The following is a 228,853-nucleotide window of genomic DNA, read 5'->3' on the forward strand; positions in this document are numbered from 1 at the left end:
CCGCCCAGGGTCTCGATGCCCAGCGACAGCGGCGTCACGTCGAGCAGCAGCACGTCCTTGCGGTCGCCCGAGAGCACCTGGCCCTGGATGGCGGCGCCCACGGCCACGGCCTCGTCGGGGTTCACGTCCTTGCGCGGATCCTTGCCGAAGAACTCCTTGACCTTTTCCTGCACCTTGGGCATGCGGGTCATTCCGCCGACCAGGATCACGTCATGGATGTCGGCCACGGCCACGCCCGCGTCCTTGATGGCCACGCGGCAAGGATCGATGGTGCGCTCGATCAGTTCGTCGACCAGCGACTCGAGCTTGGCCCGCGTGAGCTTGATGTTCAGGTGCTTGGGGCCCGACGCGTCGGCCGTGATGTAGGGCAGGTTGATGTCGGTCGCGGCCGAGTTCGACAGCTCGATCTTGGCTTTTTCCGCAGCTTCCTTGAGGCGCTGCAACGCCAGGACATCCTTGGACAGGTCCACGCCCTGATCCTTTTTGAACTCGCCGATGATGTAGTCGATGATGCGCTGGTCGAAGTCTTCACCGCCGAGGAAGGTGTCGCCGTTGGTCGAGAGCACTTCGAACTGCTTTTCGCCGTCCACGTCGGCAATTTCGATGATCGACACGTCGAAGGTACCGCCGCCCAAGTCGTACACGGCGATCTTGCGGTCGCCCCGGTCCTGCTTGTCCAGGCCGAAGGCCAGGGCCGCGGCGGTGGGCTCGTTGATGATGCGCTTGACGTCCAGGCCGGCGATACGGCCCGCGTCCTTGGTGGCCTGGCGCTGGGCGTCATTGAAGTAGGCGGGGACGGTGATCACGGCCTCGGTCACGGGCTCGCCCAGGTAGTCTTCTGCGGTCTTCTTCATCTTGCGCAGGATGTCGGCGGACACCTGCTGCGCAGACACGCGCTTGCCGCGCACCTCGATCCAGGCGTCGCCATTGTCTGCGGCGACGATCTTGTAGGGCATCAGGTCGATGTCCTTTTGCACTTCCTTTTCGCTGAACTTGCGCCCGATCAGGCGCTTGACGGCGTACAGCGTGTTCTTCGGGTTGGTCACCGCCTGGCGCTTGGCCGAGGCGCCGACGAGGATGTCGCCGTCCTCCTGGTAGGCGACGATCGAGGGCGTGGTGCGGGCACCTTCGCTGTTTTCGATGACGCGCGTGGTGTTGCCTTCCATGATGGACACACAGCTGTTGGTGGTGCCCAGGTCGATGCCAATGATTTTTCCCATGATTTTTCTCCGGATGCTCGAATGGTGGATTGGATGCTTGCTAACTTGTGGATAACCCGAGGGGGTTCAAGTCAGCCGGGCCGATTTTTTTGCCGCTGCGCTGCGCCGGTTCATTTCGGCGCCGTGACGGTGACGAGCGCGGGGCGCAGCACGCGATCGGCGATCGCGTAGCCCTTTTGCAGCACGGCCACGACGGTGTTCGCCTCCTGCTCGGCGGGAACGACGCTGATCGCCTGGTGCTGATGCGGGTCAAAGCGGGTGCCCGCTGCGGGGCTGATCGCCAGCACCTTGTTGCGCTCGAGCGCCGAGGTCAGCTGGCGCAGGGTGGCGTCGGCGCCTTCGCGCAGCTGCTGCGGCGTGGCCTCCTTGATGGCCAGGGCGGCGTCCAGGCTGTCGGCCACGGGCAGCAGGCTCTCGGCAAAACTCTCGATGCCGAATTTGCGCGCCTTGGCCACCTCGTCTTCGGCGCGGCGTCGGGCATTCTCCGCCTCGGCCTTGGCGCGCAGGAACTGATCGGCCAGATCGGCGCTTTGGGTTCGCAGTTCGGCCAGCTCGCTGCGCAGGCGCTCCAACTCGTCGCTCGCGTGCGCGACGGCTTCGGCCTCGATTGCTTCGGGGGTGGGGGCGCTTGGGGGTGCGGGGGGGATATGGTCTGGCATGTCAGGGTCGGGAAGTCGATGAAACAGTACGCGCGGGAGTTCGGGGCAGGCCGGCGTAAATCAAGGTCTGGCGGTGAAGTGTCCCGCAGCGCGTCGTGCGACGCCGGCATTGCCTTGGATGATGCTGGGGAGGCCTTGATGCGTATCTTGGCGCACGATTCTCTGAGAAGTTAAAAAATAACTTGAAATTTTGCTTTTTTTCTGCAAAATTCTATTTAATTATGGAGAATTCAATGCTGATCGAGTTTCGTGTCAAGAACTACCGCAGTCTGCGCGACGAGCAGGTGCTCAGTCTTGTCGCATCCAAGGACAAGACCCTGCAGGACAGCCACACGCAAGCGACCGGCATCCGTGCTGCCCCCTTCCTGGTGCGCAGTGCGGTGGTCTATGGTGCCAACGCGAGCGGCAAGTCCAATCTCATCAAGGCGCTGCAAAACATGCGTGCCGTGGTGACCGAATCGGCGACAAGCAAGCCGGGTCAGCCCTTTGCCGCGCAGCCATTTCAGCTCGATGCCGATTCCATCGACCAGCCCATTGAGTTCGAGGTCACGTTCCTGCGCGATGGTGTGCGCTACCAGTATGGCTTTGCCCTGAGCACACAGCGCGTCGTCAGCGAACACCTGCTGGTGTACCAGGCATTCAAGCCCCAGCGGTGGTTCACACGCCGCTTTGACGCCGGCACGGGCAAGGATGTCTACGAATTCGGCTCCGGCCTGAAAGGCCCGAAGAACCTGTGGGAACGCGCCACCCGCCCGAACGCATTGTTCCTGTCGATGGCGGTGCAACTCAATAGCGACGCCTTGCGCCCGGTGTTCGACTGGTTCGAGAATCGCTTGCTCATCATCAACGAACGCGCGGACTTCCCTCTGAAACGGTCCATTCAAGGGCTCCAACAGGCGGACGAGAACAAGGAGATCTGCAACTTCCTGTCGGCCGCCGATACCGGCATCACCGGCATCACGGTGGAAACACGCCGGGTCCAGGTCCCCAGGATTTCTCTGTCTGACTCGAGGGCCGGTAAAACCGGAATGCAATCAGAAGAAATGGTGGAACACACGCCACGCTTCCACCATGTCACCGAACGGGGAAAGGCCGTGTTTGATTTGCTGGATGAATCCAGCGGCACACGCAAACTGCTGGTCTTTGCCGGACCGGTGCTGGACATCCTGCGCGACGGACAGACGCTGCTTGTCGACGAGCTGGACACCAGCTTGCACAGCTTGCTGCTGCGCGAACTGGTGCGGCTGTTCCACGACAGCGAGATCAACACCGGGGGTGCACAGCTGATCTTTACCACCCACGACACCTCGCTGCTGGATGCGCCAGATCTGTTCCGACGCGACCAAGTGTGGTTGGTGGAAAAAGACCGCGATCAGGCCTCGGCCTTGGTCAGTCTGTCCGAATTCAGCCCGCGCAAGAACGAAGCGCTGGAACGCGGCTATCTGACGGGGCGTTACGGCGGGGTGCCCTTGCTCAACCCCCTGGGGCTCAAACACTGATGGGCAGCGACAAGCACCTGAGAAACCGCACTTCCCAACCAGCGAGCAGGTAGCAGGCCAACAAACTGACTGACTGACGCAGAGGGCTTGGGGTCCCCGGAGCTTTCCTGGCACAGCTTTTGCAGCTGTTTCTGGGATACAAGATGGGACTCCAAGTATGGTGCAAGACATTTCCCGAGAACCAAGCGGCCCCGAAGGCGCCCCCCAGGCATGGATAGAACGCTTTGAGCAGCCCTTGGTAGCTTGCAGCAGCGGCTCGCTGTCCGGGCTGCGCTTTGCGATCAAAGACAACATCGACGTACTGGGGTGGCCCACCACCGCTGCCTGCGCCGAGTTTGCCTACCGGCCCCGGGCGCACGCCACGGTGGTGCAGCAGTTGCTCGATGCTGGTGCAAGTCTGGTCGGAAAAACCAACCTGGACCAATTTGCCTGCGGCCTCAGCGGCACGCGCTCGCCGTATGGCGCGGTGCCAAATGCGTTCAACGCCGACTATGTATCGGGTGGATCCAGTTCCGGATCGGCCTACGTGGTGGCCACTGGCCAGGTGGACTTCGCGCTGGGCACCGACACCGCTGGCTCGGGTCGTGTGCCGGCCGGGCTGAACAACATTGTCGGCATCAAGCCCAGCCGGGGGCTGCTGAGCACGCGCGGCGTGTTGCCTGCGATGCGCAGTGTGGACTGCGTGTCCATCTTGGCGCGCACGGTGGCGATGGCCGCCCGCGTGCTGCAGGTGGCGCAGGGGGCGGACGCACACGACCCGTATGCGCGCACTCTGCAACTGAGCCATACGCCGTTTGGCAGCCGCTTTCGCTTTGGCCTGCCCGAGCCACTGGAGTTCTTTGGCGATCGGGCCGCGCAGGCCGCTTTTTCCGAGGCGGTGCAAAGACTCACGGCGCTGGGCGGCGTGGCCGTTGCGATTGACTACCGCCCGCTGGCGCAGGCCGCCGCGTTGCTGTACGAGAGCGCCTTGGTGACCGAGCGCTACGCCGCATTGCGCGCGTTCTTCGATTCCCATGAAGGCCAGGTGATCGAGCCGGTGCGCAGCATCATCGCCAAGGGGCGAAGCTTTTCCGCCGCCGACCTGTGCGCGGCACAGACGCAGTTGCGCGCCTGCGCGCAGCAGGCGGGCGCGATGTGGGCCAGCATCGACGTGCTGCTGGTGCCCACTGCGCCGACCCACTACCGCATTGCCGCGATGCAGGCCGACCCGGTGGCGCTGAACCGCAACCTGGGCTACTACACCAACTTCGTCAACCTGTTGGACTACGCGGCGATCGCCGTGCCCAGCAGCATCCGCGCCGACGGTCTGCCCTTTGGCATCACGCTGATCGGCCCCTGCGGCAGCGACTGGCCGCTGGCCGAACTGGGCCAGCGCTACCACCATGCCAGCAAGCTGTTGCAGGGGGCGCTGCAATGGCCACTGCCAGCGCCCCAGGCGCTGACAGGCATCTCCCCGGCGGCCCCGCAGGCGCCGCCGCCAGACAGCGCCCCGCGCATGAAGATTGCCGTGGTCGGTGCCCATCTGTCGGGAATGCCACTCAACGCGCAGCTGGGCGCGCGCGGTGCGCGCCTGCTACAGGCAACCAGCACGGCCCCCAACTACCGCTTGTATGCGCTGCGCGGCAGCACACCCCCCAAGCCCGGCCTGCGCCGGGTGCCCGAGGGCGGCAGCGCCATCGCGCTGGAGGTCTGGGAGATGCCGCAAGCACAGGTGGGCAGTTTCCTGGCGCTGATTGCGCCCCCGCTGGGCCTGGGCCAGGTGGAATTGGCCGATGGCAGCTGGGTCACCGGCTTCATCTGCGAAGGCCATGCGCTCGAAGCCGCACAGGACATCACTGCGCATGGTGGCTGGCGCGCCTACCTGGCCGCGTGCGAGCCCGCTTGAACACAACCCGAACAGGAACTCCCCATGAGCACTCCCCCCGAAGACGCCCGGACCACCGCCCTGATCGACCGCCGCCGGCTGCTGCGCCAGGGTGCGGCCACGCTGGGGGTGCTCGCAGCGCCCGGCATCGTGCGTGCCCGCAGCGCGGTAAAGATTCGCATCGGCTACTGGCCCGTGGCCGCCGGCCTGCCCTTTTTTGCCGCAGTGGAAAAGGGCTACTTCGAGGAAGCCGGGCTCGGCGTGGAGCCGCTCAAGTTCGCCGGCGCCCAACAGGTGATGGAGGCCATGCTCGCAGGCCGCAGCGACGGCAGCGCAAACGGCACCGGCTCCGGCAACCTGGGGGTGGGCGAGTTGGCCTCGCCCGGGCTGTTCAAGATCATTGCCACCAATCCGAGCAACGCCCGGTACGTGCTCGATGAATTTCTGGTGCCCAAGGACAGCCAGGTCAAGACCATCGCCGAGCTCAAGGGCAAGCGCATTGGCTGTGGCCCCGGCATACAGAACAAGGCGCTGGCCAGCGCCGTGCTCGAACGTGCCGGCGCCACCGGTGTCACCGTCACCGAGCTACCGATAGGCCAGCACGTGGCAGCGCTGGCGGCCGGCCAAGTGGACGCGGTCTACACGCTGGAGCCCACCGGCACCGTGGGCCGGCTCAGCGGCGTCAGCCGCGTGCTGGAAGCCGGGGTGATTGCCAAGTACATCCTGGGCGACGCGCAAGCGCCCTGGCATGGCGGCTCAGCGACGCTGACCACCGAGTTCATCAAAAAACACCCGCAAGAGAGCAAGAAATACATCGCCGCCTACGCCCGCGGCATCGCGCTGGTGCGCGAGCAGCCGGACGAGGCGCGCAAGTATCTGGCGGGCTACACCGCCATCGAAGGCCCGCTGACAGGCGCCGTGCCGCTGGCCTCGTACATGCTCTACAACGAGTTCAAACCGGCTGACGTTGCCGCCTTTCAGAAGTTCTTCGACCTCTTCACCGACAAGGGGGTGTTCGATAAAAAACTGGATGTCTCCACGCTGCTGTTCAAGGACTGATCCATGGACCGCCGCGCAAGCCTTGCCGCAGCCAGACGCACGAGCGTGCATTGGAGCCTCCTGCTGCCCTTGATCGGACCGGCTGCACTGTTCATCGTCTGGGACATCGTGGTGCGCGCCGGCATGATCCGCGCGATCTTGTTGCCGCCACCGGCGGCCACCGTGCTCACGCTGCTCACCGGCCTGCTGGGCGGAGCGCTGCTGAACGATTTCTTGTTCACCCTGTGGCGTACGCTGCAGGCCTTTGCCATCGCCGCGCTGGTCGGTGTGCCGCTGGGCGTGCTGCTGGGCAGCAACGAGAAGGCCTACCGCAGCGTGGAGTTTCTGATCGACTTCTTCCGCTCCACACCCAGCTCGGCGCTGATTCCGCTGTTTCTGCTGATCTTTGGCGTGTCGGACATCAACAAGGTGGCCATCGCTGCATTTTCTGCCTTGCTGATCGTGATCTTCAACAGCGCCTACGGCGTCATCAACGCGCGCAAGCAGCGCATCATGGCGGCCAAGGTGATGGGGGCGTCGCGCTGGCAGATTTTCAAGGACGTGCTGATCTGGGAAAGCCTGCAATCGGGCTTTGTCGGTCTGCGCTCAGCGGTGTCGATGGCGTTGGTGATCGTGGTCGTTGCCGAGATGTTCATTGGCTCGGACAACGGGCTGGGGCATCGCATCATCGACGCGCAACAGGTGCTCAACGTCAGGACCATGTACGCCGCGATCCTGGCCGCGGGCGCGCTGGGCTATGCGCTCAACGTGCTGTTTCTGGTGCTGGAGCGGCGCATCGTTCACTGGAGCGGACGATGACGACGCAAGTCCTCCATGGCCCGGTGTACGCCGAGGTGCCCGCGCCGGTGTTTACCCCGGGTCCCCAGGGCACCCACATCACGGTGCGCGGCCTGACCAAGCACTTCGCTGGCTGGCCGCTGTACGAGAACTTTGACCTGAACATCCCCAAGCACAAGATCGTCTCGGTGTTCGGCCCCAACGGCTGCGGCAAATCGACGCTGATCAACATGATCGCCGGGCTGGTCGCGATCGACAGCGGGGAGATCCTGTTCGACGGCAAGTCACTCAAGGACACCAAGATTGGCTATGTGTTCCAGAACTACCGCGAGGCCCTGTTTCCGTGGCTGCGCACCATCGACAACATTGCCTACCCGCTCCAGATCGAGGGCCGATCCAAGGCCCAGGTTGACCGCCGCATGGCCGAGCTCGTGGAGTCGTTTGGCGTGCAGTTCGACCTGAACCGCTTTCCCTACGAACTCTCCGGCGGGCAGCAGCAGACCGCGTCCATCATGCGCGCACTCGCGCCCAAGCCCGAGGTGCTGTTTCTCGACGAACCGTTCTCGGCGCTGGACTTCGAGATGACGCTGTTCATCCGCGAGAAACTGCAGCAGGTGTTCATGCAAACCGGCACCACCATGGTGCTCGTCTCGCACGACCTGGAGGAAGCCGTGTACCTGGCCGACGAGGTGCTGCTGCTGAGCAAGCGCCCGACCCGGGTGGCGGAAATTCTGCACTACGACGAGCCGCGCCCGCGCACGCTGGCGACGCTCAGCGCGCCGGGCTTCATCGAGACGAAGAAGCGGAGTCTGGAAATCTTCCAGCGCGAGGTGCGGCGATGACCGATGCCGGAATCCTGGCCTGCGTGCAGGCCAGCGCGGCCACGCTGGGCTTGGTACTCGATGAGGCCCGCGCCCGGCGCGTGGCCGCGCATCTGGCGCAGATCGAACAAATGGCGCAGCTGCTGCTGGCCGCGCCGATGGAGGCGCACGCCGAGTTGGCCGGGACGTATGTGCCCCTGGCCTTCCCTTCGGCATCCGGCACGCACACCTGCGGTGAAGACGATGGCCCATGAGATGCGTGGCATGACCAGCCTTGCGCTGGTCCGCGCGATCGCCGCAGGCGAGATCAGCGCCCGGGAGGCCTGCTTGGCCAGCGTCGCGCGCATTCACGCGAGCAACCCGGCGATCAACGCCTTCACCCGTTGCTGCACAGCGCGCGCGCTGCGCGAGGCCGAGGCGATCGATGCCCGCCGCGCGCGCGGCGAACGGCTGCCGCCGCTGGCGGGCCTGCCCTACGCGGTCAAGGACCTGTTCGACGTCGCCGGTGAAGTCACCCACGCCGGCTCCAAGCTGAATCGCCAGCACCGGCCCGCGGCCCAGGACGCCTTTTTGGTGACCCGGATGCAGGCCGGCGGCGCGGTGCTGCTGGGGCGGCTGAACATGGACGAATACGCCTACGGCTTCACCACCGAAAACACGCATTACGGAGCGACCCGCAATCCGCATGATCTGACGCGCAGCGCCGGCGGCTCATCCGGCGGCTGCGGCGCTGCGGTGGCGGCAGGCCAGGTCGGCATGGCGCTGGGTTCGGATACCAATGGATCGATCCGCGTGCCCGCGTCTTTTTGCGGCATCTGGGGTCTGAAGCCCACCTTCGGGCGCCTGTCGCGCCGCGGCAGCTACCCCTTCGTGCACAGCATTGACCACCTCGGCCCCATGGCCGATTCGGTCGAGAGCCTGGCGCTGGCCTACGATGTGCTGCAGGCCCCGGACCCGCTCGACCCGGGCTGCCACGCACTGCGGGTGCAGCCGGTGGGCAGCGCATTGCAGCAGGGCATCGAGGGCCTGCGGGTGGGGCTGCTCGGGGGGTACTTCGATGAGCACGCGACGGCCTCGGCGCGTGCGGCCGTGCGCTCTGCCGCCCAGGTACTCGGCGCGAACGATCAGCTTGCATGGCCCGACGCCGCGCTGGGCCGCGCTGCGGCCTTCATCATCAGCGCCAGCGAAGGCGGCAGCCTGCACCTGCAAGACCTGCGCACGCAGGTACAGGAATTTGAACCGCTGTCGGTAGATCGTTTCATTGCCGGCGCGCTGCTCCCCGCCGCCTGGTATTTGCGCGCGCAGCGCTTTCGCCAGAGCTACCGCGACCAGGTGAACGCGCTGTTCCGGCATTGGGATCTGCTGCTCGCCCCGGCCACACCGGTGGCCGCGCCGGTGCTGGGGTCCGAGTGGCTGGATATCAACGGCACGTCCATGCCCACGCGGGCGTCGATCGGCCTGCTCACGCAACCCATCTCTCTCGCCGGTTGCCCGGTGGTGGCGGCACCCATTTGGCCCACGGGCACCGGCGGCCTGCCGATCGCGGTGCAAATCATTGCCGCACCCTGGCGCGAAGACTTGGCACTGCGCGCTGCGTGGGCGTTGCAGGCGGCCGGCTGCGCGCATCTGAAACCGGTGGAGATCTGAGCCGTGGATACCAACCTTCCCGACGTGCTGGCCGAAGTCACGCGGCAATGCCGGCGCTACGAGCAGGCGCTGGTGCACAACGACGTCGCGCTGCTCGACGAACTGTTCTGGAACAGCCCGCACACGCTGCGCTACGGCGCCACCGAAAATCTGTACGGCTACGCCGCGATCGCGGAATTTCGTGCGGCGCGCGCGCCGCAGGGCTTGCAGCGCAGCCTGCTGAAAACCGTCATCACCACCTACGGGCGTGACTTTGCCACCGCGAACATCGAATTCCAGCGCCCGGGCAACCCCGGCATCGGACGCCAAAGTCAGACCTGGGTGCGCACCGATCAGGGCTGGCGCGTTGTCGCCGCCCATGTGAGTTGGCTGCAATGAAGCACCGCCCGATTCGTCCTTCATACCCATTACCCATCCATCCCCCGGAGAACCCACGCCATGAAACCCAGTCCATTGAATCGCCGTGACACGCTCAAATCCCTGGCGGCGCTGGGTGTTGCAGGAGGGGCCTGGGGTCAGAGCCTTGCGGCGCAAAACCCGCCAACGCCACTGATCGTCGGCGTGATCTACGTCGGCGCGCGCGACGACTACGGCTACAGCCAGGCCCACGCCCAGGCGGTGGCCGAACTCAGGAAGTTGCCGGGGGTCCAGGTGGTCGAAGAAGAAAACGTGCCGGAGACTGCGGCGGTGCAAAGAACCATGGTCGGCATGATCAAGCAAGACGGCGCCACGTTGCTGATCCCCACGTCCTTCGGTTACTTTGACCCGCATATCCTGGCGCTGGCTCCGAAATACCCGGACGTGCGCTTTGCCCATTGCGGCGGCCTGTGGACCGAGGGCAAGCATCCCCGGAATGTGGGCAGTTTCTTTGGCTACATCGACGAATGCCAGTACCTCAATGGCGTGGTTGCCGGCCATATGAGCCCGAGTGGAAAAATCGGCTTTGTTGCTGCCAAGCCGATTCCACAGGTGCTGCGCAACGTCAATGCCTTCTTGCTCGGCGCGCGTTCGGTCAGGCCCGGTGCCAGTTGCCGCGTGATCTTCACCGGCGAATGGTCCATGTCGATCAAGGAGGCCGAGGCCACCAACAGCCTGGCCGACCAGGGCGTGGACGTGTTCACCATGCACGTGGACAGCCCCAAGGTGGTGGTCGAGACGGCGGCCAGGCGCGGCAAGATGGTCTGCGGCTACCACGCCAGCCAGGCCCGACTCGCCTCGCAGTCCTACCTGTGCGGGGCCGAGTGGAACTGGCTCACCGCCTGCCGGACGTTCGTCGCTGCGGCCCAGAGCGGCAAACCGCATCCGAACTTCCTGCGCGGCGGCCTCGGCGAGGGCTATGTGCGCATGTCGGCCTACGGCGCAATGGTCAGCGAGGCCGCCCGAAGGAGCGCCGACGCCGTCCGGGCCCAGATGCTGGCAGGCCAATTCGATATCTTCAAGGGACCGCTCAAGGACAACCAGGGCAAGCTGGTGCTCGCCGCCGGCAAGAGTTGCAAGCAGACCGACATCGCCCTCGAGGGCATGAACTACCTGGTCGAAGGCGTGCTGGGCACGATCTGACGCACCCAGCCACCCGACCACCGAGCCCACGAGCGATCATGCGCGACACCCTCTATGGCGTAGCCCTGCCGATGCTGGCCATCACTGCGGCGCTGGCGCTGTTTGGGGTCTTCGTGAGCCTGGCTGGCGCGGACCCGCTGCAGGTCTGGACGCTGCTGTTCCAAGGGGCTTTTGGCGACGCCTTTGCCTGGCAAAACACCTTGCAGCGCGCCGCACCGCTGATGCTCACGGCGCTGTGCGTGGCCATTCCGGCGCACGCCGGCCTGGTGATCATTGGCGCCGAAGGGGCGCTGGTGCTGGGCGGTCTGGCCTGCGCCGTGAGCGCCGGCTACCTGCCCCTGCCGGGCAACGCCGTCGGCAGTGCGCTGGCCTGTGCAGCGGGCGCGTTCGCCGGCGGGCTGTGGGTGGCGTTGGCGGGCTGGCTGCGGCAGTACCGCGGCATCAACGAGACCATCAGCAGCCTGCTGCTGGCCTATATGGCCATCGGGCTATTCAAGCATCTGGTCGAAGGCCCGCTGCGCGACCCAGCCAGCATGAACAAGCCCGCGACCCGAACGCTGCCCGAGGCACTGCACATCGGCGGCATCGCCGGCAGCGACGTGCACTGGGGGCTGATGCTGGGCCTGCTGGCCTGTCTGGCGCTGGCGCTGTGGCTGCGCTGGACGGCGTCGGGCTTTGCGCTGCGCGTGGTCGGCGGCAATCCACGCACCGCCGCGCTGATGGGCCTGCCCGCAGCGCGGCTGGTCGTCGCCGCCTGCGCGATCGGCGGCGCTGCCGCAGGGCTGGCCGGCGCCGTCGAAGTGGCTGCCGTGCACACGAATGCGAATGTGTCGCTGATCGCCTTTTATGGCTACACCGGCATCCTGGTGTCGTTCATTGCCCGCCACCAGCCGTTGGCCATCATTCCTGTGGCGATCCTGTTTGGCGGCTTTGGCGCGGCCGGCAGTCTGCTGCAGCGCCGCCTGGGTCTGCCCGACGCCTCGGTGCTGGTACTCCAAGGGATGGCCTTTGTGCTCATCCTGGCCAGCGAAGCGCTGCGCGATCTGCAAGGGCTGCATTGGAGACGCGTGTGCGCCAGCTTGACCCGCATCAGCGGCTCCAGCGCGCAAGGGAAGGCCGCATGAGCGCAGAGCAGTGGATGCTGCTGTTCTCCGGCATGCTCGGCGGCGCATTGCGGGTCGGTACCCCGTTCCTGTTCGTCAGCCTGGGCGAATGCCTGACCGAGAAGTCGGGGCGCGTCAACCTCGGGCTCGAAGGCGTGCTGGTGCTGTCGGCGATGGTGGCTTTTGCTGCGGCCTGCCTGGGCCAGTCGGCCTGGACGGGAGTGCTCGCCGGCGCAGTCGCCGGGGGGCTGCTGGCAGCGCTGCATGGCCTGCTGTGCTCGCTGCCCCGGGTCAACGACGTGGCCACCGGCATTGCGCTGATGCTGCTCGGCAGCGGCCTGGCGTTTTATGGGGGCAAGCCCTTCATACAGCCGCAGGCGCCGCAAATTCCGGCATGGGAACTGGGTCAGTGGAGCAGTTCGCCAGCGCTGCAGTCGGCGCTGCGGATCAATACGCTGCTGCCGCTGGGCCTGCTGCTCGCGCTGCTGATGGCTTGGGGCCTGCGGCACACCCGCTACGGCCTGCTGCTGCGCCTGGCCGGTGACTCGGCCAGCGCGGCGCGCGCGCTGGGCCATTCGGTCACGGGCATACGCATTCTGGCGACCACCCTCGGCGGCATGGTGGCCGGCCTGGGCGGCGCCTCGCTCACGCTGTTTTATCCCGGCAGTTGGAACGAGGGCATCTCCAGCGGTCAGGGGCTGATTGCCGTGGCGCTGGTCATCTTTGCACGCTGGAGCCCGCTGCGCTGCATCGGCGCTGCCGCCCTGTTTGGCAGCGCGGGCGCGATCGGTCCCGCGCTGCAATCCGTCGGCATGGGCTGGGGCTACCACCTGTTTGGCACCCTGCCTTATGCACTCACCCTGCTGATTCTGGTGCTCAGCTGCAAGCCCGACCGCCTGGCCCAGGGCTGCCCGGGAGAGCTTGCGGCATCGAAACACTGAACACCCCATGCACATCACCGCGAACCCCTACCCCTGGCCCTGGAACGGCGACCTGCGCCCGGACAACACGGCGCTGATCGTGATCGACATGCAGACCGACTTCTGCGGTGTGGGCGGCTATGTGGACAAGATGGGCTACGACGTCGCGCAGACGCGCGCGCCGATAGCGCCATTGCAAACCCTGATGGCTGCGCTGCGGGCCGCAGGCTATGCGGTCATGCACACCCGCGAGGGCCATAGACCGGATCTGTCGGACCTGCCGGCGAACAAGCGCTGGCGCTCACGGCAGATTGGCGCGCAGGGTGTGGGCATAGGCGATGACGGCCCCTGCGGGCGCATTCTGGTGCGCGGCGAACCGGGCTGGAACATCATTGATGAACTGGCGCCGCTACCCGGCGAAGTGGTGATCGACAAACCGGGCAAGGGCTCCTTCTACGCCACCGACCTGGAACTGCTGCTGCGCACCCGCGGCATCGTGAACCTGCTGCTGGCCGGCATCACCACCGACGTGTGCGTGCACACCACGATGCGCGAGGCCAACGACCGCGGCTTGGAATGCCTGCTGCTGTCCGACTGCACCGCCGCCACGGACCACGGCAACCACCTGGCTGCGCTGAAGATGATCACGATGCAGGGCGGCGTCTTCGGCGCCCACGCCGCGTCGTCGGCCGTGCTGCAGGCACTAAGTGTCCTGCCCTGCGAATAGCAGCACATGAAACTGCGCCTTTCGCGCCATGGCGGCGTTGCAAATCCTCGCGATACCTACGGGTATCGCTGCGGTTTGCGCCTTGCCATGACGCGAAATGCATCCGTTTCATTTTGTGCCGCTATTCGCAGGGCAGAACACTAGCCGCGCAGGAGCGCTGATGCGCTTGATTCCTGCGCCCAGACCGGCCAGCGGCGCGCTGCGGCTGGAAACCTGCGGGTTGACGAAGCGCTTTGGCAGTGCTACCGCGCTGAGCCAGGTCAGCATCCGGGTAGCGCCCGGCAGCGTGCACGCGCTACTCGGTGAGAACGGCGCAGGCAAGAGCACGCTGGTTCGGTGCGTGGCCGGCATGGCGCGCGCCGAGGCAGGCAGCATCCTCATCGACGGGCGCGAGCAGGACATTGCCAACCCGGCGATCGCCCGCGCCTTGGGCATAGGCATGGTCTACCAGCACTTCACGCTGGCCCCCGGCATGAGCGTGGCCGAGAACCTGCTGCTGGCGGCGGGCAGGCTGCCTTGGCTGCTCGACTGGAGGGCCCGGTACGCCGAGCTCCGGGGGTTTCTGGCGCGCACGCCATTCAGCCTGGATTTGGACGCGTTCCCTGCCGATTTGGCAGCGGGCGAGAAGCAGAAACTGGAACTGCTCAAGCAGCTGTACCTCCAGCCCCGGTTGCTGATCCTGGACGAGCCCACCTCGGTGCTCACGCCGCAGGAGGCGGACCAAGTGCTCGGCCACATCCGTGAGCATGCGCGGCGCGGCGCGTGCACCGTGATCATCATCACGCACAAGTTCCGCGAGGTCATGGCCTACGCCGACACCGTCACCGTGCTGCGCAAGGGCCAGGCCGTGCACCACGGCCGCGTCGCCGACAGCAGCCCGGAGTTGCTCGCGCAGGCCATGGTGGGGGGCGCGGTAGCGGCGATGGCAGAGGCAGATACAGAAAAAAAACCGCCGGCCGCAGCGCGCGAGCGTCCACGGTCGGACGTTCCCGCGTTGCAAGTGGACAAGCTGTCCGCATTGGGCGAGCGTGGCACGCTGGCGCTGCACGGCCTGAGCCTGACACTGATGCCCGGCGAAATCCTGGGCATAGCCGGCGTCTCCGGCAACGGCCAGCGCGAACTGCTGCAAGCCCTGGTGGGCCAGCGCCCTCGGCTCTCGGGCACAGTCCACGTGATGGGCCAGCCCTACGCGGCCACCCGCGCGCAAAACCGGCGCCTCAAGGTGCGCAGCCTGCCCGAGGAACCACTGCACAACGCCTGCGTGGCCGCGTTCAGCGTGGCGCAGAACATGGCGCTGCGCGACTTCGACCAGCCGCCGCTGGCAACAGCTGGATGGGGTGGCTGGCTGCGCTCTGCCGCCTGGCGCGAACGCGCCCGCGCATGGATTGCCGAGTACGGCATAAAGACCCGGGACGAGACAGCGGCCATTCAGAGTCTGTCCGGCGGCAACGTGCAGCGCGCCGTGCTGGCGCGTGAGCTGGCCGGTGAGATCCACGTGCTGATCGCCGCCAACCCGGCGTTCGGGCTGGACTTTGCCGCAGGCCGCGACGTCCACCGCCGGCTGCGCCAGGTGCGCGAGCGCAACGCGGGCGTGCTGCTGATCAGCGAAGACCTGGACGAGTTGCTGGCGCTGGCCGACCGCATCCTGGTCATGAGCGAGGGCCGCATCGTTTTCGAAACCACCGCGGCCGCTGCCGACCGCCAGGTGCTGGGCGCGCACATGGGCGGCGGCGTGCAGGGGCAGGCCCGGCGCCATGCTGCATGAACGGCCGCTATCCGGGCTCTCGCTGCTTGCGCAGCCCTTCATCTACCCGTTCGTGCTCGCGCACACGGCGCTGCTGAGCATAGACATGCAACGCGACTTCATCGAGCCTGGCGGCTTTGGCGCCAGCCTGGGCAATGACGTATCGCGGCTCAGATCCATCGTGCCAGCCTGCCAGACCATGCTGGCGGCCTGGCGCCGGGCCGGGGGACTGGTGGTGCACACCCGGGAGACGCACCGCGCCGATTTGTCCGACTGCCCCCCGGCGAAACGCCTGCGCGGCAACCCCGCGCTGCGCATTGGCGACGTCGGCCCGCTGGGTCGCATCCTGGTGGCAGGCGAGCCGGGCAGCCAGATCATTGCCGAACTGGCGCCATGGCCTGGCGAGCCCGTGATCGACAAGCCCGGCAAGGGCGCATTCCATGCCACCGGCCTGCAGCAAATGCTCGAGCAGCGCGGCATCAGCCACCTGATCGTCATGGGCGTGACCACGGAAGTGTGCGTGCAAAGCACGATGCGCGAGGCGAATGACCGAGGCTACGACTGCCTGCTGTTGCTGGACTGCACCGAGAGCTACTTTCCGCAGTTCAAAACCGCGACCGCAGAGATGATCCAGGCCCAAGGAGCCATCGTCGGATGGACTGCAAACAGCACGCAGCTGCTGTCAACGTTGGCAGAATCGAGCGCATCGAAAACGCCCATTTGAAGAATGCCCACCGCACCCGCACCACCAGCGCGCAGTTCGCGTGCCGAACAGGTCTACGAGCAACTCAAGCGCGACGTGGCCGAGTTCCGGCTCGTGCCGGGCGACCGTTTCACTGAACAAGCGGTCAGCGAACGGCTGGGGGTCTCGCGCACCCCCGTGCGCCAAGCGCTGACCCGGCTGCAGCAGGAAGGCCATGTCGAAGTCCTCTACCGCAGTGGTTGGCGCGTGCTGCCGTTTGACTTCGACAAATTCGAGCAACTCTATGACCTGCGCATGGTGCTCGAGACCACGGCGGCACACCGGCTCTGCGAAGGCGCGCAGAACGCCGCGCACAGCCAGCAGCACCGGGCGCTGCTCGACGGCCTGACGACACGGTGGCTGACCCCCATGGCGCAGCGCAGCACCGACGCGGTGCAGGTGAGCCAGTGGGACGAAGCCTTTCACTGCACGCTGGTGCAAGCGGCGGGCAACGCCGAAATGGCGCGGGTACACCGCGACGTGACCGAGCGCATCCGCATCATCCGCCGCCTGGACTTCACCCAACAAGCCCGCATCGACGCCACCTACGACGAGCACGCGAAGATACTCCAAGCCATCCACGCCCGGCGCGGCGCGCAGGCCGAGATGCTGCTGCGCGCGCACATCACCACCAGCCAAACCGAGGTGCGCAAGATCACGCTGCATCAGATGCACTTGGCGGGTCAGGCTGCGGGTGCAATGGGCGGCGCGGCATGAACCGACTGGCAAAAATCGGCGGGCCGGTGCAGGTGGACGAACTGGCGCCGGGCCAGCGGGGAGGGCAGGGCAGCGCGGGCTATAATCCTCGGCTTTGCCTTGCCACACCGCTTCACGACGTTCACGACGCAGTGGGTGGCTCTACCCATAAGGAGCGTGCATGCGTCATTACGAAATCATTTTGCTGATCCATCCGGATCAGAGCGAGCAGGTTCCAGCCATGCTGGAGCGCTACAAGGGCATGATCACCGCCGGCGGCGGCAAGGTGCACCGCGTGGAAGACTGGGGTCGGCGGCAGCTCGCGTACCTGATCAACCGGCTCGCCAAGGCGCACTACCTGTGCGTGAACATCGAGGCCGACCAGGCCGTGCTGGCCGAGCTCGAGCACGCCTTCAAGTTCAACGACGCCGTGTTGCGCCACCTGACGGTGCAAAAGAAGAAGGCCGAAACCGGCCCCTCTGCGATCATGAAGACCGTCGAGCGCGAGGAAGCCCGCAGGGCCAACCAGGCCCCTGCCGGCCAGGCCGAATACGCGGCCGCCGGCGAGCGCTGATCGGCCCCATGATCGGCAGCAGTGCACAACCGCGTCGTCCTGACCGCATGCATCGCAGAGGCCGAGCCCCTGCGCTGTACGCCCGCCGGGTTGCCGGCCATTGCCTTGCGCATCGCGCACACGTCGCAGCAGACGGAAGTCGGCCAGCCGCGTGAGGTGAAGGCGGCGATGAAGGCCGTCGCCTTCGGTGCGATGGCCGAGCGCCTGGCGCGGCAGGACATCGGAAGTCTCTGGACTTTCAGCGGTTTCCTGGCCTCGCCGCGCAATGGCAAGAATGCGGTGCTGCACGTCCAGGACATTCAGCAAACTTAAATTTTTCAAGGGAGGCCAGCATGGCCACGTTCAAGAAGTTCAACAAAGACAAGCGCCCCAAGCGCAACACCCAGTCGCTGCTGTTCAAGCGCAAGCGCTTTTGCCGCTTCACGGTGACGGGGGTCGAAGAAATCGACTACAAGGATGTCGATACCTTGCGCGATTTCATCGCCGAAAACGGCAAGATCATCCCCGCGCGCCTGACCGGAACGCGCGCCATCTTCCAGCGCCAGCTGAACACGGCGATCAAGCGCGCGCGCTTCCTGGCCCTGGTTCCGTACAGCGACCAGCACAAAATCTGAAGGAGCCAGCGCCATGCAAATCATCCTGCTCGACAAGGTCGTGAACCTGGGCAACCTCGGTGAAGTCGTCAAGGTCAAGGACGGCTACGCCCGCAACTTCCTGATTCCCTCGGGCCGCGCACGCCGCGCGACCGCCGCCGCCAAGGCAGAGTTCGAGGCCAAGCGCGCGCAACTCGAAAAGGTCGCCGCGGAAAAGCTGGCGCTGGCGCAGGCGCAGGGCGAGAAGCTCGCCGGAAGCACCGTCAAGCTGACGCAAAAGGCGGGCGTGGACGGCCGGCTGTTTGGTTCCGTGACGCACCAGGACATCGCCGAGGAACTGAACAAGCAGGGCTACAAGCTTGCCAAGTCACAGGTCCGCCTGCCCAACGGGCCGATCAAGACCGTGAGCGACAGCAGCGTGAGCGTGGTTCTGCACACCGATGTGGTGGTGCAGGTCAGCGTCTCGGTCTACGGCGAAACCGCCTGAACGCCGGCGCAGCGATTGCCCGACTTTGTACGAGAGCCGCCCTTGGGCGGCTTTTGTCATTGGATGGCTTCATTTTGTACACGACCGTCCAGCGCTAATCCACGGCTTGCCCACAGGCTTGTCCCCGTTGGCCGCATGCCTGTCCCGCCAAGCCTTGTCCGGAGAAAACCCCGATGTCCACCGTCTTTTCCCAATCCGATGCGCAGGGCTCGATGGCTGCGCGGCCAGTGGATTACGAGGTCGCGCAGCTGCGCGTGCCGCCGCACTCGATCGAGGCCGAATCCAGCGTGCTCGGCGGCCTGCTGCTGGACAACAGCGCCTGGGATCGCGTGGGCGACCTGCTCGTGGAAAGCCATTTCTACCGCCACGAGCACCAGATGATCTACACGGCCATCAACGCGCTGATCCATGCAGGCAAGCCGGCCGACGTGATCACCGTCTCCGAGCATCTGCAAAACCAGGGCAAGGCGCAGGAGATGGGCGGATTGGCGTATTTGAACAACCTCGCGCAGTATGTTCCGGGCGCGAGCAATATCCGCCGCTACGCGGAGATCGTGCGCGAGCGGGCGATCTTGCGCAAGCTGGTGACGGCCAGCGACGAAATCTCCACCAGCGCGTTCAACCCGCAGGGCAAGGCGGTGGAGCGCATTCTGGACGAGGCCGAGGCCAGGATTTTCGCGATCGCAGAAGAAGGCGCGCGCACCCGGCAGGGCTTTCAGTCGCTCGATACGCTGGTCCTCGATCTGCTCGACCGGGTACAGGAAATGGCGGACAACCCGGTGGACGTGACCGGGGTGCCCACGGGCTTTGCCGATCTGGACCGGATGACCTGCGGCCTGCAGGCCGGCGACATGGTGGTGCTGGCTGCGCGGCCCTCGATGGGCAAGACCTCGCTGGCGGTGAACATTGCCGAGCACGTGGCGCTGCACGAGGGGCTGCCGGTGGCCATTTTTTCGATGGAAATGGGCGCCGCCCAGCTGGCGGTGCGCATCGTGGGATCGATCGGGCGAGTGAACCAGAGCAATCTGCGCACCGGCAGGCTCACGGACGAGGAATGGCCGCGTTTCACCGAGGCCATCGAAAAGCTGCGCACGGTGTCGCTGCACATCGACGAAACCCCGGGGCTCACGACCGCCGAGCTGCGCGCGAATGCGCGGCGCCTTGCGCGCCAGTGCGGCAAGCTCGGGCTGATCGTCGTTGACTACCTGCAGCTGATGAGCGGCGCGGACGCGTCGGGCCTGGACAACCGGGCGACGGAGCTGGGCGAAATCTCGCGCGGCCTGAAGATGCTCGCCAAGGAGTTGCAGTGCCCGGTGATCGCGCTCTCGCAGCTCAACCGCTCGGTCGAGCAGCGCACCGACAAGCGCCCCCTGATGTCCGACCTGCGCGAATCGGGCGCCATCGAACAGGACGCGGACATCATCATGTTCATCTACCGCGACGACTACTACAACAAGGAGAGCAAGGAGCCGAACGTGGCCGAGGTCATCATCGGCAAGCAGCGCAATGGCCCGACCGGAACGGTGAAGCTGTATTTCCAGAAGAACCAGACGCGCTTCGAGAATCTGGCTCTGGGTTCGGGCGACGACCTGCACTGAAGTCTGATCGCGCCCCGGGGGACGCGGGCGCTACAGGCGCAGCTTGCGCAGTGCGGCGTTCACGGCGTTGGGGTCGAAGGCCACCGGATCGAAGGGGCCGCCATGCCACTCCCACATCTCCAGGTGTTCTGGATGCGAGGGGTCCCGGATGGCTTGCAGGAAGCCGGCGTAGCCCGGGACGCCGCCAACGTCATCTGGCGGACAGGCATTTGCGCCGTCCAGGCACAGCGGGCGGCGGTTCTTTTCTTCGGGTTCCAGGCGGGCCTCGACCTTGATCAGATGCTGCCAGTCATCGCCAAAGTCGTAGGTGTAGACGAATCCGGTCGTGTCTTCGCCGAGCACGGTCGCCAGGTCGAACAGGCGTTCGTCCTGCGTGTCTTCGTCCATCGACGGCCACATGGGATTCGGCAGCGAGTAGCGCAGTTTGCCGACGCTGAATTCGTGCAGATGGGCGTTTCTCCAGCCCATCACCAGCTGAATCACGCGGTGGAGTTTTTCCAGCATCAGGGTATCGGGAACCCAGAGCCGGCGCCAGACGGTCGGCTCCAGATACGCCAGCTTGACGTGCAGTTGGTAGATGCGTCGCGGGGCGGTCGGGCGCCGGGGTTTCTTCGCTTGCGTGCTCATGCGCCAATATTACCCTTGCTTACCCCCGATCCTGCTGCAGGGCGCGAACAGGTCCAACTCGGGGCGGTAGGCGCTGGTCTGCACGTCCATCAGGCCGAGCACCGAATGAAAGTAGTTGTCGTGGCTGATGCGCCGTTGGTCCTGGTCGCGCTGCAGGCAGGCGCTGCTCAGGCCGGTGCGCGCCTGCATGGCGGGGGATAGCCAGGTGATCCAGGGAATGTGCTTTTGCACGTCGGGGGCAATCGCGTAGGGCAGACCGTGCAGGTAGATGTTGTTCTCGCCCAGCGATTCTCCATGGTCCGCGACGTACATCATCGCGGTCTGCGCGCGCTTCTCGTGCGTCAGCAGCCATTCGAGGACGGAGTCCAGAAAGTGATCCGTCTCGACGATGCTGTTGTCGTAGGCGTTCACCACCTGCTCGCGCCCGCATTCCTGCAAGGCCGCTGAATGGCACTCGGGTTCGAATTTCTTGTTCTCTTGCGCCGAGCGCTTGTAGTACGCCGGGCCGTGGCTGCCCATCTGGTGCAACACCACCACGCTGCCGCGCGCGCGCCGTTCGGCGGGCAGGGCGGCGATCTGCGCGTCCAGGTTCTGGAGCATCACACGGTCCAGACATTCGCCGCCGGGGCACAGCGCGGGGTCTGCCGGGTTGTGGATTTCTCCGATGCGCGCGCACGCACCCTTGCAACCCGACTGGTTTTCCACCCACAGAACGCCCAGGCCGGCGTGCTGCAGCACGTCGAGGAGGTTCTCGTAGTTGGCCGGGCGGTCCCCGTAGTCCGTGCGCCCCAGGTGCGCGAACATGCAGGGCAGCGACGCTGCCGTGCTGGTGCCGCAGGACCAGGCGTTGCGTGCGCTCACGAGGTCCTTGCGGGCCGCAAGCCGCGGGGTGGTGTCGCGCGCGTAGCCATTGATGCCGAAGTTCTGGCTGCGGCCGGTTTCGCCGAGCACCAGCACCAGCAGCGGTGGCTTGGTCTGGCCGGAGTAGCTGGCGCCCAATCGGGCGTCGCGTCCCAGGGGCAGCAATGCGTGCGTGTCCATGCGCAGGGGCTGGGTGGCGATGTTGCCCAGCGCGTACACGCTGTTGAGCGGGTTGATCAGGTAGCGCAGCCGGGGGTGGTTGCGCATCGTCGAGGAAAACTCCTGGAACACGAGCAACAGGCACAGCACGCTGACGGCCAGCGAGCCCAGCAGCAGCAAGCCGTTGTACGCCACCTGGCGCATTGCGCCCAGGCGCTGCAACGGGCGGCGGTACAGACCCAGAAACGGCGGCGCGGCCAGCGCCAGCACGCTCACCGGCAGGCGCCAATCGAGCAGGTCCCGGGCCTCCCCCAGGTCCGTCTGCAGCACGTTCAGGAGCATGAAGCTGTCGATTGCTATGCCGTAGGCGAGCATGAAGTACATGCCCAACGCCGCCATCAGCACCAGCACCACGGCGGCGGGCTTGAGCGTCCAGCGCCAGGCCAGCAGGCTGAGCAGGGCGGCATTGCCCGCCGCGACGATGGCCCCAAAGGCCAGAGCAAAACCCCAGTCGCGCAGGCTGCCGCTGCCGGGCAGCCGCGCCACTTCCTGCCACAGCGGAAGATTGCAGGCGGTGGCCAGCCAGGCGCTGGTCAGCAGCACTACCCAGGCCGGGTGGATCGGGCGCAAGCGGGCCCGTGCGCTGTTCGGTGTTCGGTGTTCGGGGGGGATGGGCCGATCAGCTGCCTCCCCGCTGGCCCGGACGGAGCGCGCCGCCGGGCCGGGCGGGGGCGCGCAGGCGCTCATTGGATTGCCGATCTGCGCTCGGCCAGAGGCAGCACGTCGCGGCGCGTGGAGCCGGTGAATAGCTGGCGCGGGCGGCCGATTTTGTACTCGGGGTCGCCGATCATTTCGTTGAGCTGCGCAATCCAGCCCACGGTGCGCGCCAGCGCGAAGATGCCGGTGAACAGGTTCACGGGAATGCCGATGGCGCGTTGCACGATTCCGGAATAGAAGTCCACGTTCGGGTAGAGCTTGCGCTGCACGAAGTAGTCGTCTTCCAGGGCGATTTTCTCCAATGCCTTGGCCAGCTTGAACAGCGGGTCCTTTTCCAGGCCCAGTTCGGCGAGCACCTCGTTGCAGGTTTCCTGCATCAGCTTGGCGCGCGGGTCGTAGTTCTTGTACACGCGGTGGCCAAAGCCCATGAGCTTGACGCCGGAGTTCTTGTCCTTGACCTGGCGGATGAATTCACCGATTTTCTCCACGCCGCCCTGCGCCTGGATGTCGTGCAGCATGGTCAGCGCGGCCTCGTTGGCGCCGCCGTGCGCGGGGCCCCAGAGGCAGGCCACGCCGGCGGCGATGGCGGCAAACGGGTTCGTTCCCGACGAGCCGCACAGGCGCACGGTGGAGGTCGATGCGTTCTGTTCGTGGTCCGCGTGCAAGATGAAGATGCGGTCCAGCGCGCGTTCGAGAACCGGCTTGACCTGGTATTCCTCGCAGGGCGTGCCGAACATCATGCGCAGGAAGTTGCCCGCGTAGTTCAGGTGGTTGTGCGGGTACATGTAGGGCTGGCCCATGCCGTACTTGTAGGCCATCGCGACCAGCGTGGGCATCTTGGCGATCAGGCGGATCGCGGCGATCTCGCGGTGCTGCGGATTGTTGATGTCGGTGCTGTCGTGATAGAAGGCCGACAGCGCGCCGACCAGGCCGGTGAGCACGGCCATGGGGTGCGCGTCGCGGCGAAAGCCGCGCAGGAAGAACTGCATCTGCTCGTTGACCATGGTGTGGTTCGTCACGAGGCTGGTGAAGTCGGCCTTCTGGGTGGCGTCCGGCAGGTCCCCGTGGAGCAGCAGGTAGCAGGTTTCCAGGAAATTGCAGTGCACCGCCAACTGCTCTATGGGGTAGCCGCGGTACAGCAGCTCGCCCTTGTCGCCGTCGATGTAGGTGATCGCCGACTGGGTGGCCGCCGTCGAGAGGAAGCCCGGGTCGTAGGTGAACATGCCCGTTTGCGCGTACAGCTTGCGGATGTCGATGACGTCCGGGCCCATGCTGCCCTGGTAGACCGGCAGGTCGACGCTGGGGTTGCCGTTGCTGAAGGACAGGGTGGCTTTGTTGTCAGCGGACTTCATGTCATTTTCCTTGGGATGGGTTGCCGATGGGGTGCTCCGAACCCGATGCGCCGCCTTGCCGCAGCATGCCGAGCACTTCGCGCGCCGCTTGCGTATTTTGCTCGCCTTGCGGCTCGCAGCGCCGCAGCAGCAGGTCCAGGAGGTCGTTGTCCGCCAGCGCCATGAGCGCGTTCAGGCCCTGCGCATGGCGCTGGGTCAGCGTCGCCTCGTGCCGCGCGAAGAAGCGCTCCAAGAACAGGTCATTCTCCAGCAGGCCGCGCCGGCAGCGCCAGCGCAGCCGGCTCAGTTCCCGCGCGCCGAGCAGCACGGGAGCGGGGGAGGGCGCGGAACACGATTCCATGGTCTGGTATTCGGGGCGGGGGCGCTCAGATGGCGCGGCGCACCATCAGTTCCTTGATCTTGCCGATGGCCCGGGTGGGGTTCAGGCCCTTGGGGCAGACGTCCACGCAGTTCATGATGGTGTGGCAGCGGAACAGGCGGTACGGGTCTTCCAGGTCGTCCAGGCGCTTGCCGGTGGCGTCGTCGCGGCTGTCGGCGATGAAGCGGTAGGCCTGCAGCAGGCCGGCGGGGCCGACGAACTTGTCGGGGTTCCACCAGAAGCTCGGGCAGCTCGTCGAGCAGCTCGCGCACAGGATGCATTCGTACAGGCCATTGAGTTCGTCGCGCTCCTCGGGGCTTTGCAGGCGCTCTTTTTCGGGCAACGGACCTTCGTTGATCAGGTAGGGCCGGATCGAATGGTATTGCTTGAAGAATTGCGTCATGTCGACGATCAGGTCGCGGATCACGGGCAGACCCGCGAGCGGCTTGAGCGTGATCAGGCCCGGCAGCGCGTTCATGTTGGTCAGGCAGGCCAGACCGTTTTTGCCATTGATGTTCATGGCGTCCGAGCCGCACACGCCCTCGCGGCAGGAGCGGCGAAACGACAGGGTGGGGTCCTGCTCCTTGAGCTTGAGCAGGGCGTCGAGCAGCATGCGCTCGCCGCCGTCGAGTGCGATCTCCAGGGTCTGCATGTACGGGCGGGCGTCCCGGTCCGGGTCGTAGCGGTAGATTTTGAATGTGCGCTTTTGCATGGGGTGTGCTCTCGTGGGGCGGCCGGGTTCAGAACGTGCGCACCTTGGGCGCAATGCTGTCCACCGTCAGGGGTTTGAGGTTCACCGGCTTGTACGTCAGGCGGTTGCCGTCGCGCTGCCAAAGGCTGTGCTTCAGCCACCGGGAATCGTCACGGCCCTGCGGCGCCGTGGGGTGGTTGGCAGGCTGCTCGTAGTCGGACACCATGTGCGCGCCACGGCATTCCTTGCGCGCCGCTGCCGACACCATGGTCGCCTGCGCCGCTTCGATCAGGTTGTCCACTTCGAGCGCTTCAATGCGCGCGGTGTTGAACACCCTGGATTTGTCGCGCAGCACCACGCCGGCCAGTTGCTCGCGCAGCGCGGCGATCTTCCGGACGCCCTCGTCCATTGCGGCCTGGGTGCGGAACACGCCGGCGTGCTGCTGCATGGTGTCGCGGATGTTGCCGGCCAGGGCCTGCGAATAGCTGCCGTCCGTGGACTTTTCGAGCTGGTTCAGGCGCTCCAGCGTGCGCTCGGCGGCGTCGGCCGGCAGGGGCTTGTGCGCCTGGTCCTGCCGGGTGTTTGCGACGATGTGGCGCCCCGCGGCCTTGCCGAAGACCAGCAGGTCGAGCAGCGAGTTGGTTCCCAGACGGTTCGCGCCGTGCACGCTCACGCAGGCGCATTCGCCCACGGCGTACAGGCCGCGCACGGTCTGGTTGCGCTCGCCGTCGTGCGTGACGACCTGCGCGTCGATATTCGTCGGCACGCCGCCCATCTGGTAGTGGATCGTGGGTACCACCGGGATCGGCTCCCGGGTGACGTCGACGTTGGCAAAGTTCACGCCGATCTCGTACACCGAGGGCAGGCGCTTGTGGATCTCTTTCGCGCCCAGGTGGTCGAGCTTGAGCAGCACGTAGTCCCCGTTGGGGCCGCAGCCACGGCCCTCCTTGATCTCCTGGTCCATCGCGCGCGAGACGTGATCGCGCGGCGCCAGATCCTTGAGCGTGGGCGCGTAGCGCTCCATGAAGCGTTCGCCCTGGTTGTTGAGCAGGATCCCGCCCTCGCCACGGCAGCCTTCGGTCAGCAGCACGCCGGCGCCGGCGACGCCGGTGGGGTGGAATTGCCAGAACTCCATGTCCTGCAACGGGATGCCGGCGCGCGCCGCCATGCCCAGGCCGTCGCCGGTGTTGATGAAGGCGTTCGTCGAAGCGGCGAAGATGCGGCCCGCGCCCCCGGTGGCCAGCAGCACGGTCCTGGCCTGCAGGACGTACAGCTCGCCGGTTTCCATTTCGAGCGCGGTCACGCCGAGCACGTCGCCGTCGGCGTCGCGGATCAGGTCCAGCGCCATCCATTCGACGAAGAAGTTCGTCCGGGCCTTCACGTTCTGCTGGTACAGCGTATGCAGCATCGCGTGGCCGGTGCGGTCGGCCGCGGCGCAGGCGCGCTGCACGGGCTTTTCGCCGTAGTTCACCGTGTGGCCGCCGAAGGGGCGCTGGTAGATGCTGCCGTCGGGGTTGCGGTCGAACGGCATGCCGAAGTGCTCCAGCTCGTACACCACGTTCGGCGCCTCGCGGCACATGAACTCGATGGCGTCCTGGTCGCCGAGCCAGTCGGAACCCTTGACGGTGTCGTAGAAGTGGTAGTGCCAGTTGTCCTCGCTCATATTGCCCAGCGCGGCGCTCACCCCGCCCTGCGCCGCCACGGTGTGCGAGCGCGTGGGGAAGACCTTGGACAGCGAGGCGACGTTCAGCCCCGCGCGTGCGAGTTCGAGGGCGGCGCGCATGCCGGAGCCTCCGGCGCCGACGATGACGACGTCGAACTTGCGTCGGGAAATGCTGGCTTGGGTATAGCTCATGGGGTACCTTCGGTCGCGGGAATCAGAGACGCCACAGGACCTGGATGCCCCAGCCGGCGCAGCCGAGCAGCCAGACGATGGCAAAAACCTGGAGCACCAGGCGCAGCCCCACGGACCCGACGTAGTCCATGAAGATGTCGCGCACGCCCACCCAGACATGCCAGGCCAGCGCCACGATGATGGAAAAGCCCAGGACCTTCATCCACTGGCGCGAGAAGATGCCGGCCCATTGGTCGTAGCCGATCGGGCCCCGGCTGAAGATCAGTTGGACGAGCACGAGGACCGTGAACAGGGCCATGAGGGCGGCGGTCACGCGCTGGCTGAGCCAATCGCGCAGACCATAGTGGGCGCCCACGACGATGCGCCTGGAACCGTAATTGACGGACATGGTGTTTTTTCCTTGGAAATGGCCGGCCTGGAGCGACCCGGCCTTGTCGATTCAGATTCAGTACAGCCCGAACAGCTTGGCGCCGAGCACCAGGGTCAGCGCCAGGCTGAGCACCAGCGTGGCAATGGCCGAGGTCCTGCCGGATTCCCGGCTCACCGCGTCGTGGCTGATGTCCATCCACAGGTGGCGCAGGCCGGCGGTGAAGTGGTGCAGGAAGGACCAGATCAGCGCCAGCGCAACGAGTTTGAAGAACCAGCCGGGCGCAAAGCCGACGCCGGCGTTGAACACCGACTTGAAGCGTGCGAACGAGATCTCGGAAGACACCGAGGTGTCGAACATCCAGATGATGAAGGGCAGCAGCAGGAACATGATCACGCCGCTGGCACGGTGCAGGATGGAGACCCACCCGGCCGGCGGAAGGCGGTAGCCTCGCAGGTCCTTGAAGGCGTTGATGTTGCGGAATTCGGGCCGTTTTCGGGCTGGTTCGATCATTTCGTGGGGCCTTCGTGGGTGTCGCTTTGCAAATCAAACAGCCCGAAATTCTATGGCAAGCAACGCCCCGGTCTTGGGACCTCGGCGGAATTTTCCACGCCGACTCGCGCCCGGGCGCCGTCAGCTCAATGCATTGCGGTAGTGGCGGCTATCGGTGCGGTAGAGCCCGCGGCGCAGTTCCATGGGGATGTCGTTGTACGTGTAGGCGATGCGCTCCACGCTCAAAAGCGGCGTGGCCGGGGAGATCTGCAGCCATTGCGCCTGCTCCCGGTCGGGCAGGACGGCGCGGATTTTTTCTTCGGCGCGCACCATGCGCACGCCGAAGTCGAGCTCGAACATGGCGTAGGTCGGGCCCTGGTAATTTGCCAACTGTTCGGCTGTCAGGCCCTTGAAGGCCTGGCCGGGCAGCCAGATGTCCTCGAGGATGGTCGGCACGCCGGCGAACGACAGAATGCGCCGGGCCTGTATCACGGCGTCTGCGCTGCGCAGCGCGAGCGCGCGCGCCACGTCGGCGCTGGCGCGCACGCGGCGGCATTCGAGCACGCGGCGCTGGGCCGGGCCCTCGACCCGGGCGTCGCCGGTATCGGGCAGCAGTTTGAGAAAGCGGTACTGCACCTGCTGCTCGGCGTGCGTGGCGACGAAGGTGCCCTTGCCCTGGCGGCGCAGCACGAGGTTTTCCGCCGCCAGTTCGTCGACCGCCTTGCGCACCGTGCCCTGGCTCACGCGGAACCGGGCGGCCAACTCCATTTCACTGGGAATCGCCGCACCGGGCTTCCACTCGCCCTGTTGCAGGCTTTGCAGGATCAGTCCCTTGATCTGCAGGTACAGCGGGCTGAACGCTGGCGCGCCGGGGCTGTCGGTGGAGGACGCGGCTGACATGGTGGGGATGGAGTGCATGGGGCGTCGTGCTCCCGGCGCGGCTGCCGCAGCAGGGCAGGGGGCTACCGCGCAGGGCTACCGCGCTACCCAAGCTCCCCTGAGCCCAGCGCCCCGAAGATGGCGAATGCGTGCACATGGCACGTGAGCATGCTGCTGTCCGACAGCGCGTGCCGTTTGTTGCGCGTGGCACGCCGGGGATCGGGCAGGTCGGAAAAGAAGGGTTGGGGATTCGGAGACATGAAGTGGATGGCCGTGGGGCCATTCTATCCAGCCTGCGGGGAAGGCCAGAACCAAGCCCAGCAGGACCGGCGCCCGCCACGATGTGCCGCTATTTGCGGGGCAGAGCACTAGCGCTTGGCCGCGACCGGTGGCAGCGGCAGGCCGCGCGCGGTCATCACCTTGCGCAACAGGTCCGGCCGGTCGGTGATGATGCCGTCCACCTTGGCGTCCATCAGCGCATGCATGGTCTTCTCGTCGTCCACCGTCCAGGGAATGATCTTCATGCCGGCTGCATGCGTGCGGGTCACCAGTTCGGGCGTGGTGTAGGGCACGTAGCCGGCATCGCCCACCTTGCCGTTCTGCGGGTCGCCATGCACCGGTGAGATCGCGTCGGCGCCGAAAGACTTGGCCGCCTGCACCAGATCGCCGCCGAAGTTGTCGATGTCGATGCCGCCGAGCCAGGGCGAGGCACCGGACTGGCCAGCCTGCAGGAACTGTTGGCCGTTGGTCAGCGCAACGATCGGGATGCTTGGCTCCAGTTGGCGCGCCAGCATCAGCGCGCCCCAATCGAAGCTCTGGATGGTGACTTGCGACATCAGGCCCGAGCTGCGAATCTCGTCCACGACGGTGCGCACGAACAGCTCACGCGGCGCCGTTTCCTGCGGGGCGCCGGCCTCGACCTTGGTCTCTATGTTCATCAGCACCTGGTCGGCGCGGTAGGAGCGCACGAGCTCGAACACCTCGCGCAGGGTGGGCATCTGCGCGCCGGGCACCAGGCGCTGCTCCGGAAAAGCCGCCTGGCGCAGCGAGCCGCAGTCCAGCGTCTTGACCTGCTCCAGGGTCAGGTCCTTGATGTAGCGGCCGACATAGGGATACAGCGGGTCGCCGGCATTGGCGGGCCGGGTGTCCTTGCATTTCGCGCCGGAAGTCTTGCGGTCGTGCGTGACCACGGCCACGCCGTCCTTGGTGATCTGGGCGTCCAGTTCCAAGGTGGTGACACCCATCTCCAATGCATTGGTGAACGAAGCGATGGTGCTTTCCACCACCAGGCCCACGCCGCCGCGGTGGGCCTGCAGGTCGAAAGCGCGCGGCTGGTGAAAGAGATGCCCGGCGGAAGCGGCGCCGTCGGTGCCGCCGCCACAGGCGCCGAGTGCAAGCAAACCGGCAAGGGAAAGAAGACGCAGGAAGCCAAATCTGAACAAATGCATAGGAGTCCTGAAAGAAAAAAATGGGCGTTTTTTTTAATACCCCGACGCTAGTGATTCAATGTGAAAGTAGCGTGACATTGAGGAAATTCTGGCGTCTTCCAAGCACATCGGACAGGTCATCAATAATTGATACGATGTTTGTTATGTTAAATGACGTGCAGGTTTTGCTGCCACTGCACAGCGCAAAGCTGGATCGTGGGCCTGCAGATCGAAACATAGAATCGCCCCATGACCGAGACCGATTCCTTGCCGCCTCCCTCCCCTGCCCCCTTATCTGCCCAGGGGCGCTTCTGGGCGCTGCTGCCTTGCGCAGGAGTGGGCGCGCGGGCGGCAGGGCCCACGGCGGCTTCATTGCCCAAGCAGTACCACCTGCTGGCGGGGCGCCCTGTGGTGCTGCACACGCTGGCCGCTTTTGCCGGGGTGCGGCGGCTGCTGGGAACGCTGGTGGCGGTGGCGCCCGGGGACCATTTTCTCGATGCGCATGCGCATCCCGCGTTGCGCGTCGTGCCATGCGGTGGCCGCACGCGCGCCGACACGGTGCTTGGTGGCTTGCAGGCCTTGCTGGCGCAGGGCGCGCAGCCGGGTGACTGGGTGCTGGTGCACGATGCCGCGCGCTGCCTGGTGACCTCCGGGCAGATCGACGCGCTGATCGACGAATGCGCCGACGACAGCGTCGGCGGCCTGCTCGCGCAGCGGCTGGCTGATACCTTGAAGACCGGCGTGGACGGTCCGGACGGGCTGCGCGTGGTCGGCACGCTGGAGCGCAGCGACAAATGGCTGGCGCAAACGCCGCAGATGTTTCGCATTGGCGCGCTGCTGGCGGCCATGGCCCAGGCCGGCCCGCACGTCACCGACGAGGCCAGCGCGATGGAAGCGCTGGGCCTGCACCCGCGGCTGGTGCCCGCCGGGGCGCAGAACTTCAAGCTCACTTATCCCGAGGATTTCGCGCTGGCTGCGGCGCTGCTGGCACAGCGCCAGCAGGGAGAATCGGTGGTTTCGACATCACGGTGCGAGGCAATGTGATGAATTTCAGGATCGGCGAAGGCTGGGATGTGCACGCGCTGGTACCCGGCCGCAGGCTGGTGATCGGCGGCGTGGAGATTGCCCACCCCATGGGGTTGCTCGGCCACTCGGACGCCGATGTGCTGCTGCACGCGATCACCGATGCGCTGCTCGGCGCGGCCGCGCTGGGCGATATCGGCGGCCATTTTCCCGACACCGATGCTGCTTTTCGCGACGCCGATTCGGGCGTGCTGCTGGCCGAGGCGATGCGGCGCGTGCGCGCTGCGGGCTACGAGGTCGGGAATATCGACAGCACCGTGCTCGCGCAGGCGCCGCGCCTGGCCGCGCACATCCCCGCAATGCGCGCCGCCATTGCCCGCGCCGTCGGCGTCGCCGAGGGGCAGGTGAACGTCAAGGCCAAGACCGCCGAAGGACTGGGCCCCGTGGGGCAGAAGCTGGCGATCGAGGCGCGCGCTGTGGCGCTGATCCATGCGCGCTAAGCGACCTTGTCCTGTGGCGGCGGCCGGGGAGGCAGGTAGCGCTTGATGGCAGGCCGCTGCAGGCGTTGTCTGGAGGAATCGGTCCCCTGGGGCAGGTCCGTGGCGCGCTGCAATTGCAACTGCGCCACCAGACCGCCGCTGTTCGCGTTGGTCAGCGCAAAGGCGCCCCCCATGCGCTGCACCGTCTTGTCCACGATGGACAGCCCGAGCCCCGCGCCGGTGGCCGCGGTGCGGGCAAAGTTGCCGCGGAAGAACGGTTTTGTGAGGTTCGGGATCTGATCGGGGGGCACCCCCGCGCCATGGTCGCGCAGTTTCATGAGCACCCAATCCTCCCGGGGCTTGGCGGCGATCTCCACGCGGGCGACTTCCGTGCCTTCGGTCTTGCCATAGCGCCGCGCGTTTTCCAACAGGTTGGAAATCACGCGCGCCAGTTCCACCTCGTCGGCCAGGACGTAGAGATCCTCGGGAACGGATATGCTGATCTGCAGTTCGCGGTGGTCCTGCACCGCGTACATGCAGGAGGACACCACGGCGTGCAGGTTGATGGGCGTGAGCGTGACGTGATCGGGCCGTGCGTAGTCGAGGAACTTGTCGATGATGGCGTCCAACTGCACGATGTCTGCCACCATGTGCTCACGCGCCGCCCCGTCGACCACGCTCATCTCGGTTTCCAGCCGCAGCCGTGCCAGCGGGGTGCGCAGGTCGTGCGAGATGCCGGCGAGCATCACGGCGCGGTCATGTTCCAACTTGGCAAGCGTCTGGGTCATGCGGTTGAAACCCCGGTTGACCTCGCGGATCTCGCTGGTCACCACTTCCTCATCCAGCCGGCTGGCGGCAAAGTCGCCGTCCTTGACCCGGTTCGCTGCGTAGGACAGCTGTTTCAGCGGCCGGTTGATGCGCAGCGCAATGGCGGCCGCGCAGGCCAGCGAAAGGGCTCCGGCCGTGATCAGCCAGATCGTCCAGGTGCGCCCCCCGGCCGGGTTGAAGCGCGAATGGTCCATGCGCAGCCAGTTCGAGTCGCCATTGATGTTGAAGCCCACCCACAGGCCGTTGTCGCCGTTCACGCTCTGGGCGACGATGGTGTCGGGCCCGAGCCGCACCGTCAACTCATCCGTCAGGCGGTTGCCCAGCGTAGTCGGCCCCAGGGGGACGAACTGGTCCCCGGGCTCGCGCGGGAGGATGCGCACGCCTTCCTGATCGGCCATGGTCTTGAGCAGCAACACGCGCGTGATCGCGTCGGCATGCACCAGCATCGTGCGGCTCAGGTTCACCAGCGACGCGATCTGCTGCGCGGTTTGCAGCGTCAGCGGCTCGGATTCGAGCGTGCGCAGCGTCTGTAGCCACGCCAGAATGCTGCCCACCTGCAGCAGCACGAGCAAGATGAAAGTGCGCCAGAAAAGACTCAGAAGCACGCGCGCGCGCAGTTCCCGCGCACGGGAGATCCACCCCTGCGGCGCGAGGCCAGCCCACCAAGATGCAACCGAGGACTTCCAAAGAGAAATTCTCGGCCAGCCCCCGGTGGTCTTGGACATGGGGAGGTCAACCGGCTCCATCCGGCACGAACACGTAGCCCACGCCCCACACGGTCTGGATGTAGCGCGGCGCGGTGGCGTCCACCTCCACCAGTTTGCGCAGGCGCGAAATCTGCACGTCCAGGCTGCGGTCAAAGGGCTCGAACTCGCGGCCACGCGCCAGCAGGGCCAGTTTTTCGCGCGACAGCGGCTGGCGCGGGTGGCGCACCAGGGCCTTGAGCATGGCGAATTCGCCGGTGGTCAGGGGCAGCTCTTCGCCATTGCGCTGCAAGGCACGGGTTCCCAGGTCGAAGGTGAAGGGACCAAAGGTGACCACCTCGACCTCACCGGAGGGCGCGCCCGGCGCTTCCTGCGCAGGGCGGCGGCGCAGCACGGCGTGGATGCGCGCGAGCAGTTCGCGGGGGTTGAAGGGCTTTCCCAGATAGTCGTCAGCGCCCACTTCCAGACCCACGATGCGGTCCACGTCCTCGCCCTTGGCGGTGAGCATGATGATCGGGGTGCGGTCGTTGGCGGCGCGCAGGCGGCGGCAGATGGAGAGCCCGTCCTCGCCGGGCATCATCAGATCGAGCACGATGAGGTCCACCGTCTCGCGCAGCAGCAGGCGGTTGAGGGTCTTGCCGTCTTCGGCGACCATGACTTCAAAGCCTTCCTGCGTCAGGTAACGGCGCAGCAGATCGCGGATGCGTGCATCGTCATCCACTACCAGAATTTTGTCGACGCGGTTGATTGCTGTGGCCATATCATTGATCCCGGGCTATTTGTAACAGCGCCGATTCTGACCAGTTGGAACGCCGAAATCCGGTTTTTGGGAGGGGGCTTGACAAAGTGTTTCAAATGTTTCCCCGCCGCGCATGGTGGCCGAGGGGGCTTTTCCAGCGCTGCCGCACAGGCCCGGTCCGGGCGCTGCCTGTCTGCCCAAAGCACCGGATTCACAGGCCCTGAAAGCCCTTGGGAGACTACGGCACAGGGGGAGGCACTGCCCGCCCGGCCTTCGAATCGCCTGGCCGGAAATACCTACTGCGCGGCCCAGCCGCCGTCCATGTTCCAAGCCGCGCCGCGCACATTGTTCGCCGCGGGCGAACAGAAAAACAACACCAACTCGCCCAGTTCTTCGGGCGTGCTGAACTGCATGGAGGGCTCTTTCTCGCGGAGCAGCAGCTTTTTCGCGTCCTCGTCCGACAGGCCATGCTCGGCGGCCTTGGCGTCTACCTGTTTTTGCACCAGCGGCGTGAGCACCCAGCCGGGGCAGATGGCATTGCAGGTCACGCCCGTGGTGGCGTTCTCCAGCGCGATGACCTTGGTCAGCCCCACGATGCCGTGCTTGGCCGCGACGTAGGCCGACTTTTGGGCCGACCCCACCAGGCCGTGCACCGACGCCACATTGATGATGCGGCCCCAGTTGGCGCTCTGCATCGCCGGCAGCGCCACGCGGCAGGTGTGAAAGGCGCTCGTGAGGTTGACGGCGATCACCGCGTCCCAGCGCTCGACCGGGAAATCCTCCACATTCGCCACATGCTGGATTCCGGCGTTGTTCACGAGAATGTCCACGCGCCCGAACTGCGAGACGCTGTACTTCATCAGGTCCTCGATGTCGGCAACGCGGCACATGTCGGCGCCGTGGTAGGCCACCCGGGCTGCGGCGGCCTCGCCTGCGGCCAGCACCTGGCTGCGGGCAGCGTCCACATCGCCAAAGCCATTGAGCACGATGTTCGCGCCCTGGCGCGCCAGGGCCTGGGCGATTCCCAGACCAATGCCGCTGGTGGAGCCGGTCACGAGTGCGGTTTTGCCTTTCAGCATGAGAGTCCCTCCGAATGAATTACGATGCAAGCGCGGCAATCATTAGCGCGCGGCCCCGGATTCTGCACCCATGACCGAACCCCGTCTGAACCATGTACCGTGCCCCGGCATTGCGGCCCCGGGCACCCCCTGCGCCCAAGCACCCGCCGCAGCGCAGCTGCACCGCATGGCGTACTGGGAGTGGAACGCCACGGACCAGCCGGCGCATCCGCACGTGGTGCTTTGCGTGCACGGCCTGACCCGCCAGGGGCGCGACTTCGACACCCTGGCGCGCGCGTTGAGCGGGCATGCGCGCGTCATTTGCCCTGATGTGGTCGGGCGTGGCCAGAGCGACTGGCTGGCCGACCCCATGGGCTACCAGGTCCCGCAGTACGCGGCCGACATGCTGGCCCTGCTGGCGCAATTGCAGCAGCAGGGGCCGATCGGCACGCTGGACTGGGTGGGAACCAGCATGGGCGGACTGATCGGCATGGTCATCGCGGGCCAGCCGGAGCTGCCCCTGCCCGTTGCGCTGCACCGGCTGGTGCTCAACGACGTGGGGCCGACCATCGATTGGTCGGCCTTGCAGCGCATCGGCAAGTACCTGGGAAAAATGGCGCGTTTCGAGTCGCAGCAGCAGGCCGCGGACGCGCTATGGGCGATTTCCCGCCCGTTCGGGCCGCACTCGCCCGCGCAGTGGTTTGAGCTGTCGCGCGCCATGGTGCGCCCGTTGCCCGACGGCGGATTCACGCTGCACTACGACCCGGCCATCGCCGTGCCGTTCAATGCCCTGACGCAGGACGCCGCCGTGGCCGGCGAGGCCGCGCTGTGGCAGCTGTACGAGTGCATCACGGCGCGCACGCTGCTGCTGCGCGGCGCGCAGTCGGACCTGCTTTCGCGCGCGGCTGCGCAGGCCATGGCGCGGCGCGGGCCGCAGGCGCGCGTCGTCGAATTCGAAGGCGTGGGGCATGCGCCCACGTTGGTCGCGGCCGACCAAGTCGCGACCGTGAAGCAATTTTTGCTGGCGGCAGAAGACGCTGTGGCCGGATGAAAACCAAGCCCCTGGTCTTGGTGTCCTCCCCTCCTCAGGCAGACGCCGTTGTACAGCTCATCGCCGCCACTGCGCAGCAGTTGCCCGAGCAGCTGAACGCGCTGGCGCGTGCGCGCGCCTTCGCCGAGCCCCTGATCGCCGGCGAAACCCTGGACAGCGGCGAGAACACACTCGCCCACGCCGACGCCGTGGCCGCGCTCCTCAAGGAAATTGGCGGCTCCGAGGCCATGCAGGCCGCGGCCTACCTGGTGCACGCCTGCATGCACCTGAACAAGCCCGAGGAGGTGATCGCCAAAACCTTTGGCGCCCACTTTGCGACGCTGGCGATGGAAAGCACCAAGCTCATGCGCGTGCAGCAGCAGGCCCGCGCCGCGCAGCACGTGGACGACCCTGCCGTGCAGACCGAGAACGTGCGCAAGATGCTGCTCGCCTTCTCGCGCGACCTGAGCGTGGTGCTGCTGCACCTGGCCTCGCGCTTGCAGACGCTACGCTATCACGCGGCCAACAAGCGCCCCGTTTCGCCCAGCATGGCGCGCGAATCGCTGCAGGTATTTGCGCCGCTGGCCAACCGCCTGGGAATCTGGCAGCTGAAGTGGGAACTGGAAGACCTGGCCCTGCGCTTTCTCGAGCCCGACACCTACAAGAAGGTGGCCCGCCTGCTCGACGAAAAGCGCGGCGAGCGCGAGCTCTACATGGAACAGCTGCGCGCCCGGCTCGAGGCCGACCTGCGCGCGCGCAGCATCAGCGCCAGCGTGCAGGGGCGCCCGAAGCACATCTACAGCATCGTCAAGAAAATGCGCGGCAAGTCGCTCGACTTCGACCAGGTGTTCGACATCCGCGCGCTGCGCGTGATCGTTCCCACGGTGAAGGACTGCTACGCCGCCCTGAGCTGGGTGCACGAGCAACTCCAGCCCATCGTGGAAGAGTTTGACGACTACATCGCCCGGCCCAAGCCCAACGGCTACCAGTCGCTGCACACCATCGTGCGCGACGCCGACGGGCGGCCCATCGAGATCCAGATCCGCACCCAGGCCATGCACGAGCATGCCGAGCACGGCGTGGCGGCGCACTGGGCCTACAAGGAGGCGGGCAACAAGGGCTACGCGGGCGTATCCGCTGCGGGCGAGTACGACGCCAAGATCGCCGTGCTGCGCCAACTGCTGGCCTGGGAGCGCGATCTGTCGGGCGCCTGGTCGAACCGGGGCCTGTTCGAGGACCGCATCTACGTGTTCACGCCCGACGCCGCCGTGGTGGAACTGCCGCAGGGCGCGACACCCGTTGACTTTGCCTACGCCGTGCACACCAGCGTGGGACACCGCTGCCGAGGTGCCAAGGTCGACGGCGCCATGGTTCCGCTGAACACCCCCCTGCACAACGGACAGACGGTGGAGATAGCCACCGCCAAGGAAGGCCGCCCCTCGCGCGACTGGCTCAACGCCGAGCTGGGCTACCTGGCCAGCCACCGCGCCAAGGCCAAGGTGCGCGCCTGGTTCAACGCCCAGACGACGCACGAAACCGTGGCCCGGGGCCGCGAAGCGGTGGAAAAACTGCTGCAGCGCGAAGGCAGGACCGCCGTCAAGCTCGACGAGCTCGCCGCGCAGCTGGGCTTCAAATCGGCCGATGCGCTGTTCGAAGTCGTGGGCAAGGACGAGTTCTCGCTGCGCAACATCGAAACGCTGCTGCGCCCGCCCGGGCCCGCCGCACAGCCCGACGAGCCCTTGCTGCACAAAAAGACGCGCAGCAGCGATTCGGCCCCCAAGGGCGGCGTGCTGGTGGTCGGCCTGGCCTCGCTCATGACCCAGTTGGCCAAGTGCTGCAAGCCCGCGCCGCCCGACCCGATTCGCGGCTTCGTCACGCGCGGCAAGGGGGTCAGCGTGCACCGCGCAGACTGCGGCAACTTCCACGAAATGGCCGCGCGCAGCGCCGAGCGCGTGATCGAAGTGGAATGGGGCCTGCCCAAGCAATCGGCCCTGGCCCCCGTATACCCGGTGGACGTGACCGTGGAGGCCGCCGACCGGCAATGCCTGCTGCGCGACGTCTCGGAAGTCTTCGCGCGCGAAAAGACCAACGTGATTGGCGTGCAGACCCAGTCCGTCAAGGGCACGGCATGGATGACCTTTACCGTCGAGGTGACCGACTCCGGCCGCCTGAACAAGGTGCTGGGCAGCGTGGCCGCGGTGCCGGGCGTGCGCTCTGCGCGCCGCCGCTGAGCGCTTTCGTCGAAGCCCCCCGTGCCCAGCGCGATTTGATGCACGCCGGCCAGAGCGGCCGATTTTTGCGGCTACAATCGCGGCCGGTGACAGGCGCGTAGCTCAGCTGGTTAGAGCACCACCTTGACATGGTGGGGGTCGTTGGTTCGAGTCCAATCGCGCCTACCAGATTTTTCCGGATCTGGTCAGCGCATCGATCTGCACACCGGCATCAGCCCAAGCCCGACAAAGGCTAAAACGGCCCTACCCCGTCCACCAAAGTGCTCAGTGGCAGGGCGTGCAACTCCTGCAGCAAGGCCACCAACTGCTGCGCCGCCGCGGCCACCACGGCCCGGCCCTTCTGCGCGCAGGCCCCTGCCGCATTCCCCACCGCCCCCGCCGGGTGGCAGTCCTGCATCTGCCATCCGAGCCGGGCGCTCTTGCCGTTGCCCAGAATCGCGTAGCGTTGTGCCCGGTCCTGCGACGTCGAACGAAAATCCCGCGCATGCTCCATGTGCACCGTCGCGGGCGAGAGATGCAGCATCATCGAGGTCTCGATCTCGCCCGCGTGGACGCCAAAGCGCTGCTCCTGCGCGCTGAACTGCTGCTCCACGGACTCGGGCAAGGGCAGGCTGAACCAGCTGGCGCTGTAGACGATGAGATCGCAGCGCGTGCGCAGCCCGCGCGCCACGATGTCCATCACGCCGACTTGGCCACCGTGGCCGTTGAACAGCAGCAGCTTCCTCACCCCGGCGCGCGCGACACACTCGCCGATCTCGGTCCACAGCGCGATCACCGTTGCGGGAGAGAGCGTCAGGGTTCCCGGAAAGCGGATGTGCTCCGGACTCAGGCCCACGTTCTGCGGGGGCAAGAAGAGAACCGGCAGGTCAACGGGCAGCTGCGGCAACGCCGCGTCGATCACGCCCTGCAGCAGACTGGCGTCCACCGCGAGCGGCAGGTGCGGGCCGTGCTGCTCGATGGCGGCCACGGGCAGCACCGCCACGGTCTGCGCGGCCTGGCCCGAGGCCTGGAGTTGGGCGAACTCGCGCGTGGACAACCCGGCCCAGAAGCGCGAAGACAGGGCGCAAGGCCTGTCGGGAGACGGTGGAGACGGAGCATCGGCGGTCATTGCGCGATGGTAGTCGCAAGCGCCCTGCCCTCGCCCCGCGCTCAGCCCCGGCCCTTTTCTTCCAAGCGCCAGGCCATCCGCACCGCGGCGCCGACGCCGGCACCGGTCAGCCAGAACAGCCCCCCCGCGCCGATCACGGCGCCGGCCGAGCCGAACAGCATGGGCATGAGAACGCTCGATGCATTGATCACCATCAGCCGCAGGCCCAGCGCCTCGCCGTGGCGGTGCGCGGGCGTAATCTGATGCAGCAGGCTCACCACCATGGGCTGTACCGAACCCAGCGCAAAGCCCAGCAGCACGGAGCACAGGCCCATTCCCGGCGCGCTGTCGAGCAGCGGATACACGCCGAACAGCAGCGTCGTGAGCAGCATGGCACCGGCCACCACCACCGGCTCGCGCAGGCGCTCGGCGACCAGCGGCATGAGCACCCGGATCGTCGCCGCTGCAATGGCAAAGCCCCCGAGGATGGAGCCGATGACCGAGGCCGACAGGCCGCGCTCGTGCCCGATCAGCGGAACGACGAAGGTGTGCACGTCCCAGCAGGACGAGAGGACCCAGTTCACGATCAGGAGGCGGCGAAACGGCGTCTCGTTCATCAGGTCCCACGCGCGCCGCGGCGGACCACCCGCTGCGGCGATCACGGGGGGCAGTTCCACCGCGTCGCGCACCCAGAACCAAGTGCACAGGGGCAGCAGGGCCATGAGCGCGAAGGCGGCGCGGTAGCCCCCGGTGCTGCCCGCCTCGCTGCCCGCATGGTCGATCATGAGCCCGGCGCAGAAGGGGCCGATGAAGTTGGACAGCGCCGGCCCGATGGCCAGCCAGCTGAAGACCTGCCGCAGCTGCGTCGCGTCGTGCGCGGCGCGGCCCACGTGGCGCTGCAGTGCGATGGTCACGGCGCCGGTCGCCCCGCCCGTCATCAGCGCGGCCAGGCACAGCGCCGGAAAGCCGGGGAACAGCAGAGCCAGCGAGGCCCCCGCCACGGCCACCACCACGGCGTGGCCGACCGGGCGCCTGAGGCCATGGCGGTCCGCGTAGCGTCCCGCGGGCAAGGCCAGAAACACCTGCACGAGCGCGAACAGCGCCAGCAGCACGCCCACGGCCGCAGCGCTGTAGCCATCGCGCAAGGCCAGCAGCGGCGCTGCCATGCGCATTCCGGCCATGCAGGCGTGCAGGCAGATCTGGCCGGCGATCAGCCGCACCAGGGCCCAGTTCACGGCGCATCGTCCTCGGACTGCGCCCCGGGCGCCGCGCCATCGGCCAGCGGCAGGGCCGCATCCGGCGCGGGCAGTTCCTGCACGGCGCGCAGCTTGCGCTCGATGGCGCGGGTGCGAACGCCCACCTCGTCGAAGCGCCTGGCCGCAGCGTCTATGGATTTCTTGGTGGCTTCGACCACGTCGCCAAACTTCGCGAACTCGGTCTTCACGCTGCCCAGCAGGCTCCAGACCTCGGACGATCGCTTTTCGATCGCCAGCGTCTTGAAGCCCATTTGCAGGCTGTTGAGCATGGCCGCCAGGTTCGCCGGGCCGGTGATCATCACGCGGCATTCGTTCTGCACGGCCTCGACCAAGCCGGGGCGGCGCATGACTTCGGCGAACAGGCTCTCCGTGGGCAGGTAGAGCACGGCAAAGTCGGTGGTGTGCGGCGGCGAGACGTATTTGGCGAAGATCTTGCGGGCCTCGTTGCGCACCGAGGTCTCAAAGGCGTTGCCCGCCGAAAGCGTCGCCGCCTTGTCGGCAGCGTCCTGCGCGTCCATCAGGCGCTGGTATTGCTCGACCGGGTACTTGGCGTCTATGGGCAGCCACACCGGGTGCACGTCGTTCCTGCCCGGCAGGCGGATGGCGAACTCCACCAGCTCGTCGCTGCCCGGGACGGTCTTCACGTTGCGCGCGAACTGCTCGGGTGTGAGCACGTTCTCGATGATCGCACCCAGCTGCATTTCGCCCCAGGTGCCGCGCGACTTCACATTGCTCATCACGCGCTTGAGGTCGCCGACGCTGCCCGCCAGCGTCTGCATCTCGCCCAGGCCCTTGTGCACCTGTTCGAGCCGCTCGCTCACGAGCTTGAAGGATTCCCCCAGGCGCTGCTCAAGCGTGGCGTGCAGCTTCTCGTCCACCGTGCGGCGCATTTCTTCGAGCCGGGTGGCGTTGTCGGCCTGGATCGCCGCCAGGCGCTCGTTGAGCGCGTTGCGCAGTTGCTCGGCGTTGTGCTGGCTGCCCTGCACCAGGCCGCCGAGCTGCTGCGACACGGCGTCCTGCAGCACCGAGAACTGGTTCTTGATCTGAGAGCCGTTGGCTTCGAGCTGGTCCCTGAGCGCGCCCGACACCGCCCCCAGTTGCCCCTGGATGTCGCCCTTGAGCGAATCGAGCGTGCTGCGCGTGGCCGCCGTGAGCGCCTCGAAGCGCTCCTGGATGCGCTTTTCAAACAATGCCGTGCTCTCGCCCATGGCCTGGCGCGACTTGACGCTCTCGGCCGCCAGCGCGGCGGTGCTGGCCGTGAGTTCGGTGCGAAAGCCGGCGAGCCGATCCGAGAGCTCCTGGCGCGCCATGGCCGAGTCCGCCTGACCCTGCGCCAGATGCGCGAGCAGGGCCTTGCTGCTTTCCTCCAGCCGCCCCGCGACGGCCTGTTGCAGGCCGTCGAAGCGCTGCGCCAGCGACGCGTCGAGCGCCGTCTGCCGCTGCTCCAGCCGCGCCTCGAACAGGCCGAATGCGGCCAGCAACTCGGCCCGGCCGCTGCGCGATTCGGTCACGGCCTGCGCCAGGCGCTCGTCCACCGCACGGCGCAGGGTCTCCAACGTGTTCTGCGTGCTCTGGGTAAAGCCCCCGAGCTGCTGCGCCAGCGCGTCCAGCGCGCCGTCGTTCTTGGCCACGGCCAGCCGGGTGGCCTGCGTTGCGGCTTCGAGCGCCTGCAACCGCGCGAGCCACTCGGCAGGCAGGTCCACCTGCGGGCGGCGCAGCAGCAATAACAGCAAAAGCGCCAGCACCAGGGCCAGCGCGGCGAGCGAAGCAAGTGTCTCAGTGGTCAAGATTTTTCACCATCATGTCGGGGCCAAACAAGGCGTTGCGGAATCGGCGCTGCGCGAGCCTGCCTGCGGACAGGTCTGCGCGATAGTGTTCTGCCCTGCGAATAGCGGCACAAAATGAAACGGATGCATTTCGCGTCATGGCAAGGCGCAAACCGCAGCGATACCCGGAGGTATCGCGAGGATTTGCAACGCCGCCATGGCGCGAAAGGCGCAGTTTCATGTGCCGCTATTCGCAGGGCAGGACACTAGTCTTACTGTGTTAGTAAATTCAAGGAATTATGAGAGAATCTTCTCACACAGGAGATGAGCCTTGAAAGACGAACTGCAAGAGTTTGAACGCTACCTTGAGCATTTGGGAGGCGGACTGGGCCATGCGGACCGGCAAGCCGGGTTGCGCGGGTATTGCATCGGCCTGATGGCGCCGCTTGCGCGCAAGAGCGTGGAGCCGATGGCCGCACACTTGGCGCCGCAGGCCACTCGCTCGCGTCACCAGTCGCTGCACCACTTCGTGGCCCAGTCGTCATGGTCGGACGAAGAGATGCTGCGGCGCGTTGCGCAATGGGTCGTGCCAGCGATGGACTTTGGAGATGGAGGCTGGTGGATCGTGGACGACACCGGCTTTCCCAAACAGGGCGAGCACTCGGTGGGAGTGGCCCGACAGTACTGCGGCATGCTGGGTAAGCAGGACAACTGCCAAGTGGCCGTCAGCGTCAGTCTGGCTTGCTTGGCGGGCAGCCTGCCCACGGCCTGGCAGTTGTACCTGCCCCAGCAATGGGCCGATGACATGGCGCGGCGCGAGAAGGCCGGTGTGCCCGAAAATGTGTCGTTCGCCACCAAGTGGCAGATCGCGCAGGCGCAGATCGAGCACTTGGTGGAGCAAGGCGCGCCAAAGCACACCGTGCTGGCCGATGCAGGCTACGGGGTGGTCACCGCATTTCGTGAGGGCCTGACGGCGATGGGCCTGACTTACGTGGTGGGCGTGACGGGGCAGGTGACGGTGTGGCCGCCGGGGCATGCCCCGCTGGCGCCGCGGCCGCGCAGTGGCCGCGGCGTGGTGGCCACCCGCCAGCGTTTGGGCGATGCCAGGCACGAGCGACCGCTGTCCGTGAAGGAAGTGGCGTTGGGGTTGGAGCCGACCCAATGGCAAAGCATCGAGTGGCGTGAGGGGACGAACTTCACATTGCGTTCGCGTTTTGCGCGAGTGCGCGTGCATGCGGCCCACCGCGAGCACCTGCGCACAGAGCAGCGAGCGCAAGAGTGGCTGCTCATCGAATGGCCCGAAGGCCATGAAGAGCCAATGAAATACTGGCTGTCCACGCTGGCAGAGAACATCACACTGGAGCGCATGGTGTTTGAGGCCAAGATGCGCTGGCGCATTGAGCGCGACTACCAGGACCTCAAGCAAGACCTGGGTCTGGGCCACTACGAAGGGCGCAATTGGAGGGGCTTTCACCACCACGCCAGCTTGGCCATCGCTGCCTACGGTTTTTTGATGGCGCAGCAGCTGCGCCAGCCGGAAGGTGGGGGTAAAAAAAACTCTGCACGAAGCGAAGAACCTGCCCTACCCACGCATTACAAGCCTCGCGGCAGCCCCGCGCACGCAGCGCCACGTCCGATCGTCGATCACAACTTTGCGGCTGCGTATCGCCGCAGCCTTGCTCAGGACGCTGCCGCGCTGCCCATGCTGCCTGCGCGTAAACGCGAGAATTCGTTTGTGACACAGTAAGACTAGGGCCTGTCATCAATTGAGCCAGACGACCGAAGCGGCGAGATGAACAGCGCCGAGGAAATTGCGTGCAGTTTTGTCATAGCGAGTGGCGATGCAGCGGTATTGCTTGAGCTTGGCAAAGAAGTTCTCGATCAGATGGCGTGCTTTGTACAAATGCCGGTCGTAGTCACGTTGGTCGTTGCGCTTACTGCGTGGCGGGATCACGACGGTCTTGCCTGCCTTGAGCAGTGGCTCGATCACCCGATCCTGGGCGTCATAGGCCTTATCGGCCAAGATTGCATCTGCTTGTATGTCTTTGAGCAAAACGTCAGCTCCTTGGAGGTCGTGCGCCTGGCCAGGCGTCAGGAGAAAGCCTGTGGGATTGCCAAGCGCATCGACCGTGGCGTGGATCTTGGTACTTGCTCCCCCACGACTGCGACCTATGGCTTGGTTTTCTGGCGTCCTCCCTCTTTTTTTTTTGCCCCTGCGCTGTGCTGATGGGCTCTAACAATGGTCGAATCGATCATCACGTACTCGTTGTCCCGGTCTTGCGACAAAGTCTTGAAGATGCGCTGCCAGACATCCGTTTTGCTCCATCGCGAATGGCGCAGATGTACTACCCGAAAATCTCCGAACCGCTCGGGCAGGTCGCGCCACGGGATGCCCGCACGGTATCGGTACAACACCGCCTCAACGAACAAGCGGTTATCGCGTGCCGTCGCCCCAACGTGCCCCTCGCGCCCCGGCAGCATGTCTTTGATGCGCTCCCATTGGTCTTGCCTCAGCGCGTACCTGTGGTTCATCAGCCTTCCTTTGTCATCGTGTTCCGAGTTTAGCGCCGGAGTGACTTCAATTGATGACAGGCCCTAGTCTTACTGTGTCACAAACGAATTCTCGCGTTTACGCGCAGGCAGCATGGGCAGCGCGGCAGCGTCCTGAGCAAGGCTGCGGCGATACGCAGCCGCAAAGTTGTGATCGACGATCGGACGTGGCGCTGCGTGCGCGGGGCTGCCGCGAGGCTTGTAATGCGTGGGTAGGGCAGGTTCTTCGCTTCGTGCAGAGTTTTTTTTACCCCCACCTTCCGGCTGGCGCAGCTGCTGCGCCATCAAAAAACCGTAGGCAGCGATGGCCAAGCTGGCGTGGTGGTGAAAGCCCCTCCAATTGCGCCCTTCGTAGTGGCCCAGACCCAGGTCTTGCTTGAGGTCCTGGTAGTCGCGCTCAATGCGCCAGCGCATCTTGGCCTCAAACACCATGCGCTCCAGTGTGATGTTCTCTGCCAGCGTGGACAGCCAGTATTTCATTGGCTCTTCATGGCCTTCGGGCCATTCGATGAGCAGCCACTCTTGCGCTCGCTGCTCTGTGCGCAGGTGCTCGCGGTGGGCCGCATGCACGCGCACTCGCGCAAAACGCGAACGCAATGTGAAGTTCGTCCCCTCACGCCACTCGATGCTTTGCCATTGGGTCGGCTCCAACCCCAACGCCACTTCCTTCACGGACAGCGGTCGCTCGTGCCTGGCATCGCCCAAACGCTGGCGGGTGGCCACCACGCCGCGGCCACTGCGCGGCCGCGGCGCCAGCGGGGCATGCCCCGGCGGCCACACCGTCACCTGCCCCGTCACGCCCACCACGTAAGTCAGGCCCATCGCCGTCAGGCCCTCACGAAATGCGGTGACCACCCCGTAGCCTGCATCGGCCAGCACGGTGTGCTTTGGCGCGCCTTGCTCCACCAAGTGCTCGATCTGCGCCTGCGCGATCTGCCACTTGGTGGCGAACGACACATTTTCGGGCACACCGGCCTTCTCGCGCCGCGCCATGTCATCGGCCCATTGCTGGGGCAGGTACAACTGCCAGGCCGTGGGCAGGCTGCCCGCCAAGCAAGCCAGACTGACGCTGACGGCCACTTGGCAGTTGTCCTGCTTACCCAGCATGCCGCAGTACTGTCGGGCCACTCCCACCGAGTGCTCGCCCTGTTTGGGAAAGCCGGTGTCGTCCACGATCCACCAGCCTCCATCTCCAAAGTCCATCGCTGGCACGACCCATTGCGCAACGCGCCGCAGCATCTCTTCGTCCGACCATGACGACTGGGCCACGAAGTGGTGCAGCGACTGGTGACGCGAGCGAGTGGCCTGCGGCGCCAAGTGTGCGGCCATCGGCTCCACGCTCTTGCGCGCAAGCGGCGCCATCAGGCCGATGCAATACCCGCGCAACCCGGCTTGCCGGTCCGCATGGCCCAGTCCGCCTCCCAAATGCTCAAGGTAGCGTTCAAACTCTTGCAGTTCGTCTTTCAAGGCTCATCTCCTGTGTGAGAAGATTCTCTCATAATTCCTTGAATTTACTAACACAGTAAGACTATGGAGTTTGTCGGTAGCGGCTGAATAGTCACGCCGGCCGATCAGGTTGGCGGCCTTGCTCTGCTTGATGCGACCGCGTCGGCCATTGGACTGCACGCGCGGATTGAGCAGATCGCCTTCGGCCAAAGTTGCCTCGAACTGACTGCGCAGATCGCACACTCGTTGCAGGTGCTCAGGCGCCGTGTAGTCGATCTGACCCTGTGCACGCAGTTGATGGATCAGGCTGTTGGCGGACAGCAGCACCTCAATCGATCGACCCGCCCAGTCCTGCTTGAGTTGCTCATGCACGTACGTCAGTTCGCGTACATGGTGCGCGTTGCACAGGCTGTGCCTACTGCCCAGCATGCGATAGGACCCCCAGCCGTCGTGCACCAGCGTGCCTTTGAACAGGGGCAGGATGCCATGCTCGATGAACGCTGCCATGCCTCGTTTCTCATGTCGCCCCAGCCAAGTCAACTTCTCGGTGACCAGCGTGTGCAACCAGTGCAGCGATTTGTTCACGCGCAGTCCCGTCTCGTCGGCGTGCACGATTGGCCGGTTCACCAACTCCTGCGCGATGGCCGTGACTGTGGGCGCCAGCACCTGGGCAGCCTCAGCGTTGGCACTCAGAATCGTTGCCTCGGACATGGGCATGTCAAAGAGGTCGCCCATCACTTCACCCGTGCGCTTGAGTGGCAGCATCTGGTACTGGTTCAGGTGCACGGTCGCAGCCTTCGCACGTGGGCCGTATTGCACCGCTGCGGTGACGTCTGGTGGGAATACGCCACGATGGGTCTTACCGCAGGTGCACATCGATTGCAGCACGCGGTGCTCGGTGACTTGGTAGCGCAAATCGGGCAGATCGTGGACCTGCCGGGCCTCAACCAAGCTGGCCTGACCCAGGGGGCTGTGGCAGACATCGCAATGCTCGGGCGGCGCATGGATGACGACCATATTGGGCTCGGCCACTTGGCTCAGGGTATGGCCCTTGTGCCCTTTCTGCCCGCCGACCGGCCGTTGCCCGGCCTTGCGCAATGACTTGGGTTGGGGCTTGTTGAACCCATCGCTGGAGGGGGGCTTGCTGGAGTTGCGGCTGTTCAGATTGAGCCGCGCTTGCAGTTCGTTGATCTGCACCGTCAGCGTCTGCACCATCGCCCATAGCTCCACAACCAGTGCACCCATCTGGGTCGAACTAAGTGTGCTGAGGTCGGGTAGCTGTTGCATTGAGTTGCGGATTATGGCCTACGGCAAGGGGGGGCCTGAGTAGTTACGATTTATGCAACAACGCCCCGTAGATGCCAAGGGCAAGGCGCAGCGTGGGCGCACCGATGCTGATCGGTGAAGGGTTTGATGGCGCGCAGGAATTCGCCCTCCTGGCGCAGGTGGCGACCGCCGCTCACCAAGGCCGGCTGCAAGCGTGCGGCCGCGGCCGGCGATGGCCGCTCATTGGATGCCGGGTCGGGCGACGTCAACGTCAGCACGGTCATGCACGGGGGGCGGGGAGCAATTCCCGTCCCTATCACGACCTATACAGACGCCTCAATGCGAGCCACGTCTGCATCCAGCACACACCCCTCGGGAACCTTTCGCGCGAGCTCATATACCGCTTCGACAAGCGACTTGCGCTGAAGAAGAAAGCGCACGTAACTGAGGGACCCTTTTTCGGTCAGCTCCCCCGGCTCCGGACAGAATGAGCGAGGCAGGACATACGCAGCATGGATCCGCGAGCTGGCAGTCGGGCGTGCGGCGTTGTAAGTGCGCAAAACCGCTTCGAGCGTGCCGAACAGGCCTTGCGTGCCCGCGTCGACGTCTGAGTGTGTGCTGTTGTCAAGCCAGACGAAGATGGTCAGGAAATCTTGACCAGGGCCGGCCACGATGACATCGCGCGCCTGCGGCCCGAACTCCTTCTGGATTTCAAACTTGATCTCACCAGGGATGACCCACTTGCCCGTCCCGAGCTTGAAACACTCGCTTGCGCGGCCGACATAGGCGAGACCACTCGTCGCGTCAGCCGGCTCGACAACCCGGACGAGGTCCCCCGTACGGAAGAAGCCTTCGCTCGAAAGAGCGGCATCGTTTCTCTCCGGATCACCGTAGTAACCGGGACAGACGTTCGGGCCGCGCACATACGCCTCGTGATAGGCGCCTGCGGGCTTCAAAAGCATCTCCATGCCCGGAAGCGGCGTGCCGATAACGCCAGTGGAGGAAACTGGCCGAGTCGTGACGCACACTGTCGACGTCGTTTCGGTGAGACCCCAGCCGCTGGCCCACGGTGCATCCCGCCCGGTGACGTGGCGGCAGACGCGGTTGATGCCTTGCCAGACGGATGCGGACAGCGGCGCACCGCCATAGACGAGCAGGTCCAACCTGGAAAATAGCGCTGCAGCGAGGTCGTCGTCTTTCTCGAAGAGCGGCAACAGCATGGAGTAGCCGAGCGGCACGTTCGTGTACCAAGTCGGCCGAACCTCGGCGAGGTTCGCGGCCGTTGTGAGGATACCCTCGGCCGTGGGGCGCCCGTTGTCGATGTACAAGGTGCCGCCGTTTCGAAGCACCATGTTCAGGCTGTTGTTGCCGCCCGATGTGTGGCACCATGGCAGCCAATCACACAGTACGAGCGGCGGTTGCGCGACGAAAGGCCAGGCCTGCGCCATTTGCTGCTGCTGCGCGCATAGCATGGCGTGCGTGTTGATGACTCCCTTCGGCGGGCCCGACGACCCGGACGTGAACAGCAGCTTCGCGATCGTTGTGCCGCGCACCACAGCCGCTGCGCCAACGACGGCCGAAATGTCTTCGCCTTCGTCACCCTCGCGAACAGTTTCAAGGACTTCGGCAAGATCACACGCAGCCGCGACGATATCGACGGGCCTGCTTTGTTCGAAATAGCGGAATCTCGGCCGCGTGAGCTCAACGACCTTCCTGAGTTTTGCATGTCCCGCAGCCGAGGTGCACCATGAAGGTGGTACGGGAATCACGCCGACGCCGATCTTCATGGCGGCGAAGGACGCAACGGCATGCGCAACGCTGTTGTCGGCGGCAATAAGCAGGAAATCCCCTTGGACCGCACCCCGCTGCATCATCCTCGCGGCAACGCGATTCACCCAATCGCGGATGTGCAGGTAGCGAAGTTCGGACCAGCGAGACCCAGCCCGCTCGGCAAGGAACACGGCATCTGGCTGCGCATGCGCCCAGTGCTCGAGATGCTCAACGAGATTGACCGGGTGATCGTCCAGCGCTTCGACGTTCTCAATCCGGATCGCATCCGCTCGTTGCGACACTCGCAGTTTCGGGATGGCATACAGACGCTCGCGGACCCGGCTCAAGTGAGCTCCTTCGCGAATGCAGCGTGCGACATCAGGATCGCCGCCAGCCGTTCGGGCGCATCGAGCATCACATCGTGGCCACAATCGATCATTTCGGTTGCCCAAGAGGGATCGTTGCGGAAACGCTCATGCATCTCGAATGACGGAGGAGGAGATTCGCGGCCTTCGCCCCAGCCCGTTGCCGCGACATAGACCCTTTTTGAGACCCGTCGATGCGCACCACTGAGCGAAATCCGTGACAAGAAGGTGCTGAGAGGCTGCGGCGTGCACAACCTTTCGAAAAGCGCGTGATCGGCCACGTTCAGCCCCAGTGCAGAGGGATGGCAGGGTCGCAGGGCAGTCCCGCATGGCGTGACGTTGTGCGTGAGCAGGAAGTCTCGGTCGCACGCGGGCAGGAAGTCCCATAGCCGGCTTCCGTCCTCTGGAACGACCGCGTCGAGGTACACGAGAGCGCGGACTGCCGATGGAACCGCGTCGGCTGCGCCGGTGACAGCCATGCCGCCATATGAATGGCCGCACAGGATCACATCGCTAAGTTGCCGTGTGGTGATTAAGGCCGTCAATTGCTCGACATGGGTCTGCACCGTGGGTGATGAAAGCCCAAGGAGAGTTGGAGCATGGACGGGATGCCCCGCAGCTTTGAGCAAGCGCGCGACCCTCTCATAGCACCAACCGCCGTGCCAGGCACCATGGACTAAGACGAAGGTTGCCACGGGTCGTCGCCAGTGTTGGCTGAGATGAGCAGGCTCATGGCCCGCGAGCGCGTGCGGACACCCAACTGCTGGAAGAGTGCCTGAGCGTGGACTTTGACAGTGCACTCGGAGATGCGCAAGCGTGCCGCAATGACCTTGTAGGAAAGCCCTTCGCGGATTCCGTTGAGAACCTGCGCCTGGCGCCCCGTAAGTCGCACCTGCAAACGCAGTGCGGGCGAGGCGAGCCCGGCCCGCTCGCCTCGCGGCGGAGCTGTCTCGGCTTCCGGAACCGCTTCCTGGCGCACAAAGACATGGGAAGTGCCGATCAAACTCTGCAGATTGGCGACGAGTTCCATCCTGGATTCGTCGAGATGATCGAATACACACAGCACGATGTCGCCCGCCGGCAGGCGAGTACACATCGGACCGGAGACTTTGTCACGTGAGGCGTTCGAGAACGCAGAACAGATGTTTTCGAGACCGCTCGATGATGTGAAGCTGAGCACGCTTTGCGCATCACCAAATACCACTACAGTCGGCATAGTCCCCCCTGAGCCTGTCGTTCGTATTGACTATCGCTTCGTCGCGCAGAACACCGCGTGGCCAGCGTAATGCCAGATAACGTCGACGTCTTTGAATCCGGACTCCTGCACCCAGTTAAGCTGCTCGAGCAGGGTCGAGGGCTTATCGATCTCGTCCCCCACCGTGGTCCCGCTGTACATGTTCCATTCCAGTTCGTGGAATCGCTCAAGACCGCGCAGATCGCCGAAGGCATCGAGCGAATTGCGGGCAACGGCGCAATTCCACTGTTGCGCGGCGATCGCGGTGGCCACGGCACCCGCGGGAAGCACCACGTCACATATCACAAGGCGCCCGCCAACCTCGAGCTCGGCAAACGCCTTCCTGAACAGGCGCTTCTTGCCTTCGCCGTCGAGATGGTGAACTGCCAAGGACGAAATCAAGGCGTCCGGCCGGCTGGGCAGAGACATGTCCACGAAGTTGTGAATATCGAAGGGCTCCACCATTGCGCGTCCACCAAAGAGCGACAGACGCTCTTTCGCGTGTTCGCGCATGCGTTCGGACCGATCGAGCCCCAGGTAGTGCGTAGCGCCGTGACGCATGAGCACGTGCCTAGCGAGCTCACCGTCACCGCACGAGAGCTCGACAACGAAGGCTCGCCGATCTCCGAGGTCCATCGCCCGCACGATCGTCTCGTGCAGTTCGTTCCGTGAGGGAACGAAGAGATGTGCTCCCTCGATGAAGGTTTCTGATTCCAGTTCGGTCCAGTCGCTCACTTCTCTCTCCCTGATTCACCGGCCCAACCGGTGGCTAAGTTAACTGAATTCGCCGTCAAACTCCAACGTCGAATCTCACGTGCGGCTCGCGACGCATTCCGGAACCGGATGCGTACCAATCGCAGGCCGACGCGGATACGCCTGTTCACAAAGTGTGCTGTTGACAATCTGCGATGCGCGCCACGCCAACGTGCTGAGATATGGATCGCCGAGCCCGAATTGGCCACGACTGAAATTCTGCACAAAGACCTTGTTGCGGGCCTCGCCTTCCCATCGCACGGAATAGTCTTTTCGCACACCGTCGCGCGCTATCGAAGCGGCGATGGCCGGCCTCAGCGCAGCCAGACAATCGGGAAGCCGTTGCTTATAACCCGTTGCAAGTATCACGCGATCGACAGCCACTGTGTCTTCCTTGCCGATCTGCGTTTCTCGCGTCTGAAGAAGAAGCGCGTCTTGGCCACGCGTCACCGCGACGCACTCGAGCGCGCAACGCAGCTCGAACCGGGGTCGACCGCCCCCGACCTGCCGTGCATAAAGCAGTTCGTACAGGCGGCGCAAAGAGTCGGGCGATGCGCCGTCTCCGGTCAACCGGTTGCATGCGAGGAAGCGTTCGCGCGCCGGCGCCGGCAGCCCGGCGAAGTTCGCCGCGCCATCCGGGGTGTAGAACTGGTTCACGAAAGGAGAGTCATCAAGCGGATAGAGGCTGTCGCGCCGCGTGATGAATGTGACGGCGCTTGCACGGCCCTGCTGCAGTAGGTCGATGACGATCTCGACGCCCGACTGGCCGCCACCGATGACTGCGACGTGGTCGCCCTGGATGGCAGAACGATGGACCAAGTATTGCGAACTGTGGAAGCACCGGTCAGCGCTGCATGGCGGAACGTCGAAGGGGACGAAGGGAACCGATCCCGTTCCGATACAGATGTTCGCGGAGGTCAGTGTCTCGCCGTTGGCGAGGGCGATGCAGAACTGCCCTGCATTCCAGCGGATCTCGACCACCTCCGCGCCATGGCGAACGCTTCCCAGATGCGAGCTCACCCAGCCAAGATAACGACAGAATTCGTGCCGCGACGCATGCCAGTTTCCCCGGTTCACGAAATCGTAGAGCCGGCCGGCGTCCTGTAGGTAAGCGACGAACGAGAAAGGGTTGGTGCAATCGACCGGCGTGGTCAGATCCTTCAGGAACGCAGATTGCATCATCGCGTCGTCCAGCAGCATTCCCTGATGCCAGACGGGCGCGTCGTGCCTCTCGAGGACCAGCAGGCTCACGCGCTCTCGATAGGGATGCAGCAGTGCCGCGACGCTGAGATTGGCGGGGCCGGCACCGACGCACACGAGGTCGTACGAGTTGTCGGGCTCCAGCAGTGCCGCCGGATCGGGTTTCCTCATCATCTTCATGTCGTCGTTTGCGCGGGCCGCGCATCGAGGCCGCAGCCGCGCAAGCACGGGAGGTCGTTGATTGCCAGAGCAAGCACATCTTCGATGCAGGCAGGCTTGTCGGTGTCGCGGCGCCGCGTCGCGGCACGCCAGAGTCCGCCGGCACCCTTCGGTGCGATTGGAAGCCAGAGGAACGCGAACACGCGCAGCGCCATCAACTGCAGCTGGAAGTCGGTGTTGAGACGACCCGGCTCATTGTCCGCAAGGTTCAGGCTGCACAGTTCGTCCACGGCCACCTTGGCGATCGCCAATCCCGCACGCGCAAGCAGCCGCGGCGAAAAGGATTCGACGCACATCGCGCTCAGGCCTTTGCCTGCTTCAAAGACGAACCGCTCATAAAGGCGGCGTTGCCTCGTGTTCCAGGAGACGGTAGGTTCGAGCGCTGTCCAACCCAGCGAATCGAGCTTGGCGGCCAAGGATGCGATCCAGCCATTCACCATCTCGAACTCGGATTTCAAGAACGCTTGGAACTCGCATTCCGCGAAATTGCCTCTTTCAAGTTCAGGACGGATTAGGCACAGGTAGGCACGGGTTGCATCGACCGAATACCGCGTGATGAACTCGCTGACCCAGATGGCGTGGTTGCGGCTCGTGGAGAACTTGCTGCCGTCGAGGTTCAGGAAAGCGTTACCCACAAAATGTGTGGGAAGCGCCCACGGTTCATCGAGCGCGAGGTGGATTGCCGGGAACAGCGCCAAGTTGTAGTACGCGTTGTCAAATCCGAAGCACTGGATGTAGTGGCTCGGCGGACCATCGGAGCAAGACCGGTTTCGATTGAGGAGGTACTGGTAGGTTGCTGCCATTTCGAACCAGACCCAGAGCCGCTCGTTCGGCGCTTCTGGCTCCCCGGCTAGGACACCAATGTTGTCGTCCTGTGTGATCTGGATCTCGGCGGGCCACGCCGCTTCGCAACGGTCGACATAAGTGCGCAGCAGCGGCGATAGGGGCAGGCGACGCCAGTACTCGCGCAGCCGGGGAAGCAACGAGCCGGTCTCCAGCATGGTGCGGGTTTGCTCCACCGTCGTTGGCACCCCTCCACACAGGGTGCAGCGAGACTCGAGAAGGTCGATGCCGCGGTTGGGCAGTCCGCACTCTTCGCAAACCCCGCCATTCGATTCCGCATTGCAATGCGAGCAGATGCCGCGAATGTAGCCGTCGTACAGGTAGGTCGAACACGAACTGCACCGCGCGACCATGCAGGTCCACCGGCGCGCGATTCCACCGGAACAAAGCCGGCGGTACAGCTCGCGTGCCGCGTCCTGGCAAAATGGATCTGAAGCGGTGCGCGGAAATCGGTTCACGACAACTTCGGCGCGAGCGAGCGAATTCTCGATTGCGGTGCCGAATTCTTCCATGACGTCGGTTGCCGTCACATGCTCGCGTTCGGCACGTAGCCTGACGTAGGACTGGTGGTCATCGGATGCACATGAGTGCACTGACCGACCGCCGAGGGCGAGGAACGATCGTCTAAGCACATCTGCGGTCAGGTACGGGCCCGACAGATGACCGAGGTGGAGGTCTCCGTTCGGCGTCGGCGGTGTCGACATCACGACCGCGTCTGTCGTTGAACTCGCCAGGACCGGGGCCAGCCTGAAGGGCAGGCTGTAGATGCTGACGAAGGACGATTCGGTATCGCCGCGCGCCGACAGCTTGTGCGCGACGAAAGGCGCGAGATACGCGACTTCACCGGCGCGTACCGCAAAGCGCCGCCCTCCGGCCTCCACCCTAAACTCACCCTCGAGTGCCACGAGGATCTCGTATTCGGGGTGCATATGCGACGTCGACTGCGCACCCGGCGCGATCTTGCCGTAGGCGTAGTGAAGGGGGCATGCTGACGCCGGGTTCCCACCGCGGGCCATTGGGATTCCGTAGCGTTCCTCGAAGACGAGCTTTGAAAGGTGTTCAAACGGCATGTGTTCCTCCGATCTTGACATCAAATTGAGAGCGAAGACGGCGCATGGAAGGCGTCACTTTGCTTCCACCGGCTCGGTCTGTAGTTCGTGCGAGACCTTCTGCGCAATCGAGCTAATCTTGAAGCTGCCAAGCCGTGCCAGCACGTCTTGCAGGTACTCCGTGGACCTGCTTTTTCTCGTCTCGAGAATGGGTTGGTCCAGGTCGACCGCCGCCTGGAGCGCGACCCGTTCTTGGGTCAGCCAGTTCCGCACCAGATCGCTGTCATCCACGCTGGCTGGAGCGACGATTCCTACGCAATTCAGGGCTTCGCAGCCGCACGTCATGCGCCATGGCGTGTCATGAACGAACTGTCGGTAATCGGTTTCTAGGCAATCACCGGCCTCCAAGTCGCGCACAAGAATGCCGAACGGCAGCCCGAAATGCAGAACGTTGGGATTGCAAGCATGGTTGATAAGTGCAGCTCCGCCGCACGGGACGATCAATGTGCCGCCACGGCTGTTGAAACCTAGGTCTTCGAGATCCAGACGCGTGGCGTCAGGCAGACGTCTCAACGCGGCCGCCGTGATTCGCTGACACCGTTCGCATGGACGCCAGGCGACCGTTCCCGCAGGGATTCGCCGAAGTGCGGCGATGCCGGTCCCGAATCGAGAGCGTCTCGTGATGGCGAATGCGGGATGCAACATCACCGACCTCAAGCAGTCCCGCCGTCGACGCGACGCAGTTGATAAGAAGCCGGAGCCTGAGCAAGCACGAGGCAGCACGCAGCCATCAGCGTCAGCAATCCGGTCATCGAGGCCAGCGCTCCGAAGCGGTTGAGCATGAAGCCGACCGCAAGACTGGAACAGGCATAGCTGCAGCCGGTGAAAGCTCCCGTCAGCGCGTGCGCCTTGCTGCGCCACGTCGCGTCCGAATACTGGTTGATCCATCGCGTGTAGAGCGGCGCATAGGCCCCGTTGATAACAATGAACAAGAGAGCGGCGAAGCCGAGCGCAAACGGTGCCCAATTGGCGCGTGCAATCGTCGCGGCCCAGCCGAGGCTGAAGCTGGCCGCGAGACACCCAATCCCGCCAACATAAAGTGCGGGTCGTGGCGTCACAGCGTACCGACTGGTCCCGCGCGCAACGAGCCCGGACAGCAGCACGATCAGGGATAGGATGAGCGCGACCTGCACAATATCGAGGTCGCCTTCGAGAAGCCACAAGGGCAACAGCCAGTATCCCATGCGGCTGAAGGCCGCAGTTGCCGCGAATGCGATGGCCAAATACTGAAAGCGGCCCTGGCGCACGGCAAGGATGAAGTCGTGCAGCGCCCGAACCGACGTCAGAGGCGATGCGACGGCGCCACGCTCGGGAAACCTGCTCGCGAGCACGGCGGCTGCCACCATGGCCGCGGCGGTCATGAGGAACGGCGCGTGCGGCCCGATGTGTGAATACGCCAAACTCCCAAGCACGGGGGCGATTGCGAAGCCATAGAGCGATGCGGCGATCGCGTCGGCCTCAATGCGCGGATACTCGGCCGCGGCGTCGTTGGCCTGGAGGTGGTCGTAAACCATGGCGGAATCAGGGCCCACCATAAAGCTCAGTCCAAAGCCTCGTAACGCGAACAGGCCGAGCATCGCAATCCAGTCGGGCCGCGCGGCAATTCCGAGAAATGCAGCCGCCGTGGCGAAGCAGCCCAGACACAGCAACCAGCGGCGTTCCTGGCGATCGGCAAGATGTCCTGAAGGAAGGTCAACCAGTGTCTTGATCGCGATGAGCGCGGCCTCGAAAACGAACAGGTCGCCCTTGGAGAATCCTCCGCCCTCAAAAAAGGGAAACATGACGCCGAAGCCGAAGTACGAGGCTGTCAGGAACTTGTATGCCCTGTATTTGATAGCGAGGCGGGCGAGCGTCATTTTTCGTTGCCAAGTGCCAAGCCGATGAGAAGCATGCCATCGCGCGCGTTCCTCACCGACGGATGTGCATAGAAGGCGCGGTCGAATGGGTCCGTGGCTTTGAACGACTCGTTGTGGGCGTACGTGGCAACCGGCATCTCGTTCTTGATACACAGGTTGTCGATGTCGACAGTCCAGCGCTCGTAGACAGTTGCAGCGAGGAATGAGGCAGCGCCAAGTAGCATCTTCCGGACGTCCTGCGGAACGGCGTCATCTCCTGTCAGTGTCGGCAACAGATAGGTGCAGATCTTCCGCGAGTTGTGATAGACGACCGGGTTGCGCGTCGAGGTCGAATAGATCACGCAGGGCTCGCGCAATCGAGCAATCGCGAGCGCCCGGTCGCGCACGCGCTTCGCGAATCCCATTCCTTGGTACGAGGGGACGACATTCGCGAGCCAGCCATACATGAGCGGAATTCCTTCGAACTCCATCTGCCGCACAAGCGACCACGCAACGATCTCAGCGTGGTCGTTGACGCCGAGGTAGAGATGCGTGTCGGGCTTGAAAAGCTTCTCGTACTGATCGATGAAATGCGTGGGGTTCATCTGGTAGTTCTGCAATGCGATTCGGTCGAAAGTGCGGGCCAGCCGCCGCTTCTGTTCCGGATCGAATCGGTCGAGCTCTTGCCATTCACAGACGGTCATCGAACCGCAATGGCCGTAAACTTCGAAGTCGCGCGGCGGCAACCCGACCAATCCATCGTGCCCGTCGGCCACGTCTTCAGGCCTCCAGGGCGAAACGGCTTCGCAATTCAGTCTCCCACGCACAGACCGAATCGAAGTCCTTGCCAATGACGAGATAGCGAAGTCTTCGATCCGTCGGCAAGGTGTTCGCCGTCAGGATGCAGCCCGTCCCTCGCTCCGCGTCATACTGAAGGCCGCTGTCGTGCAAGGCGAGGAGGGCCTGTCTGAAATCTGCGACGCCGGCGGTAATCCCGTTGTCGGCAAGCCAGACGCGCTCTTCTGGGAAATTCTTCGTGAGGCGTCGAACGAGGGTTTCGAGGTAGGTCCCTCCGGTGCGGCGGAAGTTTGTCTCGGTCGCAAGCAGTTTCCCGGCGCTGGTGAGAAGAAAGTCAACGTCGCAGATGCCCCTATAACCGGCCGCCCAGACGTGCGCGCCGAACCGCGCTCCATAGGTGGAGAGGCTTTGGCGCGTGGCGGCGTCCATGCTTTGCGGCGGAGTGACCGTTCCTCGCCAGGCGTTGTTCACGCTTCGCTGATCGCATGCGTAAAGTTCCTGCGGCCCCGAAGCCTCCACCCGCAGCTCGACGCTCGGGCAGATGCTGTGTTCATAATAGGTTTCGACCACAAAGTCGGTTGGTTGCTCGGCCCAGTTCGTCCGGATAAATGCTGCGACACGTTCGGCGGCGTCGCGACCCTGAAGCTGATCCCGCTCGAGTGTGTGGTTGCCGTAGCCGTTGGAACCCCTGTTGAACTTAACGATCACCCGCCCAGTTTCTTCGGCAAGCCGTTGTGCATGGTCCACAAGTGCCTCGATGCTCTGGCAGCGTGCTCCAGCGGGGATCGGGATTCCCAGATCGCGGGCGACGTTCCGAAAGCCGTCCTTAGTGTTCATGTGGTAGATCAGGTCGACGAGTTCATTTCGATGGGGATCTGCATAGCCTTGGATGCCGAGCCCCAGCTCCGCGAAGAGCGCGATTGAGGGTCGGTCCTGTGCGAACAAGACGGCTTCCGAACCCGGATGCTCGCGAACCCATGCACGCATGTGGCGCATGGCTACCTCGTCCTGCCGCAGCCTCTGTGCCAGATACTCGAGCACACCCCCCGAGGGACTGACGATTTCGACCAAGCGCGGTTCGAGCCTGAGCACGTCGCAGGCATACTCAAAGAACTCGGGATCCATCGGCCGGGGTAGCACGAGCAGGTCGCCGGGCTCCGCAAGCCAAATCTTGCGAATCGCCCCTGCCGTCAGGTTGCGTGCGTGGCCCGGCCCTGGCACCGTCGTCATCAACTCATTGACGAAGTTCGCGAAGAATAGTTTGCTCATGCCGGATCTCCTGTGTTCGCCATGTGCTGAACCGGTTCGGCCTCGTAACGGTGCCATGCGCCGGTATAGCTGCGGATTTCATGAAAGGTTCCGTTCGCGTCCGTGGCGCGGCGGATGAACGAATCTCCGATCGGCGACTTGCCGTGGCCTCCCGGAATGTCCAGGACATAGGTGGGCTGCATGAGGCCCGAGTGGTGACCGCGCAGGCCGCGCACCAGCTTTTGCCCTTCGCTGATACTGACGCGGAATTGGTCGGTCCCAGGAGCTGGGTCGAGGTGGTGGAGGTAGTAGGGCTTCACCCTTATCTCCACGAGAGCACGCAGCAACTCCGAAAGGCTTTCCGTCGTGTCGTTCACGCCCTTGAGCAGCACGGACTGACTGAGCATCGGGATGCCGCTGTCGACGAGCAGTCCGCACGCATCGCGCGCGGCGGCGGTCAGCTCGCGTGCGCTGTTCACATGCAGCACGACATAGGTCGCGCGGCCGAAGCTGCACATCGCCGCAATCAATTCGGCAGTGACCCGCTGAGGTTCCACCACGGGCACGCGCGTGTGGTAGCGCACGATGCGAATGTGCTCGAGCTCGCGTAGTCGCCCAGCGATTTCGCCCATTCGCCTAGGCGACTGGATCAGCGGGTCGCCCCCGGTGATGATGATCTCGCGGATGCCGCGCTGCGCAGCGAGGTAGGCGAACGCCGCGTCGAGTTGACTTGCGCCGAGGGTGCTGCCCTTGCCTGGGCCGACTGCCTCGCGCCGGAAACAGAACCGGCAATAAACAGGACAGGTAAGAACCGGTGTCAGCAGAGCCCGGTCGGGATATCGGTGAACGATGCCTGAAACCGGGCTGTGCGCCTCATCACCAATGGGATCGTCACGCTCCCATTCCTTTCGGATAAGTTCTGATTCGGTGGGAATGAATTGCCGCGAGATCGGTCCGTCGCCACCTTCGGCTTGCACCAGCCTGCTAATCGTGGGTGTGAGGGCGATCGCGTATTGGCTCGCGACCTCCTGCAATGCGGGCAAGGCCGAACGTTCCACCAAACCCGCATCGAACAGCCCTTGGACTGTTGCAATGCGCACGCCTTGCTCGTCTTGCTCATGCATCGAATGCTCCTTTATGGTAAAGCCGCGTGTATCTTAGGCGACATAGCAGCTCTAGCACAACTTCAACCGAAGGATTAATCCTTCGGTTGCAATGACGGCGCGAGCTTGGCCCTATAAGATGCGGCGTGTCCAAGCCCTCAAGCGTGGTGACAAGGGAGCAGTAGCAAATGTACAGCAAGGCGACATGTGAACTGGCCGTGATAGGTGGCGGCGTCATCGGTGCAGTGACGGCCTATCTTGCGCGTGCGACTGGCGACTACAACTCTGTCGCCCTCGTCGATCGGGCCGGCCTGGGCAGCGGCGCAACCCGATACTCGGCCGGGGTCGCACTTCCATACGGCGCATCCGCCTTGGTCCGCGGCGCCTCGGTCCAGGCAATGTCGTCATACGCCGGTCGTCTCTCCGCATTGGTTGCGCCCGCGGCGACCATCACGCCGTTCTTCGTCGTATTGCCGCCCGCGAGCGCCGCGCCGCCATGGAATGCATTCCATGGCGGCGCGGCGCGTGAGATTCCGCGTGTCGATGTGAAGGCCTTGCAGGCGAGACTTCCGATGCTGCAGTTGAAAACCTGGGACTTATTCGAGTACGGCTATTGCGTACGGTATGACGCGCAGCGATTGATGGACGAACTCAAACATGCGCTGCGTCTGATGGGTGGCGTCCAGATTCGAGAGGGTTGCGAAGTCCGGGCAATCCATTGCGACGGCAAATGCCTTGAGCTGGAGGGGATCGCGACATCGACTGTGAGTGCAGGGCGCGTGTGCGTGGCAACGGGTCCTTGGATGCCGTCCAGACTCCCCGAATGCACGGGCTTGCGCACCAAGCGGGTGGTGGCACTGAAACTGGCTGGTTGCCGCGCGCTGCCGGGAACGATCTTCGCTCCTACCCTGGATGTTTTCGTCGCGCCAAACCCGGGCGGGGAGACGGCGATTCTGAGCTATCGCAGCGAGAAGTGGGACGTCGAACCTGGTTCCCAGCAAGCATGCGTGAGTGACGAAGACGTGGCCCATGCGATGCGCGCAACGGAGGGCCTACTCTGTGACATCGATGTTCGCGTTATTGGAGGACAGGCATTCGTCGATGCCTATCGCACACCGGCCGATCCTTGCGCATTCCGCGGCCGTGAGCGCGGTCTCGTTTTCGCGGGCGCATGCGGAGGATCCGGCATTCGTTTGGCGCCCTCGATCGCACAGCAGGCATTGCGCCTCTTGTGCGAGCCGCCGCTAGGCGACGAACTTACGGCCACAGAACCATCTTGGCGCGTCGAGCATGAGGTGAAGATCCTGTCATGTTAAGTCAGCAGGCGCACGCCATAAACGAAGAGGCGTTCCTTCGGGAGACCTTGCGCACAGGACACGTGCTGAGTATCGAGGACATCGAGCTCGCGCAGGCCGCTGCCGCCCAGGAACTGTCTGTCATCGAGGGGGAAGGGGCGAGCGAATCTGTTGAGGATATCTTGCCCGTACTTGCGGGGCTCGCGGCCGCGGCGAACCGGGACCCGATGGTGGTGAAAACCCTGCTGTCCGCGTTGCTACCGATCACGTCGTTTGGTCACGAGGCGCTGTCGACGTCGATGAACCCGACCAACTACCTCGTGCCACGCGCGTACGAAAACTATCGGCTGTTCAGGAATTACTCGCCGTTCGGCACCGCAGGCGGCGCTCTGCGCCGTCTCCACGATGTATTCGGCGTGCGCCGGCACGTCGTGTTCGACGGCCCCCCCGCAGGCATTGATGTGCAACTGTGGCGCCGCATCCGGGTCACCGCGCTGATGTGGCGTGCACTCCCGCACTTTGAGCCTGTTCCGGGTGAATTGTGCGACGCGTTCGAGATCTACAGCAATCTATGTGACGTCCTCCTGAGCTTTGAACCCCACGCAAAAAAAGCGCCGCAATTCAGATTCTTGCGTGCGCCGGGCCTGTCGCTCGGTCGTTCGCACGCATCACGCGCGGCGAAGCTGCTTGTCGCGAGTCTCGGTGCGCTCAGAAACGCCGTTGAGACGCCGCGTTCGGTGACGGAGCGGCTCGCGGAGGTGATCAGCCGAAATGCGACCTATTCGGTAGGCCACCATCGGAATGCATTTATCCATGGCAGATGCCTGGACGCGCTGTTGGGCGACGAACAGCTCGACGCGATTGCATTTCTGCACTCCATGCGGTCCACGCGGTGGTTCCGAAGGGACGAGGTCACTGGCGAGATGCCGTTCTTCCGCGACCTCGTTGCGTTCGGGCGCCCGATGTACGGCGTGTTCAGCCGCGAAGAAATCGCCCTGTTCAGGCAATGGGCGGAACAGGAAGAAGACGTCGCGCCCGAGGTTGTGGCGCCCAGCCTCCGGTCGCCGCGCGAGGACGTGTTTCTCGGCGAAGCAAGCAGCAAGCCGCCGGTCGAAGCCTGGGCCACTCAGTCTCCTTCAAAAAAATTCAGGCACCTTGCCGGTGAAGGCGCGTTGGCTCGCGCCCATCTGGGTGGCATGAGCCAGGAACTCGAGCAGATCCTGCGGCTCGGCGACGAGTTCGTGCCTGATTCTGACTACGACAGCGCTTTGGATTTCTTCGAATACTCCTCGGCGACGATCCGCGCGAGGATCGATAAGGTTCATGCGGTACAAGGCATCGTCGCCGCGAAAATTTTCGAACGGCCGCACGCGAAGGAATTGCATGAGGTCCAGGCACTCCTAGCGACCGCAGCGCCGCCCGCCATGATCGACGGCGCGTGGCTGTGGGGCGTCATGAAGTACTGCCCGTTCGATGAGCTGACAACTGCTCCACTTGCCGAGATATTCGACGACGAAGTCGGCAACGGAAGGATCGAACAGAACCACTCAGCAATCTACGCCGACTTGTTGCGGGAGGCAGTCAGTTCGCCCGAATCGCTCGTCCGGATCACTTGCGCCGATGATCCCCGCGTGCGTCCCGAGTGGTACGCGATCGCGAATGCTCACCTCCTTTTTGCACGACTGGGCCATCTGCACTTTCCTGAACTACTCGGCTGGACTTTGTCCCTGGAACTCGTCGGCCTCGGAGGCATCTTCCATCGAATGGCCGGGACGCTCGAATCCTTCGGACTTGACCCGGCCTTCTACCGCCTGCACGTATCAGCAGACAACCTGGGATCGGGTCACTCCGGCAAAGCACTCTCCGCCGCAATCGAATACATGGACCGATGCGTACTCGCAGATGGCAGCCGCCGTGCCAATCAAACGTGGCGGCGAATCTGGACCGCATTCCGTGCCTACCGCGCTCTGGAGGCACGCCTCTCAGGCGACAAGGCGCTTCAGCCGAAACCTGCCCTGAACTGACAAGGAGCACCGATGCAAGTCCTACGAGACATCGTCGAGCTGCGGAGCCATCTCGCAGCGTTTCGCCAACCCGCCTTTGTGCCGACGATGGGCAATCTTCACGATGGGCATATCTGTTTGGTCCAAAGGGCGAAGACTTTGGGCGACGTCTGCATCGCCAGCATTTTCGTGAATCGGATGCAGTTCCTGCCGCACGAGGATTTCGACGCCTACCCCCGCACCGTGGAAGCCGATTGCGCGAAGCTGCGGGAGGCAGGATGCGACGTCCTGTTCGCGCCGCAAGAGAGCATGCTGTATCCGGAGCCGCAGGTTTACAAGGTTGTCCCGGATCCGAGGCTGGCCGAAATCCTCGAAGGCCGGTTCCGCCCAGGTTTTTTTACTGGCGTCTGTACGGCCGTCATGAAACTCTTTGCGTGTGTGCAGCCCGGTGTGGCCTTCTTCGGAAAGAAGGACTACCAACAACTGCTTGTAATTCGGCAGATGGTGCGGCAGCTGGCCCTTCCGATCGAGATCGTCGGCTGCGAAACCAGTCGGGCTGAGGACGGGCTTGCGCTCTCGTCGCGCAACGGTTACCTAAATTCTGCCGAGCGCGCCGAGGCCGTCCATCTTTCGCTGACCTTGCGGGCCGTGGCCGTGTCGGCGCGCGAGGGTGGGCAAGACTTCGAAGCGCTCGAACGTCGCGCGACGGAGCAGCTTGCACTTCGGGGTTGGCAGCCAGACTACATCGCAATCCGCAGACGCGCCGATCTCGGGATGCCGGACCCAGGTGACGCCCTCGTCGTGCTCGCCGCCGCGCGCCTGGGCAAGACTCGCCTGATCGACAGCATTGAGATTTTATGAGCACACAGCCAATGATTCGAACCGTCCTCGCCGGCAAGATCCACCGCGCCACCAATACGCATTGCGAGCTGAATTACGAGGGCTCCTGTGCGATCGACGAAGACCTGCTCGACGCGGCCGACATTTACGAATTCGAACAGATCGACGTCTACAACATCAACAACGGCGAACGCTTCTCCACCTACGCCATTCGCGCGGAGCGGGGGAGCGGCGTGATGTCGCTCAACGGCGCCGCGGCACGCAGGGCATGCGTAGGTGACCTTGTAATCGTTGCTGCGTATGGGCACATCGAGCAGTCGCGAATCCACGATTTCCGGCCCCACGACCAAAGTAACCGACGAGTTTTCATGCGTGATCACGTCCCGGTGCAAGCGGCCGTGGCAGCATGAGTTTTGGGAGCAAACTTATGGAGCAATCCCCGTATCAGAATCTGGCCGCAGATTGTGCGCCTGCAGTGAAGCCGCTCGCCGTCACTTTGCCCCGCCTGAAGCAGATGCAGCGCGAAGGCGAGAAGATCACGATGCTCACCGCTTACGACGCGACGTTTGCTGCGCTAGCCGATGACGCCGGCGTCGACTGCCTGCTCGTTGGCGACTCGCTCGGAATGGTGTGCCAGGGCCACGAGAGTACTGTCCCGGTGCGACTGGAAGATGTGCGCTATCACACCGAAGCAGTTGCCCGCGGAACACGGCGATCGGGCGGGCGGCCATTCCTGCTTGCGGACATGCCGTTCGGCTCCTATGGGGGAAATCCCAACCAGGCGTTCGCGAACGCATGCGTACTCATGCAGGCAGGCGCACAGATGGTCAAGCTGGAAGGCGACGGGTGGACAGCGTCGATCGTGGAATTCTTCGTATCGCGGGGCGTGCCTGTCTGCGCGCACCTCGGGCTCACTCCTCAGCACGTACATGCCCTAGGTGGCTATCGGTTGCAGGCGAAAACCGACGAAGCAGCTCGCCAACTGCTGCTGCAGGCGCGCGAGCTTCAAAGCGCTGGCGCCGGTTTGCTCGTTCTGGAAATGGTCCCGGCCAGCGTTGCGCAAAATGTCACCGAAATGCTGACCGACTGCCCCACCATCGGGATCGGCGCTGGTTCTGCGACGGCGGGCCAGGTCCTCGTGCTCCACGACATGATCGGTGCAACAACGCGCAGGATTCCGAAGTTCGTGCGCAATTTCATGGTCGGGACGGGCTCGCTGCCAGACGCGTTGAGGTCCTATGTGGCCGCCGTGAAGAGTCGGTCGTTCCCGATCGATGCTGAGCACGCTTGGTAAGGTGCGCTGGCTCCTCATCGTTTCGTGTGGAAACCGTGACTGTTCAGCCTCTCGAACACGAATCGGTGATACTCGCCCCATGCTGACACCTTCCGACACTTCAATGCTGAGTCACGAGGAGAAGGATGCATTGCTCCAAGAGAAGGACGCATTGCTTGAGCACAAGGATGCATTGATTGGACAGTTGGTCGTTCGGGTCCAAGAATTGGTCACTCGGGTCCAAGAGTTGGAATCGCGTCTGTCCAAGAACAGCCACAACTCAAGCAACCCCCCATCGTCTGATGGTCTGAAGAAGACGCAGTCATTGCGTCGCAAGTCTGGCAAACGCCCAGGTGGGCAAGTCGGTCATACCGGCAAAACGCTGCGCCAAGCGGCGGTTGCAGATCACGTCGTCGAGCAAAAATTGCCTGAGCGCTGCGATGCCTGTCACGCAGCATTGCCTGTAGCCCAAGCGCAAGTACAGGAGCGTCGTCAGGTGCTCGATATCCCCGTTGCCCGCCATGAGGTCACGGAGTACCGAACGCTGAGCCTGGTCTGTCAGTGCGGCAAATTGCACGAGAGCCGCTTTCCCGAGAAGGTGACCGAGCATGTGCAGTACGGTCCCAACATACGTGCCGTAGCAGTGCACTTCACACAAGGTCAGCTGCTGCCGTATGCGCGCACCAGCGAGTTGATGGCTGACCTGTACCAGTTGGACATCTCACCGGGCACACTGCATGGATGGACGCGCGAGGCCGACGCGTTGCTCAGCCCCTCGGTCCAAGCCATAGCGCAGCAGGTGAGCCAATCGCCTGTGGTTCATGTCGATGAATCGGGTCTGCGCGTACAGGCCAAGTTGCAGTGGCTGCACACCAGCGTCACCCCGACGCACACTTGGTATGGCGTACATGCCAAGCGGGGCATCGAGGCAGTCAATGCGTTCGGTGTTCTGAAGGACTACGCCGGCGTGCTGATGCATGACTGCTGGGCGCCATACTGGCTGATCCAATGCGTGCATGCGCTGTGCAATGCGCACCTGCTGCGCGAGCTGACCTTCTTGGTCCAGAGCAGTGGTCAAGCTTGGCCGCAACGCATGATGGACATGCTGCTGGCAGCGCATCGAGGCTGCGAACGGGCTCGCACACAGGGAATCACTGCGGTGCAGTCACGCCAAGTGCTGCGTTGGATAGGACGCTACCGTGCCCTGTTGGATGAGGGGCAAGCGCTCAACCCGCAGCGCGTCAAGGAGCAGGGCCAACGCGGACGGGCCAAGCAGTCGGATGCGTTCAATTTGCTGCGACGCCTGCGCGATCATGAGCAAGAGGTGCTGCGCTTTGCGCGTGACCTGTCGGTGCCTTTCACGAACAACTTGGCCGAGCGGGCCATCCGCATGCCCAAGGTCAAGCAGAAGATCTCGGGTTGCTTTCGCACCTTTGCCGGGGCGCAAAGCTTCTGCACGATCCGCTCCTATGGAGTTTGTTGGTAGCGGCTGAATAGTTACGCTGCCAGCAGTTCGGCGCAGGCCGCATCCGGTAGCGCCCTGGGGACACTCACGTCTGCGGCATGTAGATCTGTGCGTAGCCCGCGCGCAATGCCGAGGTGATCTGGTCAAGGCGGCGATCGATGTGCTTTTCGAGGATCGCGACGCAGGCCGTGTCGTTGCGTGCCTTGAGCGCCTGCAGGGCCGAGAGATGCTCCGTTTGCGTCAGCGTCCGGTCGCAGCGTTCCATGTCGATCCAGCGCACGAGGTGGATGCGTGCGTTGAGGTTGCGCAGCACGCGCAGCATCTCCGGGTTGCCCGACAACGCGATCAGGCGCTCGTGGAAGGTCTCGTCGAGTTCGACGAGTTCGTCGGTCGATCGGTTGCCGGGGGCTGGCCCGGTGCTGCCCAGGAAGCCAAGCAGGTCGTCGATGTCCTGATCCTTGGCGCGCCCGATGGCCAGGCGGATCGCCGCGACTTCGATCGCCTTGCGGACTTCGTAGAGCGAGAAAATCTCGTGCACGTCGAGATCGCGGCAGAAAAATCCCTTGCCCGGGACGAAGTGCAGCAGGCCTTCGGTATTCAGGCGGTGCAGCGCCTCGCGCAGCGGCGTGCGACTGACGCCGAGCCGCTTGGCCAACTCGCCTTCATTCAGCCGCTCGCCGGGCTTGAACTCGTAGCCAATGGCCATGGAGCGCAGCTGCCCGTGGACCAAGTGGACGACGCTGTCTTTCGCGGCTTCTCGCAAGGCATTCTCCCTTTGTATTTCGTGTGTGCCAAGGCGCGCATTGTCAGCCAAAGGCGCGCGGCCTCAGGCCGGCATGGAACCAGGTGATCATCGAGTAGATGTCGTACACGGGCATGTTCACCGCGGCCTGCAGCGCCGCGGCATACGGCGGCATGTTCGTGCATTCGAGGACGATCGCGCCGACCTCGGGATGGCGCTCGACCAGCGCCTGCCCGGCGTCGAGGACGTCCTGCTCGGCCAGTGCGACGTCCATATCGTCCTTCTCGGCCCGGATGAGCACACGGAAGAATTCGCGACCGTTCTCGGTGCCTTCCCTCGGGATGTCGCACGGCACGCCGGCGGCTCGCAGGTGCGCCGGCGTCAGCGCGGAGCCGCTCACGGTCACGATGCCCACGCGCTTGCCGGGCGGCAGCGTCGCCTGCACCCAGGGCACCTGCATCAGCGATGAAGTAGCCACCGGCACGTTCGCCGAGGCGGCGAGTTCCTGCTGGAACAACGACAGGAAACCGCAGTTGGTGGTGATGGCCTCGGCTCCCTGGCGCACCAGGTCCTGGGCCGCATCGATGAAGTCCGGCAGCAGGCCCCGCGCGCCGTCGAGCACGACCTTCCCGGGGCTCGCGCCGCGGACCACCTTGTAGAGCACGGGAAAGGGCCAAGTCAGGCCGTTGCCCATGTCGCCGGGAATGCGGGGAAAGCGCGCTTCCAGCATCAGGATGCCCAGCGGCGCACCGTACACGGCCCTGCCGCCGCGCGCGATGCTGGATCGGGAGGACTGCGTCATCGGAGGAGCTTTCTGCGGTCGTTGTGTCTCAAGCGAAGCGTCGCGGGTCGAACGGCGCCAGCGGGATCTCCGGCGCGCAACCGGATAGCAGTTGCGCGACCACGCGCGCGGTGCGCGCCGACCCCACGAGCCCGACGTGGCCGTGACCGAAGGCGTACACGATGTCGCTCGAAGCGCGAGCAAAGCCGATGCATGGTCGCCCGTCGGGCGTGCTGGGCCGGTGCCCGAGCCAGTTGTGCAGCCGATCCCGCGGGAACTCGCGCGGCAGCGCCGGGAATATGCTGGGCAGGTGATCCCGCAGGATATCGGCGCGGCGCCAATCCGGCGCGGCACCGAGGCCGGCGATCTCGACTTGGCCGGCCACGCGCAAGCCTGTCTCCATGGGCGTCGCGATGAGCTTGCAGTCCGACACCATCAGCGGCAGCTGCGGCATGACCTCGGGGCTTTCCACGACCACGTGGTAGCCGCGCTCGCTCTCCAGCGGCACGCGGTCTTGCGCCCGCGCAGCCAGCGCCTTGGAGTGCGCGCCCGCGGCCACCACCGCTGCATCGCAGGCAACCTCGGTGTCGTCGCAGCGCACGGCCTGCAGCCGCCCGCGCTCGATGTGAAAGCCGGTTGCTCTCGCGGACACCCACTGCGCACCGAGCGTGCGCGCATACGCCACGAGCGCGGCGACGTAGGCGCCCGGGTTGCGGCAATGCCCCGCCTCGGGAACCAGTACGCCAAACTGATAGCGCGGGTGCAGTGCGCGTTCCTGCCGGTGCAGTGCAGCGGCGTCCAGTTCCAGCCAGCGAACGCCGTTATCCCGCCGGATCGTCCAGGCGAGCGCGTCCGCTTCGAAATCCGCCCGCGACGGATACACGTGCAGCAGCCCGCGCCGTTCGATGAGCTGCGGGACGCCCGCCTGCCGCGCCAAGCCCTCATGCAGCGCCGGTGCGTCAACCAGCAGGGAGCGAAGCGCACGGGCCGTGGCCGCGATGCGCGCAGCCGTCCAGCCGGCAGCGATGTACCGCAGCAGCCACGGCGTGGCCTGCGGCAGGTAATTCCAGCGGATGGCCAGCGGCCCCAGCGGGTCCATGATGAGGCGCGGCAGCCTCCTCCAGACCCCTGGCTCCGCGGGCGGGATGACCGAGTGCGATGACAGCCAGCCTGCGTTGCCATAGCTGGCCGCCTGTTCACCGCCCGGCAGTCCCGGGTCGAGCAAGGTCACGCGCAGGCCCGCGCGCAGCGCCTCGATGGCGCTGATCGCACCGACGGCGCCGGCGCCAATGACAACGACGTGGCGGTTCATGCGTCATATGGTACTTGACTGAATACAGGACATGAATCAGCATCTGAATACAGGAGTTGGATAGACCCGTTCCACTGCTTGCGCGGAGATCACTGATGAATCGCAGAAACGCTCTCACTTCGACCGCCCTGGCGGGCGCTGCCGTATTGGCTACCACCGCTTCGTCGCAGGGACTCGCTCAGTCCGCCTCCGGCGTGGCGAGCGCTTCCGGATCAACGCTCGAGCGCGTGCGCAAGAGCGGCGTGCTGCGCATCGCCGCCATCGTGGGTCAGGCCCCGTACTTCAATAAGGATCTGCTCACGGGCAAGTGGACGGGCGCCTGCATGGACATGGCCAACGACATCGGCGCCAAACTCGGCGCCAAGGTGGGGGTTGTCGAGACGACGTGGGGCAACCAGATATTGGACTTGCAGGCCGACAAGATTGACTTGGCGTTTGCCGTCAATCCGACGCCCGAGCGTGCGCTGGTCATCGATTTCGCGTCACCGATCCTGATGCACTCGTTCACTGCCGTGACGCGCAAGGGCTTTCCCAAGCCCGCGACTTGGGAGGATCTGAGCAAGCCGACCGTGCGCATCGCCGTGGATCTCGGCTCGACGCATGAGTTGATCGCCCGCCGCTACGCGCCCAAAGCCAACATCGTCGGCTTCAAGAACCGCGACGAGGCGGTGCTCGCCGTCGCGACGGGCCGCGCGGACTGCAACGTCGTGCTGGCTATTCTTGCGCTGCCGATGCTCAAGAAAAACCCGGCGCTGGGCGAGATCGCCATACCGCGCCCGAGACTGACGCTGCCGAGCAATCTTGGCGTGCGCATCGATCCCGACAGGCGTTTTCGCGACTTCTTGAGCGTGTGGACCGACTACAACCGCTCGATCGGTCAGACGCGCGAGTGGCTGCTCAAAGGCCTCGCGGAGATCAATGTGACCGTGGCTGACATCCCTGCGGAAGTGCAGTTCTGAGCACCGGGCCAGCATGGCATACGTTTGGGACTTCAAGGCGCTCGAGCCTTACGCGGGTCTCATCGGGCGGGGCTTGCTGGTCACCATCGCCTTCACGCTCAGCACCGTGCTCGCGGGCCTGGTGCTTGGTCTTGCGGTCGCAGTGGTGCGCACCAACGCGCCGCGCTGGCTGCATGTGCCGGTGATCGGCTACGTTGAGTTGTTCCGCTGTACGCCGTTGCTCGTGCAACTGGTATGGATGTACTACGCGCTGCCCGTGCTGGTCGGCGTTGAGATGTCGCCGACGATGGCGTGCTTTCTTGCGCTGTCGCTCTACGCCGGCTCGTTCTACGCGGAAGTGTTCCGCGGCGGCATCGAGGCGGTGGATCGCGCTCAGTGGGAGGCGGGCATGGCCGTGGGTATGCGCCGCGGGCGGATCTTCCGTCGCATCGTGTTGCCGCAGGCGGTGCGCATGATGATTCCGGCCTTCATCAACCAGACCGTGCTGCAGTTGAAGAACACCTCGCTCGTATCCACCATCGCCGTAGGCGACCTGCTCTATCAGGGCTCGGTGATTACCGCCGCCCTGTATCGACCGCTGGAGGTCTACACCGTCATCGCGGTTCTGTACTTCGCCGTGCTGTATCCGCTCACCGTGGTCGCGCAGCGCGTCGAGCGGCGCCTCGGAGTCCACCGATGAACGCCGCTTGCCCGATGCTCCAGGCCACGCAGATCCACAAATCCTTCGGTGCGCAGCCGGTGCTCAAGGGCGTGTCCCTCTCGGTGAACAAGGGCGAGGTGGTCACGCTGATCGGTGCAAGCGGCTCGGGAAAATCGACCTTTCTGCGCTGCATGAACCTGCTGGAAATACCGCAGTCCGGTCGGCTGCAAGTCGGCGCGCATGGGTTCGATTTCAGCGCAAGCGGACGTGCACCGGGCGACGCTGCGCTGACCAGACTGCGCCGCGACATCGGCATGGTGTTTCAGCACTTCAACCTGTTCCCGCACATGACGGTGCTGCAGAACATCGTCGAAGCGCCGGTGCAGGTCAAGGGCATGGCGCAGGCCGAAGCGGCTGCGCTGGGCCGTGACCTGCTGGCGAAGGTCGGTTTGGCGGACAAGGCGGGAGCCTACCCGAGCCACTTGTCTGGCGGGCAGAAGCAGCGCGTGGCCATCGCCCGCGCGCTGGCCATGAGGCCGGACGTGATGCTGTTCGACGAGGTCACGTCCGCGCTCGACCCCGAGTTGGTCGACGAGGTGCTGTCCGTCATCAAGCAGTTGGCGGGCGAGGGCATGACGATGGTGCTGGTCACCCACGAGATGGCCTTTGCCGCCGAAGTGTCGGATCGCATCGGCTTCATGCTTGATGGCGTGATGACCGAGATCGGCGCGCCCGCCGAGATCATCCGCAATCCCCGCAACGAGCGCCTGAAGATCTTTCTTGAGCGCTTCCGGCGCAGCGCCGTGTGAGCTGCTCGAACCCCATGAACCCGGAGACCGCCCCGTGATGAAGATGAATGGCGCAGAAGCCGTCGTGCGCATGCTGCAACTCAATGGAGTGAAACACATTTTTGGCCTGTGCGGGGACACCAGCCTGCCGCTGTACGACGCGATGGCGCGCCTGGACCACGGCATCGACCACGTCCTCACGCGCGATGAGCGCAGCGCCGGCTACATGGCGGATGCCTATGCGCGCGTGACCGGCAAGGTGGGTGTCTGCGAGGGCCCAAGCGGGGGTGGCGCCACCTACCTGTTGCCCGGTCTGGTGGAAGCGAACGAGTCGTCGGTCGCGGTGCTGGGCATCACGTCCGATGTGTCAGTGGGGTCACGCGGCAAGTATCCGCTGACCGAACTCGACCAAGAGGCTCTGTACCGTCCTCTGACGAAGTGGAACGCGACCGTCGATCGTGCCGACCAGATTCCCGGCATCGTGCGCGCCGCGTTTCGCGCGATGACCACCGGCAAACCCGGCGCCGCGCACATCTGTCTGCCCCATGACGTGCAAACGCACGCGGTCGATTCTGCCGACGTCTGGGCGCAAGAGGGCCACGATCGCTTCCCCGCGATGCGCTCGGCGCCAGATCCGGCCGACGTCGAGCGGGCCGCGGAGAAACTCGTCGCCTCGCGCTCACCGGTCATCATCTGTGGCGGCGGCGTGGTCATCTCCGGCGCCAGCGCGGCGCTCGACACGCTGGCGACGCAACTCAACGCGCCGGTGTGCACGACGATCAGCGGCCAGGGCAGCCTGGCCGACACGCACCCGCTCAACGCCGGGGTGGTCGGTGCGAATGGCGGCGTCCTGGCCACGCGCGAGATCGTTGCCGCCGCAGACACCGTGCTCTTCATCGGCTGTCGTGCAGGCTCGACGACGACTGAACACTGGCGTTTCCCTTCGCGCGACGCAAGAATCCTGCACATTGACGCCGATCCGATGGTCATCTCGGCCAACTACCGCACCGACGTCGGCTTGGTCGGCGACGCGCTGCTCGCGTTGCACGCGGTGGGTGCGGCCGTCGAACGGCGCATCGCGCATCGGCCCGCGGAGCACGCCGATGGCCACGCCCTTGCTGCCGCCGCGCGCGAGGCCAAGCGTGCCGCGTTCGCGCCCTTGGCGGCGTCGCTGGACACGCCCATCAAGCCCGAGCGAGTCGTCGATGCGCTGAATCGCCTGCTGCCCGAGAACGCCATCGTGGTCGCCGACCCGGGAACGCCTTGTCCGTACTTGTCTGCCCACTTCAACGCGCATCGACCGGGTCGGCACTTCATCACCAACCGGGCCCACGGCGCGCTCGGCTTCGCACTGTCCGCGGGCATCGGCGCGTCCTTCGGGCGTCCCGACGCGGTGGTGGTTTCGGTGATGGGCGACGGCAGCTTCGGCTTCACCTGCGGCGAGATGGAGACCCTTGTGCGCTGCAAGATAGCGCTGAAGATGATCGTCTTCTCCAACTCGGTGTACGGCTGGATCAAGGCCAGCCAGAAGGCCAGCTACAACGGGCGCTACTTCGCCGTGGACTTCACCCGCACGGACCATGCGCGCGTCGCCGAGGCCTTCGGCGTCAAGGCCTGGCGTGTGGACGATCCATCGCGGCTGGACGCAGCGCTCAAGGCTGCGCTGTCGCACGACGGCCCGGCACTGATCGACGTGATCGCGCAGGAATTGCAGGACACGGCTGCTCCGGTGAGTCAGTGGATGGGTTGAGGCCGCTTCGTACGCTCTGTCTGAAGCCGACTCTGTCATGGTCGAGACATGGCTCGGTAGATCGCCGTGGATGCACTGGCCATAATCCGAGCGCCAGTGACTTGGCCCTTAGCCAGGGACCAGAACAGTGGTCTGACCCCATACCCGCCACACCGAAAGGAATACCATGAAGATCATCCCGCTTGCCGTTGCGTTCACACTGTGCCTCTCAGCCTTGCCTGCCATGGCAAAGTACGTAAAGGGCCACAGCAGAAAAAGTGGCACCCATGTGAGTTCGCACCATGCGACAAACCGCGATGGCACCACATCCAACAACTACAGCCACAAAGGCAACGTAAACCCGCACACTGGCCAAAAAGGGACAAGGAACAATTGAAGTTGGCCAGTTCCTCTGGGCACCCCGTCGGGCAGGCGCACGAAGCCGCTGCGATGGCCAGCGCGGTGCGCAGATCAACGCTCTTGGGTTTGCCCGGTGCTGCGGTTCACTTCAGCAAAGCCCGGCTGGTCCAGCCTGCCGATCCCCGCTGCAGACGATCAACTCCACCGCCGCAGCGCCCCCTGCACCGCGGCATGGCAGCACAGGCGCCCGCATGGGTGAACCACACGGAGCACCCGATTCAGGAAGGCCCATCCTGGAGCCGCCGCCGGGTGGCGTAGCGCACGACGGTGACGCCCGCGCGCGCCTGCCTGGTGGACGGCATCACGAGCACGCAGTCGTCATGCGGTGTGGTCACGGGCGTGCCGGCGTCGTCGCCGATCACGCTGCCAGCCTTTGCAATCTGCTCCAGACCCGTGTACGGCGCGGCGAAACGGAAGGCATTGCTGCGCGCGACCACGCGGCCCGTGACTTCCAGCGCCCATTGGTGTGGCGCGTCCGCGAGCCGCCAGCCGGGCAACTGCCGCGCCAGCGCCTGGGCGTCGAGCGCGCCGGACTGTTCGAGGAAGCGCAGGCACTGGTCCTGCGCCACGGCGCGGCTCGCGAGCGCACCGTGGAAGCCGCATTCGATGAGCAGCGAGCGGGTGTCTCCGGCCTGCTCATCCGCGAGGCCGAAGCGGCCATAGTCGCGCATGCGCACACCGTCCTGGTGGCCCGCGTCGATCACGACGTGCTCGGGTGAGCGCATGGCGCGCGCCAGTTGCAGGTTGCGCGCCTGGGTGCCCGTGAGCAGCAGCGGCGCCGAGGGTTCGTGCATGGAATGGATGTCCAGCAGCCAGTCGGCGCGCGCCACGAAGGGGCGCAGGGCCGCGGCACGGCGGCGCTCGTTGCTGTCCGCTGCGTCGATGCGCGCGTCGATCCATTGCCGGTTCAGGTCTTCTTCGGCAAAGCGCGAGGCGTCGTGGTCGGCGGGGTCGAAGCGATCGAAGGCGTCGAGGTTGCACAGGGCCAGCGTCAGCCGGCCGCGTTCGGGGCGCAGGCCCGCTTCGAGCAGGCCCTTGAGGGCCCAGGCGCCGCACAGCTCGTTGCCGTGTACCAGCGCGCTGATCATCACGCAACGCCCGGGCCGGCCCGAATCGAACTGCCACACGCCCTCGGTGCCGGTGTTTCCCGCCCGCCAGGCGCCGATGTCCGGAACGGGCAGATCAAAGGCCGGGCCGGCGTTCATTCCTCGATCCTGGCGGATTCGACGATCTTGCGGTACTTGGCCAACTCGGCTGCGAGGAACTGGTCGGTGTCTGTTCCGGCGGCGGCTATGCTGGAGCCGTTGGCCTCCAGCTTTTTGCGAAATTCCGGGCTCTGCAGGCTGTCGCCGAGCGCCTTCTTGAGCTTGTCGAACACCGGCTTGGGCAGCTTCGCCGGGGCCATGAGCGCGAACCAGGTGCCGATGTCCACGGCCCTGTACTGCGGCGACTCGGCCAGCGCCGGGATATCGGGTGTGCTCGCCGAGCGTCTGGCCTCGGTCGTTCCCAGGGCGATCAGCTTGCCGCTGCGGATGTGCGGCAGGCTGCTGGAGAGCACGAACATGCCGTACTCCAGGTTGCGACCCACCAAGTCATGGACAAGCGGCGCCACGCCGCGGTAGGGAATATGCGTCATGAACAGCTGGCCCTGCTCCTTGACCAACTCGCCGGCCAAGTGCAACGAGGTGCCCACGCCCGAACTGCCGTAGCTGAACTTGCCCGGGTTCTGCGCGACCTTGCGCGTGAATTCGGCAAGGTTCCTCACGCCCGCCCCGGGCGACGCCACCAGCACCAGCGGCTGTGAGGCGATGAGGCCGATGGCGCTGAAATCCCCGATGCCGTATTTGGGCTTGCGGGTCACGAGCCCGTTGATCACCAACTCGTTGTTCCCGCCCACGAGCAGGGTGTAGCCGTCCGCTGCGGCGCTGGCCACCTTCTGCGCGCCGATGGTGCCGCCCGCGCCGCTCAGGTTCTCGACGAGCACGGGGACGCCCAGCTTGTTGCCCAACTCGGCCGCCACGGTGCGCGCGGTCAGATCGGCGCTACCGCCTGGCGGGTAGCCCACGACCAGGGTGACGGGCTTGGACGGATACGCGTCCTGCGCGGGCGCGGGCACGGCAATGAGGATCAGGCTGCACAGCAGGGCAACGCGGCGCAAGCGATGGTGGATTGGCATGGCGGCATCGTACAAGCTGGGGCGCAACGGGAATGGCCCCCATGTGACAGATGGGACAGGCGTGCTCTGCGCCGCCGGTGCAACTCATTACTGCGCCTCGTCCAGCACGCTCCGGGTGCGTCCAGCCTGCTTGCACGCTGCGATGGCAAAGTCCGTGCCCTCCGATGCGTAGAGGATGGCGCGCGACGAATTCACGATGATCGCCCCGCCGTCGCGCAACCCCGCGCGCACGGCGGCTGCGGCGTCGCCCCCCTGCGCGCCGACACCCGGGATCAGCAGCGGCAGCGTGGGCGCAATGTTGCGCACGCGCGCGATCTCCTGCGGGTAGGTGGCGCCCACCACCAGACCCAACTGGCCGTTGCGGTTCCAGGGGCCTTGCGCCAAGTGGGCAATGTGCTCGTACAGCCGGGGCTGTCCGTCGATGTCGGCCAAGCGCTGGTTTTGCAGATCGTCGCCTCCGGGGTTGGAGGTGCGGCACAGCAGGAACACGCCCTTGTCGGGGTACGCCAGATAGGGCGCGATCGAGTCGAAACCCATGAACGGGGAGAGGGTGACCGCATCCGCGTCGTAACGCTCGAAAGCCTCCCGGGCGTACTGCACCGCCGTGGAGCCAATGTCCCCCCGTTTGGCGTCCAGGATCACCGGTATGTGGGGCACGGTGCGGCGTATGTACTCTATCAGGCGTTCGAGTTGCCTTTCCGCACCGTACGCGGAAAAGCACGCGACCTGGAGCTTGAACGCGCACACGAAGTCGGCCGTGGCGTCAACGATCCTGGCGCAAAAGCCATAAATCTTGCGCGTGTTGCCACGCATCGCCACGGGAAACCGCCCGAGTTCGGGATCCAGCCCCACGCACAGCAGGGAATGGTTTCGCGCCGTGGCGCCACGCAACATGTCGGCGAAGTTCATGGGGCGTTATTTTAGTGTCCCGGGGTCCCCACGATTTGGGGCGTCCGTCTCACCGGGCGAGACGGACGTTTGACCCGTGCTTGCTACCAAGTCGATAGTGCGCGCACGATTTTTTTCAACGGAACCTCTGCATGCAAGCCACCCGACTGGGGCGCGATTTCGCATCCGTCACACCCATGCTGCGCAACTACTTCTTCGTCGTCGTTCCCGCGGCCTCGCCCTGGCGCACAACGGGCGACCTGCTGCGCGCCGCGCGCGACAAGCCCGCCGTGGTGAACTACGGATCGTGGTTCGTGGGCAGCCCCGGTCATCTGGGCGCAGCCATGCTCGAGGCCGCCAGCGGCACGCGCATGACCCATGTGCCGTACAAGGAAATGACGCAGCTCTACACCGGCGTGGGAAATGGCGAGGTGCACTGGGCCTTTGGCAGCGCGGCCAGCGCGGGCGCGATGCAGCGCGCCGGCCGCGTGCGCTACATCGCCGTGGCCGCGCCCGCACGGGTAGCCGGCTTCGCCGACGTGCCGACCGTCGCCGAGTCGGGCGGACCAGCGCAATTCGAGCTCTCGGCCTGGGTCGGCCTGCTCGCGCCCAAGGGAACGCCGCGCGCCGTCATCGACCGCAGCATCCAGCAGGACGTGGCCGCCGTGCTGCAGAGCGCCGAACTGCAGGCGCGCTACGCCACCTTGTTCTACGAACCCTACAGCCTCACGCCCGAGCAGTTCGCCCGGCAGGTCGCGGCCGACGCGCAGCGCTTTGGCGAGCCGATTCGCCGGCTCGACATCCGCCTGGATTGATGGCCGCAGCGGCGAAGACAGGCCCCCTGCCCCGTCTTCGCGCATCCGTTCCCCCGCACCCCCCGCACTTCCCTGACACGGAGAGACCCCATGACCCTTGGCGCCACCCTCGCGCAACTGCACCTCTTTACGCCCGATCCCGCGCGCATGGCCGACTTCTACGCGCGCAACCACGGCATATTTGCGCAGCGCCATCGCGGCGGGCGCGCTCGAGCGCCTGGGACAGGTCGCGCAAGGCCGGCCCGACAGCGCCGCGCTGGACGAGATCCGCTTTCTGCCCGTGATCCCGAACCCGGACAAGATCGTCTGCATCGGCCACAACTACGAGGAACACCGCATCGAGACCCGGCGCGACAAACATGGCTGTTCTCACTCGTCGAACAAATCCGAATGCCGCCCGGTGCGCTCGAACCGCACAAGCTCCCCGGTAATCTTGTAGATGAGCAGCCAATCAGGCTCGACGTGCGCATCCCGGAAACCACGCCAACTGCCTTTCAGCGGGTGGTCGAGGTAGGACGCTGGCAGCGGCTTGCCCTCGATGAGCAAGCCCAACAAGGTCTTGAGTTTGCCCATGTCCTTGCCGCGTTTCTGCGCCTGCTTCACATCGCGTTTGAACTGACCGGAATAGCCGGGCTGGCGCATCAGATGCCAAGCTTCTCAAACAGGTCATGCGCGTCCTTGGCGTGGTGCACGTCCTCGCCCCGCTCACTCTTTGCCAGCGTTTCCGCTGTCAGCGCGTTGGGAACGCGCATCTCGAACGGAAGCACCTTTTCCTTGGCAATCTTGGTCAGTGCGATACGCACCACGTCGGACACGGTAAGGCCCATGCCAGCCAGTACGGCGGCAGCTTCGTTTTTCAGCGTCTCATCGATCCGCGCCCGGACAAATGCTGTGGCAGCCATGGCAAGCCTCTCTTATTACATTGGGCTTTGATTGTGGCTCAATAGAGCTACGGACGCTAGCAGCTCATGCGCGGATCTCGCCCCTGCCGGGCATGCCTTGCCCGCGCTGCACCCTCAGAGGAACGATTGCGACAAGGCAAGCGCCAGCATATGCGCGAGGATGGCCGCTTCGAACCCGTAGCGCGCGTAGAGCGCGCCCATGACCAAGCCAAACACGGTGTTCCCGAGCAGCAGGAAGGCCAGCACCGGCGGGGTCAACACGCCCGGCATGTCCTGCACTGTGGACAAGCACGTCAGCGCAGCCGAGCACAGGGCGCTGAGCACCACCGCTGTGCTCAGCAGCCCCCTGCCGGGCGCGCCTTGCCCGCGCTGCAGCAGGCGCCAGACCAGCCACAGCAGCAGCGTCATCACGGTCCAGCGCATGAACAGTTCGTCCGTGATGCCAACGAGCAGTTGGGCGGGTATGAAGGCTGCGGCGTGCTCGGGGGCGGACGGCGGCGGCCTCAGGACCTCCGGTGTGTTGCGCGCGAGCACCCACAGCCACGCCGCGCCAGCCAACCCGCCGCAGAGGCCGGGCGTCAACTGCGGCCTCAGCGCCGGCCACACGGGCCGGCGCCCGATCCACGCCGACAACGCGGGCGCGGCAAGGCCCACGCGCGGCGCCAGCGCCACGCCCACGGCCACCGCGAGTGCGAGCAGCACCGCATACGCCAAGCCGGCGTACAGCAGATTGCTCACCAGCAAAACGAACAGCGCCTCCTCAAAGCTCGTCCACCGGAGCAGCAGCGCCCACAATATCGGGGCAAACATGCTGGCCATGCCCAGCAGCCAGAGGATTGCGCCCAGCCGCCACTGCATGGCGCGTGGCGTGGGCGTTGGACGCTTGTCGTCAGAGTTCATGTCGGGTCTTCCCACGCACGCTTCAGGCGCGCATCAGCGCTTCGATCTCGTCCGCCTGCACCGGTACGCCCCGCGTGATCAGTTCGCAGCCGGACGCGCTGACGATGGCGTCGTCCTCAATGCGGATGCCGATTCCGTGAAACTGCGCGGGAACGCCCTCGGCAGGCCGCACGTAGAGGCCGGGCTCGATGGTCAGCACCATGCCCGGGCGCAGCACGCGGCTGGGCCGTTGGGTGATGCGCTCGCCCGAGAGCGGGTCCTTGCGCTCGCCCGCCTGCCCGACTTCGCCGGGCTCGACATAGCTGCCGCAGTCGTGCACGTCCATGCCCAGCCAGTGGCCCGTGCGGTGCATGTAGAACGGGAAGTAGGCGCGGCTGGCGATCGCGTCGTCGCGCGTTCCCACCTTGTTCCTGTCGAGCAGGCCCAGGTCGATCAGGCCCTGCGTGAGTACGGCCACGGTGGCGTTGTGCAGGTCGTCGAAGCGCGCGCCGGCCCGGGCAGTGGCCACGGCTGCGTCCTGGCTGGCCAGCACCAGTTCGTACAGCGCGCGTTGCGCGCCGCTGAAGCGGCCATTCGCGGGGAAGGTACGCGTGATGTCGCTGGCGTAGCCGTCGAGTTCGCAGCCCGCGTCGATGAGCACCAACTCGCCGTCGCGCACCGGGGCCGCGCCGGCCCGGTAGTGCAGCACGCAGGCGTTGGTCCCCGCAGCGACGATGCAGTTGTACGCCGGGCATTGCGCGCCGGCGTCCCGGAAGGCGTGCAGCAACTCGGCTTCCAGGTGGTACTCGCGCAGGTCCTGGCCCGCGCGCAGCATGCGCGCCGCGCGCTGCATGGCGCGGATGTGGGCCTGCGCGCTGATCTGGCTGGCGCGGCGCAGGATGGCCTGCTCGTGCGCGTCCTTGAAGAGCCGCATCTCGTCGAGCAGAGCGCACAGGTCGTTCTGCGCGCTGGGGCATAGCGCGCCGTAGCGCAGCCGCGCGCGCACCGCGCCGAGCCAGCCCTCGACGCGCGCCGCCAGGCCGCCGTGCGTGGCAAACGGATACCAGACGCAGCGGGTGTTTTCCAGCAGGCGGGGCAGCCGCGCGTCCAGTTCGGTGATCGGATGCGCGGCGTCCACGGCGAGCGCCTCAGGCGCCGCGGCGGGGCCCAGGCGGTAGCCGTCCCAGACCTCGCGCTCCGGGTCCTTGGGCTGGCAAAACAGCGTGCTGTGGCCATCGTGCGTCAGCACCAGGCAGGCGCCGGGCTCGGTGAACCCCGTGAGGTAATAAAAGTAGCTGTCGTGGCGGTACAGGAATTCACTGTCCCGGTTGCGCAGCTGCTCCGGCGCCGTGGGGACGATGGCCATGCCCCCCGGGCCGAGCTGGGCGGCAAGTTGCGCACGGCGCTGGGTGTGGACGGATGCGTGCAGGGTGGTGTTCATGGCAGGGCAGGAGAGAGGGCATTGAGTTCGGCGAGGCGGGCGGGCGTTCCCACGTCGGCCCAGTGGCCGCCATAGAGCTGCGCGCTGACGCGGCGATTGTCCATGGCGCGCTGCAGCAGCTGCAACAGCGGGGTCCGGACGCCGCCCGGGTTGCCCGCCGGTATGTCGCACCAGGGCGGCGCAAACAGCTGCGCGCGCAGCAGCGCGAAGGTGCTGTAGGTGTAGCGCGGCGCGGGGTCGTCGGCAGGCAGGTTCAGCGCCAGTCCGTCAACCGACAGACCGAAATCGCCGCGCGGTTTGTTCGCCGGATTGGGCACCAGCCACAAATGCGCCAGATGCTCGCTTGCGGCAAAGGCCTGCACGGCGGCGCTGTGGAAGCCGAAGTCGGGCGCAAACACATCGCCCGCCGCAAGCCAGAACAGCGGCCCCAGTTGCGGCAACGCGCGCGCAATGCCGCCCGCGGTTTCCAGCGCGCGGCCAAAATCCGCCGCTTCGTCCGAGTAGGCAATGGACAGCGGCCGGCGCTCGCCGTCCGGGCATTGCAGGCCAAAGCTGTTTGAAAAATGCGCGCTGATCTGCGCTCCCAGCCAGGCGGTATTGATGACCACCCGCCCCACCCCGGCCGCGTGCAGCGCCTGCAACTGCCAGTGCAGCAGCGGCAGCCCCTGCACCTGGAGCAGGGGTTTGGGGGTGGTGTCGCTCAGGGGGCGCATGCGTTCGCCGCGGCCCGCAGCCAGGAGCATGGCGGGAACCTGCCCGGCCATGGCGTCGCGGTCTGTGCCGCCGTTTCCTTCACGGTGCCCGTTGGCGAGGTCGGTGGTCAGAGGCAGTCCTTGCATGGAGCGCACTGTAGTGCATGGACACTGCCTGTTGCTGCGCATGCGCGACCGTTGTTCCTGCGCACTGAGAAATAGGGCCTGCACGAATTGGATGCACACTGTGGCCCCGAATTGGTGCGCCGCCCGCGATTCCTGCAAACACCGCAGGCAACGCACTGTTTCGGTGCCCTCCGGAAGTTGCCCGGTCGGTCCGCTCCTTCATAGTGCAGCGGCCGCACCAGGCCGGCACGAAAACTGCTCTCTCTTCCAGAAGTTTTTTCAACAAGCGCTTTTATCAGCCAGCACTTTACCCAGGAGAACCCGATGGCCAAAACCGTTGCAGACGTGATGAAGATGGTGCAGGAGAACGAAGTCAAATTCATCGACTTCCGTTTCACCGACACCCGTGGCAAGGAGCAGCACGTGACCGTTCCCGTGTCGCACTTCGACGAGGACAAGTTCACGTCCGGCCATGCATTCGATGGTTCGTCGGTCGCGGGCTGGAAGGGCATCGAAGCCTCGGACATGCAACTCATGCCCGACCCCCATACCGCCAACATCGACCCCTTCTACGAAGAAACCACGCTCTTCCTGCAATGCGATGTGATCGAGCCCGGTGACGGCAAGGCCTACGACCGCGACCCGCGCTCCATCGCCAAGCGCGCCGAAGCCTACCTGAAGGCATCCGGTCTGGGCGACACGGCGTACTTCGGTCCGGAGCCGGAATTCTTCCTCTTCGACGGTGTGCGCTGGTCCAACGAACCCGGCAAGGTGATGTTTGAAATTGAGGAATACGAGGCCCCCTGGAACTCGGGCGCGAAGCTCGAGGACGGCAACCGCGGCCACCGCCCGAGCGTCAAGGGCGGCTACTTTCCCGTGCCTCCCGTGGACAGCACGCAGGACATGCGCGCCGAAATGGCGCTGGTCCTCGAATCGCTGGGGATTCCGGTCGAAGTGTTCCACCACGAAGTCGCTGGCGCCGGGCAGAACGAGATCGGCACCAAATTCAGCACCCTGGTCGAGCGCGCCGACTGGACCCAGGTCCTGAAATACGTGGTCTGGAACGTGGCCAACGCCTACGGCAAGACCGCCACCTTCATGCCCAAGCCCTACGCGGGCGACAACGGCTCGGGCATGCACGTGCACCAGTCGATCTGGAAGGACGGCAAGAACCTGTTCGCCGGCGACGGCTACGCCGGCCTGTCGGACTTCGCGCTGTACTACATCGGCGGAATCATCAAGCACGCACGGGCCCTGAACGCCATCACCAACCCCGGAACGAACTCGTACAAGCGGCTGGTTCCCGGCTTTGAAGCGCCGGTGAAGCTGGCCTACTCGTCGCGCAACCGCTCGGCATCGATCCGCATTCCCTACGTGGCCAACCCCAAGGGCCGGCGCATCGAGGCGCGCTTTCCCGATCCGTCGGCGAACCCCTACCTGGCTTTCTCGGCCCTGATGATGGCCGGTCTGGACGGCGTGGAAAACAAGATCCACCCCGGCGAAGCCGCAACCAAGGACCTGTACCACCTGCCGCCCGAAGAAGACAAGCTGGTGCCGACCGTGTGCCACAGCCTGGACCAGGCGCTGGACTATCTGGACAAGGGACGCGGCTTCCTGACCAAGGGCGGGGTGTTCACCGACACCATGCTCGACGCCTACATCGAACTCAAGATGGCCGAAGTTACACGCTTTCGCATGGCGCCCCACCCCGTCGAGTACGATATGTACTACTCGCTCTGATCGTCTGGCGGCTGGCCCCGGTGGGGGTCCGTAGCGGGGTAGCGCCACAGGGCCACGCAACGGCCGATCCGTGCAAAACCCTGCACGGATCGGCCGTTGTGCCGGATGGAGAGAGGGGGTGCTGGGTGGATATTTCCCCGCCCCCGTGCCAGCATGAGGAAATCCGATGAAAAGAACGCTCGCCTCCCTGCTGCTCCTGGCCTTCACGCTCCCGGCTGCCCTGGCGCAGGAGCGCGTCTACCGCTGCGGCAACGAATACACGAACGATGCTGCCTTGGCCAAGGCGCGCGGTTGCAAGCCGGTCGATGGAAGCCACGTCACGGTGCTGAAAGGCAGCCGCGCCGCACCGGGCTCAGGTTTCGTGCAGAACCCGGGCCTTGCGCAGACCCCGGGGCCTGCTGCACCCGCACCTGCACCGAACATGGGCCATACCGTGCAAAAGACCTGGGCCGCGACCCGGGACCCCGTCAGCGACCCCGCCCGGGCCTCGGGTGGGCGCAGCCTCCTCGAGTCCGAACTGCACCATACCCGACCCGACAAGCAACACGAGGACGCCTCCGAGGGCAATGCGCCGGATTGGCGCAACCCGCAGCGCTACCTGGAGCGGATGATGTCTACTTGGAAGGGCCAGCGCGACTGATCGGGAGCGCTTGGTGGATATCCCCCTCCCCCGCTTCAGTGTGAAACCGGATGAAAAAAACACTTGCCACCCTGCTGCTCATTGCCCTCACGCTCCCGGTCGCCTTGGCGCAGGAGCGCGTCTACCGCTGCGGCAATGAGTACACGAACAACGCCACCCGGGGCAAGGCGCGCGGCTGCAAGCTCATCGAAGGGGGGTACGTCACGGTGCTGCAAGGCAACCGGCCCGCAGCAGCCCCTGCACCGGGTCCGACCCTTGCGGCGGCGGGTCCATCCTCTGCGCCGCGGGTGAGCAGCAGCGACCAAAAGGCCCGGGATTCCGATGCGCGCGCCATCCTCGAAGCCGAACTGCGCAAAGCCGAAGCACGCCATGCCGAGCTCATCAGGGAATACAACGACGGCACCCCCGAGCACAATGCGCTCGATTTGCGCAACCCGCAGCGCTACGCGGAGCGGACGGCGGAACTCAAGGCCGGCCTGTCGCGCAGCGAAAGCGACATCGCGGGAATCAAGCGCGAACTGGCCCGCCAGCCGGCTGCATCTGCCTCCGCCAACTGACCGCAGCATGTGAGTCTTTCGCCCTCTGCCGACCCCCCGGGCGCCAGCGCTGAACGCTTTCATGCGCTGGACTTGGTGTCCACTCTGGTGGCGGTGCTGCGCGCCGGCGATGGCGCAGTGCAGTTCGCCAATGCAGCGCTGGAAAACACCCTGGGCCTGTCCCGGCGCACGCTCGAAGGCGCCGACTTCGCCAGCTTTCTTACCGACCCCGCGCTGCTGCGGACGGCGCTGACCGGTGTGCGCAACAGGGACTTTGCCGCGCTGCGCTACGAGGCCGGCCTCAAGCGCCTGCACCAGGACCCGGTGCCGGTGCACGTCAACGTGGCCGGCGCCGAGCAGGCCGGCGACATCCTGGTCGAGCTCTGGCCGATCGAGCAGCAGGCGCGGCAGGAGCGGGAGGAGCGCTTGCTCGATCAGGCCCAGGCGCACAAGGAACTGATCCGCAACCTCGCGCACGAGATCAAGAACCCGCTGGGCGGCATTCGCGGCGCCGCGCAGCTGCTCGAGATGGAGCTCGAAAGCCGCGAGCTCACCGAGTACGCCCAGGTCATCATCCACGAAGCCGACCGCCTGCAGGGCCTGGTGGACCGGCTGCTGGCGCCGCACCGCCACCCGCATCGGGTGGGCGACGTGAACATCCACGAGGTGTGCGAGCGCGTGCGCTCTCTGGTGCTGCTCGAGTACCCCCAAGGGCTCGAGGTCCGGCGTGATTACGACACCTCGATCCCCGAGTTCCGCGCAGACCGGGCACAGCTCATCCAGGCCGTGCTGAACATCGTGCAGAACGCGGCCCAGGCGCTGTCCGAGCGCATTGCAGCGGACGCCGCCGTGATCACGCTGCACACCCGCGTGGTTCGGCAGGCGACGTTTGGCCGAAAGCGCTATCGGCTGGCACTGGAATTGCGTGTCATCGACAACGGCCCGGGTGTTCCCGACGCCATCAAGGAGCGGATTTTTTACCCTCTGGTATCGGGCCGGGACGGGGGATCGGGGCTGGGACTCACGTTGGCGCAAACCTTCGTCCAGCAGCATCACGGGTTGATCGAATGCGACAGCGTGCCGGGTTGCACCGATTTCCGGATCCTGATCCCCCTGCCCTGAGGATCACGGCACGCACGCACACACACACACAGGCCAAGGGAAGAAAAACATATGAAGCCGATCTGGATAGTGGATGACGACCCCTCGATCCGCTTCGTTCTGGAAAAAGCGCTGGCGCGTGAAAACCTGCCCACGCGCAGTTTCACGCAGCCGCGCGAAGTGCTCGACGCGCTCGCGGACATCAGCGCGGGCGACCCCACGCGGCAAGGCCCGCAGGTCCTGGTGAGCGATATCCGCATGCCCGGCGGCTCGGGCCTGCAATTGCTGGAGAAGCTGCGCGAGCTCCAGCCGGGCCTGCCCATCCTCATCATGACGGCCTACTCCGATCTGGACAGCGCCGTCTCGGCGTTCCAGCGCGGGGCCTTCGAATACCTGCCCAAGCCCTTCGACCTGACCAAGGCCGTGGAGCTGATTCGCCGCGCGGTGGAAGAGAGCCAGCGCGAAGAGGTCATCGAAGAACGCCCGGGCGCCACGCCCGAGATGCTCGGCCAGGCGCCGGCGATGCAGGACGTATTCCGTGCCATCGGCCGCCTGAGCCAGAGCCAGGTCACCGTGCTGATCACCGGCGAATCGGGATCGGGCAAGGAACTGGTCGCGCGTGCGCTGCACCGGCATTCGCCCTGCGCGGAAGGTCCCTTCGTGGCCATCAATACCGCGGCCATCCCCAAGGACCTGCTGGAATCCGAACTGTTTGGCCACGAGCGCGGGGCCTTCACGGGCGCGCAGACCCAGCGGCGCGGCCGCTTCGAGCAGGCCGAAGGCGGAACCTTGTTCCTCGACGAAATCGGTGACATGCCCTTCGACTTGCAGACGCGCCTGCTGCGCGTGCTCTCGGACGGCCAGTTCTACCGCGTCGGCGGCCATGCAGCGGTCAAGGCGCACGTGCGCGTGATCGCCGCCACCCACCAGGACCTGGAAAAGCGCGTCCAGGACGGTGTTTTCCGCGAAGACCTGTTCCACCGCATCAACGTCATCCGCCTGCGCCTGCCCGCGCTGCGCGAGCGGCACGAGGACGTGCCCATGCTCACGCGCCATTTCCTCCAGCAAAGCGCGCGGCAGCTGGGCGTGGAACCCAAGCGCATTGCCGATTCGGCGCTCGCGCTGCTCGGGCAGTTTGCCTTTCCGGGGAATGTGCGCCAGCTGGAAAATATCTGCCACTGGCTCACCGTGATGGCGCCGGCCCAGGTGATCACGCTGCAGGACCTGCCCCCGGAGGTGCTGCAGGCCCCCGCGTACCGGCCGCCCGTGCGCATTGCCGACAGCGCGCAGCCTGCGGCGCCCGCGCGCGAGCTGCCGAGTGCCCAGCACCCCGTGCTGCCCGCCGCAGCAGGCGTCGCACCGGACGCGGATGCGCCAGCCGCCCTGGCAGCGGACATGCCACTGCCGCCGCCTTCCGACGCCGGCTGGGAACAGGCCCTGGAAACGGAGGCGCAAAAACTGCTCGCGGGCGGCCGGCCGCAGGTCTGGGATGCGCTCACGCGGCGCTTCGAGTCGCGCCTGATCCGCACCGCGCTGACAGCCACCCATGGCCGCCGCATGGAGGCCGCGCAGCGGCTGGGAATCGGGCGCAACACCATCACACGCAAAATTCAGGAACTCGGGCTCGACGCCCCGGACGAGGCCTGAAAACGGCCATCGGCGCCCGAGCGGCCCGCAGCCATCCAAGGGCTGCGGGGCCCCTGCCGGGCGCGCGCAAGACCCGCGGATAGCCGCAGCGCCGGAAGCTGGACAATCGGGGGCCGCGCCCGAGCCGCTTGAAGCGCGGCGCCAGGGCCCCATTTGGATGGACGAACAGCCATTTCCTTGTCTTACCCCACGGAGAACCCATGAAACGGATCCTGCTATTTGTGCTGACCAATCTGGCCATCGTCACCGTGCTCGGGGTGGTCGCGAGCCTGTTGGGCGTGAACCGCTACCTCACGGCGAACGGTCTGAACCTGGGCGCGTTGCTGGTCTACGCGCTGCTGATAGGCTTTGGCGGCGCGTTCATCTCGCTGCTCATCAGCAAGCCCATCGCCAAGTGGAGCGCGGGCGTGCGCCTGATCGACGGCTCGGGGTCGCCCGACGAACGCTGGATCGTCGAGACCGTGCACAAGTTTGCCGGCCAGGCCGGAATCGGCATGCCCGAAGTCGGAATCTTCGAAGGCGAACCCAACGCCTTCGCCACCGGAGCGTTCAAGAACTCGGCGCTGGTGGCGGTGTCCACCGGCCTGCTGCAGGCAATGACACGCGACGAAGTCGAGGCCGTGATCGGCCACGAAATCGCCCACGTGGCCAATGGCGACATGGTCACCATGGCGCTGATCCAGGGCGTGATGAACACCTTCGTGGTGTTCCTGTCGCGCGTCATCAGCTACGCGATAGACAGCTTTCTGCGCAGGGGCAATGAAAACAGTTCGGGCCCCGGCATCGGTTACTACGTGACGACCATCGTGCTCGACATCATTTTGGGTTTCATCGCCGCCATGATCGTGGCCTGGTTCAGCCGCCAGCGCGAGTTCCGCGCGGACGCAGGCGCCGCCCAACTCATGGGCCGCCGCCAGCCCATGATCAACGCCCTGGCCCGCCTGGGGGGCGTGCATCCCGCGGAACTGCCCAAGAGCCTCGCCGCCATGGGCATTGCCGGCGGTATCGGCCAGCTGTTCAGCACCCATCCTCCCATCGAGGAGCGCATCGCCGCGCTGCAAGGCTGAGCGCGCGTTCCCGCAGCCGCCGGGATGGCCCCTGCATAATCCCCGGCAGAAACATGCGCTTCAGGAACGACACCATGCCCGCCCTCCCCTGCGCTGCCGCGGTCCTGGCAGCGGCCCTTTTCGGCCCGCTGGCCATCGCCTCGTGCTACGTGGTGTACGGCCCCGACAAGGAGGTCGTGTACCGCGCGTCCGAGCCGCCGGTCGATATGTCCCGCCCGCTGCACGAGACCTTGCCCCGCGTGGCCCCGGGCGCGGCCCTGGTTTTCTCGCCCGACGATCACAACTGCACAAGCACCATGAACAAACTGCCCCTGGCTGCCCTCCCGGAGCCGGCGACGGCGCACATGCGCCCTGCACGCACGCAGCCCACACAGCGCGGCTGCCGTGGCCAAGGCGGCTGCGCTCCCGGACCGCAGGGAACCGGAGGATGAGCGCGGCGCCATTCCCCACGGTGGAACTCTGCGCACAGGACGGCGCAGCGCAAGCGGATGCATTGCCCGAGGGCTGGCTGCGGGTGGAGTCCATGGACCTCGACGCCCAAGGCGTGGCCCGCAGGCCCGACGGCAAGGTCGTATTCATTGATGGTGCCCTGCCGTCCGAGTTGGTCAGCACGTACCCCCTGCGCAAGAAGAACCACTGGGAGCAGGCTGGCCTGATTGCGATCCACCGCGAATCGTCGCAGCGCGTGCGCCCCGGCTGCCCGCACTTTGGCCTGCATACCGGGGCCTGCGGCGGCTGCAAGATGCAGCATCTGCACATGGGCGCCCAGGTGGCCGTCAAGCAGCGGGTGCTGGAAGACAACCTCTGGCACCTGGGCAAGGTCCGGGCAGAGATGCTGCTGCGCCCCATCGAAGGCCCGGCCTGGGGCTACCGCTACCGCGCGCGCTTGTCCGTGCGCCATGTGTTCAAGAAGGGCACGGTGCTGGTGGGCTTTCATGAGCGCAAGAGCCACTACGTGGCCGACATGGCGCATTGCCCCGTGCTGCCGCCGCATGTGGATGCCCTGCTGATGCCGCTGCGCGCGCTGATCGCTGCGCTGGACGCCCGCGACACCTGTCCGCAGATCGAGCTCGCCTGCGGTGACCGGGTGACGGCGCTGGTGCTGCGCCATCTGGCGCCGCTGAGCGCGGACGACGTTGCTCGGCTGCGCGCCTTTGCGGCCGGGCACGGCGTGCAATGGTGGTTGCAGCCCAAGGGCCCCGACACCGTGCAGCCACTCGACGCGGACGGCGAGCCGCTCGCGTATGCCCTGCCCGACTTCGGCATCAGCATGCCGTTCAGGCCGACGGACTTCACGCAGGTGAACCCGCACATCAACCGGGTGCTGGTCGCGCGCGCGCTGCGGCTGCTGGACGTGCAGGCGCACGAGCGCGTGATCGATTGGTTCTGCGGCCTGGGCAACTTCACGCTGCCGCTGGCAACGCAGGCGCGCGAGGTGCTGGGCGTCGAGGGCAGCGCGGCGCTGGTGGCCCGTTGCCACGAAAACTACGCCCTGAATCGGGGCGCGGCGCAGAACCGCAGGGCCTTGGCGGCGACGCGCTTCGTTGCGCGCAACCTGTTCGAGATGACCCCCGCAACGCTGGTGGCCGACGGTGCAGCCGACAAATGGCTGCTGGACCCGCCACGCGAGGGCGCTTTGGCCCTGGTCAGGGCGCTGGCCGACATCGAGCAGTCGCGCATCGGCGCCGAAGGCGCAGCGCCGCTGCCCGCTGGCGCCGAGGGCTGGACGCCGCCCGGACGCATCGTCTACGTGAGCTGCAACCCCGCCACGCTGGCGCGCGACGCGGGGCTGCTGGTGCATCTGGCGGGCTACCGCTGCGTCGCGGCGGGCATGGTGAACATGTTTCCGCACACGGCCCACGTCGAGAGCATGGCGGTGTTTCAGCGGGGCTGAGACGCGCTGACGGGCCTGGGGTCCGAACGCGGAGCCCCCCTCGCCCAGTTCGCTGCGTTATGCCAGCGCAGCTGCCAGACCCAGCATGGCGCGTGCTTCCGACACGCTCGCGACCTCGCGGCCCGCAGCCCGTGCGCATTGCGCCAATTGCTCGATCAGCGGGCCGTTGGACGCCACCTTGCTGCCGTCCGGCAGGTAGAAAGTGTCTTCCAGACCGCTGCGCAGATGGCCTCCGACTTCCGCCACGCGCTGGTGCAGGGGCCAGATTTCCGCGCGCCCGATGAGCGTCGCCTGCCAGGGCGCTTGCGGGATCTTGAGGCGCAGCAGAATCGGCAGCAGGTCCGGGTCCGCGGGCATTCCCGACGCCACGCCGAACACGAAGTTGTACTCCGGCAGCCCCTGGTACATGCCGGTTTGCCGGTACATCTGCACGCAGCGCACGATTCCCAGGTCAAAGCACTCGAACTCCGGCAGCGTGCCGGTCTCGGCCATGGCGTCGATGAATTCCTTGACCTTCGCGGGCGGGTTGTCGAACAGCGTGGGCGGCCAGGCCCAGGCGCCGTCGCTGCGCACCTTCAGGTAGTTCAGTGAACCGGCATTGCACGCCGCCATCTCGGGCCGCGTGGCGCGCAGGCAGTCGATCGGGCCCTGGCAGTCCGGGCCCACCACGCCGGTGCTCTGGTTGATGATCAGGCCCGGGCAGGCTGCGCGCAGCGCCTGCACGCAGTCGCGCGCCAGCTGCGGGTCCCACGAGGGCAGGTGCCCCTTGCCGGGCTCCTGCCGGCGAAAGTGCAGGTGCACCACGGACGCGCCCGCGTCGCAGGCGCGGCGCGCCTCGCGCGCCAGCTCCTCGGGCGTGACGGGAACCGGGTGCTGCCCGGGGTCGGTGAGCACGCCGGTGATGGCGCAGGTGATGATGGCCTTGTCGCTGTGCATGCGGGCGTCTCCTTCTACGTTGGGTCCGGCTGCGCTGCGGGGGGTACAAGGCGCGCGAGCACCTGGCCTGGGGCCACCTGCTGGCCGGGGCTGACGAACAGCTCGGCGAGCCTGGCCGCAGCGGGGCAGGCCAGCTGGTGTTCGAGCTTCATGGATTCGATGACCAGCACGGTGTCTCCGGCCGCCAGCGTCTGCCCGATCTCGGCGGCGAGCGCGAGCACCCGGCCGTTGAACGGCGCGCGCAACTCCGTGGCGCCGCCCGCGGCGACGATGTGTTCGGAGGGCTCCAGGGAAGCATCGTCGACCCAGCCGTCCACGCCGGCGATCTGCCAATGCCAGCGCCGTTCTCCCACGGGCACCACGCGCACGAGATACTCCACGCCACTCCAGTTGCAGCGCCGGCTGCCATCCGGCAAGGCGACGAGCCGCACGTCGGCCACCTCGCCCCCGGGCAGATCGACGTGCATCCCGCCCTGCACGCGTGCGCGCACCGCGAGCGGCAGGATGTCCCCCTGGTGGCGCAGGCGCAGGGGACGCGCGAAGCCGCAGGGCAGCGCAGGCGTAGACGTAGGCGCCGCAGGGTACACGGCGCACAGCGCTGCGGGGTAGAGCAGCGCGCGCTCTTCTTCGGCGAGCCGCTCGCGCAGCGCCTGCGCATGCTCCGTGAGAAACGGCAGCAGCGCCTGCCCCGCGCGAAATACCGGGTGCTCCAGGCAGGCCACGAGAAACGCCCGGTTGTTCGGCAGGCCCAGCAGCGTGGTGGCACGCAGCGCGCGCAGCAGCGTGGCGATGGCCTGCTCGCGCGTGGCGGCGTGCACGATGAGCTTGCCCAGCAGCGCGTCGTAGTCCGCCGTGACCTCGCCGCCCGGCTCCAACGCATGGTCCAGGCGCAGGCCGCCCAGGGGCGCTGGCGCAAAGGCGCTGGCCTGCGGGGCGGTGAAGTGCAGAACGCGCCCGGTGTGCGGGCGAAAATGCGTGTCCTCCGCGCACAGCCGCACCTCGATGGCGTGGCCGCGCAGCGCGAGCGCGTGCTGCGCGATCGGCAGCGGCTCGCCCCGCGCCACACGGATCTGCCACTGCACCAGGTCGAACCCGGTCACGGCCTCGGTCACGGGGTGCTCGACTTGCAGCCGCGGGTTCATCTCCATCAGGTAGAACGCATCGCCATCGACCAGAAACTCCACCGTGCCCGCGCCCACGTAGCCCGCCGCGCGGGCCAGCGCCACGGCGCAGTCCCCCAGGCGTGTGCGCAACGCCGTGCTCAGCGCCGGGCAGGGGGACTCTTCGATGAGCTTCTGGTAGCGCCGCTGCACCGAGCAGTCGCGCTCGCCCAGGTGGATGCAGGCGCCGTGCGTGTCGGCGAACAACTGCAGTTCGACGTGGCGCGGCGCGGACAGCGCGCGTTCGATGAGCAGATCGCCGCAGCCAAAGCCCGCGAGCGCCTCGGAGCGCGCTGCGACCAGCGCAGCGGGCAGTTGCTCCGGATCGGTCACCAGCCGCATGCCGCGCCCGCCGCCGCCCGCGATCGCCTTGACCATCACGGGGTAGCCGATGCGCTCGGCCTCGGCGCCAAAGCGCGCAGCGCTCTGCTCATCGCCCGCGTAGCCCGGCAGACAGGGCAGCCCCTGCGCCAGGGCCAGCGCCTTGGCGCGCGCCTTGTCGCCCAGAGCACGCATGGCCGCGGGGGGCGGACCGATCCAGGTCAGGCCCGCGTCCAGCACGGCCTGGGCAAAGTCGGCGTTCTCGCTCAGAAAGCCATAGCCCGGGTGCACGGCGTCGGCGCCCGTGGCCTGCGCGGCCGCCAGCAGCTTGTCGATGCGCAGATAGCTGTCGGCACTGGTCGTTCCCCCCAGGGCATGGGACTGCGTGGCCTCGCGCACGTGCAGCGCCCGGGCGTCGGGGTCCGAGTAGACGGCCACGCTCGCGATTCCCATGGCGTGCGCCGTGTGGATCACGCGGCGGGCGATCTCGCCGCGGTTTGCGATCAGTATCTTTTTCACAAACCGTTCCCCCGCGGCTGCATCGCCCGCTTGCACGCTGCGCGTGCACGGGCAATTTTCTTGGACATGCTCATCATTCCCCAGGCCGTTTGGCCAGACCCATGGTCTTTGCGATGATGCTCAGCATCACCTCGTCCGCACCGCCGCCAATGGACGCCAGGCGTCCGTCGCGGTACATGCGCGCGACCTTGTTTTCCAGCGTATAGCCCATGCCGCCCCAGAACTGCAGGCAGCTGTCGGGAATCAGCCGATTCAGCCGGCCGGCCTTGAGCTTGGCCATGCTCGCCAGTTCCAGCACGTCCTGCCCGGCCACGTATAGATCGCAGGCGCGGTAGGTGAGCGCACGCAGGGCCTCGACTTCGGTCCTGAGCTCGGCAAGCTTGAATTGCAGCCATTGCTGGTCGGCCAGCGCGCCGCCAAACAGCTTGCGCTCGCGGGCCCACTCGACGGTCCATTCGATGCAGTTGTTCAAGGACTCGAGCGTGCTCGCCGAGCACCACAGGCGCTCTTCCTGAAACTGCTGCATCTGGTAGATGAAGCCCTGCCCCTCGGCGCCGATGCGGTAGCGCTGCGGCACGCGCACCGCGTCGAAATGGATCAGCCCCGTGTCGCTGCTGTGCATGCCGATCTTGCGGATCTTGCGCGCCAGTTCCACGCCCGGCGTCAGGCTGCCGCCCGGTCCGTCGCGCAGCGGCACCAGCACCAGGCTCTTGTTCTTGTGCGCGGGGCCGTCGCCGGTGTTCACGAGCATGCACATCCAGTCGGCCTGCAGGCCGTTGGTGATCCACATTTTCTGGCCGCTGATCAGGTAGTCGTCGCCGTCCTTGCGCGCCGTGCTCCTGATTCCCGACACGTCGCTGCCCGCAGCGGGCTCGCTCACCCCGATGCAGCCCACCATGTCGCCCGCAATCGCCGGGGCCAGGAACTGCTGGCGCAGCGCATCGCTGCCGTAGCGTGCGAGCGCCGGGGTGCACATGTCGGTCTGCACGCCGATCGCCATGGGCACGCCGCCGCAGTGGATATGGCCCAGCGTCTCGGCCATGGCCAGGCTGTAGGAGTAGTCCAGCCCCGCGCCGCCGCAGGACTCGGGCTTGCACAGGCCCAGCAGGCCGAGGCGGCCGAGCTTTTTGAACAGCGCGTGCGCGGGAAACGTCTCGGCCGCCTCCCAGTCGTCCACGTGGGGGTTGATCTCCTCGTCGATGAAGCGCTTGAGGGTCTTTTGTATTTCGCGGTGCTCGTGCGTGAACTGCATGCTGTTGTCTCCGTGGGGGGCTGCGTTGCCTGGGCGGGGGCGAGGGAACTACATGCGCGCCACGCCGAACTGCATGCACCGGGGCGCGCGCGCATCGCCCTCGGCGCAGGTGGCCAGGCAGAACGCGAGCACGGCGCGCGTCTCGCGCGGGTCGATCACGCCGTCGTCGAGCAGCAGGCCGCTGGTATGGAACGCGTCGGCCTGGGACTCGAACATGCTCACGATCGCGTCGAACCGGTCCTGGGACTCCCGAGAATCCGGGGAGTTGGCGTCGGCGCCGGGCGGGAGGCCCTTGCGCGCGCGCGCCGCCCGGGTGATGGTCTGCATGGTGCGCGCGGCCTGTTCGCCGCCCATGACGGCGGTCCTCGCGCCGGGCCAGCTGAACAGAAAGCGCGGCGCGTAGCCGCGCCCGCACATGCCGTAGTTTCCCGCGCCGAAGCTCGCGCCGCACTGGATGGTGATCTGCGCCACCGTGGCATTCGCCACGGCCTGGATCATCTTGCTACCGTGCTTGATCATTCCGCCCTGCTCGCTGTCGCGGCCGACCATGAAGCCCGTGGTGTTTTGCAGGTAGACGATGGGCTGGCCCAGCTGGCACATCCACTGGATGAAGTGCGTGGCCTTGTTTGCGCCCGCCACGTCGATGGCGCCGTTGTTGCTGATCAGCCCCACGGGCCGCCCGGCGATGCGCGCCTGCACGCACAGGGTGGCGGCGCCATGGCGGGCCTTGAATTCAAGCAGCTGCGATCCGTCGACGATGCGCGCGATGATCTCGCGCATGTCCACGGGCTGGCGCAGGTCGTCGGGCATGAGGGTCAGCAGATCGTCGGCGGCGAGCAGGGGTTCGGTGCCTTGCGCGCCATCGCCTGGCACGCCCGCAGCCCCCCAGTCCGTGGCCGCGAGCACGGCGCGCGCCAGGCCGATGGCTTCGCGGTCGTCCCGCGCCAGGTACTCGCCCAGGCCCGATACGGCGGTGTGCATCTCGGCGCCGCCCAGTTCCTCCTCGGTGGCGATCTCGCCCGTGGCGGCCTGCAGCAGCGGTGGCCCGGCCAGAAAAGCGTGCGCACGGTGCTGGACCATGATGACCACGTCCGACAACCCCGGCAGGTAGGCGCCGCCCGCCGTGCCCGAGCCGTGCAGCAGCGTGATCACCGGAATCCCCGCCGCCGACAGGCGCGCGAGGTTGCGAAACAGGCTGCCGCCGCGCACGAATTCCTCGACCCGGTAGTGCATGAGGTTGGCGCCCGCGCTCTCCACCAGGTGCACGAAGGGCAGGCGGTTCTGGAGCGCGATCTCCTGCACGCGCAGGAGCTTTTCCAGCCCCATGGGCTGGATCGCCCCGGCCTCGATCCCCGAGTCGCTGGCCACGACCATGCAGCGCACGCCCGAGACAAAGCTGATGCCCGCGATCATGCCGCCGCCGGGAACCGATTTCTGCGTGTCCGGCACGTCCTGCAGGTAGCCGGCCAGGCTGGCCAGCGGCAGCCAGGGCGCGCCCGCGTCCAGCAGCAGGGCCACGCGCTGGCGCGGCAGCAGCTGGCCGCGCCGTTCAAACTGCGGCTGCGCGCGTGCCGAAACGGTCGCGGCGCGCTCTTCCAGCGCGCGCAATACGTCCAGGCGCGCGCGCAGCGCGGCGCGGCGCTGCTGCGCCTCGGGCGCGCCGGCGTTCAGGCGCGAGGAAAAGGTGGGTACGCCTTCGTTCATGGGACCGCAGAGAAATCAGGCTGGCGCTTTTGCATGAAGGCGGACAGCGCCTCGCGCGCGGCGGGCTCGCGCAGCAGCCGGCCAAAGCTGCTGGCCTCCTGCGCCATGGCCGCGAGCACCTGCGCAGCCTGTCCGCTCTTCATCAGGCGCTTGGTCTCGATGAGCGACGCCAACGGCTTGGCCACGAGCTTTCTGGCCTGCGCCTGCGCCACGCCAAGGCACTCGGCCGGCGCGAGCACGCGATTCACCAGGCCCAGCTCCAGCGCCGTCCCGGCCGTGAAGGGCTCGCCCAGGAGCAGCGCCTCGGCGGCACGGTGGTAGCCCATGAGCTGCGGCACCAGCAGGCTGGAGGCCGCCTCGGGGCACAGGCCCAGATTCACGAAGGGCATGGAGAACACCGCGTTCTCGCCCGCGTAGACCAGATCGCAGTGCAGCAGCAGGGTCGTGCCTATGCCCACGGCCGGGCCGCAGACCGCGGCGATCAGGGGCTTGGGGAAGGTCGCCAGAGCGTGCAGAAAGCGGAACACGTGCGCATCCTGCGAGGCCGGCGGCTGCTGCAGAAAATCGCCGATGTCATTGCCCGCGCTGAATACGGTCGTGTCCCCATGGAACATCAGCACGCGCACCTGGGCGTCGTCCCGGGCGGCGTCCAGCGCGTCGGCCATGGCGGCGTACATGGCCGCCGTGACGGCATTTTTGCGCTCCAGCCGATGCAGGCGGATGCTGCTCACGCCCGCTTCGGTGTGCACGAGAATGTCTTTGGTGGTTTCGTTCATGGTGATTTCTCCGGGGTTGCGGAATGCGGGGATGGAGGGCCGGCGCCGTGCTGTGCCCCTCATTCCTTGTAGTAGACGATCTGGTGGCTCGTGGCCAGCATGTGGCCCGCTGCGTTCCATAGCTGCGCGCTCTGGTCGAAGAAACCGTTGCGAAACACCTGACCGCACGCCTGGCCCAGCAGGTAGCCCGAGCCCGTCTCCTGCAACTGCGCGCCGTCCGCATGGAAGTACACGGTGATCGACACCGTTCCCACCGGAACGCGGCGCGCGCGGCGCAGCCACACGCGGGGGAAGAACACGTCGGCCAGCGCGGTCAGCGCGCAGAAGTCCAGCGGGCGCGCGGGCGCGTCACGCATCCAGAACCGCGTGAGGCTGTGCTCCCCGCCGCCGTCCCAGCGCTCGGGAATGGTGCCGCAGATCGGGCGTATTTCATAGCGGTCGAGCCACTCCACGCCCAGGCCCTGGGGCAGCGCCGGCAAGTCCGCGGGCGCGGGCACGTCCGGCATGCGCATGTCGTCCACGCTCCAGGTCTGCCGGCGCAGCGCCGTCACGGCCGTGGCGCTGGTGGTGAGCATGGGCGCGCCGTCGGCGCCGGCCTGTTGCATGGACAGCGTCCAGTGCTGCGTGGAGCGGTTGCTGCGCACGGGCAGGGCCTGCACCGTAAACGGCCCGGCGACCAGCGCCCCGGCGTAGTTCACCGTGAGCGCGAGCGGGTCCCCGAGCCGGTCGGGGTGCTGCATCACGGCCTGCAGCAGGGTCGCGGCCGTGATGCCGCCGAACGGCCCCACCATGTTCCAGTAGCCGGCATGGGTCTGGCCCTCGTACCGGCCTGCGGCTGGGGAAGACGAAGGCGCGGGCCGCAGGCGCAGCGCCTCGTCCAGGGGATGGGGGGAACAAGCCATTGCAGACGGCCTTACTGCACCCGGATCCAGGTCTGCGTGCGGCCGAAGGGGCCGATGGAGCCGCGCACCTCGAGCTTTTGTCCGCCCTCGATGGGCTCCATGCGCAGCGTGTAGTCGCGGCCGTTCTCGGGGTCGAGGATCTTGCCGCCCTCCCACACGTCCTTGCCTTCGGCCTTGCTCGCGCCGCGGATGATTTCCAGCCCCAGCATGGGCCGGCCCTTGCGCTCGTCGCTGCACTTGTCGCAGACATCCTCGGGTTTGGCGGTCTTGGACAGGCGTTTCTCCAGCACGCCGGAGAGCGCGCCGGCGCCCGCATCGCGGATGCGGATTTCTGCCTTGGCCTCGCCCGTCTTGTCGTCGACGTTGCGCCACAGCCCCTCGGGCGTCATCTGCGCCCAGGTCGGCGCCGAAGAGGCCAGGAAAACAATCATCGTCACCGCTTTGAACCGTTTGAACATACACACTCCATGGTTGGGAAAAGCCCGAAAACCTGCCATCCGCGCTGCCGCCGCCGGGTCAGGCCAGGGCCAGATCGGTATCCATCAGAACCCCGCTGCCGGCGCGGGCGCGGGGTATCAGCGTCGCGGTTTCGGGGAACAGCCGGGCGAAATAAAAGCGTGCGGTCTGCAACTTGGCCGGGTAGAACGGATCGGTACTGCCGGCGGCGATCTTGCGCAGGGCCACCTGCGCCATGCGGGCAAAGAAGTAGCCGAACACCAGGTGGCCGGCGGCGCGCAGGTAGTCCACCGCCGCGGCGCCCATCTCGTCGGGGTTCTGCAGGCTGCGCAAACCGATGTCGGTGGTCAGCTCGGTCATCTGCCTGCCCAGGTTGACCACGGGCTCGATGAACTCGGTCATCTTCCCGTTTCCGCCCTCCTCGGCCGCGAGCCGGCCCAGCAGTTGGCCGAACTTCCTGAGCGTGGCGCCGTTGTTGCCCAGAACCTTGCGCCCCAGCAGGTCCAGCGCCTGTATGGTGTTCGTGCCTTCGTAAATCATGTTGATGCGCGCGTCGCGCACATGCTGCTCCATGCCCCATTCGCGGATGTAGCCGTGGCCGCCCAGAACCTGTTGGCACAGCGTGGTGGCTTCGAAGCCATTGTCGGTAGTGAAGGCCTTCACGATGGGGGTCAGCAGCGCCAGCATGTCGGCACAGTCCTGGCGCAGATGGCCGTCGGGGAGGCTGCGCTCCTTGTCGAGCAGCAGCGCGCAGTACAGGGACAGCGCGCGGGCGCCTTCGGCGTAGGCCTTGGCCGTGAGCAGCATCCTGCGCACGTCGGGGTGCACGATGATGGGATCGGCCGGCCGGTCCTTGGCCTTCGCGCCCGAGAGGCTGCGCATCTGGATGCGCTCCCTGGCGTAGACCAGGGCGTTCTGGTAGGCCACCTCGGTCAGACCCAGCGACTGGTTGCCCACGCCCAGGCGCGCGGCGTTCATCATCACGAACATCGCGGCCAGGCCCTGGTGCGGCTGGCCCACGAGGGAGCCGCTGGCGCCCTCGAGCACGAGCTGCGCCGTGGCGTTGCCATGGATTCCCATCTTGTGCTCCAGGCCGGCGCAGTAAATGGCGTTGCGCTCGCCCAGGCTGCCGTCGGCCCGCGGCTCGAACTTGGGTACCACGAACAGGCTGATTCCCTTGCTGCCCGCAGGCGCGTCGGGCAGGCGGGCAAGCACCAGGTGGACGATGTTGCTCGCCAGGTCGTGCTCGCCGGCGGAAATGAAAATCTTCTCTCCGGTGATCCTGTAGCTGCCGTCGGCCCGGGGTTCGGCCCGGGTGCGCAGCAGGCCCAGGTCGGTGCCGCAATGGGACTCGGTCAGGCACATGGTGCCGGTCCATTCGCCGTTGGTGAGCCGGGGCAGATAGAGATCCTTTTGCTCCCGCGTACCGTGCGCATGCAGGCATTCGTAGGCGCCGTGCGAGAGGCCGGGGTACATCGTCCAGGCCTGGTTGGCCGAATTCAGCATCTCGTAGAAGCACTGGTTCAGCACCATGGGCAGGCCCTGGCCGCCGTAGGCGGGGTCGCAGCTCAGCGCCGCCCAACCGCCGGCGACGTACCGGGTGTAGGCCTCCTTGAAACCCTTGGGCGTGCTCACGGCGTGCGTGGTCTGGTCGAGCGTGCAGCCCTCCTCATCGCCACCGATGTTCAGCGGAAAGAGCACCTCGGTGGCGAACTTGCCGCCCTCCTCGAGAACGGCGTCGATCGTGCCTTGATCCAACTGCGCGTGGGGTGCGAGCGCCTGAAGTTCATCGCTGACCCCAAGCACTTCGTGCAGGATGAATTGCATGTCGCGCAGTGGCGGCCGGTAGATGGGCATGGTCTTACTCCTTGGAGGGGGGCTTGGGTTGGAAACCTTGCGCTCGGACGCCACCGGGGCGGGAGCGGGCATGTGGGCACTGTAGCGCGCCAGGATGTTGTGAAACCCCGTGACGGCCCGGTCGATCGATCCCGGGGTCCGCAGGAAACGCGCCTCGTAATGCAGGGCAAGAATGAGGCCGTGGATTTCAAAGAGCATTTGCTCCGCGTCGGTGTCGGCGCGCAGTTCGCCCAGGTCCTTGCAGTACCTGATCGCGCGCTTCATGGCCGCTTGCCAGGCGAGCACGGAGTCCGCCAGCGTGGCCCGCACCGGGCCGCTGCGGTCGTCGAACTCGACCGCGCCGCTGATGTAGATGCAGCCCGAGTCGATTTCCACGGAGGTACGCTTCATCCAGTTGTCAAACAGCGCGCGCAGACGCGCCACGCCGCGCGGCGTGGACAGGGCCGGGTAGAACACCTCCTGCTCGAAGCGCGCGTGGTACTCGCGAATGACGGATATCTGCAACTCCTCGCGCGAGCCGAAATGGGCAAACACGCCCGACTTGCTCATCCCCGTGGCATCGGCCAGTGCCCCGATGGACAGCCCTTCGAGCCCGATGTGCGTGGCCAGGCTCAACGCGGCATCGACGATTGCCGCCTTGGTTTGCTGGCCCTTTTGCAGCACCCGCACGGCGCTACCGCGCGCAACGCGAAGGGGCTGAAGGGGTTCGGAGGAGGCGGACATGGGGGAGGAAATAAAACGAACGTTCGCTCTATTTTGCAACAAATTTGGCGCCGGCGCGTGGGGTGATGTTTGGCCGCCGCATGCGTGGCCTGTGGGCTGGCGTGCAGGTCCGGGGGATTGGCGCGGCGCTGACGGCCCACCAGGAGATGGGCGACGGCGAGGCCCTGACCGATTTGCTTGGGGCAGACCAGCGTGCCGGGTTGAGCGCACGAGCCGGAGGCCAAGCGCTGGTCAGGCTGGGTTGGGGTCTCGACAGCCCCCCCTATTGGGTGCGTATGATCCGCGCCAACACAGCCGCCACGCCTCTTCACAATGCGCAACCTTGGCGGTTTTTTTTGCCCGAAAGAATCCCCCTGCGTTAGAACGGTTGTCGCCTCTTTTCTCGCTCAACAAATTGATGATCATGATTTCACATACTCACTTTCTGTTGTTGGTTGTTGCTGTTACGCGTGCAGGTTGCAGTGGCAAAGATCCGGTGAAAACCGTCGATTGGTACAAGGAAAACACGCCGGAACGATTGGCGCTGGTGGAAAAGTGCAGAGCCAATCCTGGCGAACTGGCGACATCTCCCAACTGTATTAATGCAATTACTGCCGCAAACCAAATTACATTGGATAAGCGTGGCTATGAGAAACGCACTCCAATAAATCTTTCCGGGAGTAAATAAGCATGGCAACCGAAAGTGGGATTTCAACGCATGCCGCAGGCGCGAGGCTACGCCTGGCCTGCAAGACCGCCCGGCATTGATCTGCGCACCCCGCAAGGCTGACGGCAGCCCGCAAGCCGTGCGCCCCCTGCCCAGCCATGCCTTGAGCCCGGCCGAGCGGGCCCGACTACTGGCCATGGCCAACGAACCGCGCTTTGCAGACATTCTGGCGCCACGCACAACGGGTCACACATTGAGGCCATGAGCCTCAACCCTGAACGCGATTCGGTCATCAAGACGCATTCGAGGGCACAGGATACTCAGCCGATGGATGTTTGAATGAGGCGACAACTATCTTGACACGCGCCGCTTTCACATACATGTCCATGACCTTTCCTCACTGAACGGTGGTCAATAAAAATCGCTTCGGGGATGGCCCCGATGCTTTCCGGGAAATTCGACCTGCCTGGTTTGGCCGATCGATGTACTAGCGGGTCCGCAGCAAGGTATTTCGTTTTGCACGCACTTTGCCCGTTCCGCGGCAATGGGTCTTCATCGTGGTGCAATTTGCAAGAAACACAGAATTTACGGAGGGTTTCAGAGCAAACGCTGTGCCAACATATTAAAAATCGTCGACAGGGTCCCACGCAATCCGCACAATGGCGCGCCCGCCCAAGCCTTGCCCCATCAGACCTTCCGCATCCCCATGAGCCACACCCTGTTTGACACCATCATCATTGGCGCGGGAACCGCTGGCGCCTTGCTGAGCAATCGCCTGAGCGCCGACGCCCGCCACCGCGTGCTGCTGATCGAGGCGGGGCACAAGGACGACTACCACTGGATCCACATTCCCGTGGGCTACCTGTACTGCATCGGCAACCCGCGCACCGACTGGCTCTACAGCACGGAACCCGAGGCGGGCCTGAACGGCCGCAGCCTGCGCTACCCGCGCGGCAAGACGCTGGGCGGCTGCAGCAGCATCAACGGCATGATCTACATGCGTGGTCAGGCGCGCGACTACGACCAGTGGGCCGCGCTGACCGGCGACGCGCGCTGGCGCTGGGACGCGGTCCTGCCCTACTTTCGGCGCCACGAAGACCATTGGCGCCTGGACCGGCCGGGGGACGCGGATGAGAATTTCCAACGCCTGCACGGCAACAAGGCCACGGGCAGCAGCGGCGAGTGGCGTGTGGAGAGGCAGCGCCTGCGCTGGGAACTGCTCGACGCGTTCGCCCTGGCCGCGCAGCAGGCGGGAATCCCCGCCACCGACGACTTCAACGGTGGCGACAACGAGGGCGTGGGCTACTTCGAGGTGAACCAGAAAAGCGGCTGGCGCTGGAACACCGCCAAGGCGTTTCTGCGCCCGACCTGCTATGGCCGCGCGAACTTCGAGCTGTGGACCGGCGCGCAGGTCGCCCGGCTCATCGTTCAGCCGCAGCCCGACGGCAGCCAGCGCTGCACCGGCGTGCAGGTCTGGGACGGCCGCGAGATGGTCACGGCCCAGGCCGCTGGCGAGGTGATCCTGAGCGCCGGCGCGGTGAATTCGCCGCAGCTGCTGCAACTCTCGGGAATCGGCCCGGCCGCGCTGCTGCGCGCGCGTGGCATCGACGTGCTGCACGACCTGCCCGGCGTGGGCGCGAATCTGCAGGATCATTTGCAGATCCGGGCGGTGTTCAAGGTCGGCGGCGTGAGCACGCTCAACACCCTGGCCGGCTCGCTCTGGGGCAAGGCCCGGATCGCGCTCGAATACGCTGTCCGGCGCAGCGGCCCCATGAGCATGGCGCCTTCGCAGCTTGGCGCGTTCACGCGCAGCAGCCCGCAGCAGCCGCATCCGAACATCGAGTACCACGTGCAGCCGCTCTCGCTCGACGCATTCGGCGAGCCCCTGCACCGCTTTCCCGCGTTCACGGCCAGCGTGTGCAACCTCAACCCCACGAGCCGTGGCACGGTGCAGATCAGGAGCGCCGACTTCCAGGCCGCCCCCGCGATTGCGCCCAACTACCTGAGCACCCCCGAGGACTGCCAGGTGGCCGCCGACAGCCTGCGCGTGACGCGGCGCATCGTGGCCCAGCCCGCGCTGGCGCGCTACCAGCCGCAGGAGTGGAGGCCCGGAGCGCAGTTCCAGAGCGACGCGGATCTCGCGCGCCTGGCCGGCGATATCGCGAGCACCATCTTCCACCCCGTGGGAACCACGAAGATGGGCCACGCCGGCGATCCGATGGCGGTGCTCGACGCGCAGCTGCGCGTGCGCGGAATCGCGGGGCTGCGCGTGGTGGACGCGGGCGCCATGCCGAGCATCCCCAGCGGCAACACGAATGCGCCCACGCTGATGCTGGCCGAGCGGGCCGCCGAGTGGATCAGCGAAGCGGCGCGCGCACCCCGGGACGCGTAATCAACGCGCGCGGGCTCTGCCCAGGAGTTCACCCGGGCAGGCCGCCGCATCACAGCGGGTGCTCGGTATAGAAGCGCCCCCCGTGGTAGAGCAGGGGCGATGCGCCTGCACGGTGTTCGCAGCGCTCGACCTCGCCCACGAAGATGGTGTGGTCTCCCTCCTGGTAGCGGCTGCGGTTGAAGCATTCGAAGGTGGCTGCGGCGCCGACCAGCAGGGGCGCGCCGCTGATTCCGGGGCGGTGCTCCAGGCCGTCCCAGCGGTCGATTCCGCGTGCGGCGAAACGCTCGGCCAGGGTCTTCTGGTCTGCGGCGAGCACGTGGATGGCGTAGTGCGAGCCGTTGGCAAACGCGGACAGGCTGCTCGCGCCATGCGACAGGCTCCACAGGACCAGCGGCGGATCGAGCGACACCGAGTTGAAGGAGTTGGCCGTGAGCCCCACCAGAGCGCCCGCCGCGTTGCGTGCGGTGACGATGGTCACGCCCGTGGCAAACATCCCCAGCGCCGTGCGAAATTCGCGGCGCGAGAAACTCGGGGGCAGCGCCAGCACAGGGCGTGGAAGAGATCGGTTCACGGGCGGTGCGCGCGCAGGGGGCAGGTATTCATGGCCGCAGCGCGTCCGTGGAGCGCGCCGCTGCCTGGAAGAAGTCGTTTGCCTCAGCGACGGCGCGCGCATCTGCCTGCACCGCGCCGGGTGGCCCGCCCTGCCCCCACAGCGCGCCGCCCCAGCGCATGCCCAGGAACTTGGCGCACAGGATGAGGGAATCGATCATCGGCTGCGCCCGGGCGCGGTCGCCGCTGGTGGTGATGAGCGACAGGGTCTTGGCACCCATGGGCTCCTTGAAGGCCAGACCCGGAACCCGCATCCAGGCGCTCCAGTGGTCCAGATAGGTCTTGAGCGGCGAGGGAATGCTGTACCAGTAAACGGGCGAGACGAACACGATGTGCTCAGCCGCCAGCGTGGCGTCGAGCAGTGTTCTCATGTCCCCCTCGGGGGGCTGGTAGCTCCCCGTGGTGTGGCGCTGGTCGATGAAGGGCGGCAGGTCCATGTGCGCCAAGTGGTGCCAGGTTTGCGTGCTGCCAGCGGGCAAGGTGTCGGCGGCCCGGCGTGCCAGCCATTCGGTGTTGCCCACCTGACCCGGCGCGCGGCTGGAGGTGCTGAGAAAGAGATGCTGCAGACAGTGTGGTGTGGACATGGCCGGGATCGTAGCGCTCCCGGCCCGTGTCTGCTACCGTCCGCCGCCTGGCGCCGGCTCTCGGCTCAGGCCGCGACCACGGGGCTGCGCGGCGCGGCCGCCACGGCGCCCAGAAAGCTGAAGTTCATGCTCGGCTGCTCGCCGCTGATGAGCGCTGCCAGCGCCTTTCCCGAACCCGCGCCATGCGTCCAGCCCAGCGTTCCATGGCCGGCGTTCACCCACAGCCCGCGCACGCGCGTCTGGCCGATGAACGGGATGTTCGTCGGCGTGGCCGGGCGCAGGCCCGCCCAGTGCTGCGGGTTGCCGCCCTGCTCCGGCGCGCGCGTGTCGCACACGCCGGGCAGGACTTCCTCGATGCGCTGCGACAGCATGCGGCAGCGCGCCCTGGCCACGGCGCCGTCGAGCGACAGGTCGAAGCCGCCCAGTTCGATGGTTCCGGCCACGCGCAGCGTATTGCCCAGGCGGCTGATGGCGATCTTGCGGCTGTCGTCGATGCTCGACACCAGGGGCGCGGCGTCGGGTTGCAGCAGGGGGAACGTGGCGCTATAGCCCTTGCCGGGGTAGATCGGCAGGTCCACGCCGACGCCGCGCAGCAACGGCGCGCTGTAGGAGCCGCAGGCGACGACGACGGCGTCGGCCTGCAGCACGAGGCTGCTGCCCGCGCCGGGTTCGCGCGGCATGGTGGCGACGGAGTCGATGGCGTCGCCGCTCCGGTTGAGCCGCAGCACGTCGTGGCCGTACAGGAACTGCGCGCCGCGCGCCGCGCAGCGGCGCGCGAGCTCTTGCGTGAAGACGCGGGCGTCGCCGCTTTCGTCGGTGCCGGTGTAGGTGCCGCCGACGATGCGCGCGCCATAGGGCCTGAACGCGGGCTCGATCTGCAGCAGTTCCTCGCGGCTGATCAGGCGGCGCTGCACGCCGTGCCGGCGCATGAGCTCGGCCGCGTGGCCCGCGGCGTCGAACGATTTCTGGTCGGTGTAGAAGTGGACGATGCCGCGTTCGAGCCGGTTGTATTCGATCCCCGTGGTGCGCACCAAGTCTTTCAGCGCGGCGTGGCTGTACGCGCCGAGCGCGACGATCTGCGCCACGTTGCGCTCGAACGCCGCGTCGTTGCACTGCGCGAGGAACTGCAGGCCCCAGCGCCATTGCCGCCAGTCCCACTGCGGGCGCAGCAACAGCGGGGCCTGCTTGTCGAACATCCATTTGAGGGCCTTGAGCGGTGCATCGCGGTTCGCCCAGGGCTCGCAGTAGCTCACCGAGATCTGCGCTGCGTTCGCGAAACTGGTCTCCAGCGCAGCGTCGGGCTGGCGCTCGACGATGGTGACCCGGTGGCCGCGCTCGAGCAGGTGCCAGGCCGTGCTCACGCCGATGATTCCGGCGCCTAAGACAATGGTGTTCATGCGGGGCAGTGTGCGCGAGATTGCGCGCGGCCAAAAGCAAAATTAAACTTGTTCCAAAAACATCAGCGCATCTAATCCCTTATCTCCACCGGGCCGGCGTGCCCCGCAGACCATGAGCACCTACGATCCAGTCGCCCTGGAATGCCTTGCCGCCATCGTTGAAGAAGGCGGTTTCGAGCGCGCTGCGCAGCGCCTGAACGTCACCCAGTCGGCCGTGTCGCAGCGCCTGCGCGCGCTCGAAGCGCAGGTGGGCTCGGTGCTCATCGTGCGCAGCCGGCCGCTGCGGCCCACGCCGGCCGGGCGGCTATTGCTCAAGCACACCCAGCAGCAGCGGCTGCTGCGCGCCGACCTGGAGCGCGACTTGCAGGAACTGACGCCGCACACGCCCGACGGCACGCGCGAGGACGAGCGCATCTCGATCGCCATCAACGCCGACAGCATCGCCACCTGGGCCATGGGCGCGCTGCACGACCTGGTGCGCCAGCATCTGCCGCTGGAAATCATCGTCGACGACCAGGACTTCACCCAGGAATGGCTGCGCTCGGGCCAGGTGCTCGGCTGCGTGACCACGCTCGAACAGGCGCTGCGCGGCTGCAAGATGCTTCCCCTGGGGGCCATGCACTACGTGGCCGTGGCGTCCACGGACTACGCGCAGCAGTACCTGCCGCAGGGGCTGACGCCGCATAACTTTCGCGAGGTGTCGTTCCTGTCGTTCAACCGCAAGGACGATATGGCCGCGGAATTCGTCGCGCGCGCGTTCGGGCTCCACCGCGTGGCGCTCAAGCACCTGTTCGTTCCGGGGTCGGAGGCGCAGATGCGCGCCGTGGCCGCAGGCTGGGCCGTGGGCGTGGTGCCCGAGTTGCTGGCGCGCGACCCGATCGCAAACGGCAGCATGGTGGACCTGGCGCCCGGCAGGTCGCTGCCGATCCAGTTGTACTGGCATTGCTGGAATCTGGAATCGGAACTGCTCGACACCCTGTCGCGCGCGCTCATGCGCGCCGCAACCCGGTCGCTGTCCACCTGAACGTCCCGGACCCGGGCCCGGACCGTCAGCGCACGAGCAGCACGGGAATCTTGCTGTGCGCCAGCACCCGCGTGGTGACCGCGCCGAGCACCAGCGTGGCAAGGGCGCCATGGCCGTGCGAGCCCATGACCAGCAGGTCGAAGCGGCCGGTGTCGGCCACCTTGGCAATGGTCTCGCCAATCGCGCCCACCTTGACGCAGCGCTTGGCCTCGATGCCATGGCGTGCGAGAAACTTGCACACCGGAGCGAGGATCGCTTCGGCCTCTTCCTCGTAGTAGGCGTCCACGACCTCCTTGCCCAAGGCGGCGCGTGCCCGTGCGGGCAGCGGGGGCTGCACCGTGAGCAGGGTGTACGCGTGGCTGTTGCCGAGCAGGTCCTCGTGCGTGCTCAGATAGGCCAGCATTTTTTTGGTATAGGCGCTGCCATCGACGGCGAGCAGGATGTTCATGGTGTTCTCTCCGGGAAGGGATGGCGCAGACTACGCTGCGCGGGCGCCTGGCTTCTTGACCTGGGTCAGGTTTTTCCTGTGCGCAGCGAGCCATGCCCGCCGCGCGCCGATCATACGGCGATCGAGCCGCGCGGCTGGAACGCCGTCTGCTCGCCCTTGCGCGCGTAGCCCAGGGGGTTGGCGACCACACGGCATTGCCAGGCGGAACCATCGCTGCGCGTGCCCTGGACCCAGTAGTCGCTGGGCGCGTGCAGGTGCCCGTGCAGCCACAGCCGGGCCCGCGCGAGCAGCGCGTCGAGCGCGTTGCAAAAGCCCGCGGTTGCGGGAACCAGCCCATAGCGCGGGTCGGCGCTGCGCAGGCTGGGGGCAAAGTGCGTGACCACGACGGTCGGCCCTGCGAACGGTACCTGCAGCGCGGCCTCGAGCCATTGCTGGCAGGCCAGCGCCTGCGCGCGCATGGGTTCGGCGAGAAACGGCACCCCGGCGCGCGTCCCCCCGGTCCTGCGCAAATAGAAGTTGGCTGCGCGAAAGGCCTTGTCGCGCAGCTTCAGCCGCAGCCCGGGGTCGTTCGGGCCTGCGCCGCCGGCGAGCGCGTCGAAGTCGCTCCAGAGGGTGGTGCCGACGAAGCGCACGCCCTGCAGCAGCACGCTCTCGCGCTCCAGCCAGGTAATCCCCAGGCGCTCGCAGGTGCACCGCAGCCGCTGATGCGCGGCGTCGAAGTCCAGGGCGTCGTATTCGTGGTTGCCGGGGACGAAAAGCACTGGCGTGGGCCAGCCCGCGTACTGCGGCAGCGGCGAGAAACGGGCCAGGCCAAAGTCGTCGTCGCCGAGCTGCGATCCGGGCTGGTACGAGCCGATGTCGCCCGCGAGCACCAGCACGCTGGCGTCCGGGGTCGGTTCCGGAACGAAGTGCGGCTGCACCTCGAGGTGCAGGTCGGACAGGAGCTGGATGTTCATTCGGGGCGCGCTTTGGGCGCTTGGGGTGGGGGCTGCGGGGCCCCATTTCATCAGAATCACCGACCCCACCAGCAGCCGGGCACGCGCACGCGCGGCTCAGACCCCGCGCACGAGCATGCGGCCCGCGCGTGCGCGCACCCCGGCGGAGTCGCCGCCGCGGTAGGTCAGCACGCCGTTGACGAACACCTGGTCGATTCCCCGGCTCAGGCCGCGCGGCTGCTCGTAGGTGGCGGTGTCGGCGATGCTTTCGGGGTCGAACACCACCACGTCGGCCATGGCGCCCGCGCGCAGCAGCCCGCGCCCGGCGATGCGCAGATTGCGCGCCGTCATCCCGGTCATTTTGTGCACCGCCTGCTCCAGCGTGAACAGGCGGCGCTCGCGCCAGTAGCGCGCGAACACGCGCGGGAACGTGCCCCACAGGCGCGGGTGCGGGTGGCGGTCGTGCGGCAGGCCGTCGCTGCCGATCATGCTCAGCGGGTGCGCGATGACGCGCTCCACGTCTTCTTCGTGCATCTGGAAATAGCAGGCGCCGCCGGGCTGGAGCCGCAGGCAGGCCTGCTGCTCGGTGCAGCCCCATGCGCGCGCGATGTCGGAGAGCAGGCGGCCCGCCATCCCGGGGTGCGGGTCGGACCAGGTGAGCAGCACGTCGATGACGCCGTCCACCAAGTCCTCGCGCAGCAGGGTGGATCCGGCCACGTAGGGGTAGGCGTCGAGCGCGATCCTCTGGCGCTGCGCGAGCGCCTCGATCAGCGCCAGCGTCTCCCGCGTGCGGCCCCAGTTCGCGCGCCCGGCGCATTTGTGGTGCGAGATGACGAGCGGCACGCCGGCGCTGAACGCGCAATCGCCGGCCTCGTGCAGGGCTTCGACGATCTGCTGCATCTCGCTGCGCAGGTGCGTGGCGTAGACGCCGCCGTGGCGCGCCACCACGCGCGCCAGCGCCGTCACCTCCTCGGCCGGCGCGGCAAAGGCCTCGGCGTAGAACAGGCCCGACGACATGCCATGCGCGCCATCGGCCATGCAGTCGTCGAGCAGCGCCTGCATGCGCGCCAGTTCGTCGGCGCTGGCCGCCCGGTCGAGCGCCTGCATGCTCGCGTAGCGCAGCGTGGTGTGGCCGACGAGCGCGGCCACGTTGAGCGCGGGCCGCGCCGCGTCCACGGCCGCGCGGTACGCGGCCATGCTCGCGTACTCGAAGGCCTGCGCGCCGAGCAGCGTGAGCGGCGGCCCGGCCCGCGGCGTGCGGTACGGCGCGAGCGAGATGCCGCAGTTGCCCGTGACCACGGTGGTGATTCCCTGCGACAGCTTGGGCAGGCACAGCGGGTCGTGCAGCACGCTCGCGTCGTCGTGCGTGTGCGCGTCGATGAAGCCGGGGGCGATCACCCGGGCGCGGCAATCGACGCGCTCGACGTCGGACGGCGTCAGCCCGTCGGGCAAGCGCGCGCGCAGGTCCACGCCCAGCGCGGCGATGCGCGCACCCCGCAGCAGAAGGTCACCGGTCCACGCGGGGTCGCCCGACCCATCGACCACGAGTCCCGCTTCGAGCAGGATCGCCTTGCCTGCCGCGCTCACGCTGTGGCGCCCTTGGCGTCGCCGTCGCCGTTGTCGTCGCTGTCGGGATCGTCCCAGCTTTGCAGCGGATGGACCGCCGTGTCGATGCCGTGGCGCCGGAACGCCTCGCGCGTGCGCTGCAGGCGCTGCACCGCGGACGCGCCGCGGCGCTGGGCCACGAGCACGGTCAGGATCTCGATGGCGGTCAGGTGCGTGAGGTAGGCGTCGATTCCCACGTGCATCACCGCGTCGTCGGGCACCGACAGCCCCAGCAGAAAGTCGGCCCTGGCGGCGAGCGCCGTTCCCGGCCGCGTGAGCGCGACCAGCCTGGCGCCCTGCGCGCGCGCGATGTCCACGGCGTCGAGCAGCGAGGGCATTCCGCCGACGTGCGAGATCGCGATCACCACGCCGCCCGGTCGCTGCGCCGCGCCGGCCACCTGCTGCAGGTGGTAGTCGGCCCAGGCGGTGGCCGACAGGCCGAGGCGAAACAGCCGCGCCTGCAGGTCGCAGGCCATGAACCACGAGGTGGCGCCCGCGCCGTACAGGTCGACGTGCGGCGCGGCCGCGATCGCCGCCACGGCGGCGTCGAGCACCGGTACGTCGAGCTGGCCGCGCACGCCCGAGACCGACGCCGCAGCGCTGCGCGCGATCTTGTCGACCACGGCGTCGGTCGCGTCCTCGATGCTCACGCGGCGGTGCAGCGGCGAGCCGCCGAGCGCCAGTTCCTGCGCGAGCGCGAGCTTGAACTCGCGCAGCCCGGCAAAGCCGAGGTCGCGGCAGGTGCGCATGATCGTCGGCACCGAGCTGCGCGAGCGCTCGGCCAGCTGCTCGAAGCTCTCCTGAAGAACGCGGTCGGGGTCTTCGAGGATCAGTTCGAGAATCGCGCGCCGCGTCGCCGGGGCGTGGCTGCGCAACGCAGCGATCTTCTGCAACAGGCAGGGGGTCATCGGCGCGCGGTCAGAAATGCATGCTCACCGCGTCGCTGACGCGGTAGTCCGATTCCACGACCGGCATCCAGTGCCATTTGTCGAAGGTGGTGCAGGGGTGCGAAATGCCCAGGCCCACACGGTCACCGACTGCGGGCGCTTGGGGCGCATCCGGGGTGGCATCCCAGCGCAGGTAGGCGTGCTGGTCGTTGAGCGCGCTGATCTTCCAGTCCGCGGGCGCGGCCTGCGCCGCGCGCGCGCCGCGCGCGGCGTGCAAGATCGGCACGGGCAGCGCCAAGTCGAAGGAAATGTCGCGCTTGCCGACCGCGAGGATCGCCAACCCCGGCTCGGGGCAGGACTGCACCGTGGCCCAGACTTCGAGCGCGGGCCGCAGGCTGGTGTCGCAGCCGCAGCCCAGGCGTTCCTCCACTGCGCCGAGCATGCGCCGGTAGACGCCGTGGTCGTGCGTGACGTAGCAGCCCGAGCGCAGCAGGCCGCGCACCGGCACGCCGAGCGCGGGTTTCAGGCGCTCGGCGACGAGGTCGAAGATGGCCGATCCGCCGGCGGAGAGCAGCACCTCGTCGGTCTCGAAAAGCCCGCGCGCAGCGCAATCGCAGGCCACGGCGTGCACGCGGTCCATCAGCGCCCGCGCGTAGGCCGCGTCGGGCGCGCTCGCGCCGGTGGCGCCCAGGCCTTCGTAGGCCTCGATTCCGACGAGCCGGACGGCAGCGCTCGCGCGCAGCCGGGTGGCGAGCGCGAGCGCCTGCGCATGCGTGCGGCAGCCGGTGCGCGCACCTTCGACGCCGATTTCGAGCAGGGTCTCGAATGGCAGGCTGCCCGCGTGGCGCTGCGCCCAGTCCTCGATCAGCGCCAGTTGCGCGAGCGAATCGACCAGGAACGCGATGCGCAGCCCGGCGTGCGCGCGCAGCAGCGTCTGGATTCCCGCGAGGTCCTCGTCGCTGAGCACCTGGTTGGCGATGAGCGTGCGGCGCGCGCCCGCCGCCACGCCCACGGCCAGCTGCGTGACGGTCGCGAAAGTCAGGCCCCAGGCGCCGGCGTCGAGCTGGCGCCGGAACAGCTGCGGCGACATGCTCGTCTTGCCGTGCGGCGCAAGGTCGATTCCCCAGGCGCGCACGCGCGCCTGCATCCACGCCAGGTTGTGCTCCAGCGCCTCGCGCTTGAGCAGGGCCAGCGGCAGCGGCAGGTCGCCGGCCAACACGTTCCAGCCTGCGGCGCCGATTGCGCTGCACCGGCGCGGCGGCTGCGTGCGCGGATAGCCCTTGGAATGGCTGCCCAGCAGCGGGTCGTTGAAATCGTTCATGGCGGTCATGGTCATGCGGCAATCTGCGCGCGCAGGTCTTTGCGGATGCAGGCACTGTAATGCCCGGCGGATACTTCCTCGAGCGCGGGAACGGTCTGCGCGCAGGCGCCGATGGCGTGCGCGCAGCGGGTGCGGAACACGCAGCCCGAGGGCGGCGCGATGGGGCTGGGAATCTCGCCCCTGAGTGCGGGGCGCGCGAGCACCGCGTCCGGGTCGGGCCTCGGGCGCGCAGCCAGCAAGGCCTGCGTGTAGGGGTGCGCGGGGCGCGCGAACAGCACCTCGGTGCGGGCCACCTCCATCACCTTGCCCAGGTACAGCACGAGCACGCGCTCGCACAGGTACTCGACCACGTCGAGGTCGTGCGAGATGAAGAGCAGCGTCAGGCCGAGCCGCTCGCGCAGTTCGGCGAGCAGGTTGATGATCTGCGCCTGGATCGACAGGTCGAGCGCGGACAAGGGCTCGTCGGCGACGATGAACTCGGGCTCGACCGCCAGCGCGCGCGCCACGCCGATGCGCTGGCGCTGCCCGCCCGAGAACTCGTGCGCAAAACAGCGTGCATGCTCGGCGCGCAGGCCAACGGTTTCGAGCAGCTCGGCAATGCGCCTGGCGCGCGCGGCCGCGCCCCGGTGCAGGCCGTGCGTGGCCAGCGCCTCGCCGAGGACGGCGCCGATGCGCATCTTCGGGTTCAGGCTGGCGTAGGGGTCCTGGAAGATGATTTGCAGCTTGCTGCGCAGCCGGCGCATGCGCTCGTCCGACAGCGCGCCGATGTCCTCGCCGCGGTAGAGCAGCTGCCCGCTGCTGCGCTCGATCAGGCGCAGCAGGGCGCGCCCGATGGTGCTCTTGCCCGACCCCGATTCACCGACCAGGCCCAGCGTTTCGCCCGGCGCGATGGCGAACGACACGCCATCGACCGCGCGCACCGGGCGCGCGCTGCTGCCGAAGTATTTCTTCAGCCCGCGGACTTCGATGAGCGCAGGGGGGACGGCGTTCATGCGAGCTTCTCCTGCGGCACGCGGGCGCAGCGCACCTGCCAGTCCGGGCGGACGGTGCTCAGCGGCGGCAGCGCGGCGCTGCATTCGGCGAGCGCGCGCTCGCAGCGCGGCGCAAAGGCGCAACCCGGCGCAGGCGCCAGCGGGCTGGGCGCCTGGCCGCGAATCGCGAACAGGCGCCGGGGCCGGGGCTCGCCCGGCAGCCGCGCCTTGCCCGGCAGGCAGGCCAGCAGGCCCTGCGTGTAGGGATGCGCGGGCCGCGCGAACAGCGCGCGCACGGACGCGCTCTCGAGCACGCGGCCCGCGTAGAGAACGACCATGTCGTCGGCATGCTGCGCGACCACGCCGAGGTTGTGCGTGATGAAGAGGATGCTCATTCCCGTCTCCGCCTGGAGCCGGCGCATGAGTTCCAGGATCTGCGCCTGAACGGTCACGTCGAGCGCGGTGGTTGGCTCGTCGGCGATCAGCAGCGTCGGGCCGCAGGCCATCGCCAACGCAATCATCACGCGCTGGCGCATGCCGCCCGAGAGCTGGTGCGGGTACGCGTGCAGGCGCTGCGCTGCGGCCGGGATTTCGACCAGATCGAGCATGCGCAGCGCGTGCGCCAGCGCCGCCCTGCGCCCGAGCCCCTGGTGCCGGCGCACGCTTTCCGCGATCTGCTCGCCGACGGGGAACACCGGGTTCAGGCTGCTCATCGGCTCCTGGAAGATCATCGCCAGCTGGTTGCCGCGCAGCGCGCGCATCTCGCGCTCGCGAATGCGCAGCAGGTCGAGCGTGCGGCCTTCGCGCGTCACGAACGACGCGCTGCCGCCGAGCTGCGCGTTCGCGGACCGGGGCAGCAGGCGCATCAGCGCAAGGCTGGTGACGGACTTGCCCGACCCCGATTCGCCGACCAGCGCGGTCGTCTTTCCGGGCTGGATGGAGAAGCTCACGTCGGCCACCGAACGCACCAGACCGTCGCCCGTGGGAAAGCTCGCGCCCAAGTTGCTCACCGTCAGGCGCGCAGGGGTGATCGGGGGGCATTGCGGCATCACGCGGCCTTCTGGAGCCGGGGATCGAGCAGGTCGCGCACGCCGTCGCCCAGCAGTTGCAGCGCAAGCGCGCTGAAGATGATTGCCAGCCCCGGGAACAGCACGACCCAGAACGTCTGGTACGCCTGGTGCGCGTACTGCTGGCTGCCCGCGACCATGCTGCCCCAGGTCGGGCCCCCCGATTCGCCGACCAGCGCGGTCGAGAAGCTCACGTCGGCCACCGAACGCACCAGACCGTCGCCCGTGGGAAAGCTCGCGCCCAAGTTGCTCACCGTCAGGCGCGCAGGGGTGATCGGGGGGCATTGCGGCATCACGCGGCCTTCTGGAGCCGGGGATCGAGCAGGTCGCGCACGCCGTCGCCCAGCAGTTGCAGCGCAAGCGCGCTGAAGATGATTGCCAGCCCCGGGAACAGCACGACCCAGAACGTCTGGTACGCCTGGTGCGCGTACTGCTGGCTGCCCGCGACCATGCTGCCCCAGGTCGGGCCCCCCGATTCGCCGACCAGCGCGGTCGAGAAGCTCACGTCGGCCACCGAACGCACCAGACCGTCGCCCGTGGGAAAGCTCGCGCCCAAGTTGCTCACCGTCAGGCGCGCAGGGGTGATCGGGGGGCATTGCGGCATCACGCGGCCTTCTGGAGCCGGGGATCGAGCAGGTCGCGCACGCCGTCGCCCAGCAGTTGCAGCGCAAGCGCGCTGAAGATGATTGCCAGCCCCGGGAACAGCACGACCCAGAACGTCTGGTACGCCTGGTGCGCGTACTGCTGGCTGCCCGCGACCATGCTGCCCCAGGTCGGGCCCCCCGATTCGCCGACCAGCGCGGTCGAGAAGCTCACGTCGGCCACCGAACGCACCAGACCGTCGCCCGTGGGAAAGCTCGCGCCCAAGTTGCTCACCGTCAGGCGCGCAGGGGTGATCGGGGGGCATTGCGGCATCACGCGGCCTTCTGGAGCCGGGGATCGAGCAGGTCGCGCACGCCGTCGCCCAGCAGTTGCAGCGCAAGCGCGCTGAAGATGATTGCCAGCCCCGGGAACAGCACGACCCAGAACGTCTGGTACGCCTGGTGCGCGTACTGCTGGCTGCCCGCGACCATGCTGCCCCAGGTCGGGCCCCCCGATTCGCCGACCAGCGCGGTCGAGAAGCTCACGTCGGCCACCGAACGCACCAGACCGTCGCCCGTGGGAAAGCTCGCGCCCAAGTTGCTCACCGTCAGGCGCGCAGGGGTGATCGGGGGGCATTGCGGCATCACGCGGCCTTCTGGAGCCGGGGATCGAGCAGGTCGCGCACGCCGTCGCCCAGCAGTTGCAGCGCAAGCGCGCTGAAGATGATTGCCAGCCCCGGGAACAGCACGACCCAGAACGTCTGGTACGCCTGGTGCGCGTACTGCTGGCTGCCCGCGACCATGCTGCCCCAGGTCGGGCCCCCCGATTCGCCGACCAGCGCGGTCGAGAAGCTCACGTCGGCCACCGAACGCACCAGACCGTCGCCCGTGGGAAAGCTCGCGCCCAAGTTGCTCACCGTCAGGCGCGCAGGGGGGATCGGGGGGCATTGCGGCATCACGCGGCCTTCTGGAGCCGGGGATCGAGCAGGTCGCGCACGCCGTCGCCCAGCAGTTGCAGCGCAAGCGCGCTGAAGATGATCGCCAGCCCCGGGAACAGCACGACCCAGAACGCCTGGTGCGCGTACTGCTGGCTGCCCGCGACCATGCTGCCCCAGGTTGGGATATCGGGCGGCACGCCGACGCCGAGGAACGACAGCCCGGCCTCGGCCAGCAGCGCGCAGGCGAAGATGAACGACAGCTGCACGAGGATCGGCGACGTCAGGTTCGGCAGGATGTGCCGCCACAGAATGCGCGTGCTGCGCACGCCCAGCGCGCGCACGGCTTCGACGAACAGCAGCTCGCGCAGCACCAGCGTCGAGGCCCGCACCACCCGCGCCACGCGGGGCGTGTAGACCAGCACCAGAGCCAGCACCGTGTTCCTCGGCGAGGGTCCGAGAACGGCCACCAGCGCGATCGCCAGCAAGATGTCCGGAAAGGACAGCATCGCGTCGACCACGCGCATCAGCGGCGCGTCGAGCCGGCGCAGGAAACCGGCCAGCAGGCCCAGCGCGCTGCCGGCAAGGACCGCGCCGAGCGCGGTGAGCGCGGCAATGGCCAGCGAATGGCGCGCACCGTGCACGACGCGCGCGTACACGTCGCGCCCGAGCTCGTCGGTGCCCAGCAGATGCTCGGCGCTCGGCGCCTGCAGGCGCCGCAGCACGGCCATTTCGTTGGGGTCGGCGCCGGCAAGGACCGGCGCGCCTACTGCCAGGACGGCGATCGCCAGCAGCAGCAGCGCGGAAAACAGCACGCTGCGGCGCTGCATCAGCTGGCGGAGCATCCGGGGCGGGCGCATCGCTCAAACCTGCACGCGTGGATCGAGCACCGCGTACAGCAGGTCGATCGAGAAATTGATGAGCACGTAGATCGCGGCGATCACGAGCAGCGCGCCCTGAATGACCGGGTAGTCGCGCCGCAGCACGGCGCTGACCACGAGGTTGCCCACGCCGGGCAGGCCGAACACGGTCTCGGTGACGACGGCGCCGCCGATCATCAGCGCGACCGTCAGGCCGAGCACCGTGACGATGGGCAGCAGCGCATTGCGCAGCGCGTGCCGCAGCACCACCACGGGCTCGCTCAGGCCCTTGGAGCGCGCGGTGCGCACGTAGTCTTCGCCGAGCACGTCGAGCATCGCGGCGCGCGTGAAGCGGATGATGAGCGCCGAGTTCAGCAGGCCCAGCACGCAGGCCGGCAGCACCAGCGCGTGCAACCGCTCGGCGAGCGCCGCGCCGGGCGCGCCATAACCGGACACCGGAAACCAGCCGCAGGACACGGCGAAGATCTGGATGAGCACGATGGCGAGCCAGAAACCGGGAATGCTCGCGCCGAACATCGCGCTCACGGTGAACAGCTGGTCGGGCAAGCGCCCGCGGAACACGGCGGAAACGATTCCGCAAGGCAGGCCGATGAGCGCCGCAATGCCCACCGCCATCAGCGTCAGCAGCGCGGTCGGTTCGGCGCGCTCCCACAGCGCCTGCGCCACCGGGCGCTGCAGAAAGATCGACTCGCCGAGCCGGCCCTGCAGCAGCTCGCGCAGCCAGTAGCCAAACTGCAGCGGCAGCGGCTGGTCCAGGCCGTACTCGCGCTGCACGCGGGTGATGTCGGCCGCGCTGGCCTGGTCGCCGAGCAGCACCGCGACCGGGTCGCCCGCGGCCACGCGCGTGAGCACGAAGACGAGCAGCGCCACGATGGCGAGCACGGCGAACATGCCGGCCACGCGCGCGGCGAGGTAGCGCAGCAGGGATTTTTTCATCGGGTCTGCGGCGCGTGGCCTTGCCCGATCTTCGCGTTCCAGAAGAACGGCCAAATCGCGCTCTGGTAGTTCTCCAGCGCCGGGCTCTTGGCCGACAGGCCATGGAACTTGCCGACGTTGACGTACGGCACCTCGTCGTAGATCAGCTGCTGCACCGTGCCCCAGAGCGCAGCGCGCTTGGTCGGGTCGATCTCGACGTTGAAGGCCCGCAGCGCGGCCCGCTTCGCGGGCGTGTCCCACCAGCCGGGCGCGCCGTCGCCGAGTTGCGGCGGTGAGAGCATGGGATCGGGGAGTTGGCCGGAGTGGGTCACGTAGATGTCCCACAGCTTCGGGTCGTTGCGCCGCTGCACCAGCGTGGCCCAGTCGACCACGTCGAGCTCGACCCGAAAGCCCGCGCGCCGGAGCTGCCCGGCCATCAGCTGCGCCATGTTGTAGTGAAAGTCGTACTGGCGGCTCGTGAGCACGCGCACCGGCGCACCCTGGTAGCCGGCCTGGGCTGCGGCGTCCCTGGCCCGGGCGGCGTTGCGCTGGTTGTACTGGTCGGCGCCGGCGGTCGAATAAAACGGCGAGCCCTTGGGGAAATGGTTGGCTTCGGCGACGAAGAAGCGCGTGTCGCCAAAACCGGCCGCGAGCATCTCGCCCGCGCCCAGCGCGGTCTGGATCGCCTGGCGCAGCGGCTGGCTCGCGGCCACGCCTTCGCGGGTGTTGAGCACCAGGTACGCAAAGCCGAACGCGGGCGTCATGATGGCCAAGGTCTTGCCGCCGGACTTCTCCAGCCGCGGCAGCGCCTCCACCGGCAGCAGGTCGGCGTAGTCGTACTGGCCGGCGAGCGCGCCTTCGACGCGCGTGGCCGCGTTGGGTACGGGGACGAAGCGCAGTTCCTCGATCGCCGCTGCGCGCCTGCCACCGTAGCCGCTCGCGGGCTCTTGGCGCGCGCTGTACCGCTCGAAGCGCGTGAGCAGCACGAACTGGTCGGGGCGGCGTTCCTTGAAGCGGTAGGGGCCGGTGCCGACAAAGTCCTTCAGCGGCGAGGCGATCGCGTCCCTGGCCATGATCGCGGCCATCCCGCTGGGCAGCGCGAGTTGTGCGAGCAGCGGCGCATAGGCTTCCCGGAGAACGACCTCGATGCCCAGCGCGCCCTGGGCCCTGAGGCTCCCGACGACCCGGCCCATGGCCTTGCCGCGCGGCGACTGCTCCATCCAGCGCTGCAGGCTCGCGACCACGTCGTCGGCGCTGAGTTCGCGCCCGTTGTGCAGCATCACGCCCCGGCGCAGGGTGATGGCGTAGGTCTTGCCGTCGGCCGAGACCTTCGGCATGCCTTCGGCGAGCATCGGCACCACGTTCCACTTGGCGTCAAAGGTGTAGAGCGTCTCGTACACATGCTGCATGATCGTTGCGACCAGGTCGGCGCTTGAGGCCATCGGGTCCAGGGTCTGCGGCTCGGCCACCAGCGCCAGCGTGGCGAAATTGCGCGCGCCCTGCGCCTGCACGCCCTGCTGGGGCAGCGCGGCGCACAGCAGCGCGAGCAGGCCGGCGAACAGCCGGGGCCAGAGGGGGCGCTGGACGCAAGCGGCGTGGGGCATGGGGAGCTCCTTGTGGGGCACAGGCAGTATCAGAAAGAAATTTTCTCTCTGGCCTGGAATTTGGCGCATGTTCCCGCTGAAATCATCCGGGCTTACCCTGGTTCAACGAGTATTTATGAAATATATTTTCATTTCCGGAAGATACTCGCGGCCCGTCGCCTCCTCCCGTTCCCTCCCAAAAAAGGAGTTCCCATGCCCCTCGAATACCTTGGCGCCCCGCCCGCCGCCTCCGACCGCCAGGTCCGCCCCTTCTCCCCGGCCGTGCGCGCCGGTGACTTCGTCTACGTATCGGGCCAGGTGCCCGCGAACCAGGACGGCGAAATCGTTGCCGGCGGAATCGAGGCGCAGACGCGCCAGGTGATGGAAAACCTCAAGGCCGTGCTCGCGCTGGCCGGCGCCACGCTCGACGACGTGTGCAAGAGCACCGTTTGGCTGCAGGACGCGCGCGACTTTGGCGCCTTCAACCGCATCTACATGGGCTACTTCGGCGCGAACAAGCCGGCGCGTTCGACCACCGAAGCGCGGCTCATGGTCGATGCCCGGGTCGAGATCGACGCTGTCGCGTACAAACCAAGAACCTGAGCGCAGGAAATCCGTCTACGCCCCGGGCTGCTGCGGGAAAATCTGGCGCACGCAGCGGGCCAGTGCGTGCAGCAGCCAGTTGACGGCGCTTTGCTGGGGGCCGTTCCTGCGCCAGAGTGCGTCCACGTGGACGGGGGGCACGTCGAGCGGCAAGGCCCTTTGCGCGAGCACGTCGGCCAGGCCCGTCACGGGAACGAAGTGGCGCGGCAGCACGGTCAGCAGGTCCGATCCGGACACTACCCGCGCGGCCGTGAAGAACTGGTTTACCGTGATCACCACCTTGCGCTTTCGGCCCAGCGAGGCCAGGGCCTCGTCGATGAAACCAAAGGGGCGGCCCGAGAAGCTGACCAGCATGTGGCGTGCCGCGCAATAGGCGTCGAGCGTCAGCGGGGCATGCGCCAGGGGGTGGTCCTGGCGCATCACGCAGGTGTATTCCCCGTCGTAGAGCCGCCGGCTTTCAAAGGCCAGCCCGCCGCCCGACTGCGCCCGCGCCGTGAGGTCCGCGAGCACCGCGGGGAAATGGCCGATCGCCATGTCCGCGGCCTGCTCGTCGAGCAGGCGCCGCGGATCCCGGGTCGTCAAGGGCAGCACCCGCACCGAGACCCCCGGCGCCTCGCGCTCGATGCTCTCCACCAGCGCCGGCACCAGGGTGGCGGCCGTCGCGTCGGCCATCGCCAGCACCAGGGTGGACTCGGCCGTCGCCGGATCGAAGTGCCCCGGCGCCAGCGACTCCTGCAACTGCGTGAGCGCCTCGCGCACCGGCGGCCAGAGCGCGAGGGCGCGCGGCGTGGGCTCCACCCCCTGCCCGCTGCGCACCAGCAGTTCGTCGCCCAGCACCTCGCGCAGGCGGCGCATGGCGTTGCTCACGGCGGGCTGGGACAGCGAGAGCCGGTGCGCGGCACGGGTCAGGCTGCGCTGCGCCATCACCTCGTCGAACACGCGCAACAGGTTCAGGTCCAGAGAGCGGAAATTCAGCAGGCCCATGGCTTGTTCATCACCAACATGAATGACAACAATTCAGAATAATAAGTTGAATAGATCAAGGGTAAACCCTAGTATCGCTGCATCGCCCGGCAATTACGCCATGGGCGTTGAAAAAGGGAAAGCGAAATGACCAGCTTTGCAAACGTTGAGTACCCCAGCGAACACCCCGGCGTCGTGCGCGCGGAGAACGCCCTGTCGGCGCTCAAGCACGCCGCAGCCGGTTTCGACAGCGCCCGTGGCACGGCCACCCTGCTGCTCGCGGCCATGGTTTCGGCCATGCTGGTGTTGGCCAGCCGGGCGATCGACAGTTGGAGCGATGACCATCTGCTCACCGCATGGATGCTGTTGTGGCTCCTGGCCTTCGCCGCGCTGGCGCTGCTTGCCGCCCCCACGCGCCGTGCCGGCATTGCCCTGCGCCACGCGGCCCAGTCTTGGGCCGAGAGCCGCCGCCGGGCCATGGCGGATGAGCGCACCTGGCAAACCGCCTTGCACGACCCGCGCATCATGGCCGAGTTGAACCGCGCAATGGGCACCCCCGGCGTGACCGACCTGCGCAAGTGCTCCTACTGAAAACGGAAACCACGGCCCGCCTGCGCGCAAGCCGCCGGCCACCACATCAGGCAGTTGCCGGGCGGGCCTTCCAGCGTTCGTAGCCGGCCTGGCGCAACTCGCACGCCGGGCAGTTTGCACAGCCGTATCCCCAGGCGTGCAACTGCTCGCGCACGCCGTGGTAGCAGCTGTGTGAATCGTTCACGATCAGTTCCACCAACGCCGGCCCACCGAGCGAGCGGGCGAGTTCCCAGGTATCGGCCTTGTCCAGCCACATGAGCGGTGTTTCGATGGTGAAGCGTTGCCCCAGTCCCAGGGACACGGCCACTTGCAGGGCCTTGAGGCTGTCGTCGCGGCAGTCGGGGTAGCCCGAGAAATCGGTCTCGCACATGCCGCCCACCAGGGTGTGCAAGCCGCGCCGATAGCCCACGGCGGCGGCCAAGTTGAAGAACAGCAGATTGCGCCCCGGAACAAAGGTGTTGGGCAGGCCGGCGGCGGTCATTTGGATCTCTGCGTCGCGGGTCAGCGCCGTGTCGCTGATGCGGCCCAGCACGGTCAGATCGAGCAGGTGGTCGGCGCCGAGCCGCTCGCGCCACCGGGGAAAGCGCTCGCGAATGCCCGCCAGCACGCGCTCGCGGGCCTGGAGTTCCACGTGGTGGCGCTGGCCGTAGTCAAAGCCGATGGTCTCCACATGGGAAAAGCATTCCAGCGCCCAGGCCAGGCAGGTGCTGGAGTCCTGGCCGCCGGAAAAAAGGACGAGGGCATGCCCGGGTCGTCGCATGGGGCCTACCGATCGGGCGGGTGCGCCGCGTTGCGGGGCCGGCGGCGCCAGGCGATCAGGTCATCACCACGGCGATGAATGCCAGCAGGAACATCATGATTGCGCCGACCACGGGCAACACCAGGGGAACCACGGAAACGATGTTTTCCACCGGGTCGTTCGATGGTGCTTCGGGGGTGTGCGGGGGCTTGTGTTCGGACATGGTGGGGGGCATTCGGCTTGGAACCGTGGGATTCTAGCGCGCGCAGGCCAGAGGTCGGTGGTGCTTGCCGTGCACCGTATACGCTCGTCTTGCACAGCGAAGGAGCACCCAATTGATCCGCAATGCCGCAATGCCGCAATGCCAATGGGGCGCTCCGGTCAGTGGACGCCAATGGCTGCGCGCGCCAACGTGCTACGCTGCGGCCCGGGCAGGTCGGCCTAACAAAACAAAACGATTCAGGAGACATCGACACATGCAGCAGATCCTTCGGGCCGCGCTGGCCGCATGCGGCTTGGCGGCGGCCAGCACGTGCGCGCTGGCGCAGACGCCCTACCCCGCCGCGCCGATCACGCTGGTGGTGCCGTTCGCTGCGGGCAGCGGAACGGATTCGGTGGCGCGCACACTGGGCCAGAAGCTGGCCGAGCGGCTCGGGCAGCCGGTGCTGGTGGACAACCGGCCCGGCGCCAACGCGCAATTGGGCGCGCAGTTCGTCGCCAAGGCGCGGCCCGACGGCTACACGCTGTTCATGGCGACCAACACCTCGCACTCGGCCAACCCGGCGCTCTACGGCAACCTGAAGTACGACCCGATCAAGGACTTCACGCCCGTGGCGCGCGTGGGTGAACTGCCCTTCGCGCTCGCCGTGCACCCCTCGGTTCCTGCGCGATCGCTGACCGAGCTCATCGCGCATGCGCGCGCGCACCCGGGCAGGCTCAGCTACGCCACGCCGAACAGCACCTCCCTGGTGGCGATGGAGAGCATCAAGCAGATCACCGGAATCGACATCCTGGGCGTGCCCTACCGGTCGAGCCCGCAGGCCATGGCCGACCTCGTCGGCGGGCAGGTGCAGGTGTACGTGGTGGATCTGGGGTCGGGCCGCAGCATGCTCACCAGCGACAAGCTGCGCACGCTGGGAGTCACCACCACCCAGCCCTCGGCCCTGCTGCCCGGCGTGCCGCCCATCGGACGCGTCGTCAAGGGCTTTGACCTGACCTCGTGGAACGGCATCTTCGGGCCCGCGGGCATGCCGCCCGGCGTCGTGCAGCGCCTGCATGCCGAACTCCAGGCGGTGCTCGCCGAGAAGGAAACGCAGGACAAGCTGGCGCAGATCGGCTTTCAGGTCTGGCCCAGCAAGACCCCCGAGGCGTTCGCCCGGTACGTGGCCGAGCAGCTCGCGCATTGGCGCGGGCTGATCCAGCAGGCCGGAATCCGGCCCGAATGAGTACCCCGATCAGCCGACGACCAAGAGCAGCTAACCCATGCCAAACACCACACCTGCGCCCGCAGGCCCGCTTGCGGGCGTGAAGATCCTTGATCTCACCTCGGTCATCCTGGGGCCGTTTGCCACACAGATCCTGGCCCAGCTCGGCGCCGACGTCGTCAAGCTCGAACCCCCCGAGGGCGACAACCTGCGCCATGTGGGGCCGATGCGCAACGCGGGCATGGGGCATATCTTTCTGCACGCGAATGCCGGCAAGCGCAGCATCGCGCTGGACCTCAAGCATCCCGCCGGGCGCGAGGCCGCCCTGAGGCTCGCCGAGGGCTGCGACCTGCTCATCAGCAACGTGCGGCCGCAGGCGCTCGCGCGGCTGGGGCTGGACTACGAGGCGGTGCGCGCGCGCAACCCGCGCATCATCCACGTGAGCTGCTGCGGCTTCGACCAGCAAGGGCCCGACGCCGCGCGCCCGGCCTACGACGACCTGATCCAGGGCGCCACCGGAATCCCCTGGCTGATGCAGCAGTACGGCGCGCCCGAGCCGGCCTACGCGCCGACCACGCTCGCGGACCGCGTCACCGGGCTGCACGCGGTCTACGCCGTCACGGCCGCGCTGTACGCGCGCGAGCGCACGGGCCGGGGACAGGCCATCGTCGTTCCCATGTTCGAGGCCATGGCCCAGTTCGTTCTGGGCGACCATATGGCGGGCCAGAGCTTCGATCCCCCGCTGGGCGGGCCGGGCTACGCGCGGCTGCTCAGCGTGCACCGCAGGCCCTACGCCACGCAGGACGGCATGCTGTGCGTGCTGATTTACAACGACAAGCACTGGCGCAGCTTTTTTGCCGCCATCGGCGAATCCGAAGGGCTTGCGCGCGATCCGCGCTTTGCCACGCACGGCGCGCGCGCCGTCCATATCGACGCCGTGTACGCCGAGGTCGCGCGCATCCTGCGCACGCGCAGCACCGCGGCCTGGCGCACGCTGCTCGACGCGGCCGACGTGCCGAACATGCCGATGCACTCGCCGCAGGAACTGCTCACGCACCCGCAGCTGCGCGCCACGGGCTTTGTGCACGAGTGCGCGCACCCCAGCGAGGGCAGGCTGCACGCGCTGGCCACTCCGACGCGCTGGTCGGACACGCCGCCGGCGCGCAGCCAGTCGCCCGCGCCGCGCCTGGGCGAACACACGTGCGCGCTGCTCGCGGAAGCGGGCTACAGCGCCGCGCAGATCGACGCGCTGCTCGCGCAGGGCGCCTGCCGGGCGGCCGCGGCGCCGGGCAGCGGCGCCGCAGAAGCTGCTGCATGAGCACGGGCCCGCGCTACCTGGTGCGCGCTGCCGACGTGCCCGCGTACCAGCCCGCATACCACGAGCACACGTGCAACCAGCTCGTGATCTACAGCCCGCCGTATGGCGAATCCCCCGACCGGCTCATCCGTCCCCCCACGCCACCATGAACTTCGCCACCACCCCCGAGCAGGAACAGATCCGCGACGCCGTGGAGCGCGTCTGCGCCCCCTTTGACGCCGACTACTGGCTGCACCGCGACCGCGACGGGGGCTTCCCCGAGGACTTCCACCGCGCGCTCGCCGATTCGGGCTGGCTCGGAATCGCCATGCCCGAAGCCTACGGCGGCGCGGGACTGGGAATCAGCGAGGCCGCGCTGATGATGCACACCATCGCCGCCACGGGCGCGGGCCTGTCGGGCGCGTCCGCAGTGCACATGAACATCTTCGGCCTGCACCCCGTGGTGATGTTCGGCAGCGACGCGCAAAAGGCGCGCTGGCTGCCGCCGCTGATCCAGGGGCGCGACAAGGCCTGCTTCGGCGTGACCGAGCCCGACGCCGGCCTGAACACGCTCAAGCTCAGGACCCGCGCCGTGCGCCAGGGCGACCACTACCTGGTGCACGGCCAGAAACTGTGGATCAGCACCGCGCAGGTGGCGAGCAAGATCCTGCTGCTCGCGCGCACCACGCCCGTGGAGGAATGCCGCGGCGTGCAGGGCCTGAGCCTGTTCTATACGGACCTGGACCGCAGCAGCGTGGAGGTGCACGAGATCGACAAGCTCGGGCGCAAATGCGTGGACTCGAACCAGGTCTTCATCGACGGGCTGCGCATCCCCGTGGAAGACCGCGTGGGCGAGGAGGGCCAGGGCTTTGGCTACATCCTGCACGGCCTGAACCCGGAGCGCATCCTGATCGCCAGCGAGGCCGTGGGTCTGGGGCGCGCAGCGCTCGCGCGCGCCGCCGGCTACGCCAACGCACGCGAGGTGTTCGGCCGCCGCATCGGGCAGAACCAGGCCATCCAGCACCCGCTGGCCGAGTCGTGGATGGAACTCGAGGCCGCGCAGCTCATGGTGCACAAGGCCGCCTGGCTCTACGACCAGCACCAGCCCTGCGGCGCCGAGGCGAACGCCGCCAAGTACCTCGCTGCCGAGGCCTGCTACCGGGCCTGCGAGCGCGCCATCTTCACGCATGGCGGAATGGGCTACGCCAAGGAATACCACGTGGAGCGCTACCTGCGCGAAGCCTGGATCCCGCGCCTTGCCCCGGTGAGCCCGCAGCTGATCCTGTGCTTTATCGCCGAGAAGGTGCTGGGGTTGCCGAAATCCTATTGAGGGGCAACGCCCCCGAGCCGCCTGCGGGGCTCTTGGCACGGGCGGCGCAGGGCAGTCGGCGCACAATGCCACCCCATGCACCAACGCCTGCTCCACCGCCTCGCAGCGACCCTTCTGCTGGCAGCAGCCAGCGCTCCATGGAGCAGCGCCTGCGCCCAGTTCGCGCCCCCATCCGGCGCCCCGGGAAGCAGCGTGCTCACAACGCCCCACGTGCGCGCCGAACTCCTGGCGCATGCGCCCCAGGGCGTGGCGCCCGGAGAGCCGCTGTGGCTCGGCCTGTCGCTCACCCACCAGCCCGGCTGGCACAGCTACTGGAAAAACCCGGGGGATTCGGGCCTGCCCACCACCCTGGACTGGGTCTTGCCCGCGGGGCTGGACCCGGGCGAGATCGCCTGGCCCTTGCCCGGGAAAATTCGCGTCGGCACGCTGACCAACTACGGCTACGAAGGCCGCGTGCTGCTATCCGTTCCCGTCACCGTGGGCAGCGGCTTTGCGCCCGGCCCGCTGGCGCAGGACGTGCACGTGCGCCTGCACGCAACGTGGCTCGTCTGCAGCAAGGAATGCATACCCGAAGCGGGTGAATTCACGCTGCAACTGCCCATCAAGAGCAGCACGGCGCTGAGCGCTGCGGCCTTTGAAGCCGCGCGCGAGGCGCAGCCCCGCGCAGTGGACTCCTCCAGCGTGTCCGACAACCAGGCGCGGCTCGACGGCAACGCGCTGCAAATCCGCGTCGCGGGCCTGCCCGCGGCATTGCGCGGAAGAACCCTGGACCTGTTCCCCGAAACGCCCGCGACCATCGCCGCCGCCGGCCCCTGGACCCAGTCCTGGAACGGCAGCCTGTGGACCGCGCGGCTTCCCTTGTCAGAGCCGCGCAGCAGCAGCCCCACGGCGCTGCCCGTGGTGCTCGCGGAGCGGACGCCGGGGAGCGCTCCGCGCCCGGGCTACCGCGCCGAACTGCAGGTGCTCGGCGCATGGCCCAGCCCCGCGCCCGAGGTCGGTGTGCCGCCCGCGCTCGGGGCCGCGCTCGAGGCCAACGCGGCGCGCGCCGCCGGGTTGGAAAACGTCCCCGCAGCAGCAGGCTCCGGCGCCTCCTTGCCCGCACTCATGGTCGCGCTGCTCGGGGCCTTGCTCGGCGGGCTGATCCTGAACCTCATGCCCTGCGTGCTCCCGGTGCTCGCCATCAAGGTCTCGGGCCTTGCGCGCAACGCCCGAGACCGCCGCGCCCGCCGTGCAGACGGCGTCGCCTACACCGCGGGCGTGCTGCTGTGCTTCATGGCGCTGGGCGCGCTCATGCTGGGCCTGCGCGCGGCGGGCCAGGCCGTCGGCTGGGGTTTTCAGCTGCAGTCGCCCGCCATGGTCGCGGCGCTGGCGGCGCTGTTCACGCTGATTGCGCTGAACCTCGCGGGGGTATTCCGATTCGGGCAGATCCTGCCCACGTCGCTGGCCAGCGTGCAGGCGCAGCACCCGGTGGCCGACGCGTTCCTGGGCGGCGTGCTCGCCGTGGCCGTCGCGTCCCCCTGCACGGCGCCGTTCATGGGCGCCTCGCTGGGCCTTGCGGCGACGCTGCCCGCCCCCCAGGCGCTGGCCGTGTTTGCTGCGCTGGGCCTGGGCCTGGCCCTGCCCTATCTGGCCGCCAGCTTTGCGCCCGGCGTGGCGCGCGCACTCCCGCGCCCCGGCGCATGGATGGACATTTTGCGCAAGCTCATGGCCTTCCCCATGCTCGCCACCGTGGTCTGGCTGGTGTGGGTGCTGGGGCAGCAAAGCGGCATCGACGGTGCGGGCGCGCTGCTGATCCTGCTGCTGGGCCTGGGCATGCTGGTCTGGGCGCTGGCGCTGCCAGGCCGCGCCCGCCTGTGGACGGGCACGGCCGCCGGCGCGGTGCTGGCGCTGCTCGTCTGGGCCTTTGCGCCGCACATCACGAACGGGGCCGCTCCCGCCGCAGGGGAGTCCGCCGCCAGCACCGGCCAGAACTGGCAGGCCTGGACCCCGGGCGCCGTGCAGCAGACCGTCGCCAGCGGTCGCCCGGTGTTCGTGGACTTCACGGCCGCGTGGTGCATCACCTGCCAGTACAACAAGAAAACGACGCTCGCCAACGCCGCCGTACTCGCCGACCTGGCCGCCAAAAACGTGGCCCTGCTGCGCGCCGACTGGACAAGGCGCGACCCCGCCATCAGCGCTGCGCTGACGGCCCTGGGCCGCAGCGGCGTCCCCGTATACGTCTTCTACCGGCCGGGCCGCCCCCCGGTGGTGCTGACCGAGGTCCTGCGGGTCAACGAAGTCCGCTCCCTCATTGCCACGCTGTAGGCGGGGGCCTGCGCGGGTTTTACTCGGCCCGGATGGCCCGCATGGCGATCACAGCGCCCAGCAGCACGGTGTCTGCCTGGATGCGGTTTGCCAGGCCCTCGGGTGACGAGCCGACGGTCTGCCAGCCCTGTTGGAATAGCTTGCTGCGCACCTCCTGGCTGCGGGCGATTTCGCCGATCAGCGCGGCCAGTCTGGCCCGGACGGACGGGGGCATGCCGGCCGGGGCCGCAAAGGCATTCCAGATCTCCAGGCTGAAGTCCCGTACGCCGGCCTCGGACAGGCTCGGCAGATCCGGGGCCAGCGGGCTGCGGCCGGCGGAGGTCACGCCAATCGCCCGCAGCTTGCCTGCCCGCACCTGGGCCAAGGCCAGCCCGGGGGGCAGCAGCGCCAGCTGCAACTGCCCGCCCAGCATGGCGTTCGCCACCTGCGCATAGCCGGGGTAGGGAACGTGCACGGGGTTGATTGCGCTGCGCGACTTGAGCAGTTCCGTGCCGATGTGGCCCACGGTCCCCACCCCCGGCGTGCCATAGCTCCAGGTGTCGCCGCCGTTGCGCGCCGCGGCGAAGAACGCGTGCGCACTGCCAGTGGCGGGAACGCCTGGCTGGTTCAGGGGCGCGGTGAGTATCAGGGGGGATGTGCCGACGAGGCTCAGCGGCGCCAAGTCCTTGAGCGGGTCGTAGGACAGGGCCGGATTCAGCAGCTTGGCAATGGTCAGGTTGCCATTGATCATCAGGCCGATGGTGTGCCCGTCGCGCGCCTTGGCCAGCGCATCGGCGCCGATATTGCCGCCTGCGCCCACTTTGTTGTCCACGATCACGGGCTGGCCCAGGGCCTTGGACAGGGGCTCGGCAAAGGTGCGCGCGGTGATGTCGGGCGACGATCCCGCGGGAAAGCCGACGATGATTTTCAGGGGCCGGGTGGGCCATTCCAGCGGCGCTGCGGCAGCCCGGGCCTTGCCCTGCACCAGTGCCCAGGGGGACACTGCGGCCAGGGCGCTCAGCAGGGCAGCGCGGCGGGAAACAGGGTGCGGAGGGCATGGCATGAAGCGGGTCTCCTCAGGAAATATCCGGTGGCCGAAACGACGCGGGGCCCCGCACAACCGGGGCCCCGTGAAGGGAGCAAAAAGGGAGCCGTCCCCATCAAACGTATTCGGCCAAGACCTTTCTCATTTTCTTCATGGCCGCCACCTCGATCTGCCGGATGCGTTCGGCGCTCACGCCGTAGACCGCGGCCAGATCGTGCAGCGTCATGCCACCCGATCCGTCGTCGTTGACCTTGAGCCAGCGCTCCTGCACGATGCAGCGGCTGCGCTCGTCCAGGCTTTCCAGCGCCATGGCGATGCCGTCCGTGGCCAGTACATCGCGCTGGCGCGATTCGATCATCGCCGTGGGCTCGTGCGAGGCGTCCGTGAGGTAGGCGATGGGGCCAAAGGCCTGCTCGCCATCGTCCGAGGGAGCCGGGTCGAGCAATACGTCGCCACCCGACATGCGGGTTTCCATCTCGATGACTTCTTCGCGCTTCACATTCAGCTGTGCGGCCACCACGTCGATCTCGTGCTCGGACAGCGTGTCGCGGTGCGTGGCGGCGTCCTGCGCCGACGCGCTGGCCTTGAAGCCCTGCTTCATGGAGCGCAGGTTGAAGAACAGCTTGCGCTGGGGCTTGGTGGTCGCCATCTTGACCATGCGCCAGTTCTTCAGGATGTATTCGTGGATCTCGGCCTTGATCCAGTGCATGGCGTAGCTCACCAGCCGCACGCCCTGGCCGGGGTCGAAACGCTTGACGGCCTTCATGAGGCCGACGTTGCCTTCCTGGATCAGGTCACCATGCGGCAGACCGTAGCCGAGGTATTGGCGCGCAATCGACACCACGAGGCGCAGGTGCGACATCACCAGCCGGCCGGCAGCGTCCAGGTCGTTGTTCTCCTTGAACTGGCGTGCGTAGGCCTGCTCTTCTTCGTGCGTGAGCAGGGGGAGCCGGTTGACGGCGGATATGTAGGCGTCCAGATTGCCCAGAGGAGGCACCAGCGCCCATGGGTTCGCGGGTGCCAGGGTCATCGTGGCGGTTCCAGATTGAATGCTCATTCCAGGAATCCTTTCGGTTGCAGGCCGGGATGTTAGCACTCCTTGCGAGCGAGTGCCAAAGCCGAAGTTCCCCCGGCTTGCCCGATGGCGTGGGGGTGGTCGCGCGACGACGATGCGCACGGAGTGCCGCTCAATCGATGGAGATCCCGCCTGCCGTGCCAGCGAGCAATTGCCGCGCCGCGTCCAGGCTCGGGCCGACGTGGCGGTCGATGCGCCGGATGAAGGGGCAGGTCAGTACCGCCAGCGCGTTGCCCTGCAGCCCGCGGATCGGCATCGAGATGTCGATCACGCCAAACGCCTGCTGGCTCTCGCCCTGCCAGTAGCCCAGCGTCCGGATGCGCTCGACGATCGCCTGCAACTCGGGCTCGGCTACGGGCACCTCGCCTTCGAGCGCCTCGTGTTCGGCGAGCATTTCGGCGCGCCGCTGCTCCGGCTGAAAGGCCAGCACCACATGGCCCGATCCGGTGCCCAGCAGGCTCACGCGCACGCCCAGGCGGATCGCAAGCCCCCAGTTGCCCGGGCCGTTGGCCTGCGCGACCACGGTCAGGTTGCCGCCGTGGTAGATGCCGAGGTGGCAGGACTGCTCCGCCGCCTGGGCGAAGGCCTCCATGGCCGGCAGGGCCTGCGCCACGAGGCGCTCGACGGGGGGATGCCGATGCCCCAGCTCGAAGAGCTTGAGGCTGAGCGCGTAGCGGTCGCCCTGCGGCGAGCGCATCACGTAATGCCGTGCGACCAGGCGCTCGAGCATCCGGTAAATCTCGCCCGGGCTGCGGCCCATGGCCTTGACGATCTCGGCGCGCGTGAGGCCGTGCGGCTGCCCGGCGAGCAGTTCAAGAATGTCCAGTCCCTTGTCGAGGGCGGGGGCGCGGTAGCGGTCGTTGGGGTCTGCCATGGGTGCGAAGGCGTGGTTGCAAGGCCCAAGCGTTTGCGGTTTGCGGGGAACGGCGGCCGGAGCGCACCTTAGCAGAGCCTGCGTTGCACCGGCGGACAGGGTAAGCCCCGATTGGCACGCTGGGTCCGCACCCCGTACATTATTCTCCAGTAAACAGTTAGTTCATATTTGAAATTATTTGCGACAAAGCCCGCCGCGAAAGACCCGCATGAGACTGCAAGGCAAAAGCATTCTGATCACTGCCGCCGGGCAGGGCATCGGCCGCGCCAGCGCGCTGGCCTGCGTGCACGAGGGCGCGCAGGTGATCGCCACCGATATCGACGCGGCCTTGCTGGAGTCGTTGGCCAGCGAGGCGCAGGGCCTGGCGACGCGGGTTCTGGATCCTGGTTGATGGCGGCGTCAGCATCTGAGCGCGCATCCGCACATGGACGGCATTCTCGACGTCGCACGCGGCGCGGTGGCTCCCCCACTGATCGCGGTGCGCAATCTCTCCAAAGCCTTTGCCGGCGTGCGCGCTCTGGACGGGGTGCAGTTCGAACTGCGCAGCGGTGAAGTCCACGCGCTGATGGGCGAGAACGGGGCCGGAAAATCCACCTTGATGAAGGTGCTGGCGGGGATCCATGCGCCCGACGGAGGCGAGATCCTGGTCGCAGGCCAGGCCGCGCAAATCCCGAGCCCGCGCGCCGCGCAGGGCCTGGGAATAGGCATCGTGCATCAGGAACTGAACCTGATGAAGCACTTGACCGCGGCGCAGAACATCTTCATCGGCCGCGAACCGCGCCACGCGCTCGGTCTGTTGCTCGACGAGCGTGCGCTCGGTGCGCGGGCCGCAGGCATCTTCGAGCGCCTGGGCCTGAAGCTCGACCCCCACACCCCCGTCGGCGATCTCACGGTCGCCAGGCAGCAGATGGTGGAAATCGCCAAGGCGCTGTCGTTTCAGTCCCGGGTGCTCATCATGGACGAGCCCACGGCCGCGCTGAACAACGAGGAGGTGGCGGATCTGTTTCGCGTCATCCGGCAACTCCGGGCCGAGGGCGTGGGCATCGTCTACATCTCGCACAAGATGGACGAGCTGCGGCAGATCGCCGACCGGGTGACGGTGCTGCGCGACGGCCGCTTCATCGCCACCGTGCCCATGGCCGGCACCAGCGTCGATGCCATCGTCGGCATGATGGTGGGGCGCGAACTGCAAGCGGTCCACAGGCAGATTCCCGATACCTCGCGCAACGAGGTCATGCTCGAGGTGCGCGGCATCTCGCGCGGCCAGGCCATCCGGGACGTGAGCTTCACGCTGCGCCGGGGCGAGATTCTCGGTTTTGCCGGGCTCATGGGGGCCGGCCGGACCGAGGTCGCGCGCGCCGTCTTCGGTGCCGACCGCATCGACGCGGGCGAGTTGCGGGTCCGCGGCCGGCGCGTGTCGATCGGCTCGCCCAGGCAGGCCGTCGCGCACGGCATCGGCTACATCTCCGAAGACCGCAAGCATTTCGGCCTGGCCACGGGAATGGACGTGGAGACCAACGTCGCGCTGGCGTCGATGCGCACGTTTGCCAAGCTGGGGTTTTTCCTTGACCAGGCCGCGCTGCGCAAGACCGCGCAGGACTACGTCCGCCAGCTCGGAATCAAGACCCCTTCGGTCGCGCAGCAGGTGCGGCTGTTGTCGGGCGGGAACCAGCAAAAAATCGTCATCGCCAAATGGCTGCTGTGCGACTGCGAGATCCTGTTCTTCGACGAGCCCACCCGCGGAATCGACGTCGGCGCCAAGGCCGAGATCCACAAGCTGCTGCACGAACTGGCCGAACAGGGCAAGGCGATCGTGGTGATCTCGTCCGAGCTGCCCGAGGTCCTGCGCCTGTCGCACCGCATCCTGGTGATGTGCGAGGGCCGGGTGACCGGCGAACTCGCTGCGCACCAGGCCTCGCAGGAAAAAATCATGGACCTCGCCACCCGGCAGCAAACTCCGGTCAGCAAACAATGAGCAGGCCAGAAACCACCCCGTCCCTGCCGCCGGCCTCTGGCGCCGGGCCAGCGCCCCTGCCCGCCGGGCTGCGGCTGTTGTTGCGGCCCGAATTGCGGCAAAAGCTGCTGGCCTTTGCCAGTCTGCTGGCGCTCGTGGTGTTCTTCAGCCTGGCGTCGAGCAACTTCCGGAATTTCGACAACTTGGTGATCATTCTGCAGGCCACCGCCGTGAACGGGGTGCTCGCGATCGCCTGCACCTTCGTGATCATCACCGCGGGAATCGATCTGTCGGTGGGAACGCTGATGACCTTTTGCTCCGTCATGGCGGGCGTGGTCCTGACCTATCTTGGCCTGCCGCTGCCGCTGGGCATTGCCGCGGCCATTCTCTGCGGGGCGCTGTGCGGCCTGGTCTCGGGGGTCTTGATCGCCAAGCTGAAGATCCCGCCCTTCATCGCCACCCTGGGAATGATGATGCTGCTCAAGGGCCTGTCGCTGGTCATCTCCGGAACCAAGCCGATCTACTTCACGGACACCGAGGGTTTCAGCGCGATCTCGCAGGATTCGCTGATCGCAGCGCTGATTCCGAAGCTGCCGATTCCGAACGCGGTGCTGATCCTCTTCGTCGTCGCGCTGCTCGCGGGCCTGGTGCTGAACAAAACCGTTCTGGGCCGCTACACCTTTGCGCTCGGCAGCAACGAGGAGGCGGTGCGCTTGTCGGGCGTGAACGTGGACTTCTGGAAGATCGTCGTGTACACGCTCAGCGGCGCCATCTGCGGCATCGCCGGCTTGCTCACCGCGTCGCGTCTGAACTCGGCGCAACCGGCGCTGGGCCAGGGCTACGAGCTCGACGCGATTGCCGCAGTGGTCATCGGCGGCACCTCACTGGCGGGCGGGACGGGAACGATACTCGGCACCCTCATCGGCGCCTTCATCATGAGCGTGCTGACGAATGGCCTGCGCATCCTGTCCGTGGCGCAGGAGTGGCAGACGGTGGTCACGGGCGCGATCATCATTCTTGCCGTCTACACGGACATCCTGCGCCGCCGCAGTCGCTGAGCGCACCTGGTTCGATTTCATTTGCAACGACGACAACCCCGAGGAGATAAACCATGTTCCGCAAACACGCAGTGCGCATCGCCATGGGTCTGGGCATTGCCATGGGCAGCGGCGGCGCCGCAATCGCCCAGCAGGCGTACATACCGCTGGTGTCCAAAGGCTTCCAGCACCAGTTCTGGCAGGCCGTAAAAGCCGGGGCCGAGCAGGCGGGAAGAGACCTGAACGTCAAGGTCACGTTCGAGGGGCCGGAGACCGAGGCCATGGTGGACAAGCAGATCGACATGCTGTCCGCCGCTCTGGCCAAGAACCCCAAGGCGCTGGGTCTGGCAGCGCTGGACAGCAAGGCGGTGATCCCGCTGCTGAGAAAGGCGCAGGCCGCGAAGGTGCCCGTCGTCGCCTTTGACTCCGGCGTGGACAGCGACATTCCCGTGACCACCGCGAGCACGGACAACAGGGCCGCAGCCGCGTTGGCCGCAGACAAGCTGGCCGAGCTGATCGGCAAAAGCGGCGAGGTCGCCGTGGTCGCGCACGACCAGACCAGCCGCACCGGCGTGGACCGGCGCGACGGCTTCGTCGAACGCATCAAGGCCAGCTACCCGGACGTGAAGATCGTCAGCGTCCAGTACGGCGGCGGCGACCACCTCAAATCCACCGAAATCGCCAAGTCCATCCTGCAGGCGTACCCGAACCTCAAGGGCATCTTCGGCACCAACGAAGGCTCCGCCGTGGGCGTGGCCAACGGCGTCAAGGAGATGAAGCGCCGGCTCGTGATCGTCGGCTACGACTCGGGCAAGCAGCAGAAAGACGCCATCCGGGACGGCCTGATCGCCGGCTCGATCACGCAAAACCCGGTGGGCATCGGCTACAAGACCGTGGAGGCCGCAGTCAAGGCGCTCAGGGGCGAGAAACTGCCCAAGGTAATCGATACCGGCTTTTACTGGTACGACAAGACGAATATCAACGATCCCAAAATCGCCGCCGTTCTGTACGATTGACCCCGGATGCATCAAACCGGAAACAAGGAACCCCTGTGAAACTTCTTCGGTACGGCCCCAAGGGCATGGAAAAACCGGGCCTGCTCGACGCGCAAGGCCATGTGCGCGACCTCTCGGGCGTGGTGCCCGACATCGCCGGCGACACGCTCACGCCCGCGGGCCTGGCGCGCATCGCCCGGCTCGACGCAGCGGCGCTGCCGCTGGTGCCGGGCGTCGCGCAGCAGGACCTGCGCCTGGGCGCGTGCGTCGGCCAAGTCGGCAAATTCATCTGCATCGGCCTGAACTACGCCGACCATGCTGCCGAATCCGGTCTGCCGGTGCCGACCGAGCCCGTGGTGTTCGCCAAATGGACCAGCGCCATCACCGGGCCCGACGACGCAGTCGAGATTCCGCGCGGCAGCCAGCGCACCGATTGGGAGGTCGAACTGGGCGTGGTCATCGGCAAGGGCGGGCGCTATATCGCGCAGGCCCAGGCGATGGAGCACGTGGCGGGCTATTGCGTGGTCAACGATGTCTCCGAGCGCGAGGTGCAACTCGAGCGCGGCGGCGGCCAGTGGGACAAGGGCAAGGGGCACGACAGCTTCGGGCCGATCGGCCCCTGGCTGGTCACCGTCGACGAGGTGCCCGACCCGCAGGCGCTCGACCTGTGGCTCGAGGTCGATGGCCGACGCTATCAAAACGGCAGCACACGCACCATGGTCTTTGGCGTCGCGCAGCTGGTCAGCCATCTGAGCCAGTTCATGAGCCTGCAGCCCGGCGACCTGATTTCCACCGGCACCCCGCCCGGCGTGGGTCTGGGGCAGAAGCCGCCGCTGTACTTGGTAGCCGGTCAGACCATGCACCTGGGAATCAGCGGGCTGGGCGAGCAGCGCCAGCGCACCGTTGCGGCCTGAGCCCTGCGCGCGCATGGACCCGCCCCCTCCCCCACCACCATGACATGACCACCATCCGGTCGATGCGCGTCCTGGACACGCGCTTTCCCACGTCCACGCAACGCGACGGCTCCGACGCGATGAACCCGGATCCGGACTACTCCGCCGCCTACCTGGTGCTGGACACCGACCAGCCCGGGCTCGCGGGGCATGGCCTGAGCTTCACCATTGGCCGCGGCAACGAGATTTGCTGCGCCGCGCTGCGCGCGCTGGAACATCGCGTGGTCGGCCTCGACCTGGCCTGGATCGCCGAGGACATGGGGCGCTTCTGGCGCCACGTCACCTCCGACAGCCAGCTGCGCTGGATCGGCCCGGACAAGGGCGCGATCCACCTGGCGACCAGTGCGCTGGTAAACGCCGTCTGGGATCTGTGGGCCAAGGCCGAAGGCAAGCCCGTGTGGCGGCTGGTCGCGGACATGACTCCCGAGGAACTGGTCCGGCTCATCGACTTTCGCTACATCACCGACTGCATCACGCCCGCAGAGGCGCTGGCGCTGCTGCGCGAGCGCGCCGCAGGCAAGGCGCAGCGCCTGGCCGAGTTGCTCGCGCACGGCTACCCCTGCTACACCACGTCGGCGGGCTGGCTGGGCTACGACGACGCCAAACTGCGCCGCCTGGCGCAGCAGGCGGTGGACGCCGGATTCACGCACGTCAAGCTCAAGGTCGGCCGCGACCTGCAGGACGACGTCCGCCGCCTGCGCATTGCCCGCGAAGTGCTCGGGCCCGAACGCCAGCTGATGATCGACGCCAACCAGGTCTGGGAGGTCGATCAGGCCATCGACTGGCTGCGGCAACTGGCCTTTGCCAAACCCTGGTTCATCGAAGAACCCACCAGCCCCGACGACGTGGAAGGCCACCGGCGGATCCGCGAGGCGCTCGCGGGATCGATGCAGGTGGCCACCGGAGAAATGTGCCAGAACCGCATCGTTTTCAAGCAATTCATCATGCGCGGGGCCATCGACGTGGTGCAGATCGACGCCTGCCGCCTGGGTGGCGTGAACGAGGTGCTTGCGGTGATGCTGATGGCCGCCAAGCACGGCCTGAAGGTCTGCCCGCACGCGGGCGGCGTGGGCCTGTGCGAGTACGTGCAGCATCTGTCCATGATCGACTACCTGTGCATCGCGGCGACGAAGGAGGGCCGCGTCATCGAGTTCGTAGACCACCTGCACGAGCATTTCGTCGATCCCTGCGTGGTGCGCAACGCCGCGTACATGCCGCCGCAGCGCCCGGGCTACTCGATCGAGATGCAGCCCGCGTCGCTGGCCGCCTACGCGCACCGCGGCTGAAACGCCGGACCGGCACACCTCCGGAACAAGGTGCTCATCTGCGACTCCGGGGGCGCGCTGCGTTGCACGAGAACTTCGACCGCACGCTGCGCGCGCGCAGTGTCGCAAAGGTGCAAACCATGTCCCGTGCTTGGTGCTAGGATGAGCGCAGTTACATAAATTCACCTTTAAAAAGATACATCCCCAAGCATGGCCCTTCGGCGCGTGCGCATCGCATGCGGCAACGCCAATTCGCTTTTGAGTCTGAGCATGAAACGAGGGAAGAATGTTTGTTGGGCCGATCGGCCCCCTGTGGACCGGCAGAGAAGAAGAAACCATTCGGTGGCGATGACTGCTGCAATATACGCAAAGAGTTTTGAGATGGAACCTGCCTCTCCAATGCAGTGCCAACATCCCGCGATCATGCGTCGCGGGGTTCTTGAGGGTTTCAGCGCAATCGATGCACTCATGAGCAACGATGGCGCGGCGCTTGCCCGAGGTCAACTTGGGCACCATGCGTGCTGCCCCCCAAAAAAAGACGCTTGCAGGCCATTGCCTGTGGGCACACCAGATTGGTTCGCAGGCCCGGTGTCACCATCGTGCCGGCGCTCCCAATCGCATGGCCCTGCGGCTCGTCCGCAGTCCGTGCGCATCCCATGAAAATACATCCTTGAAGGTCAATTTATGCAACAACGCCAATTTGCTTTTGAATCCGTGCATGCCCAAAGTGCAGTTTCATCAGAAGTGAGCAGTGGTTCCGGTCCCGGCCCCGATAATTCCGTCTTGATGGACATACCTCCATCCCCACTGGACAACACGTATGCTTATGCAGAATCCGGGGTGGGCATTCAGCTGCTCTTTACATACACGGACTTGGATCCAAATTACGCGATCACTTTGAAGTTCAGGGCAGGAGAATATCTTTACAGGTGTCTTTGGGATTTTGGACCGGATGAAGTCAAAAAAATCTCCTTGCGCCTCGTAGATGTTCAAACCGGAGAAACCCAGGATACGCCTTACTACGATATATACGGAGGGTTCCATGGAGAGGGATGGGCGCGTCATGCCAACGCGCACACTCCGGACAAGTGGTTTGCGCTCTGGAAGAGGTATAAAATCACGCGGCTAACCGTACTTGGCAGCGAGGGAAGAATGTTTATTGGGCCGACCAATCCCATGTGGACCGGCAGAGAAGAGGAAACCTTTCAGTGGGGATGATTGCTGCCGCACCAAAGCCAAGGGGTTCAGGAATCAAACCCCGGCATCTCCATGGCAATGCCAGTGCCCCGCGATTATCAAATCGCAGCTCTTGAGCGTTTCGGCGCAATCGATGCAACGGGCGTTGTTGCATGAATCCTGGGCCGCAGGGTACGCGCAAGATCCATCGTGGCGCATTCCCACCGGTCGCCACGGGCATCCAAAAAAAAGCCTGCTTTTGCGGCAGGCTTTTTTCCCCATGGGGTTTGGGGTGATTTGGTGGGTCCTGAGTGGCTCGAACACTCGACCTACGGATTAAGAGTCCGCTGCTCTACCAACTGAGCTAAGAACCCAAATCTGGGTCCGCATTCCTGCGGAGGGGCGAATTATGCCCCAACTCTCCTGCGGCCCGCAAGCACCGCGCAAAGTCACTGCAAGGCATTGCGGCGGGCCAGTTCGACGAACAGGCCGCTGTGGTCGAGTTCACCCAGGCCGTGCTCCACGCCTTGCGCGTACAGGGCGTCGAGAACGGCGGTGATGGGGGCGTCGAAGCCAATCTCCCGCGCCGTGGCGAGTGCGTTGCGCAGGTCCTTGAGTTGCACCGCCATGCGCCCGCGCGGGGCGAAGTCGCGCTCCACCATGCGCTGACCATGCAGTTGCAGGATGCGGCTCTCGGCAAACCCGCCACCGATGGCCTCGCGGACCCGGGCCATGTCCGCCCCACCCTTGGCGGCAAACAGCAGTGCCTCTGCGACCGCGCCAATGGTGATGCCCACGATCATCTGGTTGGCGAGCTTGGCGATCTGGCCTGCGCCATGCGACCCCACGTGCGTGGCGCGGCCCAGGCTGGCAAATACCGGCTGCGCGCGCAGGAAGTCCTGTGTGCGGCCGCCGACCATGATGGCCAGGGTTCCGGCCTCTGCGCCCACGGTCCCGCCCGATACCGGCGCGTCCAGGTGCGCCAAGCCCATCTCCTGCAGGCGGGCCGCATGCTCGCGGGCCTCGCGCGGCCCGATGGACGCCATGTCCATGAACAAGGCCGCGCTGCGCATGGCCTGGGCCGCGGCCAGCTCGAACAGCACGTGCCCGACCACCGGGCCGTTTTCGAGCAGGCTGAGCACGATGTCGGCGTCCCGGACCGCTTGCGCCGGGGTGGCGTGCACGGTGGCGCCGAACGCAGCCAGGGGTTCGGCCTTGGCCCGGGTGCGGTTCCAGACGTGCACCCGGTGCCCGGCCGCGCACAGGCGGCGTGCCATGGGCTGCCCCATCAGGCCCGTGCCGAGGACGGCGAGGCGCAGCGGTGTCTGCGATGTCTCCGGTGTATTGGCCATGGCGTCGTGCATCTTGTCGGGGAGCGGCTCACATCAGCAGGTGCTCGCCCGCGTTGTCGCCGCCCAGGATCACATAGTTCACCTTGCGGACATCCATCAGCCGCCTGCCGCCGGCGTAGCTGATCGAGCTTTGCAGGTCCTGCTCCATTTCCACCAGCGTGTCGGCGAGCCGGCCCTTGACGGGTTCGAGGATGCGCTTGCCTTCGACGTGCCGATACTCACCCTTGTTGTAGTCGCTGGCCGAGCCGTAGTACTCCTTGAACCGCGCGCCGCCGACCTCGACGGTCTGGCCCGGCGACTCCTCGTGGCCCGCAAACAGCGAGCCGATCATCACCATGCTGGCCCCGAAGCGGATGCTCTTGGCAATGTCGCCATGGCTGCGGATTCCGCCGTCGGCAATGATCGGCCGGGTCGCCACGCGCGCGCACCATTTGAGCGCCGACAACTGCCAGCCCCCCGTGCCAAAGCCGGTCTTGAGCTGGGTAATGCATACCTTGCCGGGGCCCACGCCCACCTTGGTGGCGTCGGCACCCCAGTTTTCCAGGTCGATCACGGCCTCGGGCGTGGCCACGTTGCCGGCAATGACGAACGCCCGGGGCAGCCGGGCCTTGAGGTGCTCGATCATGTTCCTCACGCTGTCGGCATGGCCATGGGCGATGTCGATGCTGACGTATTCGGGCGCCAGGCCCTGCGCCACCAACGCATCGACCGTGTCGTAATCGGAGCGCTTGATGCCCAGCGAGATCGACGCGTAGCAGCCCTTGGCCTGCATGTCGCGCACGAACCGGACGTTGTCCAGGCCGAACCGGTGCATGGCGTAGAAGTAGCCGTTGTGCGCCAGCCAGGTGCAGATTTTTTCGTCCACCACCGTTTTCATGTTCGACGGCACCACGGGGATGCGAAACGACCGGCTGCCCAGTTCCACGCTGGTGTCGCATTCCGAACGGCTTGCCACGCGGCATTTGCGCGGCAGCAAGAGAATATTGTCGTAGTCGAAGATTTCCATGCGGATCCCAAGCCTCGTAGAGGGGTGCGGCAAAACGATTTGCGGCCGCGCCGAAGCGGTGCGCAGGCACACCGGAGCGCAAGAAACCCGGGCCGGGCGCGATTCTACCGAGGGCCCCCGTCGCTGGGGCAGCACACCCGGCGCAATTTCCACGCGGCCTGGCCGCAGGGAGGGCGGCCGGGCGGCTTTCTACAATGCGCGGATGTTTCCACAAGACCCGCCCTCGGGTGCGCCGCAGGCTCTGGCGCACTTGGCCGCTTCGCCCCTGCTGGCGCATTTGAATTCCGAACAGCTTGCCGCCGTCACACTGCCCGCCGGCCACGCGCTCATCCTCGCAGGTGCGGGATCGGGCAAGACGCGCGTGCTCACCACGCGCATCGCCTGGCTGCTGCAAAACGGCTACGCCACGCCCGGCGGCGTCCTGGCCGTCACCTTCACGAACAAGGCCGCCAAGGAGATGGTGACGCGCCTGTCGGCCATGCTGCCGCTGAATGTGCGCGGCATGTGGATCGGCACCTTCCACGGCCTGTGCAACCGCCTGCTGCGTGCGCACCACAGGGCCGCGGGCCTGCCGCAGGCGTTCCAGATCCTGGACACGCAGGATCAGCTCTCGGCCGTCAAGCGCCTGTGCAAGCAGTACGCCGTGGACGACGAGCGCTTTCCCCCCAAGCAACTGGCGTACTTCATCTCGGGCTGCAAGGAGGAGGGTCTGCGCCCGGGCAGCGTACCGGCGCACGACAGCGATGCACGCAAGAAAACCGAGATCTACCAACTCTACGAAGAGCAATGCCAGCGCGAAGGCGTGGTCGATTTCGGCGAACTGATGCTGCGCAGCCACGAGCTGCTGCGCGACAACGCCGCCATCCGCACGCATTACCAGCAGCGCTTTGCGCACATCCTGGTGGACGAGTTCCAGGACACCAGCAAGCTGCAATACGCCTGGCTCAAGCAGTTCGCGGGCGACACGGTGGACGGGCGCTTGCAGACGCGCGGCAGCGTCATCGCCGTGGGCGACGACGACCAGAGCATCTACGCCTTTCGCGGTGCGCGCGTGGGCAATATGACCGATTTCGTGCGCGAGTTCGACGTGCGCCAGCAGATCAAGCTGGAGCAGAACTACCGCAGCCACAGCAACATCCTCGACTCTGCGAATGCCCTCATCAGCCACAACAGCCAGCGCCTGGGAAAGAACCTGCGCACCGTGCAGGGCCCCGGCGAGCCGGTGCGCGTGTACGAGGCCGAAACGGATACGCAAGAGGCGCGCTGGATGGTCGAGGAGATCGGGCAACTGGTGCAGCACAACGGTTTCGAGCGCATGGAAATCGCCGTGCTCTACCGCAGCAACGCGCAGAGCCGGGTCATCGAATCGGCGTTGTTCAACGCCGGCATGCCCTACCGGGTGTACGGCGGCCTGCGCTTCTTCGAGCGCGCCGAAATCAAGCACGCGCTGGCCTACCTGCGGCTGCTGGAGAACCCCCACGACGACACCAGCTTCCTGCGCGTGCTGAACTTTCCGCCGCGCGGCATCGGCGCGCGCAGCGTCGAACTGCTGCAAGACACCGCGCGCACCGCAGGCTGCTCGCTGCACGACGGCGTGGGCGCCGTTGCCGGCAAGGCGGGCGCGAACTTGGCCGCCTTCGTGGCCATGGTGCGCGCCCTGCGCGCGCAGACGCAGGGCCTGAGCCTGCGCGAAATCGTCGAGCAGATGCTCGAATCGACGGGGCTGCTGGAGCACTTTCGCAGCGAAAAGGAAGGCGCCGACCGCATCGAGAACCTGCAAGAGTTGGTGAACGCGGCCGAAAGCTTTGCCATGCAGGAGGGCCTTGGCCGCGACGCCGTGGCCCTGCCCACGCAAAGCCCGGCAAGCCAGGGGCTGGACCCGGATTCCCCGGCGCCCGACGAGCCGCCTGCGCGGATGCCCGACGGCGATACGGGCGAGCCCCTCTCGCCCCTGGCGGCCTTCCTGAGCCACGCCGCGCTCGAGGCGGGTGACAACCAGGCCCGGACCGGGCAGGACGCCGTGCAACTCATGACCGTACACGCCAGCAAGGGCCTGGAGTTTGACGGCGTGTTCATCGGAGGCATGGAAGAGGGCCTGTTCCCGCACGAGAACTCGGCCAACGCGCGCGATGCGCTGGAGGAAGAGCGCCGCCTGATGTACGTCGCCATCACCCGTGCGCGCAAGCGGCTGTACCTGAGCCGCGCGCACACCCGCTTGCTGCACGGCAAGACCCGCTACAACGCCCCAAGCCGTTTCTTCGATGAACTGCCCGAGGGGGCGCTCAAGTGGATCACGTCCAGGCCGCGGGGCTGGGGCATTCCTGATTCCGGCGCGCTGAATGGGTATTCTTCCAGCGCAAAAGACCCGTTCGGCTTCGAATCCAAAACCCCTTCCAGCCCGCCCGCCGTGTTGCAGGAAGCGGCGCCAGCGCAGGGCCTGCGCGCCGGCATGGCCGTGTTCCACAACCGGTTCGGAGAAGGCCGGGTGCTGAGCGTCGAAGGCCGGGGCGACGACGCGCGCACCCAGGTGCACTTTCCCCGGCACGGGACCAAGTGGCTGGTGCTGTCGATAGCCAAGCTGACGGTGGTGGATTGTTGACGGCAGACCGGGGCCCTTCGTCGTTTCGTGTGGAACACAACAACCTCATGTGCTCCCAACGGGCGCAAACGGACTGGCAGGCAGATGCTTGAGTTTGGACATGCGCAGGTAGGCGATGGTGATGAAGTTGTCGCTCGTGCGCAACCCACGGGCTGCGCGCTTGGCCTGCTGCAAGAGTCCGTTCATGGCCTCCACGTAGGCATTGCTGCGATGCCCCAACACGCCACGCACCACCCGCAGCAAAGCGTTCCTTGAGGCTTCTGGCCAGCTTCTTGAACGGCTCCAGCCGGCATCTGAACGCCCAACTCAACCAAGCCTGCAGTTCGACACTCGCCTGCTGTACGCTGTTGTGCTCCTTGGCCCTCGCATACACCGCGCGCAACGCCATCTTCAACCGCCACGCCCGCGCGCTCTTGAGCAAGGAGCGCTGCAACCAATGCATTGCGTCGGTTTGCTTGACGCTCCAACTTTCGGGGTTGCGCCGCATCCCCCACATCAGTTGCTTGAGCGTCTTGTGCTCATCGTTGTCAACTGCCGACTCCAAGGCCACTCGCACCGCCGGGGCGTCCTGTGCCATCTCCGTGCGCCGCACCTGGTCCATCGCATCCATGGCCATCGCCACAACATGGAACCGGTCGTAGCTGATCTGCGCCTGCGGCAACGCCAACCCCAACCCCACTCCCTTGGCGTAGGCCGCGCTCATGTCCATGCACACATGCTTGACCTGCTCGCTGTCGCCACCATGGGCCTTCAGATCGTCAACAAAATCGAGCACCGTCTTGTGCTCACGTCCCTCGGTGGCGAACAGCAGTCGTTTGGCATCGAGGTCATGCACCACGGTGATGTAGTTCTGCCCTCGGCGCACACTGGTCTCGTCGATGCCCACAATGCGGACATCCGTAAACCGCTCCTGGGCGCGGGCTTGCTCGACGTAAAACTCGATGCGCCGCCACAGTTGCTTGTCAGAACAGCGCAGCAACGCCGCCGCTTGGTTCACCGGCAAGTCACGACACAGGGCCAAGGCGAATGCTTCAAAGGCCACCGTGAAGCCCGAGCCTGGACGGGCCCAGGGCACCAGCATCTGCGTGGTCTTGCCACAGTCACTGCACGCGATGCGCGGCACCTCGCAATGCAGCCAGGTCTCGAACTGGAAGAAGTCCAGATGACGCCAAGAGCGGAGCAGCCGGTCATGGATGGGCTGTGCGCCAGCACCACAGACCGGGCACGCCAAGCCAGCGCCGTGGCAGCCAATCTCGAAGTCGATCCGGCGGTCGGTGGTGTTGAGTTTGACGTTCTCGACAACCCACGGCGCTTGCAGCCCCAGCGCATTGGTGAACAGCGCTTCCAGTTCAACACCCATCAGACACTCCCATGTTCAACATCAACTTGGTGGACCTGTGGACAGGCCCGAGACGACCTGTCCTCCAGCATCCATTACCAGCGGCTATTGTGCATGTTGGTTTCCACACGAAACGACGAGGAGCCCCTCGACAGAGGTCGGCAAGGATGTGTCAAAGAAAATATCAGTTCGCCCGGTCATCCTGTTTCCATCCTTCCAACCAGTTCCTCGGCGCTGGCTTTCCAGGCCATGTACGCACTTGATGCATTGCGGGCAGCGTTCACCGGTGCTCCGATGGAATTTGCTCAAGCCTTTGCTGCGGGCTGCACACGAATGCACGCGATGCACGGCACGGAGCACAGCAGGGCGCAGGCGCTGACAAGAAACAGCGGTCGATACGATTGCCCATTGGCGGCAACGAACGCCATGAGGTAGCCTCCCGCGGCCTGCGCGGCAGCGAAGCTGAAAGTCATTGCGCCCCAGACCCTGCGATGCTGCCTTGCACCCACACAGTCCAGCGTGCAGGTGGACACCAGCATGACGATCCCGGGAGTGAGCATGCCCACCAGGATGGACGAGGCACACAGCGTCAGCACATTGCTGCCGAACAGCGGCAATGCAACCCCCAGGGACTTGAGCAGAAAGCATGCGATCAGGCAGCGCTTGAAGCCGAAAACATCGCCCAGCTTTCCGGCCAGCAAGGGACCGATCGCCGCACCCACGCCGAACAGGGCCCAAAGGAAGCCACCCGTCGCCAAGGGCATTTGGAGTTCGCGTACGGTGTAATCGACCCAAAACAGGGTGTGTGGCAGGTAGCCCACCGCGTCCAGCGTGTAGGCCGCGAGGAGGAGGCCGACCGCCACGCGCCGCTCGGCCGGCAGCGGCTGCGCCTGCGCATCCGCCGGGTGCAGCGGCGCATCCGGCGCCCACTGGTGCCAGGTCAGCAGCGTCAATACCAGGCAGATGCTTCCCATGCCCAGCCAGGCGCTGGCAATGCCCCAGGGCACGAGCAGGGGGATCAGCAACCCGGAGGCCGCTGCGCCCAGACCAATGCCGGAAAACACCACCCCGCTCACCCGCCCGCGCACGGCAGGACTGTGCTGCGGCAGCACCGCGGGGGCGGCCAGCACCATCAGGATCGCGCCCCCGAATCCGGCCATGGCGCGCCAAAAGTAGTACCAGGGCATCGCCGCGCCCAGGAGGGCGCAGGCCAGATAGCTCAGCGAGCACGCGAGCATGGCCCCACGCAGCACGCTGCCGACCCGATAGTGGCGCAGCAGCATGCCGGACATCGGAGCGCCGAGCAGATACCCCACCAGCGTTGCCGCACCCAGATACGAGGCATCGCTCTTGGAAAACCAGCCGGCCTGGATCAGCGCGGGCATCAGCGCGATATAGGCAAAGCGCCCTATTCCGTTGCCGACAAAGGTCGCGCACAGGCCGGCAAGGCTCAGACCGGTCAGCACGCTGCGGGGCATACCGGACGCGGCGGAATCAGTTCTGGCCAGCCGCAGTTTCGGCGCGCTCGACCAATTCGATCTGGTAGCCGTCGGGGTCCACCACGAACGCGATCACCGTGCGGCCGCCCCGGACGGGCCCCGCCGCGCGCGTCACCTTGCCGCCGGCGGCCTGGATCTTCTCGCACGCGGCGTAGACGTCGGGAACGCCCAGCGCAATGTGGCCGTAGGCGTTGCCGTGCTCGTAGTCGTGCACGCCCCAGTTCCAGGTCAGTTCGATCTCGGCTTGGCCGGGGTTGCCACCGGCAAAACCCAGAAAGGCCAGCGAGTACTTGTACTCGGGGTTTTCCGAGCGGCGCAGCAGTTGCATGCCCAGCACCTGGGTGTAGAAATCAATCGCGCGCTGGAGGTCGCCCACGCGCAGCATCGTGTGCAGGAATTTCATGACTGCCCCGGCAGGCTGAAGACCAGGCACGTGGTGGTGGCGTGCGCGTACAGCGTGCCGTCGGGCCCCTCCAGACGCGCCTCGGCCGTCGCCAGTTGCCGCCCGCAGTGGATCACGCGGCCCCGCGCACGCACCCGCTGCACCTTGGGCGTGATGGCCCTGACCAGGTTCACCCCCAGTTCCGCCGTGGTGTAGCCGTGCCCCGGCTCCATGCGCGTGTGCACGGCGCAGCCCATGGCCGAGTCGAGCAGGGTGGCAAACCAGCCGCCGTGCACCGTGCCCATGGGGTTGAGGTGCGCTGCGCCGGGCGCGCCCTGAAACACCGCCAGGCCGTCGCCCACCTCGACGATGTGAAAGTCGAGCGTGCGTGCCATGGGCGGGTAGGGCAGTTCGCCGCGCAGCATGGCTTGCAGCATCTGCAAACCGGTCATTGCGGCGACTTGGTCGGGCCGGACAATGCCGGGGCCTGCGCCGGCGTCCAGTCGGGAGACGATCTCGCGCTCCTGTGCAAGCCATTGTTCCAGTGGGTCGTTCTGCGTCATGGGGTATCCGGGGTTGTTGGGGGTGCAAGGAGGTCGATGCCGTCGCGTATTCTGCCCGCCAATGCGCAGCGAGCCCGGCGCCGGAGAACGGGTCCTCCCTGCTGGAGCGGAATTTCTATTGCATCATTCTTGGATATCCTGGACATTACTAACAAATTGCTACATAACCGCGGACCAGCCATCCGCCCGAGCGCCCACCTTCCATGCAAGACACTCCCATGACACAAGCATCCGGATTCATGCCGTCCAAGGCGCTACCAGCGATGCGCGCCCCCGCGGGCGCCAGGAACCGATGCAGAACCGCTTGCGCCGCGCTGTCGCTGTGCCTGCTCATGCCCTTGGCGCATGCAGCCGGCACGACGGAGACCCTGCGCGTCCCCGGCCTGCAGCAGAAGGCCGAAATCCTCATCGACGAATGGGGCGTCCCGCATATCTACGCCGCCAGCCAGACCGACGCCTTCTTCGTGCAGGGCTTCAACGCCGCGCGCGATCGCCTGTTCCAGATCGACCTGTGGCGCCGCCGCGGACTCGGTCAATTGGCGCAGGTGTTCGGTCCGGCTTACGTTGCGCAGGACCAGGCCACGCGCCTGTTCCTGTATCGCGGCGACATGCAGCGCGAGTGGAACGCCTACGGCAAGCAAGCGGAGAAAGTGGCGACCGCCTTCGTCGCCGGAATCAATGCCTACGTCGATTTCGTGACGGAGCACCCCGAGCGCCTGCCGTATGAATTCAAACAGCTTGCCTACCTGCCGGCCAGGTGGCAGGCGCAGGACGTGGTGCGTATTCGCAGCCATGGACTGACGCGCAATCTGAACAGCGAGGTTGCGCGCGCCCACGTCGTCTGCAAGGCGAACCTCGAATCCGACATCGTCCGCTTGGGCCTGAAGCCGAAGTGGGAAGCGACGCTGCCCGAAGGGCTCGATCCCTGCCTGCCCGAGGATCTGCTCAAGGTGTTCCAGCTGGCCACGCAAAATGTCCGGATCACCCCGGGCAGCCTGGCCGCGCGCGCCGACGATCAGGGCGACAGCATCCGGATCGCCGCGGACGAAAACCCCGAAGAAACCATGGAAGGCAGCAACAACTGGGTGGTCGCGCCGGCGAAATCGGCGACCGGCCGCGCGATCATGGCGAACGATCCGCACCGCGCCTATTCCGCGCCGTCGCTGCGCTACATCGCGCACCTGATTGCGCCCGGCCTGAACGTCATCGGCGCTGGCGAGCCGGCCTTGCCGGGCATTTCGATCGGCCACAACGGCAGCATCGCCTTTGGCCTGACCATCTTCAGCATCGACCAGGAAGACCTGTACGTCTACGAACTCAACCCGGACAACCCCGACGAGTACAAGTACCAGGGCCAATGGGAGCGCTTGCGCGTCTTGCATGAACCGATCGAGGTCAAGGGCGCTGCGCCGGTGACGGCGCAGCTGCGCTTCACGCGCCACGGCCCGGTGATCTTCGTCGAGAAGGAAAAGAACCGGGCCTTCGCCCTGCGCTCGGGCTGGATGGAGCCGGGCATGTCGCCTTACTTCGGCAGCATCGAATACATGCGCGCCAAGAATTACAAGTCCTTCAAACGCGCCATGCTGCACTGGGGCGCACCGACCGAGAACCTGGTCTACGCCGACACCAAGGGCAATATTGGCTGGGTGCCCGGCGGCCTTGCGCCCAAGCGGCCGAACTGGGATGGCCTGCTGCCCGTGCCGGGCGACGGCCGCTACGAGTGGGCCGGATTCTGGAGTGGCGACCAGCTGCCGTCGAGCTACAACCCGAAGCAGGGCTGGTTCGCCAGCGCAAACCAGATGAACCTGCCCGACGGCTACCCGTACCAGCAGCGCAAGCTGGGTTTCGAGTGGACCAACGGTTCGCGCTTTGCGCGCATCAGCGAAGTGCTGGCGGCTTTGCCGAAGGTCTCCCTGCAGGATTCGATGGACCTGCAGAACGACGACCTGTCGATTCCCGCGCGCCGCCTCACGGCCTTGCTCGCTCCGCTGTCGTCAACCGATGCGCGGACGCAAGCGGCGCTGAATGTCCTCAAGGGCTGGGATTGCGTCGAGCGCGTCGATTCCGCGCCGGCGGCGTTGTATGAGGTCTGGCTCACGCGGCATCTGGGCACGGCCTTCAAGAGGGCGGTGCTGAGCCAGGACGCCGCGGCGGCGATGGGGCCGCCCGACGTCGCCGTGTTGCTCGATACGCTGGAGCAGCCGCAGGCGCGCCTGGGCGAGCAGGCAGCGCACCAGCGCGACGCTATCTTGCTGGGCAGCCTCGGCCGCGCCTACGCCGAGATGCTCACGTTGCAAGGCGAGGATCCTGTCCAATGGCAATGGGGCAGGTTGCACTACAACCTGATGGAGCACCCGCTGGCCAGCGCAGTGGATGAGGCCACGCGCGCCAAGCTGAACGTCGGCCCGCTGCCGAAGCACGGGGGACCCTATTCGCCGAACCAGTCGATGTACCGCCCCGGCGGCGACTTCCGCCAAACCAACGGCCCGTCGTTCCGCGTGGTGGTTGACGTCGGCAACTGGGACAACTCGAGGACGGTGAATGCACCGGGTCAATCGGGTGACCCGGAGAGCCCGCACTACCGCGATCTGGCCGAGAAATGGCTCCACGGCGACTACTTCCCGCTGCTGTATTCGCGCAAGGCGGTGGAGCAGGCCACGCTGCAGAAAATCGTGCTCGAGCCGGGCAAGCGGGCAGCGGGCAGCAGGCTTGGTTCGGGCGCTTGCGCGCGCGACGACGCGCTCTGCCATCTGGCGCTGCGCCAGGATCGGATGCGTCCGGCGCACCCCACGGGGGCCATGCCCTGAGAGGTCGGCCGCGCGTCCGGGAACCCGTCCGCCCTTATGCCAGCCGCAGGAAACGCGCGATCTCCGGGATGTACGCAGCAAAGCTGCTCAGCGCATGCTCCCCGCCCTCTTGCACGATGTGCCGGGCGCCGGGGTAGCGCCGGACCATTTCGTGCCAGTCGAGCAACTCGTCGCCCTTGGCAACGATGAGCAGTTCGGGCGCTGCGGCTGGCAGGCCCCGGGTGTCGAGCGCCTGGAGTTCGCCGATGTATTCGGGCAGGAAGTAAATCCGCTCGCCCGGGTTCTGCCAGGTGCCGTGCTCGCCGATGTAACGCTCAAGGCTGCGGGCCGGGTCCACGGCAGGGTTCAGCAGCACGCTGGGGCAGCCCATGCGCTGCGCCACCCAACTCGCGTAGAAGCCTCCGAGCGACGATCCGAGCACCGCCATGCTGGCCCGGGGCCAGCCGGCGATTCCCTGGGCCACCGCCTGCATGGCGGCGCGCGGCGAGGGCGGCAGTTGCGGGCACCAGAAGCTGACGGCCGGGTGCTGCTGCGCCACGTGCGCGGCCATCTGGCGCGCCTTGACCGACGCGGGCGAAGAGCGAAAACCGTGCAGGTACAGCAGATGCGTCGTTCTCATCATGTGCTTCTCTTACTGGGCAGCACCCGGCGGCGGCAGCAGACCCCGCACCCGCCCGTGCAGTTGCAGCACCTGGTCGAGGTTGTCGTATTCCATGCCGTCGGCGGTAAAGCGGTCCTGGTCCCGGGTGAGCGTGACGGGTCGGTTCGAGCGCAGGCGCCCGGTGCGCGTGAATGCGTGCAGGAACTCGCTGCGCAATTCCAGTCGCGGCTGCGCGGACACCCCGGGCCGTGCAGGCAGGGGCTCGCGCGTGACGACGGCGTGGCCGAACAATTGCACTTCCGAACCGTCGGCGTTCGTCAGCGCACGGTCCGCCGTGGCCACGGTGACGCGGCCTTCGGGGTCGATCGAGCGCATGCGCACCCTGTCGATCTCGATCCTGTCGGTGTCCGGGTAATGCCGTGCCTCCTCGCCTTGCATCTCGTTCTGCAGGCGGCCCACGGCGTCAAAGCTTTTCATGGAAAAGGACTTCATGGAGTAGTCCGGCTGGTGTTCCCACTGCCGCTCCTCGGCGAGTTGCAGCGGCTGGGGCGCGTTGCGCACCAGCCACCAACTGCCCAGCGCCAGCAGGCCCATCAGCGCGACGGGCAGGTAGAGCGTGAGCTGCTCCCAGCCCTGGCGGATCACCCGCAGCCCGTCGGTCCACCGGGCACGCGCCTGGTTCATGCGCCGTAGTCCGCGAGCAGCGCCGCATAGTGGCCCGTGGCCGTGAGCAGCAGGTCGCACAATTCGCGCGCGGCGCCGGCGCCGCCACACGCCCGGGTCACGTAATGGGCCACCTGGCGCACCTCGACCTGCGCGTTCGCCGGTGCGCAGGCCAGGGCGCTGCGGCGCAGCAGCGGCAGGTCGAGCCAGTCGTCGCCCATGGCCGCAGCCTGCGACCAGTCCAGACCCAACGTGCCCAGGATCTGCTCCGCAGCCGGGCGTTTGTTCTCGCTGCCGAAGACGGCGTGCTCCACGCCCAGCGCCGCCAGGCGCGCGCGCAGGGGCGCGCAGTCGCGCCCCGTGATCACCGCGGGCGTAATCCCCGCCCGCTGGAGCAGCCGGATCCCCTGCCCGTCCAGGGAATGGAAGCGCTTGAGGGTCTCACCCGATTCGCTGAAGTACAGGCCCCCGTCGGTCAGGACGCCGTCCACGTCGAAAAATGCCACCCGCACGCCCTGGGCGCGCAGCAGCAGTTCCGGGTCGATGCGCAGCGCGGGCACCAGAGCGGGCAGTGCGCGGGAGGGGTTTTCCGGCGCGGCCATCAGATCACCTTGGCGCGCATGAGGTCGCCGATATGCACCACCCCGGTCAGCACATCGTCAGAGTCCACCACCAGCACGCTGGTGATGGCATGGGTTTCCATCATCCGGGCGGCGTCCACGGCCAGCGCGTCGGGCGCAATGCGGCGCGGGGCAGCGTGCATGACCTGCGCCGCCGTGGTGGCGCGCAGTTCGGCGCCGGACTCGATGCGGCGGCGCAAATCCCCGTCGGTGAAGATGCCCAGCACCCGGCCCGCCGCGTCCACGATGGCCGAGGCACCCAGGCCCTTGGCGCTCATCTCGCGCATGAGCTCGCCAAAGGATGCGTCGGGCGCGACGCGCGGGACCTGCGCTGCGCTGCGCATGACGTCGCGCACGTGCGTGAGCAGTCTGCGCCCGAGTGCGCCGCCGGGGTGCGAACGGGCAAAGTCTTCGGGGCGAAAGCCGCGTGCGTCGAGCAGCGCCACCGCCAGCGCGTCGCCCATGGCCAGCTGCGCGGTGGTGCTCGCCGTGGGCGCGAGGTTCAGCGGGCAGGCCTCCCGCTCCACGCCGCAATCGAGCAGCAGATCGGCGTGGCGCGCCAGCGTGGACTGCAAACCGCCCGTCATGGCGATCAGTGAGGCACCCAGGCGCTTGAGCAGCGGCAAGATGATGGTGAGCTCGGCGCTTTCGCCGCTGTTCGAAATCGCCAGCACGAGGTCGTCGCCAGTGACCATGCCCAGGTCGCCATGGCTCGCCTCGGCGGGGTGGACGAAGAACGCGGGGGTTCCGGTGGACGCCAGAGTGGCGGCGATCTTGCGCCCCACGTGGCCGCTCTTGCCCACCCCCATGACCACCATGCGCCCCCGGGTCTGGAGCACCAACTGCACGGCCCGGGCGAATGCTGCGTCCACCCGGCGCGCGAGCCCGGTCAGGGCCGCGGCTTCGATTTCAAAGGTCGCGCGGGCCAGGCGCAGGGCCTGTTCGGCGTCGAAGGGGCGCGGCGCGGCGGAGGCTGGAGTCATTCCGGGATTCTATCGACCGGGTGCGCCGGAGCGCGGCGTTTGCGCGCCAGTCAGGCGCCGAACGGCCCAGCAGGCCAAGGCTCGGATAGCATCCGGGCCATGTCTTCTCTCGCCCTGACCCTGCTCTACCTGCTGGCCGCGGTGCTGGGCGTGGTGGTTTTCCGCAGCCTCAAGCTGCCCCCCATGCTGGGCTACCTGACTGCGGGCGTGCTGATCGGACCGCACGCACTGGCGCTGGCGCAAAACTCCGAAGGGATGCGGCACCTGGGTGAGTTCGGCGTGGTGTTCCTGATGTTCGCCATCGGGCTCGAGTTCAGCCTGCCCAAGCTGCGCGCGATGCGCAAGCAGGTGTTCGGCCTGGGGCTGCTGCAGGTGCTGCTGACCATGGCCCTGGTGGCTGCGGCGGCGCTGCTGCTCGCGCGCTGGGTCGGCGGCGTCTGGAACATGGGCTGGCAGAGCGCGCTCGCGCTGTCGGGCGCGACGGCGATGAGCAGCACGGCCATCGTGGTCAAGCTCCTGGCCGAGCGGGGCGAGCTGGAGAGCACGCACGGCCGGCGGATCATGGGCATCTTGCTGTTCCAGGACCTGGCCGTGGTGCCGCTGCTGGTGCTCATCCCGGCGCTCGGTTCGGAACCCGAACTGCTCCTGCCCTCGCTGGGCTGGGCGCTGCTCAAGGCCGCCTTGCTCGTGGGCCTGCTGCTCATCGGGGGGCAGCGGCTGATGCACTGGTGGCTCATGCTGGTCGCGCGCCGCAAGAGCGACGAGCTGTTCATGCTGAACCTGCTGCTGATCACGCTCGGCCTGGCCTGGCTGACCGAGCTCGCGGGGCTGAGCTTGGCGCTGGGCGCCTTCATCGCCGGCGTGCTGATCTCCGAGACCGAGTACCGCCACCAGGTGGAAACCGACATCCGTCCGTTCCATGACGTGCTGCTGGGGCTGTTCTTCATCACCATCGGCATGCTGCTCGACTGGCACATCCTGATCGAACGCTGGGCCCTGGTGCTGCTGCTGTTCACGGCCCCCCTGCTGCTCAAGCTGGGGATCATCTTGCTGCTCGCGCGCAGCATGGGCGCCACCACCGGGGTGGCACTGCGCACCGGGCTCTATCTGGCGCAGGCGGGCGAGTTCGGCTTCGTGCTGCTCTCGCTGACCCGCAGCCACGGCCTGGTGCAGCCCGCGCTGATGAACCCCATCCTGGCGGCCATGGTGCTGTCGATGCTGGTGACGCCGCTGCTCATCATGTACAGCAACCACATCGTGATGAAGTTGGTGGCCAGCGACTGGCTGCAACAGTCGCTGCAAATGACCTCGATCGCGCGCAAGGCCATCAACACCAGCGGGCACGTGATCATCTGCGGCTATGGCCGCTGCGGGCAAAATCTGGCGCGCATGCTCGAGCACGAGGACATTCCGTATATGGCGCTCGACCTGGACCCGGATCGCGTGCACCAGGCCACGGCGGCAGGCGACAGCGTGGTGTACGGCGACGCCACGCGCCTGCAAGCGCTCATGGCCGCGGGTCTGGTTCGGGCCCGCGCCGTGGTGGTCACCTACATCGACGTGCAGGCCACCCTGAAGGTGCTGGCCAACGCCCGCTCCCACGCCCCCCAGGTGCCGGTGGTGGTACGCACGCAGGACGACCTGCACCTGGACAAGTTGCAGGCGGCGGGTGCCACCGAGGTCGTTCCCGAGGCCATCGAAGGATCGCTGATGCTCGCCAGCCACGCGCTGGCGCTGGTGGGCGTGCCCATGCGGCGCGTGCTGCGGCTCGTTCAGGAGCAGCGCGATGCGCGCTACAAGCTGCTGCGCGGCTACTTCCACGGCGCGGACGACGACACCGTGAACGAACGCGATCAGGAGCGCCTGTCGACCATCAGTCTGCCCGCGGGCTCCGCCGCGCTGGGCCAGAGCCTGGGCCAATTCGCCCTGTCCGCCATCGGCGTGCGCGTGGTGAACCTGCGCCGCGGCAACGGCCACATGAGCGCCACCGTGGACAGCGCGCTGCTCGCCGAGGGCGACACCCTGGTGCTCTCGGGCCACCCTGCGGCGCTGACGCTGGCGCAGGACCGGCTGCTGCGCGGCTAGGAAACAGGCCCTGCACGCAGGGCCGATCCGGGTTCAGCCCAGTTCGCCGTACTGGGTATTGCTCAGGTTCAGGTCGGAATCCCGGGCATCGTGCAACGTGTCTTCGAAACCGTTGAGAGACCGGGACTGCTTCGGGCGCCCGGCAATGAGCACACTCGGGGAGGGCAGGACACACGGCGCGACCGATGGCGCCGCGGCCGGTGGATCCGGCAGGGCGGGCTCCGCAGCGCGCGCGACCGCGGCTGCCACCCCGACAGGGGGCTGCCCGGCCGCCGGCAAGGGCGCTTCGGCACCCTGAGGAGGCGGGTCCTTCAGCAGGGGCCCCACGGGCTCGCGGTCATCGATGCGCCAGTAGACCGCTGTCACCAGGATGTCGCTGCGGGTCTTGGCGGTCTGGGCGATCAGCGCCGCGATCTCGTTCTGGCAGATGGACTCACCGCCGTATCCGCGCGCCAGATCGATCATCACCAGAAACTGGCGATGCGATGGGTCGATCGACAGAACCTTGAATTTGTAACCGGCAGCCAGCACCCAGGCACGCCGCATCACCTCGCGCACCACGGCGTACAGCGCTTCGCGGCGCTGCATGCGTTCGGCCCTGTCCACTGGCGCCTGTGCCTGCGGCAGCGGTTTGTCCGGCGCGGGTTCCGAAGGGACGTTGGCAGATAACGCAGCAGGCGATCCGGCCGCAGGTCGGGGCTCATCGACAGAGGCGGATTGGCGGTTGAACCAGTTGGGAAAAAGCATGGTTTGTCCTCTTCGTTTCTTTCGGGCGACGCATGGGAATTTATTTGCACATATCAATTGAAGTTCCAAAATATTATCAATTACAACAATTGAAGCTCAAATACCAAATAAGCTGTTGTATTGAGCAACAGACTGCAGATGATTATACAGAATGTCCATATTCCCCAATCCGCAAAATCGAGGCCAGCACGCAGCTGTTGCTGAGCACCCTGCTACCGGCTTGGGCGGGGGTTTCACACGCGCAGGTTCCGCAAGCACCTGCGTGCCGATGCACCCTGCGCGCCGGCGCGCTGGCCCTGCGGCCCGGTTCAGTTCCCGTACCGGGCGTTGCGCGGACCCGGGTCGGATGCACCCGATAGCCGATGGCGCCACGGCAGAAACAAGCTTTATCCAAGATTATCCCGTGTTGTTATCACTCCCCATCGGTCAGCAGAGCCTCCCATGGCCGGGAGGGCGGCCCGGGCAAGCTGCACAAAATACAGGGACCGGGATGGCGCCACGCATGCCGGCGCGGATTTATTTTCTGATTACGATTTACTGATCCAGCGGGTTCCCGAAGGTTTTCGCGCTGCGCGCAATCGGAGCACACGGACAATACCGAATACCTGCTGCACCGGCGCGTCCAATCAGACAGAAGGCGCCGCCAACTCCCCAGCCGGCCCCAAGCAAGGCGCTGCGCACCCTGGACGCCCAAGCCGCTGCCCTGCGCGGCCCCGCCGCGTGCCAGGTTCGGCACCCGCCGTGGCCGCAGCGCGCGCTTTGGCGCAGGACAGCGTCGGACGGCACCGGCAGATCCTGACGGCGCTCTCGCAGGGCCAGCGCCAGCGGTGATAATCCGGCGATGCAGGTTCTCTTTACCAAGATGCAGGGCGCAGGCAACGATTTCGTGGTGCTCGACGAAACCCGGGGGTGCCTGGGGCTGTCCGCGGCCCAGTACCGCTTTCTCGCGGACCGCCATTTCGGCGTGGGGGCCGACCAGATCCTCAGCGTGCGGCCCTCGCCCGCCCCGGGAATCGACTTCGAATACCTGATCCACAACGCCGACGGCGGCGAGGTCGAGCAATGCGGCAACGGCGCGCGCTGCTTTGCGCGCTTCGTGCGCGACAAGGGCCTCACGCACAAGGACAGCCTGCGGGTGCAGACGCGCGGCGGCGTGATCGCCCCCCGGCTGACGCCCGATGGCCGCGTCACGGTCGACATGGGGTGCCCGCGCTTCGATCCCGCCGACCTGCCCTTTGACACGTCGGACCTGCAAGCCATGCCCCGGGGCGCAGCGCAGCAGTGGCCGCTGGCGCTCGGGGCCGCGGCGTCTGGCACCAGCGTCTGGATCGCCATCGTCGCCATGGGCAACCCGCATGCCGTGCAGTGGGTGGACGACGTGGACAGCGCGCCCGTGCAGCAGACGGGCCCGCTGATCGCAAACCATGCGCGCTTTGCGCAGCGCGTGAACGCGGGCTTCATGCAGATCGTGGACCGGGGCCATGCGCGGCTGCGCGTCTTCGAGCGCGGCGTGGGCGAGACCCTGGCCTGCGGCACGGGCGCCTGCGCGGCCGCCGCGGCGGGAATCCGCCTGGGGCTGCTCGATCCCGAGGTGCACGTGGACATGCGCGGCGGGCGCCTCAGCATTTCCTGGAGCGGCGCCGCCGCCGACTCCGTTTTCATGACCGGCCCCGCCGCCACGGTGTTCGAAGGCCGGATCGAACTTCCCCCCAACCCATGACCACACCCATCGCATCGATCTCCGAAGAACACATCGTCCAGTTTCTGACCAGCACGCCGGGCTTCTTCGAGCGCCATGCCGAGGTTCTGGCCAGCGTGCAGCTCGTCAGCGTGCACGGTGCGCGCGCCGTGAGCCTGCAGGAACGCCAGGCCGAGATGCTGCGCGAGAAAATCCGGGGGCTGGAGCAACGCATCATGGAGATGCTGCGCAACGGCAGCGAAAACGCCACCATCGCGCACAAGGTGCATCAGTGGAGCGGCGCGCTGCTGCAGGTCAAAGATCCGTTCGATCTGCCGCAGACCATGGTGCACGGCCTGCGCACCCTGTTGGACGTGCCCCAGGCCGCAGTGCGCGTATGGAACGTGGCCGCCCCCTACGCCGACGCACCCTTCACGCGGGACGCAAGCGAGGACGTGCGCACGTTCACCTCGTCGCTCACGCTGCCGTTCTGCGGCCCCAACCTGGGCTTCGAACCCGCGGGCTGGCTGACGCAGGAGGCGGACAGGCCCGCGCAGTCGCTGGCCCTGCTGCCGCTGCGTGCATGCGCCATGGACGTTCCCTCGCCCGCCTTCGGCCTGCTCGTGCTGGGTGCGCAAGACCCGCAGCGCTTCGACGCCACCATGGGCACCGACTTCCTCGCGCGCATGGCGGAACTGGCCAGCGCGGCGCTGCTGCGCTTGATGTGAAACACCCCCGAGCCCCCTGCGACGCGTCCCCATCGAGGAGGCGCTCCCTGCGGCCTGGCAAGGCCCGTTCCGCGCTGTCCCCGTCCGATGCGCCCGCACCCGACCCCCAGGTGCAGTGCTATCTGGAATATGTGCGCGTGCAAAAGCGCCTGGCCGCGCGCACCCTCGCGCTCTACCAGTTGGACCTGGAAAAACTCGCGCAGTTTGCCGCGCGTCTGAACCTGCCCCTGCTGCAATTGGAAAACGCGCATATTCGCCACTTCATGCGGCAAATGCACAGCGGTGGGCGCAGCGGGCGGGGGATCGCGCTCATCCTCTCGGGCTGGCGCAGTTTCTTCACCTGGGCCGCGCAGCAGGGACTGATCGCGTACAACCCCGCGCAAAACGTGCGCGCACCCAAGGCGTCCAAGCCCCTGCCAAAGTCGCTGAGCGTGGACGAAGCCGTGTACTTCGCCGAGTTTGCCAACCCCGGCGCCGACCCCTGGATCGAAGCGCGCGACGCGGCCATGGTCGAACTGCTGTATGGCTGCGGCCTGCGCGTGGGCGAATTGGCCGGGCTCGACACCGTGGCCAGCGCCGACGCCGAACGCCAGGGGCGCGGCTGGGTGGACCTGCAGGCGGGCGAAGCGCATGTCCTGGGCAAAGGCAGCAGGCGCCGCAGCGTTCCCGTGGGCCGCGCGGCCAGCGCCGCATTGCGCGCCTGGCTTGCGCTGCGCGCCACGCCGTTTGGCGCAGCGGCGCAGTGCGAGCCCGCGCTGTTCGTCGGCCGGCGCGGCGCGCGGCTCACGGCGCAGTCGATCTGGCTGCGCCTGCGCCTGCGCGGCCAGCAGGCCGGGATCGCCACCCCGCTGCACCCGCACATGCTGCGCCATGCGTTTGCCAGCCACCTGGTGCAAAGCGGCGGCGACCTGCGCGCCGTGCAGGAACTGCTGGGCCACGCGAGCGTCACCACCACGCAGGTCTACACGCGGCTGGACTTCCAGCATCTGGCCGCGGTGTACGACGTGGCCCACCCGCGGGCGCACAAGAAGCCACCGGCGAATTGAAAACCATATGCACGCCGCACAACGCCCGGGCCGGGCAAACGCTCGGCCTGCCCATCCAGCCCGGCGTGCCCGGGCAGGGCTTGCGCGCCGGGGCTGCGCCGCAGCGGAGAACCCGCTTTTGCCGCCCGACCGGATTGCCCAGTGGGCGCCTTCAGAATCGGTCGTGAGGCACGTGACATCAGGGTGTGGCATCAATTGACCGGCTTGCACAACTGGTTCGATTCCCCGCCAGGCCGGTATCTGCTGGCCTGGGAACAGGCGCGCTTCGACGAGGCGGTGGCCGACGTCTTTGGCTATCACAGCCTGCAGCTTGGCATGCCGCTGCTCGATGGCTTGCGCGCGAACCGCATGCCGCATCGCTGGCTCGCACTCGGACAGGATGCGCTAGCGGACGACAGCGGTTTGGTGCAGACGGGGGCGCCGGGCAGCCGCACGCTCGCCCTGCTCGCCGAGCCCGTGGCCCTGCCCTTTGCCAAGGCCAGCCTGGACCTGATCGTCCTGCCGCATACCCTGGAGTTGAGCATCGACCCGCACGCCGCCTTGCGCGAGGTCGAGCGGGTCCTGGTGCCCGAAGGGCGCGTGGTCATCAGCGGCCTGAATCCCGCCAGCCTGTGGGGCCTGCGCCAGCGGCGCGCGCACCTGTACCAGCGCCTGGGCAAGGGCACGCAGTATCTGCCGGGTGTGGACGAGTTCATCGCCTACCGGCGCCTGCGCGACTGGCTGCGGCTTTTGAGCTTCGAGGTCGAATCCACCCGTTTTGGCTGCTATCGTCCAGCAGTGCGCAGCGCCCAATGGCTGGAGCGCTTTGGCTGGATGGACCGCCTGGGCGAGAAATGGTGGCCCATTTTGGGGGCCGCGTACTTTCTGGTTGCGGTCAAGCGGGTGTACGGCATGCGCCTGCTGGAGTCGGCATGGCGCAGCAAGCGCCAGCGCTCCGCTGCCACCGTCCCCATCGCCCACCGCACGGCCAATACGCCGGCAGTCAAACGCCGCCACGAGGCCGCCGCGAAACCGCCGTCCCCCCGCGCATGACCGTTTCTACCCACCACAGCACAGGAACATAGTTTGGATCAGGTACAGATATACACGGACGGCTCCTGCAAGGGCAACCCGGGCCCTGGAGGCTGGGGCGTGTTGCTGCGCTCGGGCGCCACCGAGAAGGAGTTCTTTGGCGGAACGCTGGGCACGACGAACAACCGCATGGAGCTGATGGCGGTGATCGAGGCGCTATCGGCCCTGAAGCGCCCCTGCGCCGTCACGCTGTATTTGGACAGCGAATACGTGCGCAAGGGAATCACCGAATGGATTCACGGCTGGAAGTCCAATGGCTGGCGCACCGCGTCCAGACAACCGGTGAAGAACGTCGAGCTTTGGCAGCGCCTGGACGCCCTGGTGAGCAGCGGCGGCCACCGCATCACGTGGCGCTGGGTGAAAGGGCACTCGGGCGACCCGGGAAACGAGCGCGCCGATGTCCTGGCGAACCGGGGCGTTGAGCAGGCGCTGGGACGAGGCTGAGGGTTCCACAGCCTCAGGCATCGGACGCACGCCGCGTCTCGCGCGCCGCCGGCTCAGTGTTCGCGCCCCGCGCGGTGCTTCTGATATGCCAACCCCATGCTTGCGGGCAGTGTCCGGACAGGAGCGGATCGTGCCGAAGCTCTGCGCCCCGGCCAAGGTGCGAAAAGCAACCGGAGATTTTTTGCTTGACCTTGGGCATCCGGATGGCCCGCTCGGCCAAGTTGTTCGCGAAAGGCAGCGACAGGTCACGCGCAAAGCGCAACAACACCTCTTGCGCAGGATCGCGCCGGCGCCGCAGCAAATGGAACGCATCCGACTGCTTGGCCCGTGCGCGTTGGCCCTGCTCCTTGACGCGCTACGGGGTCAGCTCGCGCAGCAGATGTGCATTGCACAACGCATGCACGCATTGGATCAGCCAGTATGGCGCCCAGCAGTCATGCACCGGCACGCCGGCGCAGTCCTTCAAAACACCGAACGCATTGACTGCCTCGATGCCCCCCGCTTGGGATGTACGCCATACCAAGTGTGCTTCGGGGTGACACTGGTGTGCAGCCACTGCAACTTGGCCTGTACCCGATTCATCGACATGAACCACCGGCGATTGGCTCACCTGCTGCGGGCTTGGACCGAGGGGCTGAGCAGCGCGTCGGCCTCGCGCGCCCAGCCATGCAGCGTGCCCGGTGAGATCTTGGACAGCCGCGATTCCAACTCTTGGACCCGGGTGACCAACTGTCCGATCATTCTCCTCGTGACTCAGCGTTGAAGTGTCAGCATGGAGCGAGTACCACTGATTCGTGTTCGAGAGGCTGAACCAGTCACTTTTTTTGCCTGATCACGAGCTATGGCGTCACGTAACTACTCAGAGCGTGTGAATTTTTCAATTTCAGCGATGAAAGCGACGTAATCCAAGCGCCCTTGGCCTACGAGAGGATCCAAAGTTCGTCTCTTGGGGCGAATTCGCTCTGATGCAAGGCCTCTTGGTGCCCCATGATCGCCTGTGCAGCTCGTTTTGTGGTGGCGCTGGCCGCGAAAAATGAGGAGCAATATTTTTGCGCCAACATACTTTCACAGGAGCTCAGCCAAGCCTTTCAGGGCGCTCCGGTCCAGCCCCGCTTTGGTTGATCGGCTGGGCCGTGGGACCGGGGGCTGAGTAGTTACGGCGTCACGAGCTTTGGAGCACCAATGGCTTTTATCTCCGTACCCAGTAATTCCATACTTGGCCCGGTGGGCTTCACCGCAAACCAATACGGTGGTGGCCTTTTTCGCCTCGTCACGCGAAGCTCCACGAAAACAGTTCACCCCGTCATTGCTGGCACATTCTTGGTCTACGCCATTGAAACTGAGGGAAACCCATTCCTGTCCTGCCAGCTGCTCCATTTTTTTGAATTGCGCATTGATTCGAATGACTCGGTCAATCAGGTCACTTCCGGGAAAATCGGCAACCAAAATTCCTACGTTTTTGGGATTGTTCTTTGCCAGCCATGTCGCCGTCAGTTCATTCGTGCCAGCAAAGAAGATCGAACATATCCATCCGGCCACCCAGGTGCATGAACCACGCGGAAAATCAGGCCACTTGTTCCGATTAATTCCAGTCGAGGTTTCGGTTTCCTTGGTCAGGAGATGATCGGCGCTTGTATTGGCATAAATGCGACCGCCGGCAACAAAATATGGAAACGACCCTCCGGATCCACTCAGATAGCCGATACTCGGCTTCGCAAACACTGTTTGAGAATTCGTGGTCACCAAATGCTTTTTGATTTTTTCCCATTTATCGTAAAGATCCCAGTTCCAATACAGGTGGTAAGAATCCTCAATGTTGGCAGTCTCGGTATCATACGGCAGACCGTACTTGAATTCCCCGAAATCGGAAAAAATGATGATTTTTGCTCTGACAGAGCTCAGTGTTGGATTTGACCCCCCCAATTTGCCATCCCAAAACAAGTTTTCGTCATATTTTTGAACATATCCGAGCATGGTTTCTTTGAAATTGCGAGTGTTTCCAGATGCAGAATTGACGGATGTATTGTTTTCGCCGTCCTCCTCGTTTCTGATCCGAGCCATGATGACTTCTGATGGATTATTTTTCAGAAATTCCTTGATTTGCGACAATACGCCATCCATATCGGCGCCCAAATCGCTTTTTCCGTGATACAGCTGAAACTTGTCATTTCGGTGCTTCACGCGTATATCAAAAAATCTGATGCCTGCTTTCATCTGTTCCGTGAGCGGCATTGTTTGCGTGCGCACCGCATCTTGAACAACCGCGCCTGAAAACGCACCAATTATACACAATACCATGGAATATCCGAAAGTAACGGGAGCCAATGCTACGCCCACCGCACACCCTACGGGCGCGCCGATAATGGTCGATGTAAAGGCTATGGAACCCCCAGTACTTGCAGCAGAATCATGTGTTCCAACCAACGAAAGGCTGTTGATGCGAGTGTCGCCATCAATGGCCTTCATGAAAGAGGAATTATCCGTGGAAGCCGTGACGCTCGTAGAAAACGCACCGGTATGGTTCCAAGCATCTGTCTGATATTCTGCATGCACCTTTGATCCAAAAATGGCGAGCCCAGTCGCCATCGCCAAAAGGAATTTGTTATTTCTCTGATTCATGATGATAAAGATGGTTTGTTGAAAATGTTTGACGAACCGTTTTTAATGAAGAATGGGAGTGGTTTTTTGAGGTAAACTCCTTTTGAATACCATGCACACTCCCGAAGCCCTCCTCACCTGGAGGACCTCTTTTCGGGGGAGTTGTGCATAACGAGATATGGCGCAGCCCCATGCTGCGCGCGGTGCCCACGTTCCACCAGGACACGGAAATGCTGCTTGAGCGGGTTGCGCTTGCCGTCAGTCAGCCGGATCGCATCGCCCATGGTGATGCGCCCATGCTCCTGCGCGAATTCGACGATCCGTAGCGAAAGTTCGGGCCGTGCGGTGAGTCCGATCTTCTCGCGCAGCAACAGCTCGACCTCCCGGTCCGACAACTTGCTGCCTTCGATGCGGGTGGACGAACCGATGCGCTCCTGGGTGCCGAGCGCGCGCCAAGCACCCTTGAACGCATTGATGCTGGCGATGAGCTGGAGGACTTCCGGGGAGGTCCGGATGGCGTGGGTGGCGATCATTGCGCCAATTATTACATAAAATTACAATCAATACTGCGCGACACCCGTGAAGGTCGCCTGCCTGAGGTCCTGAAGCGCAAGAACTTGGCACGGTGGCAGCTGAGTGAGAGGCTGCCCGACGTCGCTCCGTGCAAGGTGGTGCGGGAGAGGGAAGAAGGGCTGATCGACGCGGACCTGGGTGGCCCATCTCTACAAGAAGCGCGTGGCGCACGCTGGCGGCGGCAAGCGCGGCGGCTACCGCACCGGCCCGGATCGGCAACCAGTCCGTGTTCCTGCATGGGTTCCCGAAGAGCACCACGGCGAACGATCACGCAGGGCGGGAAGGCAGGCGCTGCAATACACGGGTCGGGTGTTCCTGGACCTGTCCGCCGCAGCGCGGGTCAAGGCATTGCAGGCGGGCGCTCTGCTGGAGGTGCATTGCGGCGAGCAAGATCATTGAATCGCTGCGCGGCGACTGGGCCGCGCTACACGAGGCCGGCGCAATCGGCAAGGGGACGGTGCGCGGGTTCGACGCTATCTGCCCGCCGCCGGTGCGCGAATTCAGCGCCACGGACATCAAGCGGCTGCGCGAAGCACTCGGCTTCAGCCAACCGGTGTTCGCGCACCACCTGCACACGTCGGCATCGACCGTGCGCAAGTGGGAGCCAGGCGAACCGCGGCCAGCAGGGCCGGCCCACTCAAACTGCTCAACGCCATTGCGGACAAGGGCCTGCAGGCCATCGCTTGCGGACGGTGTCCGGGCAGGAGCGCATCGTGCACACGCTTTGCGCCCCGGCAAAGCGGCGCAAGCTGCCCGGCTTGGGCCTCGGGCATCCGGATCGCCCGCTTCATCAGGTCGCGCGCAAAGCGCAGCACCTCTTGCGCATGATCGCGCAGGCGCCGCAGCGCTTGCCCCCTCCTCCAGCATGGCGCGCTAGCGTTTTATCCAGCGCAGCAGCTGGCGTGGCGGCACCGCAGTGATTCCCTGCGCGCGTTCGCAGCCTCGATGCTCTGGGCCAAGAAGGTCAGCGCGCACAGCAGGTGCGCATTGCACAGCGCATGCACGCCGCATTGGATGCTGCCCAGCAGCCATGCACCAGCACGCCGGCATAGCCCTGCACAACACCGACCGCACTGACTGACCGCCTCCATGCTGCGATGACCCAAGCATCGGCATGGAGTGCCAGCGGGTTGCCAGGATTGGAAAGCCACCCGTTTCAACGCGCGCGCAACCTGTTTCACGAACTGTAAATAGTCACATATTTACTGCTTGTCCTGGGCTTCTGAATGCTGCATGCAGCACAGAACCCACGCGCATGGACTGCGACATTTCCGTGTGCGGGCCGGTACGGGCCCCTGGCCCGCGGCGCACGAATCGCATGAAATAACTCGTAAATATCAATACGTAAAACTTCATCTTGCGTGCCATAGGTACATCGCAAACTATCAAGAAAATCAAGATTTTTCTGCGGTTTTCACCCTGCCATGGCGCGCAACGCAGCAGTTTTATTTTGTTCTGATACTTATGGAGTAGTGCATCAGCGGACCAGGCTGTTTGGCCACCCCAAGGAGGGTGGGTTAGACCCCCGTCTGCACCATGCTCTGCATGAGGGCAGAACGCTTTCGCGCAGAAGTTCACCGGGGAAGTCAAAAAAAACCACCCACTAAATTGTCAGTATATGTTTAAATTCGCGACGCTTTTGTTACGTTTTCAATGCCGCTGGAACCCAACCCATCGCAGGGGACCAGGGCCGTACCGCAACCGCTCAAGGAGACATCATGACTGTCACTGCCGTCAGAATCTGGGCCTCAACATACGCACTGAGCAAGGGGACATCCGTCCGCGTGCATTTCGAGTTCAACGACTGGCCGTTGCAGTCGAGCTTCCGCCACTACGACTGCAGGCTCCTGCCCGGCGGTGCCCGCTGGACCAGCGAATTGACCAGGGACCCAGACAATGCCAAGCACTACTGGGCCACACTGAGCACGATTGACGGCGAGACAAGCACCGGCGGCTACGTCGCCTACAACCCTGCAAATCTGACGGATGACAGCGGCACTCGGGGCGCAGATACCCTCTTTTATTCCGAGCTGTTTACCGTCGACACCATCGGCCCCCGGGTCACGAGCATCACGATCGACGACACCCGCCTCAAAGCCGGCGAAACCGCCAAGGTCCGGTTCGTTTTCAGCGAGAAAGTCGACGGCGCAAGCCTCAAGGCAGCCATCGACCTCTCCAAAGCCCATGGCACGCTGCTGGGTGACGTCGTCACCACCGACGGCGGCCTAACCTGGACCGCCGTATTCGCACCCGCTGCGAACACGGCACACGCCGAGGACTGCGTGATCGGCGTGAACGCCAGCCAGGTGCGCGACCTGTTTGGCAACGCGGGAGAGGGCAGCCCCGTCTACAGCAACCGCTACACCGTCAGCACCCTGGGGCCCTCGCTGACCGCGGATGCCATCACGTTCGGCGACAGCGTATGGACGTTTGGCAGGCAGACGATACCCGTCACCCTCACCTTCTCGGAACCCGTCAGGGGTTTGAGCCGCGCAAACCTGCAGGTGCCCGCGGGAAAGGGCACGCTGTCCGATCCGGACATCGGCCCCTACTCATATAGCGCCGTCTGGACCGTCCTGTTGACGGCCCACGCAGGTACGGACGCGAACTCGACGAACAACAAAGTCACCGTAGACCTCAGCGGCGTGACCGACTGCGATGGCCTGCGGATAACCACGACGGACCGTGTGGAATCGAGCAACACCTACACCATCGACAACAACACCAGCAGGATCATCCACAGCAGTCGTTTTTCCGTCAGAATCCAGGCCGACAAATACACGTTGGGCAAGGGTGAATCGACCATCGTGCATTTTGAGTTCGACGTATCGCCGAGGTACCTGAACCTCACCCAATTCGTCGAGTTCGTACCCCACGGTACCCACTGGACCTCGGGGCTCTTCCAGAAATCAACCAACAGCTTCTGGGCCACACTGAGTGCGAAGGATGACGCGGTAAGTAGCGGCCGCATCAGCGTGGACCTTTCCAAGGTGGCTGACAGCTACCGCCAGCCGGGCGCCGGGCACCAGGCTTCCGAACTGTTTTCCATCGACACCTTCCGGCCCAAGCACCGCTCCATCACGATCGACGACGAACACCTCCAAGCCGGCGAAACCGCCACCGTCACCTTTGTTTTCACCGAAAAAGTCGCCAACTTCCAGTCAGCCATTGACCTCTCCAAAGCCCATGGCACGCTGGGCAGTCTGACCACCGCCGACGGCGGCATCACCTGGACCGCCCCATTCACACCCGCTGCAAACACGGCAAACGCCGAGCAATGCGTGATCTCCGTGCGGATGAACGAGGTGCGGGACCTGCACGGCAACCCGGGAACGGACCTCGATGGAGGGAACATCCCCGTCAACAGCGGCGGCTACTCCGTGAGCACCCTGGGGCCCTCGCTGGCCGCTGAGGCCATCACGTTCCACGAGAGGGTATTGACGGGTCACCAGAGGACGACGACCGTCACCCTCAGCTTCTCGGAACCCGTCAAGGGTCTGAGCAGCGCAAACCTGCACCTGTCCACAGGAAAGGGCACGCTGTCCGCTCCGGTCGCCCGCGACCCCGACGCCAACGGCCACAGCACCGTCTGGACCACCACGTTGACGGCCCCGGCGGCCGGGACGAATAACTCGCAGAACAACAAAGTCACCGTGGACCTCACGGGCGTGAGCGATCGCGATGACCTCCAGGCCACGACGAACCGGGTGGAATCGCGCGACACCTACGCAATCGACAGCAACCGGCCCCACGTCGCGGGTCTTCATACCGTCAGAGTTTGGGCCGACAAATACACGCTGGGCCCGGGTGAATCGACCCGCGTGCATTTCGAGTTCAACGAAACGCCGTATGTGATCCCCAGGGAAGGCAACCTTGTCGGGCTCTCCGGGAGGCCCGGCTCCCTTGAGAGCATGCCCGGTACCCAATGGGACGAGGATATGTCCAAGGACCCCCACAATCCCAAGCACTTCTGGATGACGCTGCGCGCGAAGGACGGTGTGGAGGGGGCCAGTGGCCGCGTCACCATGGACCTTGGCAAGACGCACGATGCCAACGAAAGCTTTGGCACAGGGACCTACTCCTCCCCGCTGTTTACCATCGACACCGTCCGGCCCCGGGTTCTGCGCATCACGATCGACGACACCCACCTCAGAGCCGGCGAAACCGCCCAGGTCACGTTCGTTTTCAACGAAAGAGTCAACGGCCCAAGCGTCAGGTCCGCGATCGACCTCCCCAACGCCCACGGCAGGGTGGGTGAACTCTACAGCACCGACGGCGGCGAAACCTGGGTCGCCACATTCATACCCGCTGCCAACACGGCAAACGCCCACGCCTGGATCAGCCTGAACATGGGCCGGGTGTACGACCTGTTTGGCAACACGGGAGAGGGCAATCCCGTCTACAGCAACGGCTACACCGTCAGCACCCTGGGGCCCTCGCTGGCCGCTGATGCCATCACGTTCAGCGAAAGCGCATTCACGCTGAACAAGCAGACGATGACCGTCACCCTCAGCTTCTCGGAGCCCGTCAAGGGTTTGAGCAGCACCAACCTGCGTGCGCCCGAGGGAGCGGGCACGCTGTCCGCTCCGCTCGCCCGCAACGCCGACGCCAACGGCTACAGCTCCGTGTGGACCGCCACGGTGACGGCCCCGACGGGTGCGATGAATAACTCGGAGAACCACAAAATCACCGCGGACCTCGTCGGCGTGACCGACCGCGATGGCCTCTCGGCCGCAGGCCGTGTGGAATCGAGCAACACCTACGCCATCGACGTCCAACGGCCCAGCATCGTCGAGATCACGATGAGCGACACGACGCTGGGGATCGGCGAAGTTGCTACGGCCACCATCCGCTTCTCCGAAAAAATCCGTGACTTCACCCTCGCCGACCTCCGGGTATACAGCGGCTCAATGCTCAGCGGCACGCTGAGCGACTTGCTCAGCACCGATGGCGGTCAGACCTGGACCGTCAAACTGACCCCGACCGGCTACAGCAACTCCCACGGCTCCCAGGGGCGCCAACTGGGCGACAACATGATCGTCGTGCGCCAGAACAGCGTGGTGGACTGGATGGGTAACTCGGGTCCGGCGGACGACAAGTACGGCCCCAGCTACACCGTGGACCACGCCGCGCCGGTGCTCACGGGTGCCGGCTCCATCGCCTACGTGCAAGGAGAGACGGACAGCAGCCTCGACGCCGGCGAAACCGCCACCGTCACCTTCATCTTCTCCGAAGCGGTGCGGGGCTTCGACACCCGCTGCATCCTCCCCTACGTCAGCGTGGGCAGCACCAAGACCTTGTTGGGCGCTGCCGGCGGCACGCTGTCGAACCTGGTCGCCTTCAACGGCGGCACCACCTGGACCGCCACACTCACCGCCCCGACGGGCAGCAGCACCCTCAGCAACGTCAAGCTGGGCGTGGACATGAGCCGAGTGAGCGACGAATCGGGCAACGTGGGCAGCCAGATACACGCCAGCGGCATCAGCTACCACATCGACACCACCGTCTCCCGCACGCGCCCCAGCGCCACCGTCGCGCTGGCCGACAGCGCGCTCACCGCGGACGAGAGCAGCACCGTCACCATCACCTTCAGCGAGCGCGTCACCGGCCTCGACGCCACGGACGTGGACCTCGCGAACGCCAACGGCACACTCGGCGCGCTGAGCACCGCAGACGACGGCATCACCTGGACCGCCTCCTTCACGCCCCAGGTGGACACCGAGGACGCAAGCAACACCATCGGCGTGAACCTGGCCGGCGTGACGAATGGCGCAGGCCGCACCGGCGCAGGCAACGCCGTCAGCCCCAACTACACGGTGAACACCGTGCGGCCCAGCGCCACCGTGCACCTCACCGACCCGGCACTCACCCCGGGCGAGAGCGCCACCGTCAGCTTCCAATTCAGCGAGCCCGTCACCGGCTTCGGACTCGAGGACGTGCTCCACGACGACGCGGCGGGTACGCTGAGCCCGCCCAGGGCCAGCGCAGACGGCAGAACCTGGACCTCCACGCTGACCCCCCATGCCGACACGCACGACTTGAGCAACGAAATCTCCGTGCGCCTGAGCGGCGTGACCAACGCCGCAGGCAATACCGGGCTGGGCAGCACCGCCCCCTCCCCCTACGTCGTAGACACCCAACTGCCCCGCGCCACCATCACGCTGGAGAACACCGCGCTCAAGGCGGGCGAAACCACCCTCGTCACTTTTTCCTTCAACCGGGCCGTCACCGGCTTCGATGCGGCCGACATAGACCTCTCGAATGCCAACGGCACGCTCGGCAACCTGACCGACCTGGGCCATTCGACCCTCTGGACCGCCACCTTTACGCCCACGGCCAGCCTGATGGACGCGAGCAACAGCATCCGCGTCCACTTGGCTGGCGTACAGGCCACGGGCCCACGCACCATCGGCCAAGGCCAGGCCAGCAGCGCCAACTACACGATCGACACCCAGCGCCCCACCGCCACGATCACGCTGGCCGACACCACGCTCAGCGCGGACGAAACCACCACCGTCACCTTCCGCTTCAACGAACCCGTCAGCGACTTCACGCGCGATGACATCGCGCTCACCGACGCCAACGGCACATTGGGCGACCCCACGACCGATGACGACGGCAGGACCTGGACGGCCACCTTCACGCCCACGACCCACGTCAACGACACGAACAACACCATCCGCGTCAACCTCCCGGGCGTGACCAACGCCGCGGGCAACGCCGGCACCGGTAGCACCAGCAGCGCCAGCTACACCGTGGACACCCGGCCTGCCACGGACACCGAAGACAGCCTGCGCCCCCGACTGGCCGCGACCAACCCGATCACGATCAACGACAGCAAACTGGGCATTGGCGAGAGCACCACCGTCAGCATCCGCTTCTCCAAAGCCATCGCTGCCGACAGCTTCCACATCGACGACCTGAGCGCCGGCGGTTCCGCCAAGCTGTCCAACCTGCACAGCACCGACGGCGGCACCACCTGGGAGGTCACACTGACGGCTCCGGGGCCGGATGATTTCGCAAGCACCCCACACTACGACGTCACCCGCTACAACTCCACGGGCAACCAGATCCGCGTCAACCTCGCCGGCGTGACCGACCTCACGGACAACGCCGGTGTGGGCCAGGCCGTCTCCACGGTCACCTACGACATCGACGTCCTGCCTCCCCGCTGCACCATCAGGCTGGCCGACAGCACCCTCAGCGCGGGCGAAACCACCACCGTCAGCTTCAGCTTCAACGAGCCCGTCACCGGCCTTGACGCCCGCGACATCGACCTGTCGAATGCCAACGGCACGCTGGGTCCGCTGAGCGCCCTCGCAGACGGCAGGACCTGGAGCGCCCCCTTCACGCCCAGCGCCAACATCAACGACGCGAGCAACACCATCCGCCTCGCAATGCGCGGCGTGGCGGACTTGGCGGGCAACCCGGCGCAGAACGGCACCGCCGTCAGCAGCAACTACCGCATAGACACCCGGCCCGGCACCGCAGACCAGGCACCCGACCTGAGCGCAAGCGTCACGCTGACCGATGAGTACCTCACGGCGGGAGAAACGGCGACGGTCATCATGGCCTTCAACCAACCCGTCCCCGGCCTCACGATCAATGACATCGACCTGACCCAGGCCAACGGCACGCTCAGCGAACCCGCACTCAGCGCCGACGGCAGAACCTGGACGGCGACCTTCACGCCCACGGCCAACGTCAACGCCGCGAGCAACACCATCCGCGTCAACCTCGCGGGCCTGACCGGCAGCGCCACCAGCGCCAACTTCAGCGTGCACACCGCACCATCTGCCGCCACGATCACGCTCGCCGATACCGTGCTCACCACGGGCCATACGACGACCGTCACCTTCACCTTCACCCAGACGGTCCTCGGCTTCACGGTCGATGACATTGACCTGACCCAGGCCAACGGCACGCTCGGCCCGCTCACGACCGTCAACAACAAAACCTGGACCGCCACCTTCACCCCCAAGGCCGCCGTCAACGACGCGGCCAACCACATCAGCGTCAACCTCGCCGGCGTGAGCACCGTGGACGGCCGCTCCGGAACCGGCTCCGTCAGCAGCGACAACTACGCCGTGAACACCCAATTGCCGGACACCACACGCCCGGCGCTCAGCACGGCCACGGTCAACGGCAACCAGTTGGTACTGACCTACACCGAAGAGAACACCCTGAGCGACGCCACGCTCACGGGCAGCGCAGGCTTTACGGTCACGAACGCCGCTGGCACCACCATCGCCGTCACCAGCGCCGTGGTGAACGCCGCCGCCAAGACCATCACGCTCACGCTCGGCCACGCCGTGGCCCACGGTGAGGACGTGGCCATCAGCTACACCCAGCCCGAAGGCGCCGGCGGGGTAGCGGACGCGGCAGGCAACAGCGCGGCAAACTTCCCGGACATGCGGGTGACGAACACCACCCCCGCGCCAGCAGACACCACGCCCCCGCAGCTGATCACCAGCGGCGAGACGACGAGCCCCAGAGTCAACGGCGACCAACTGGTACTCAGCTTCGACGACAGCAGCGACCTGGACGCGGACCCGGACCACAAGCCGGAGAGCGGAGCCTTTGCGGTGCTGGTCGATGGCGTCGCGAACGCCGTCACCAACATCACCGTCGAGGCCCAAGCCAAGACCGTCACGCTCACGCTGAGCACGGCGGTCACCCACGGCCAGACGGTCACCGTCGCCTACGCCGACGCCACGAGCGACAACGACAGCAACGCCATACAGGACGCCGCCGGCAACGACGCGGCCCACTTTGCGGCCACCGAGGTGATCAACAACACGCCCGCGCCAGCAGACACCACGCCCCCGCAGCTGATCACCAGCGGCGAGACGACGCGCCCCAGGGTCAACGGCGACCAACTGGTACTCAGCTTCGACGACAGCAGCGACCTGGACGCGGACGCAGACCACAAGCCGGCCAACGAGGCCTTTGCGGTGCTTGTTGATGGCGTCCTGAACGCCGTCACCAGCGTCACCGTCGAGGCCCAAGCCAAGACCGTCACGCTCACGCTGAGCACGGCGGTCACCAGCGGCCAGACGGTCACCGTCGCCTACGCCGACGCCACGAGCGACAACGACGCCAACGCCATACAGGACGCCGCAGGCAACGACGCGGCCCACTTTGCGGCCACCGAGGTGCTCAACAACACGCCCGCGCCAGCAGACACCACGCCCCCGCAGCTGATCACCAGCGGCACCGCAGGCCCCAGGACCCTTGGCAGTGACTTGGTGCTCGAATTCAGCGACGCGAGCAACTTGGACGCAACCGAGGCCCACAAGCCGCTCAGCGGGGACTTCACGGTGCTTGTGGACGGGGCAGCCAATGCCGTCACCTCGGTCATCGTGGGTGCAAACAGCAAGCTCGTCTACCTGACGCTGAGCACCCCCGTGCGACATGCTCAGAGCGTGCGCATCGCCTACAACGACAGCACGCCCGACGACACCAGCGCCATACGGGACACTGCCGGCAACCGCCTGACCAGCTTCCCGTCCACGGCAGTGAACAACCGCGTGCCGGACCGCGAGAACCCGCAGCTGATCACCACCGGCGACACGACGCGCCCCAGGGTCAACGGCGACCAACTGGTACTCAGCTTTGGCAACACGGACAACCTGGACGCGGACCCGATCTACCAGCCGGAGAGCGAAGCCTTTGCGGTGCTCGTCGATGGCGCCGAGAACGCCGTCACCAACGTCACCGTCGATGCCCGGGCCAACACCATCACGCTCACGCTGACCATGGCGGTCAGCCATGGCCAGACGGTCACCGTCGCCTACGCCGACCCCACGACCGGCAACGACGCCAACGCCATACAGGACACTGCCGGCAACGACGCGGCCCACTTTGCGGCCACCGCGGTGGTCAATAACACGCCCGCGCCAGACACCACGCCCCCGGAGTGCAGCAGCGCCGCAGTCCACGGCGACCAGCTGGTGCTCACCTACACCGAAGCCAACACCCTGAGCGATGCCGCACTCACGGGCAATGCCGGCTTTACGGTCAGCAGCACCGCTGACACGGACATCCCCGTCAGCAGCGCCGTGGTGGATGCAACGGCCAAGACCGTCACCCTGACACTGAGCCGCGCCGTGAGCAGCGCTGAAACAGTGACCGTCAACTACACCAAGCCGGAGACCGGCGGAGTCCAGGATGCCGCCGGCAACGACGCAGCAGACCTCAGCAGCCAGGCGGTGACGAACAACATCCCCGCGCCAGCAGACACCACGCCCCCGGAGTGCAGCAGCGCCGCAGTCCACGGCGACCAGCTGGTGCTCACCTACACCGAAGCCAACACCCTGAGCGGAGCCGCGCTCACGGGCAATGCAGGCTTTACGGTCAGCAGCACCGCTGACACGGACATCACCGTGAGCAGCGCCGTGGTGGATGCAACGGCCAAGACCGTCACCCTGACACTGAGCCGCGCCGTGAGCAGCGCTGAAACAGTGACCGTCAACTACACCAAGCCGGAGACCGGCGGAGTCCAGGACGCCGCCGGCAACGACGCAACAGACCTCAGCAGCCAGGCCGTGACGAACAACACCCCCGCGCCAGCAGACACCACGCCCCCGGAGTGCAGCAGCGCCGCAGTCCACGGCGACCAGCTGGTGCTCACCTACATCGAAGCCAACACCCTGAACGGAGCCACGTTCGCGGGCAATGCAGGCTTTACGGTCAGCAGCACCGCTGACACGGACATCACCGTGAGCAGCGCCGTGGTGGATGCGACGGCCAAGACCATCACCCTGACACTGAGCCGCGCCGTGACCAGCGCTGAAACAGTGACCGTCAACTACACCAAGCCGGAGACCGGCGGGGTCCAGGACGCCGCCGGCAACGACGCAGCAGACCTCAGCAGCCAGGCCGTGACGAACAACACGCCCGCGCCAGCAGACGCCACGCCCCCGCAGCTGATCACCAGCGGCGAGACGACGCGCCCCAGGGTCAACGGCGACCAACTGGTACTCAGCTTCGACGACAGCAGCGACCTGGACGCGGACCCGATCTACAAGCCGGCCAACGAGGCCTTTACGGTGCTTGTCAACGGCGTCGCAAACGCCGTCACCAACGTCACTGTCGAGGCCCGGGCCAAAACCGTCACGCTCACGCTGAGCACGGCGGTCAGCCACGGCCAGACGGTCACCGTCGCCTACGCCGACCCCACGACCGACAACGACGCCAACGCCATACAGGACGCTGCCGGCAACGACGCGGCCCACTTTGCGGCCACCGAGGTGGTCAACAACACGCCCGCGCCAGCAGACACCACGCCCCCGCAGCTGATCACCAGCGGCGAGACGACGCGCCCCAGGGTCAACGGCGACCAACTGCTACTCAGCTTCGACGACAGCAGCGACCTGGACGCGGACCCGATCTACAAGCCGGCCAACGAGGCCTTTACGGTCCTCGTGAATGGCGTCGCGAATGCGGTCACCAACGTCACCGTCCAGGCCCAAGCCAAGACCGTCACGCTCACGCTGACCACGGCGGTCACCAGCGGCCAATCGGTCACCGTCGCCTACGCCGACCCCTCTCCGGACAGCAACGACGCCAACGCGATACAGGACGCCCCAGGCAACGACGCACCCAGCTTTGCGGCCACCGCAGTGCTCAACAACACACCCGCGCCAGCAGACACCATGTCCTCGGTGATCCGCACCGCCACAGTCGATAGCGCCATTGCGGCGGACAACCGCACATCCGCGCCCCTGACGAACAAGGACACCCGGGACAACACGAACAGCGACGGCAACGGAGACGGCGTCCCGGACAGCACGCAGGCGGCGGTGGCATTGACCCGCCCCGTGCTCAGCCCCACCGGAGCAAGCCAGCCCGTGACCCTGGTAGCAGGCAGCCAGGACGGCAAGCTGGACCCGGACAGCAGCGGTGCACGCGTCACCCGCCTGGAGCAAGAGGACGCACCCGCCCAGTTGCCCCAGGGAATGGAGATGCCCCTCGGACTGCTCAGCTTCGAGACAACACGGGCCACGGGCCGCAGCAGCGAGCCGTTCAGCCTGTACGTGGACGCGGCGCTGGGCGTGGGCGGCTACTGGGTCCAGGACAGCACCGGCACCTGGATCAACCTGAGCAGCGCACCCTACAGCGGCAAGGTAGCCAGCGAACGCGAGCGGCTGCGACTGGACTTTGAAATCACCGATGGCGGGCAGTTCGACGCCGACGGCCAGGCCAACGGCGTCATCACCGCGCCCGGCGCCACAGCGCGGATGCAGTTGTCCGTCGTGGGGCAGACGTCGGATGCGGCCAGCGGCTCCTGGTTCTGAAGGTACAGCGCAGGGCCTGGACAGCGGGCTTGCTGTTCCCCATTCCGAGCAGGGGGGGCACCGAGTCCGCAACCGCACCGGCGCGTGTCAGGATAGTTGTCGCCTCATTCAAACAGCCATCGGCTGAATATCCTGTGCGCGCGAATGCGTCTTGATGACCGAATCGCGTTCGGGGTTGAGGCTCACGGCCTCAATGTGCGACCCGTTGCGTGTAGCGCCAGACCAGCGGGCTTGGTTTGCAGCGTGGCAATGCCTTCAGAGCGAGGCAGCAAATCCCGAGCCACCAGCCCGCAGATGCGTTGCAAGTTTGTCGTACAGCGCGCTGTGCCGTCGCCACAGCGCCAAGTCACCGACGACGTAGATGCGCTCCTTCGCGCGGGTCACGGCCACGTTCAGCAGGTTCGGCTTTGAAACATTGCCGGCAAACTCGCTGATGGCACCCGCTTTGTTCGGGTCGCCGCCCAGCACAAGAACGACGACTGCGGCTTCCTTGCCCTGGAAGGTGTGAACCGTTCCGGCCATGTCTGCGGCTTTTTCAAACCGATTCGCCGGGTAGGCACGGTAGAGCAAGTCCCGCATCCGCGAATCCACGGCCTTGAATGGGCTGATGACGTTGAAATACAGCGCGCCATCCGCGTTGCGGATCGCCCCGCCGGTCATCGCCCGCATGTCCTCCAACATCTTCATGACCCGGTCGCCCTGCTTCGGAATCCAATGGCCTTCGGCATCCGAACTCTCAACGTCGATCCAGCAGCTCGCCCCCAGCCACGCGCAGGCGTCGCGTTTTTCCTGAACGGCGTGAACCATCACGCCGCCGTAGGCGATCTCGTTGGCCACATCGAACATCGGGTTCAAACAACGTCGGTGGACGCGCAACGGACTGCCGACCCACGTGGGTTCGCAATCGCCGGTGGCCGCGAGGTACGTGCCGTACTGGTTGCCAATGTCTGCCAGCGATTGTGCGGAGCACTCTCCAGGCGTCCAGAGGCTTTGGGCAGCGCAATGGCTCCGCCAGGGTTCCAGCATCTCGACCGGATGCTTTGCCACCGGCTCGAGCTGGCGCGGGTCGCCCACCACCACAACGCGCTTCGAGCGCCAGATCGCGCCCAATGCTGCCTGGGGCGGTGCCTGGCCAGCTTCATCGATGAGAAGCCACCCCAGACTCTCTCGCCCCATGCCCGCAAACAGCCTGGAGAACGACGCAAAGGTCGACGAGACCACGGGCACCACGAGAAAGAAGGCTTCCCACAAGGCCTGCACCCCGCTCGACACGAGATGGGGCGAACGCGCCCCCTTGAGCACCTCCATGAACAGACCCAGTGTGGGTCTCAATGCGCTCCAGGCGTCGGCGACGAAGGCCTTGTGAACCTCGATCGCATGACGAAATACTTCTCTTCGCAGAAGCAACAATTCCTCGTCCTCGAACGGACTCAACAATTGCAGTTCGGCGTCGTCCAACCCGGCCATTGATGCCTGTCGAATGAAGTCATCGCTGGTGGAATTTTTGGCAAACCAGTTTCCGATGCTGGCGCGCTCTGGAGCGTCCGACTCACTCTTTGCGATCAGCTTCTCCAGGGCGCTCGCCTGGGCCGCCGCCGCATGATTCGCCGCCTCCAGGCGGATTCGCCCGAGTGCGAGCTCTGACGCCAGCTGTGCCATGTTTTGGCCAAGCAGTTCGATCGACTCATCCTGCACACCGTGCGCGCGGGCATTGGCCTGCGCCTCGGCCCAGGAGAGTTCGGCCGCTTGTAACCCGGACGCCAGCCTCAGCAACTGGCGGCACCGGATCTCGGCGTGCGCGTGATGCTTCCTCGCAGTTGCCGCAGCGTCGGCGAGCGTGCGCGCCCGCGTGGCAGCCTGTGCGGCACCTTCCCTCCACCGCCTGTTCGCGCCCCGATCAAAGAGGCAGTCCAGAAAGGACGGCTTCTGTGCGTTGATCGTCCCGGATTCGCGCGCCGCAGCGATGGCTTGTTCCTGAAGCATGACGGCTTCAGCCGCCAGCGTGGGCTCTTGGTCCGGATCAAAGTGCTCCTGGAAGGCATCGAGCGCCAGCCGGGCGCTGTCTCGCGCGGCGGCGGCGGCCAGGCGTTGTTCTGCGGCCATCCGGCGGGCCTGCGCTTGAAGATGCTGTGCGGACAAGCTGTCAACGCGCTCGCGCTGCTCGTGCGCCGCTTGCTTCAGCGCAGCGCACTGCGCTTTGGCGGTGTCGATACCGCGACGAACCTCCGCGTGGGCCTCATCCAGCGCGGCGCGTCGTATCGCCTTGCCTGCGGCCTGTTCAACGTGTGCGGCCCGCTCCTGCGCTGCACGCAGCGCAGCGTTGAAATTCCTTCTCGCTTCGGCCCAGGGCTTCGCCCCGTGCAAGCCTTCCTTCATGACACCTGGAAGGCTGCGCAAACGCAGCGGATCGGGTTCGGTGTCCGGCTTCGGCGTGTCCTCCCACCAGAATCGTTCGGCGAACGACCGACGACGCGAGGCGCTGCCAAGCACGGCGGCGATCAGGCCCCAATTCCGGCGCTTGGCGGGTCGAACTTTCTCGCGCTTGCCGCAGGCCACGGAGTCGGCGACGATGGAGAAGTAGTCCAACCCGAACTGGTTCAGTGCATCGCTCGCCATCGGCAGCTCCTTGGTCACGTTCTCGACCGCGCCGTTATTCGACGACGCGACGACGATGCCCAAGCCGCACAGGCTCGCGTCGATCGCCCTCGGAGTGCCGTAGCGGTATTCCCCTTCGAGCTTGATGGACGAGCCCATGGCATTCAGCGGTCGTTCAAACGCTGTCATTCGCCGTGCCCGCTCCACCACGACGGCAGCCACCACATCGCGCAACAGCGTGGTTTTTCCCGTGCCTGGCGGCCCGTTGACCGAATAGATGCCGGACTCGGGCAGCAGCGTGTTCGCAATCTTGTTGACGGCGAACTGCTGGGCCATGACGAGTTTCTTGTCAGGCCAGCACCCGGCAGGCATGCGCGTCGGCTGCACGGCGGCGAGCAGCTCGCCACGGCCACCCTGGGGATCGCCATCGCGCAAATCGAACCTGTCTGGCGCACGTCGGCCCCGCAAGTAGCCCGCCAAGGCAGGCCCGCAGTGCCCCTGCGCCAACTCGCCGCAAACGATCCGGATGTCCTCGGCCACGAAGGAATTGAAGAGGGTGGTGTCGTCCATCGAGTCCGACTCGGACATCTTCACCAGCCGCGCCTGAATTTGAAGCAGAGTGGGCGCATGCGTCGGACACCAACCCAGTGCGTCCTGCACCAGCGCCAGTACGTGCGGCACGTCCTCGACGGTCAACGGCCTCAGGCGTTCGCTGCCTTCCTGATTCGCTGGATCCGGGCCGTCCGGCTTGGCCTTGTCATCGTCCTGCTCTGAAATCAGCAAGCGCTTCACGAGCAAGGCCCTCACCTGCGATTTGAGGCCGTCGCAGACGCCCCCGAATCCGCTGAAGTCGGCCATGCTGCCGCCACGCGCGACACGACCCATCGCCCAGGGCAACGAGGAGATGAAGACGTCGCCGGTGACGAAGCCATCGGCGTTCAGCTGAAGCACCATCATCGGTGTGTCGCCGGCAGAACGCATCTTGCGCGGGTCCACCGGTGATGCGCCGAGCAGCGTGCGCAAATCAGCAGTCACCTGCCGAATATCCATCACGCCGAGAAAGGCGAGCAGCTTGGTTTCGTAACCCTTGGGCGCCCACAGGCGCTTGCGGCGATCCGGGTCAATCCACGGCAGGTCAGCGTTGAGTTCGATGCGCCAGACACGTTTTTTTTCGTCCTCCTCGGGCGCCTCGGTCAGGTTGAAGTATTCGATGCCCGTCCAGTAGTGGCAAGCCCGCAGCAGTTCGCTGCGACTCATCGGTGCACAACCGGATTCCTCTGCGGTGAATGACAAGGCGGCCTCTCCTTTGGCGAACATGGATGCGTGTGCTGAACACGGGCAGCGGCTTCGCTGCGCGGCGCAAGGCTAACAGGCTTGGGTGAAGCAGCCCCTCGATCGAGTCACCCGCCCAGTCCTGCCCGAGTTGCTCTTGCGCGCAGGTCAGTTCGCGCACATGGCGCACGTTGCACGGGCTGTGAGCGTGCCCTTGAACTGGGGAACGCTGCCATGCCGCGTTTCTCATGCAGGCGCAGCGCGTTTATCCTCGGGTCCATTTCCTGAACGAAGAAGAAAGCCCCCCGCGCATGTCCATCCAATGGTTCCCAGGCCATATGCACCTGACCCGCAAAGCCATCACCGGGCGCGTCGAGGGCATCGACGTGGTGATCGAGGTGCTCGACGCGCGCCTGCCGGGATCGAGCGCCAACCCGCTGCTGCGCGAGCTCACGGGCCACCGGCCCACGCTCAAGCTGCTCAACAAGCAGGATCTGGCCGACCCCGCGCGCACGGCGCTATGGCTCGACTGGTACGCGGCGCAGGACGGCACCCGCGCCGTGGCGCTGGACGCCTGCGCTGGCGCACCGGCGCGCAAGCTCATTGCCGACTGCCGGCTGCTCGCGCCCGGGCGGGGTGGAATGGCCAAGCCCCTGCGGGTGCTGATCTGCGGCGTTCCCAACGTGGGCAAATCCACGCTCATCAACACCCTGAGCGACAAGCGCCAGGCCAAGACGGGTGACGAGGCCGGAATCACCCGGCAGGAGCAGCGCATCACGCTGGCCGACGACTTCTACCTGTGGGACACGCCCGGCATGCTGTGGCCGCGCATCGGCGTTCCCGAAAGCGGCCTCCACCTGGCCGCCAGCGGCGCCATGGGCCGCAATGCTTACGACGATGAACTGGTGGCGCTGCATTTGCTGCGCCGTCTGCAAGCGCACTACGCCCCCCGGTTGGAGGCGCGCTACAAGCTGGGCCTGGATGCGCACGCGCTGGCCGGCATGCACGACGCAGACCTGCTCCAGACGATTGGCAGGCGGCGCGGCGCCGTGCAGGGTGGCGGGCGCGTGGACCTGCCCAAGACCGCCGGGATCGTGCTCACCGACTTCCGCAGCGCCCTCCTGGGCCGCATCACGCTGGAGACGCCCGAAGAGTTCCAGACCTGGCGCGCCACCGCCGTGGCCGAGGACGCCAGGCGCCAGGCGAGGAAGGACGCGCGCAGCAAGGGCAAGGGCGCGCGCGCAGCCGCTGCGCACGCCGACCCGGATTGAACCGCTTCCAGCCGCCGCGAATGGCGCAAATCATCCCGGTTCCGACGCCGGGCTGCGGCCCATCAGCAGCGCCACGGCGTCGGCGGGACCGAGCCGGCCGTCGAGCAAATCCACGACGGCCCGGGTGATCGGCATGTCCACCCGCAGCCGGTGCGCGCGCTGGGCCACGGTGCGCGCGCTGTAGACGCCCTCTGCCACGTGCCCCAGCGATTCCAGCGCCTGGGCAAGGCTCTTGCCCTGCGCCAGCAGCATGCCCACGCGCCGGTTGCGCGACAACGCGCCCGTGGCCGTGAGCACCAGGTCGCCCAGGCCCGAGAGGCCCATGAAGGTCTCGGGCCGCGCGCCCAGCGCCAGACCGAGCCGCGTCATTTCGGCCAAGCCCCGGGTGATGAGCGCCGCGCGGGCGTTCAGCCCCAGGGCCAGGCCGTCGCACAGGCCCGTGGCAATCGCCAGCACGTTCTTCACCGCGCCGCCGACCTCGACCCCCACGATGTCTTCATTCGCATACACCCGCAGGCTGGGGCTGTGGAAGGACCGGACCAGGGCCTCGCGCACCCGGGAATGCGGGCTCGCCGCGACCAGCGCCGTGGGCTGGCCCAGGGCGACCTCCTGGGCAAAGCTGGGGCCGCTGAAGGCTGCGGCCATGAGTTCGGGAGCGACCAGCGCCTGCACCTCGTGCGCCAGCAATCCATGCGCGCCGGGGTCGTTTTCCGGCGCCGCCTCGAATCCCTTGCACAGCCACGCCACGGGAACGCTGCAACCGCGCAGCGCCTGCAGCATGCCGCGCAGCGCGGCCATGGGGGTGGCCACGATGAGCAGGTCTGCGCCGGGCAGCAGCGCTGCGGGGTTGCCGTCGGCGATGTGCAGCGCGGGGGGGAAGGCGATGGCTGGCAGATAGCGCGTGTTGCAGCGCTCGGCACGCATGCCCTGCGCCTGCGCGGCGTCGCGCGCCCAGAGCGTGACAGCGTGGCCCGCCGGGTGCCGGGCGGCGCTCATGGCGAGCGCGGAGCCCCAGGCTCCGGCGCCAAGAAGCACGATTTTCATGGCCGATGGCGCTGCGGCGTCCGGCGGGCCGGCCGCATTACTGCACGGTGGTCGGCGCAGCCGTGTCGGCAGACTGCGCCTGCTGCTGTTCGTACATGCTCTGGAAATTGATTTCGGCCAGATGCACGGGCGGAAAGCCCGCGCGGTTGATCACGTCGGCCACGTTGCCGCGCAGGTAGGGGTAGACGATCTGGGGGCATGCAATGCCCATGATGGGACCCATCTGGTCTTGCGGGACGTTGCGGATCTCGAAGATGCCGGCCTGCTTGGCTTCGACCAGGAACACGGTCTTGTCCTTGATCTTGGTTTGCACCGTGGCGGTCACGGCCACCTCGAAGATGCCCTCGGCCACGGGGCTGGCTTCCACGCCGAGTTGGATGTCCACGCTGGGCTGCTCCTGTTCGAGCAAGATGGCGGGCGAATGCGGTTGCTCCAGCGACATGTCCTTGAGGTAGATGCGCTGGATCTGGAACACGGGGTTGGCATTGTCTTGATCGGCCATGGCGACGGTCTCTTTGCTAGCTTGGGTTTGGGCAAAACAAAACCCGCCGGGGAGCGGCTCCCGCAGCGGGCACATGGGGTCGCATTATGCAGCGCGCCCGCGCGCAGCATCAGGCGGCGCCCAGCAGGGCGTTGAGTTCGCCGCGGCCGTCGAGCGCCAGCAGGTCGTCGTAGCCCCCCACGTGCGTCTGGCCAATGAAGATCTGCGGCACCGTGCGGCGGCCGGTGAGCTCCATCATGTGCCCGCGCGCCGTGGGGTCGGTGTCGATGCGGATTTCTTCGATTTGCGCCACGCCCCTGGACTTGAGGAGTTGCTTGGCCCGGATGCAGTAGGGGCAAATGGCGGTGGTGTACATCTTCACGGTCTGCATGGCGATCCCTTCTCTGAACAGTTTTCCACCACGCTAGCGCAAGACCCCCGGCCGCATGTAAATGGGCGTGTCCCGGGCCGCCGCGCGGGCGACCCCAAGGGGATCATTTTTCCACCGGCAAGCTGGCCGCGCGCCAGGCCCTGAGGCCGCCCGCCATGGCCTGGGCCTTTTCGTAGCCCAGCTTCCTGGCGATGGCCGCCGCGCGCTTGGCGCGGGCCCCGCTGGCGCACACCAGCACGACGGGCAGGGCCTTGTTCTTCACCAGCGCGGGCAGGCGTTCCTCGAGTTCGCCCAAGGGCACGTTCCTGGCGCCGCCCACGTGGCCTGCGGCAAATTCCTCGGCCCCGCAGACGTCGATGACCACGGCCTTTTCGCGGTTGATGCACTGCACCGCAGCCGCGGGTGTCAGCTGGCTGCCGCTGACGTTCCTGAGCGCAGGCCACAGCAGCATGCCGCCCGAAACCAGTGCGAGGAGGAGCAGATACCAGTTGTCAACAATAAATTTCACGGGGCTTCCTTGGGTTGGCGGACGGCGCGATTTTAGAATGCATGGATTTGCGACCCGCCTTTCCCGGGGCAAGCCATGCACAAACTCGTTCTGATTCGCCACGGCGAATCCACCTGGAACCTTGAAAACCGCTTTACCGGCTGGACCGACGTCGACCTCACGCCCACCGGCGTGTCGCAGGCCCTTTCGGCAGGCAGGCTGCTCGCGGCCGAGGGCTGGGCGTTCGACCTGGCCTTCACCAGCGTGCTCCGGCGCGCGGTGCACACGCTCTGGCACGTGCTCGACGCGATGGATTGCAGCTGGCTCCCGGTGCTCAAGGACTGGCGCCTGAACGAGCGCCACTACGGCGCGCTGCAAGGGCTGAACAAGGCCGACATGGCCCGGCAATACGGCGCCGAGCAGGTGCTGCTGTGGCGCCGCAGCTACGACACGCCGCCCCCCGCACTGCAAGCCGACGATGCGCGCAGCGAGCGCGCTGACCGCCGCTACGCCGCGCTGGCGGCCGGCAGCGTGCCCCTGACCGAATGCCTCAAGGACACCGTGGCCCGCGTGCTGCCCTTCTGGAACGACGCCATGGCGCCCGCCATCCGCTCGGGCCGGCGCGTGCTGGTGGCCGCGCACGGCAACTCCATCCGGGCTCTGGTGAAGTACCTCGACGGCGTCTCCGAGAGCGACATCGTGGGTCTGAACATTCCCAACGGGATTCCGCTGGTGTACGAGCTCGACGCCGACCTCCAGCCCATCCGCCATTACTATCTGGGCGATGCGCAGGCGGCCGCGCAGGCTGCGGCGGCCGTGGCGGCGCAGGGCAGCGCGTAAGACCTGCGCAAAGCAGGAGGGCGGTCCTGTCCGGTCGGCCCGAAACCTGCGATAAACGAACGAACATCTGCGCGCAGCGGGTAGCGGCCCCATCCAGGGTGTGTAATTGATCAAGCATGAAGCGATAAAAGGTGTCGTATGGGCCAGAATCTCAAAATTGCCGGGTGGGTAGCGATCGGCGCGGTGGCGGGAGCGCTCACCACGGCGTCGCTGCAATCGGGCGCGCGCGGCGCGATGGCGCCCTTGCCGCTGGAGGAAATCCAGCAGTTGTCGGCGGTATTCGGTCTGGTGAAGACCGACTACGTCGAGCCCGTGGACGACAAGAAGCTCATCACCGACGCCATCTCCGGAATGGTGTCCAGCCTGGATCCGCACTCCCAGTATTTCGACAAAAAGTCCTTCAAGGAATTCAGCGAAGGAACGTCCGGCCGCTTCGTCGGCGTGGGCATAGAGATCACGCAGGAGGACGGTCTGATCAAGATCGTCTCGCCCATCGAGGGCTCTCCCGCGTTCCGCGCCGGCCTGAAGACGAACGACCTGATCACCAAGATCGACGACACCGCCGTCAAGGGCCTGAACTTGAACGAAGCCGTCAAGCGCATGCGCGGCGAGCCCAACACCCGGGTCACGCTGACCATCTTTCGCAGGGACGAGAGCCGCACCTTCCCCGTGAACATCACGCGCGAAGAGATTCGGACGCAGTCCGTCAAGGGCCGGGTCATCGAGCCCGGCTACGCCTGGATTCGCCTCTCGCAGTTCCAGGAGCGCACGGTGGATGACTTCGTGCGCAAGGTGGAAGAGGTCTACAAGCAGGAGCCCCACCTCAAAGGCCTGGTGCTGGATCTGCGCAACGACCCCGGAGGCCTGCTCGACGCCGCAGTGGCCATCTCGGCGGCCTTCCTGCCGAAAAACATCACCGTGGTCACGACCAACGGTCAGCTGGCCGACAGCAAGGCCACCTACAAGGCCGCGCCCGAGTTCTACCAGCGCCGTGGCAGCGCGGACCCGCTGCGCCGCCTGCCGGAGGCCCTGAAATCGATCCCGCTCGTGGTGTTGGTCAACGAGGGCTCGGCTTCGGCGAGCGAGATCGTCGCCGGCGCCCTGCAGGACCACAAGCGCGCCACCATCATGGGCAACCAGACCTTTGGCAAGGGCTCGGTGCAGACGGTGCGTCCCCTGGGCCCCGACACCGGGATCAAGCTCACCACGGCGCGCTACTACACCCCCAGCGGCAAGTCGATACAGGCCAAGGGAATCGTGCCGGACGTCATGGTCGACGAGTCGCAGGAGGGCAACATCTTCGCCGCCCTGCGCATGCGCGAGGCCGACCTCGACAAGCACCTGGGCAGCGGCCAGGGCGAGGAGGAAAAGGACCCGGCGCGCGAAGAAGCCCGCGAGGAAGCACGCAGGCGCATGGAGGAGGAAGCCAAGAAACCGATCCCCGAGCGCAAGATCCCGGAGTTCGGGTCGGACAAGGATTTCCAGCTGGCGCAGGCGCTCAACCAGCTCAAGGGCCAGACCGTGATCGTGAGCAAGACCTTGACCGAGCGCAAGGAAGAAAAGAAAGGCAATTGAGCCCCGCGCTGCCCGGACCCCCATGACCGACGAGCAGCTTCTGCGCTATTCGCGCCACATCCTGCTCGATGAAGTGGGCATCGAAGGGCAGGAACGGATTCTGGCAGCGCATGCCCTGATCATCGGCGCCGGCGGGCTGGGTTCGCCGGCGGCGCTCTACCTCGCGTCCGCGGGGGTCGGCCGGATCACGCTGGTCGATGGCGACGTGGTGGACCTGACGAATCTGCAACGCCAGATCGCGCACACCACGGCCCGGGTGGGCAGGCCCAAGGTGGAGTCGGCGGCCGAGGCGATGGCGGCCATCAACCCCGGGGTGCAGATCACGGCGCTCGCGGCCCGCGCGGATGCGGCCATGCTCGACGGCCTGGTCCGGGAGGCCAGCGTCGTGCTCGATTGCAGCGATAACTACGCCACGCGCCACGCCGTGAACGCCGCCTGCGTGCGCCATGGCAGGCCCCTGGTGGCCGGGGCGGTGATCCGGTTTGACGCGCAGATCACGGTGCTTGACCCGCGCACCGCGCGCTCCCCGTGCTACGCCTGCATCTTCCCGCCGGACGCCGACTTTGAAGAAGCGCATTGCTCCACGCTGGGCGTGTTTGCCCCGCTGGTCGGCGTGCTCGGCGCCATGCAGGCTGCCGAAGCGCTGAAGCTGCTGGCGGGCATGGGGCAGTCGCTGGCCGGGCGGCTGTTGATGCTCGACGGCCGCTCGATGCAGTGGAGCAGCATGCGCGTGCAGCGCGCTCCCGACTGCCCGGTGTGCTCTGCGCAATAGACTTTTTCCTACAGGGTGATCCTGCTCGCTGCTGGCAAAATCCGAGCCTTCGAACGCCTGGATCCGAGAACCGTCCACCGCGTCCTTGCACATCCTTGCATTGCCCAAAAACTGGACTCCCCCGTGAAACTGCGCATCTACATCGTCGAAGACAACACGACCATTCGGGAGAACCTGATCGCTACCCTGGAGGAACTGGCATCGGTGCAGGCCGTAGGCATTGCCGAAACCGAAGACGCGGGCAAGGAGTGGCTTACGACGCACAGCGGCCAGTGGGATCTGGCCATCGTGGATCTGTTTCTGCGCCAGGGCAGCGGCCTGGGGGTTCTGGCCGCCTGCCGCGCGCGCCGCCCGGAGCAAAAGATGGTGGTGCTGAGCAACTACGCGACACCGGACGTGCGCATGCGCTGCGCGCAGCTGGGGGTGGACGCGGTTTTCGACAAATCCAACGAAATCGACGCGCTGGTGGATTACTGCGTTCTGCACGGCAACGGCCCGAAGGCAGCGGACGCGCCCTCCCCTCTGCGGTGATCGCACTCACAGCGCGGGGTCGGATGCCGCCGCGTGCAGCGCGTCCAGCAATTGCTGCACGTCGTGCGCCGTGTGCGCGGCCGACAGCGCGATGCGCAGCCGGGCCGTTCCCGCCGGCACGGTGGGCGGGCGGATCGCAGGCACCCACAGACCCCGGGCGCGCAGGCCGTCCATCAGGGCCAGAGCGTCTTCGCTGCGGCCGACCACCAGCGCCTGCACGGGCGTTTGCGAGGGCAGCAGCCGCCAGCCGAGGTGCTGCGGCAGCGCGGCGAGCCCCTCGCGCAGCTGGGCGATGAGCGCGTCCAACTGCGCGCGCCGGTCGTCGGCCGCGGCCATGAGCCGCAGGCTCTGGCGCAGGGCGCTGGCCAACAGCGGCGGGGCGGCGGTGGCAAAGATGTAGCTGCGCGTTCCTTGCAATAGCCATTCGATGAGGGTGGCGTCGCCCGCGACAAAGGCCCCTGCGACACCGGCGGCCTTTCCCAGCGTGGCCATGTAGAGAACGCGCCGCGCTGCGGCGGCGCCCGTGAGGCCCGCCTGCGCCAGGCTGCCACGCCCCTGCGGACCGAGCACGCCAAAACCGTGCGCATCGTCGAGCAGCAGCAGGGCGTCGTGGCGCTCGCACAGGGCCAGCAACGCGGGGATGTCGATCAGGTCGCCGTCCATGCTGAACACGGCGTCGCTGATGACCAGCTTGCGCCGCGCGGGGTTCGCGGCCAGCGCGGCCCCGAGCGCTGCCAAGTCGGCGTGCGGATAGCGCACGATGGTGGCGCGCGACAGGCGCGCACCGTCGATCAGGCAAGCGTGGTTCAGCGCGTCGGAAAACAGCGCGTCGCCCTTCCCTACCAGCGCGGGGATGATTCCGGTGTTCGTGGCGTAGCCCGCGTAGAAGTACAGCGCCCGGGGCAGTTGCACGAAGGCGGCGAGTTCATGCTCCAGTGCGTCATTCGCGGCGCTGTGCCCGCTGACCAGGGGCGAGCCGCCCGAGCCCAGGCCATAGCGGTGCGTGGCCTGGCGCGCGGCCTCGGCCAGCGCCGGGTGGCTGGCCAGGCCCAGGTAGTCGTTGCTGCAAAACGCCAGCAGGGGCTGTCCGTCAACCAACAGGTGCGCGCCCCCCGCGGGCTGCACCACGCGGCGGCGGCGCAGCAGGTGCGCGCCCTCGATGGCGGCCAAGCGGTCGGGGATCTCGTCGATCCAGGAACTGTTCCCGCGCTCCGGATTCGGCTCCATGTCGCCCTGGCTTGGCTACGGCGCAAATCGGAGGGCGGCAACGACGAAGGCCATTCCAGCCAAGACAATGCCTGCGAGTTTCCAAGTCTGATCCGTGAGCGCCTTGAACACGTCGGCGCGAAGCGCCTCAATGTCGGACTTTGTGGCAAGCATGGTGCTGTGGGCCTCGTAACGTTGGTCAATCGATTTCGAAAGTGCGTCCGCCACCCGCTCGGCTTTCTCCTTGGAAACACCGGCGTCCAGCAGGGCTGAATAAAGTTCCGATTCGATTTGCATGAGGCGTCCATTCTATCGGTCGCAGATACAGGGCGACAAGCCGGCATTGCCCATGCTTGGCCCCCCGTTCATTGCCACTGCGCGGGCAGTGTGAACGCGCGCCCTCGATGGCGGCCAGGCGGGCGGGGATCTCGTCGATCCAGAAACTGTTCCCGCGGCTGGCTACTGCGCAAACCGGAGGGCGGCAACGACGAAGGCCATTCCAGCCAAGACAATGCCTGCGAGCTTCCAAGTCTGATCCGTGAGCGCCTTGAACATGTCGGCACGAAGTTCGGCGCGAAGCGTCTCGATGTCGGATTTTGTGGCGAGCACGGCGCTGTGGGCCTCGTAACGTTGGTCAATCGACCTGGAAAGTGCGTCCGCCACCCGCTCGGCTTTCTCCTTGGAAACACCGGCGTCCAGCAGGGCTGAATAAAGTTCCGACTCGACTTGCATGAGGCGCCCATTTTATCGGTCGCAGATACAAGTCTGCATGGCCCATGCTTATTGCCACTGCGCGGGCAGTGCGAGCACCGTGCTGCGCGCGTCGGGCGGCCTCTGGTGCGCAATGTCCGCGAGCAGCGGCGCGCCCAGGTGGGTGCGCAGATAGGCGATGTTTTCGTCAACGGCGTCCATCGCGGGGTGCACGCGGTTCGCCACCCAGCCCGCGAGCGCCAGGCCGCGCGAGCGGATGGCCTCGGCCGTGAGCAGCGCATGGCTCAGGCAGCCCAGGCGCAGACCCACCACCAGCACCACGGGCAGCGCCAGGGCCTGCGCCAGGTCGGCGCCGGTGGCGCTATCGGACAGCGGCACGTGAAAGCCGCCCGCGCCCTCCACCACCACGGCGTCGGCCTGCGCCGCCAGGGCCTGGTAGCTGCGCACCAGGGCGCTCACGTCGATCCGCACGCCCGCACGCTGCGCTGCTATATGCGGCGAGAGCGGGTCGGCAAGCAGCACGGGGTTGTCCAGCGCCGCTGGCACGGCCAGCGTGGACGCGGCGCGCAGCGCGCTTGCGTCCTCGCTGTCCCCGTTCCCGTCCAGACCGGCGGCCACGGGCTTCATGCCGACGACGCGGCGGTGCCTGCGTGCCAGGGCGTGCAGCAGACCTGCGGCGACCAGCGTCTTGCCGACGCCGGTGTCGGTGCCGGTGACGAAGCAGCCGATCATGCGGCGGCTTCCTCCTGCAAGGTAGCTTCCAAGGCCGCGAGCGCGCCGCGGGCCAGGCAGTGCACGGCCTCGTCGTCGAGCACGTAGGGCGGCATGGCGTACAGCGTGTTTCCGATCGGGCGCAGCAGCAGCCCGCGCGCCAGGGCCTGCTGGTGGTAGCGGCGCGCAAAGTCGGGCCGGGTGTCGGCGATGTCCCAGGCCCAGATCATTCCCAGGCGCCGGGCATGGCGCACGCGCGGGTGCCCGGTCAGGGGCGCGCAGGCGGCGTCGATGCGCGCGGCCAGCGCCCGGTTCGTGTTCAGGGCGTCGAGCCGATCGAACAGTTCCAGCGTGGCCAGCGCCGCGCGGCAGGCCAGCGGGTTGCCGGTGTACGAGTGCGAATGCAGGAAGCCGCGCGCCACCTCGTCGTCGTAGAACGCGGCGTACACGGCGTCGCTGGTGAGCACGGCGGACAGCGCCAGCGTCCCGCCCGTCAGGCCCTTGGACAGGCAGATGAAGTCGGGTCGGATTCCGGCCTGCTGGTGCGCGAACATGCTGCCGGTGCGGCCAAAGCCCACGGCGATCTCGTCGACCACCAGATGCACTTCGTAGCGCGTGCACAGGGCGCGCGCCAGGCGCAGGTATTCGGGGTCGTGCATGGCCATTGCACAGGCGCATTGCACCAGGGGTTCGACGATCAGCGCGGCCGTCTCGGCGTGGTGCTCGGCAAGCCAGGCCTCGAGCGCCGCAGCCGCGCGCCGGGCGACGTCCCGGGCGCTCTCGCCGGGCTCTGCGCCGCGTGCGTCGGGGCTGGGAACGGTCGCGGCCAGGCGCACCAGCGGGGCGTAGGCTTCGCGGAACAGCGCCATGTCGGTGACGGCCAGCGCGCCCACGGTCTCGCCGTGGTAGCCGCCGGCCAGGCCCACGAAGCGGCTCTTTCCCGGGCGCCCCTGGTTGCGCCAGTAATGCGCGCTCATCTTCAGCGCGATCTCGGTGGCGGCGGCGCCGTCGCTGCCGTAGAACGCATGGCCCAGACCGGTGAGCGCGCCCAGGCGCTCGGACAATTCCACCACCGGCGCGTGCGTGAACCCGGCGAGCAGCACGTGGTCGAGCCGCTCCAACTGGTCGGCGAGCGCAGCCTTGATGTGCGGGTGGCCATGACCGAACAGGTTGACCCACCAGGAGCTGATGGCGTCCAGATAGCGCCGGCCGTCGCTGCCGTATAGCCAGGGGCCCTGCGCGCGCGCGATGGCCACGGGCGGCTGCGCCTCGTGGCGCTTCATCTGCGTGCAGGGGTGCCACACATGCGCCAGGCTGCGGGCGGCCAGCGTGTCGGTGGCGGCGGCGCGCATGCGCGCGCTGTCCGGGTCGCAGGGCGGAGTGAGCGGCGCAATGGACGCAGCAGGGATCGGCAAATCCAGCGTGCAGCTGTCGCCCAGCGCCTCGCGCCAGACACGCACGCGGCAGGCGCGCGGGCGCAGTTCGGCCGGCAGGGCCTGCGCGATGAAGAGGCATAGGTTTTCCAGCGTGGGCGTGCCCAGGCCGGGCACCTCGTCGAGCATGCGGTGGTCGAGTTGCGCGCGCACCGCGTCCAGGCCCCGGCGCAGCAGACCCAAGTCGAGCACCATGCCGCTGGCCGGGTCGCAGGGGCCGCTGAGCGAGACCTCGGCGTGGTAGCTGTGGCCGTGCACGCGCAGGCTGCCTTCGGCCTCGATCTCGCGGCGCAGGGTGTGCGCCGCGTCGAAGAAGAAGCGCTGGGAAATGGTCAGTGCCGTCGATTGCATGGCCGAAACTTAGCGTATTCCGCTGACCTTGTGCGTCTGCAAGCTCAGGCGCCACACGGGCTGCTCCAGGCAGGCGGCGATGCAGACGGCGATGTTCGCGGCCTGCTGCGGCCCGTCCATGGGTTGCAAAAAGCGCAGGCCGAACTGCCCGGTGCGCGCCATGGTCGCCAGGTCCATCCCGGCCTGAGGCCATACGAGTTTCAGTTCCTGCCCGCGCGTCTGGATCCAGGGCGCGCCGGCCTTGGGGCTGACGCACAGCCAGTCTATTCCGGGCGGTGCGGCGATGCTGCCGTTGCTCTCGACCGCGATGCGAAAGTGGCGCGCGTGCAGGGCGTCGATGAGCGCGGCGTCCAATTGCAGCAGGGGCTCGCCGCCGGTGAGCACCACCAGGCGGTGCTCCCTGTCGTGCGCGGGCCACTGCGCGGCGATCACGTCGGCCAGCGCCTGGGCAGTGGAAAACTTGCCGCCCAGCGTGCCGTCGATGCCCACGAAATCGGTGTCGCAAAAGCGGCAGATCGCGGCGCCGCGGTCCGCCTCGCGGCCCGTCCACAGGTTGCAGCCGGCAAAGCGGCAGAACACGGCGGGCATTCCGCTCTGACCGCCTTCGCCCTGCAGGGTGTAGAAAATTTCCTTGACGCTGTAGCGCATGCGCTGTGTTCCGGGGTGGTTTCAGGCCATGGCCGGAACCAGGATGGTGGGCGCGGCCGGGGCCGCCGCATCGGGGTGGTCGCGGCTGTAGTGCAGGCCCCGGCTCTCGCGGCGCAGCTGCGCGCTGCGCACGATCAGCTCGGCCACCTGCACCAGGTTGCGCAGTTCCAGCAGATCGCGCGTGACGTGAAAGTGCGCGTAGAACTCGTCGATCTCGCCCTGCAGCAGCGCGATGCGGTGCGCCGCGCGTTCCAGGCGCTTGTTGGTGCGCACGATTCCCACGTAGTCCCACATGAAGCGGCGCAGCTCGTCCCAGTTGTGCGAGATGACCACGGATTCGTCGGCGTCGGTCACGCGGCTGTCGTCCCAGGCGGGCAGCTCGGGCAGCTCGGCGGCGGGCGCCGCAGCAATGGCCTGCGCGGCGGCGCGGGCAAACACCATGCATTCGAGCAGCGAGTTGCTCGCCAGCCGGTTCGCGCCGTGCAGGCCGGTGCAGGCCACCTCGCCCACGGCGTACAGGCCGGGCAGGTCGCTGCGGCCCGCCAAGTCGGTGAGTACCCCGCCGCAGGTGAAATGCGCCGTGGGCACCACGGGGATGGGCGCGCGCGTGATGTCGATTCCCAGCGCCGCGCAGCGCGCCAGGATATGCGGGAAATGCGCCTGCAAGAACGCCGGACTGCGGTGCGAGATGTCCAGGTGCACGCAGTCCAGTCCATGGCGCTTCATCTCGTAGTCGATGGCGCGGGCCACCACGTCGCGCGGCGCGAGTTCGGCGCGCGCATCGTGCTCGGGCATGAAGCGTGCGCCACCGGCCGACGGTGGCAGCAGCAGCCGCCCGCCCTCGCCGCGCACTGCCTCGCTGATGAGAAAGGACTTGGCGTGCGGGTGGTACAGCCCCGTGGGGTGGAACTGTATGAACTCCATGTTCGCCACGCGGCAGCCCGCGCGCCAGGCGGCGGCAATGCCGTCGCCGGTGGCGGTATCGGGGTTGGTGGTGTACAGGTAGACCTTGCCCGCGCCGCCGGTGGCCAAAATGGTCTGCGGCGCGCGCAGGGTGATGACGGTGTCGCGCACGCCGTCCAGCGCGTACAGGCCCAGGCAACGGTGGCCGCTGCCCCCCAGCTTGCGCGGGGTGATCAGGTCCACCAGCGTGTGCTGCTCGAACAGCGTGATTCCCGGCGTGGCGCGCACCGCATCGATGAGCGTGCGCTGCACGGCGGCGCCGGTGGCGTCCGTCACGTGCGCGATGCGGCGCGCGCTGTGGCCGCCCTCGCGGGTCAGGTGCAGCCGCTCGCCGTCGAGCGTGAAGGGCACCCCGAGCTGGCGCAGCCAGGCGATGGCCGCGGGCGCGTTTTCCACCACGAAGCGGGTGGTGGCCAGGTCGCACAGGCCCGCGCCGGCCTCCAACGTGTCCTGGATGTGGGCGGCAAAGCTGTCGCCGTCGGCGAGCACGGCGGCAATTCCGCCCTGGGCCCAGGTGCTCGATCCGTCCTCCAGCTCGCGCTTGGTGATCACGCCCACGCGGTGCGTGGGCGCCAAGTGCAGCGCGGCGCACAGGCCGGCCAGGCCGCTGCCGGCGATGAGGACGTCGAAGTCGTGGGCTGCCATGGTGTGCGCTGCGGAGGTGAAATTCCGGGGTCGCCGGTCGGGGTGGCGGCGCCAGCGCCACCGGAGAATACGGAACGCTCAGCGCCGGAAAACCCTGCGCCTGCGGCCGATGCGCGGATCAATCGGCACCGGTCTGAACGTCGGTCTGATAGACATAGGATCTTTGCGCGACCCGGGCCGCGCGGTAGCCGCTCCAGAGCTTGCGATCGACCTTTTTGTCCCATAGCAGGGCGCGGCCGGCGCGTTGCTCGTTTTCCAGTTCGGGCCTGTTGGCCTTGAGCTGGTTGATGAACTGCGTGGCGTCGGATTGGTAGTCGGGGCGGCGGAAAATGGACATGGACGGCAAACCTCTCGGGCGTGGATTCTACCGGGCCCCCGCGGCCCCGGCCGCACGCGCGCGGCTATGATCCAACCCCTGCCACCGCCACCCGCCATGGCCGCCATCCACATCACCGACATCGAAGCCGCGATCAACTACTGGCGCAGCCGCGCGCCGTCCCCCGACGGCGTCACGCTGGCGCCCGAGTTGCGCGCGCTCGGCGAGGTCTACGCGCAGATGGTCTACCGGCACGAGGACGAGGTCGATGGCCTGGCACCGCAGGCCCTGGCCGCCTGGCTGGCCTGGTACGACAGCACGCCCGACACGCCCTGCATCGCCGTCTGCTCCACGAGCCAGGGCGACGCGCTGTGCAAGGGCTGCGGGCGCACTTTCGACGAGGTCCAGCGCTGGCCCTCCATGGGCCCGGCGGAGAAGCGCCGGGTGTGGCGCCGCATCACGCTGGAGCATTCGGCCTGGCGCTTCAACCGCTACGCCGAGCGCGCGACGGCAGCGCCCGGCTGAGCACCGCTCCCGAGCGGCGAGGCGCGCCCCGCAACTTACTTCCAGCGCTGGGGTTCGAACAGCACGCAGCCCTGCGCGCTGCTCAGGGCCACGGACCCATCCTGCAGCGTGGCCTGCACTTGCATGCTGCGCTCGGCCAGTTGCGCCAACACCTGCGACGCCGCGCTCGGGATGCGCCAGACTTGCAGCCGCTCGAAGCGCGAGAGCTGCGCAGCAATGCCCTTCCACCAGACCTCGGCCGCGCCGTGAAAGCAGTAGACGAGCACCGCGTCGGCCTTGCTGCAGGCGCGGGCCAGGGGTTTGCCATCCGGCTGGCCGACCTCGATCCACAGGCGCCGGCGCCCGCTGAAGTCGGTCAACGAAACGTCCGGGTCGTCCGGGTCGGACAGGCCCGCGCCAAACGCCAGGGTCCCGTCGCCCCGGCACAGCGCCTGCATTTGGTGCGCCTGAATCGCCAGCGCCGCGAGCCGCACCATCATCCGCTCGTCGGTCTCGCTGGGGTGGCGTGCCAGCGTGAGCGCGTGCTCGGCGTAGTAGCCGTGGTCGATGTCGGCGATTTGCAGCTGCGCCTTGAAGATCGTGGCCTTGGTCGCCATGCCATCAGACGCGGCGCGCGAGCACGGCGGCCAGGCCCAGGTAGCTGCCCGGCGTCAGCGCCAGCAGGCGGTCTTTTTCCGCCTGGGGAATTTCCAGCGACAGGATCAGATCGTGCAGCGCCTGCGCCGTCACGGCTTGGCCACGCGTGAGCTCCCGGAGCTTCTCATACGCGCCCGCGACGCCGAAGCGGCGCATCACCGTCTGTATGGGTTCGGCGAGCACCTCCCACGCGGCGTCCAGGTCGGCGGCCAAGGTCCGTTCGTCGATTTCGAGCTTGTTCAGGCCCGCGAGCAGCGCGGCGTAGGCCAGCGTGGCATGGCCCAGCGCGACGCCCATGTTGCGCAGCACGGTGCTGTCCGTCAGGTCGCGCTGCCAGCGGCTGACCGGCAGCTTTTCGGACAGGTGCCTGAGCAGCGCGTTCGCCAGGCCCAGGTTGCCTTCGGCGTTCTCGAAGTCGATCGGGTTCACCTTGTGCGGCATGGTCGACGAGCCGACCTCGCCGGCCCGCGGGCGCTGCCTGAAATAGCCCAGGCTGACGTAGCCCCAGATGTCGCGCGCCAAGTCGATGAGGATGGTGTTGGCGCGCGCCATGGCGTCGAACAGTTCGGCCATGTAGTCGTGCGGCTCGATCTGAATGCTGTAGGGCTGGAACGTCAGGCCCAGGCCCAGGGGTTCGGGGGTTTCGACGACCTTGCGGCTGAAGGCCTCCCAGTCAAAGTCGGGCCAGGCGGACAGGTGCGCGTTGTAGTTGCCCACGGCGCCGTTCATCTTGCCCATGATCTTCACTGCGGCGATGCGCTCGCAGGCCGTTTGCAGGCGCATGACCACGTTGGCCATTTCCTTGCCCACCGTGGTCGGGCTGGCCGTCTGACCGTGGGTGCGGCTGAGCATGGGCGTATCGGCAAAGACATGCGCCATCTCGCGCAGCTTGAGCAGGATGCGGTCCAGGCTGGGCAGCACGATCTGGTCGCGGCCCGAGCGCAATTGCAAGGCGTGGCTGGTGTTGTTGATGTCCTCGCTGGTGCAGGCAAAGTGCACGAACTCTGCGGCCCTTTGCAGTTCCGGGCGCGCCTCGAATTTGCTTTTGATCCAGTATTCGACGGCCTTGACGTCGTGGTTCGTGGTCTTTTCGATCTCCTTGATGGCCAGGGAGTCGGCCTCGCAGAAGTTCTTCACCAAGCCCAGCAGGTAGGCCCGGGCGCCGGTGGTCAGGGGTTTGAACTCGGCAAAACCCGCGTCGGACAAGGCGATGAACCAGGCCACTTCCACCTGCACCCGACGGTGCATGTAGCCGTGTTCGCTCATGATCGGGCGCAGGGCGGAAAGCTTTGCGGCGTATCGGCCGTCGAGCGGCGACAAGGCAGTGAGGGTGGGCAGGCTCATGGCGCGCCATTGTAGGGGCCGGCAAGCACCGCCCGAGAGCCAGCCTTCCCGGGTTTCTCCACGGATTTCTGCCGATAGAATCGATCGCTGATCGTCCAAGCTTGCCCCAATGTAAACAGACCATGAAATTGATCGGAACCTCTGCCAGTTCCTACGTCCGCAAGGTGCGCGTCGTGCTGGCTGAAAAAAAACTCGACTACCAGTTCGTGCAAGACGACGTTTGGGCAGACGATAGCCAAGTCCCGGCCTCGAACCCGCTGGGCAAGATCCCCTGCCTGGTGATCGATGGGGGCGAAGTCCTGTTCGACTCGCGCGTGATCGTGGAATACCTGGACACCCTGTCGCCCGTCGGCAAGCTGATTCCGGCCAAGGGCCGCGAACGCGCCGTGGTCAAGACCTGGGAAGCCCTGGCCGACGGCGTCGTGGACGCCGCCGTGCTCGCGCGCCTGGAGGCCCACTGGGTGCCGCGCGGGGACGGCGAACGCAGCCAGGCATGGATCGAGCGCCAGCTGCGCAAGGTGCACGACGGCCTGCGGTTCATGGGCCAGCGCCTGGGGGACAGGCCGTATTGCAGCAGCGTCTCCCTGAGCCTGTCGGACATCGCCGTGGGCTGCGCGCTGGGCTGGCTGGAATTTCGCTTTCCCGAAATCACTTGGCGCAACGCCCATCCCAACCTGGGTCGGCTGCTGGACAAGCTGATGCAACGCCCGAGCTTCGCGGAGACCCGGCCCTCCTGAGCGCCGCGCCCGCCCGGACAGGGCGCGCGGCGGGGTGTGGGGGTATTGGGTTGATGCGCCGCCAGCTCCCCCTGGCTGGCGGTCGGAATAAAAAAAGTTGCGAAGCGTCCCGAAACGAATCAGAGAGGGAGGGAGGAAAAGCGCTTCAGGAGGTCAGTCGGAACCCGGGGGCCCAAAAGGCTTCGCAACGTAAAACCATGGTTTCGTGCCGCGCGATTGTGACAGTTGCCACAATTGTCTTGCGCCACGAACAAGAGAGTGACACCAGGGCGGTACGGTTCCGAAGTCTAGCCGATTTTTATCGAGGGAATGTAAAAAGAATTTCATGGTGTCCGGGGAGCGCGTTCGCCTGCTGCGTCGGCCCCATGACCAAGGGAAATCCCGTCTTGTCTCGCAGGCGGTGCTGTGGTGGGGGTCGGGTGCCTGCCGAGCAGGCGGCGCAGCAGGCGCGCCACCCCGTGCCCGATGTCGTCGATCCCCGTGAACACCGCAGGAATCACCAGCAGGCTCAGCAGCGTGGAGGTGATCAGTCCGCCGATCACCGCCACCGCCATCGGTGAGCGAAAGCTCGGGTCGGCGACGCCAAACCCCAGCGCGATGGGCAGCATGCCCGCGCCCATGGCGAGCGTGGTCATGATGATCGGACGCGCGCGCTTGTGGCAGGCGTCGAGCAGCGCCTCCCGCCGCGTCAGCCCCTGCTCGCGGCGCGCCAGGATGGCGTACTCGACCAGCAGGATGGAGTTCTTGGTCGCGATTCCCATGAGCATGATGAGCCCGATGAGCGAGGGCATGGAAAAGCTCTTTTGCGCGATCAACAGCCCCACGAACGCGCCGCCGAGCGACAGCGGCAGCGCCGCCAGGATGGTCACCGGGTGCAGAAAGTCCTTGAACAGCAGCACCAGCACGATGTAGATGCACAGCACGCCGGTGAGCATGGCCAGGCCAAAGCTGGCGAACAGCAGGCCCATCTCCTCGGCGTCGCCGATCGTGATCTGGCGTACGCCCGGTGGCAGGTTCTTGATCGAAGGCAAGTCCTGCACCGCCTTGGCGACGTCGCCCAGCGGCAGGCCGGAGAGCTCGATCTCGAAGTTCACGTTGCGCGCACGGTCGTAGCGGTTCACCATCGCGGGGCCGCCGCTGAACTCCAGCGTGGCCACCTGGCCGAGCATGACCGGGCCCTTGCTGCCCGGCACCGTGAGGCGTTCGAGCAGCGCCAGGTCCTGGCGCGCGTCGTCCTGCAACTTGACGACGATGGGGACCTGGCGCGACGCCAGATTCAGCTTGGGCAGCGCCATGTCGTAGTCGCCCACGGTGGCGATGCGCAGCGTCTCGGCGATGGCGCTGCTGGTCACGCCCAGGTCGGCGGCGCGTGCAAAGTCCGGGCGCACGGCGATCTCCGGCTGCACCAGGCTGGCCGTGGAGGAGATTGCGCCCAGGCCCGCAATGCGGCGCAGGTCCTTTTCCACGGCGAGCGCCGCGCTGCCCAGCACCTGCGGATCCTCGCCCGAGAGCACCAGCACGTATTTCTCGCCCGAGCTGCCCAAGCCGACCTTGCTGCGCACGCCGGGCAGGGTCACCAGCGCCGCGCGGATTGCTTGCTCGATAAGTTGCTTGCGCGGCCGCGCGCCGCGCGTGGAAAGCATGATGGTGAGCGTGGCCTTGCGCGTTTGCGCATCCGCGCCCCCGGCGAACGGGTCCGCTCCGGCCGAACCGCCGCCGATGGTGGTGTACACGCGCTGCACGTGCTCCACCCGGGCGATGCGCTGGCGCGCGTCCTCGGCCGCAGCGTGGGTCTGCGCCAGCGTGCTGCCCGGCGGCAGTGCCAGATACACCTGCGTCTGCGAGTTGTCGTCGGGCGGGATGAAGCCCGTGGGCAGCAGCGGGATGAGCGCCAGCGAGCCGACGAAGAACACCGCCGCTGCCAGGTAGGTCAGCCCGCGGTGCCCTATGCACCACGCCGCCCAGCGCAGATACACGCGCATCCAGCGCGGGTCCTGGTGCCCGTGCACGATGGGCCGCAGGATGTAGGCCGCCATCATCGGCGTCAGCGCGCGCGCCACCACCAGGCTGGCAAACACCGCGAGTGACGCCGTCCAGCCGAACTGCTTGAAGAATTTTCCCGGAATGCCGGCCATGAACGCCGTGGGCAAGAACACCGCGATCAGCGTGAAGGTGGTCGCCACCACGGCCAGGCCGATTTCGTCGGCGGCTTCCATCGCCGCCTGGTAGGGCGTTTTGCCCATGCGCAGGTGGCGCACGATGTTCTCGACCTCGACGATGGCGTCGTCCACCAGAATGCCCACCACCAGCGACAGCGCCAGCAGCGTGACCACGTTGATCGAAAAGCCCAGAAAATGCATGCCGATGAACGCCGGGATGACCGACAACGGCAGCGCCACGGCGGACACGAAAGTGGCGCGCCAGTCGCGCAGAAAGAGCCACACCACCAACACGGCCAGCATCGCGCCTTCGATCAGCAGGTGCATGGAGCCGTCGTATTCCTCCTGCACCGGCTGCACGAAGTTGAAGGCCTCGGTGATTTGCAGGTCCGGGTGCTGCATGTGCAGTTCTGCGAGCGCAACCTGCACCGCAGCGCCCACTTCCAACTCGCTCGCGCCCTTGCTGCGCGCGATCTCGAAGCCGACCACGGGCCGGCCGTTGAGCAGCGCCAGCGCGCGCGGCTCGGCGACGCCGTCCGACACCGTGGCGAGCTCGTCGAGCCGCACGTGGCGCCCGTCCGCCAGCGCGAGCGTCAGGCCCGCGAGCTCCTGCGCCGACTGCACCGTGGCCAGCGTGCGCAGCGCTTGCTCGCTGCCGCCGAGGTCGGTGCGCCCGCCCGCGCTCTCGCTTTGCACCAGCCGCAGCTGGCGCGACACGTCGGCCGCCGACGCGGACAGCGCCTGCAACTTCACGGGGTCGAGCTCCACGCGCACCTCCCGATCGACACCGCCCACGCGACTCACGGCGCCGACACCACGCACCGCGAGCAGTTTCTTGGCCACGGTGTCGTCCACCAGCCAGGACAGCGCCTCGTCGTCCCTGCGGTCGGACGCGATGGTGAAGGCCAGCACGGGCTGCGCGGCCAAATCGATCCGGGTCACGACGGGGTCGCGCAGGTCGCCGGGCAGGTCGCCGCGCACCCGGGCCACGGCCGCGCGCGTGTCGTCCAGCGCTTCCTGCGTGGGCTTTTCCAGCCGGAACTCGGCCGCGATGGTGGCGCTGCCGTCCTGCACCGTGGTGTAGATGTGCTTGAGGCCCTGCAGCGTGGAAATGCTGTTTTCGACCTTGCGCACCACGTCGCTTTCAAGCTGCGCGGGCGAGGCACCGGGCAGGGTCAGCGTGACGGAGACCGTGGGCAGGTCGATGTCCGGAAAGTTCTGCACCTTCATGGCGTTGAACGCCAGCAGGCCGCTGAAGCTCAGCAGCACGAAGAGCATCAGCGCGGGGATGGGGTTCTTGATCGACCAGGCGGAGACATTCATTGGAAATGCTCCTTACTGGGCGCCGCGCGGGGAGAGACCCGCGGGTGCGGCGGGCGCGCTTTGCCGCACGTCCTGCGCAGCGGCCACGACGCGCACCAAGTCACCGTCGTTCAGAAAGCCCGCGCCGCGCACGGCGATCGACGCCTGCGCGTCCAGGCCCGAGAGCACTTCCACGCGGTCGGCCACGCGCCGACCCGTCTGCACCTTGCGCTGCTGCACGCGCTGCCTGGCGTCGAGCACGAAAACGTAGGCAAAGCCGTCGCGCAGCACCAGCGCCTCCTGCGGCACCGTGAGCGCCTCGCTGTCGCCCAGCGCAAACTCGCCGCGCGCAAACATTCCGGCGCGCAGTTGCGCGTGCGCCGGCAGGTCGACGTAGACCAGCGCATTGCGCGTCTGCGGGTCGACCGTGGGTGCCAGCATGCGCACGCTGCCTTCGACCGCGGTGCCGCCCGCGGGGGTGACGCGGACCTTGATTCCCGGCTGGATGCGGTGCAACTCGCTGGCGGTGACTTCGGCGCGCCATTCCAGGCGGCCCCGGCGCAGCATGCGAAACAGCTCGTTGCCCGCGCTCACCACGGCGCCCACGGTGGCCGTGCGCGCCGAGATCACGCCGCTGTCGGGCGCCAGCACCCGCGTGTGCGCGAGCCGCAGCCGCTGCGCGTCAACGCCGGCCTGCGCGGCCATCACGCGCGCCTGCGCGGTCTGCCCGGCGGTCATGAACTGATCGATCTGCTGCTGGCTCAGCGCGCCCGTGGCCTCCAGCGTGCGCGCACGGCTGGCGTTCGCGCGGGCCTCGCCGGCGTTCGCCTGCGCCTCGAACAGGTTGGCCTGCGCCTGGGCCAGGTCGGCGTGCACGCTGCTGTCCGAGAAGGTGGCGAGCAACTGGCCGGCAGCGACCCGGTCGCCCACGTTCACCAGCACCCCGGTCAGGCGCAGGCCGTTGCCCTCGGCTCCGATGCTCGCCTCCTGCCAGGCGGCCACGTTGCCGTTGGCGGCCAGGCGCAGCGGAAAGCGGCTGCGCTGCGGCTGCACCGCGTTCACCGTGAGCGCCGCCTGCGTCTTGGGTTCATCGGCGGCGCGCGACGCGCCAGACAGCAGCACCGCGCCCGCGGCCAGCGCGCAGGCGCCCCCCAGTCCCGCCAACGCCCAGGCGGTGCGCCGCGAGAGCCAGGAGTCCGGTGTGCGAGCCGGCGGGCAAGCAGAAGGGGAATCGGGCCGGGAATCTGGTGTGCAATCGGGCATGGGTCAGGTCCATTCCATGGGTTCGTCGGTTCGTCGGTTCCTTGGGCGGCAGCGTGCGGCCGGTGCTCAGCGCGCGCTGCTGTCCGGGGTGTCGGATGACTGGGCCGTGGCCAGGCCCTGCTGCGCGTCCCATCCACCGCCGGCTGCGCGGTACAGCGCGATCCAGGCCAGCTGGCGCTCGTTGCGCAGGGCGATCAGGGCGTCTTCGGCGGCGAACGCGTTGCGCCGCGCGTCCTCCAGTTCGAGCAGACTCGTCAGGCCGGCGCGCCAGCCGGACTCGGTGGCGGCAAACGAAGCGCGGTAGCCTTCGGCAGCGGTGCGCGCACTGGCATTGCGCTCGGCGGTGCTCGCCAGCCGCACCAGCGCCTGCTCGACCTCGCTCACCGCCTGGCGCACGCGGGCGCGGTACAGCGCCGCTGCCTCGTCGTAGCGCGCCCGCGCCGCGTCGGTCTGCGCGGCGCGGCGTCCACCGTCGAACAACGGCAGGCTCAGCGTCAGCGGGCCGATGCTCCAGGTGCCCAGGTCGGTCGTCGCCCCCGCATTGCGCAGCCAGGCCGCGCTGATGGATCCGCTGAGCGCCAGACGCGGGTAGCGCTGCGCCTGCGCCTGGCCCAGCTCGGCGCTGGTCGCCGCGACTTCGCGCTCGGCGTGGTACACGTCGGGCCGCTGCGCGAGCACCTGCGCGGGCAGGGCGGCGAGCGCGAACAGCGTGTCGGGCGCCGGGCCACCGGGCGCGGCTGCCAGGCGTGCGCGCAGCGCCGGCTCCTGCCACCCGGTGAGCGCGACCAGCACCTTGAACCCCACGTCGCACTGCATGCGCTGCTGCGCCGCACGCGCCTGCGCCTGCGCGGCGCTGGCGCGCGCCAGCGCGGCCGTGGCGGGCGCCGTGAAGCCGGCGCGCTCGCTCAGCGCCGACAGGCGCTCGGTCTCGGCGCGCGAATGGGCGTCGCGCTCGGCCAGGTCGAATTGCTCCAGACAGCTGCGCAGGCTGCTGGTCTGCTGCGCCACTTCGGCGGCCACGCTCACACGCGCCTCGTGCCACAGCGCCTGCGCACCGGCGAGCCGCTGCCCGGCCGCGGTCTCGGCGGCGGCGTTGGCGCCAAACAGATCCAGTTCCCAGTTGGTCGCCAGCCCCGCCTGCGCAGTGCTGGCAACGTGGCCCAACTGCTCGTTGAAGCCCCGGCCGGCCTTGGCCTGCGCGTCGAGCGACGGCCCCAGGTCCGCGCGGCTGGCGACCTGCACGGCGCGGGCCTGCGCGATGCGCGCGCGCGCCTGCGCCAGATCGGGGCTGAGGTCCTGCGCGGCGGCCATCAGTTCGACCAGTAGTGGATCACCCAACTGCGTCCACCACCGGGACAGGTCCTGGAGCGAGCCCTGGTGCGGCAGGGGCGCGTTCCAGGCGGCGGGAACGGGCGCCGCCACTGTCGCCGGGGGCGCCGGCGTGGCGCAGGCCACCAACGCCAGGGGCATGCAAAGCGTCAGAAGAATTCGATGGCACAGCTTCATGGAGGGCATTCCTGGTGCGCAATCCTGGAATTCCTGGATTTGCAGGCGAACCGGGCGGGACTATACGCGAGCGCGCCACCAAGCCACCCGGGTCCGCAGAGGTATCGACAGGGAAGTGACGCCATACCCGCTGCGAACATCACGCTTCACCCTCGATGGCCTGGAAGGCGAGATCATGGGCAAGCAGGCTGCGGCCATCCACCTCGTGGGCGGGGGACCAAAGGGCATTTTGCGCGTGAGGCTGGTGCGCCGGGACCTGGGGCGATACGCTGGCATGGATATCTTGGACTACTACGGGTCCGAGTTCTGAGAGCGTGTGAATTTTTCAATTTCAGCAATGGACGCGGTACAAGCCAAACCCGATGACCTGTGGATAAAGGAGATGGGAGATGGCCCGATTCAAGCCCAGGTTCGTCTTCTGGGACGAGTTTGCCTTGCTGCGGGGCAGCCTGACGCGCCAGGATCGCTCATTGCGGCCTGTTTTGCGCGTCTCAGACTGCCAAGGGGAAATCCAGAGCCAGCATGCGCTTGAGGTTGTGGGCCAACGCATGCCACAGCAGCACGGCGCGCGCCTTGGTCAGGCCGCGCACATTCAGGCGCTGCAAGCCGCGGTTGCGCAGATGTGCGTTGGTGCACTTGATGCTGGCCGCACGCTCCTTGTAGATCTGCTTGGCCTCCTGGGTGCCCATTCGCTTACGCCATTGGGCCACAGCCTGACTGTCGCCACGCAACGCCACGTCATGTGTTTTCCTTTCGTTGGCGCTCGAGGGACGACAGCAGCTGTCGCAGCGCGGTAAGCCTGAGCTCCTCCAGCGGCGCCGGGGCGTCGATCAGCTCCAGCAAGTTCAAGAAGTCCAGGGTGGCGGCACGCGTGCGCCAATGCGCTGGAAGTTCGCCGCCGGCCGCCACGAAGGCGGCGCCGAACGCGGACTCGAATTCGTCCGCCATCAGCCCCCGTGGGCGCAGCAGGACGGCGACGTCCAGCAACGGGCTGCCGGCGTGCGCCCATTCCCAGTCGATCACGCCGGCGACCCGGGATTCGCCCTCGCGTGCGGGCGCGATGATGATGTTGCCGGGGTTGAAATCCGCATGCACCAAGCGCGCCGGCGCGTGCGCGTCGGCGGCCGCGTCGTACTCGCACAGCAGTTCCAGCACCTGCGCCCTGCGCGCGTCGCCCAGGTGTTTGCCGGCGTGATGGTCCAGATACTTCAGCGCCACGTCAGCGGTCGACGCCCCGCCGTCCTGCAAGCCCAGCGCGACGCTCCACGGCGTGACGTTCAGCGCGCCGTCGAATTTTCCGTGCCTCGGAAAGGGATGCGCGCCGATCACTGCGAGCGTGTGGCCCACCGCCTCGCCCAGCGCCCGCGCGGCCCAGCGCCTGCTTTTCAGCGCCTCGGCCAGGGTGATGCCGTCCAACCAGGTGCTGATCACGTAGGGCAATGCCGCGTCCCCGGGCATGCGGCCCACGTGGATTACCTCGGCGACCGGCACCGTGGCCCGCACCAGGCGCAGGACCGCGACCTCGGTGGCGCAGGAAGCGGGGTCGCGGCTGCAGATGCGGACGATGTAATTCGCCGGATCACCCGCCAGCTTGAACCGGAAGAGGGAGTTGGAGCCGCCCAGCAGACAGGGCGCCCACGCCTCGATCGCGACCCCGGGGAATGCCGGCTCGACCAAGGCGGCAAGTTCTTGCGCGGTGAGATGGAGTGCGTTAGCGCGTCGCATTATTGGAAAAGACGCCGGGTCCGCAGAGGTATCGACAGGAAAGTTACGCCATACCCGCTGCGAACATCACACCGGGCCATGCACAATATTCTTCATCTCCATCCTGCCCGCATCAAGCACCGACCGCCTCTTGTTTGGCGCCAAGGACCGCGTGCCACAGCGCGAGCACCGCGTCGCGCTCGGCTTGCAATGCGGGCGGCGCAAGCTGTGTCGGCGTCTCGTCGAGCCGCGCCTGGTGCTGCGCGCGGCGCAGTGCGCGGTAGGCGTCGGCGGCGGCCTGTCCCACGCCCGCAGGCAGCAGGCCCGCGCGCTGCGCGTCTTGCAGCAGCGCAATATTGCCGGCGTTCGCCAGCAGTTGCGGGTGCTGCGCGGAGCGCGACAGCACCAGGTACTGCACGGCGAACTCGGCGTCCACCATGCCACCCGGGCTGTGTTTCACGTCGAAGCGCCCCGCAGGCGTCGGGTGCGCGGCGCGCACCCGCTCGCGCATGCCCACGATTTCGGCGCGCAGCGCCAGCGGGTCGCGGGCCGCGCTGATGACCGCTTCGCGCACCGCGTCGAAGCGCGCGCGCAGCGCGTCGCTGCCCAGAACGAAGCGTGCGCGCGTCATGGCCTGGTGCTCCCAGGTCCAGGCGGTGTTGCTGCCGCGCTGCTGCTGGTAGGCGGCGTAGGCGGCAAAGCGCGTGACCAGCAGGCCCGCGCTGCCGTTGGGCCGCAGCGCGGTGTCGATCTCGTAGAGCCCGCCCTCGCCGGTTTTCACGGTAAGCCAGTTGATGAGCTTGCGCGCAAAGGCCGCGTAGATCTCGGGGGCGCGCTCGTCGTCGTCGTCGAAGACGAACACGATGTCCAAGTCGCTGCCGTAGCCAAGCTCTTTGCCGCCGAGCTTGCCGTAGCCGATGATGGCAAATTGCGGGTGCTCGCGGTGGCGCGCCCTGAGGCGGCTCCAGCACCATTGCGTGGTGACGCGCAGCACGCTGTCGGCGAGCGCGGAGAGGTCGTCCGCCACCTGCTCCACGGTAAGGCAGCGCCCCAGGTCGCGCGCCAGCGTGCGGAAGATTTCGGCGTGCTGGGCGCGGCGCAGCAGGTTCAGCAGGTTCTCGTCGTCGTCCTCGCCGGTGGCGCGCAGCGCGGTCAGGCGCAGCGCGAGTTCGCGCTCGAAGTCGGCGGCCACGAAGCGTTCGGCGAGCAGCGCGTCGCCCGCGAGTTCGTCGATCACGCCCGGATGCTGCAGCAGGTAGCGCGCAGGCCACCGGGCCGCGCCCAGCAACTGCAGCAACTGCGCGTGCACTGCGGGGCGCTCGAGCAGCAGCGCCAGGTAGCTTTCGCGGCGCAGCAAGGACTCCAGCCAGTCGATCAGGCGCACGGCGGCCGTTTCGCTGACGCGCCCCTCGGCGACCCACTGCGCGCTGCGCTGCACCAGGCGCACCAGGCGCGCGCGCGCCTCGTCGCGCAGCCCGGTCACGCGCGGGTGGCGGCAGCACTCGGCGACGCGTGCGCGCAGGTCCGGCGGCAGTTGTTCCAGCAGGCCGTCGAGTTCCGGCACGGGGGGGGGCGCGCCGGCAGCACAGCAGCCGTGGCAGGGCTTTTTCCCCGGGCCGCCGAGCAGCGTATCGAACTCCTGCGCGACCAGTTCCCGGTGCGCGTCGAGCGCGTGCAGGAACGCGCAGCAGTCCGGGTAGTCCAGCGTGTGCGCGATCCAGGCCAGATCGTCGTCGCGCGTGGGCAGCGCGTGCGTCTGCTGGTCGTCCAGATATTGGATGCGGTGTTCCACGCGGCGCAGAAACACATAGGCCCGCGCCAGGGCGTCGGCGGTCTCCGGGGGCATCAGCGCCGCGCGGGCCAGGCGCTGCAAGGCGTCGAGCGTGGGGCGGCAACGCAATTCCGGGAACTGCCCGCCGCGCACCACCTGCAGCAGTTGCACGATGAATTCGATTTCACGGATTCCGCCGCGCGAGAGCTTCACGTCGTTCGCGCGCTCGGGGTGCCCGGCGCTGCGTTTCGCCGCGTGCTCGCGAATCTGGCGGTGCAGCGCGCGCAGCGCCTCGAACACGCCGTAGTCCAGATAGCGCCGGAACACGAAGGGCAGCACCACGCCCCGCAGCGCCTGCACCCCGGCGCTGGCGATGCTCGCGCGCGGGGCCACGACGCGGCTCTTGAGCCAGGCAAAGCGCTCCCATTCACGGCCTTGCACTTGCAGGTATTCCTCCAGCGCAGAAAGGGAAACCGCGGGCGGCCCCGACTGGCCGTTGGGCCGCAGCGCCAGATCCACGCGAAACACGAAACCATGTTCGGTGCTCTCGCCGATCAGGCCGTAGATGGCTTTCACGGCGCGCGCAAAGTACTCGTGGTTCGAGATGCGCCCACGCCCGTCGGCCGTTCCGGCGGTCTCGCCGTCTTGTTCGTAGACGTAGATCAGGTCGATGTCGCTGGAGACGTTGAGCTCGCGCGCGCCGAGCTTGCCCATGCCGACGATCCACAGCGCGACCGGCTGGCCCTGCGGCCCGCACGGCGCGCCGTGGCGCGCGTCGAGCTCCTGCCGGGCTTGGCGGCAGGCGTGGTCGAGCGCCAGTTCGGCGAGTTCGGTCATGGCGCGGGTGATCTCGGACAGCGGCGCCTGCGCCGCGCAGTCGATACGCATGAGGCGCTCCATGACCAGTTGGCGCAGCACCCGCAGGGCGCTTGCCGTGTCGCAGCCGCGCGCGCGCAGGGCCTCGTAGGCCCGCTCCATGGTGGCCAGCACCGGAGCGCCCGGGGGCAACAGGGACAGATCGTCTGCGTAGCGACGCTGCAGGCGCTGGTAGAAGCGCGCATGCCCGGCGCCCGGAACAAAGGGCGCGCCGGGCGGGGATGGATTCTCGGGCGCTTCAGCGCACGCTGGCTGCATGGTGTCCGGGGCCGCAGGCCGCGCCGACGTGGATGCATCCTCCCCGGGTCTGCGCCTGAGGAGACGCCAGCCGCGGCCCGGCAGAGCCGGTCGTGCGCTGGTCGGCTCGGGCCGTGGGGCGCGCGAGCGATGCCGGACGCCCCGGCGGAGCCCCGGGGCTGCGGGTCATAATCCCCGCCAGTTTCCAGCGCAGCATGACCGATTCCGCTCCGTCGTCCCCTTCCCGCCTGCTCAAGGCCGTCTCCCGCCTCGCGACGGGCCTGTTGCGTCTGCTGCTGGCACTATGGCTGTTGCTGATCATCGCGTGGGGGGTGCTGCTGCATGACTGGATTGTGCCGCCGATAGAGAATTTCCGCCCGCAATTACAGACCCTGATGACGCAAGCGTTGGGGGCGCCCGTCACGATCGGCGCAATTACCAAGCGCGCGCAGGGGCTGGCCCTGCTGATCGAGCTCTCGGACGTCGCGCTGCTCGACGCCTCGGGCCGCCGCGTGCTGCACCTGCCTCGGGTGGCGGGAACGCTGTCCGCGCGCTCCCTGCTGAACCGGGGGTTCGCGCAGCTCTATCTCGAAGCGCCCGATCTGGAGGTGCGGCGCACGGCCGATGGGCGCATCCACGTGGCGGGGCTGGAACTGGCCCGGAATCAGGACGGCAGCGGCGACGCGGCGGCCAACTGGCTGTTCGCGCAAAGCGAGATCGTCGTCAAAGGCGGCACGCTGCGCTGGACGGACGAGCAGCGCCCTGCCCCGCAGGTGGCCCTGGAGCAGGTGGACCTGGTGCTGCGCAACGGCAACTGGCGCCACCGCCTGCGCATGGACGCATCGCCCCCGAGCGACTGGGGCGATCGCTTCAGCGTGGTCGGCCTGTTTCGCGCGCCCCTGCTGCAGGCCGGTGACGGCAACTGGAGGCACTGGAGTGGCCAGCTGTTCGCCGACTTCGCGCGCCTGGACGCCGCGCAGCTGCGCCAGCATGCAGGCCCGGACGCGCCGCTGACCCGGGGCCACGGAGCGCTGCGCGCCTGGGCCGACGTACGGCACGGGCAGATCGTCGGCGCAACGCTCGACCTGGCTCTGGCCGACGTGCACGCCACCCTCGGCCCCGGCCTGCAGGCGCTGATGCTCCCATCGTTTCAGGGGCGTCTGGAAGCAAGGCAGCGCAGCGGGGGATTCGAGTTTTCCACCCAGGCCTTGCAGTTCCAGACCGACGACGGCCTGCATTGGCCCGGCGGGAACCTGCGGCTGGCGCACACCGCGGCCACGGACAAGACACCCGCGCAGGGCGAGTTGCACGCGGACCGCCTGAACTTGGCCGCGCTGGCGCGCATCGCGAGCCGTCTGCCGCTGGACGCCGCCGTGCACGACGCCCTGCGCAGGCATTCCCCCCAGGGAATGGTGGACGCAATCGACGCCAGTTGGACGGGTCCGCTGGACGACCCGCAGCAATACCGGGTGCGAGGGCGCGTCCAGGGCCTGGCGCTCGCGGGAAGCAGCGAGGACGGCAAGAAAGGCGCTGCGCCGTCGCACCCGGGCCTGCGCGGGGCCACGCTGGACATCGACATGACGCAGGCCGGCGGCCGGGCCGCGCTGTCCATCGCCTCCGGCGCCCTGCTGCTGCCGGGCGTGTTCGAGGACCCGGTGCTGCCGCTCGACAAGCTCAGCGCGAACGTGCGCTGGCAGCTCGCAGGCGAGCGCATCGCCGTGCAGGCGAGCGACGTGCAGTTTGCCAACGCCGACGTACAGGGCCAGGTCCACGCCGCATGGCATACCAGCGACACGGCCAAGGCGCCGCAGCGTGCGCGCTTTCCGGGCGTTCTGGACCTGACGGGCAGCCTGAGCCGCGCCGACGGAACGCGGGTGCACCGCTACCTGCCCCTGGCGGTCGCGCAGGAGGCGCGCCACTACGTGCGCGACGCCATCACCGCGGGCAGCGCGAGCAACGTGCGCTTTCGCGTCAAGGGCGATCTGCAGGACCTGCCCTTCAACGACCCGCGGCAGGGGGAGTTTCGCATCGCCGCGCGCGTCCGGAACGTGACCTACGCCTACGTCCCCGATTCGTTGCAGCCCACCGACTCGCCGCACTGGCCTGCGCTCACGGGGCTGAGCGGGGAGCTGATCTTCGAGCGCTCGTCCATGCAGGTGCGCGGCGCCACGGGGCGCTTTGCCGGCAGCAAGGAACTGCGGCTGTCGCGGGTGGACGCGAGCATCCCCAACCTGGAACACACCGTCGTGAACGTCAGCGCGGACTCCCGGGGGCCCCTGCCGGAACTGCTCGCGCTCATGAGCCGCTCGCCGCTGGGGCGCATGACCGGCCATGCCCTGGACCAGGCCAGCGGGAGCGGCGACGCAGACTTTCAGCTGCGCCTGAACCTGCCCATCCACGAACTGCACAACGCCCGGGTCCAGGGGAGCGTCACGCTGGCCGGCAACGCGCTGCGCATCACGCCGGACACCCCCGCCCTGAGCCGCGTGCGCGGCACGGTGCAATTCAGCGAATCCGGCTTCTCGCTCCAGGGCGTGCAGGCCCAGGCGCTGGGCGGCGGCGTGCGGCTGGAAGGGGGCATGCGCGCGCTCGATCCGCACGCGGCCGCCACCGAGCCGAGCGTGCAGCTGCACGCGCAAGGAATCATGAGCGCCGAAGGTTTGCAGCAGGCATTCCCGTCCGGCATGCTGTCCCAGCTGGCGCGGCGCGCGACGGGCAGCGCTCCCTACACCCTGGCGCTGGCGTTTCGCCGGGGCGTTCCCGAACTGCAGGTACACACCAGCCTGCAGGGCATGGCGCTGGCGCTCCCCGCCCCGTTGGGCAAATCGGCCGAAAGCAGCCTGCCCCTGCGCTTCGAAAACCGGCTGACACGCGAGTCGCTGGCCGGCCCGGCCGGCAACGCCGCCGTGCTGCGCGACCAGCTCAGCCTGGACCTGGGAGCGCTGGGTTCGGCCAGCTATCTGCGGGACCTGAGCGGGCCCCAGGCCCGGGTGCTGCGCGGCACGATCGGCATCGGCCTGGGCCATGGGGAGTCCGCCCCGCTGCCCGCGCAGGGCGTGGCCGCGAACATCCAGCAGGCGCAGCTGGATCTGGACGCATGGGCGCAGGTGCTGGAGCAGCCGGCGGAGACGAGAACGCCCGCCCGCCCGTCCAGCGCCGCTGCCGGACCCGGCGTGGCGCAGGACTATCTGCCCGGCACGCTGGCGCTGCGTGCGCGCCAGCTGACGCTGCAGGGCCGCACCCTGCACAACCTCGTGGCCGGGGTGCAGCGCGAAGGCAGCACCTGGCGCGCGACCCTCGACGCCGTGGAGCTCAACGGCCATCTGGAATACCGCCCGCCGACCGCGCCCGAACAGACCGGCGGGCGCGTGTTCGCCCGCCTGGCGCGCCTGAGCGTTCCGCAGAACGACGTGGCCCAGGTCGAGTCGCTGCTCGACGAACGACCGGGCGACCTGCCCGCGCTGGACATCGTCGTGGACGCATTCGAGCTGCGCGGCAAACGCCTCGGGCGCCTGGAAATACAGGCGCAAAACCGCGGCGAGGGCATGCGGCGCGAGTGGCAGCTGAGTCAGTTCGACCTCCTGACGCCGCAGGCGAGCCTGAGCGCGAGCGGCAACTGGGCGCAGCCGAGCCCCGGGCCGACCGAGCGGCGCACGCAGCTCGACTTCGAGCTCGAAATCCACGACGCGGGCGCGTTGCTCGACAGCCTGGGGATGGCCGACACGGTGCGCAATGGCAAGGGGCGCATGCAAGGGCAGCTGGCCTGGACCGGGACCCCGTTCAGCCCCGACTACCGCTCCATGGCCGGACAGATCCACCTGAACGTCGCATCGGGCCAGTTCCTCCAGGCCGACCCCGGGGGGCCGGCGAAGCTGCTCAGCGTATTGAGCCTGCAATCGCTGCCGCGGCGCTTGGCACTGGACTTCCGCGACGTGTTCAGCAAGGGCTTCGCGTTCGACTTCGTGCGCGGCGACGTGCGCATCGACCAGGGCCTGGCCACCACGAACAACCTGCAGATGAAGGGCGTCAGCGCCGCCGTGCTGATGGAGGGCAGCGCCGACATCGCACACGAAACCCAGAACCTGCGCGTGCTCGTGGTTCCGGAGATCAACGCGCTGACCGCCTCCCTGGTCGCCACGGCGATCAATCCCGTGATCGGCCTGGGCAGCTTCCTGGCGCAGATCTTTCTGCGCCGCCCGCTGATCGAGGCCGCAACGCGGGAGTTCCGCGTCGATGGAACCTGGAGCGAGCCGCGCGTCGTGCGCATTCGACGCAAGGGCCGCGCGACCGACCCCGGCGATTCCACCCCCACCGCTCCCGCTGATGACTCTGCCGATGACTCCGCGGATGATTTCGCCGATGACTCTGTCCACACAACCCCGGAGACCCGCGGAGAGCCCCGATGAAAGCCGCCGCCATCCGGATGCGCTCCGGCGTGCAATGCGTGCCGTGAGCGCCGGGCACACCCTGATGCAGCGCTGGCGCGGCGCATGGCGGCGCTGGTCGCTGTGGACGGCGCTCGTGCTGCTCGTGCTCGCGGTGCTCGCCACCATGGTCTGGCTCGCCGGACGCTACGAGGCCAGCCAGGTGCAGGAGCAGCTCGAGCGCGACGCGGCCGACGCCGTGTCCGACATCCGCGTGGCGCTCACGCGCAACCTGCAGAGCCTGCAAGCGCTGCCCGGGCAGCAGGCGTGGGAGGGGGATGCATCCGAACTGCTGCGCAATCGGCGCGAGCTGCTGCGCATCGAACTGCGCGACACCGATCTGCGGCTGCTCGGCCATGTGCAGTCGCCGTACCGCCCCGTGGCCTGGAACAGCCCGCTGCACGACGGCAGTCCGCCGGACCGGGCCATCGCCTGCGCCAACGCCCGCCGCCTGGGCGAGCCAGCGTACTCCGGGAGCTACTTTCAGCCGCACGGCGACGGGCTCGGCGCCGAGCACATGGAACTGTGCGTGCCCCTGGGCGCGCGCTTTCTGCTTGCCAGCTACGCCCTGCAGGACCTCCTCGGGAACCTGGTGGCGCACAACCTCACGCGCAGCCAGGAAGCCTCGCTCACCGAGACCGACGGCACACGCCTGGCGGTGCTCGGCGCGACCAGCCAGGGCCTGCGCAGATTCAGCGCGCAGCATCTGCTGGACCTGCCGGGCAGCACGCTGGTGCTGCGCATGGAGAGCTGGCACGCGGCGCCGCATCTGTTTCCGAACGTGCTCAGCGCGCTGGTGAGCGCAATGTCGATTGCGCTCGTGAGCGTGGTCGCGGTGCTGGTACGCGACAACCGCCGCCGCCTGCGCGCCGAACGCGACCTGGCCGAGGCGCTGGCGTTTCGCAAGGCCATGGAAGACTCCTTGGTCACCGGCCTGCGCGCGCGCGACCTGCAGGGGCGCATCACCTACGTCAACCCGGCGTTCTGCGAAATGGTCGGCTTCAACGCCCAGGAGCTGATGGGGCACAGCCTGTCGGCCCCCTACTGGCCGCCCGAGCGGGTGCAGGAATACCGCCAGGGCCAGGCGATCCGCTTCGCGGGCCATACGCCGCCGCGCGAGGGCTTCGAATCGGAATTCATGCGCAAGGACGGGACCCGGTTTGCGGTGCTGATCATCGAGGCGCCGCTCATCAACGCCCAGGGCCAGCACACCGGCTGGATGAGCGCGTTTCTGGACATCAGCGAGCAGCGGCGCGTGGAGGAACTCTCGCGCGCGTCGCAGGAACGCCTGCAGGCCAGCGCGCGGCTGGCGACGGTGGGCGAGATGGCGTCGCTGCTGGGCCACGAACTGAACCAGCCGCTGGCCGCCATCTCCAGCTACGCCAACGGCTCGCTGAACCTTCTGGAGCGCGCGATCCCGGCGGACCTGGCCGCGGATGCCTGCGACGCGCTACAGGACATGCGCACCGCCATGCGCCAGATCGCCCACCAGGCAGAGCGCGCCGGCCGGGTCATCAAGAGCGTGCACAACTTCGTGCGCCGGCGTTCCCGGGCGCGCGAGGAGACCCCCGTGCAGCAACTGCTCGACGCCATCTTGCCGCTGGTGAGCCTGCAGGCGCGCAAGCTCGGCGTGCGCGTGCACACCACCGTCGAGCCCGGCCTGGCCCCCGCGCTGTGCGAGCGGACCATGGTCGAGCAGGTGCTGCTGAACCTGGCGCGCAACGCCATGCAGGCCATGGACGCGCCCGCCGTGTCCCCGCGCGTGCTCGACATCCGGGCGTACCGCGCGCCCTGCGAGCAGCCCGGCGGCTGGATCGAGTTTTCCGTCACCGACCTGGGAAGTGGAATCGCGCCCGCGGTGGCAGAGAAACTCTTCACCCCCTTCTTCAGCACCCGCCCGGAGGGCATGGGCCTGGGCCTGAGCATGTGCCGCACGGTGATCGAACAGCACGGTGGTTCCCTCGGATTCGCGGCGCATGCGCCGCGCGGCACGGTATTTCGCTTCACCCTGCCCGCCGCCCAGGGCCCATGCGGCGCGGGCGACGCCTGATGCAGCCCGCGTCCGACGCCACCGTATACATCGTCGACGACGACGCCGGCGTGCGCGAGGCGCTGGCCTGGCTGCTGCGTTCGCGCAGACTGCCCAGCGAAGCCTTCGCCAGCGCCGAAGCCTTCGACGCCATGCTGCAGAGCCGCCGCACGCAACAACACCAGCCCCGCTGCCTGCTGCTCGACGTGCGCATGCCCGCGATGAGCGGGCTGGCGCTGTTCGAACTGCTCGCGGCGCGCGGCGACCTGGCGGGAATGCCGGTGATCTTTCTCACGGGCCACGCCGACGTGCCCACGGCGGTGGCCAGCGTCAAGCGCGGCGCCTTCGATTTCTGTGAAAAGCCGTTCTCCAACAACGCGCTGGTGGACCGCATCGAACAGGCGCTCGCCGAATCGGCGCAGCGCCTGGCGCAGCTGCGTGCGCGCAACTGCCTGCAGGACCGGCTGCGCGACCTCACGGAGCGCGAACGCGAAGTGCTCACGCGCGTCGTCGCGGGCCTGCCAAACAAGCTCATCGCCGACCAACTGGACATCAGCGTGCGCACGGTGGAGGTACACCGCGCGCGCGTGTTCGAAAAAATGCAGGTCAGGTCGGCCGTGGAACTGGCGAACCTGCTGCGCACGGGGGATTGAGCGCCGGCGCGCGGCAACGGCTCTTCAGGGGAACGGGCGGCGGAGTCCGTGCCCTGCCCCGCCAATCGATGCCCACGCTGCGCTTGGAAACCGTTCCGCAGCCAACCAACTCCTGGGCTCACTGCAAACGCTCATGGGTACGGGACGGAAATAAGGCTTGCGGCATTCCAAGGGCGGCGACACCTGCGATGGAACAGACCAGCGCGGATACCCAGAACAGAGGCTGCAAGGCCGCCGAGAAGGCTGTTGCAAAGCCCTCTGCGGAATCGAATCCTCCGGGCGGAGGCTGGATTCCCTGCGCGAGCAGCGCGCCCAGAAGGGAAACACCCAAGGCGCCTCCGACGGTGCGAAACATGATGACACTGGCGGTGGCAATGCCCTGGTCCTGGCTTTGCGCGGTGCGTTGACACGCGATCGTTGTCACCGGGATCGTGAGCCCGATGCCCAGGCCCAGGACGCCGAGCGCAAGCAGCATGGCCTCCCGGTTTGCGCTCGCTGTGGACAGCGCCAATCCGACATAGGCGCCGGCCATGGCCATCGACCCCGCGATGGCGAGCGCTCGCGCGGTGCCGCGCCGGCCCATTCGTTTTCCGCCAACGACCGACGCGGCGGTGATCGCCAGCATCAGGGGCAGCAGGTGCAGCCCCGCCTGCGCGGACCCCAGCTTCGCGCTGTACTGCAGATGCAGGGGCACGAAGACGACCGCCGTGAACAAGGCCAGGCCCGTGCTGGCGCTCAGAACGCTGCTGAGCGTGAATGCGCTGCGACGGAACAAACGCAGGGGAAGGATCGGGTTGGCGACCTTCGACTCAAGCCAGACGAACGCGGCAAGCAAGCCAATGGCCGCGATCGGGAGGAGCGCATGGACGCCATCTTCTGCACGGGCTCGCGTGGCAAGAAGCCCGGTGACCAACGCCATGGCCAGGAGGAGGGCTCCCGGATAGTCCACCGCGCCCGCCCGCGTGCGGCCCGCTGGCCGGTAGAGGACGGCGAGCACCAGCAGCACGATGAGCCCCGGGGGAACGTTGAGGAGAAACGCCCATCGCCAGGAAAACTGGTCCGTCAACCATCCTCCCAGCGGCGGGCCGAAGAGCGTTGCCAGTCCGTACATGCTCCCAAGGAGCCCTTGGAACTGGCCCCGACGCGTTGGCGGCACGACGTCGCCGATGGCCAGCATCGTCAACGTCATCAGGCCTCCTGCGCCCAGTCCCTGAACGGCGCGCGCGATCAGTAGTTCGGACATGTCCCTGCTGAGACCGCACAGCATCGAGCCTGCGACGAAGATCAGACAGGCAAACAGCAGCGTCGCGCGCGGTCCATGCGCGTCGGCCAGTCGTCCATACAGTGGGATGACGGCCGTCGAGGCGACGAGGTAGGTCGAGAAGACCCAGGTCAGCTGTCCGTGCCCCTGCAGGTCGGCTGCGATGGTCGGCAGCGCGGTCGCCACGATGGTCTGGTCGAGCGCCGCGAGCACCAGCACCAAAACGAGCATGGAAACGACGATCCTGTTCTTGCATGAAGTGGGTTGCATGGCCTCTCTGTGCTCCTGAATGTGTCCTGGAGTCGAGAGTTTCATGGGGGGGATGACCCCATGTAAAGTGCAATGTTCTGAACGCTGAGTTCACTTGAAGTCAACCATGAATTTGAATCTCCTCGCCGCGCTCGACGCATTGCTGGCAGAGGGCAGTGTGAGTGGGGCTGCCAAGCGGATGCACGTCAGCACACCGGCCATGAGCCATACCTTGGCGCGCATCCGGGAAGCCACGGGGGATCAAATCCTGGTGCGCGCCGGGCGCCGTTTCGTGCCGACGGTGCGCGCGCAGGAAATGCGCGCACCGGTTCGCAAGCTCGTGGAAGAAGCCGTGGCCTTGCTTTCCCCCGGCGACGCAGGCTTGATCCACGTGGAGCGGACGTTCGTCGTCCGTGCGCCCGACGGCGTGTCCATCGTCTTCGGGGCCGCACTCGCGGGGGCATTGCAGGAGGTGATGCCTAGCGCCCGGTTGCGCTTCATCGCCGATTCCGACGGCGACCTCGCCAGCCTGCGCGAGGGCCAGGTCGATCTGGACATCGGTGCGATTCACGACCGGGGGCAGGAGATAGAAACGGAGCTCTTGTTTGAGCAGAGCCTCCTGGGTGCCGTCCGCAAGGGGCATCCGATGCTCGCGGCGGGGCCCATGACCATCGAGCGCTTTGCGGCAGAGCGCCACGTCGCCGTGCTTCATCGCGGCAAGCCGGGCAGCCCGATCGACGGGAAGCTGGCCGAAGTTGGCCAGCAACGCTTCGTCGTGCTCACCGTGCCCAGCCCCTATGCAGCACTCATGGCGGCGGCGCGCTCGGACCTGGTGGCAACAGCGCCTGCGCGTTTTGCCCAGAGCGTCCAGAGACCCCTGCACCTGACGACCTTTCAGCTGCCGCTACAGCTCGCGCCAGAGCGGGTCGTCCAGGCGTGGCATCCGCGCTTCAGCGCCGACCCTGCGCACCGTTGGTTGCGTGGGTGTATCCGCGATCTCTTGTCCACGAAGACATGGCCTCAGGCGCCGCTTTGAGGCCAGTGCATCGGCTGCGCAAGGTCGCCGTCCGGACTACTCCGCGTCGTTCGGCGGCGGTCTGCGCTCACCGCGCGAGCGGCCGCAGAACATGGTCCACCACACGATGGCCACGAGCAGCACCAGCGCCAGCAGCGCTTCGAGCAAAATCAGTCCCATGAAATCGACCTTCCTGCGCCGGGTATCGACGGCGCTGATTGTAGGAACGTTGGCCGCCTGCTCCACGCCGCCCGCGCCCTCCCCTTCCCTGCCCGAGGCCAGCGCGCCGCCCGGCGCCGTGGCGTTGCCGCTCGACACGGCCCCGCTGCCGCCGCCGCTGACGCAGCCCAAGAGCCGCTGGGTTGCGGTGCGCTGGGCGGAGCTGCCGGGCTTTGCCGAGGACGCGCTGCACGAGGCCTGGAACGCCTGGATCAGGAGCTGCGAGCGCCCTGCCCCTCCGTTCGGCGCGCTGTGCGGCGAGGTCCGCCGGCTGATCATCGCCAGCGCCGACGAGCAGCGCGCCTGGCTCGTCGCAAGCCTGCAACCCTACCGCGTGGAAACCACCGACGGCAACGCCGAGGGCCTGCTGACGGCGTACTACGAACCCCTGCTGGACGCGGCGCGCCAATCCGGCAACGGGTTCACCGTGCCGATCCACCGCGCGCCCGCCGGGCTGGACGCGCACCGGCCCTGGTACACGCGCCAGCAGATCGACACCCTGCCCGAAGCGCAGGCCGCGTTGCAGGGCCGGGCCATCGCTTGGCTGCGCGAGCCGCTTGACGCGCTGCTGCTGCATATCCAGGGCTCGGGCCGGCTGCGCATCGCCGAGGCCGACGCTTCGGTGTCGCTGGTGCGCGTGGCCTACGCGGGAACCAATGGGCAACCCTACCAGAGCCCGGGCCGCTGGCTGCTCGATCAGGGTCTGGTGCGCGACGCCAGCTGGCCCGGAATCCGTGCCTGGACTGCCGCCAACCCGCAGCGCAGCCACGAGCTGCTGTGGAGCAATCCGCGCTACGTGTTCTTCCGCGAGGAACCGCTGAGCACACTCGACGCCGGACCGCGCGGCGCCCAGGGGGTGCCGCTGACTCCCGGCCGGTCGATTGCCGTGGACCGCCAGAGCATTCCCTACGGCACGCCCGTGTGGCTCGCCTCCCCGGGGCCCCAGGCGCCGCTCCAGCGCATGGTGCTCGCGCAGGACACGGGCAGCGCCATCCTCGGCGCCGTGCGCGCGGACTTCTTCACCGGCTCGGGCCCCGAGGCGGGCGAAGTCGCGGGACGCCTGAAGCAAAGCCTGCGGCTGTGGGCGCTCTGGCCGCGGCAGACCCCGCTCCCCTGAACCGTCAGCGCTGCACCAGCAGGCGCGCGACCACGGGCGCCGTCTCGCGCGTATGAAACGCCAGCTTGCGCTCGCGCAGCGCCACGTCGTGCGCGGTGACGCGGTCGAAGCGGCGCAGGTGCTCGGTCCAGGATTCATCCTCGATCTGCTCGACGAAGCGCGCGGGGTCGGCGATGTCGTGCTGCAACTGCCACGACAGCGCGCCCTGGCGCAGACGGCTGCGGCGGCTCTCCTGCATCAGCGCGCGAAATTCCGCGCTGCGCGCCGGGTCGATGAAGTACTCGATGCTCACCACCACGCGGCCGGCCTCGGGCGTGATCTCGGCCACCGGCACCTTGAAGGCGCGCGAAGGACTCAGGTCCTCCTCCATGCTGCGGTCGAGCACCAGGCGCTGCACCAGCGCCATGGCCAGCCCCCCCGAGAGTGCCGCGAGCGCCAGGCTGACGTGCACGCCGCCGAGCGCCGCCACCTGGCCCCACAGGGCGGCGCCCAGCGCGGTCGCTCCCATGACCGCCATCTGGTAGATCGACATGCCGCGCGCGCGCACCCAGTTCGGCAGGGCCAGCTGCGCGGATACGCTCAGGGCGTTGGCGGTGGTGATCCAGGCCATGCCTCCGATGAACATCGCGGGAACGGCCACGTAGACGTTCGGCGCCACGGCCATCACCGCGCTGGCGAGCGCCTGCAACAGAGTGCCGCGCAGCACGAGCACGTCGCGCGCCATGCTCTGGCGCAGGCGCGGCAAGAACAGCGCCGCCACGATGGCGCCCAGGCCCATGGCGGCGAGCAGCAGGGTGAAGGTTCCCGCGTCGCCACCCTCCAGCCCCCGCGCCAGCAGGGGCAGCAGGGCCAGCAGCGCGGTGGCGTGCAGGAAATAAATCGCGATGCGCCACAGCACGGCGCGCATGCGCGGCGACTGGCGCACGAACTGCAAGCCCACGCGCATGGCGCTGGGCAGGCGCTCGCGCCCCAGCGGGCTGGGCGTATGCGCGCGCTTCCAGCGCATGATGACCAAGCCCGAGAGCACCGACAGCACGGCGTTGAGCACGAACACCCAGGCGCTGCCCGCGCTCGCGATGATGGCGCCCGCGAGCAGCGGGCCGATGATGCGCGAGGCGTTCATGGCCACCCCGTTGAGCGCCAGCGCAGCGGGCAGCTGCGCGCGCTCCACCAGCTCCGGAACCACGGCCGCGAACACCGGCCAGCGCATGGCCAGACCGATGCCGTTGGCAAAGGTCAGCGCCAGCAGCAGGGGCGCCGTCATGCCGCCGGCGATGACGGCCACGCACAGCACCAGCGCCACGATCGCCACCCAGAATTGCGTGGCGATGAAGTAGCGCCGCCGGTCCAGGATGTCGGCCAGCGCGCCGCTGGGCAGACCGAGCAAGAACACCGGCAGCGTGGACGCGGACTGCACCAGCGCCACGAGGAGTGGCGAGGCGGTGAGCGTGGTCATGAGCCAGGCGGCCGCGACGTCGTTCATCCACATGCAGATATTCGCCACCAGCCAGGCGATCCAGAGCATGCGGAACACCGGCACGAACAGCGGCGCGAGTGCGGACAGCGGCGCGTCCGGAAACGCTGCAACGCCCTGCCCGGCCGCAGGATCGGAAAGTGACTCAGGCCCGGCAGACTCGGGCGCCGCAGCAGCGGCGGGTTCAGCGGGCGCAGCGCGGGGCGCGCTTTCGGGGGAAGGGGAGGACATGCGCACATATTGTGCGACGGCTTGGCGCGCCGCGCCGCCGCGCACAGGACACGAGCCCCCGGATGCCGCACGGGCGCGCGGCCAGCGAACACAGCGTGCTCGGCGCAACCGCACAAGCGCACGGCCCCGCGCAGCACGCCGCTTTCCCGGAACCTTTGCGGAGCAGCAACACAGTTATTGTCTTGCGCGCGCCAGGGACGTCTTGAAACGGCGACAAATGCCCGTATCATTAGCAGTCTCCGCGAACGAGTGCCAGAAACCGCTTGTCTGTCGGAAGTTCGGTGGCGCCCGGAGGTCCGGGCGCCGAAATCCATTCCGCTTTTTTTACTGAAAAACAGGAGCAATGCAATGAAACTTCGCCCTCTGCACGATCGTGTGATCGTCAAGCGTGTCGAAAGCGAAACCACGACGGCCTCGGGCATCGTGATCCCTGACAACGCCGCGGAAAAGCCTGATCAAGGTGAGGTGCTGGCCGTCGGCCCCGGCAAGAAGAACGACAAGGGCGAGCTGATCGTCCTGAACGTGAAGGTCGGCGACCGCGTTCTGTTCGGCAAGTACTCGGGCCAGACCGTCAAGGTGGACGGCGACGAGCTGCTGGTCATGAAGGAGGACGACCTGTTTGCCGTGGTCGAGAAGTAATTTCACAGCGTTCCAGAGCAGAATTTTTACCCTATCCGGAGATATCAAATGGCAGCAAAAGACGTGGTTTTCGGCGGCGAAGCCCGCTCGCGCATGATTGAAGGCGTGAACATCCTGGCCAACGCGGTCAAGGTGACGTTGGGCCCCAAGGGCCGCAACGTGGTCATCGAGCGCTCGTTCGGCGCCCCCACCGTGACCAAGGACGGCGTGTCCGTGGCCAAGGAGATCGAACTCAAGGACAAGTTGCAGAACATGGGCGCGCAGCTCGTCAAGGAAGTGGCTTCCAAGACCAGCGACAACGCCGGTGACGGCACCACCACCGCCACCGTGCTGGCGCAGGCCATCGTGCGCGAAGGCTTCAAGTACGTGGCCGCAGGGATCAACCCCATGGACCTCAAGCGCGGCATCGACAAGACCGTGATCGCCCTGGTGGCAGAGCTCAAGAAGGCGTCCAAGCCGACCACGACCTCCAAGGAAATCGCCCAGGTCGGCGCGATCTCGGCAAACGCCGACGAGACCATCGGCAAGCTGATTGCAGACGCCATGGACAAGGTCGGCAAGGAAGGCGTGATCACCGTGGAAGACGGCAAGTCGCTCGAGTCCGAGCTCGACGTCGTCGAAGGCATGCAGTTCGACCGCGGCTACCTGTCGCCCTACTTCATCAACAACCCGGACAAGCAGGCCGCGATTCTGGACAACCCCTTCGTGCTGCTGTTCGACAAGAAGATCAGCAACATCCGTGACCTGCTGCCCACGCTCGAGCAGGTCGCCAAGGCCAGCCGTCCCCTGCTGATCATCGCCGAAGAAGTCGAGGGTGAAGCCCTGGCAACGCTGGTGGTGAACACCATCCGCGGCATCCTCAAGGTCGTTGCCGTGAAGGCTCCTGGCTTTGGCGACCGCCGCAAGGCCATGCTCGAAGACATTGCCATCCTGACGGGCGGCAAGGTCATCGCCGAAGAAGTGGGCCTGACGCTCGAGAAGGTGACGCTGGCCGACCTGGGACAGGCCAAGCGCATCGAAGTGGGCAAGGAAAACACCATCATCATCGACGGCGCCGGCGCCGCTGCCGACATCCAGGCACGCGTCAAGCAGGTGCGCGTGCAGATCGAGGAAGCCACCTCCGACTACGACCGCGAAAAGCTGCAAGAGCGTGTAGCCAAGCTCGCCGGCGGTGTGGCCGTGATCAAGGTGGGCGCTGCCACCGAAGTCGAAATGAAGGAAAAGAAGGCCCGCGTGGAAGACGCGCTGCACGCCACCCGTGCGGCGGTGGAAGAGGGCATCATCGCCGGCGGCGGCGTGGCCCTGCTGCGCGCCCGGCAGGCCGTAGGCAGTTCCATCAAGGGGGACAACGCCGACCAGGACGCAGGCATCAAGCTGGTGCTCAAGGCCATCGAAGCACCGCTGCGCGAAATCGTGAACAACGCCGGCGGCGAAGCCTCGGTGGTGGTCAACGCGGTGCTCGCCGGCAAGGGCAACTACGGCTTCAATGCCGCCAACGACACCTACGGCGACATGCTCGAACTGGGCATTCTGGACCCCACGAAGGTCACCCGCACTGCACTGCAGAACGCCGCTTCCGTGGCTTCGCTGCTGCTCACGACCGAGGCCATGGTGGCCGAGGCCCCGAAGGACGATGCCCCGGGCGGCGGCGGCATGGGCGGCGGCATGCCTGATATGGGCGGCATGGGCATGTAAACCTGATCGCGCATCCTCTGTTGCGCAACAAAGCCCGCAGACCTTACGGTCTTGCGGGCTTTTCTTATATGGGGCCGGTGGTGGCCAGTGGTTCTTCCTCGCGGAGTTTCTTGCTTGGCTTCACCCACCAATACAGCAGCACCAAGTACCCGAGAGGAGGGATCAACTGCAGCAATAGCCACCAGCCCGAGCGGCCAACATCGTGCAGACGGCGTGCACCCACGGCCAATCCCGGCAGGAACAGCAGGAGCATGACCAGCGGGACCGAGATCTCCCACGGGATGGTGGGGTCAAACGCTTTATTCAGTGTGGTGCTGAGTATCAGGGACCCGATCAGAAGCAACCACCGGAACAAAAGAAACGCCCAGAACTCATCGCGTGTTGCGCGCCCCGAGAAGCCCACGTACTGCCTCAGGCAGCTTTTGACGGCCGAGAAAAAACCCACGATCGAATCCCCCTGGATAAAAGTCACACAACGTTATGTTACAGAATGATAGTGGAGCCGCATGAGGAATCGACGCAAAGCGCAACCACGATGTCGCACGTGTGACCTTTCGGCGCTACCCACTATCAAGGCGGTCGCTACCACCGAAGTCGAAATGAAGGTCCGCGTGGATGGGCGGTATGGGCGTGTAGGCTTGGCCGCGCGTAAAAGCCCGCAGGACCTCACGGTCTGCGGGCTTTTCTTATATGGGCCCGGTGACTGCTATTCCTCGCCGGGCTCCTTGCTTGGCTGCACCCACCAATACAGCAGCACCAGGAACCCGAGAGGGATCACTTGCAGCAGTAGCCACCAGCCCGAGCGGTCGATATCGTGCAGACGGCGTGCGCCCACGGCCAAGTCCGGCAGGAGCAACAGGAACGAGAGCCCCCAACCGATGGTTTCAAACACTTCATCCAGTGCGGCGCCAAGTATCAGAAATCCCATCAGAAGTAGCCACCGGAACAGGGCAAACCACCAGAACTCGGAGCGTGTTGCGCGCCCCGAGAAGACCGCGAACTGCGTCAGACAGCTCTCCACGGCCGAGAAAAAATTCATGATCGAGTCCCCTCTGAATAAGAATCGCGCAAAGCTATGCTGCGCGACGGTGCGTGTCAAGACAGTTGTCGCCCCATTCAAACAGCCTCTTGACGACTGAATCGTGAGGCTCACGGCCTGGACGTGTGAGCAGTTTCCGGCTCGCCTTGTATCGACATGGCGATTTTTCGCCAGCCGGACGCATCAGAAGCGCGTCGCGCGCCACAGCGTGGGGGGTGCGTCGAGCAGGTGCCGCAGGCCCGTGCGTTCGAGCATGCGTTCGGTCGCGTGCTGGGCGCGCTCCATCACTTCGGTTTCGTCCACGGTGTGGACCTTGCCGTCCTCCATCAGCACCTTGCCGTCGACGATGGTGGTGCACACGTCGGCGCCGTTGGCAAAGGCGGTGACGCGATAGACGGGCATGTTCAGCGGCATCAGATGCGGCTTGAACAGATCGACGAGGATGATGTCGGCCTTCTTGCCGGTTTCGATCGAACCGATCTCGTGCTCCAGGCCCAGCGTGCGCGCGGCGTCGATGGTGACCATCTCGAGCACCTTGCCATGCGGCAGCACGCCCGCGTCGCGGAAGTGGCGGCGGTGGTAGTGCATGCACTGGAACATGTGGCGGAACATGTCGTAGCTGCGGTCGGGCGCAATGCCGTCCGATCCGAGCGCGACGGTGACACCAGCGTCCAGCAGTTCCGGAACGGGGCAGCGTCCGCGGATCGACATGATCGCGCTGGGGTTATGCACGATGCATGTTCCGGTCGCGACGCAGGCGGCGATGTCCTCGGCCGTGAGGTCGATGGAATGCGACATGAACGCACTCTCGCCGAGCAGGCCGAATTCCTCGTGCGCCCACCTCAGGCTGCCGCTGCAATGCCCATCCTGCGTGAAGCGCAGCGCGTGGCGGCGCGCCAGGTCCCGGTACTGCCGAGCCTGGCTGCGAAAGACGTCCGCGTACGGCAGCTGTTGCGGCGTGTGCTCGGGGTGGTACACCGGCAGCGCGACGCAGATGTTCACGCGCCCGCCGGCCCGGCCATGCTGGCTGCGGATGATTTCTTCGCAGCAGTCGAACATCTGCGCGAAGGACACTTCGCGCACGCTGCGCTGCTCGCCACTCCAGCTTGCATAGGTGCGCGGGCCGGGCGGGCGCGACGGCCCCACGGCCAGGAAGGAGCGGGTGCCTATCTCGGAGATCGCGTCGCAGTGGCGCGTGGCGTACACCGGGTCGTCAACGCGCATGATGTTGTCGCCGCCGCCAAACAGGCAGACGCCGGTGGTCGTTCCGCAGCGCAGCCTCTCCAGCGCAGCGAGTCGGGCCTCAGCGTACCAGAACTCCGCGTCCGATCCTGTTGTGTAGATGGTCTCGCAGGCGGCCATCCAGGCAGCGCCGTCGCCGCCGCCCATGCTCTTGATCAGGCCATGGCCGGCGTGCGCGTGGCAGTCGATCAGGCCAGGCAACACCGCCTTGCGCAGGGCGTTGATGACCTTGCGCGCGCGCCAGCGTGATGTTATTTCGGCGCTGCTGCCGACGGCGACGATGCGCCCGCCCGCGATGACCACGGCGCCGTCTTCGATGACGCGGCGCGCGCCGTCGAGTGTGATCACGGTGCCGTGTTCGATCAGCAGGTCGGCGCTGCCGGGGGCTTGGGCGTCAGGCATGGCGGGAAGCTTTCAGGATGTAGCGCCGCTCCTGCACGGCGTTGCCGGCGTGCGCGTGGCAGTCGATCAGGCCAGGCAATACCGCCTTGCGCAGGGCGTTGATGACCTTGCGCGCGCGCCAGCGTGATGTTATTTCGGCGCTGCTGCCGACGGCGACGATGCGCCCGCCCGCGACGACCACGGCGCCGTCTTCGATGATGCGGCGCGCGCCGTCGAGTGTGATCACGGTGCCGTGTTCGATCAGCAGGTCGGCGCTGCAGGGGGCTTGGGCGTCAGGCATGGCGGGAAGCTTTCAGGATGTATGCCACCGCATGGGGATGCGCCGCTCCTGCACGGCGTGGCAGGCGACCTGCGAGCCGTCGGGCAAGGGCACCAGCGCGGGCCTTTCGCTCTGGCAGCGCGCCTGCCCGTGCGGGCAGCGCGGGTGAAAGCCACAGCCGGGTGGCGGGTCGAGCGGGCTGGGGATTTCGCCGGGAGCGGGCGGTTTCTCGCGGCCGCGCCGGTCGAGCCGTGGCAGCGCCGCGAGCAGCAGCTGCGTGTACGGATGCTTGGGCGCGTCGAACAGCACACGGGTCGGCGCAAGCTCGGCGAGCCGGCCCAGGTACATCACGCCGACGCTGTGCGACATGTAGTTGACGACCGCCAGATTGTGGCTGATGAAGAGACAGCTCAGGCCGAGCTGCTCCTGCAGGCGGCGCAGCAGGTTCAGTATCTGCGCCTGCACCGACACGTCGAGCGCGGAGGTCGGCTCGTCGCACACCAGAAAGCTCGGGGCGCCGGCGAGTGCGCGCGCAATCGACACGCGCTGGCGCTGGCCACCGGAGAACTCGTGCGGGAACTTCAGTGCGTCGGCCGGTGCCAGGCCGACCTGGAGCAGCAGCTCGTGCACGCGCCGGGGGACCTCGGCCTTGGGCAGCAGCTTCTGGAAGCGGATCGGTTCGGCGATCGCGCTGCCGATGCGGTAGCGCGGGTTGAGCGATGCATACGGGTCCTGGAAAACCATCTGCACGCGGTGCCCGGCCTGGCCCGCGTCCGCGAAGTGAATGCGCCCGGAATTCGGCCGGTCCAGTCCCGCAACCAGCCGCGCGAGCGTGGACTTGCCGCAGCCCGATTCGCCGACCAGGCCCAAGGTCTGGCCGCGGCGGATGCGCAGGCTCACGCCATCGACGGCCTTCACCGAACGGCCCGTGCCCAGCGCCGTACGCAGCAGGCCAGCGCCCGCGGAGAAGTGGCGCACGACGTCCTGCACCTCAAGGCTCACCGCAGCTTCGGCGGCCGCGGGCCTGTTCCCGGCGTTCATGCGGCCTCCTGCTCCGCGGGGGCGACCCAGCAGGCGACCTGCCGCTGCCGGTCCGTGCGCAGGCCGGGGCTCTCGGCGCGG

The 228,853-nt window shown here is 66.8% G+C and carries 200 protein-coding genes, 2 tRNA genes and 13 pseudogenes (2 of these 215 only partly in view); 90 read left to right on the forward strand and 125 right to left on the reverse strand.

The genetic code is table 11. The features are described from left to right. Positions 1 to 1,220, reverse strand: the 5' portion of a protein-coding gene (gene dnaK / locus D5041_RS15240) for a molecular chaperone DnaK (protein ID WP_010099912.1). 724 nt of this gene lie to the left of the window's left edge; only the first 1,220 of its 1,944 coding nucleotides appear in the window; it begins with the start codon at positions 1,218 to 1,220; its stop codon lies beyond the left edge, outside the window. A gap of 110 nt (positions 1,221 to 1,330) precedes the next feature. Continuing rightward, complete coding sequence (grpE, locus tag D5041_RS15245; protein WP_265285133.1) at positions 1,331 to 1,879, reverse strand: nucleotide exchange factor GrpE; 549 nt, start codon at positions 1,877 to 1,879, stop codon at positions 1,331 to 1,333. A 233-nt stretch (positions 1,880 to 2,112) separates the two neighbouring features. On the opposite strand from grpE, the gene D5041_RS15250 reads away from it, so the two are divergent. The 20 genes from D5041_RS15250 (at position 2,113) to dnaB (ending at position 20,290) form a co-directional block, all read left to right on the forward strand. Then, a complete protein-coding gene (locus D5041_RS15250) occupies positions 2,113 to 3,378 on the forward strand; it encodes an AAA family ATPase (RefSeq protein ID WP_265285134.1) in 1,266 nt (421 codons plus the stop codon). Positions 3,379 to 3,535: 157 nt separating this feature from the next. Next, the gene (gene atzF, locus D5041_RS15255) at positions 3,536 to 5,263 is read left to right on the forward strand and encodes an allophanate hydrolase (RefSeq protein ID WP_265285135.1); all 1,728 of its coding nucleotides are present in this window, start codon (positions 3,536 to 3,538) and stop codon (positions 5,261 to 5,263) included. A 24-nt stretch (positions 5,264 to 5,287) separates the two neighbouring features. Then, entirely contained in the window at positions 5,288 to 6,301 is a 1,014-nt protein-coding gene (locus D5041_RS15260; RefSeq protein ID WP_010099920.1) for an ABC transporter substrate-binding protein, read from the forward strand. A 3-nt stretch (positions 6,302 to 6,304) separates the two neighbouring features. Further along, positions 6,305 to 7,099, forward strand: a complete 795-nt coding sequence (locus D5041_RS15265) for an ABC transporter permease (RefSeq protein ID WP_010099921.1) — start codon at positions 6,305 to 6,307, stop codon at positions 7,097 to 7,099. Next, complete coding sequence (locus tag D5041_RS15270; protein ID WP_265285136.1) at positions 7,096 to 7,920, forward strand: ABC transporter ATP-binding protein; 825 nt, start codon at positions 7,096 to 7,098, stop codon at positions 7,918 to 7,920. The genes D5041_RS15265 and D5041_RS15270 overlap by 4 nt, the downstream gene beginning before the upstream one ends. Next, positions 7,917 to 8,153 (forward strand): DUF4089 domain-containing protein, encoded by a 237-nt coding sequence (locus D5041_RS15275; RefSeq protein ID WP_265285137.1) that lies wholly within the window; start codon positions 7,917 to 7,919, stop codon positions 8,151 to 8,153. Before D5041_RS15270 ends, D5041_RS15275 begins: the two co-directional genes overlap by 4 nt. Before the next feature lie 10 nt (positions 8,154 to 8,163). Beyond that, positions 8,164 to 9,546, forward strand: a complete 1,383-nt coding sequence (locus D5041_RS15280; RefSeq protein ID WP_265285138.1) for an AtzE family amidohydrolase — start codon at positions 8,164 to 8,166, stop codon at positions 9,544 to 9,546. 3 nt (positions 9,547 to 9,549) lie between these two features. After that, positions 9,550 to 9,924 carry an oxalurate catabolism protein HpxZ gene (gene hpxZ / locus D5041_RS15285; protein ID WP_265283114.1) on the forward strand — a complete coding sequence of 125 codons (375 nt, stop codon included), beginning with the start codon at positions 9,550 to 9,552 and terminating at the stop codon, positions 9,922 to 9,924. Between the two features lie 60 nt (positions 9,925 to 9,984). After that, positions 9,985 to 11,106 (forward strand): BMP family ABC transporter substrate-binding protein, encoded by a 1,122-nt coding sequence (locus D5041_RS15290; RefSeq protein ID WP_265285139.1) that lies wholly within the window; start codon positions 9,985 to 9,987, stop codon positions 11,104 to 11,106. 38 nt (positions 11,107 to 11,144) lie between these two features. Continuing rightward, positions 11,145 to 12,230 carry an ABC transporter permease gene (locus D5041_RS15295; RefSeq protein ID WP_265285140.1) on the forward strand — a complete coding sequence of 362 codons (1,086 nt, stop codon included), beginning with the start codon at positions 11,145 to 11,147 and terminating at the stop codon, positions 12,228 to 12,230. Then, positions 12,227 to 13,150, forward strand: a complete 924-nt coding sequence (locus D5041_RS15300; RefSeq protein WP_265285141.1) for an ABC transporter permease — start codon at positions 12,227 to 12,229, stop codon at positions 13,148 to 13,150. Before D5041_RS15295 ends, D5041_RS15300 begins: the two co-directional genes overlap by 4 nt. A 7-nt stretch (positions 13,151 to 13,157) precedes the next feature. Continuing rightward, positions 13,158 to 13,856, forward strand: coding sequence for a biuret amidohydrolase (biuH, locus tag D5041_RS15305; RefSeq protein ID WP_010106328.1), 699 nt, complete (start codon positions 13,158 to 13,160; stop codon positions 13,854 to 13,856). A 160-nt stretch (positions 13,857 to 14,016) separates the two neighbouring features. Beyond that, complete coding sequence (locus tag D5041_RS15310) at positions 14,017 to 15,621, forward strand: ABC transporter ATP-binding protein (RefSeq protein WP_265285142.1); 1,605 nt, start codon at positions 14,017 to 14,019, stop codon at positions 15,619 to 15,621. Then, on the forward strand, positions 15,611 to 16,324 hold the full coding sequence (locus D5041_RS15315; RefSeq protein WP_265259575.1) for a cysteine hydrolase family protein: 714 nt from the start codon (positions 15,611 to 15,613) through the stop codon (positions 16,322 to 16,324). Before D5041_RS15310 ends, D5041_RS15315 begins: the two co-directional genes overlap by 11 nt. A gap of 3 nt (positions 16,325 to 16,327) precedes the next feature. Continuing rightward, on the forward strand, positions 16,328 to 17,059 hold the full coding sequence (locus tag D5041_RS15320; RefSeq protein WP_265285143.1) for a GntR family transcriptional regulator: 732 nt from the start codon (positions 16,328 to 16,330) through the stop codon (positions 17,057 to 17,059). 160 nt (positions 17,060 to 17,219) lie between these two features. Further along, entirely contained in the window at positions 17,220 to 17,612 is a 393-nt protein-coding gene (gene rpsF, locus D5041_RS15325) for a 30S ribosomal protein S6 (RefSeq protein WP_010106321.1), read from the forward strand. Between the two features lie 21 nt (positions 17,613 to 17,633). Then, positions 17,634 to 17,924: a primosomal replication protein N gene (gene priB, locus D5041_RS15330; protein WP_010106320.1), complete on the forward strand. Its 291-nt coding sequence runs from the start codon at positions 17,634 to 17,636 to the stop codon at positions 17,922 to 17,924. 20 nt (positions 17,925 to 17,944) lie between these two features. Further along, on the forward strand, positions 17,945 to 18,226 hold the full coding sequence (gene rpsR / locus D5041_RS15335) for a 30S ribosomal protein S18 (protein ID WP_005795932.1): 282 nt from the start codon (positions 17,945 to 17,947) through the stop codon (positions 18,224 to 18,226). Positions 18,227 to 18,239: 13 nt separating this feature from the next. Beyond that, a complete protein-coding gene (rplI, locus tag D5041_RS15340) occupies positions 18,240 to 18,692 on the forward strand; it encodes a 50S ribosomal protein L9 (RefSeq protein WP_010106316.1) in 453 nt (150 codons plus the stop codon). Between the two features lie 173 nt (positions 18,693 to 18,865). Beyond that, the gene (gene dnaB, locus D5041_RS15345; RefSeq protein ID WP_010106314.1) at positions 18,866 to 20,290 is read left to right on the forward strand and encodes a replicative DNA helicase; all 1,425 of its coding nucleotides are present in this window, start codon (positions 18,866 to 18,868) and stop codon (positions 20,288 to 20,290) included. A gap of 30 nt (positions 20,291 to 20,320) precedes the next feature. On the opposite strand, the gene D5041_RS15350 is transcribed toward dnaB, so the two are convergent. The 10 genes from D5041_RS15350 to D5041_RS15400 all read right to left on the reverse strand — a co-directional run bounded on the left by D5041_RS15350 (position 20,321) and on the right by D5041_RS15400 (position 30,096). Continuing rightward, on the reverse strand, positions 20,321 to 20,917 hold the full coding sequence (locus D5041_RS15350; protein ID WP_265285144.1) for a plasmid pRiA4b ORF-3 family protein: 597 nt from the start codon (positions 20,915 to 20,917) through the stop codon (positions 20,321 to 20,323). Positions 20,918 to 20,926: 9 nt separating this feature from the next. After that, entirely contained in the window at positions 20,927 to 22,567 is a 1,641-nt protein-coding gene (locus D5041_RS15355) for a phosphoethanolamine transferase (RefSeq protein ID WP_265285145.1), read from the reverse strand. Between the two features lie 113 nt (positions 22,568 to 22,680). Then, positions 22,681 to 24,006, reverse strand: a complete 1,326-nt coding sequence (locus tag D5041_RS15360) for a citrate synthase (protein WP_010106307.1) — start codon at positions 24,004 to 24,006, stop codon at positions 22,681 to 22,683. Position 24,007: 1 nt separating this feature from the next. Continuing rightward, positions 24,008 to 24,346, reverse strand: coding sequence for an FAD assembly factor SdhE (locus D5041_RS15365; RefSeq protein ID WP_265285146.1), 339 nt, complete (start codon positions 24,344 to 24,346; stop codon positions 24,008 to 24,010). A gap of 25 nt (positions 24,347 to 24,371) precedes the next feature. After that, complete coding sequence (locus D5041_RS15370; protein ID WP_010106304.1) at positions 24,372 to 25,076, reverse strand: succinate dehydrogenase iron-sulfur subunit; 705 nt, start codon at positions 25,074 to 25,076, stop codon at positions 24,372 to 24,374. Between the two features lie 28 nt (positions 25,077 to 25,104). After that, entirely contained in the window at positions 25,105 to 26,910 is a 1,806-nt protein-coding gene (gene sdhA, locus D5041_RS15375) for a succinate dehydrogenase flavoprotein subunit (RefSeq protein ID WP_265285147.1), read from the reverse strand. A 22-nt stretch (positions 26,911 to 26,932) separates the two neighbouring features. After that, positions 26,933 to 27,298 carry a succinate dehydrogenase, hydrophobic membrane anchor protein gene (gene sdhD, locus D5041_RS15380; protein ID WP_010106300.1) on the reverse strand — a complete coding sequence of 122 codons (366 nt, stop codon included), beginning with the start codon at positions 27,296 to 27,298 and terminating at the stop codon, positions 26,933 to 26,935. A gap of 57 nt (positions 27,299 to 27,355) precedes the next feature. Further along, complete coding sequence (gene sdhC / locus D5041_RS15385) at positions 27,356 to 27,790, reverse strand: succinate dehydrogenase, cytochrome b556 subunit (RefSeq protein WP_010106298.1); 435 nt, start codon at positions 27,788 to 27,790, stop codon at positions 27,356 to 27,358. Between the two features lie 120 nt (positions 27,791 to 27,910). Continuing rightward, positions 27,911 to 28,687: a GntR family transcriptional regulator gene (locus D5041_RS15390; protein WP_010106297.1), complete on the reverse strand. Its 777-nt coding sequence runs from the start codon at positions 28,685 to 28,687 to the stop codon at positions 27,911 to 27,913. Positions 28,688 to 29,016: 329 nt separating this feature from the next. Beyond that, positions 29,017 to 30,096 carry a glycerophosphodiester phosphodiesterase gene (locus D5041_RS15400; protein ID WP_265285149.1) on the reverse strand — a complete coding sequence of 360 codons (1,080 nt, stop codon included), beginning with the start codon at positions 30,094 to 30,096 and terminating at the stop codon, positions 29,017 to 29,019. Between the two features lie 228 nt (positions 30,097 to 30,324). On the opposite strand from D5041_RS15400, the gene D5041_RS15405 reads away from it, so the two are divergent. Then, positions 30,325 to 31,119 carry an IspD/TarI family cytidylyltransferase gene (locus D5041_RS15405; RefSeq protein WP_265285150.1) on the forward strand — a complete coding sequence of 265 codons (795 nt, stop codon included), beginning with the start codon at positions 30,325 to 30,327 and terminating at the stop codon, positions 31,117 to 31,119. Beyond that, a complete protein-coding gene (ispF, locus tag D5041_RS15410; RefSeq protein WP_010103018.1) occupies positions 31,119 to 31,598 on the forward strand; it encodes a 2-C-methyl-D-erythritol 2,4-cyclodiphosphate synthase in 480 nt (159 codons plus the stop codon). Before D5041_RS15405 ends, ispF begins: the two co-directional genes overlap by 1 nt. Here the strand turns inward: ispF and D5041_RS15415 are convergent. The 3 genes from D5041_RS15415 to D5041_RS15425 form a co-directional block, all read right to left on the reverse strand. After that, positions 31,595 to 33,130: a sensor histidine kinase family protein gene (locus D5041_RS15415; protein ID WP_407702284.1), complete on the reverse strand. Its 1,536-nt coding sequence runs from the start codon at positions 33,128 to 33,130 to the stop codon at positions 31,595 to 31,597. The genes ispF and D5041_RS15415 overlap by 4 nt on opposite strands. 7 nt (positions 33,131 to 33,137) lie before the next feature. Beyond that, a complete protein-coding gene (ompR, locus tag D5041_RS15420) occupies positions 33,138 to 33,869 on the reverse strand; it encodes an osmolarity response regulator transcription factor OmpR (RefSeq protein WP_010103022.1) in 732 nt (243 codons plus the stop codon). Positions 33,870 to 34,144: 275 nt separating this feature from the next. Further along, positions 34,145 to 34,927 carry a 3-hydroxybutyrate dehydrogenase gene (locus D5041_RS15425; protein WP_265256665.1) on the reverse strand — a complete coding sequence of 261 codons (783 nt, stop codon included), beginning with the start codon at positions 34,925 to 34,927 and terminating at the stop codon, positions 34,145 to 34,147. Between the two features lie 70 nt (positions 34,928 to 34,997). On the opposite strand from D5041_RS15425, the gene D5041_RS15430 reads away from it, so the two are divergent. The 3 genes from D5041_RS15430 to D5041_RS15440 all read left to right on the forward strand — a co-directional run bounded on the left by D5041_RS15430 (position 34,998) and on the right by D5041_RS15440 (position 38,335). Continuing rightward, positions 34,998 to 35,957 (forward strand): alpha/beta fold hydrolase, encoded by a 960-nt coding sequence (locus D5041_RS15430; RefSeq protein WP_265285151.1) that lies wholly within the window; start codon positions 34,998 to 35,000, stop codon positions 35,955 to 35,957. Further along, positions 35,954 to 38,167: a RelA/SpoT family protein gene (locus D5041_RS15435; RefSeq protein WP_265285152.1), complete on the forward strand. Its 2,214-nt coding sequence runs from the start codon at positions 35,954 to 35,956 to the stop codon at positions 38,165 to 38,167. The genes D5041_RS15430 and D5041_RS15435 overlap by 4 nt, the downstream gene beginning before the upstream one ends. Before the next feature lie 91 nt (positions 38,168 to 38,258). Next, positions 38,259 to 38,335: transfer RNA gene (locus D5041_RS15440), tRNA-Val, on the forward strand. A gap of 64 nt (positions 38,336 to 38,399) precedes the next feature. Here D5041_RS15440 and D5041_RS15445 read toward each other — a convergent pair. Genes D5041_RS15445 through D5041_RS15460 form a run of 4 tightly spaced genes read right to left on the reverse strand, consistent with a single transcriptional unit; the run spans position 38,400 to position 42,517 of the window. After that, the gene (locus D5041_RS15445) at positions 38,400 to 39,275 is read right to left on the reverse strand and encodes a creatininase family protein (RefSeq protein ID WP_265285153.1); all 876 of its coding nucleotides are present in this window, start codon (positions 39,273 to 39,275) and stop codon (positions 38,400 to 38,402) included. 41 nt (positions 39,276 to 39,316) lie between these two features. After that, positions 39,317 to 40,489 (reverse strand): MFS transporter, encoded by a 1,173-nt coding sequence (locus D5041_RS15450; RefSeq protein ID WP_265256669.1) that lies wholly within the window; start codon positions 40,487 to 40,489, stop codon positions 39,317 to 39,319. After that, positions 40,486 to 42,297, reverse strand: a complete 1,812-nt coding sequence (locus D5041_RS15455) for a DNA recombination protein RmuC (protein WP_265285154.1) — start codon at positions 42,295 to 42,297, stop codon at positions 40,486 to 40,488. The genes D5041_RS15450 and D5041_RS15455 overlap by 4 nt, the downstream gene beginning before the upstream one ends. Further along, positions 42,287 to 42,517, reverse strand: coding sequence for a hypothetical protein (locus tag D5041_RS15460; RefSeq protein ID WP_265285155.1), 231 nt, complete (start codon positions 42,515 to 42,517; stop codon positions 42,287 to 42,289). Before D5041_RS15460 ends, D5041_RS15455 begins: the two co-directional genes overlap by 11 nt. A gap of 90 nt (positions 42,518 to 42,607) precedes the next feature. Here D5041_RS15460 and D5041_RS15465 point away from each other — a divergent pair, with 90 nt between their 5' ends. Beyond that, on the forward strand, positions 42,608 to 44,023 hold the full coding sequence (locus tag D5041_RS15465) for an IS701 family transposase (RefSeq protein WP_265280744.1): 1,416 nt from the start codon (positions 42,608 to 42,610) through the stop codon (positions 44,021 to 44,023). Positions 44,024 to 44,038: 15 nt separating this feature from the next. On the opposite strand, the gene D5041_RS15470 is transcribed toward D5041_RS15465, so the two are convergent. The 14 genes from D5041_RS15470 to D5041_RS15535 form a co-directional block, all read right to left on the reverse strand. Next, a protein-coding gene (locus D5041_RS15470) for an IS5 family transposase (RefSeq protein WP_407702210.1) occupies positions 44,039 to 44,808 on the reverse strand; the annotation gives its coding sequence in 2 pieces (ribosomal slippage) (positions 44,039 to 44,455 and positions 44,458 to 44,808; 768 coding nt in all). A gap of 69 nt (positions 44,809 to 44,877) precedes the next feature. Continuing rightward, positions 44,878 to 46,293: an IS701 family transposase gene (locus D5041_RS15475; protein ID WP_265280744.1), complete on the reverse strand. Its 1,416-nt coding sequence runs from the start codon at positions 46,291 to 46,293 to the stop codon at positions 44,878 to 44,880. 3 nt (positions 46,294 to 46,296) lie between these two features. Then, entirely contained in the window at positions 46,297 to 47,559 is a 1,263-nt protein-coding gene (gene tnpC, locus D5041_RS15480; protein WP_265285156.1) for an IS66 family transposase, read from the reverse strand. Positions 47,560 to 47,861: 302 nt separating this feature from the next. Then, positions 47,862 to 49,655, reverse strand: coding sequence for an AMP-binding protein (locus tag D5041_RS15485; protein ID WP_265285157.1), 1,794 nt, complete (start codon positions 49,653 to 49,655; stop codon positions 47,862 to 47,864). Continuing rightward, complete coding sequence (locus D5041_RS15490; protein WP_265285158.1) at positions 49,652 to 50,368, reverse strand: alpha/beta fold hydrolase; 717 nt, start codon at positions 50,366 to 50,368, stop codon at positions 49,652 to 49,654. The genes D5041_RS15485 and D5041_RS15490 overlap by 4 nt, the downstream gene beginning before the upstream one ends. After that, the gene (locus D5041_RS15495) at positions 50,350 to 50,889 is read right to left on the reverse strand and encodes a response regulator transcription factor (RefSeq protein WP_265285159.1); all 540 of its coding nucleotides are present in this window, start codon (positions 50,887 to 50,889) and stop codon (positions 50,350 to 50,352) included. The genes D5041_RS15490 and D5041_RS15495 overlap by 19 nt, the downstream gene beginning before the upstream one ends. Positions 50,890 to 50,919: 30 nt before the next feature. Beyond that, complete coding sequence (locus D5041_RS15500; RefSeq protein WP_265285160.1) at positions 50,920 to 51,642, reverse strand: class I SAM-dependent methyltransferase; 723 nt, start codon at positions 51,640 to 51,642, stop codon at positions 50,920 to 50,922. A gap of 75 nt (positions 51,643 to 51,717) precedes the next feature. Beyond that, positions 51,718 to 53,040, reverse strand: a complete 1,323-nt coding sequence (locus D5041_RS15505) for a lysine N(6)-hydroxylase/L-ornithine N(5)-oxygenase family protein (protein WP_265285161.1) — start codon at positions 53,038 to 53,040, stop codon at positions 51,718 to 51,720. Continuing rightward, entirely contained in the window at positions 53,037 to 54,992 is a 1,956-nt protein-coding gene (locus D5041_RS15510) for a class I tRNA ligase family protein (protein ID WP_265285162.1), read from the reverse strand. Before D5041_RS15510 ends, D5041_RS15505 begins: the two co-directional genes overlap by 4 nt. A gap of 54 nt (positions 54,993 to 55,046) precedes the next feature. Then, on the reverse strand, positions 55,047 to 55,544 hold the full coding sequence (locus D5041_RS15515) for an SET domain-containing protein (protein WP_265285163.1): 498 nt from the start codon (positions 55,542 to 55,544) through the stop codon (positions 55,047 to 55,049). A gap of 140 nt (positions 55,545 to 55,684) precedes the next feature. Continuing rightward, complete coding sequence (locus D5041_RS15520) at positions 55,685 to 56,887, reverse strand: MFS transporter (RefSeq protein WP_265285164.1); 1,203 nt, start codon at positions 56,885 to 56,887, stop codon at positions 55,685 to 55,687. Next, on the reverse strand, positions 56,884 to 57,642 hold the full coding sequence (locus D5041_RS15525) for a hypothetical protein (RefSeq protein WP_265285165.1): 759 nt from the start codon (positions 57,640 to 57,642) through the stop codon (positions 56,884 to 56,886). Before D5041_RS15525 ends, D5041_RS15520 begins: the two co-directional genes overlap by 4 nt. Before the next feature lie 4 nt (positions 57,643 to 57,646). Further along, positions 57,647 to 58,933: a preATP grasp domain-containing protein gene (locus tag D5041_RS15530; RefSeq protein WP_265285166.1), complete on the reverse strand. Its 1,287-nt coding sequence runs from the start codon at positions 58,931 to 58,933 to the stop codon at positions 57,647 to 57,649. Beyond that, positions 58,930 to 60,036, reverse strand: a complete 1,107-nt coding sequence (locus D5041_RS15535; RefSeq protein ID WP_265285167.1) for a lysine-2,3-aminomutase-like protein — start codon at positions 60,034 to 60,036, stop codon at positions 58,930 to 58,932. Before D5041_RS15535 ends, D5041_RS15530 begins: the two co-directional genes overlap by 4 nt. Positions 60,037 to 60,203: 167 nt before the next feature. On the opposite strand from D5041_RS15535, the gene D5041_RS15540 reads away from it, so the two are divergent. The 6 genes from D5041_RS15540 (at position 60,204) to tnpC (D5041_RS15565) (ending at position 66,912) form a co-directional block, all read left to right on the forward strand. Next, entirely contained in the window at positions 60,204 to 61,331 is a 1,128-nt protein-coding gene (locus tag D5041_RS15540) for an NAD(P)/FAD-dependent oxidoreductase (protein WP_265285168.1), read from the forward strand. Further along, the gene (locus D5041_RS15545) at positions 61,325 to 63,334 is read left to right on the forward strand and encodes an iron-containing redox enzyme family protein (protein WP_265285169.1); all 2,010 of its coding nucleotides are present in this window, start codon (positions 61,325 to 61,327) and stop codon (positions 63,332 to 63,334) included. Before D5041_RS15540 ends, D5041_RS15545 begins: the two co-directional genes overlap by 7 nt. Positions 63,335 to 63,346: 12 nt before the next feature. Then, entirely contained in the window at positions 63,347 to 64,174 is an 828-nt protein-coding gene (gene panC / locus D5041_RS15550) for a pantoate--beta-alanine ligase (protein ID WP_265285170.1), read from the forward strand. 11 nt (positions 64,175 to 64,185) lie between these two features. Beyond that, the gene (gene panD, locus D5041_RS15555) at positions 64,186 to 64,563 is read left to right on the forward strand and encodes an aspartate 1-decarboxylase (RefSeq protein ID WP_265285744.1); all 378 of its coding nucleotides are present in this window, start codon (positions 64,186 to 64,188) and stop codon (positions 64,561 to 64,563) included. A gap of 17 nt (positions 64,564 to 64,580) precedes the next feature. Then, positions 64,581 to 65,447, forward strand: a complete 867-nt coding sequence (gene panB, locus D5041_RS15560; RefSeq protein ID WP_265285171.1) for a 3-methyl-2-oxobutanoate hydroxymethyltransferase — start codon at positions 64,581 to 64,583, stop codon at positions 65,445 to 65,447. A gap of 79 nt (positions 65,448 to 65,526) precedes the next feature. After that, positions 65,527 to 66,912, forward strand: a complete 1,386-nt coding sequence (gene tnpC, locus D5041_RS15565) for an IS66 family transposase (RefSeq protein WP_265285172.1) — start codon at positions 65,527 to 65,529, stop codon at positions 66,910 to 66,912. Positions 66,913 to 66,976: 64 nt separating this feature from the next. Here the strand turns inward: tnpC (D5041_RS15565) and D5041_RS15570 are convergent, their stop codons facing one another. From D5041_RS15570 to D5041_RS15580, 3 genes are read right to left on the reverse strand one after another with little or no spacing between them, the layout of a single operon-like run. Next, a complete protein-coding gene (locus tag D5041_RS15570) occupies positions 66,977 to 67,654 on the reverse strand; it encodes a GntR family transcriptional regulator (protein WP_265285173.1) in 678 nt (225 codons plus the stop codon). Positions 67,655 to 67,697: 43 nt separating this feature from the next. Next, entirely contained in the window at positions 67,698 to 68,435 is a 738-nt protein-coding gene (locus D5041_RS15575) for an aspartate/glutamate racemase family protein (protein ID WP_265283125.1), read from the reverse strand. Between the two features lie 28 nt (positions 68,436 to 68,463). Next, positions 68,464 to 69,726 carry an NAD(P)/FAD-dependent oxidoreductase gene (locus D5041_RS15580; protein ID WP_265256673.1) on the reverse strand — a complete coding sequence of 421 codons (1,263 nt, stop codon included), beginning with the start codon at positions 69,724 to 69,726 and terminating at the stop codon, positions 68,464 to 68,466. Positions 69,727 to 69,821: 95 nt separating this feature from the next. Between D5041_RS15580 and D5041_RS15585 the strand changes: the two genes are divergently transcribed. From D5041_RS15585 to D5041_RS15605, 5 genes are all read left to right on the forward strand, one after another. Further along, positions 69,822 to 70,685 carry a transporter substrate-binding domain-containing protein gene (locus D5041_RS15585; RefSeq protein ID WP_265256674.1) on the forward strand — a complete coding sequence of 288 codons (864 nt, stop codon included), beginning with the start codon at positions 69,822 to 69,824 and terminating at the stop codon, positions 70,683 to 70,685. Between the two features lie 13 nt (positions 70,686 to 70,698). After that, on the forward strand, positions 70,699 to 71,364 hold the full coding sequence (locus D5041_RS15590) for an amino acid ABC transporter permease (protein ID WP_265285174.1): 666 nt from the start codon (positions 70,699 to 70,701) through the stop codon (positions 71,362 to 71,364). After that, positions 71,361 to 72,134, forward strand: coding sequence for an amino acid ABC transporter ATP-binding protein (locus tag D5041_RS15595; protein WP_010103049.1), 774 nt, complete (start codon positions 71,361 to 71,363; stop codon positions 72,132 to 72,134). The genes D5041_RS15590 and D5041_RS15595 overlap by 4 nt, the downstream gene beginning before the upstream one ends. Positions 72,135 to 72,168: 34 nt before the next feature. Next, positions 72,169 to 73,863, forward strand: coding sequence for a thiamine pyrophosphate-binding protein (locus D5041_RS15600; RefSeq protein WP_029554196.1), 1,695 nt, complete (start codon positions 72,169 to 72,171; stop codon positions 73,861 to 73,863). 166 nt (positions 73,864 to 74,029) lie between these two features. After that, complete coding sequence (locus tag D5041_RS15605) at positions 74,030 to 74,239, forward strand: hypothetical protein (protein WP_138927822.1); 210 nt, start codon at positions 74,030 to 74,032, stop codon at positions 74,237 to 74,239. Between the two features lie 241 nt (positions 74,240 to 74,480). Here D5041_RS15605 and D5041_RS15610 read toward each other — a convergent pair whose 3' ends face one another. The 3 genes from D5041_RS15610 to pyrF all read right to left on the reverse strand — a co-directional run bounded on the left by D5041_RS15610 (position 74,481) and on the right by pyrF (position 77,347). Further along, a complete protein-coding gene (locus D5041_RS15610) occupies positions 74,481 to 75,467 on the reverse strand; it encodes a M14 family metallopeptidase (RefSeq protein ID WP_010103051.1) in 987 nt (328 codons plus the stop codon). Beyond that, positions 75,464 to 76,438 (reverse strand): Bug family tripartite tricarboxylate transporter substrate binding protein, encoded by a 975-nt coding sequence (locus D5041_RS15615; RefSeq protein ID WP_029554197.1) that lies wholly within the window; start codon positions 76,436 to 76,438, stop codon positions 75,464 to 75,466. The genes D5041_RS15610 and D5041_RS15615 overlap by 4 nt, the downstream gene beginning before the upstream one ends. A gap of 87 nt (positions 76,439 to 76,525) precedes the next feature. After that, a complete protein-coding gene (pyrF, locus tag D5041_RS15620; protein ID WP_010103053.1) occupies positions 76,526 to 77,347 on the reverse strand; it encodes an orotidine-5'-phosphate decarboxylase in 822 nt (273 codons plus the stop codon). Positions 77,348 to 77,478: 131 nt separating this feature from the next. On the opposite strand from pyrF, the gene D5041_RS15625 reads away from it, so the two are divergent. Next, positions 77,479 to 78,141 (forward strand): Bug family tripartite tricarboxylate transporter substrate binding protein, encoded by a 663-nt coding sequence (locus D5041_RS15625; protein ID WP_265256679.1) that lies wholly within the window; start codon positions 77,479 to 77,481, stop codon positions 78,139 to 78,141. A gap of 127 nt (positions 78,142 to 78,268) precedes the next feature. Here the strand turns inward: D5041_RS15625 and D5041_RS15630 are convergent, their stop codons facing one another. From D5041_RS15630 to D5041_RS15655, 6 genes are all read right to left on the reverse strand, one after another. Continuing rightward, a complete protein-coding gene (locus D5041_RS15630) occupies positions 78,269 to 78,502 on the reverse strand; it encodes a hypothetical protein (RefSeq protein ID WP_029554198.1) in 234 nt (77 codons plus the stop codon). 8 nt (positions 78,503 to 78,510) lie between these two features. Further along, positions 78,511 to 78,783: a type II toxin-antitoxin system YafQ family toxin gene (locus D5041_RS15635; RefSeq protein WP_265256680.1), complete on the reverse strand. Its 273-nt coding sequence runs from the start codon at positions 78,781 to 78,783 to the stop codon at positions 78,511 to 78,513. Next, complete coding sequence (locus tag D5041_RS15640) at positions 78,783 to 79,043, reverse strand: type II toxin-antitoxin system RelB/DinJ family antitoxin (protein ID WP_010103056.1); 261 nt, start codon at positions 79,041 to 79,043, stop codon at positions 78,783 to 78,785. The genes D5041_RS15635 and D5041_RS15640 overlap by 1 nt, the downstream gene beginning before the upstream one ends. A gap of 114 nt (positions 79,044 to 79,157) precedes the next feature. Further along, positions 79,158 to 79,943, reverse strand: a complete 786-nt coding sequence (locus tag D5041_RS15645; RefSeq protein WP_265285175.1) for a CPBP family glutamic-type intramembrane protease — start codon at positions 79,941 to 79,943, stop codon at positions 79,158 to 79,160. 22 nt (positions 79,944 to 79,965) lie between these two features. Beyond that, positions 79,966 to 81,363, reverse strand: coding sequence for an aminopeptidase P N-terminal domain-containing protein (locus tag D5041_RS15650; protein WP_265285176.1), 1,398 nt, complete (start codon positions 81,361 to 81,363; stop codon positions 79,966 to 79,968). After that, the gene (locus D5041_RS15655) at positions 81,360 to 82,127 is read right to left on the reverse strand and encodes a nucleotidyltransferase family protein (protein ID WP_265285745.1); all 768 of its coding nucleotides are present in this window, start codon (positions 82,125 to 82,127) and stop codon (positions 81,360 to 81,362) included. Before D5041_RS15655 ends, D5041_RS15650 begins: the two co-directional genes overlap by 4 nt. Positions 82,128 to 82,505: 378 nt before the next feature. Here D5041_RS15655 and glnA point away from each other — a divergent pair, with 378 nt between their 5' ends. From glnA to rlmD, 8 genes are all read left to right on the forward strand, one after another. Then, a complete protein-coding gene (gene glnA, locus D5041_RS15660) occupies positions 82,506 to 83,921 on the forward strand; it encodes a type I glutamate--ammonia ligase (RefSeq protein ID WP_010107912.1) in 1,416 nt (471 codons plus the stop codon). A 166-nt stretch (positions 83,922 to 84,087) separates the two neighbouring features. Then, the gene (locus tag D5041_RS15665) at positions 84,088 to 84,561 is read left to right on the forward strand and encodes a hypothetical protein (RefSeq protein WP_265285177.1); all 474 of its coding nucleotides are present in this window, start codon (positions 84,088 to 84,090) and stop codon (positions 84,559 to 84,561) included. Positions 84,562 to 84,611: 50 nt separating this feature from the next. Then, positions 84,612 to 85,118, forward strand: a complete 507-nt coding sequence (locus tag D5041_RS15670; RefSeq protein WP_265285178.1) for a hypothetical protein — start codon at positions 84,612 to 84,614, stop codon at positions 85,116 to 85,118. 75 nt (positions 85,119 to 85,193) lie between these two features. After that, positions 85,194 to 86,219, forward strand: coding sequence for a nitrogen regulation protein NR(II) (gene glnL / locus D5041_RS15675; protein WP_040893418.1), 1,026 nt, complete (start codon positions 85,194 to 85,196; stop codon positions 86,217 to 86,219). Between the two features lie 51 nt (positions 86,220 to 86,270). Continuing rightward, the gene (ntrC, locus tag D5041_RS15680; protein ID WP_265280683.1) at positions 86,271 to 87,845 is read left to right on the forward strand and encodes a nitrogen regulation protein NR(I); all 1,575 of its coding nucleotides are present in this window, start codon (positions 86,271 to 86,273) and stop codon (positions 87,843 to 87,845) included. Between the two features lie 200 nt (positions 87,846 to 88,045). Then, positions 88,046 to 88,912 (forward strand): protease HtpX, encoded by an 867-nt coding sequence (htpX, locus tag D5041_RS15685; protein WP_265256686.1) that lies wholly within the window; start codon positions 88,046 to 88,048, stop codon positions 88,910 to 88,912. Between the two features lie 74 nt (positions 88,913 to 88,986). Then, positions 88,987 to 89,343: a hypothetical protein gene (locus D5041_RS15690; RefSeq protein ID WP_081479842.1), complete on the forward strand. Its 357-nt coding sequence runs from the start codon at positions 88,987 to 88,989 to the stop codon at positions 89,341 to 89,343. Further along, positions 89,340 to 90,806: a 23S rRNA (uracil(1939)-C(5))-methyltransferase RlmD gene (rlmD, locus tag D5041_RS15695; RefSeq protein WP_265285179.1), complete on the forward strand. Its 1,467-nt coding sequence runs from the start codon at positions 89,340 to 89,342 to the stop codon at positions 90,804 to 90,806. Before D5041_RS15690 ends, rlmD begins: the two co-directional genes overlap by 4 nt. A 57-nt stretch (positions 90,807 to 90,863) precedes the next feature. On the opposite strand, the gene D5041_RS15700 is transcribed toward rlmD, so the two are convergent. The 9 genes and pseudogenes from D5041_RS15700 to D5041_RS22170 all read right to left on the reverse strand — a co-directional run. Further along, positions 90,864 to 91,742, reverse strand: a complete 879-nt coding sequence (locus tag D5041_RS15700) for a beta-keto acid cleavage family enzyme (protein WP_265285180.1) — start codon at positions 91,740 to 91,742, stop codon at positions 90,864 to 90,866. Between the two features lie 14 nt (positions 91,743 to 91,756). Beyond that, entirely contained in the window at positions 91,757 to 93,742 is a 1,986-nt protein-coding gene (locus tag D5041_RS15705) for an ATP-binding protein (protein WP_265285181.1), read from the reverse strand. 73 nt (positions 93,743 to 93,815) lie between these two features. Beyond that, on the reverse strand, positions 93,816 to 94,994 hold the full coding sequence (locus D5041_RS15710; RefSeq protein WP_265256690.1) for an acyl-CoA dehydrogenase family protein: 1,179 nt from the start codon (positions 94,992 to 94,994) through the stop codon (positions 93,816 to 93,818). 48 nt (positions 94,995 to 95,042) lie between these two features. Further along, a complete protein-coding gene (locus D5041_RS15715; RefSeq protein ID WP_265256691.1) occupies positions 95,043 to 96,698 on the reverse strand; it encodes an acyl-CoA carboxylase subunit beta in 1,656 nt (551 codons plus the stop codon). After that, positions 96,695 to 97,474: an enoyl-CoA hydratase gene (locus tag D5041_RS15720; RefSeq protein ID WP_265285182.1), complete on the reverse strand. Its 780-nt coding sequence runs from the start codon at positions 97,472 to 97,474 to the stop codon at positions 96,695 to 96,697. The genes D5041_RS15715 and D5041_RS15720 overlap by 4 nt, the downstream gene beginning before the upstream one ends. A 59-nt stretch (positions 97,475 to 97,533) precedes the next feature. After that, on the reverse strand, positions 97,534 to 98,376 hold the full coding sequence (locus D5041_RS15725) for an acyl-CoA thioesterase (protein ID WP_265285183.1): 843 nt from the start codon (positions 98,374 to 98,376) through the stop codon (positions 97,534 to 97,536). Positions 98,377 to 98,387: 11 nt separating this feature from the next. Further along, complete coding sequence (locus tag D5041_RS15730) at positions 98,388 to 98,834, reverse strand: DUF2147 domain-containing protein (protein ID WP_010110147.1); 447 nt, start codon at positions 98,832 to 98,834, stop codon at positions 98,388 to 98,390. 58 nt (positions 98,835 to 98,892) lie between these two features. Beyond that, positions 98,893 to 100,689, reverse strand: coding sequence for an acyl-CoA dehydrogenase C-terminal domain-containing protein (locus D5041_RS15735; RefSeq protein ID WP_265280687.1), 1,797 nt, complete (start codon positions 100,687 to 100,689; stop codon positions 98,893 to 98,895). Between the two features lie 117 nt (positions 100,690 to 100,806). Next, a pseudogene (locus D5041_RS22170) lies at positions 100,807 to 101,412 on the reverse strand (TetR/AcrR family transcriptional regulator); the annotation flags it as partial. Between the two features lie 322 nt (positions 101,413 to 101,734). Between D5041_RS22170 and D5041_RS15745 the strand changes: the two are divergent. Beyond that, positions 101,735 to 102,079 carry an EexN family lipoprotein gene (locus D5041_RS15745; protein WP_265285184.1) on the forward strand — a complete coding sequence of 115 codons (345 nt, stop codon included), beginning with the start codon at positions 101,735 to 101,737 and terminating at the stop codon, positions 102,077 to 102,079. A gap of 685 nt (positions 102,080 to 102,764) precedes the next feature. Next, positions 102,765 to 104,450 carry a GMC family oxidoreductase gene (locus D5041_RS15750; protein ID WP_265280689.1) on the forward strand — a complete coding sequence of 562 codons (1,686 nt, stop codon included), beginning with the start codon at positions 102,765 to 102,767 and terminating at the stop codon, positions 104,448 to 104,450. A gap of 49 nt (positions 104,451 to 104,499) precedes the next feature. On the opposite strand, the gene D5041_RS15755 is transcribed toward D5041_RS15750, so the two are convergent. The 3 genes from D5041_RS15755 to D5041_RS15765 form a co-directional block, all read right to left on the reverse strand. Further along, a complete protein-coding gene (locus tag D5041_RS15755; protein ID WP_029554062.1) occupies positions 104,500 to 105,021 on the reverse strand; it encodes a flavin reductase family protein in 522 nt (173 codons plus the stop codon). A 28-nt stretch (positions 105,022 to 105,049) separates the two neighbouring features. Further along, complete coding sequence (locus D5041_RS15760) at positions 105,050 to 105,643, reverse strand: flavodoxin family protein (protein WP_010100782.1); 594 nt, start codon at positions 105,641 to 105,643, stop codon at positions 105,050 to 105,052. A 65-nt stretch (positions 105,644 to 105,708) separates the two neighbouring features. Beyond that, complete coding sequence (locus D5041_RS15765; RefSeq protein ID WP_010100781.1) at positions 105,709 to 107,040, reverse strand: D-amino acid dehydrogenase; 1,332 nt, start codon at positions 107,038 to 107,040, stop codon at positions 105,709 to 105,711. A 112-nt stretch (positions 107,041 to 107,152) separates the two neighbouring features. Here D5041_RS15765 and D5041_RS15770 point away from each other — a divergent pair, with 112 nt between their 5' ends. Continuing rightward, positions 107,153 to 108,064 (forward strand): LysR family transcriptional regulator ArgP, encoded by a 912-nt coding sequence (locus tag D5041_RS15770; protein WP_265280691.1) that lies wholly within the window; start codon positions 107,153 to 107,155, stop codon positions 108,062 to 108,064. Between the two features lie 25 nt (positions 108,065 to 108,089). On the opposite strand, the gene D5041_RS15775 is transcribed toward D5041_RS15770, so the two are convergent. The 15 genes and pseudogenes from D5041_RS15775 to D5041_RS15845 form a co-directional block, all read right to left on the reverse strand. After that, the gene (locus D5041_RS15775) at positions 108,090 to 108,512 is read right to left on the reverse strand and encodes a universal stress protein (protein ID WP_010100774.1); all 423 of its coding nucleotides are present in this window, start codon (positions 108,510 to 108,512) and stop codon (positions 108,090 to 108,092) included. A 110-nt stretch (positions 108,513 to 108,622) separates the two neighbouring features. Continuing rightward, a complete protein-coding gene (locus D5041_RS15780) occupies positions 108,623 to 109,468 on the reverse strand; it encodes a metallophosphoesterase (protein ID WP_010100772.1) in 846 nt (281 codons plus the stop codon). Between the two features lie 96 nt (positions 109,469 to 109,564). Next, positions 109,565 to 111,034: an N-acyl-D-amino-acid deacylase family protein gene (locus tag D5041_RS15785; protein ID WP_265256702.1), complete on the reverse strand. Its 1,470-nt coding sequence runs from the start codon at positions 111,032 to 111,034 to the stop codon at positions 109,565 to 109,567. Beyond that, positions 111,031 to 111,960: a MurR/RpiR family transcriptional regulator gene (locus D5041_RS15790; protein ID WP_265285185.1), complete on the reverse strand. Its 930-nt coding sequence runs from the start codon at positions 111,958 to 111,960 to the stop codon at positions 111,031 to 111,033. Before D5041_RS15790 ends, D5041_RS15785 begins: the two co-directional genes overlap by 4 nt. Positions 111,961 to 111,970: 10 nt before the next feature. Then, positions 111,971 to 113,275 (reverse strand): amino acid deaminase, encoded by a 1,305-nt coding sequence (locus D5041_RS15795; protein WP_265285186.1) that lies wholly within the window; start codon positions 113,273 to 113,275, stop codon positions 111,971 to 111,973. Further along, positions 113,272 to 114,252: an ABC transporter ATP-binding protein gene (locus D5041_RS15800; RefSeq protein ID WP_265285187.1), complete on the reverse strand. Its 981-nt coding sequence runs from the start codon at positions 114,250 to 114,252 to the stop codon at positions 113,272 to 113,274. Before D5041_RS15800 ends, D5041_RS15795 begins: the two co-directional genes overlap by 4 nt. Further along, positions 114,249 to 115,280 carry an ABC transporter ATP-binding protein gene (locus tag D5041_RS15805; RefSeq protein WP_265285188.1) on the reverse strand — a complete coding sequence of 344 codons (1,032 nt, stop codon included), beginning with the start codon at positions 115,278 to 115,280 and terminating at the stop codon, positions 114,249 to 114,251. The genes D5041_RS15800 and D5041_RS15805 overlap by 4 nt, the downstream gene beginning before the upstream one ends. Continuing rightward, positions 115,280 to 115,453: pseudogene (locus D5041_RS15810) on the reverse strand (ABC transporter permease); the annotation flags it as partial. The pseudogene D5041_RS15810 and the gene D5041_RS15805, both read right to left, overlap by 1 nt. 137 nt (positions 115,454 to 115,590) lie before the next feature. Then, a pseudogene (locus D5041_RS15815) lies at positions 115,591 to 115,764 on the reverse strand (ABC transporter permease); the annotation flags it as partial. A gap of 137 nt (positions 115,765 to 115,901) precedes the next feature. Beyond that, positions 115,902 to 116,075: pseudogene (locus tag D5041_RS15820) on the reverse strand (ABC transporter permease); the annotation flags it as partial. Positions 116,076 to 116,212: 137 nt separating this feature from the next. Further along, positions 116,213 to 116,386, reverse strand: a pseudogene (locus D5041_RS15825) (ABC transporter permease); the annotation flags it as partial. Positions 116,387 to 116,523: 137 nt separating this feature from the next. Continuing rightward, positions 116,524 to 116,697, reverse strand: a pseudogene (locus D5041_RS15830) (ABC transporter permease); the annotation flags it as partial. Between the two features lie 137 nt (positions 116,698 to 116,834). Next, complete coding sequence (locus tag D5041_RS15835; protein ID WP_265285189.1) at positions 116,835 to 117,674, reverse strand: ABC transporter permease; 840 nt, start codon at positions 117,672 to 117,674, stop codon at positions 116,835 to 116,837. Between the two features lie 3 nt (positions 117,675 to 117,677). Beyond that, positions 117,678 to 118,619 (reverse strand): ABC transporter permease, encoded by a 942-nt coding sequence (locus D5041_RS15840; RefSeq protein ID WP_265281896.1) that lies wholly within the window; start codon positions 118,617 to 118,619, stop codon positions 117,678 to 117,680. 8 nt (positions 118,620 to 118,627) lie between these two features. Further along, positions 118,628 to 120,214 carry an ABC transporter substrate-binding protein gene (locus D5041_RS15845; RefSeq protein ID WP_265285190.1) on the reverse strand — a complete coding sequence of 529 codons (1,587 nt, stop codon included), beginning with the start codon at positions 120,212 to 120,214 and terminating at the stop codon, positions 118,628 to 118,630. Positions 120,215 to 120,406: 192 nt separating this feature from the next. Here D5041_RS15845 and D5041_RS15850 point away from each other — a divergent pair, with 192 nt between their 5' ends. Then, positions 120,407 to 120,796 (forward strand): RidA family protein, encoded by a 390-nt coding sequence (locus D5041_RS15850; protein ID WP_010107829.1) that lies wholly within the window; start codon positions 120,407 to 120,409, stop codon positions 120,794 to 120,796. 15 nt (positions 120,797 to 120,811) lie between these two features. Here D5041_RS15850 and D5041_RS15855 read toward each other — a convergent pair whose 3' ends face one another. After that, complete coding sequence (locus D5041_RS15855) at positions 120,812 to 121,780, reverse strand: LysR family transcriptional regulator (RefSeq protein WP_265285191.1); 969 nt, start codon at positions 121,778 to 121,780, stop codon at positions 120,812 to 120,814. A gap of 126 nt (positions 121,781 to 121,906) precedes the next feature. On the opposite strand from D5041_RS15855, the gene D5041_RS15860 reads away from it, so the two are divergent. Then, complete coding sequence (locus tag D5041_RS15860) at positions 121,907 to 122,350, forward strand: hypothetical protein (protein WP_265285192.1); 444 nt, start codon at positions 121,907 to 121,909, stop codon at positions 122,348 to 122,350. Positions 122,351 to 122,396: 46 nt separating this feature from the next. Here the strand turns inward: D5041_RS15860 and queC are convergent, their stop codons facing one another. Both queC and D5041_RS15870 read right to left on the reverse strand, forming a co-directional pair. Next, complete coding sequence (gene queC / locus D5041_RS15865; RefSeq protein WP_265280701.1) at positions 122,397 to 123,110, reverse strand: 7-cyano-7-deazaguanine synthase QueC; 714 nt, start codon at positions 123,108 to 123,110, stop codon at positions 122,397 to 122,399. 55 nt (positions 123,111 to 123,165) lie between these two features. Next, on the reverse strand, positions 123,166 to 123,312 hold the full coding sequence (locus D5041_RS15870) for a hypothetical protein (RefSeq protein WP_169315428.1): 147 nt from the start codon (positions 123,310 to 123,312) through the stop codon (positions 123,166 to 123,168). A 253-nt stretch (positions 123,313 to 123,565) separates the two neighbouring features. Between D5041_RS15870 and D5041_RS15875 the strand changes: the two genes are divergently transcribed. The 5 genes from D5041_RS15875 to D5041_RS15895 all read left to right on the forward strand — a co-directional run bounded on the left by D5041_RS15875 (position 123,566) and on the right by D5041_RS15895 (position 129,444). Next, a complete protein-coding gene (locus D5041_RS15875) occupies positions 123,566 to 124,534 on the forward strand; it encodes a Bug family tripartite tricarboxylate transporter substrate binding protein (protein ID WP_010107812.1) in 969 nt (322 codons plus the stop codon). 37 nt (positions 124,535 to 124,571) lie between these two features. Further along, positions 124,572 to 125,831, forward strand: coding sequence for a CaiB/BaiF CoA transferase family protein (locus D5041_RS15880; RefSeq protein ID WP_265285193.1), 1,260 nt, complete (start codon positions 124,572 to 124,574; stop codon positions 125,829 to 125,831). Then, complete coding sequence (locus D5041_RS15885) at positions 125,828 to 125,980, forward strand: hypothetical protein (RefSeq protein ID WP_265285194.1); 153 nt, start codon at positions 125,828 to 125,830, stop codon at positions 125,978 to 125,980. The genes D5041_RS15880 and D5041_RS15885 overlap by 4 nt, the downstream gene beginning before the upstream one ends. Next, the gene (locus D5041_RS15890) at positions 125,977 to 127,140 is read left to right on the forward strand and encodes an acyl-CoA dehydrogenase family protein (RefSeq protein ID WP_265285195.1); all 1,164 of its coding nucleotides are present in this window, start codon (positions 125,977 to 125,979) and stop codon (positions 127,138 to 127,140) included. The genes D5041_RS15885 and D5041_RS15890 overlap by 4 nt, the downstream gene beginning before the upstream one ends. A gap of 75 nt (positions 127,141 to 127,215) precedes the next feature. Next, the gene (locus tag D5041_RS15895; RefSeq protein ID WP_265285196.1) at positions 127,216 to 129,444 is read left to right on the forward strand and encodes a protein-disulfide reductase DsbD family protein; all 2,229 of its coding nucleotides are present in this window, start codon (positions 127,216 to 127,218) and stop codon (positions 129,442 to 129,444) included. 19 nt (positions 129,445 to 129,463) lie between these two features. Here D5041_RS15895 and D5041_RS15900 read toward each other — a convergent pair whose 3' ends face one another. From D5041_RS15900 to D5041_RS15910, 3 genes are all read right to left on the reverse strand, one after another. After that, on the reverse strand, positions 129,464 to 130,486 hold the full coding sequence (locus D5041_RS15900; protein ID WP_265285197.1) for a Bug family tripartite tricarboxylate transporter substrate binding protein: 1,023 nt from the start codon (positions 130,484 to 130,486) through the stop codon (positions 129,464 to 129,466). A gap of 97 nt (positions 130,487 to 130,583) precedes the next feature. Further along, positions 130,584 to 131,525: an RNA polymerase sigma factor RpoH gene (rpoH, locus tag D5041_RS15905; protein ID WP_010100844.1), complete on the reverse strand. Its 942-nt coding sequence runs from the start codon at positions 131,523 to 131,525 to the stop codon at positions 130,584 to 130,586. Positions 131,526 to 131,655: 130 nt separating this feature from the next. Continuing rightward, entirely contained in the window at positions 131,656 to 132,417 is a 762-nt protein-coding gene (locus D5041_RS15910; protein WP_010100843.1) for an IclR family transcriptional regulator, read from the reverse strand. A gap of 208 nt (positions 132,418 to 132,625) precedes the next feature. Here D5041_RS15910 and D5041_RS15915 point away from each other — a divergent pair. From D5041_RS15915 to D5041_RS15945, 7 genes and pseudogenes are all read left to right on the forward strand, one after another. Beyond that, a pseudogene (locus D5041_RS15915) lies at positions 132,626 to 132,799 on the forward strand (SDR family NAD(P)-dependent oxidoreductase); the annotation flags it as partial. Positions 132,800 to 132,841: 42 nt separating this feature from the next. After that, positions 132,842 to 134,392 (forward strand): sugar ABC transporter ATP-binding protein, encoded by a 1,551-nt coding sequence (locus D5041_RS15920; protein ID WP_265285198.1) that lies wholly within the window; start codon positions 132,842 to 132,844, stop codon positions 134,390 to 134,392. Further along, positions 134,389 to 135,429, forward strand: coding sequence for an ABC transporter permease (locus D5041_RS15925; protein WP_265256718.1), 1,041 nt, complete (start codon positions 134,389 to 134,391; stop codon positions 135,427 to 135,429). The genes D5041_RS15920 and D5041_RS15925 overlap by 4 nt, the downstream gene beginning before the upstream one ends. 83 nt (positions 135,430 to 135,512) lie before the next feature. Then, entirely contained in the window at positions 135,513 to 136,424 is a 912-nt protein-coding gene (locus D5041_RS15930) for an ABC transporter substrate-binding protein (RefSeq protein WP_407702322.1), read from the forward strand. Positions 136,425 to 136,459: 35 nt separating this feature from the next. Further along, a complete protein-coding gene (locus D5041_RS15935; protein ID WP_010100836.1) occupies positions 136,460 to 137,317 on the forward strand; it encodes a fumarylacetoacetate hydrolase family protein in 858 nt (285 codons plus the stop codon). Between the two features lie 44 nt (positions 137,318 to 137,361). Continuing rightward, positions 137,362 to 138,642 carry an L-fuconate dehydratase gene (locus D5041_RS15940; RefSeq protein ID WP_010100835.1) on the forward strand — a complete coding sequence of 427 codons (1,281 nt, stop codon included), beginning with the start codon at positions 137,362 to 137,364 and terminating at the stop codon, positions 138,640 to 138,642. A gap of 663 nt (positions 138,643 to 139,305) precedes the next feature. Continuing rightward, a complete protein-coding gene (locus tag D5041_RS15945) occupies positions 139,306 to 139,839 on the forward strand; it encodes a hypothetical protein (RefSeq protein WP_138927777.1) in 534 nt (177 codons plus the stop codon). 256 nt (positions 139,840 to 140,095) lie between these two features. On the opposite strand, the gene D5041_RS15950 is transcribed toward D5041_RS15945, so the two are convergent. The 3 genes from D5041_RS15950 to D5041_RS15960 form a co-directional block, all read right to left on the reverse strand. After that, positions 140,096 to 140,171: transfer RNA gene (locus tag D5041_RS15950), tRNA-Lys, on the reverse strand. 75 nt (positions 140,172 to 140,246) lie between these two features. Beyond that, entirely contained in the window at positions 140,247 to 141,149 is a 903-nt protein-coding gene (locus tag D5041_RS15955) for an NAD(P)-dependent oxidoreductase (RefSeq protein WP_029554066.1), read from the reverse strand. A 28-nt stretch (positions 141,150 to 141,177) separates the two neighbouring features. Continuing rightward, positions 141,178 to 142,155, reverse strand: coding sequence for a GMP reductase (locus D5041_RS15960; protein ID WP_265285200.1), 978 nt, complete (start codon positions 142,153 to 142,155; stop codon positions 141,178 to 141,180). Between the two features lie 202 nt (positions 142,156 to 142,357). Between D5041_RS15960 and D5041_RS15965 the strand changes: the two genes are divergently transcribed. After that, positions 142,358 to 144,754, forward strand: a complete 2,397-nt coding sequence (locus tag D5041_RS15965; protein ID WP_265285201.1) for a UvrD-helicase domain-containing protein — start codon at positions 142,358 to 142,360, stop codon at positions 144,752 to 144,754. 45 nt (positions 144,755 to 144,799) lie between these two features. Here D5041_RS15965 and D5041_RS15970 read toward each other — a convergent pair. The 4 genes and pseudogenes from D5041_RS15970 to D5041_RS15985 all read right to left on the reverse strand — a co-directional run bounded on the left by D5041_RS15970 (position 144,800) and on the right by D5041_RS15985 (position 148,537). Then, positions 144,800 to 146,114: pseudogene (locus D5041_RS15970) on the reverse strand (ISL3 family transposase). A 284-nt stretch (positions 146,115 to 146,398) separates the two neighbouring features. Then, positions 146,399 to 147,571 (reverse strand): YbfB/YjiJ family MFS transporter, encoded by a 1,173-nt coding sequence (locus D5041_RS15975; RefSeq protein ID WP_265256724.1) that lies wholly within the window; start codon positions 147,569 to 147,571, stop codon positions 146,399 to 146,401. Positions 147,572 to 147,587: 16 nt separating this feature from the next. Then, positions 147,588 to 147,995 (reverse strand): lactoylglutathione lyase, encoded by a 408-nt coding sequence (gloA, locus tag D5041_RS15980; protein ID WP_010100827.1) that lies wholly within the window; start codon positions 147,993 to 147,995, stop codon positions 147,588 to 147,590. Continuing rightward, entirely contained in the window at positions 147,992 to 148,537 is a 546-nt protein-coding gene (locus D5041_RS15985) for a PaaI family thioesterase (protein WP_265256725.1), read from the reverse strand. The genes gloA and D5041_RS15985 overlap by 4 nt, the downstream gene beginning before the upstream one ends. A gap of 332 nt (positions 148,538 to 148,869) precedes the next feature. Between D5041_RS15985 and D5041_RS15990 the strand changes: the two genes are divergently transcribed. Then, positions 148,870 to 151,344: a penicillin acylase family protein gene (locus D5041_RS15990; RefSeq protein ID WP_265285746.1), complete on the forward strand. Its 2,475-nt coding sequence runs from the start codon at positions 148,870 to 148,872 to the stop codon at positions 151,342 to 151,344. A 34-nt stretch (positions 151,345 to 151,378) separates the two neighbouring features. Here the strand turns inward: D5041_RS15990 and D5041_RS15995 are convergent, their stop codons facing one another. From D5041_RS15995 to D5041_RS16010, 4 genes are read right to left on the reverse strand one after another with little or no spacing between them, the layout of a single operon-like run. After that, positions 151,379 to 151,963, reverse strand: a complete 585-nt coding sequence (locus D5041_RS15995; protein ID WP_265280712.1) for a YqiA/YcfP family alpha/beta fold hydrolase — start codon at positions 151,961 to 151,963, stop codon at positions 151,379 to 151,381. Positions 151,964 to 151,975: 12 nt separating this feature from the next. Next, positions 151,976 to 152,629, reverse strand: a complete 654-nt coding sequence (gene lptC / locus D5041_RS16000) for an LPS export ABC transporter periplasmic protein LptC (protein WP_265256727.1) — start codon at positions 152,627 to 152,629, stop codon at positions 151,976 to 151,978. Next, a complete protein-coding gene (locus D5041_RS16005; RefSeq protein ID WP_010101567.1) occupies positions 152,626 to 153,210 on the reverse strand; it encodes a KdsC family phosphatase in 585 nt (194 codons plus the stop codon). Before D5041_RS16005 ends, lptC begins: the two co-directional genes overlap by 4 nt. Continuing rightward, complete coding sequence (locus tag D5041_RS16010; protein WP_010101569.1) at positions 153,210 to 154,211, reverse strand: KpsF/GutQ family sugar-phosphate isomerase; 1,002 nt, start codon at positions 154,209 to 154,211, stop codon at positions 153,210 to 153,212. Before D5041_RS16010 ends, D5041_RS16005 begins: the two co-directional genes overlap by 1 nt. Positions 154,212 to 154,310: 99 nt before the next feature. Between D5041_RS16010 and D5041_RS16015 the strand changes: the two genes are divergently transcribed. After that, positions 154,311 to 156,296 (forward strand): monovalent cation:proton antiporter family protein, encoded by a 1,986-nt coding sequence (locus tag D5041_RS16015; RefSeq protein WP_265256728.1) that lies wholly within the window; start codon positions 154,311 to 154,313, stop codon positions 156,294 to 156,296. 33 nt (positions 156,297 to 156,329) lie between these two features. Here the strand turns inward: D5041_RS16015 and D5041_RS16020 are convergent, their stop codons facing one another. After that, positions 156,330 to 157,043 carry a hypothetical protein gene (locus D5041_RS16020; RefSeq protein WP_265256729.1) on the reverse strand — a complete coding sequence of 238 codons (714 nt, stop codon included), beginning with the start codon at positions 157,041 to 157,043 and terminating at the stop codon, positions 156,330 to 156,332. A gap of 841 nt (positions 157,044 to 157,884) precedes the next feature. On the opposite strand from D5041_RS16020, the gene dapF reads away from it, so the two are divergent. The 5 genes from dapF (at position 157,885) to rnhA (ending at position 162,010) form a co-directional block, all read left to right on the forward strand. Further along, on the forward strand, positions 157,885 to 158,763 hold the full coding sequence (dapF, locus tag D5041_RS16025; RefSeq protein WP_265285202.1) for a diaminopimelate epimerase: 879 nt from the start codon (positions 157,885 to 157,887) through the stop codon (positions 158,761 to 158,763). Next, positions 158,760 to 159,449: a DUF484 family protein gene (locus tag D5041_RS16030; RefSeq protein WP_265285203.1), complete on the forward strand. Its 690-nt coding sequence runs from the start codon at positions 158,760 to 158,762 to the stop codon at positions 159,447 to 159,449. The genes dapF and D5041_RS16030 overlap by 4 nt, the downstream gene beginning before the upstream one ends. Positions 159,450 to 159,523: 74 nt before the next feature. Continuing rightward, on the forward strand, positions 159,524 to 160,495 hold the full coding sequence (locus D5041_RS16035; RefSeq protein WP_265285747.1) for a tyrosine recombinase XerC: 972 nt from the start codon (positions 159,524 to 159,526) through the stop codon (positions 160,493 to 160,495). Between the two features lie 204 nt (positions 160,496 to 160,699). Then, positions 160,700 to 161,527, forward strand: coding sequence for a class I SAM-dependent methyltransferase (locus tag D5041_RS16040; RefSeq protein WP_050809544.1), 828 nt, complete (start codon positions 160,700 to 160,702; stop codon positions 161,525 to 161,527). Positions 161,528 to 161,560: 33 nt separating this feature from the next. Next, positions 161,561 to 162,010, forward strand: coding sequence for a ribonuclease HI (gene rnhA / locus D5041_RS16045; RefSeq protein ID WP_010107739.1), 450 nt, complete (start codon positions 161,561 to 161,563; stop codon positions 162,008 to 162,010). Between the two features lie 13 nt (positions 162,011 to 162,023). Here the strand turns inward: rnhA and D5041_RS16050 are convergent, their stop codons facing one another. From D5041_RS16050 to D5041_RS16065, 4 genes are all read right to left on the reverse strand, one after another. After that, on the reverse strand, positions 162,024 to 162,278 hold the full coding sequence (locus tag D5041_RS16050) for an IS66 family transposase (RefSeq protein WP_265285748.1): 255 nt from the start codon (positions 162,276 to 162,278) through the stop codon (positions 162,024 to 162,026). Between the two features lie 338 nt (positions 162,279 to 162,616). Then, the gene (locus D5041_RS16055; protein WP_010107742.1) at positions 162,617 to 162,751 is read right to left on the reverse strand and encodes a hypothetical protein; all 135 of its coding nucleotides are present in this window, start codon (positions 162,749 to 162,751) and stop codon (positions 162,617 to 162,619) included. 324 nt (positions 162,752 to 163,075) lie between these two features. Next, on the reverse strand, positions 163,076 to 164,629 hold the full coding sequence (locus D5041_RS16060) for a phosphatidylinositol-specific phospholipase C (RefSeq protein WP_265256733.1): 1,554 nt from the start codon (positions 164,627 to 164,629) through the stop codon (positions 163,076 to 163,078). A gap of 113 nt (positions 164,630 to 164,742) precedes the next feature. Next, on the reverse strand, positions 164,743 to 165,141 hold the full coding sequence (locus D5041_RS16065) for a hypothetical protein (RefSeq protein WP_265285204.1): 399 nt from the start codon (positions 165,139 to 165,141) through the stop codon (positions 164,743 to 164,745). On the opposite strand from D5041_RS16065, the pseudogene D5041_RS22250 reads away from it, so the two are divergent. The 4 genes and pseudogenes from D5041_RS22250 to D5041_RS16080 form a co-directional block, all read left to right on the forward strand. Next, a pseudogene (locus D5041_RS22250) lies at positions 165,127 to 165,270 on the forward strand (hypothetical protein); the annotation flags it as partial. The gene D5041_RS16065 and the pseudogene D5041_RS22250 overlap by 15 nt on opposite strands. 49 nt (positions 165,271 to 165,319) lie before the next feature. Beyond that, positions 165,320 to 165,580 (forward strand): type II toxin-antitoxin system RelE/ParE family toxin, encoded by a 261-nt coding sequence (locus D5041_RS16070; RefSeq protein WP_456119853.1) that lies wholly within the window; start codon positions 165,320 to 165,322, stop codon positions 165,578 to 165,580. Further along, positions 165,558 to 165,862 (forward strand): annotated as a pseudogene (gene relB / locus D5041_RS16075) (type II toxin-antitoxin system RelB family anti-toxin transcriptional regulator); the annotation flags it as partial. The gene D5041_RS16070 and the pseudogene relB, both read left to right, overlap by 23 nt. 1,037 nt (positions 165,863 to 166,899) lie before the next feature. Next, entirely contained in the window at positions 166,900 to 177,480 is a 10,581-nt protein-coding gene (locus D5041_RS16080; protein WP_265285205.1) for an Ig-like domain-containing protein, read from the forward strand. Positions 177,481 to 177,735: 255 nt separating this feature from the next. Here D5041_RS16080 and D5041_RS16085 read toward each other — a convergent pair whose 3' ends face one another. Continuing rightward, positions 177,736 to 181,368 carry a DEAD/DEAH box helicase gene (locus D5041_RS16085; protein ID WP_265285206.1) on the reverse strand — a complete coding sequence of 1,211 codons (3,633 nt, stop codon included), beginning with the start codon at positions 181,366 to 181,368 and terminating at the stop codon, positions 177,736 to 177,738. Positions 181,369 to 181,658: 290 nt separating this feature from the next. On the opposite strand from D5041_RS16085, the gene ylqF reads away from it, so the two are divergent. Continuing rightward, entirely contained in the window at positions 181,659 to 182,618 is a 960-nt protein-coding gene (gene ylqF / locus D5041_RS16090; protein ID WP_265285207.1) for a ribosome biogenesis GTPase YlqF, read from the forward strand. 30 nt (positions 182,619 to 182,648) lie between these two features. Here ylqF and D5041_RS16095 read toward each other — a convergent pair whose 3' ends face one another. From D5041_RS16095 to D5041_RS16110, 4 genes are all read right to left on the reverse strand, one after another. Next, a complete protein-coding gene (locus D5041_RS16095) occupies positions 182,649 to 183,662 on the reverse strand; it encodes an NAD(P)H-dependent glycerol-3-phosphate dehydrogenase (protein ID WP_265285208.1) in 1,014 nt (337 codons plus the stop codon). Between the two features lie 37 nt (positions 183,663 to 183,699). Continuing rightward, entirely contained in the window at positions 183,700 to 184,164 is a 465-nt protein-coding gene (gene secB / locus D5041_RS16100; protein WP_010100002.1) for a protein-export chaperone SecB, read from the reverse strand. Positions 184,165 to 184,273: 109 nt separating this feature from the next. Next, entirely contained in the window at positions 184,274 to 184,534 is a 261-nt protein-coding gene (grxC, locus tag D5041_RS16105) for a glutaredoxin 3 (protein ID WP_010100001.1), read from the reverse strand. 103 nt (positions 184,535 to 184,637) lie between these two features. After that, positions 184,638 to 185,042, reverse strand: a complete 405-nt coding sequence (locus D5041_RS16110; protein WP_010100000.1) for a rhodanese-like domain-containing protein — start codon at positions 185,040 to 185,042, stop codon at positions 184,638 to 184,640. Positions 185,043 to 185,117: 75 nt separating this feature from the next. Between D5041_RS16110 and gpmA the strand changes: the two genes are divergently transcribed. From gpmA to D5041_RS16130, 4 genes are all read left to right on the forward strand, one after another. After that, positions 185,118 to 185,861, forward strand: a complete 744-nt coding sequence (gpmA, locus tag D5041_RS16115) for a 2,3-diphosphoglycerate-dependent phosphoglycerate mutase (RefSeq protein ID WP_265256739.1) — start codon at positions 185,118 to 185,120, stop codon at positions 185,859 to 185,861. Positions 185,862 to 185,999: 138 nt separating this feature from the next. Further along, the gene (gene ctpA / locus D5041_RS16120) at positions 186,000 to 187,436 is read left to right on the forward strand and encodes a carboxyl-terminal processing protease CtpA (RefSeq protein WP_010099998.1); all 1,437 of its coding nucleotides are present in this window, start codon (positions 186,000 to 186,002) and stop codon (positions 187,434 to 187,436) included. Positions 187,437 to 187,458: 22 nt separating this feature from the next. Next, a complete protein-coding gene (locus D5041_RS16125; protein WP_010099997.1) occupies positions 187,459 to 188,208 on the forward strand; it encodes a HesA/MoeB/ThiF family protein in 750 nt (249 codons plus the stop codon). 123 nt (positions 188,209 to 188,331) lie between these two features. Beyond that, positions 188,332 to 188,739, forward strand: a complete 408-nt coding sequence (locus D5041_RS16130; protein ID WP_029553981.1) for a response regulator — start codon at positions 188,332 to 188,334, stop codon at positions 188,737 to 188,739. 6 nt (positions 188,740 to 188,745) lie between these two features. Here D5041_RS16130 and bioF read toward each other — a convergent pair whose 3' ends face one another. The 9 genes and pseudogenes from bioF to D5041_RS16175 form a co-directional block, all read right to left on the reverse strand. Beyond that, positions 188,746 to 189,966, reverse strand: coding sequence for an 8-amino-7-oxononanoate synthase (gene bioF, locus D5041_RS16135; RefSeq protein WP_265256740.1), 1,221 nt, complete (start codon positions 189,964 to 189,966; stop codon positions 188,746 to 188,748). A gap of 15 nt (positions 189,967 to 189,981) precedes the next feature. Continuing rightward, positions 189,982 to 190,242 carry a hypothetical protein gene (locus D5041_RS16140; RefSeq protein WP_265280723.1) on the reverse strand — a complete coding sequence of 87 codons (261 nt, stop codon included), beginning with the start codon at positions 190,240 to 190,242 and terminating at the stop codon, positions 189,982 to 189,984. Between the two features lie 162 nt (positions 190,243 to 190,404). Further along, a complete protein-coding gene (locus tag D5041_RS16145; RefSeq protein ID WP_010099993.1) occupies positions 190,405 to 190,677 on the reverse strand; it encodes a hypothetical protein in 273 nt (90 codons plus the stop codon). Positions 190,678 to 190,725: 48 nt separating this feature from the next. Beyond that, a complete protein-coding gene (gene bioD / locus D5041_RS16150; RefSeq protein WP_010099992.1) occupies positions 190,726 to 191,388 on the reverse strand; it encodes a dethiobiotin synthase in 663 nt (220 codons plus the stop codon). After that, positions 191,385 to 192,719: an adenosylmethionine--8-amino-7-oxononanoate transaminase gene (bioA, locus tag D5041_RS16155; RefSeq protein WP_265281898.1), complete on the reverse strand. Its 1,335-nt coding sequence runs from the start codon at positions 192,717 to 192,719 to the stop codon at positions 191,385 to 191,387. The genes bioD and bioA overlap by 4 nt, the downstream gene beginning before the upstream one ends. A 102-nt stretch (positions 192,720 to 192,821) precedes the next feature. Beyond that, positions 192,822 to 193,151, reverse strand: a pseudogene (locus D5041_RS16160) (6-pyruvoyl trahydropterin synthase family protein); the annotation flags it as partial. Between the two features lie 9 nt (positions 193,152 to 193,160). Further along, entirely contained in the window at positions 193,161 to 193,799 is a 639-nt protein-coding gene (gene queE / locus D5041_RS16165) for a 7-carboxy-7-deazaguanine synthase (RefSeq protein ID WP_265285209.1), read from the reverse strand. 21 nt (positions 193,800 to 193,820) lie between these two features. After that, complete coding sequence (gene nadB, locus D5041_RS16170) at positions 193,821 to 195,407, reverse strand: L-aspartate oxidase (protein WP_265256743.1); 1,587 nt, start codon at positions 195,405 to 195,407, stop codon at positions 193,821 to 193,823. A 118-nt stretch (positions 195,408 to 195,525) separates the two neighbouring features. Next, positions 195,526 to 195,744 carry a DUF3460 family protein gene (locus tag D5041_RS16175; RefSeq protein ID WP_265285210.1) on the reverse strand — a complete coding sequence of 73 codons (219 nt, stop codon included), beginning with the start codon at positions 195,742 to 195,744 and terminating at the stop codon, positions 195,526 to 195,528. 96 nt (positions 195,745 to 195,840) lie between these two features. Between D5041_RS16175 and D5041_RS16180 the strand changes: the two genes are divergently transcribed. Then, positions 195,841 to 196,248, forward strand: a complete 408-nt coding sequence (locus D5041_RS16180) for a DUF3717 domain-containing protein (protein WP_010099987.1) — start codon at positions 195,841 to 195,843, stop codon at positions 196,246 to 196,248. Between the two features lie 35 nt (positions 196,249 to 196,283). Here D5041_RS16180 and D5041_RS16185 read toward each other — a convergent pair whose 3' ends face one another. Both D5041_RS16185 and purB read right to left on the reverse strand, forming a co-directional pair. After that, positions 196,284 to 196,844 carry a YaeQ family protein gene (locus D5041_RS16185; protein ID WP_010099986.1) on the reverse strand — a complete coding sequence of 187 codons (561 nt, stop codon included), beginning with the start codon at positions 196,842 to 196,844 and terminating at the stop codon, positions 196,284 to 196,286. Positions 196,845 to 196,848: 4 nt separating this feature from the next. After that, positions 196,849 to 198,228, reverse strand: coding sequence for an adenylosuccinate lyase (purB, locus tag D5041_RS16190; protein WP_265256744.1), 1,380 nt, complete (start codon positions 198,226 to 198,228; stop codon positions 196,849 to 196,851). A gap of 122 nt (positions 198,229 to 198,350) precedes the next feature. Between purB and D5041_RS16195 the strand changes: the two genes are divergently transcribed. Then, a complete protein-coding gene (locus D5041_RS16195; protein ID WP_010099985.1) occupies positions 198,351 to 198,965 on the forward strand; it encodes a glutathione S-transferase family protein in 615 nt (204 codons plus the stop codon). Between the two features lie 323 nt (positions 198,966 to 199,288). On the opposite strand, the gene D5041_RS16200 is transcribed toward D5041_RS16195, so the two are convergent. From D5041_RS16200 to D5041_RS16210, 3 genes are all read right to left on the reverse strand, one after another. Beyond that, positions 199,289 to 202,447: an efflux RND transporter permease subunit gene (locus tag D5041_RS16200; protein ID WP_265256745.1), complete on the reverse strand. Its 3,159-nt coding sequence runs from the start codon at positions 202,445 to 202,447 to the stop codon at positions 199,289 to 199,291. A gap of 12 nt (positions 202,448 to 202,459) precedes the next feature. Beyond that, positions 202,460 to 203,689, reverse strand: coding sequence for an efflux RND transporter periplasmic adaptor subunit (locus D5041_RS16205; protein ID WP_265280727.1), 1,230 nt, complete (start codon positions 203,687 to 203,689; stop codon positions 202,460 to 202,462). 66 nt (positions 203,690 to 203,755) lie between these two features. Continuing rightward, complete coding sequence (locus tag D5041_RS16210; RefSeq protein ID WP_265285211.1) at positions 203,756 to 205,195, reverse strand: efflux transporter outer membrane subunit; 1,440 nt, start codon at positions 205,193 to 205,195, stop codon at positions 203,756 to 203,758. Positions 205,196 to 205,310: 115 nt separating this feature from the next. On the opposite strand from D5041_RS16210, the gene D5041_RS16215 reads away from it, so the two are divergent. Next, positions 205,311 to 205,505: a hypothetical protein gene (locus tag D5041_RS16215; RefSeq protein ID WP_265256748.1), complete on the forward strand. Its 195-nt coding sequence runs from the start codon at positions 205,311 to 205,313 to the stop codon at positions 205,503 to 205,505. A gap of 181 nt (positions 205,506 to 205,686) precedes the next feature. Here D5041_RS16215 and D5041_RS16220 read toward each other — a convergent pair. The 3 genes and pseudogenes from D5041_RS16220 to glnE form a co-directional block, all read right to left on the reverse strand. Continuing rightward, positions 205,687 to 206,000: pseudogene (locus tag D5041_RS16220) on the reverse strand (transposase); the annotation flags it as partial. Between the two features lie 77 nt (positions 206,001 to 206,077). Next, positions 206,078 to 206,920: pseudogene (locus D5041_RS16225) on the reverse strand (phosphotransferase family protein); the annotation flags it as partial. A gap of 112 nt (positions 206,921 to 207,032) precedes the next feature. After that, on the reverse strand, positions 207,033 to 209,804 hold the full coding sequence (glnE, locus tag D5041_RS16230; RefSeq protein WP_265285212.1) for a bifunctional [glutamate--ammonia ligase]-adenylyl-L-tyrosine phosphorylase/[glutamate--ammonia-ligase] adenylyltransferase: 2,772 nt from the start codon (positions 209,802 to 209,804) through the stop codon (positions 207,033 to 207,035). A 194-nt stretch (positions 209,805 to 209,998) separates the two neighbouring features. Here glnE and D5041_RS16235 point away from each other — a divergent pair, with 194 nt between their 5' ends. The 3 genes from D5041_RS16235 to D5041_RS16245 are packed head-to-tail and all read left to right on the forward strand — an operon-like array spanning position 209,999 to position 216,889. Then, on the forward strand, positions 209,999 to 214,189 hold the full coding sequence (locus D5041_RS16235) for a YhdP family protein (protein WP_265285213.1): 4,191 nt from the start codon (positions 209,999 to 210,001) through the stop codon (positions 214,187 to 214,189). Between the two features lie 34 nt (positions 214,190 to 214,223). After that, complete coding sequence (locus D5041_RS16240; RefSeq protein ID WP_265256752.1) at positions 214,224 to 216,257, forward strand: two-component system sensor histidine kinase NtrB; 2,034 nt, start codon at positions 214,224 to 214,226, stop codon at positions 216,255 to 216,257. After that, the gene (locus D5041_RS16245) at positions 216,257 to 216,889 is read left to right on the forward strand and encodes a response regulator transcription factor (RefSeq protein WP_265256753.1); all 633 of its coding nucleotides are present in this window, start codon (positions 216,257 to 216,259) and stop codon (positions 216,887 to 216,889) included. The genes D5041_RS16240 and D5041_RS16245 overlap by 1 nt, the downstream gene beginning before the upstream one ends. 118 nt (positions 216,890 to 217,007) lie before the next feature. Here the strand turns inward: D5041_RS16245 and D5041_RS16250 are convergent, their stop codons facing one another. Next, the gene (locus tag D5041_RS16250) at positions 217,008 to 218,420 is read right to left on the reverse strand and encodes a DHA2 family efflux MFS transporter permease subunit (RefSeq protein ID WP_265285214.1); all 1,413 of its coding nucleotides are present in this window, start codon (positions 218,418 to 218,420) and stop codon (positions 217,008 to 217,010) included. A 106-nt stretch (positions 218,421 to 218,526) separates the two neighbouring features. Here D5041_RS16250 and D5041_RS16255 point away from each other — a divergent pair, with 106 nt between their 5' ends. After that, a complete protein-coding gene (locus D5041_RS16255; protein WP_265285215.1) occupies positions 218,527 to 219,435 on the forward strand; it encodes a LysR family transcriptional regulator in 909 nt (302 codons plus the stop codon). 36 nt (positions 219,436 to 219,471) lie between these two features. Here D5041_RS16255 and D5041_RS16260 read toward each other — a convergent pair whose 3' ends face one another. Continuing rightward, positions 219,472 to 219,594 carry a hypothetical protein gene (locus D5041_RS16260; protein ID WP_010099775.1) on the reverse strand — a complete coding sequence of 41 codons (123 nt, stop codon included), beginning with the start codon at positions 219,592 to 219,594 and terminating at the stop codon, positions 219,472 to 219,474. On the opposite strand from D5041_RS16260, the gene mltA reads away from it, so the two are divergent. Beyond that, positions 219,593 to 220,750, forward strand: a complete 1,158-nt coding sequence (gene mltA / locus D5041_RS16265) for a murein transglycosylase A (RefSeq protein ID WP_265285216.1) — start codon at positions 219,593 to 219,595, stop codon at positions 220,748 to 220,750. The genes D5041_RS16260 and mltA overlap by 2 nt on opposite strands. A 4-nt stretch (positions 220,751 to 220,754) precedes the next feature. Here mltA and D5041_RS16270 read toward each other — a convergent pair whose 3' ends face one another. After that, positions 220,755 to 222,455 carry an MFS transporter gene (locus D5041_RS16270; RefSeq protein ID WP_265285217.1) on the reverse strand — a complete coding sequence of 567 codons (1,701 nt, stop codon included), beginning with the start codon at positions 222,453 to 222,455 and terminating at the stop codon, positions 220,755 to 220,757. A 348-nt stretch (positions 222,456 to 222,803) separates the two neighbouring features. Here D5041_RS16270 and D5041_RS16275 point away from each other — a divergent pair, with 348 nt between their 5' ends. Both D5041_RS16275 and groL read left to right on the forward strand, forming a co-directional pair. Continuing rightward, on the forward strand, positions 222,804 to 223,094 hold the full coding sequence (locus D5041_RS16275) for a co-chaperone GroES (protein ID WP_010099769.1): 291 nt from the start codon (positions 222,804 to 222,806) through the stop codon (positions 223,092 to 223,094). Between the two features lie 48 nt (positions 223,095 to 223,142). Beyond that, positions 223,143 to 224,789, forward strand: coding sequence for a chaperonin GroEL (gene groL, locus D5041_RS16280; RefSeq protein WP_010099768.1), 1,647 nt, complete (start codon positions 223,143 to 223,145; stop codon positions 224,787 to 224,789). 64 nt (positions 224,790 to 224,853) lie between these two features. On the opposite strand, the gene D5041_RS16285 is transcribed toward groL, so the two are convergent. From D5041_RS16285 to D5041_RS16310, 6 genes are all read right to left on the reverse strand, one after another. Then, positions 224,854 to 225,261 (reverse strand): DUF805 domain-containing protein, encoded by a 408-nt coding sequence (locus D5041_RS16285; protein WP_265280737.1) that lies wholly within the window; start codon positions 225,259 to 225,261, stop codon positions 224,854 to 224,856. A gap of 234 nt (positions 225,262 to 225,495) precedes the next feature. Beyond that, a complete protein-coding gene (locus tag D5041_RS16290; RefSeq protein ID WP_029554424.1) occupies positions 225,496 to 225,828 on the reverse strand; it encodes a DUF805 domain-containing protein in 333 nt (110 codons plus the stop codon). A gap of 183 nt (positions 225,829 to 226,011) precedes the next feature. Further along, positions 226,012 to 227,472: an amidohydrolase family protein gene (locus D5041_RS16295; RefSeq protein WP_265285218.1), complete on the reverse strand. Its 1,461-nt coding sequence runs from the start codon at positions 227,470 to 227,472 to the stop codon at positions 226,012 to 226,014. Further along, a complete protein-coding gene (locus D5041_RS16300) occupies positions 227,465 to 227,752 on the reverse strand; it encodes an amidohydrolase family protein (RefSeq protein WP_265285219.1) in 288 nt (95 codons plus the stop codon). Before D5041_RS16300 ends, D5041_RS16295 begins: the two co-directional genes overlap by 8 nt. A gap of 12 nt (positions 227,753 to 227,764) precedes the next feature. Beyond that, a complete protein-coding gene (locus D5041_RS16305) occupies positions 227,765 to 228,772 on the reverse strand; it encodes an ABC transporter ATP-binding protein (RefSeq protein WP_265285220.1) in 1,008 nt (335 codons plus the stop codon). Next, a protein-coding gene (locus D5041_RS16310) for an ABC transporter ATP-binding protein (RefSeq protein WP_010110301.1) crosses the window boundary here: on the reverse strand, positions 228,769 to 228,853 show its 3' portion. Its footprint extends 905 nt past the window's final position; 85 of the gene's 990 nt are visible here — the last part of the coding sequence; its start codon lies beyond the right edge, outside the window — the gene reads right to left on this strand; it ends in the stop codon at positions 228,769 to 228,771. The genes D5041_RS16305 and D5041_RS16310 overlap by 4 nt, the downstream gene beginning before the upstream one ends.

The organism is Verminephrobacter aporrectodeae subsp. tuberculatae (assembly GCF_026127385.1).
In the GTDB taxonomy this organism is placed as follows: domain Bacteria; phylum Pseudomonadota; class Gammaproteobacteria; order Burkholderiales; family Burkholderiaceae_C; genus Acidovorax; species Acidovorax aporrectodeae.

Bases quoted from the DNA above. Each gene is read 5' to 3' on its own strand.
- D5041_RS15990 (WP_265285746.1), top strand. From the start codon at position 148,870: ATGCCCTTGGCGCATGCAGCCGGCACGACGGAGACCCTGCGCGTCCCC.
- D5041_RS16240 (WP_265256752.1), top strand. From the start codon at position 214,224: ATGCGTGCCGTGAGCGCCGGGCACACCCTGATGCAGCGCTGGCGCGGC.
- D5041_RS15780 (WP_010100772.1), bottom strand. From the start codon at position 109,468: ATGAACATCCAGCTCCTGTCCGACCTGCACCTCGAGGTGCAGCCGCAC.
- ntrC (WP_265280683.1), top strand. From the start codon at position 86,271: ATGAAGCCGATCTGGATAGTGGATGACGACCCCTCGATCCGCTTCGTT.
- D5041_RS15805 (WP_265285188.1), bottom strand. From the start codon at position 115,280: ATGCCGCAATGCCCCCCGATCACCCCTGCGCGCCTGACGGTGAGCAAC.
- D5041_RS15365 (WP_265285146.1), bottom strand. From the start codon at position 24,346: ATGGAATCGTGTTCCGCGCCCTCCCCCGCTCCCGTGCTGCTCGGCGCG.
- D5041_RS16300 (WP_265285219.1), bottom strand. From the start codon at position 227,752: ATGCCTGACGCCCAAGCCCCCTGCAGCGCCGACCTGCTGATCGAACAC.
- D5041_RS15975 (WP_265256724.1), bottom strand. From the start codon at position 147,571: ATGCCCCGCAGCGTGCTGACCGGTCTGAGCCTTGCCGGCCTGTGCGCG.
- D5041_RS16010 (WP_010101569.1), bottom strand. From the start codon at position 154,211: ATGACTCCAGCCTCCGCCGCGCCGCGCCCCTTCGACGCCGAACAGGCC.
- secB (WP_010100002.1), bottom strand. From the start codon at position 184,164: ATGGCCGATCAAGACAATGCCAACCCCGTGTTCCAGATCCAGCGCATC.
- bioA (WP_265281898.1), bottom strand. From the start codon at position 192,719: ATGCGCGCCGCCGCCACCGACACGCTGGCCGCCCGCAGCCTGGCGCAT.
- queE (WP_265285209.1), bottom strand. From the start codon at position 193,799: ATGCGCTACAGCGTCAAGGAAATTTTCTACACCCTGCAGGGCGAAGGC.
- D5041_RS15995 (WP_265280712.1), bottom strand. From the start codon at position 151,963: ATGAGAACGACGCATCTGCTGTACCTGCACGGTTTTCGCTCTTCGCCC.
- gloA (WP_010100827.1), bottom strand. From the start codon at position 147,995: ATGAAATTCCTGCACACGATGCTGCGCGTGGGCGACCTCCAGCGCGCG.
- D5041_RS16245 (WP_265256753.1), top strand. From the start codon at position 216,257: ATGCAGCCCGCGTCCGACGCCACCGTATACATCGTCGACGACGACGCC.
- D5041_RS15845 (WP_265285190.1), bottom strand. From the start codon at position 120,214: ATGCCCCACGCCGCTTGCGTCCAGCGCCCCCTCTGGCCCCGGCTGTTC.
- D5041_RS15430 (WP_265285151.1), top strand. From the start codon at position 34,998: ATGACCGAACCCCGTCTGAACCATGTACCGTGCCCCGGCATTGCGGCC.
- D5041_RS15510 (WP_265285162.1), bottom strand. From the start codon at position 54,992: ATGCCGTTTGAACACCTTTCAAAGCTCGTCTTCGAGGAACGCTACGGA.
- D5041_RS15650 (WP_265285176.1), bottom strand. From the start codon at position 81,363: ATGAACACCACCCTGCACGCATCCGTCCACACCCAGCGCCGTGCGCAA.
- D5041_RS16005 (WP_010101567.1), bottom strand. From the start codon at position 153,210: ATGGCCGCGCCGGAAAACCCCTCCCGCGCACTGCCCGCTCTGGTGCCC.
- D5041_RS15295 (WP_265285140.1), top strand. From the start codon at position 11,145: ATGCGCGACACCCTCTATGGCGTAGCCCTGCCGATGCTGGCCATCACT.
- purB (WP_265256744.1), bottom strand. From the start codon at position 198,228: ATGAGCCTGCCCACCCTCACTGCCTTGTCGCCGCTCGACGGCCGATAC.
- D5041_RS15545 (WP_265285169.1), top strand. From the start codon at position 61,325: ATGTTAAGTCAGCAGGCGCACGCCATAAACGAAGAGGCGTTCCTTCGG.
- D5041_RS15930 (WP_407702322.1), top strand. From the start codon at position 135,513: ATGGGTCTGGGCATTGCCATGGGCAGCGGCGGCGCCGCAATCGCCCAG.
- D5041_RS15940 (WP_010100835.1), top strand. From the start codon at position 137,362: ATGACCACCATCCGGTCGATGCGCGTCCTGGACACGCGCTTTCCCACG.
- D5041_RS15945 (WP_138927777.1), top strand. From the start codon at position 139,306: ATGCAACAACGCCAATTTGCTTTTGAATCCGTGCATGCCCAAAGTGCA.
- sdhC (WP_010106298.1), bottom strand. From the start codon at position 27,790: ATGATCGAACCAGCCCGAAAACGGCCCGAATTCCGCAACATCAACGCC.
- D5041_RS15445 (WP_265285153.1), bottom strand. From the start codon at position 39,275: ATGACCGCCGATGCTCCGTCTCCACCGTCTCCCGACAGGCCTTGCGCC.
- D5041_RS16065 (WP_265285204.1), bottom strand. From the start codon at position 165,141: ATGATCGCCACCCACGCCATCCGGACCTCCCCGGAAGTCCTCCAGCTC.
- D5041_RS15400 (WP_265285149.1), bottom strand. From the start codon at position 30,096: ATGCATTTGTTCAGATTTGGCTTCCTGCGTCTTCTTTCCCTTGCCGGT.
- D5041_RS15590 (WP_265285174.1), top strand. From the start codon at position 70,699: ATGGCATACGTTTGGGACTTCAAGGCGCTCGAGCCTTACGCGGGTCTC.
- D5041_RS15890 (WP_265285195.1), top strand. From the start codon at position 125,977: ATGAACTTCGCCACCACCCCCGAGCAGGAACAGATCCGCGACGCCGTG.
- lptC (WP_265256727.1), bottom strand. From the start codon at position 152,629: ATGAACCAGGCGCGTGCCCGGTGGACCGACGGGCTGCGGGTGATCCGC.
- D5041_RS15920 (WP_265285198.1), top strand. From the start codon at position 132,842: ATGGACGGCATTCTCGACGTCGCACGCGGCGCGGTGGCTCCCCCACTG.
- D5041_RS15880 (WP_265285193.1), top strand. From the start codon at position 124,572: ATGCCAAACACCACACCTGCGCCCGCAGGCCCGCTTGCGGGCGTGAAG.
- D5041_RS15350 (WP_265285144.1), bottom strand. From the start codon at position 20,917: ATGAGCACGCAAGCGAAGAAACCCCGGCGCCCGACCGCCCCGCGACGC.
- D5041_RS16020 (WP_265256729.1), bottom strand. From the start codon at position 157,043: ATGCTTTTTCCCAACTGGTTCAACCGCCAATCCGCCTCTGTCGATGAG.
- D5041_RS15710 (WP_265256690.1), bottom strand. From the start codon at position 94,994: ATGCAGTTCACGCACGAGCACCGCGAAATACAAAAGACCCTCAAGCGC.
- panC (WP_265285170.1), top strand. From the start codon at position 63,347: ATGCAAGTCCTACGAGACATCGTCGAGCTGCGGAGCCATCTCGCAGCG.
- D5041_RS15635 (WP_265256680.1), bottom strand. From the start codon at position 78,783: ATGCGCCAGCCCGGCTATTCCGGTCAGTTCAAACGCGATGTGAAGCAG.
- bioD (WP_010099992.1), bottom strand. From the start codon at position 191,388: ATGATCGGCTGCTTCGTCACCGGCACCGACACCGGCGTCGGCAAGACG.
- D5041_RS15270 (WP_265285136.1), top strand. From the start codon at position 7,096: ATGACGACGCAAGTCCTCCATGGCCCGGTGTACGCCGAGGTGCCCGCG.
- D5041_RS16205 (WP_265280727.1), bottom strand. From the start codon at position 203,689: ATGCCCGATTGCACACCAGATTCCCGGCCCGATTCCCCTTCTGCTTGC.
- D5041_RS16140 (WP_265280723.1), bottom strand. From the start codon at position 190,242: ATGCAAATCGAATCGGAACTTTATTCAGCCCTGCTGGACGCCGGTGTT.
- D5041_RS15985 (WP_265256725.1), bottom strand. From the start codon at position 148,537: ATGACGCAGAACGACCCACTGGAACAATGGCTTGCACAGGAGCGCGAG.
- D5041_RS16175 (WP_265285210.1), bottom strand. From the start codon at position 195,744: ATGTCCATTTTCCGCCGCCCCGACTACCAATCCGACGCCACGCAGTTC.
- D5041_RS15690 (WP_081479842.1), top strand. From the start codon at position 88,987: ATGCCCGCCCTCCCCTGCGCTGCCGCGGTCCTGGCAGCGGCCCTTTTC.
- glnE (WP_265285212.1), bottom strand. From the start codon at position 209,804: ATGCAGCCAGCGTGCGCTGAAGCGCCCGAGAATCCATCCCCGCCCGGC.
- D5041_RS15405 (WP_265285150.1), top strand. From the start codon at position 30,325: ATGACCGAGACCGATTCCTTGCCGCCTCCCTCCCCTGCCCCCTTATCT.
- D5041_RS15265 (WP_010099921.1), top strand. From the start codon at position 6,305: ATGGACCGCCGCGCAAGCCTTGCCGCAGCCAGACGCACGAGCGTGCAT.
- tnpC (WP_265285156.1), bottom strand. From the start codon at position 47,559: ATGCAACAGCTACCCGACCTCAGCACACTTAGTTCGACCCAGATGGGT.
- D5041_RS15910 (WP_010100843.1), bottom strand. From the start codon at position 132,417: ATGGCAGACCCCAACGACCGCTACCGCGCCCCCGCCCTCGACAAGGGA.
- bioF (WP_265256740.1), bottom strand. From the start codon at position 189,966: ATGGAGCCGAATCCGGAGCGCGGGAACAGTTCCTGGATCGACGAGATC.
- D5041_RS16015 (WP_265256728.1), top strand. From the start codon at position 154,311: ATGTCTTCTCTCGCCCTGACCCTGCTCTACCTGCTGGCCGCGGTGCTG.
- D5041_RS15885 (WP_265285194.1), top strand. From the start codon at position 125,828: ATGAGCACGGGCCCGCGCTACCTGGTGCGCGCTGCCGACGTGCCCGCG.
- D5041_RS15925 (WP_265256718.1), top strand. From the start codon at position 134,389: ATGAGCAGGCCAGAAACCACCCCGTCCCTGCCGCCGGCCTCTGGCGCC.
- D5041_RS15425 (WP_265256665.1), bottom strand. From the start codon at position 34,927: ATGCTGAAAGGCAAAACCGCACTCGTGACCGGCTCCACCAGCGGCATT.
- D5041_RS16270 (WP_265285217.1), bottom strand. From the start codon at position 222,455: ATGTCCTCCCCTTCCCCCGAAAGCGCGCCCCGCGCTGCGCCCGCTGAA.
- D5041_RS16200 (WP_265256745.1), bottom strand. From the start codon at position 202,447: ATGAATGTCTCCGCCTGGTCGATCAAGAACCCCATCCCCGCGCTGATG.
- D5041_RS15790 (WP_265285185.1), bottom strand. From the start codon at position 111,960: ATGACCCCCTGCCTGTTGCAGAAGATCGCTGCGTTGCGCAGCCACGCC.
- panB (WP_265285171.1), top strand. From the start codon at position 64,581: ATGGAGCAATCCCCGTATCAGAATCTGGCCGCAGATTGTGCGCCTGCA.
- ctpA (WP_010099998.1), top strand. From the start codon at position 186,000: ATGGGCCAGAATCTCAAAATTGCCGGGTGGGTAGCGATCGGCGCGGTG.
- sdhD (WP_010106300.1), bottom strand. From the start codon at position 27,298: ATGTCCGTCAATTACGGTTCCAGGCGCATCGTCGTGGGCGCCCACTAT.
- rpoH (WP_010100844.1), bottom strand. From the start codon at position 131,525: ATGAGCATTCAATCTGGAACCGCCACGATGACCCTGGCACCCGCGAAC.
- queC (WP_265280701.1), bottom strand. From the start codon at position 123,110: ATGCGACGACCCGGGCATGCCCTCGTCCTTTTTTCCGGCGGCCAGGAC.
- rlmD (WP_265285179.1), top strand. From the start codon at position 89,340: ATGAGCGCGGCGCCATTCCCCACGGTGGAACTCTGCGCACAGGACGGC.
- D5041_RS15360 (WP_010106307.1), bottom strand. From the start codon at position 24,006: ATGAAGTCCGCTGACAACAAAGCCACCCTGTCCTTCAGCAACGGCAAC.
- ispF (WP_010103018.1), top strand. From the start codon at position 31,119: ATGAATTTCAGGATCGGCGAAGGCTGGGATGTGCACGCGCTGGTACCC.
- D5041_RS15895 (WP_265285196.1), top strand. From the start codon at position 127,216: ATGCACCAACGCCTGCTCCACCGCCTCGCAGCGACCCTTCTGCTGGCA.
- D5041_RS16095 (WP_265285208.1), bottom strand. From the start codon at position 183,662: ATGAAAATCGTGCTTCTTGGCGCCGGAGCCTGGGGCTCCGCGCTCGCC.
- D5041_RS16275 (WP_010099769.1), top strand. From the start codon at position 222,804: ATGAAACTTCGCCCTCTGCACGATCGTGTGATCGTCAAGCGTGTCGAA.
- D5041_RS16185 (WP_010099986.1), bottom strand. From the start codon at position 196,844: ATGGCGACCAAGGCCACGATCTTCAAGGCGCAGCTGCAAATCGCCGAC.
- D5041_RS16250 (WP_265285214.1), bottom strand. From the start codon at position 218,420: ATGCAACCCACTTCATGCAAGAACAGGATCGTCGTTTCCATGCTCGTT.
- nadB (WP_265256743.1), bottom strand. From the start codon at position 195,407: ATGGCAGCCCACGACTTCGACGTCCTCATCGCCGGCAGCGGCCTGGCC.
- D5041_RS15595 (WP_010103049.1), top strand. From the start codon at position 71,361: ATGAACGCCGCTTGCCCGATGCTCCAGGCCACGCAGATCCACAAATCC.
- D5041_RS15275 (WP_265285137.1), top strand. From the start codon at position 7,917: ATGACCGATGCCGGAATCCTGGCCTGCGTGCAGGCCAGCGCGGCCACG.
- D5041_RS15290 (WP_265285139.1), top strand. From the start codon at position 9,985: ATGAAACCCAGTCCATTGAATCGCCGTGACACGCTCAAATCCCTGGCG.
- glnA (WP_010107912.1), top strand. From the start codon at position 82,506: ATGGCCAAAACCGTTGCAGACGTGATGAAGATGGTGCAGGAGAACGAA.
- D5041_RS15735 (WP_265280687.1), bottom strand. From the start codon at position 100,689: ATGCCCATCTACCGGCCGCCACTGCGCGACATGCAATTCATCCTGCAC.
- D5041_RS16290 (WP_029554424.1), bottom strand. From the start codon at position 225,828: ATGAATTTTTTCTCGGCCGTGGAGAGCTGTCTGACGCAGTTCGCGGTC.
- D5041_RS15435 (WP_265285152.1), top strand. From the start codon at position 35,954: ATGAAAACCAAGCCCCTGGTCTTGGTGTCCTCCCCTCCTCAGGCAGAC.
- grpE (WP_265285133.1), bottom strand. From the start codon at position 1,879: ATGCCAGACCATATCCCCCCCGCACCCCCAAGCGCCCCCACCCCCGAA.
- D5041_RS15750 (WP_265280689.1), top strand. From the start codon at position 102,765: ATGAGCCACACCCTGTTTGACACCATCATCATTGGCGCGGGAACCGCT.
- D5041_RS16305 (WP_265285220.1), bottom strand. From the start codon at position 228,772: ATGAACGCCGGGAACAGGCCCGCGGCCGCCGAAGCTGCGGTGAGCCTT.
- D5041_RS15390 (WP_010106297.1), bottom strand. From the start codon at position 28,687: ATGCACTCCATCCCCACCATGTCAGCCGCGTCCTCCACCGACAGCCCC.
- panD (WP_265285744.1), top strand. From the start codon at position 64,186: ATGATTCGAACCGTCCTCGCCGGCAAGATCCACCGCGCCACCAATACG.
- ompR (WP_010103022.1), bottom strand. From the start codon at position 33,869: ATGGCCACAGCAATCAACCGCGTCGACAAAATTCTGGTAGTGGATGAC.
- D5041_RS15640 (WP_010103056.1), bottom strand. From the start codon at position 79,043: ATGGCTGCCACAGCATTTGTCCGGGCGCGGATCGATGAGACGCTGAAA.
- D5041_RS15730 (WP_010110147.1), bottom strand. From the start codon at position 98,834: ATGTTCAAACGGTTCAAAGCGGTGACGATGATTGTTTTCCTGGCCTCT.
- D5041_RS15765 (WP_010100781.1), bottom strand. From the start codon at position 107,040: ATGAACACCATTGTCTTAGGCGCCGGAATCATCGGCGTGAGCACGGCC.
- D5041_RS15370 (WP_010106304.1), bottom strand. From the start codon at position 25,076: ATGCAAAAGCGCACATTCAAAATCTACCGCTACGACCCGGACCGGGAC.
- D5041_RS15610 (WP_010103051.1), bottom strand. From the start codon at position 75,467: ATGAACGCCGGCCCGGCCTTTGATCTGCCCGTTCCGGACATCGGCGCC.
- D5041_RS15795 (WP_265285186.1), bottom strand. From the start codon at position 113,275: ATGACCATGACCGCCATGAACGATTTCAACGACCCGCTGCTGGGCAGC.
- D5041_RS16180 (WP_010099987.1), top strand. From the start codon at position 195,841: ATGGCCGCCATCCACATCACCGACATCGAAGCCGCGATCAACTACTGG.
- D5041_RS15630 (WP_029554198.1), bottom strand. From the start codon at position 78,502: ATGTTTGTCGCGCCGGGTCTCGATGCGGTGTTCCTCGTAGTTGTGGCC.
- gpmA (WP_265256739.1), top strand. From the start codon at position 185,118: ATGCACAAACTCGTTCTGATTCGCCACGGCGAATCCACCTGGAACCTT.
- D5041_RS16195 (WP_010099985.1), top strand. From the start codon at position 198,351: ATGAAATTGATCGGAACCTCTGCCAGTTCCTACGTCCGCAAGGTGCGC.
- D5041_RS15860 (WP_265285192.1), top strand. From the start codon at position 121,907: ATGACCAGCTTTGCAAACGTTGAGTACCCCAGCGAACACCCCGGCGTC.
- D5041_RS15460 (WP_265285155.1), bottom strand. From the start codon at position 42,517: ATGAAACTGCGCCTTTCGCGCCATGGCGGCGTTGCAAATCCTCGCGAT.
- D5041_RS15960 (WP_265285200.1), bottom strand. From the start codon at position 142,155: ATGGAAATCTTCGACTACGACAATATTCTCTTGCTGCCGCGCAAATGC.
- D5041_RS15250 (WP_265285134.1), top strand. From the start codon at position 2,113: ATGCTGATCGAGTTTCGTGTCAAGAACTACCGCAGTCTGCGCGACGAG.
- D5041_RS15530 (WP_265285166.1), bottom strand. From the start codon at position 58,933: ATGAGCAAACTATTCTTCGCGAACTTCGTCAATGAGTTGATGACGACG.
- dnaB (WP_010106314.1), top strand. From the start codon at position 18,866: ATGTCCACCGTCTTTTCCCAATCCGATGCGCAGGGCTCGATGGCTGCG.
- atzF (WP_265285135.1), top strand. From the start codon at position 3,536: ATGGTGCAAGACATTTCCCGAGAACCAAGCGGCCCCGAAGGCGCCCCC.
- D5041_RS15320 (WP_265285143.1), top strand. From the start codon at position 16,328: ATGCCCACCGCACCCGCACCACCAGCGCGCAGTTCGCGTGCCGAACAG.
- D5041_RS15300 (WP_265285141.1), top strand. From the start codon at position 12,227: ATGAGCGCAGAGCAGTGGATGCTGCTGTTCTCCGGCATGCTCGGCGGC.
- D5041_RS15520 (WP_265285164.1), bottom strand. From the start codon at position 56,887: ATGACGCTCGCCCGCCTCGCTATCAAATACAGGGCATACAAGTTCCTG.
- D5041_RS15260 (WP_010099920.1), top strand. From the start codon at position 5,288: ATGAGCACTCCCCCCGAAGACGCCCGGACCACCGCCCTGATCGACCGC.
- rpsR (WP_005795932.1), top strand. From the start codon at position 17,945: ATGGCCACGTTCAAGAAGTTCAACAAAGACAAGCGCCCCAAGCGCAAC.
- ylqF (WP_265285207.1), top strand. From the start codon at position 181,659: ATGTCCATCCAATGGTTCCCAGGCCATATGCACCTGACCCGCAAAGCC.
- D5041_RS15310 (WP_265285142.1), top strand. From the start codon at position 14,017: ATGCGCTTGATTCCTGCGCCCAGACCGGCCAGCGGCGCGCTGCGGCTG.
- grxC (WP_010100001.1), bottom strand. From the start codon at position 184,534: ATGCAGACCGTGAAGATGTACACCACCGCCATTTGCCCCTACTGCATC.
- D5041_RS15900 (WP_265285197.1), bottom strand. From the start codon at position 130,486: ATGCCATGCCCTCCGCACCCTGTTTCCCGCCGCGCTGCCCTGCTGAGC.
- D5041_RS15605 (WP_138927822.1), top strand. From the start codon at position 74,030: ATGAAGATCATCCCGCTTGCCGTTGCGTTCACACTGTGCCTCTCAGCC.
- D5041_RS15800 (WP_265285187.1), bottom strand. From the start codon at position 114,252: ATGAACGCCGTCCCCCCTGCGCTCATCGAAGTCCGCGGGCTGAAGAAA.
- D5041_RS15835 (WP_265285189.1), bottom strand. From the start codon at position 117,674: ATGCGCCCGCCCCGGATGCTCCGCCAGCTGATGCAGCGCCGCAGCGTG.
- mltA (WP_265285216.1), top strand. From the start codon at position 219,593: ATGAAATCGACCTTCCTGCGCCGGGTATCGACGGCGCTGATTGTAGGA.
- D5041_RS16210 (WP_265285211.1), bottom strand. From the start codon at position 205,195: ATGAAGCTGTGCCATCGAATTCTTCTGACGCTTTGCATGCCCCTGGCG.
- D5041_RS15720 (WP_265285182.1), bottom strand. From the start codon at position 97,474: ATGAACGAAACCACCAAAGACATTCTCGTGCACACCGAAGCGGGCGTG.
- D5041_RS15575 (WP_265283125.1), bottom strand. From the start codon at position 68,435: ATGACGCAGTCCTCCCGATCCAGCATCGCGCGCGGCGGCAGGGCCGTG.
- D5041_RS15770 (WP_265280691.1), top strand. From the start codon at position 107,153: ATGAGCACCTACGATCCAGTCGCCCTGGAATGCCTTGCCGCCATCGTT.
- rpsF (WP_010106321.1), top strand. From the start codon at position 17,220: ATGCGTCATTACGAAATCATTTTGCTGATCCATCCGGATCAGAGCGAG.
- groL (WP_010099768.1), top strand. From the start codon at position 223,143: ATGGCAGCAAAAGACGTGGTTTTCGGCGGCGAAGCCCGCTCGCGCATG.
- D5041_RS15495 (WP_265285159.1), bottom strand. From the start codon at position 50,889: ATGCCGACTGTAGTGGTATTTGGTGATGCGCAAAGCGTGCTCAGCTTC.
- pyrF (WP_010103053.1), bottom strand. From the start codon at position 77,347: ATGAACTTCGCCGACATGTTGCGTGGCGCCACGGCGCGAAACCATTCC.
- D5041_RS15725 (WP_265285183.1), bottom strand. From the start codon at position 98,376: ATGGCTTGTTCCCCCCATCCCCTGGACGAGGCGCTGCGCCTGCGGCCC.
- D5041_RS15700 (WP_265285180.1), bottom strand. From the start codon at position 91,742: ATGCACAGCGACAAGGCCATCATCACCTGCGCCATCACCGGCGTGCTC.
- dapF (WP_265285202.1), top strand. From the start codon at position 157,885: ATGCAGGTTCTCTTTACCAAGATGCAGGGCGCAGGCAACGATTTCGTG.
- D5041_RS15585 (WP_265256674.1), top strand. From the start codon at position 69,822: ATGAATCGCAGAAACGCTCTCACTTCGACCGCCCTGGCGGGCGCTGCC.
- D5041_RS15875 (WP_010107812.1), top strand. From the start codon at position 123,566: ATGCAGCAGATCCTTCGGGCCGCGCTGGCCGCATGCGGCTTGGCGGCG.
- D5041_RS16145 (WP_010099993.1), bottom strand. From the start codon at position 190,677: ATGCAAGTCGAGTCGGAACTTTATTCAGCCCTGCTGGACGCCGGTGTT.
- D5041_RS15955 (WP_029554066.1), bottom strand. From the start codon at position 141,149: ATGGCCAATACACCGGAGACATCGCAGACACCGCTGCGCCTCGCCGTC.
- D5041_RS15760 (WP_010100782.1), bottom strand. From the start codon at position 105,643: ATGTCCACACCACACTGTCTGCAGCATCTCTTTCTCAGCACCTCCAGC.
- D5041_RS15665 (WP_265285177.1), top strand. From the start codon at position 84,088: ATGAAAAGAACGCTCGCCTCCCTGCTGCTCCTGGCCTTCACGCTCCCG.
- D5041_RS15870 (WP_169315428.1), bottom strand. From the start codon at position 123,312: ATGTCCGAACACAAGCCCCCGCACACCCCCGAAGCACCATCGAACGAC.
- rplI (WP_010106316.1), top strand. From the start codon at position 18,240: ATGCAAATCATCCTGCTCGACAAGGTCGTGAACCTGGGCAACCTCGGT.
- D5041_RS15645 (WP_265285175.1), bottom strand. From the start codon at position 79,943: ATGAACTCTGACGACAAGCGTCCAACGCCCACGCCACGCGCCATGCAG.
- D5041_RS16295 (WP_265285218.1), bottom strand. From the start codon at position 227,472: ATGCCTGACGCCCAAGCCCCCGGCAGCGCCGACCTGCTGATCGAACAC.
- D5041_RS15505 (WP_265285161.1), bottom strand. From the start codon at position 53,040: ATGAAGATGATGAGGAAACCCGATCCGGCGGCACTGCTGGAGCCCGAC.
- D5041_RS16235 (WP_265285213.1), top strand. From the start codon at position 209,999: ATGACCGATTCCGCTCCGTCGTCCCCTTCCCGCCTGCTCAAGGCCGTC.
- D5041_RS15670 (WP_265285178.1), top strand. From the start codon at position 84,612: ATGAAAAAAACACTTGCCACCCTGCTGCTCATTGCCCTCACGCTCCCG.
- D5041_RS16060 (WP_265256733.1), bottom strand. From the start codon at position 164,629: ATGAATCAGAGAAATAACAAATTCCTTTTGGCGATGGCGACTGGGCTC.
- D5041_RS15580 (WP_265256673.1), bottom strand. From the start codon at position 69,726: ATGAACCGCCACGTCGTTGTCATTGGCGCCGGCGCCGTCGGTGCGATC.
- D5041_RS15615 (WP_029554197.1), bottom strand. From the start codon at position 76,438: ATGCCAATCCACCATCGCTTGCGCCGCGTTGCCCTGCTGTGCAGCCTG.
- htpX (WP_265256686.1), top strand. From the start codon at position 88,046: ATGAAACGGATCCTGCTATTTGTGCTGACCAATCTGGCCATCGTCACC.
- D5041_RS15315 (WP_265259575.1), top strand. From the start codon at position 15,611: ATGCTGCATGAACGGCCGCTATCCGGGCTCTCGCTGCTTGCGCAGCCC.
- biuH (WP_010106328.1), top strand. From the start codon at position 13,158: ATGCACATCACCGCGAACCCCTACCCCTGGCCCTGGAACGGCGACCTG.
- D5041_RS16125 (WP_010099997.1), top strand. From the start codon at position 187,459: ATGACCGACGAGCAGCTTCTGCGCTATTCGCGCCACATCCTGCTCGAT.
- sdhA (WP_265285147.1), bottom strand. From the start codon at position 26,910: ATGAGCTATACCCAAGCCAGCATTTCCCGACGCAAGTTCGACGTCGTC.
- D5041_RS15540 (WP_265285168.1), top strand. From the start codon at position 60,204: ATGTACAGCAAGGCGACATGTGAACTGGCCGTGATAGGTGGCGGCGTC.
- D5041_RS15855 (WP_265285191.1), bottom strand. From the start codon at position 121,780: ATGGGCCTGCTGAATTTCCGCTCTCTGGACCTGAACCTGTTGCGCGTG.
- D5041_RS16080 (WP_265285205.1), top strand. From the start codon at position 166,900: ATGACTGTCACTGCCGTCAGAATCTGGGCCTCAACATACGCACTGAGC.
- D5041_RS15715 (WP_265256691.1), bottom strand. From the start codon at position 96,698: ATGAACGAAGGCGTACCCACCTTTTCCTCGCGCCTGAACGCCGGCGCG.
- D5041_RS16030 (WP_265285203.1), top strand. From the start codon at position 158,760: ATGACCACACCCATCGCATCGATCTCCGAAGAACACATCGTCCAGTTT.
- D5041_RS16260 (WP_010099775.1), bottom strand. From the start codon at position 219,594: ATGGGACTGATTTTGCTCGAAGCGCTGCTGGCGCTGGTGCTGCTCGTG.
- D5041_RS15535 (WP_265285167.1), bottom strand. From the start codon at position 60,036: ATGCATGAGCAAGACGAGCAAGGCGTGCGCATTGCAACAGTCCAAGGG.
- D5041_RS15850 (WP_010107829.1), top strand. From the start codon at position 120,407: ATGCCCCTCGAATACCTTGGCGCCCCGCCCGCCGCCTCCGACCGCCAG.
- D5041_RS16055 (WP_010107742.1), bottom strand. From the start codon at position 162,751: ATGATCGGACAGTTGGTCACCCGGGTCCAAGAGTTGGAATCGCGGCTG.
- D5041_RS15775 (WP_010100774.1), bottom strand. From the start codon at position 108,512: ATGAACATCCTGCTCGCCGTCGATGGCAGCGCCTATACCAAAAAAATG.
- D5041_RS15280 (WP_265285138.1), top strand. From the start codon at position 8,164: ATGACCAGCCTTGCGCTGGTCCGCGCGATCGCCGCAGGCGAGATCAGC.
- D5041_RS15965 (WP_265285201.1), top strand. From the start codon at position 142,358: ATGTTTCCACAAGACCCGCCCTCGGGTGCGCCGCAGGCTCTGGCGCAC.
- D5041_RS15415 (WP_407702284.1), bottom strand. From the start codon at position 33,130: ATGTCCAAGACCACCGGGGGCTGGCCGAGAATTTCTCTTTGGAAGTCC.
- D5041_RS15625 (WP_265256679.1), top strand. From the start codon at position 77,479: ATGCAAGCCACCCGACTGGGGCGCGATTTCGCATCCGTCACACCCATG.
- D5041_RS16255 (WP_265285215.1), top strand. From the start codon at position 218,527: ATGAATTTGAATCTCCTCGCCGCGCTCGACGCATTGCTGGCAGAGGGC.
- D5041_RS15655 (WP_265285745.1), bottom strand. From the start codon at position 82,127: ATGGCCGGGCAGGTTCCCGCCATGCTCCTGGCTGCGGGCCGCGGCGAA.
- tnpC (WP_265285172.1), top strand. From the start codon at position 65,527: ATGCTGACACCTTCCGACACTTCAATGCTGAGTCACGAGGAGAAGGAT.